This window comes from Streptomyces sp. NPDC001663, from assembly GCF_042893105.1.
In the GTDB taxonomy this organism is placed as follows: domain Bacteria; phylum Actinomycetota; class Actinomycetes; order Streptomycetales; family Streptomycetaceae; genus Streptomyces.
Genome location: NZ_JBIAUR010000001.1, coordinates 694,108 through 921,666, shown reverse-complemented (window position 1 = coordinate 921,666; position 227,559 = coordinate 694,108). Strand labels below are relative to the sequence as shown.

Genomic DNA, 227,559 nt, shown 5'->3' with positions numbered 1-227,559 from the left:
ACCCCGACCTGGACCCCGAGGGGACGGCGGGCGCCCTGCTCACCGACACCGTCGTGTCCGCCTTTGCGGAATCCTGACCGGTAGCTCCCCTGGTCAGCTCACCGGCGAGCGGCTTCCATGGTGATCGTGACGACCATCCGACGTGAGGCACTGACGTTGCCCGCCGCGGAGTTGGGGCCGGACAATCCACTGCCCCCGCTGCGGCTGCTGCACGAGGTCCACCGCATCGAGGACCGGGATCGGGACGAACTGCCGCGCGACATGGCCCGGCAGGCGGGCTACGAGCCGCTGCGCAGTCTGCTGCCCGTGCGCGTCCGGGACGGGTACGACAGGTCGCGCGAGCCCCGTGACATCGACGCCCTGGTGATCGAGAACGACCGCCTGCGCGCCACTGTCCTCCCCGGCCTCGGCGGCCGTGTCGCCTCCCTCCTCCACAAGCCCACAGGCCGCGAACTCCTCTACCGCAACCCGGTGTTCCAGCCCGCCAACTTCGCCCTCAACGGCGCCTGGTTCTCCGGCGGCATCGAGTGGAACATCGGCGCCACCGGTCACACCACCCTCTCCTGTTCCCCACTGCACGCCGCCCGCGTCCCCGCCCCCGACGGCGGCGACATGCTCCGCCTGTGGGAGTGGGAACGCCTGCGCGACCTGCCCTTCCAGATAGACCTCTGGCTGCCGGAGGGATCCGACTTCCTCTACGTCGCCGTCCGCATCCGCAATCCGCACGAGCGGCCGGTGCCCACCTACTGGTGGTCCAACATCGCCGTACCCGAGGAGCGCCGGGTGCTCGTGCCGGCGGACGAGGCCTATCACTTCGGGTACGAGCGACGGCTGCAGAGGGTGCCCACACCCTCGTACGAGGAAATCCGGCAACTCCCTTGCGCGGCCGACTACTTCTACGACCTGCCCGACGGGCGGCGGCGCTGGATCGCCGCCCTCGACGAGGACGGGCACGGGCTGGTGCAGACCTCCACCGACGTGCTGCGCGGACGCAAGCTCTTCGTCTGGGGCAAGGGGCCCGGCGGGCGGCGCTGGCAGCAGTGGCTCACCGAGCCCGGCACGGGCGGCTACTGCGAGATCCAGGCCGGACTCGCCCGCACCCAGCTGGAGCACGTACGGCTGGATGCGGAGAGCGAGATGTCGTGGCTGGAGGCGTACGGTCCGCTGAGCTCCGAGGGGGCCGTCGGCGAGGTGGAAGCGCGCCTCGAAGCCGTGCTGCCCCGCGCCGAAGTCGACGCCGCCTACGCCGCATGGAAGCCGCACGCCGACGCCGAACCCGGCGAGATCCTGGCCACCGGCTCCGGCTGGGGCGCGCTCGAAGTGCTGCGCGCCGACTGGAAGTTGCCGGGCACGCCCTTCGACGAGAGCACGCTCGGCGAGGCACAGGAGCCCTGGCTGCAGCTGCTGCGCGCCGGGGCACTGCCCGATCCGCGCCGCGTGCGGCCGCCCGGCGAGACACTGGTCGCCCCGCACTGGCGGGACATGCTGGAGACCGCGCCCGCGACCCCGCTCACCGAGTACCACCTGGGCGTCGCCCAGTGGCACGCCGGTGATCTGGCACAGGCGGTGCGCAGCTGGGAGCGGGCCCTCGAACTCGCCCCGTCCCTCTGGCCGTTGCTGCGCTGTCTCGCCCTCGCCGACCGGGAGAGCGGCAACCCCGAGCGGGCCGCGGACCGGTACGCCGAGGCCTTCGACGACCTGTGCCACGAGCGGCGCGACAACGGCGCGCCCTGGACGGCGGCCACAGCCGCGCTGGGCCGCGAGGCGATCGAGGCGCTGCTCGCCGTAGGCCGCACGGCGCACGCCCGTGCCGTCTGGGAGCGGCTGCATCCCGCGACCCGGGCGCGCGGCCGGTACCGGCTGATCGAGGCCGGGCTGCTGCTCGCGGAGAAGCGGCGGGAGGAGGCGCTGGACGTCTTCCGTGCGGGCTTCGAGGTCGCCGATCTGCGGGAGGGCGCGGAGGCTGTCGGCCGCCTGTGGTCGAGGCTGACCGACGAACCGCTCCCGGCGCACTACGACTTCCGCATGCGGCCGCCGGAGGCGTGAGGGCCTATGGGTTGCGGTCCACGTACTCGTAGATCGCGCCGTCCGGGTGCATCGCGATCAGGTTGCGGCCCACCGGGGTCGCCACCGGGCCGGCGATGATGTGGGCCCCGAGCTCGGTGAGCACCCGGTGGGCCTCCTCGACGTCCTTCACGGCGATCGTCGCGGCGACCTTGCGCAGCACCTCCAGCTCGGCCTCGGGGCCGCTCATCAGCAGGAAGCAGCCGACCGCGGCCACCTGGACGCCGCCGCGTTCGAAGCGGAGGGCTCTGCCGCCCGCCAGCCGTTCGTAGAAGGGGACCGCGGTCTCCAGGTCGTCGACGCAGATGCGCAGCGTGGCTCCCAGAATGTCCATGCGGACGAGCCTAGTTGGGGCGGCCGGGTGAGGAGATCCACTTCGCCCGATCGTTTCTGGAGATCCGGGGATCCGGGGATCCGGGGATCGTCCTTGTCCCGGCCGCCCCCGGGCGATGGGCTGACACACCGCCCTCCGGTCGTCACGGACCGCGTTATGCGTACGCCTGTACGGGTACCCGGCGGGCATGGAAGGCCTGGATCATCTGGAGCACCTGGACAAGCATCTGGTCGACGAGCTGGCGCAGGTGGCGCGCGAGACCGTGCGCGACGAACTGCGCGAACAGACTCGCAAGCAGCGCCGTACCGCCATGCTGTACGCCGCGTCCGGCGCCGTCGCCCTCTACGCGGGCGCGGCCGTCGCGCTCACCGTGGGCCTGGCCCTGGCGATCGGTCTGCCCGACTGGGCCGCCGCGCTGATCACCGCGGTGATCCTCGGCGTCGTCGCCTACGCCCTGCGCAGTGCGGCGCGGCCTCACGCGACCCGGCCCACGCCCGAGCGCGAGGCGGAACTGGCCGCCGCGGGCCAGGGTGACCGTGTCATCGGCGGCCGGGCACCCGCCGCACCGCCGAGCGGCCTCGGCACGCCTTATCCGCCGATGCCGCCGGTGGCACCCGGCGCCGCGGGCGTGCCGGCTCCCGGGACGGGCGCACCGGCACCCGGTGCAGTCGGGCCGACGGCACCGGGCTCCGAGGAGAACGACCCCGAGCAGCCGCACCACCGGGCGTGATGCGCAGCCCGCGGCGACCGGGGTGCAGCGCGCCGGCGTACGGTGCGAGGCCGGACGGAAGCTGATCCGGCTCGCCCGCCGCTAGGCGACCCGGTACTCCTCCACCTCGTCCGTCAGCAGTGTCAGCCCGTGGCCCACCCCGGCCAGCGGCCGCACCGCACCCCCTGTCGGATCCAGCGCCCCGTCGAAGAACATGTCCTCGATGCGGACGTGGTCGTGGAACCACTCCATGTGGCGGAGGTTGGGGAGCGAGGCTGCTGCCGCGGCGTGGGCGTGCGGGGCGCAGTGGGTGGAGACTTCGAGGCCGTGGGCCTGGGCGAGGGCGGCGGCGCGGACGAACTCCGTGATGCCGCCGCAGCGTGTCGCGTCGATCTGCAGGCAGTCGACCGCGCCGGCGCTGATCATGCGGGCGAAGTACGGGAGGTCGTAGCCGTATTCGCCGGCCGTCACGTCGCACACCAGGGCGTCGCGGACCAGCCGCAGGCCCTTCAGGTCGTCGGAGGAGACCGGCTCCTCGAACCAGCCGACGCCGTGCTCGGCGAGGGCGCGGCCGACCCGTACGGCCTGCTTGCGGGTGTAGGCGCCGTTCGCGTCGACGTACAACTCGGCCTCGGAGCCGATCACTTGGCGTGCCGCCTGGACGCGGGCCAGGTCGCGGGGGACCGCCCGGCCCCAGCTCTCGCCGATCTTCATCTTGACGCGCGGGATGTGCTGCCCGTGCACCCAGCCGTTCAACTGCGCGGCCAGATGCGTGTCGTGGTACGTCGTGAAACCGCCACTGCCGTACACGGGAACTCGTTCGCGGCAGACGCCGAGCAGGCGGGCCAGGGGAAGTTCGAGGAGACGGGCCTTGAGGTCCCACAGGGCGATGTCCACCGCGGAGATCGCGCAGGCTGCGATACCGGGACGGCCCGCGTTGCGGACGGAGCGGCACATCGCGTCGTGCGCGGCGGGGATGTCGAGGGCGTCGCGGCCCTCGAGCATGGGCGCGAGGTGGTCGCGTACGAAGTCGCCGACCGCTTCCGGGCCGTACGTCCATCCGGTGCCGGTCTCGTCGCCCGTCGTCACCTCGGCGATCACGATCGTCGTGGACTCCCAGGCCAGCGTGCCGTCGGCCTCGGGAGCATCGGTCGGCACCGTGTACACCGACACGAGCGGGCGGTGGAGTTCCATGGCTGTTCCCTGCCGTTCCCTCAGGAGGGGCGCCGTCCGGGTACCCGGCGCCCGGAGCGGAAACCGGTGGACGTTTGGGGGCCCTGACCAGGGGGACGCGGAAGGCTCCGTACGACGTCCGCGACAGCGCCGGAGGCCAACCGTGAGTCGACCCCGCATCGTGATCGTCGGTGCCGGATTCGCCGGGTACCAGACGTCCCGCACCCTGACCCGGCTGGTGCGGCACCAGGCCGACGTCACCCTGCTGAACCCGACCGACTACTTCCTGTACCTGCCCCTGCTGCCCCAGGTCGCCGCCGGAATCCTGGAGCCCCGACGGGTGACCGTCTCGCTCTCCGGCACCCTGCCGCACGTCCGGCTGGTGCTCGGCGAGGCCGACTCCGTCGACATGGACGGGCAGACAGTGCACTACACGGACCCGGAGGGCGGGGGCGGCAGCCTCGCGTACGACCGGCTCGTGCTCGCCGTCGGCAGCGTCAACAAGCTGCTGCCCATTCCCGGGGTCGCCGAGCACGCGCACGGCTTCCGGGGGCTGCCCGAGGCGCTGTACCTGCGCGACCACGTCACCCGGCAGGTGGAACTCGCCGCCGCGGACGACCCGAAGAGCTGCGCCGCGCGGTGCACCTTCGTGGTGGTCGGCGCCGGATACACCGGCACGGAGGTCGCCGCGCACGGGCAGATGTACACCGAGGCGCAGGTGCGCAGGCATCCGCTCCGGCAGGGGATACGCCCGCGCTGGATGCTGCTGGACATCGCGCCGCGCGTCCTGCCCGAGATGGACGAACGGCTCTCGCGCACCGCCGACGGGGTGCTGCGGCAACGGGGCGTCGAGGTGCGCATGGGGACCTCCGTGAAGGAGGCCACGCCGGGCGGGGTCCTGCTGAGCGACGGCGAGTTCGTCGACACCCGCACACTGGTGTGGTGCGTCGGCGTACGGCCCGATCCGCTCGTCGAGTCCACCGGGCAGCCACTGGAACGCGGCCGGCTCCTCGTCGACCCGCACCTCCAAGTGCCGGGCCGCCCCGAGGTGTTCGCCTGCGGTGACGCCGCCGCGGTGCCGGATCTGAACAACCCCGGCAAGTACACGGCGATGACCGCGCAGCACGCCTGGCGGCACGGCAAGGCCGTAGCGCAGAACGTCGCAGCGTCCCTCGGCATCGGCGAACGGCGCGCCTACCGCCACCGCGACCTGGGGTTCGTGGTCGACCTGGGCGGCACGAAGGCCGCCGCGAATCCGCTCGGCATCCACCTGCCCGGCCCGCTGGCGGGCGCGGTCACCCGCGGCTACCACCTCGCGGCGATGCCCGGCAACCGCGTCCGCGTCGCCGCGGACTGGCTCCTGGACGCCGTACTGCCGCGCCAGGCCGTCCAGTTGGGACTCGTACGGTCGTGGTCGGTACCGCTGGACACCTCGTCGCCGGAACTGGCACGGGTGCCGGGTCGGCCGGAGCCCCGGGAGACGGCAACGGAGACGGAGACGGCCGATTCGGGACCGGGGGCGGCCACGGCGGCGGACACGGGCGCGGGAGGCCCGTCGGCGCCGGAGCGCCCTGCCGAACCCGCGAAGAACCAGCCGGGCCCCGAGCCCGCGAAAGACCAAGCCGCCGAGGCCCAGCCCGGCGGCGAACCTCCCGACCCCGTCAAACGAAGCCCCGACTCTCCCGCGGAAGGAGACTCATGAACACCGCCGAACTCGTCGAGCTCGCCCAGCAGTTGCGCGTGGACAGTGTGCGCGCGGCCGATGCCGCGGGGTCCGGGCATCCGACGTCCTCGATGTCCGCCGCGGACCTGATGGCCGTACTGCTCGCCAACCACCTCCGCTACGACTTCGACCGGCCCGCGCACCCCGGCAACGACCGCTTCGTCCTCTCCAAGGGCCACGCCTCGCCCCTCCTCTACTCCGCCTACAAGGCGGCCGGCGCCGTCGACGACGACGAACTGCTCAGTTTCCGCAAGCTGGGCAGCCGGCTGGAGGGGCATCCGACTCCGCGCAGGCTGCCGTGGGTCGAGACGGCCACCGGTTCCCTCGGCCAGGGGCTGCCCGTCGGCGTCGGCATCGCGCTGGCCGGCAAGCGGCTGGACCGCTCCGGCTACCGGGTGTGGGTGCTGTGCGGGGACAGCGAGCTGGCCGAGGGGTCGATCTGGGAGGCCGCCGAGCATGCGGCGTACGAGCATCTGGACAACCTCACGGCCATCGTCGACGTGAACCGGCTGGGGCAGCGCGGTCCCACCCGGCACGGACACGACCTCGACGCCTACGCCCGCCGCTTCCAGGCGTTCGGCTGGCACACCATCGAGGTCGACGGGCACGACGTGGACGCCGTCGACCGAGCTTACGGCGAGGCGATCTCGACCACCGGGCAGCCGACCGCGATCCTCGCCCGCACCCTCAAGGGCAAGGGCGTCGCGTCCGTCCAGGACCGCGAGGGACTGCACGGCAAACCGCTGCCCGAGGCGGACGAGGCGATCGCCGAGCTCGGCGGCCCCCGAGACATCCGCGTCCGGGTCCACGAGCCGCCCGCCGCCCGCATGCTGCACGCCGTACGCGCCGGCCACTACGAACTGCCCCGTTGGGACAAGGGAGACGAGGTCGCCACCCGCGACGCCTTCGGGCAGGCGCTGGCCGCGCTCGGCTCCGGGCGCAGCGACGTCGTGGCCCTCGACGGCGAGGTCGGGGACTCCACGCGCGCGGAGTTCTTCGCCAAGGAGCACCCCGACCGCTACTTCGAGTGCTACATCGCCGAGCAGGAGATGGTCGCCACCGCCGTCGGGCTGGCCGCGCGCGGCTGGGTGCCGTACGCCTCCACGTTCGCGGCGTTCCTGACGCGTGCGTACGACTTCGTGCGCATGGCCTCGGTCAGCGGTGCCGGCATCAACCTCGTCGGCTCGCACGCGGGCACCGCCATCGGCCAGGACGGGCCCTCCCAGATGGGTCTGGAGGACCTCGCGATGATGCGGGCGGTGCACGGCTCGACCGTGCTCTACCCCTGCGATGCCAACCAGACCGCGCAGCTCGTCGCCGCGATGGCGGGCCGCGAGGGCGTCCGGTACCTGCGCACCTCGCGCGGCGAGAGCAAGGTGATCTACGGCGCCGACGAGGAGTTCCCCATCGGCGGCAGCAAGGTGCTGCGCTCCTCTGACCACGACCGGCTGACCATCGTCGCCGCGGGCGTCACCGTGGCCGAGGCGCTGGCCGCCGCCGACGCGCTGGACCGGGACGGCATCAAGGTCCGGGTCGTCGACCTCTACTCGGTCAAGCCCGTCGACCGGCTCACCCTGCGCCGCGCCGCCGAGGACACCGGCTGCCTCATGACCGTGGAGGACCACCACGAGGAGGGCGGCCTCGGTGACGCCGTCCTGGACGCGTTCCTCGACGGGCGGCCCGTGCCGCGCCTGGTGCGTCTCGCCGTGCGCGCGATGCCGGGCTCGGCCTCCCCGGACGAGCAGCTGCACGCCGCGGGCATCGACGCCGAGTCGATCGCGGCGGCCGCGAAGCTGCTGGTGGAGGAGGCGGTCGTGCGGTGAGCCAAGACGTACGCACCGTGCGGGCCGGGCGCCGCACGGTGGAGGTCCACCGGGCCGGCAAGGTGCTCTTCCCCGGCGATGGCGACGCGAAGGAGTACACCAAGGGCGACCTCGTCGATTACTACCGGTCCGCCGCCCCGCTGATGCTGCCGCACCTGCGCGGCCGGCCGCTGATGCTGGAACGGCACCCGGACGGGCTGGACGGCCCGCGCTTCATGCAGAAGAACACCCCGGAGAACTACCCGGAGTGGATCACCCGCGTCGAGGAGGCCAAGCAGGGCGGCACCGTCTGCCACACCGTGTGCGACGACTCCGCCACCCTCGTGTACCTCGCCGACCAGGCGGCCGTGACCCTGCACCGCTGGCTGTCCAGGGTCGGGCACGAGGACCGGCCCGACCGGATGGTGTTCGACCTCGACCCTTCGTCCGGGGACGACTTCGCGGCGGTGCGCGAGGCGGCCCGGCTGCTCGGGGAACTCCTCGACGAGCTGAAGCTGCCCTCGGCGCTGATGACCACCGGCTCGCGCGGGCTGCACCTCGTCGTGCCGCTCAACGGCCGGCACGACTTCGACGAGGTCCGCGCCTTCGCCCGCGATGTCGCCGACACCCTCGCCGAGGCCCACCCGGACCGGCTCACCACCGCCGTACGCAAGAAGGAGCGCGGCGACCGCCTCTACCTCGACATCGGCCGCAACGCCTACGCACAGACCGCCGTCGCACCGCTCACCGTCCGTGCCCGGCCCGGCGCCCCCGTGGCCACCCCGATCGCCTGGGACCAGCTGGACGACCCGGCCCTGCACGCGCGCCGCTGGACCATCGCCGACGCCGTCGCACAGGCCCGCACCGACCCGTGGGGCGCCCTGGGCCGCGGCCGCGCCCTGGGACCGGCCCGGCGCAGGCTCGACGCGTTGTGGCGCCCAGGGGACGGCTGCTGAATTTCTGAATGGCGGCTTGTAGAGGTTTGGCCTGCGGCATTGCGGCCACCCGGGCCCGGAGGTGGCCATGGCGAACACAAAAGACACCCAAGACTCGCAACGTTCACAGAAATCCGACAAGCGATCCGACGGGGAAGACGTGACGGACAAGAAGCCGAGCCCGATGGAGCTGCTGAGCCAGGCGCGCACGCAGCTCGCGGAGCTGACCGGCATGGCCGCCGAGACCGTCTCGTCCTTCGAACAGACCGAGGACGGCTGGTCCCTGGAGGTCGAGGTCCTCGAGCTGGCCCGGGTCCCGGACACGATGAGCCTGATGGCGAGCTATCAGGTCGACCTCGACTCCGAGGGGCAGCTCACCGGCTACCGGCGCGTCCGCCGCTACGAACGCGGACGTTCCGACGCACACAGGCCCGGCGGCCGCTAGGCCGCATTTCCGTAACTCACACAGACAAGGAGGCGCGGTCGGCATGACCGTTGTCCCGGCACAGAGCGGCGGCGGAGGCGGCTCCAGCGGCCTCTACGACGTTCTGGAACTGGTCCTCGACAGAGGTCTCGTGATCGACGCGTTCGTACGTGTCTCCCTGGTCGGCATCGAGATCCTCAAGATCGACATACGTGTCGTCGTGGCCAGCGTCGACACCTATCTGCGCTTCGCCGAGGCGTGCAACCGCCTCGACCTGGAGGCAGGGGCGCGCAAGAGCCCGGGTCTGCCCGACATGGTCGGCGAGATCACCGAGTCCGGCGCGCGCGGCAAGTCCAAGGGCGCGCTCTCCGGAGCGGCCGAGACCATCTCCGACGCCTTCAAAGAGGCACGTGAGGAGGGTGGCCGCGAGCGCGAGACCGAGTCCCGCCCGCGCGCCCGCAAGGCGACGTCCTCGCGCAGGAAGGAGGAGCAGGAGTGAGTACGTACGTGTACGGCATCACCGCGAAATCGCATTCCGCGCTCCCCAAGGGCATGGGCGGTGTAGGCGACCCTCCCCTCCCGGTCCGCGTCCTCACGGCGGGCGACCTCGCCGCCGTGGTGAGCGACGCTCCCGAGGGGTTGCGGCCCAAGCGCAAGGACCTGCTCGCCCACCAGAACGTGCTGGCCGAGGCGGGCGCCGCGGGCGCCGTGCTGCCCATGCGGTTCGGCAGCGTCGCCCCGGACGACGACACGGTCACCAGTGTGCTCACCGAGCGCGCCGACCACTACAAGGAGCGGCTGCAGGCCCTGGACGGCAAGGTCGAGTACAACGTCAAGGCCACCCACCAGGAAGAGGCCGTACTGCACCGCGTGATGTCCGAGAACCCGGAGATCCGCGCCATGACGGAGGCCAACCGGCAGTCGGGCGGCGGCAGTTACGAGCAGCGGCTCCGGCTCGGCGAGATGGTCGTCGCCGCGGTCAAGGACCGGGAGACCGAGGACGCGGCCGAGGTGCAGAGCGCCCTGGAACCGGTCGCCACCGCCGTGAACGCGGGCCCCGAGTCCACCGGCTGGCTGGTCAACCTGTCCTTCCTGGTCGAGCGCGACGCCGCCGAGTCGTTCCTGGCCGAGGTGGAGCAGGTCCGCAAGGGCCACCCGCACATAGAGCTGCGCGTCAACGGCCCGCTGCCGCCGTACAGCTTCGTCGAGCCCGGCCCCGCCGAGCACGCGGGCAGCACCGCCGGCCCGGGAATCGCCCAGGAGTGACGCCGTGGGACTGATCAAGGAGCTGGTCCTGCTGCCCTTCGCCCCGGTGCGCGGAAGCGGGTGGGTGATCGGACAGGTGCTGCAGGAGGCGGAACGGATCTACTACGACCCGGCCACCATCAGGACCGAACTCGCCAGGCTCGAGCAGCAGTTGGAGGCGGGCGAGATCGACGAGGAGGAGTTCGACCGACAGGAGGACGAGCTTCTGGACCGGATGGAAATCGGCCTGCGCGGTCGCGCGGCCCCAGGGAACTGGACAACAGGATGAACCGAGTGGGACTGGGCCTCGCGATAGGGGCCGGCTACGTCCTCGGACGTACGAAGAAGATGAAACTGGCGTTCGCGGTCGGCACCATGGTGGCCGGCAAGCGGATGCATCTGAGCCCGCGGGCCCTCGCGGACCTGGCATCCCAGCAGCTGCAGAACAATCCGCAGTTCAAGGAGATCGGGGACCAGCTGCGCGAGGACCTGCGCGGTGTCGGCAAGGCTGCCTCGGGCGCGATGGTCGAGCGGCAGATGGATGCCCTCGCCGACCGCCTTCACGGACGCACCGCCCAGGTCCGCGACCAGCTCGAGGGCGTGACAGGGCAGGCGACGGACCTCCTCGAGGATGACGAGAGCGAGGAGCCGGAGGAGAGTGAGGGGGAGGAGCCCCGGGAGGAGCACGAGGACGACGAGCCCGAGGCCGAGGAGTCCGAGGCCGCGGAGAGTGAGAACGGCGAGCCGGAGGCCGAGGAGGAGTCTTCGGACGACGAGGACGATCGGGGCCCGGCGAAGACCGCCAAGAAGGCCGCGAAGAAGGCCCCGGCCAAGAAGTCGGCCGCGAAGCGCGCTCCGGCGAAGAAGGCCCCGGCCAAGAAGACCGCGACGAAGCAGACGGCGAAGAAGACCGCCACCAAGAGGACGGCCGCCCGCAAGACGGCCGCCGCCAGGGGCGGTGCCCGCTCCGCCCGGGCCCGCCTGCCGAAGGGAGGCGGTGAGCGATGACCGAGACGCTCGGATCCGCGACCTCAGCCGCGAGCGGCGCCAAAGGGGTGACCGGCCAGCTGACGGACATGGCCCACAGCGAGGCCGCCGACCGGCTCAAGGCCGAACTGCAGGAGTACCTGGCCGCACAGACCACGCGCATGATGATGGGCCTCGGCCGCAAACTCGGCGAGACCACCGTCAAGCTGAACGACATCGCCGAGGGCAACAGCCCGGGCTTCGCCAAGCTCGCGCTCGACGGCGGCCGCAAGCTCGCCGAGGGCAAGGGCCCCCTGCGCACCGCGCTGGGGGTCGGCGCCACCCGTGCCAAGGACAACGTCGTCCAGGCCTTCAAGGGCCTCGGCGGCAAGAGCAAGCGCAAGAAGGGCGCGGGCAAGAAGCCCACCGTCATCCTCGAGTACGTCGACATCGGCGTGCCGCTGCGCACGGCCTACGACCAGTGGACCCAGTACCAGGAGTTCAGCACCTTCGCGAAGGGCGTGAAGGGCGCCAACCGCTCCGACGACATCCAGTCGGACTGGCAGCTGAAGGTCTTCTGGTCCAGCCGCAGCTGGAAGGCGAAGACCACCGAGCAGGTGCCGGACGACCGGATCTCCTGGACCTCGGAGGGTGCCAAGGGCACCACGAAGGGTGTCGTCTCCTTCCACACGCTCGACGACAGCCTCACCCGCATCGTGCTGCTCATCGAGTACTACCCCAAGGGCCTGTTCGAGAAGACCGGCAACATCTGGCGAGCCCAGGGCCGCCGGGCCCGCCTCGACCTCAAGAACTTCGTCCGCTTCGTCACCCTCAAGGGAGAGGCGACGGACAGCTGGCGCGGCGAGATCCGCGACGGCGAGGTCGTCCAGAGCCACGAGGACGCCGTCGCCGAGGAGGAGGCCGCTCAGGAGGGCGAGGAGTCGTACGACGGCGAGGAGCCCGAGGGCGAATACGACGAGGAAGAGGAGCCCAGGGCGGAAGAGGAGGAAGAGGAGCCCGAGGAGGAAGCGGGCGAAGAGGAGGGCGAGGAGCCCGAGGGCGAGTACGAGGAGGAGTACGAAGAGGAAGGCGAGGAAGAGCCTGAGCCCGAGTACGAGTACGCCGACGGCGGGGGCCGTCGATGAGCATGGCCGGCCGGCTGCCCGAGCCCTATGGACAGGGGTCGGGCGCCAACCTTGCCGACATCCTGGAACGCGTCCTCGACAAGGGCATCGTGATCGCCGGTGACATCCGGATCAACCTGCTCGACATCGAACTCCTCACGATCAAACTCCGGCTGATCGTCGCTTCGGTGGACAAGGCGAAGGAGATGGGCATCGACTGGTGGGAGGACGACCCTGCGTTGTCCTCCGGCGCCCGCCGCAAGGAGCTCGCCCGGGAGAACGCCGAGTTGCGCGAGCGAGTCGCGCAACTGGAGAACGGCAGGGTGGAGCGAGAGGAGGAGGCCCCATGACCGGACTGCGGTACGTCTACGCCGTCTGCCGTCCCTTCGGCGCCCCGTTGCAGTCCCAGTTGAAGGGCGTGGCGGGTGATCCGCCCAGAGTGCTGACCCACCACGGTCTGATCGCTGTGGTCAGCCATGTGCCGGAGCGGGACTTCGCCGAGGAGCCGCTCCGCAGGCGTCTGGAGGACCTGGACTGGCTGACCGAGACGGCGCGGGCCCACCAGAGCGTGATCGACGCCCTCACCGTCGTCACCACTCCGCTGCCCCTGCGGCTGGCCACCGTCTTCCGGGACGACAGCGGTGTCCGCGTGATGATGGAGGCCCGCGAGGACGACTTCCGGCGCACCCTCGACCGGCTGGAGGGGCGGGTGGAATGGGGCGTCAAGGTCTACGCCGAAACCGAACCCGAGGAAAGCGACGCACCCGCGCAGAAGGCGGTGTCGGGCCGGGACTATCTGCGCCAACGGCGTAAGCGGGTGCGGGCGGACGAGGACATGTGGAAGCAGACCGAGGAGTTCGCCGACCATCTGCACGCCGCGCTTTCCGCGTACGCCGATGATTCCCGGTTGCACGCTCCGCAGAATCCCGCCCTGTCCGGAGTCTCCGGCCGGAATGTTCTCAACGCCGCCTATCTGGTGTCCCGCAATGACTCCGAGGAATTCGTGGAACTGGTGGACCGGAGCAAGGACGAAACAAAGCTGAACAGCCCCGCAATACGAGTCGAACTCACCGGCCCGTGGGCCGCCTATTCCTTCGCGGGGGAAGAGTCGTGACCGTCGTCGAACGCCGTGAGATCGCCCTCGTGGACCTGCTCGACCGGCTGCTCGCCGGCGGGGTCGTCATCACCGGTGACATCACCCTGCGCATCGCGGACGTCGACCTCGTCCGCATCGACCTGAACGCGCTGATCAGCTCGGTCAACGAGCAAGTTCCGTCACCTTGGGGGGAGTTGACATGACCCAGCGTCGAGACCGGCTGGACCTGGAACCCGACACCGTCGAACGCGACCTCGTCAAACTCGTCCTGACCGTCGTCGAACTGCTGCGCCAGCTCATGGAACGCCAGGCGCTGCGCCGCTTCGACACCGGTGACCTCAGCGAGGACCAGGAGGAGCGGATCGGGCTCACGCTCATGCTCCTCGACGACCGCATGACCGAACTGCGCGAGCGGTACGGGCTGCGGCCCGAGGACCTGAATCTGGACCTCGGGCCGCTCGGACCGTTGCTTCCCAGGAACTGACTACCAGCGGTACCAGCGCCCGCGGTGGCCGGCTGCGTTCGTGCCGCGCACCAGGAATCCCAGCAGCCACACCGCGAGAACTATCAGCGCAATCCACCACAGTGCCTTCAGGGCGAATCCCGCGCCGAAGAGAACCAGCGCCAGAAGCAATACGAGCAGGATCGCAACCATAATGTGAACCTCCTGCTCGTCGGGTATCCCGGAAAAGGAGATTCAGGCATCCTTTCGGCACAGAATCTCTCCGTGCAGCACGCTGAACCAGCCGTCCCCCCGCGCTCCCCACTCCCGCCAGGCGTCCGACACGGCCCGCAGTTGTGAAACCGTCGCGTGCCCGCCCTCCGTGGCCCGCTCCGCGTACGCCGACGCCAGCGTCCGGTCCGCCCACAGCCCGCTCCACCACGCCCGCTCCTCCGGCGTCGAGAAGGTCCAGGTGGCGGAGGTCGCCGTGATGTCGGTCAGCCCCGCCTGCAGCGCCCAGGACTTGAGCCGGCGTCCGGCGTCCGGCTCACCGCCGTTGGCGCGGGCCACCCGTCGGTACAGGTCCAGCCAGTCGTCCATGCCCTGGGACGCCGGATACCAGGTCATCGCCGCATAGTCCGAGTCGCGGACGGCGATGAACCCGTTCGGTCTGGCGACCCGCTTCATCTCCCGCAGCGCCTGCACCGGATCGCCGACGTGCTGCAGGACCTGGTGGGCGTGGACGACGCAGAACGTGTCGTCCGGGTAGTCCAGGGCGTGCACGTCGGCGACCGCGAACTCCACGTTCTTCAGGCCCCGTTCGGCGGCCGTGGCCCGGGCCTGCGCCAGGATTCCCGGCGCGTGGTCGACGCCGGTGACGTGCCCGTCGGGGACCAGTTCCGCCAGGTCGGCGGTGATGGTGCCCGGGCCGCAGCCGATGTCCAGGATCTTCATGTGGGGCTTCAGCGAGCCGAGCAGATAGGCCGCGGAGTTGGCGGCGGTCCGCCAGGTGTGCGAACGCAGCACCGACTCGTGGTGCCCGTGCGTGTAGACGGCCGTCTCCTGCGGTTTCGACATGGCTGAACTCCCCTGTTCGACGTGTCGCCGGTACGCATCACCGTACGCCCGCATGTCGAATGGTGAGACCTGCGTTTTGCGATGTGGACTGACTGGTCGTCAGGAAGCGGGCATCGGGCGGTACACCGTGAGTGCCTCGGGCAGCTTCTCCAGCGTGACCTCGCTGTCCACCTCGGTGACTTCGCCGTCGTAGGCGAGGAGCGTGCCCGGTTCGACACCGGTCAGGTGCAGTCGGTTCACCTGGACCGCGGCATGGGCGGGGGAGCGGGTCAGCGGTCCCGCGACGGCGGCGGCGAGCAGGCGCAACCCGGGCCGCCGGCCGCCGTGCACCACCCGTACGTCGAACTGGCCGTCCGCGAGGTCGAGTCGGCGGCCGGGCGCGAGACCCATGCGGTGGTAGGTGCCGTTGCCGACGAACAGCAGCCACAGCGGCCGGGCCTGCCCGCGGAACTCGGCCTCCAGCGGGTGCCGGTCGGCGCGCAGGACGCGCAGTGCCGCGAGCACCCCGGCCGGCCAGCCGCCGATCCGCTTCGACCAGCGGTCCCGCTCGAGCACCAGCTCCGGATAGGCGCCCAGGCTGCACGCGTTGAGGAAGACGCCCTGCTTGCCGTCGCAGGCGAAGCGGCCGACGTCGACCTTCACGCCCTCGCCCTGCTGGATCGCCCGGGTCAGATCGCGGGCGCCCTCCACGCCGAGGTCGTAGGCGAAGTGGTTGAGCGTGCCCCCGGGCAGGACCGCGAGGGGCACGTCGTGCCGCAGAGCGATCTCGGCGGCCGCGTTGACCGTGCCGTCGCCGCCGCACACGCCGAGCACCTGCGCGCGGGCGGCCGCCTTCTCCAACTCGGCCCGTACGTCGGCCGGTTCGCACTCGACGACCTCGGCCCCGGGCAGACCGTCCTGCAAGGCGCGCACCCGGTCGGCGGTCCCCGAGGCGGTGTTCGCCACGACGACCAGCCCCGCGCCGTCCGGCAGCGCCGGGACGTCCGCGCGGGGCCGGGCCGGCGGCACGATCTGGGCGCGCGTCGGCACCATGCCCCGTACGGCGAACGCGGCGCCCACGCCGAGGGCCGCGCCCGTGAGCACATCGCTCGGGAAGTGGACGCCGGTGTAGACGCGGGAGAGCGCGACCGACCAGGCGATGGGGGCGACCACCGCGCCCCAGGCAGGGGACTCCAGCGCCACACCGGCCGCGAACGCCGCCGCGGAGGCGGAGTGGCCGGACGGGAACGACGTGGTGATGGGCTGCCGCTTCAGCTGCCGCACCAGCGGCACCGGGTCCAGTACGGGCCTCGGGCGGCGCACCGAGCGCTTGCCGAGGGTGTTGATGGTCAGGGAGGCCAGGCTGAGGGAGGCGAGGCCGCGTGCGGCCGCCCGGCGGGCCCGCGGGGTGTGGCTCGCGGCCATCGCGGCCGCCACGGCGAACCACAGCACACCGTGGTTCGCGCTCCTGCTCAGCCGCGGCAGCACGGGCTCGGCGGCCGGCCAGTTCCGCTCGGCGGCGAACTCGAAGAGACGGCCGTCGAGCGCGAGCAGCCGATTGCGCAGCGGGTGGGGGCCGGGCTTCGGGAGAGTGAGGTCGACGTCTGGGCTCATACGGTGGCGGGTACCCTGAAGTGCCCGTTTCTTGTCGTGCGGGCCGTGATCGACACCCGGAGAGCCCTGTATGCGTCTGCTCCTCATACGCCACGGCCAGACCCCCTCGAACGTCGACTTCCTGCTCGACACCGCAATCCCGGGACCGGGCCTGACCGCACTGGGCGAGCAGCAGGCCGCCGCCCTCCCCGAGGCGCTCGCCGGCGAGGACATCGAGGCCCTGTACGCCTCCACCCTCGTGCGCACGCAGCTCACCGCCGCCCCGCTGGCCGCCGCCCGCGGCCTCGACGTCCTGGTTCGCGGCGGCATCCGCGAGCTCGAAGCGGGCGATCTGGAGATGCTGCCCGGGAACACCGAGCAGGGCGAGCTGTACATGAAGACGGTCTTCGCCTGGGCCGCCGGGGACACGGAGCTGAGGATGCCGGGCGGCGAGAGCGGCGCCGAGGCGCTCGCACGCTACGACGCCGTCGTCGCCGAGGCCGCGGGCAGCGGCGCCGGTACGGTCGCGATGGTCAGCCACGGCGCGGCGATCCGCATGTGGACGGCGGCCCGCGCCGACAACGTGGACGTTCCCTTCGCCGCCGCACGCCCCCTGGACAACACCGGCGTGGTGATCCTGGAGGGCTCGCCGACGGACGGCTGGAAGGCGATCACCTGGGCGGGCGCGACGGTGGCCCCGGCCGGCGAGGGCGGGCCCACCGGTCGCCCTCTCGACGAAGCGCGATAAGCGTTTGCCCGACCCCGCGGGGCACCCGCAGAATGCGGCCTCATGGGACATCTGGAAGCCGCACACCTCGAGTACTACCTCCCCGACGGGAGGGCGCTGCTCGGCGATGTGTCCTTCCGGGTGGGCGAAGGGGCCGCTGTGGCCCTCGTCGGGCCCAATGGCGCCGGCAAGACAACCCTGCTGCGACTGATCTCCGGCGAGCTGAAACCGCACGGGGGCACGGTCACCGTCAGTGGCGGCCTGGGTGTGATGCGGCAGTTCGTGGGGTCCGTACGGGACGAGACGACCGTACGGGACCTGCTGGTATCGGTCGCGCCACCCCGTATCCAGGAGGCCGCGAAGGCCGTCGACAAGGCCGAGCACGCCATCATGACCGTCGACGACGAGGCCGCCCAGCTGCAGTACGCGCAGGCCCTTTCCGACTGGGCCGAGGTGCGCGGGTACGAGGCGGAGACGCTGTGGGACATGTGCACCACGGCCGCGCTCGGGGTGCCGTACGAGAAGGCGCAGTTCCGGCAGGTGCGCACGCTGTCCGGCGGTGAGCAGAAGCGGCTGGTGCTGGAGGCGCTGCTGCGGGGCACCGACGAGGTGCTGCTGCTCGACGAGCCCGACAACTACCTCGACGTGCCCGGCAAGCGCTGGCTGGAGGAGCGGCTGAAGGAAACCCGCAAGACGGTCCTCTTCGTCTCCCACGACCGCGAACTCCTCGCCCGCGCCGCCGAGAAGATCGTCTCCGTGGAGCCCTCGCCCGCGGGCGCCGACGCCTGGGTGCACGGCGGCGGATTCGCCACGTACCACGATGCCCGGCGGGAACGCTTCGCCCGCTTCGAGGAGTTGCGCCGCCGCTGGGACGAGAAGCACGCGCAGCTGAAGAAGCTGGTACTGAACCTCCGTCAGGCGGCCTCCATCAGCCACGAGTTGGCGTCCCGCTACCAGGCCGCCCAGACCCGTCTGCGCAAGTTCGAGGAGGCGGGTCCGCCGCCGGAGCCGCCGCGCGAGCAGGACATCAAGATGCGGATCAAGGGCGGCCGTACCGGAGTAAGGGCCGTCACCTGCAAGGGACTTGAGCTCACCGGCCTGATGAAACCCTTCGACCTGGAGGTCTTCTACGGCGAACGGGTCGCGGTCCTCGGCTCCAACGGCTCCGGCAAGTCGCACTTCCTGCGGCTGCTGGCCGGTGAGGACGTGGCGCACAGCGGGGAGTGGAAGCTCGGCGCGCGGGTCGTGCCCGGGCACTTCGCGCAGACGCACGCGCACCCCGAGCTGCAGGGCCGCAAGCTTCTCGACATTCTGTGGCAGGAGCACTCCCAGGACCGGGGTGCGGCGATGTCCCGTCTGCGCCGCTACGAGCTGACGAACCAGGCCGAGCAGACCTTCGACCGGCTCTCCGGCGGCCAGCAGGCCCGCTTCCAGATCCTGCTGCTGGAGCTGGAGGGCGTCACCGCCCTGCTGCTCGACGAGCCGACCGACAACCTCGACCTGGAGTCCGCCGAGGCGCTCCAGGAGGGTCTTGAGGCCTTCGACGGCACGGTGCTCGCGGTCACGCACGACCGCTGGTTCGCCCGCTCCTTCGACCGGTACCTGGTCTTCGGCAGCGACGGCCGCGTCCGCGAGACCACCGTGCCGGTGTGGGACGAACGGCGCGTGGAGCGGGTGCGGTGACGACCGGCGGGCGAGGGCTCATGTACGGCCCGCCGGCCGCCGTCCATGGGGTCATGACCACCGCAGCAGGGCTCCCGGGCCGCCCTCCGGGAGCCGGCCGCCGGTCGCCTCGGCCGCCGGTGCCACCGACAGGGCCGGGGCGCCCGTGGTCACCGCGGAGCGGATGAGGGCATCGTCCGCGGGGGTCGGCCGGGACTGCTGTTCGCCGGGGATCTTCAGCAGACCGGGTCCTCCCCGGGCAAGCGTCACGGACGGGAGGTGCCGTTCGTGGGGCGTGTCCTCCGTGTGCCGGGAGGTCTCGACGTACACGGAGGCCCAGGACCCCGGATGTTCGTAGAGTGGAGGCAGAAAGGCGAGATCCATGGCTCCCTCCCGGACACCGTTGGGGGTAGTGCTGACCGGGCGGGTACCCGGACCGCATGGACGAACACGACGAGCGGGGCACCACCATGACCGGAGTCGACCCAAGCCGGCTGGACGACCAGCAGCTCATGAAGGAGCTGGAGACGATCCACCGCACGCGCCACGACACCTTGCTGTACGGCTCGACCGACGCGCTGCGGGCCCACAACGATCGCATGGCCCAGCTGGAGGGCGAGTACCTGCGCCGCAACCCGCGGCGCATGGTGTCCGCGGGCCGCACCCGCGAAGGCGCCCGGGACCGCCGGTGCGGGGAGTCGGCGACTCCCCGCACATGACGCGTTGCGCTCAGCGCCGCACCGGCGGGTCCCGGTGACGTGTCCGTCACCACGCCCCGCTCCGCCACCACACCCACGCCCGAGCCGGGCGCGCCCACCGGCGACGGGCGAGTCGCTTGCGCTCTGCCGGGGATCCCATCAGCCGGCCTCCTCGGAGAACACGTGCAGGAACGCGTCGCAGAACGCCTTCAGGTCCTTCGGCCTGCGGCTGGTGATCAGCTTGTTCGGGCCGTTTTCGTCGATCTTCACCTGCTCGTCCACCCAGGTGCCGCCCGCGTTGCGGATGTCGGTGCGCAGGCTCGGCCACGAGGTGAGGGTGCGGCCCCGCACGACATCCGCCTCGACCAGCGTCCACGGTGCGTGGCAGATCGCGGCCACCGGCCTGCCCTGGTCGAAGAAGTCCCGTACGAACGCCACCGCCTTCTCATCCATGCGGAGGAAGTCGGGGTTGGCCACGCCGCCCGGCAGGACCAGGCCGCCGAAGGAGCCGGCCGTGGCCTCGCCCACCACCTCGTCCACGGGGAAGGTGTCCGCCTTGTCGAGGTGGTCGAAGGCCTGGATCTCACCTGACTTGGTCGACACCAGCACGGGCTCGTGGCCGGCGGCCTTCACGGCCTGCCACGGCTCGGTGAGCTCGATCTGTTCCACGCCCTCGCGTGCGGTCAGGAATGCGATACGCATGATGGTTCAACGTCCTTTCGGCGCATGCCAGTTGGCCTCGTCGGCCGTGGAGTACTTGTTGCTGCGGCGGCGATGCCGGCGAGATGGCCGGGGGACGGCGGGCCGCGGTGCGAGACCGGGTACGAACCTGCTCGGCAGCAGCCTCTACGGGAGGTAGCGGGTGGTCATGTCGCCGACGTCGCCCCTGACGCCGGAGCCGATCTCGGCGGCCGCTCCCGGCTCATACGGCGCCCCGGCCGCCCGGCTCCGCCCGGCTGATCTCGGCGAGCGCCGAGTCCGGGTCCTGCGCCTCGGCCAGGTCGCCGAGGCTGACGATCCCGACCGGCAGCCCGTCCTCGACGACCGGCAGCCGGCGCACGGCATGCGCCCGCATCAGCGCGACGGCGGCCGAGACGGGGTCGTCCGGGGCGACGAGCACCGGATCCGGCGTGCACACGGACTGTGCGCTCACCGTCAGCGGATCGGCGCCCTCCGCCACCGCACGCACGGCGATGTCACGGTCGGTGAGCACCCCGACGACCTGCTGCCCGTCGGCCACCAGCACATCCCCGATGTCCTGCGCGCGCATCAGCTGCGCCGCCTCGACAAGTGACGCGTCCGGGCGGACGGCGACCACGCCCGGCGTCATGACCTCCCTGACGAAAGCAGCCGTCACAGTTGGCCTTCCTCCGTTCCTCGGCCGATGCCGACGATTGCCTACGGCCTTCGCTCCCGCCCGGCGCCCACCAGAGCCTCCGCCAGTTCCTGGACCGTGTGGTAGCGGGCCGTGCGGGGGAGGTGTTCCACCGGTTCCAGCAGGGCGTCCGGGGCGTAGGCGCGGCGCAGGGCGCGGGCCAGTTCGCGGGGCCCCGCGGGGAACGCGTGGCGGTTCAGGTGGCGGGCCAGTTCCGTGCGGATCGCCGCCACCGTGGCCCGGGAACGCCCGGGGGTGATCGGGCCGCCCGCGACCTCCGGGTCGTCGTCGGCGGTGGGTTCGGGATCGTGCCAGTCCTCGCTCCGCGTGGGGTGCCCGGACCGGAGCAGACCCTTCAGTTCGTGCTTCATCTCCTCGTCGCGGTGGACGCTCAGCCGGTCACTTCCTCGCTGCATGACTCCCTCCAGATCTTCGGGGGTGGGCACCGCGTACCCGAAGACCGGAGGCCGACACAGGGTTTGCACAGCGAACGACGGGAGACCCGAACTCCACCCCCAACGCACATCCAGGGGAGGGAACGGCCATGGCAGTGCTCGCTGTGCTCATCCCGCTCCTCATGCTCGGCGTAGTGCTGGCACTGGGCCGCTATGAGGAGCTGCTACTGCCCGCGAAGAAGGCCGACCCGAGCGAAGACGCCCTGGCCGGCCCGGCGACGGTGCCACTCACGATCCTGCGGAGCCCTGGCCCGGGCCCGGAAGGGTGACACCACCGTCGGCTGACGGCCACGGGACGGGGTGCCGAAGCCGGGCGTTCTCGGCTCGGCTACCCTCGGCCGGCGAACTGCATTCGAGTCGCCACGGGGGAGACGCCGACGCATGAATACGCCGCCATCGTCACCCGGAGCGGTGCGTACTGACGGATCAGCCGTCCGGATCGGCGTTCTCGTTCCGCTGACTCGGCCCGGCTGGGTCGACGCGGGCCGGCATCTGCTCGCCGGACTCGAGCTGGCCGTTCGCGAGGTCAATGACGCCGGCGGGATCGTCGGCAGGCCGCTCGAGCTGGTGGTCCGGGACACCGCGGCTGATCCACGGCGGGCCGCGGCGGCCGTGGACGAATTGGCTCACCTGGGCGTGGCCGCCCTGGCGGGGGAGTACCACAGCGTCGTCGCTCGCGCCGCGGCCGCCCGGGCCGACGCCCTCGGCCTGCCGTTCCTCTGCTCGTCAGCGGTTCTCGACGCGCTCACCGACGAGCCGACGGAATGGGTCGCGCGCCTTTCCCCGCCGCAGTCCCGCGGCTGGCGGATCTACGCGGACTTCCTCCTCGGCGCGGGCCACAGCCGAATCGCTGTGGCAGCCCAGCCGAGTGTCTACTGGGCAGCCGGGACCCGCATCCTGCGGGACCACCTCGCTCCACGCGGCGGCACCGTCATCGAGCTCGACATGAGCGCGCCCACCCCCGCGGCCGTGTGCGACCAACTCGTCGACCATCGCGCGACAGCCCTCCTGCTCCTGGTCGGCCACCCGGAACCCGCCGTGCCGATCGTCAAGTCCGTCCGCGGCGACCGGCGCCTCGCCGAGATCATGATCGGTGCTCCGGCCGGGCAGCCGGAGTTCGCCGAATGGGCGACGCTGCTGGGCGACGACGGCGCCGGGGTCCCGTTCCTGCGCTATCTGCCCGAGCGCCTCGGCCCGCTCGGTGCACGAGTCGAGGAGACCCTCCGCGAGCGGCTCGACGCAGCGCCCTCCTTCGTCGCCTTCGAGGGCTACGACACGGTCTCCGTCCTCGCCGAGCTGCTGCGTTCGCACGGCACGGACCGGGCGCGCATTGCCGAATCCTGGCCGCGCGTCGCCGTCGAAGGCACCCGCGGGCAGATCCAGTTCTCCCGCACGCCCGGCATCAGCGTCTGGCAATGGGCGGGCACACCCGTCCAAGTCGTCGATCGAGATCCGGCGGAACCCGATCGTTTCCGGATCCGCCACACCGGCTGAGGAGACGGATCAACAGCCGTACCGCACCGGCTACTTCTTCTCCCGCCCCGGCAGGAACTCCTGCACCTTCGCCTTCAGTCCCCGCTGCCGTCGGAAACATGGGCGGGTGTTTGCGGCGAGAGGTCCCGGGCAGGCGCAAGTCCAGTGCTTCGGACAGGAGGCACGTCCGTGGGAGCGGCCCTGTGCCGCCCCGGCCGCGCCTGTCCCGAACGCGCGGCCTCCCTCCCACGGTGACCGTCCAACCCAGAGCACCTTCAAGGGAGTTGCGACGCACCATGCCCACCACAGTGAGCGCGAAGCACCACCCGCACGACGACGCCCCCGACACCGCCGACGCCTTCCGCAAGCTCGCCGCCCTCCCCGACGGGCACCAGCGCGACACACTGCGCGAGCAGGTCGTCGAGGCCTGGCTGCCGATGGCCGACCGGCTCGCGGGACGCTTCCGCAGCCGCGGTGAGAGCTTCGAGGACCTGCGCCAGGTCGCGGCCCTCGGCCTGGTCAAGGCCGTCGACCGGTACGACCCCGCACGCGGCAACGCCTTCGAGAGCTACGCCGTGCCCACCATCACCGGCGAGATCAAGCGGCACTTCCGCGACCACATGTGGACCCTGCACGTGCCGCGCCGGGTCCAGGACCTGCGCAACCGCGTCCGGTTCGCCGGCCAGGACCTCTCCCAGACCATCCCGGGCCGCAGGCCCACCGTCGCGGAGATCGCCGAGCACGCGGGCATGAGCGAGGAGGACGTCCTGGTCGGCCTGGAGGCCCTGGAGAGCTTCACCGCCCTCTCGCTCGACGCCGAACTGCCCGGCAGCGAGGACGGCTACTCCCTCAGCGACGCCCTCGGCTCGGCCGACCCCGCGCTGGACACCGTCGTGGACCGCGAGGCCGTCAAGCCCCGGCTGGCCGCGCTGCCCGAGCGGGAGCGGGCCATCCTGTACATGCGGTTCTTCGGCGACATGACGCAGAGCCGGATCGCCGAGCAGCTCGGGATCTCCCAGATGCATGTGTCGCGGCTGATCAGCCGCTGCTGCACCCGGATGCGGGAGCAGGTCATGCAGGAGGTCGCATAGGGCCCATGGCCAGCGCGACATGGCGGGAGAGCATGTCCATCGCCTGCGCCTCGGCCATCGAGAACGCCAGGCGGGGTCCGCAGCGGAACAGCGTGAGCACCCCGTGAACGGCGCCCTCGGCCTGCAGAGGCACGCACAGCAGTGAGGTGACGTTCGCCTGTACCAGGACGGGGGCGCCCGTCGTGTCCCGGCCGAAGGCGTCCGGGTCCGGCGGGCGGATCTGCAGCACCGGAGATCCGGTCCGCGCCGTCTCGACGACGAGGGGGCACGCGGCCGGATCCTGCGTTTCGAGTACGGCCGCCTCCTTGTCCGAGGGGGCGAGCACTGCCGTACGGGACAGGCGTCCCGCTTCGCCTGCCGTTCCCGCGTCGGCGACCACCCAGTCGGCGAACCTGCCGTGCAGCACGCGTGCCGCGGCCTCCAGAGCGGTTTCGCGGTCCGCGTTCAGCAGGGTCGTGGTCATCGCATCCATCAGGTCCATCAGGGACGCGTGCCGGGTCGCCTCGGCGAGGTCCGGGGTCCGACCCGTCGGCGGGTCCGCCGGCGCGGGGCTGCCGAGACCGCCGGGCTGGAGGACCACCAGGACCGTGGCGCGCGGCTCGCCGCTCGGCTGCACGGCCGCCAGCGTGGCGTGCACCGGGACCGAAGGGCGTTGCTGGAGACGGACGGTGAGGCTGCGGTCGCCCTCGCCGCGGGCCACCGCCGCGGCCTGGGAGCGGAACGCCGCCCGGTCGGCGTGGGCGAGCAGACCGGTCAGCGGACGGCCCGTCGCATAGCCGGCCCGGACGCCGGTGAAGGCGCTCGCCGCGCCGTTCAGCCGCCGTACCACCGTCTCCTTGTCGACCAGTGCGACCGGGAGCGGCAGGCGCTGGAACACGGTGCGCAGCAGGTGCTGTTCCTGGCGGTCCGCGACGGCGCCGGCACGGGGTGTGCCGGATGCCGAGAGCCGCTCGTACCAGGGCAGCAACTGGCCCACCACATGGTCGAGTTCGAAGATCGCCGCATCCAGTACGGTGGGCAGCTCGCCGCCCGACACGCTTCGTGCGGCCTTGAGTTCAGCGATGCGGCGTTCGAAGTCCGCGAGTTCTTCACCGAATTCGTCCGTCTCGGTCATGCCAAGAACCTAGCGCCCCTCGCTCCGACGTCCGCTGTTTCCGGTCCGGGTCAGCGGGCAGGTGCGGGGAAGAGGAGGAGGGCTGCATGTCGGACACGGGGCGTCCCCGCCGCTGGGGAGCGGAGTCTGCCGAGTCCGCCCTTCCGGGGCGGAGACTGTCGGAACTGGCCGAACAGGCCGTGCGCTGCACGGCCGACTGCTGCGGTGCGAGCAGCATGGTCACCGACGAAGGGCCGGAGCGGCCCGCCGCCGTCACCCATCCCGACCTCGCAGCGCTCGTCGCCGTGCAGCTGCGCTCCGGCGACGGGCCCATCCCGACCGCCCTGGAGCGCGGCGAGCCCGCCCGCTCCCCGGACCTGCTGCGCGACGAACGCTGGCCGGAGTACCGCGCCCTGGCGCTCGACTCGGGGGTGCGCTCCAGCGTGACGCTGCCGTTCCGGCGCTCCGGGCTGACCGTCACCCTCAGCCTCTACGGCTTCCGGCCCGGCACTCTGCAGGACGTCCCGCACGGGCCCGCCCGGGCGCTCGGCGACTTCGCCGTGACCTGTCTTGTCCGCGACCGCTCCTACCGCGCCGCCCTCACCGAACTCGACCAGCTGGGCACCGCCCTGCGCTCCCGCCCCGTCGTCGACCAGGCCTGCGGCATCGTCATGCACGTCCTGGCCTGCGACGCGGACGCCGCCTTCGGCGTACTGCGCCGACTCTCCCAGGGCAGCAACCGCAAACTGTCCGACGTGGCGTCGGCGGTGGTGGAGCGGCGGGGGCGGGGGCTGGAGCGGGATCTGGCCGCGCTGAGGAACTGACGTCCGAACAACGGGTCGGGTGTGTCACCCGCTCGGCCGGTTCCGTCCCGCGAATGGGGTCCGGCCGCGCGCGCCGCGCCGCCGTGCGGGCTGTGATGGGCTATGGGGCACGACCTGAGTGCTCCTGAAGTCGCCGGTCGAAGGAGCCCTTCCCATGCGTCGCACCGCCAGTGTCCTGTCCGTCGCGGCTCTGGCCAGTGCCATGGCCGGCTTCGCCGCCTCGGCCGCCTTCGCGGACCCGGTCGCGGAGGTCAGCCCGAGCACGGGTTCCCCGGGCGGCAGCGTCACCGTCTCGGTCTCCTGCGAATCCACCGGCGGCAAGGCCCCCGACACCATCGACGCCACCTCGCAGGCCTTCGAGGAGGGCACCGTCCAGCTGCAACGGGTCCCCGGCAACGACGACAAGGCCTCCAGCACCGCGTACCGGGGCACCGCCCGTATCGCCTCCGCCACGGACCTCGAGGGAGCCGGCCCCGAGCACGTCGGCCCCGAGGTCGGGGGCTCCGAGAGCGGCGGCCTGGAGGACATCGGCCCCGAGCACGCCGGCGAGGGCGAAGCTCCTGAGGGCGTCGGCCCCGAGAGCGTCGGCCCCGAGAGCGTCGGTCCCGACGACATCGGCCCCGAGACCGTCCCCGACTACGGCGGCTCCGAGCACGGCGCCCCCCAGGACACGGGCCCCGCCGCGGCGGGCGGGAACTCCACGTGGACCGTCGAGGGCGACTGCCCGGCGGCGCACGGCGGGAAGGGCAAGCCGTGGAGCGCCACGTTCCACGTCGGCCGCGGCGACGGCGGCGGCAGCACCAAGCCGTGCGGCCAGTCGCACGCCGGCTCCTGCGACCACGACCGGCCCTGCACCGAGCAGCACGACGACTCCTGCGGCGGCGGTGCCGTCCAGCACGGGGTGGAGGCCGGAGCGGGCGGTGCCTTCACCGACTCCGTGCCCGCCCTGGTCGCCGGCGGTGCCCTGATCGCGGCCGCGCTGGGCGGCGCCGGGTACCGGCTGTGGCTCCGGCGCTCCGCCGCGGGCGGCCGTACCGCCGTGTGACGGGCGCAACCGAGCGGACGGCCATGGGGTGGCGGCACCCTGGGTACTCAGAGCCCGAGGGCACGCCCCGCACCGTACGAACCGACCGACACCACGCGCGGAACACGAACCCGCGACCGACGGAACACGGAGCACGGGCACGGCGGAAGACGACCAGGGTCCGACGGCGAGAGACAGGGCACCACGGACTGCGCGGAGGTACGTATGCGGACGGACCCGGAAGGCCATGGCCCGGTCCGCTACGGACCGCCGCTCCCCGAGGACGGGCTGCCCGTACTGCCCGAACTGACCGCCGTGCTCGCCGCCGCGGCGGTACGGTCCGACGGCGAACCCATCGGCGGCGGACCCGCACTGCTCGAGGCCGCGTCCGGCTACTGGGAGCGGCGCGGTCTGGCCGCCGGCCCCGACCGCCTGGTCGCCGGCCCCGGCGCCCCCGCCCTGCTGCTCGCACTGACCGCCGCGCTCGGCGGCGACGTCCTGGTGCCGAGGCCCTGCGCGGCCTGGTGGGCGCCGTACGCACGCCTGTTGGGAAGACCCGTCTTCCATGTCCCGACGCCGGCCGAGTGCGGCGGCGTCCCGGATCCGTACGCCCTCCTGGAGACCGTGCGGAGGGTGCGCGCCGAGGGCGGTGACCCGCGGCTGCTGGTGCTGTCCGTCGCCGACGACCCCACCGCGACCGTCGCCCCGCCCGAGGTGATGCACGAGTGCGTCGAGGCCGCCGCCGGCGAGGGACTGCACCTGGTCAGCGACGAGACCTGGCGCGACACCCTGCACGCCCCGCACGACACCGTGCTGCTCAGCCCCGCCGAGATGCTGCCCGACCGGGTCACCGTCGTCACCGACCTCGCGGGCGCGCTGCTGCCGCCCGGCTGGCCGGCCGCGATCGCCCGCTTCCCGGCCGGCGAGGACGGAACCGACCTCCACGCGCGCGTGCTCGACGTGCTCACCGCGCTCGGCGCCCGTATCGCCGGCCCGGTCGCCGCACCCGCCACGTACGCGCTGGACGAGCCCGAGCCGGTCACCGCGCGCGTGGCCGCCGCCGTAGGACTGCACGCGCGCGTGGCCGCCGCGCTGCACCGCGCCGTCGTCGCGGACGGCAGCCTCGCCCGGCCCCCGCAGGCCGGCCGCCACCTCTACGCCGACCTCGGACCGCTGCGCCCCGCGCTCACCGGGCACGGCGTCGGCGACGCGCAGGAACTGGAGGACTTCCTCGCCGCGCGGCTCGGCATGCCCGCACCCGGCGGCCACCGCTTCGGCGACGAACTCGGCGCGCTGCGCGTCCGCCTGTCCACCGGCCCGCTGCTGGGCCGTACGGATGAGGAACGTGCGGAATGCCTCACATCACCCACGCCGTTGGAACTGCCACATGTGCAACGCGCGTTGATCCATGTGAAGTCGGTCTTCGACGATCTCCGCGACGACGCTCAGCGATGGGAGCCTCCTCGATGACGCAGCAGTCCGAGTCGACCACCACCACGACCACCCGGGAAGCCGACGATCCGGCGTCCACGTCAGCCCTGTCCCCCCTCGCACCCCCCTACCCGCCGCTCGCCGAACCCCGCCCGCCGGGCGAGCCCCGGGTGTGGCCGCGGACCTTCCACGACCGCCTGACCGCCCCGCTGCCCGGCCTGAAGGCCATGGCCCGCTTCGCCCGCGAGGGCTCCATCCGGCCGGGACGCGAGGGGCTGGCCGACATCCCCCGGATCCCGTTCGACCCCGGACCGCTGCCCCGCGTCGACGCCCGCACCGTCGCCGTCTCCTGGGCGGGACACGCCAGTTGGGTCGTCCGGATCGGCGGCCTGACCGTCCTCACCGACCCCGTCTGGTCCCGCCGCATCCTCGGCACCCCCGCCCGCATCACACCCGTCGGCATTCCTTGGAACGCGCTGCGGCACGTCGACGCGGTCGTCATCAGCCACAACCACTACGACCACCTGGACGCCCCCACCCTGCGCCAACTCCCGCGCGACACCCCGGTGTTCGTGCCGGCAGGGCTCGGTGGCTGGTTCCGTCGCCGCCGGTTCACCACGATCACGGAACTGGACTGGTGGGAGGCGGCCGAACTGAACGGCGTCCGCTTCGACTTCGTCCCCGCCCACCACTGGTCCAAGCGCACCCTCACCGACACCTGCCACTCCCTGTGGGGCGGCTGGGTCCTGACCGGCCCGGACGGCCAACGGCTGTACTTCGCGGGCGACACGGGCTACGGCCACTGGTTCTCCCGCATCGGCGAGCGCTACCCCGGCATCGACCTCGCCCTCCTCCCCATCGGCGCCTACGACCCCCGCTGGTGGCTCAGCGACGTCCACTGCGACCCGGAGGAGGCGGTACGGGCGGCCCAGGACCTGGGGGCGCGGCGGATGGCGCCCATGCACTGGGGCACGTTCGTCCTCTCCGCCGAGCCGGTCCTTGAACCGCTCACGCGCGTGCGTGCGGCCTGGGAGAAGGCGGGCCTGGACCGCGAAAACCTGTGGGACCTGCCGGTGGGAGGCTCTCGAGTGCTCGACTAGGCAGTGGTCGTCCGGCGGATGCGCCGCCAGATGCCGGGGGTCGCGCTGATCAGCACGGTCAGCGCGACCGCCGCCACCACGCCCTCCCACGGCTCGTTGAACAGCGATCCGCCCAGGATTCCGATCACCTGGTACGTCGCCGCCCAGGCCAGACAGGCGGGCAGGTTCCCGCGGGCGAACCGCCGCAACGGCCAATCGGCCATCAGGCAGGCCAGCATCACCGGAATCCGCCCTGCCGGCACCAGCCGGGACAGCACCAGGACCGTCACCCCGTGCTCGGCCAACTTCTCCTGCGCCTGCGCCAACCGCTCCTCCGGCGCCCGCCCCCGAATCGCCTCCAGCCACCGCGACCCGTTCTTCGACCTCATCCCACGGCGCCCCAGCCAGTACAGCGCCGCATCCCCGAGGAACGCGGCCAGCGACGCCGTGACGAAGACCAGCGCCAGCGAGAAGGGCGCCGTCTGGTGAAAGGCCACCACGGCGGCCGAACTCACCAGCGCCCCCGTGGGAATCACCGGCACCAGCGCCCCGAACAGCACCAGCAGAAACAGCGACGGATACCCGAGCGCCTGCTGAGTGGACTCCGGCGGCACGGTCGTCGCCGTGGCGGCAAGCCACGTCACCGGGCGACCTCCAGCCGCACGCTCTCCCCGTGCCCGAGCCGGTGCACCGCCACGTCGGGCGCGCGCTCGGCCGCGAGGCGCACGAACTCGTCGCCGGGCGCGTGGAATTCGTGGGGGCGCACGGCGTCCATCCCGATCGGCCAGTACGTGCCGTAGTGCACCGGCACGGCACTGCGCGGCGCAAGACTGGCCAGCGCCTGGGCCGCCCGCCCGGCGTCCAGATGCCCGTCGCCGAGATACGGTCCCCAGCCGCCCACCGGCAGCAGCGCCACGTCGACCGGCCCGACCTCCTTCGCCATGTCGTCGAACAGCCCGGTGTCCCCGGCGAAGTACGTCCGTGCCTCGCCCTCGACGACGTAGCCGAGGGCGGGGGAGCGGTGCGGGCCGACCGGTAGCCGCCGCCCGTCGTGCCGCGCGTGCACGGCCCGTACGACCACGCCGCCGACCGTCACCTGCTCCCCGGGAGCCACCTCGGTCACCCTCAGATAGGTGAGCCGGCGCAGCCCCGGCACCGCCTGGCGCGCGCCCCGGGGCACCAGCAGGTGTGTGCCCTCGGCGAGCCGCTCCAGCGACGGGACGTGGAGGTGGTCGGCGTGCAGATGCGACACCAGCGCCACGTCCGCGCGCCAGGCGTCGGGCGGTGGCACCGCGCCCCGACGGCGGCGCAGATGGGCGAGGCGGCGTGCGAACAGAGGATCGGTGAGCACACGCATGTCCGAGTCCACCACCGTGCAGGTGGCGTGACCCCACCAGGTGATCTCCACCGGCACCTCTTTGCCTCCTTCGCGCGACTCCCCGAAGCCTACGGGCAGGAGTAGGGTCGGCGCCGAAACCCGGAGGTGAGGGGGACGCCATGGGACCGGTGCGCGTGCGTGTCACGGCGATCGCGAGTCTGACGCCGCTCGAGGAACTGGACGCCGACCCCTTTCTGGTGGATTCCCGCAGCCAGCACGCCATGTGCGCGCGCTGGGCGGCCGAGCGAGGCTACATCGTCAGCCGGGAACTCCTCGTACGGGGGCTGCGGGCCGACCACTGCGTGCTGTGGGACGGCGTCCGGCCGGGCGTCGACCTGTTCGTGGCGCCCAGCCGCCGGGTCCTGGAGAGCGCGCTGTCGTCCGTCGAGGAGTTCACCGCGGAGTGCGCGCGGCGCGGAGTGCGGGTGGAGACGGTGGGTTCCGCGGAGCCCCTCTACGACGCACAGATGAAGGCGCGGGTGCACCGACGGCTGTCGATGCCGACCGCCGGGTACGACGGGCGTTGACCCGCCCCTCGCCGCTGGTGACACAACGCGTTGTCCGACCCGTGTGACAGTCTGAGTGGACGCCCGCATCGACGACGGGCCGGGACGTGAGGTGGACTGGGCGTGCGTGGCGGACGTTGGCGGCGGGTCGCCAGCCAGGTGGGGCGGAGCATCACCGTGTGGGCGGTCTCCACGGTCACCATGCTCGTGCTCGCCGGGATCCTGCCCGACTTCCGGCTGCAGTCCGCGGACGGCGAGAGCGCCACCCACATCGCCGTGACCGCCGCGTTCGGCGCCGGTGCCTTCGGTGTGCTGTCGGCCCTGGTCTGGCCGCTGCTCGTACGGCTGCTGCTGCTCGTGCCCGCGCTCGTGCTGGGGCTGCTCGTCTTCGTCCTGAACGGGTCCCTGCTGCTGGTGGCCCTGCGACTCAACCCGTCCAGCAGCGCCGAGGCCGCGCCCGAGACGGCCGTCGTCGTCGCCGCCGTGATGTCCGCCGTCGCCTCCGCCACCGGCGGTGCCCTGGCCGTGCGCGACGACGACGCCTACCGGCGCCGGCTCTACCGCCTCGCCGACCGCCGCCGCAGACGTCTGCCGCCCAGCCCGTCCGCCCCGGGCACGGTCTTCCTGCAACTCGACGGCGTCGGCCACGACGTACTCCTCGCCGCGGTCGGAAAGGGCGTGATGCCCACCGTCGCCCAGTGGCTCGAGGAGGGCACCCACCGGCTCACCCCGTGGCGCACCGACTGGTCCAGCCAGACCGGCGCCAGCCAGCTCGGCATCCTGCACGGCACCAACCACGACGTGCCCGCCTTCCGCTGGTACGACAAGGACAGTCGCGAGGTGACGGTCTGCAACCGCCCGACCAGCGCCGCCGAACTCCAGCGCCGCGCCGTCGAGTTCACCGGCGACGGCGGCCTGCTCACCGTCGACGGCGCGAGCCGCGGCAACCTCTTCAGCGGCGGCGCCGACGAACAGGCCCTGGTGCTGTCCATCGCCACGCGCAGGCGCGGCCGCGAGAACCGCTCCCGGGCCGGCTACTTCGCCTACTTCTCCGATCCGGCGAACGCCGTGCGCACCGCCATGTCCTTCGTCGCCGAAGTCGGCCGCGAGATCGGGCAGTCCACCCGGGCCGTGATCGGGAAGCAGCGTCCGCGGGTCTCACGCGGCGGCCTCTACCCGTTCGTCCGCGCGTTCGCGACGGTCGTCGAACGGGACGTCGTCGTCGCCGCGGTTATGGGCGACATGCTCGCCGGGCGCACCGCCGTCTACGCCGACCTGGTGGCGTACGACGAAGTGGCGCACCACTCGGGGCCGATGAGCCGGGACACCGAGAAAGTCCTCGAACGCCTCGACCGTGCCCTCGCGCTCATCGCGAACGTCGCCGAGCACGCCCCGCGGCCGTACCGGATCGTCGTGCTGTCGGACCACGGACAGAGCCCCGGCGAGACCTTCCGCGCCCGCTACGGTCTCGGCCTCGGTGACCTGGTGCGGGCCGGCTGCGGGCTGCCCGTGCCGCGCAAGGCACAGCGCACCCACAGCGGTGCCGAGGCCCGCGCGGCCGTGCGCGCCGCGCTGCGCCGGCCCGTCGAGGAGGGCGGCGAGCGGCACCGCCCCGCCCGCCGCGCCACGGAGCCGCTGGTGCTGGCCTCCGGAAACCTCGGCCTGGTCTCCTTCCCGGACGTGCCGCACCGGATGAGCAAGGAGGAGATCGACGCCCGCCATCCCGCGCTGCTGACGACCCTCGCCAACCACCCCGGCATCGGCTTCCTCCTCGTACGCAGCGAGGAGCACGGCGGGGTGGTGCTCGGCGCGCACGGGGCGGAGATCCCGCTGGACCAACTCGACGACAAGCCGGGCCCGTTGGAGGCGTTCGGGCCCGGCGCCGCCGACGCCGTGCGGCGCACGCACTCCTTCCCGCACACCGCCGACATCATGGTCAACTCCTTCCACGACCCGGCCGACGGCGAGGTGCTCGCCTTCGAGGAACAGATCGGCTCGCACGGCGGGCTCGGCGGTGCCCAGGGCAGACCGTTCCTGCTGTCGCCCCTCGCCTTCTCGGCGCCGGTCGAGGACGGCGAGGAGCTGGTCGGCGCGGAGCACGTGCACCGCGTCCTGCGGCGCTGGCTGCGCGAGTCGAACGGTCCCCAGGTGCCGCTGACCAAGGAGGAGCAGGACCGGCGGGCCGCCTGAAAATCGGCTGCGCGGAAAGCGGTGTTTGCCCACACTGTTCGAGTCGAACCTTCCTCGAACACTTCTCAGGAGCCGCTGCCTTGCAGGCTGCCGTCACCGTCACTCCCGCCCGTATCCCCGAACTGCTTCTCGGCCTCGCCACCGTGCGGCCGGTCTTCATCTGGGGCGCGCCCGGCATCGGAAAGTCCTCCCTGGTAAGGGACTTCGCCGAGTCGCTGGGCCTGGAGTGCGTGAGCCTGCTCGGCACCCAGCTCGCGCCGGAGGACCTGATCGGCGTCCCGCAGATCCGCGACGGACGGTCCGTGTTCTGCCCGCCGGAGGCGATCGCCCGCGACGAGCCGTACTGCCTGTTCCTGGACGAGCTGAACGCGGCGACCCCGGACGTCCAGAAGGCGTTCTACTCCCTGATCCTCGACCGCCGTATCGGCAACTACGAGCTGCCGAAGGGCTCGATCGTCATCGGCGCCGGCAACCGCGCCACCGACAACGCGCTCGCCCGCCCCGTCGCCTCCGCCCTCGTCAACCGCCTCGCCCACGTCCATCTGGAGGCGTCCGCCAAGGACTGGCTGACCTGGGCCGCGAACAACGACATCCACCCGTGGATCCTCGACCACCTCACCGACCGGCCCGACCACCTGTGGTCCAAGCCGCCCAAGACCGAGGAGCCGTTCTCCACGCCCCGCTCCTGGCACATGCTCTCCGACACGCTGCACTCGTTCGGCCGGGACCTCGACGAGGAGACGCTGAAGGTCCTCGCGCACGGCACGCTGACGCCCGCGCACGCCACGGCCTTCTGCGGCTACGTCAAGATCGTGCGCAGCCAGTTCGGCATCGAGGCGATCATCAAGGGCGACGCCCGCTGGCCGAACCGCATCGAGGACCGCGACCTGCTCTACTACCTCGCCGAGTCCTTCCGCGGCCGCCTGATCAAGGAACTCCCGGTCAGCAAGGAGCACATGTCGGCGAACGGCCGGCAGACCGCGTACCGCGCCAAGTCGCTGCTGGTGCAGCTCGCGGAGATCTCCGTCGAGGTCGCCCAGACCGTCATCGCCTCCGACGCCGACGGCAACCCCGTCCTGCCCTCGTGGTTCCTCATCGAGGCAGCCCGCGACATGCCCCGGCTGGTGGAGGCCCGCCGGTGAGCCGTACCAAGGACAAGGGCCAGAAGAAACGGGACCTCGCGGCCGAGGCGTTCGCCGAGGGCATGCGCCTGGTCAAGGCCAACCCGGCCCTTGCGGCAGTGGAGTTCGACGTCTGCCGGCACGAGGAGTGCGAGGTCGCGCCCCGCGACGGCCTCGTGGTCGTCGACTCCGGCGCCCACCTGCACGTCCACCCGCAGCGCCGGGCCGAACCCGCCGCCTGGGCCTGGGCCCTCGCGCACGCCGTCCTGCACCTCGGCTTCGGACACGTCCCGGCGGCGAAGGGCGAGCGCACCCAGCCGGACCGCTACGACCTCGCCGCACGCTGTGTCGTCGTCAACCGCTTCCTGCTGAACTTCACCATCGGCGAGACCCCCGAGGCGCTCCCCGCCTCCTATCCCGACGGCGACGAGGAGCAACTCGCCGCGCGCTGGCGGCGGGACGGCCTCCCGGCCGCGTACGAGCGCTGCGGTACGGCGGGCGACGAGCCCGACCAGCGGCTCCTGACGTGGCACGGGTACTACGGCCGGCCCCCGGACCACCAGCTGGCGTTCGCGACCGCGCTGACCCGGACCGTGTCGGCGGCGATGGACATGGCGGGCGGCCGCCGCGACTCCCTCAGCGGGGAGCTCGCCCCGCAGCGCCCCTGGCAGAAGGCCCTGAGCTGGTTCATCTCCTCCTACCCGCTGCTCGGCGGCATCGCGGCCGGCATCAGACTCGTCGCCGACGCCGAACTCGCCCGCGCGCACGGCATCTCCGTGGCCGCGGTCAACGCGGAGGCGGGCGAGATCTACATCAACCCGCTCCGCCGATTCGACGACGAGGAGTGGCGTTTCATCCTCGCCCACGAGATGCTGCACGCCGCCCTGCGCCACGGCGACCGCTGCGGCACCCGCGACCACTACCTCTTCAACATCGCCTGCGACTACGTCATCAACGGCTGGCTGTGCGAGATGCAGGTCGGCACGATGCCCGAAGGGCTCCTGCACGACCCCGCGCTCACCGGCCTCTCCGCCGAGGAGGTCTACGACCGCATCGCTGGCGACCTGCGCCGCATGCGCCGCCTGGCCACCCTGCGCGGCAAGGGCGCCGGCGACATGCTCGGCGCCCCGCTGGGTGCGCCCGGCGACTACGTCGACCTCGACGAGTTCTACCGCCGGGGCCTGTGCCAGGGCCTGGACCTGCACCAGCAGCAGGAGCGCGGCTTCCTGCCGGCCGGCCTGGTCGAGGAGATCCGCACCCTCAGCCACCCGCCCCTGCCGTGGGACGCCCAACTGGCCCGCTGGTTCGACGAGTTCGTGCCCAGTCCGCAGCCCGTGCGGACGTACGCCCGCCCCTCGCGCCGTCAGTCCTCCACGCCCGACATCCCGCGCGCGGGCCGCTACTTCCCGCCCGAGGAGATCGCCCGCTGCACCTTCGGCGTCGTCCTCGACACCTCCGGCTCCATGGACCGCACCCTCCTGGGCAAGGCCCTGGGCGCCATCGCCTCCTACGCCGAGGCCCGCGACGTACCGGCCGCCCGCGTCGTCTTCTGCGACGCGGCCCCGCACGACGCGGGCTTTGTGCCGGTCACGGAGATCGCCGGCCGGGTACGGGTCCACGGCCGCGGCGGCACGGTCCTGCAGCCCGGCATCGACCTCCTGCACCGGGCGGACGACTTCCCGCCGGGCGCACCGGTCCTCGTCATCACGGACGGCTGGTGCGACGTGCTGCAGGTGCGGCGCGAGCACGCGTATCTGATCCCGCAGGGGGCACGGCTGCCGTTCACCGCTCGCGGGCCGGTGTTCCGGGTGCAGTGAGCCGGAATGTGATCGGATGGGATCCCAAAGAAACACCCGGAATTCGGAAGGATTCACCGTGGCAACCACGCGCTCCGCACACACCGTCTGGGAAGGCAATCTGATCGAGGGCAGCGGTGTCGTCAACTTCGACTCCTCCGGTGCCATCGCAGCGCAGCCGGTCACGTGGGCCTCGCGCTCCCAGGACGCGAACGGCAAGACCAGCCCCGAGGAGCTGATCGCCGCCGCGCACTCCAGCTGCTTCTCCATGGCGCTGTCGCACGCCCTGAACGGCGCCGGCACCCCGCCCACCAAGCTCGTCACCTCGGCCGACGTCAGCTTCCAGCCGGGAGAGGGCATCACCGGCATCCACCTCACCGTCGAGGGCACGGTCCCCGGCATCGACAACGAGACCTTCGTCGCCGCCGCCGAGGACGCCAAGAAGAACTGCCCGGTCAGCCAGGCCCTCACCGGCACGACCATCACGCTGTCGGCCAAGCTCGCCTGAACCGCAGCGGCACGGGTGCCGGGCGTCACTGCCCGGCACCCCGGCGTGCTGGACGCGGCGGCGGGACGCAGTACCGTGCCCTGCATGGGCGAGAAACGTTCCGAGGACCCGGAGCCGTCCGAGTCGCAGGGCGGACATGCCGCCGAGCGCCTGCGCCAGTTCCTGCACGCCCGGCAACCGGTTCAGGATGCGGATCCGGCCACCCCCGAAGAGGGCGCGGACGACGTTCCACCGGCGCACGAAAACGGGGCAGAGGAAGCCCAACCCCACCGGAACGACTCGTTGTTGGCACCACCCGACACCCCTGATCCCAGCGACACCGAGGCCGATTGACAGCGGTCGACGCCGGTGGGATGGATGAGGGGCGGAGCGCACGGGGGTCTCCCGTAAGCACGCACCACGCCGGCGGACCGGCAGATGCCGCGCCGGCATCGGGGGAGGTGCAGTCATGCGTGGGCCGAACGATCCCGAACCACATGAGCCCCAGGACGCAGAAGGCAGCACAGCCGAAGGCGGCTCCGCCGGACGACCGGGCCGCCCGCCCGGCGGCAAGGCACTCGCCCGGCTGGTGCAGGAACTGACCCGGGCCGGTCTCGCCGAACAGGCCGCCTCCCAGGTCGCACTCGCCGCGCCGCAGCTCGACGCCGACGGGACGAACGCCCTGATCGAACGCGCCGTCGGGCCTCGGGCCGAGCCCACCGCCCCGGAGCCGGGCGGCGTCGCGGCCGAGTACCAGCAGACGGCCGAGGCCCTCGCCGGGCCCGCCGCGGTCGGCCCGGCATGGCGTTCGCTCGGGCCGTGGACGGTGCCCGGCGGGCAGACGTACGGCGCGAGCCGCGTCAACGTCTCCGGCCGCGTCTCGGCCATCGCCACCGACCCCGGCAACGCCGCACATCTGCTGGTCGGCGCCGCGAACGGAGGCGTCTGGGAGAGCCACGACCGCGGGGCCTCCTGGGCGCCGCGCACCGACGACGCGGCCACCCTCACCGTCGGCGCGCTCGCCTTCGACCCGGCGAACGCCTCGACCGTCCTGGCGGGCACCGGCGAGGGCAACTGGTGGTCCTGGCTCGGCACCGGAGTACTGCGCTCCACCGACGGCGGCACCAAGTGGTCGCCGCTGGCCACCACCCCCTTCGTCGGGCAGGGCTTCTACGACCTGGCCTTCGACGCCTCACGCGGCGGCACGGTGCACGCGGCGACCACCGGCGGCCTGTACGTCTCGACGGACGGCGGCGCGACCTGGACCCGGCGCCGCTCCACCCGGACCTGGTCGCTGTCCGTCGCGGGCGGCGAGGCACTCGCGGCCTGCCAGGACGGACTGTTCCGCTCCACCGACGGCGGCACCACCTGGACCGCCGTCACACTGCCGGGCGCACCGGCCTCCTTCGACCGGCTCGCCACCGCGATCGCCCGTTCCGACACCACGGTGGCCTACGCCTGGGGCGCCACGGGCACCACCGCACGGCTGTGGCGGCGCGCCGGCGGCACCTGGTCGGCGGTGACACCTCCGCCCGGTGTCTCCACCGGGCAGGCCTGGTACGACTGGTTCCTCGCCGTCGCCCCCGACCGGGCGAGCCGGATCTACCTGGGCGCCATCGAGGCCTACCGGGGTGATCTGTCCGGCACGACCTGGACCTGGCAGACCATCTCCAACAAGGGCGCGACCGGCGACTCGATCCACCCGGACCAGCACGCCATCGCCTTCGAGAGCGGCAGCCCCGACGTGATCTACGTCGGCAACGACGGCGGCCTGTTCCGCAGCCCGGACCGGGGCGTCACCTGGCAGCACCTCAACAACGGGCTGACCATCACCGAGTTCGAGTACCTCGCCCAGGACTTCGGCTCCTCGCGCTGGGTGATCGGCGGCACCCAGGACAACGGCACCAACCGCTGGACCGGGTCGCCGGTGTGGACGCACTCCCAGGACGGCGACGGCGGCGACATCGCGGTGAACCGCAACGATCCGCGCACCGTGTTCCACACCTTCTTCGGCATGAGCCTCGAGAGGTCCGTGAGCCGGGGCGACCCGGGCAGCTGGACCAACGTGTCCCCGTCCGCCGGCGAGGGCTCGCTCTTCTACCCGCCGGTGGAGACCAGCGCCACCAACGGCACCACGGTCGCGCTGGGCGGCGGTGCGCTGTACGTGTCGCGGGACAACGCGGCCAACTGGACCCGCCTGGCCTTCCCGAGCGCGGCCACCGCAAGCGCCATGTACATCCCGACCGCCGACCACATCCTCGTCGGCACCACCGACGGCCGCCTCTACCGCACCACCTGGTCGGGCACCGCCTGGGGCGCCCTCGGCGCGCTGACCGCACCGCGCACCGGCGCCTGGATCAGCGACATCCACGCCGACCCCGCCGACACCAACCGTCTGTGGGTGACGCACGCATCCGTCGGCGGCGGCCGCGTCTGGCAGTCCACCGACGGCGGCAGCCACTGGACCGACCGCTCCACGACCGGGCTGCCCGGCCTGCCGCTCAACGCCGTCGAGGTCGATCCGCGCAACCGTGCCCGCATCTGGGTCGCCGCCGACCTGGGCGTGTACCAGAGCACCGACGAGGGGGCGAGCTGGCAGCAGTTCGGCACCGGGCTGCCCAACGCGTTCGTCGGCGACATCGTCCTGCACCCGCATGCGCGCGTGCTGCGTGCCGGCACCCGCAACCGGGGTGTGTGGGAGGTGCCCGTCGACGGCTGGATGACCCAGCCGGTGTGCGGCACCCAGTGGACCGGCACGCTGGCGGCGGGCGCCAGCCAGCGCTGGTTCACCTTCAACTGGCCCGCGACCTGGCACGTCCTGTGGACGGTCATGCCGGCCACCGTGCGCCCCGGCGCGCCCCAGATCAGCTGGACCACCCAGGTGGAGCGCGCCTCCAACGAGTACGTCACCTACTGGATCACCGTCAGGAACCTCACCCAGGAGCCGGTCTCCTTCGAGGGCCGCTACGAGATCCTCAGCCGCTACTGAGACCGCCGACGTCGAGATACGTCGAGAGGGGAACGGTCATGTGGACCAACACCCAGTTCACGGGCACCCTGTCGCCGGGCGCGACCCAGCGCTGGTTCACCTTCAACTGGCCCACGTCCTGGCACGTCGTCTGGTACATGGTGCCCACCTCACCGGCGCCCGGCGCCCCGCAGGTCGACTGGGACGTCGCCGTGGAGCGTGCCTCCGCCGACCGGGCCACCTACTGGATCACCGTCAAGAACCTCACCCAGAACACCGTCACGTTCGAGGGCCGGTACGCCGTCCTCAACTGACCCCGGCCGGCCACGGTCGGCGGAAGGCAGGACACCCATGCGCATCACCATCGAAACCGGCACACCCGAACAGCCCGTGTCGGTCTCCACGACGGACGAGACAACGCAGAGCGCCGTACCGGCAGTGGACGCGGGGCCGGCCCCCGTGGGCCTGACCGCGAGCGGCGGTCTGGTGCAGGAGCCGCCCGCCTTCACCGAGCTGCCCCGGCAGACGGACGCCGGCGGTGCGCTGTCGGCCGGAGCGGCGCCCGCCGAGGAAGAGGTCGGACCATGAGCAACGAGCTGTTCCCGATCGCGGCCGGTGTCGCCCTGGGCCTGTTCATCGCCCTGCTCCGTCCCGGGCTGCCCCGCTGGGCGGGGGCCGCGCTCGCCGTGGCGCTCGGCGTCGTCGCCACGGTGATCAGCGGGGAGTTCGAGATCGGCTGGGAGTTCCTGCTGATCGACATCCCGCTGGTCGCCGGCTCGGCCGTGGCCGCAGCCGTCCTCGTACGCCTCGTCAGGCGACGGACCGCCGGAACCTGACCCCTTCCGGCCACCGCGTCCCGGGGCCGCCCCATTGACAACAGCGCACTCAAGTTTTGTGCTGGAGTCTGAGATGTGCCCTGGCGGAAGGGGACGGAGATGGCACGTGCGGTCGGGATCGATCTCGGGACCACGAACTCCGTGGTGGCCGTCCTGGAAGGCGGTGAACCGACGGTCGTCGCCAATGCGGAGGGGGCCAGGACCACACCGTCGGTCGTGGCCTTCGCAAAGAACGGGGAGGTGCTCGTCGGCGAGGTCGCCAAGCGGCAGGCCGTGACGAACATTGAGCGCACCGCGCGCTCGGTGAAGCGGCACATGGGCGACGCGAGCTGGCGCTTCCCGGACCAGGGCGCCATCGACGGGACGCGCTACCGGGCGCAGGAGCTGTCCGCGCGGGTCCTGCAGAAGCTGAAACGGGACGCGGAGTCCTACCTCGGCGAGGACGTCACGGATGCGGTGATCACCGTACCGGCGTACTTCGACGACTCGCAGCGGCAGGCGACCAAGGAGGCCGGGGAGATCGCGGGCCTGAAGGTCCTGCGGATCATCAACGAGCCGACGGCCGCGGCCCTCGCCTATGGGCTCGACCGCGGCGAGGAGCAGACCGTGCTGGTCTTCGACCTCGGCGGCGGCACCTTCGACGTGTCGCTCCTCGAGATCGGGGACGGCGTCATCGAGGTCAAGGCCACCAACGGCGACACGCACCTGGGCGGCGACGACTGGGACCAGCGGGTCGTCGAGTTCCTGGTCAAGAAGTTCCAGGGGCAGTACGGCATCGACCTCGGCAAGGACAAGATGGCGCTGCAGCGGCTGCGCGAGGGCGCCGAGAAGGCCAAGATCGAGCTGTCGAGCTCGTCGGAGACGACGATCAACCTGCCCTACATCACCGCCTCCGCCGAGGGGCCGCTGCACCTCGACGAGAAGATGACCCGCGCCCAGTTCCAGGAGCTCACCGCCGACCTCCTCGACCGCTGCAAGACCCCCTTCCACCAGGCCGTCAAGGACGCCGGCATCAAGCTCGCCGCGGTCGACCACGTCATCCTCGTCGGCGGCTCGACCCGGATGCCCGCGGTCACCGACCTGGTCAAGGAGCTCACCGGCAAGGATCCGCACAAGGGCGTCAACCCCGACGAGGTCGTGGCCGTCGGCGCGACCCTCCAGGCCGGCGTCATCCGCGGCGACGTCAAGGACGTCCTGCTGCTCGACGTCACCCCGCTGTCCCTGGGCATCGAGACCAAGGGCGGCATCATGACGAAGCTCATCGAACGCAACACGACCATCCCGACCCGGCGTTCGGAGATCTTCACCACCGCCACCGACAACCAGCCCTCGGTGGGCATCCAGGTCTACCAGGGCGAGCGTGAAATCGCCGCGTACAACAAGAAGTTGGGCGTCTTCGACCTCACGGGTCTGCCCCCGGCCCCGCGCGGGGTGCCGCAGATCGAGGTCGCCTTCGACATCGACGCGAACGGCATCATGCACGTGTCGGCGAAGGACCTGGCGACCGGCCGCGAACAGAAGATGACCGTGACCGGCGGCTCGGCGCTCCCCAAGGACGACATCGACCGCATGATGCGGGAGGCCGAGCAGTACGCCGAGGAGGACCGGGCGCGCCGCGAGTCCGCCGAGACCCGCAACCAGGCCGAGCAACTCGTCTACCAGACCGAGAAGTTCATACGGGACAACGAGGACCGTATCCCGGCCGACACCAAGGCGGAGGTCCAGGAAGCGGCCACGGAACTCAAGGGGCTCCTGGAGCGCAACGCCGACACCAACGAACTCCGCACCGGCGTCGAGAAACTCGCCACCGTCAGCCAGAAGATGGGCCAGGCCATGTACTCCCAGGCCGAGCAGCCCCCGACCGACGGCGGCGGCACCGAGCAGCACACCTCACCGCAGGACGAGGAGGGCGTGGTCGACGCGGAGATCGTCGACGAGGACAAGGACGCGAAGGGCGGTGCCGCCTGAGGTCCGTCCGCCGCCCGGGGCCCGGCCTCGGGCGGCGGCCCGTCCCACGGCGGCTCAGACCAGACTCGTCAGGCTTCTGATGGCCTCCTGGGCCCACTCCTCCGCCCCCGCGGTCGCACCGGCCGCGGCACCGGCCGCGACGGGGGCCAGCGCTCCCCTCAGGCCGTTCAGCGCGCGGCGGAACCTGCCGGGTTCGGGAGCCTCACCGCCGGTGATCTCGTCGAGCACCTCCTGGGCCGCGGCCTCGGTGTCCTCGCGGTCCTGCGGCGCGAGGCCGGCCCGGGGCAGCTGCCGCAACAGGTCGCGAACCAGCGCCGCGAGCGCCTCGTACCCCGGGGCGACCGCGCTGTTGTTCTGCTGCTTCTGGTCGACCCTCTCGTTGTTCCAGGCGAACTGGGAGTTCGAGACGGCGCCGTGGATCACGGGTCCGTCGTAGTTGTTGACCTGATGCGGTTCGCTCATGCGTCGGCTCCGTCGGTATGGGTCTGCTGCTGGACGACGTTGGCGTTGTTCCATGCCAGGTTGGCATTCTGGACCGTGCCGTTGATGACCGGTCCGTTGAAGTTGTTGATCACTGTTGTCACCGGGGGAGGGGCCGGTTCGGTGGGCCGCTCGACGACCCGCCGCGAGGTGCGGAGCGAGACCAGTTCCACGAGACCGTTGTGCAGTACGGCCGCGTCCTGCTCCTCGCCCGTCACCGAACAGTCCACCAGCCGGCCGCCGGCCGAGCCCTCGAAGGACACACCGGTGGCGCAGTCGTGGAAGTGACTGTCGGCCACGTCCACATACACGGAGTCCCGGCAGCTGAGGCCGAGCCTCGCTGAGCCGGTGACGGTGAGGTTCCGCGCGATGAACGTCGCCTTGCCCGCGGCGACGGCCCCACTCTTGTTCATGGCTGTCGCGGTGCAGTCGTCCACCAGCAGCTGGGACTCCTCGACGGCGCCGAAGCCCACCGGCCCGCGCTCCGCCGAGACCCGCCTGAGCTTGACCCGGGACTTGCCGCCGGCGGCGACCGCCGTCATGTCGAAGTCGTGGATGCTCGAGTCGGTCAGCTCGGCCGTCGTGGCCGCATCGCCGAGTGTCTCCAGTCCCGCCGGGCAACCGGCGACGCGGATCTCCTCGAACACGGCGTTGGATCCGTCCCGGACCCGCAGGGCCAGGTTGGTCAGGCCCTGTACGTCGACCCGAGCGAAGTGACCCCGGGACTTCTCGATGACCGCGATGCCGACGTTGCCTCCCGAGATGCGGCAGCCGGTGACCCGCGGCGCACCGCCCTTGGACGACAGCACGGATACGACGCGCGCGTCACGGATCTCGCAGTTCTCGAAGGTGCCGAGGCCCGCGGAGTGGACGGTGATGCCCGTCTCGCGGCAGTCGGTGAACACACAGTCGCGCACCACGGGATCGGCACCGTTCGACACTGCGATCCCGTACTCCGCGTCGTTGACGCGCGTGCCGTGCACCGAGCCCCGCGACTGCTCGACGAACATGAGGCCGTCCTCGTGCACGCCGTTGATCGCGCAGTCCGTGACGGTGAGTTCCGCCCGCGCGTCCGCGCAGAGGGCGGCCTTCCGCGTGCCGGTGAGCTCGCACCGGGCGACGCGAGCCCATGCTCCACTGACCCGTACGCCGTGCAGCGCGCTGCCACCGATCCAGCTGTCCTGGACCGTCACCCGGGCACCCTCGATCACCGCCACCGCGTTGTCGACGGCGTCGACGAACCGGCACCGCTCGACGTTGCCGGAGGCACCGGCGAACAGGGTCCGGCCGTAATGGAACTGGCTGTCCGTCAAGTTCACGGTGGTGTTCCGCCTGGCGTGCAGACAGACACCGTCGTGGGCCCGGACCTCCACCCGGTCCAGAGTGAGGGTGCCCGTACGGCAGTCGACGGCGTCGGCGCCGCGGCCGACCAGCACCAGCCCCCGTACCGTCACCGAGCCGGAGGCGTCGAGCACCTTGCCGTGGGGTGGGCTCACCACCACGGTGCCCGGATCACCGCGCGCGACCAGCTCGACCGCGCCGCGCACCGCGAGCGTCTCCTCGTAGTGACCGGCCGTGATCTCGACTCGCGCCGATCTGCTGCCCTCCGCAGCACGCAGCGCGGACGTGATGTCGGGGTAGGTCCGCCAACCCCCGTGCTGCGAGACCACGTACCGCTTGGGCATGCCCGCTTTCCCCCGCCGCGCTCACCGGAAGCATCGATCGTTCGCAGCCGCGATGCTATCCGAGGCCTCAGCCGCGCAGCCGCTCCCAGCCCGGCCGCTCCGGCCGCGCCCCCAGCTGCTTCGGGTCGCGGCTGCGGTACACCACGTACGGGCGGAACAGGTACTGCACCGGTGCGCTGAACATGTGGACCAGGCGGGTGTACGGGACCAGGGCGATGAGGAGCATGCCGATCAGGGAGTGGACGTGGTAGAGGACCGGTGCGCCGTCCATCAGTTCCGTCTTCGGCTGGAGTGTGAACAGGCTGCGGGCCCAAGGGGCAATGGTGTCGCGGTAGTTGTAGCCGTCGCCGGAGGCGTGGGTGAGCTTGGCGACCATGCCCAGCACGATCGCGGCGAGCAGCACGACGTACATGAGCTTGTCGTTGGCCGTCGTCGCGCGGAAGACGGGCGCCCTGGTGCGGCGCCGGTAGATCAGGAGCAGGATGCCGGCGACCGTGAGGACGCCGGCCGCCGTGCCGCCGTAGAGCGAGAACAGGTGGTACGTGTGCTCGCTGATGCCGATCGAGTGGGTCCAGGACATCGGGACGAACAGGCCGACGAGGTGGCCGGCGAGGACGAACAGGATGCCGTAGTGGAAGGCGTTGGAGGCGATGTTGAGCAGTTTCGACTCGTAGACCTGCGAGGACCGGGTGGTCCAGCCGTACTTGTCGTAGCGGTAGCGCCAGATCAGGCCGGCGACCAGCAGGGCGAAGGCGACGTACGGCAGGACGCTCCAGAGGAGTGTGGTCATGTGCGCATCCCGGTGTGTGCGGTCGGCAGTGCGGCGCACACGGCGTCCAGGACGGATGCGTACGGCGTGCCGAAGTCGGTGAGCCGGGAACGGAGTTGCTCCAGGCCGTCGCGGTGTTCGGTGAGGAGGTCCGTGTTGCCGGTGCGGGCCGTGAACTCCAGGACCGCGGGCAGGAAGTCGGGCAGTTCCTCGCCGGTGAACTCCAGGCCGGCGGCGCGGTAGACCTCCTTGAAGCGCACCAGCGACATGCCGCGCCGCCGGGTGTCGCCGTCGCGCCACCAGCTCAGGTAGAGGCTGTGACGGTTCTTGAAGTCGAAGACCTGGACGTAGTGTGCGGCCAGCTCCTGGGGCGGGGTCACGGCCGCGTGGTCGACGAACTCCCGTAGTTGCGGGGCGGCTTCGCGCAACAGCGGCAGCCGGGCGCGGAAGTCCTCGTCGGGGTACGTCAGACAGAGCGCGGCCCCCTGGTACAGCACGGCGTCCGAGGGCATCAGGTCTCCTTCGCATCGTCCGTGGTCTGGCGTCTGCGCAGCGCGTGGAAGTTCTCCACCGACACCAGCGGCAGCTGCCGGCGCCCCGAGTCCTGGCCGAACGGTCCGTCGCCGCCCATGCCCGGCCCGCCGTCGTAGTCGAGGCTGCAGGCGTCCGGGAGAGCCGACTCCTCCAGCCGCCGTGCATCGCCGACGGCCGCCGTCGGAATCACGTACCGGTCCTCGTACTTGGCGATCGCCAGCAGCCGGTACATCGCCTCGATCTCTGCGGGCTTCATACCGACGGCGGAGGCGACCGCCTCGCCGGGTTCCTCGCCGAGGTTGATGGCCCGCATGTGGGCGCGCATCGCGGCGAGCTTCTCCAACGAGGCGCGCACCGGTCCCACGTCACCGGCCGTGAAGACCTCCGCCAGGTACTCCAGCGGGATGCGCAACGTGTCGATCGCGCCGAACAGGTTCTGCGCGTCCTCGCCGTCGTGCCCGGTCTCCGTCAGTGCGTCCACCACCGGCGACAGCGGCGGGATGTACCAGACCATCGGCATGGTGCGGTACTCGGGATGGAGCGGGAGCGCCACCTTGTACTTGCTGATCAGCGCGTGCACCGGGGAGCGGCGGGCCGCCTCCGTCCAGTCGTACGGGATCCCCGCCTCCTCGGCGGCCCGCTGCACCGCCGGGTCGTCCGGATCGAGAAACACGCCCAACTGGGCCTCGTACAGGTCCTTTTCCTCGCGCACGGAGGCCGCCGCCGTCACCTTGTCGGCGTCGTAGAGGACGACCCCGAGATAGCGCAGCCGGCCCACACACGTCTCCGAGCAGACCGTCGGCAGGCCGACCTCGACGCGCGGATAGCACAGCGTGCACTTCTCGGCCTTGCCGGTGCGGTGGTTGAAGTACACCTTCTTGTACGGGCATCCCGTCACGCACATCCGCCAGCCCCGGCAGTGGTCCTGGTCGACCAGGACGATGCCGTCCTCCGCCCGCTTGTACATCGCGCCGGACGGACAGGACGCCACGCAGGAGGGGTTCAGGCAGTGCTCGCAGATGCGCGGCAGATAGAACATGAAGGTCTGCTCGAACTCGAACTTCACCTTCTCCGCGGCCTGTTGACGGGTCCGCTCGACCATCGGGTCGAGGTCGCCGTAGGCGGGGGCGCCCGCGAGGTTGTCGTCCCAGTTCGACGACCACTCGATCTTCATCGGTTTGCCGTCGAGCTGGGAGACGGGCCGGGCGACGGGGTAGTCGTCGCCGAGCGGCGCGTCGGTGAGGTTCCTGTAGTCGTAGGTCCAGGGCTCGTAGTAGTCCTTGATCTCCGGGAGTCTGGGGTTGGAGAAGATCCCGGCGAGCTTGTGGAGGCGGCCGCCGGCCTTCGGCTTCAGCGCGCCGCGCCGGTTCAGCTCCCAGCCGCCGCGCCACTTCTCCTGGTCCTCGTAGCGGCGCGGATAGCCCTGGCCGGGCCGGGTCTCGACGTTGTTGAACCAGACGTACTCCATACCCTGCCGGTTGGTCCACGCCTGCTTGCAGGTGACCGAGCAGGTGTGGCAGCCGATGCACTTGTCGAGGTTCATGACCATCGCGATCTGGGCCATGGGACGCATCAGTACTCGACCTCCTGGCCGCGGCGGCGGATCACCGTCACCTCGTCGCGCTGGTTGCCCGTCGGGCCCAGGTAGTTGAAGGCCCAGCTCAACTGGGCGTAGCCGCCGATGAGATGGGACGGTTTGAGGATCAGGCGGGTGAGCGAGTTGTGGATGCCGCCGCGTTTGCCGGTGGTCTCCGTCCTGGGGACGTTCACCGTGCGCTCCTGCGCGTGGTGCAGGTAGACCGTGCCGGCCGGCATCCGGTGCGAGACGACCGCCCGGGCGCTGACCACGCCGTTGCGGTTGACCGCCTCGACCCAGTCGTTGTCCAGGACGCCGATCGCCTCGGCGTCCTGCGGGGACATCCAGATGCTCTGGCCGCCGCGGGAGAGGGCCAGCATGAACAGGTTGTCCTGGTACTCGGAGTGGATCGACCACTTGTTGTGCGGAGTGAGGTAACGGACCGTCACCTCCCGTTGCCCGTCCGGGCCGAGGGCCGGTTCGCCGAACAGCTTGTTCATGTCGAGCGGCGGCCGGTAGACGGGAAGCGCCTCGCCGAGTTCGTGGATCCAGTCGTGGTCGAGGAAGAAGTGCTGTCGGCCGGTGAGGGTGTGCCAGGGCTTGAGGTGCTCGGTGTTGAGCGTGAACGCCGTGTAGCGGCGGCCGCCGGACTCGCTGCCCGACCACTCCGGCGAGGTGATCACCGCAACCGGGGCCGCCTGGGTGTCGGCGTACGTGATCCGCTTGCCCTCGTGCTCGGCGGCGAGGTGGGCCATCTCCTGCCCGGTGCGCTCCTCCAGCGTGTGGAAGCCCTGGGTGGCGAGCCGTCCGTTGGTCGTGCCTGACAGGGCGAGGATGGTGTTCGCGGCCTTCACCGCCGTATCGAGGGAGGGGCGGCCCTGGTATCCGGTGCCGTTCAACTCCCGCAGATGCCCGACCTCCTCGTCGGGCTTCAGGGCGATTCCCTTGGCGGGGAGGCCGAGTTGTTCGACCAGTGGCCCAAGTGCCGTGAACTTGGCGCCGATTGCGGTGTAGTCCCGCTCGACGACCGCAAGGTTGGGCATCGTCCTGCCGGGTACGGGTTCACACTCGCCGCGCTTCCAGTCCAGGACGACCCCGCCCGGCTGGGCGAGCTCACCGGGGGTGTCGTGCTGGAGCGGTGAGGCCACCAGGTCCTTGCGCACGCCCAGATGGTCGACGGCCAGTTCACTCAGCTTCTGCGCCAGCGCCTTGAACGTGTCGAAGTCGGTGCGCGCCTGCCACGGCGGGTCCACGGCCGGGGTGAAGGAGTGCACGTAGGGGTGCATGTCGGTGGACGACAGGTCGTGCTTCTCGTACCAGGTCGCGGCGGGCAGTACGACGTCCGACAGCAGCGTGGACGAGGTCTGCCGGAAGTCCAGTGACAGCAGCAGGTCGAGCTTGCCCTCGGGCGCCTCCTCCCGCCAGGTCACGTCCCGCGGCCGCTCGTCGGGCTCGGCCTCCTGCGCGGTCAACGACGAGTGTGTGCCCAGCAGATGCTTCGTGAAGTACTCGGCGCCCTTCGCGGACGAACCGAGCAGGTTGGCGCGCCACAGCGTCAGCACGCGCGGCCAGTTCTCCGGGGCGTCGGGGTCCTCGCACGCGAACTTCAGGGTCCCGGCGCGCAGTTCGGCCACTGCGTTCGCCACCGGGTCGCCGAAGACCTCGCCGAGCTCCAGCGGATTGCGGTCGAAGGTCGGGTACGACGGCATACAGCCCGAACGCGCCGACAGCGCAAGGCAGTCCGCGCCCGTCATCCCCTTGAACCGACCCTCGCCGAGGGGCGACGCCAGCACCTCGGCAGTGAACCGGTCATAGCGCCACTGATCGGTGTTCAGGAACCAGTACGCGGTGCCGATCATCTGGCGCGGCGGCCGCGACCAGTCCGACCCGGCGGCCAGCGTCGCCCACCCGGTGACCGGGCGGCACTTCTCCTGGCCGACGTAGTGCGCCCAGCCGCCACCGTTGCGGCCCTGGCAGCCGGTCAGCTGGAGCAGGGCGAGGAAGGCGCGGTAGATCGTCTCGGAGTGGAACCAGTGGTTGGTGCCCGCGCCCATCAGGATCATGCAGCGGCCCTTGGACCGCTCGGCGGTCCGCGCGAACTCCCTGGCGATCTTTGTGCACTTGGCCGCCGGGACCGACGTGTGCACCTCCTGCCAGGCGGGCGTGCCGGGCGCCTCCGCGTCCTCGTAGGAGGCGGGCCAGCTGCCCGGGAGGCCGGTGCGGTGGACGCCGTACTGCGCGAGCAACAGATCGTAGACCGTCGTCACCAGCGGTCCGCCCTCGCCGCCCAGCCGGGTCGCCGGAACACCGCGCCTTACGACGGCTCCGCGGCCCTGGCCGTGTGTGCCGCCCTCGGTGTCGAAGCGGGGGAGCAGCACCTCCACGTTCCCGGAGGCCTCATGGCCGTAGAGGGTCAACTCCGGTTGGATCGGCCCGAGTTCGAGGTTCCAGCGGCCCTTGCCGGAGTCGGTCCAGCGGAAGCCCAGGGAGCCATTGGGGACGACCGCGCGGCCGCTCGCCCCGTCCAGGACGACCGTCTTCCACTCGGCGCCCTCGCCGCTGTCCCCGAGCTCGGTCGCGCGCAGGAACTTCGACGGGACGTGGGCGCCGTCCTTCTCGGTCAGCGTGACCAGGAAGGGCAGGTCGGTGAACTTCCGTACGTAGTCCGCGAAGAACGGCGTCTCGCGGTCGACGAAGAACTCCTTGAGGATGACGTGCCCCATCGCGAGGGCCAGCGCGCCGTCCGTGCCGGGGTGCGGGTGCAGCCACTCGTCGGCGAACTTGGCGTTGTCCGCGTAGTCCGGCGCGACCACCACGACCTTCTGGCCGCGGTAGCGGGCCTCCGCCATCCAGTGGGCGTCCGGCGTGCGGGTCACCGGGACGTTCGAGCCCCACATCATCAGATACGCCGCGTCCCACCAGTCGCCCGACTCCGGTACGTCGGTCTGGTCGCCGAAGACCTGCGGGGAGGCGACGGGGAGGTCGGCGTACCAGTCGTAGAACGAGAGCATCGGGGCGCCGATGAGCGAGTGGAAACGGGCCCCTGCAGCGTGCGACACCATCGACATCGCCGGGATGGGGGAGAAGCCGGCGATGCGGTCGGGGCCGTACGTCCTGATCGTGTGGACGTGTGCGGCGGCGACGATCTCGACCGCCTCGTCCCAACTCGCCCGCACCAGGCCGCCCTTGCCGCGGGCCTGCTGGTAGCGGCGGCGGCGCTCGGGGTCGTTCTGGATGTCGGCCCAGGCGAGGACCGGGTCCGACAGACGTTGCCTGGCCTCCCGGTACAGCTCCAGCAGTACGCCCCTGATGTACGGGTAGCGCACGCGGGTCGGGGAGTACGTGTACCAGGAGAACGCGGCGCCGCGGGGGCAGCCGCGGGGCTCGTACTCGGGGCGGTCGGGGCCCACCGACGGGTAGTCCGTCTGCTGGGTCTCCCACGTGATGATGCCGTCCTTGACGTACACCTTCCAGCGGCAGGAGCCGGTGCAGTTCACGCCGTGCGTGGAGTTCACGACCTTGTCGTGGCTCCAGCGGTCCCGGTAGAAGGCGTCCGCCTCGCGTCCGCCCACCATCCCGATGCTGTGCAGGTCCGGCGCCGGGGTGCCGGGGCGGAAGAACCTCGCGGCGCGCAGCAGCGCTGCTCCCGGCTCGGTGGGCGGTATTCGCGTGTCGGTCACGTGCGTCGCTCCCTAGGGCCTGTGCTTCGACGCTAGGGGCGAGCAGGGGAACGCACCTGTTCATGGCAGCCGTACGGGTGCCGGGGTGAGGCGGGGCAGTGCTATGTCACATGCCACTCAGCAGTGCCATGCGACATGCCACTCGACGTCAGCGCTTGACGGCGACCCCCGCGTACACGGGCACGATCCCCTCCGCCTGGGCCGCCACGTCCTCGGCCTCCGGGCGCCATCCGGTCACCGGGATCACCCCGGGGCCGAGCAGCTCCAGCCCCTCGAAGAAGCGCTGGAACTCGGTGATCGGGCGGGGGTAGAAGGGCGTGCCGCTGGCCCGGAAGGCGCCGGCCGCCTTCGCGATGGCCTCCGGGTTCAGGTCGGGGGTGACCTGCGACAGGATCAGATAGCTGCCGGGGACGAGTGCCGCGACGTACTTCTGCAGCAGGCCGTGGACGTCGTCGCCGTCCGCCTCGTCGCCCAGGTAGTGGGTCAGCGCGACCAGTGACAACGCGATCGGCTGCGAGAAGTCGAGCGACTCGGCGGCCCGCTCCAGCAGGGTGTCGATGTCCCGCACGTCCGCGTGCACGTACTCCGTGCTGCCCTCGGCCGAGCCGTGCAGCAGCGCCTGGGCGTGCCGCAGCACGATCGGGTCGTTGTCCGCGTACACGACCCTGGAATCCGGTGCCACGCCCTGCGCCACCTGGTGGAGGTTGGGCTCGGTGGGGATGCCCGTGCCGATGTCCAGGAACTGGCGGATCCCCGCCTCGGCGACGGCGCGGACGGCCCGGTGCATGAACCTCCGGTTGGCCCGCGCCCCGCGCACCGCCGTCTTGTCCAGGGAGAGGATCTTCCGGGCCAGCTCCTCGTCCACCGGGTAGTTGTCCTTGCCGCCCAGCCACCAGTCGTAGACGCGGGCGGGGTGCGGGCGACTGGTGTCTATCTCCACGGGTGCGGCGTCGGATCCGGTCATGCGGTGTCTCCCCCTCGGAGCGGTCAAGGTGCGGTGCGTGACTCGAAGGTGCTGTGGTTCGAAAGTGCTCTAGAAGTCCTCGCGGTACTCCCGCAGGATCTTCTTCGTGCGCTGGGCCGAGGCGGCCCGCGCCGTCATGTGGTCGAGAACCTCCAGGTGCGCGGAGACCTCCTTGCGCGAGTCCAGATACAGGGCGCCGGTCAGGTACTCGGTGAAGACCATGTCCGGCAGCTCGGGCTCGCCGAAACGGAACAGCGTGAAGGGCGCGTATGTCCCCGGGTGCGGGCCGTCCTTGAACTCGGCGACCTGGATCGTGACCCCGTCCCGCTCCGCGAACTCCAGCAGCTTGTCCAGCTGTTCGCGCATCACCTCGCCGCGGATGCTGACCGGCCGCTTCAGCACCGTCTCGTCCATGATCACCCACAGGTGGGGCGGGTCAGGGCGCTCCAGCAGTCGCTGCCGGGCCATGCGCAGGGACACATGCCGCTCGATGGCCTCCGGCCCGGTCTGGCCGATCGTTCCTGCTTCCATGACCGCGCGGGCGTAGGCCTCGGTCTGCAGCAGCCCGGGGACGAAGTGCGGCTCGTAGGACCGGACGATGACGGCGGCGCCCTCGAGGCTCACGTACAGGCTGAACCAGTCCGGCAGCACATCGTGGAAGCGCTGCCACCAGCCCGGCTGGTTCGCCTCCTCGGCCAGCGCGACGAAGGCGGCCGCCTCGTCGTCCGCGACGCCGTACGTGGTCAGCAGCACCTGGACGTACGGGATCTTCAGCGCGACCTCGGCCATTTCCATCCGCCGTACGGTCGCGGGGGCCACCCGCAGGACGCGTGCGGCCTCCTCGCGTTTGAGCCCGGCCGCCTCCCGCAGTTCCTGCAGGCGCTTTCCCAGCACGACCTGACCCACGGTGGGCGCGGGACGACGCTCACTCACGCCACGCCTCCCCTGGGGTCTGTCCGGCGGATCATGCACCCACGCGCCGAAGTATGCGCGAAGCAGTGTGTCATGTTCCGCCGTCAGTCTCACGGGATCGGCGGTGAGGCGCTTGCCACGTGTGCCGGTCGGCGGGGGCGCGGATCCCCATTACCCCACGGGTAATCGACCGCCGCGGCGGCGCGCGGGATGGTGGTGGCACCGGGTTCCGGGGCGGCGCACTCCGGTCCGGAACCCGGGTTCCCGCTGCTGCAACGCGACCTCGACGGAGGGTGATTCGCCATGTCCGCGACCCAGTTCACCGCACTCGCCCGCACCTCGGACCCGCACACCGCGCTGCGTCGTTTCCTCGCCCTGGACGCGGTGGTGACGGGCGCCAACGGGCTCGCCTATCTCGCCGCCTCCGAGCCGCTCGGCCGGTTTCTCGGGGTCGGCTCGGGCCTTCTGCTCGCGCTCGGCGTGGTCCTCGCGGTGTACGGGGCGGCGGTGGGCCTGCTCGCCTTCCGGGCCCGGCCCGCCGCGCTGCCGGTACGGGCGGTGATCGAGACCAACGTCACCTGGACGGTGCTGAGTTGCGTCGCCCTGGCCGTGTGGCTGTCGCCGTCCGCAGCCGGTGCGGTGTGGACCCTGCTGCAGGCGCTGGTCGTCGCCGCCTTCGCGGCGCTGCAGTACATGGCGTTGAAAGCGCGTCAGGACACCAGCGACTGAAGGTACTTGACCGTCGCCGGGTCGGCCGGGAGCAGCGTCTCGATGGCCAGCTCGGCGACCGTCACGTCCATGGGGGTGTTGAAGGTGGAGATGGAGGAGATGAAGGACAGGGTCCGGCCGTCGTGCTCGATCTGCATCGGGAGGGCGAAGTACGGGACGGGCTCGTCCGGTTCGTGGCCGTGCTCCGGCTCCGGTACCGGGTAGGCCGCGACCTCCTCGTACAGCTCGCGCAGTGGTGCCGAGCGGTGCAGGGCGATCTCCCGTTCCATCTGCGCGAGCAGGTGTCCGCGCCACTCGCGCAGGTTGCGGATACGCGGTGCGAGACCGTCCGGGTGGAGCGTCAACCGCATGGCGTTGAGCGGAGGTTGGAGCAGGGAATCCGCGACGCCCTCCATGAGCATCATGACGCCGCGGTTGGCCGCGACGACGTTGTACACCGAGTCGACCACGAGCGCCGGATAGGGCTCGTAGCACTGGATGAGGCGCTCCATGCCCTGCCGGAGGGCGTCCAGCGCGGGGGAGTCCAGCGGGGTCTCCGGGTAGTGCGGGGCGTAACCGGCCGCCAGCAGCAGGGCGTTGCGCTCGCGCACCGGGACGTCCAGGTGCTCGGCGAGCCTGAGCACCATCTCCTCGCTCGGCCGCGAACGTCCCGTCTCGATGAAGCTGATGTGCCGTGCCGAGGAGTCGGCCCGCAGCGCCAGCTCCAGCTGACTCACCCGCCGCCGCTCCCGCCAGGCCCGCAGCAGGGGCCCGACGCCCTTGTCGGCGGGGGCGGTGGCCGAGGCGCCGGTTCCGGTCGGGACAATGGTCATACGTACGACCGTAGTCGAGGAGCGCAGCAGATGACCTGGCCGTCGCAGCCGATCCTGGAGACCGCCGCGGTGTACCGCGCCCGAGTGCGTGGCTGCCTCCTCGGAGGGGCGGTCGGCGACGCCCTCGGCTACCCCGTCGAGTTCGCCACCCTCGACCGGATCCGCGCGGCCCACGGCGAGCGCGGGGTGACCGGGTTCGTACCTGGCGCGCACGGGGTCACCGGCCTGATCAGCGACGACACCCAGATGACCCTGTTCACCGTCGAGGCCCTGATCCAGGCGCACGCCCGGGAACGGGAGAAGGGGATCGGCGGCGCGTGGGCGCTACTGCTGCGCCATGCCTACGAACGCTGGCTGGAGACCCAGTCGAAGCCGGGTCCGGAGCAGGGCGGCGCTGCGACGGGCGGTCTGATCGGCGAGGCCTGGCTGTACGCCCGCCGCGCCCCGGGCAACGCCTGCCTCTCCGGGATCGCCCAGATGTACGCCCCTGACCCGTGGCTCGAGCTGGACGGCAAGCCGGGGCAGGTCAACCCCGAGTCCAAGGGTTGCGGCACCGTGATGCGCTCGGCCCCCTTCGGCCTGGTCAACCCCGCCGACGCGGCCTTCGCGATGGCCGCCCGCGGCGCCCAGATCACCCACGGCCACCCCACCGGCTACTACGCCTCGGGCGCGCTGGCCGCGATCGTGTCCCACGTCGTGGACGGAGAGTCCCTGGAAGGCGCGGTCCTGCGCACCCTGCGGCTGCTCGCCCGCCACCCGGGTCACGAGGAGACGTCGGCCGCCCTCGAAGAGGCCCTCGACCTGGCCGCAGAGGGATCGCCGACCGCGGAGAAGGTCGAATCCCTCGGGGCCGGATGGGTCGCCGAGGAGGCCCTCGCCATCGGCGTCTACTGCGCGCTGGCCGAGTCGCGCGGGCGGGACGCCCTGCTCCTGTCCGTCAACCACTCCGGCGACAGCGACTCCACCGGCTCCATCTGCGGCAACCTGCTCGGCACGCTGCACGGCGACGTCGGCCTGCCGCACGCCTGGGTCCAGCAGGTCGAGGGCCGGTCCCGGATCGCCGCGCTGGCGGACGACCTGGCGGCCGAAAAGGCCCGCGGCTGACCTCCCGGGACCCATTCTGACCAGGGCCTCGGCGGCACAGCTGTGGCACGCTGAAAAGGAACCCGGCCCCTCGGAAGGAGCGAGCCATGCCCGTGGAACCGCTGTCGCAGAAGGAGATCGAGGACCGGCTGGCCGAGCTGCCGGGCTGGTCGGTCGAGGACGACCGGCTCACCCGCTCCTACCGGCTCGGCTCGCACTTCGCGGCCACCGCGATGGTCATCCACATCGCCCAGGTCCAGGACGAGCTCGACCACCACTCCGACCTCACCCTCGGCTACAACACCGTGTCCGTGTCCGTGAACACGCACAGCGTGGGCGGGGCCGTCACCGAGCTGGACTTCGGGCTCGCACGCAGGGTCGAGGATCTGGCACCGGGACACGGGGCACACTGACCCGTGTGCTCGACTACGACAAGGAAGCCGCAGCGTACGACGCCACACGCGGCGGCGAGCCCCGGGCCGAGGCCGCCGCGGACGCCGTACTGGGCCTGATCCCCGCCGGCGCCGAGCGGCTCCTGGACGTCGCCTGCGGCACCGGCATCGTCACCAGACGGCTCGCGTCCGCGCGGCCCGCGACCCGGGTGACGGGCGCCGACCTGACGTACGGCATGGCCCGGATGGCCGCCGCCCGGCTGCCCGGCTCGGTGCTGCTGGCCGACAGCCGCCGACTGCCGTTCCGCGACGGGACGTTCGACGCCGTCACCAGCGTCTGGCTGCTGCACCTCCTCGACGAACCCGAGGACGTCCGGGCGGTCGTCGCCGAGTGCGCCCGGGTGCTGCGGCCCGGCGGCGTGTATGTCACCACGGTCGACAAGGCCGCCGCGCACGACGTCGGCAGCGACATCGACGCAGTCCTCGCCGCACGGCCGCGCCGCCCGGCCCGGGACGCCGGGCGACTCGTGGAGTCGTACGCCGCCGCACACCGCCTCTTCCCGGCCGGGCAGGCCTCCTTCCCGGGCCGCGGTCAGGGCCGCAGCCCCCGCAGGACCGTGGCCGACCTGCGCCGCGGCTGGTTCACGGTGCTGCCGCCCGGCGACCCGGTCACCGAGCGGTTCGCCACCCGGGTGGCGGCCCTGCCCGACCAGGACCGCCCACGCCCCGACCCGGAGTTCACCCTCTGCGCGTTCAGGAAGCCGCCGGTCGACTAGGCGGCCTTCGGGCGGCTGAAGTCCATGGTCCAGTTGGCCAGCCAGGTCTCCCCGCCGTCGAGGGAGAAGGCCTGCTCCCAATGGGCGGAGTCGGGCGACACGTCCGCCCACACGAACCGCACGCGCACGTCCTTCCCGTCGTGCGTGTCGTCGCCGTAGAACTCGCCGCGGTCGCCGTCGAAGCGGCCGACGACCGGCGGGAACAGCTTGCCGCTGCGACTGGCGGCCCAGTTCAGCGACCACTGTCCGGTCTCCCGGTCGTAGAGCCGCAGCGTCGCCCCCTTCGCCGCCAGGTACGGCATGTCGATCTCGTCGACGTTCGCGGCCCCGTCGAACAGCGGCCAGCAGCGGTTCGTGGCCGGGAACTCGACCCAGTCGCTGTCCGGGTCGAGGAAGTCGGTGCGGCGGCGGTTCACGACCGCCCACTCGCCGTGGAAGAAGTCGAAGTCGTGCGGGCTGCTCATGAGCGGTCTCCAGTGGTTCCTGCGGGCAGGGAGTCGGCCAAGTAGGCGTCCAGGTCGGGGACTTCGGGCACGAGCATGTGCCGTACCCAGGCGTCCCGTTCGTGCTGGATCGGCGGGAGTTCGAAGACGCAGCCGATCCAGGGCAGTTCGGGCCTGATGAAGTGGGTCGGGTCATGGTCCGGGCAGCCGGTCATCGGCTGGCCCGCCGCCGCGTTCGCGTAGTGCAGGACGTTGTCCCACACCCAGCTGTACGCGTTGATGTAGGCGCCGTCGTCGTTGCCCCGGTGCACCACGACGAAGGTCACCGGCGGAGTGCCGTCCGCCTCCGGCAGCAGCTCCGGGAGGATCGCGTACGCCGCCTTCTCCACGTCCGGCGCGATACCGGCCGGGTCGGCGGTGACGTGGTAGCGCTTGATGTGCCGCCCCGCCACCTCGATCGGCGGCGGCACGGTCAGGAGTTTTTCCTCGAAGGCCATGGACAGGACGCTAGGTCCGCTTCACTGACACCATCTGTCAGTGAAGTCTGGGAACCTGAGGAGGTGAAGTCCAGCCGCCTCGTCTCGATCCTGCTCCTCCTCCAGACCCGCGGCCGCATGACCGCCGCCCAGCTCGCCGAGGAGCTGGAGGTCTCGGTACGCACGGTCTACCGGGATGTCGAGGCGCTGAGCGCGGCGGGCGTCCCGCTCTACGGCGACGCGGGCCACGCCGGCGGCTACCGCCTGCTCGACGGCTACCGCACCCGTCTGACCGGCCTCACCGCCGGCGAGGCCGAGGCCCTCTTCCTCGCGGGCGCTCCCGGCCCGGCCGCCGAGCTCGGTCTCGGCTCCGTCCTGGCCGCCGCCCAGCTCAAGGTCCGTGCCGCGCTGCCGCCGGAGCTGCGCGCGGGCGCCGACCGGATCGCCGGCCGCTTCCACCTCGACGCACCCGGCTGGTACGCGGACGCGGAGGAGACGCCGTATCTGCCGGCGGTGGCCGACGCGGTGTGGAACTGCCGGGTGCTCAACGTCCTGTACCGCCGCTGGGCCGAACCCACCGACGTGGAACGCCGCCTGGAGCCGTACGGACTGGTGCTGAAGGCGGGGCGCTGGTACGTCGTCGCGGGCCCCGGCCCGCGCACCTTCCGCGTCGACCAGATCCTCGAACTCGCCACCTCCGACGAGGAGTTCACCCGCCCCGACGACTTCGACCTGGCCGCGTACTGGACGGCGTACCAGCGCGACTTCCACAACCGGCTGTACCGCGGCGAGGCGCTGGTCCGCCTGGCACCGGGCACACAGCTGCAGAGGGCGGTCAACTGCCGTACGGACAAGGATGGTTGGACCATCGCCACCGTCCCCATCGAGTCCGTCGAGCACGCCCACGGGGAGTTTCTGCGGCTGGGCGCGGACATCGAGGTGCTGGAGCCGGCCGAGCTGCGCGAGCGCATCGCCCGGACCGTCGCCGAACTGGCCGAAAGGTACGCCAAGTTGGCGTAAAGGCAGGGCAACGCGGAGGCAAGCGGCGGCGACCGAGTGTGCGGAACCCGTCCGTCCTCTCTGGAGGTTCGTCCCGTGCAGCACCCGCACAAGCACCGCAGACGCCGCGTCCTCCTCTCGGCGGTGACCGGCGCCGCGGCCCTCGTGGCCGCAGGGCTCACCGCGCTCAACGCCGGCACAGCCCAGGCCGCCACCGCACGGCAGGTCGAGAAGCTCGACCGGGGTGTGGTCAGCGTGCACACCGACAGCGGCAACCTGGTCAGCTGGCGCTGGCTCGGCACCGACCCGAACGATGTCACCTTCAACGTCTACCGGGCCGGTACGAAGGTGAACTCGGCCCCGATCACCGGCTCCACGAACTTCTTCCACTCCGGCGCGCCCGCCCAGGCCGACTACACCGTCCGGGCGATCGTGGGCGGCGTCGAGCAGGGCGACTCCGTCCATGCGGTCCAGTTCCGCACCGGCTACAAGGATGTGCCGATCAGCCCGCCCGCGGGCGGCACCACGCCCGACGGGGTCGCCTACACCTACGAGGCGAACGACGCCTCCGTCGGAGACCTCGACGGCGACGGTCAGTTGGACTTCGTCCTGAAGTGGCAGCCGACCAACGCCAAGGACAACTCCCAGTCCGGCTACACCGGCAACACGATCGTCGACGGCATCAAGCTCGACGGCACCCGCCTGTGGCGCATCGACCTGGGCCGCAACATCCGCTCCGGCGCGCACTACACGCAGTTCCAGGTGTACGACTACGACGGCGACGGCAAGGCCGAGATCGCCATGAAGACGGCCGACGGCACGGTCGACGGGACGGGGACCGTCATCGGCAGCTCCTCTGCCGATTACCGGAACTCCAGCGGGTACGTGCTCTCCGGACCCGAGTACCTGACCATGTTCAACGGGCAGACCGGCAAGGCGATGCAGAGCGTCGACTACGTCCCGGCCCGCGGCACGGTGTCGTCGTGGGGCGACTCGTACGGCAACCGAGTGGACCGGTTCCTCGCGGGGACGGCGTACCTGGACGGTTCACGACCGTCGCTGATCATGGCGCGCGGCTACTACACGCGTACGGTCCTCGCCGCCTGGGACTGGCGGAACGGCTCCTTCACCCGCCGCTGGACCTTCGACACCAACTCGTCGACCAACACCGGCAAGGGGTACGACGGTCAGGGCTCGCACAGCCTGTCGGTCGGGGACGTCGACAACGACGGCAAGGACGAGATCGTCTACGGCGCGATGGCCGTCGACGACAACGGCAACGGCCTGTGGACCACCAAGACCGGGCACGGCGACGCCCAGCACCTCGGTGACCTCGACCCCTCGCACACGGGCCTGGAGTACTTCAAGGTCTCCGAATCCAGCTCCCAGCCCGCCGAGCTGTACATCAACCCGGCCAACGGGACGGTCGATTGGAAGCTCGACCCCTGCTGCGACAACGGCCGGGGCGTGGCCGGTGACATCTACGCCGGCAACGACGGAGCGGAGGTCTGGTCGGCGTCGGACTCGTCCATCCGCGACGAGGCCGGCGCCACCAAGGGCCGCGAACCGTCCTCCGTGAACTTCCTGTCCTGGTGGGACGGGGACACCACACGTGAACTGCTGGACGGCACCCACATCGACAAGTACGGCACGTCAGGAGACACCCGTCTGCTGACGGGCTCCGGTGTCCACTCCAACAACAGCACCAAGGCGACGCCGTCGCTGTCCGGCGACATCCTCGGCGACTGGCGCGAGGAGGTCGTCTGGCCGACCAGCGACAACACGGCCCTGCGGATCTACTCCACGCCGTATGAGACAAGCACGAGGATCACGACCCTGCTGCACGACACGATGTACCGCACGGGCATCGCCTGGCAGAACACCGCCTACAACCAGCCGCCGCACCCGAGCTTCTTCATCGGCAGCGGCATGGCGACGGCACCGAGGCCGACGGTCTACACCCCGTGACACGGAGGCGGTCGCCCGCCGGTTGCGGGCGACCGCCTCATCGCGTCGGTTCAGCCGCCGCCGAGGCCGCCCAGCAGACCGCCCAGGAGCCCGGTGACGAGGCCCAGGAGGCTGCCCAGGGGATCGTCGTCGCCCTTGTCGCCCTTGTCCCCCTTGGAGGAGGTCTCGTCGTCCGAGGGCGTGAGACATGCCTCGTGGCCCAGGAGGGACACATGGGTTGTCCCCTCGCACTTGGCGGGGGTGTCGGCCGCAGAGGCGCACGGCGCCAGCAGGGTCACGGTGAGTACGGGCGCGGCGAGGACCGCCGCCATGCGGGCGCGAGTCGTCTTGCGTGTGCGCTGCGACATATCTGTCCCTTTCGACAGGTATGGGAATACTTCCTTGATCAGGCTCACGTGATCCGCTGCGCTCCGCAACTCGAACAACACTCACCGTGACCGCCTGCTCGGGTCAGGCGACCGTGCAGCTCTGATCGCCCAGCTTGAACGACGTCGGTTTCGTGTTCGACCCCGCCCAGCTCCCCGTGAACCCGAAGCCCACGGACGCGCCCGCCGCCACATTGCCGTTCCAGTTCAGGTTCTTCGCGGTCACCGCCGCACCCGACTGGGTGTGGTCGGCGTTCCACAGCTGCGAGATCTGCTGACCGTCCGCGAAGGACCACCCAAGTGACCAGCCGCTCCAGGCAGTTGAGCCGGTGTTGCTCAGCTGCACGTCGGCCTGGAAGCCGCCCGACCACTGATTGGTGATCTTGTACGTCACCGTGCAGGCGCCGGTGGGCGTCGGTGTCGGGTCCGTGCCCCCGCCGCCGTCACCGCCACCGGTGTCCGACGTGTCGCCATAGATGACGCCGCGCCCGTTCGTCGAGACGTACACCCGCCCGTAGACCCGTGGGTCACCGGTGATCGCCGCACCCGTCCAACCCCACTGGTGGGCATCGTCGTTGATACGGGTCCAGCTCGCGCCCTTGTCGGTCGAGCGGAAGATGCCGCGTACGCCGCCGATCTTCGCGCTGGTGTACAGCGTCTGGTACGAGGCTCCCGTCGCCGCCTTGCCGAAGCCGACCGTGTCGGCCTGCTCGACGTTCGACAGCTTGGTGAAGCTCGCCCCGCCGTCCGTGGAGTGCCACAGACCGTACGCCCCGTTCGAAGCGCCGCCCGCGAGCCAGACATCGCCCTTCGTGCCGGGCAGCGCCTTGAAGCGCACGCTGTCGCCGCTCGGGAGGCCGCTCGCCGGCGAGGCCGTGAAGGTCGCGCCGCCGTCCGAACTGACGTAGAACTTCCCGGACTTGAAGCCGTAGAAGGTCTTCGCGTCGACCCGGTCCGACTCGACGATCGCGCCGGAGGGTATCCCGCTCGACGCCGACCAGGACGAGCCGAAGCCGGTCGTGTACTGCACGCCCGCTCCCGCCGGGCTCCACACGAACCGGCTGCCGTCGGAGGCCGCGGCCGCCGTCCCGCCACCGCTCACGCCCGAAGGGTCCGTCCCCGCAAACCAGTTGGCGCCGTTGTCCGTCGAGAACGCGATGTGCGGCCCGGAGTCGAGGTTGCCGACGCGGACGACCGTGTTCGGGTTCGTCTCCGCGAAGTCCAGGCTGGTCGTCGTCGTGAAGGTCGGCGAAGTGAACATCATCGACGGGACCTTGGTCGGATCGGTGTGCCGGAAGCCGCCGATGTCACCGAGGGCGCTGAACAGCTGGGCGCCGCCCGACGGGGGAGCGGCGAGGTCGTTCACCGCCGTCTCCTCCAGACCCTGCACCATGGGCCTGACGGTGAACCGGCCCCCGCTGTCCCACTGCGTCAGATTCTCGCTGCCGTAGATCGTGGCGCCCGTCCCGTACATCATCCGGTCGGAGTTGAACGGGTCGATCTCCAGCGCCTCCGTCATCCAGCCCAGTTTCGGGGTCTGTTCGGGCGGGGACGGGTTCGCGCCGAAGGTCAGCCAGGGGGAGGACGAGACGTCCATCGTGTAGCGGTTCGAGCGGTTGGGGTACGACGTGTAGTCCCACGCCTTCGTCCAGGTGCCGCCGCTGTCCGTGGAACGGAAGATCTGGGTGTCCGGCCACCAGGAGCTGTAGGCCGTCGCCATGACCGTGCCCGGGTGCTGACGGTCGACCGTCAGGCCGCTGAAGCCGTAGTACGTGTCGGCCTCCGCCACCGGGCTGATGTTCGTCCAGGTGCCGGTCGCCGTCGCATAGCGCCACAGTTGACCCTTGCCGCCGTCGTACGGGCCGCCCTTGTCGCTGTAGGCGAGGTAGAGGTAGCCGTTCTTGGCGTCGAGGACGCCCTTGTGGGCCAGGTAGCCGGTCGGCTGCCCGGCCAGTCGCGTCCAGGTCGTGCCGGCGTCCGTAGACCGATACACGGCGTTGTCCTTGTCGGCGACCCCGACATAGATGGTCCTGGTGGCGCTTCCCGAGCTGCCGGTGGACTCGTCGAAGGTGACCCAGACGATGCCCTGGTTGTCGCTCGCGTACCCGCTCGTGTCGCTCGAATCCTGTACGTAGTTACCGACGTTGGGGAAGTTCGTCACCTGCGACCAGGTCACGCCGGAGTCCGTCGACCGCCACAGGCCCTTGCCGCTGGGTGCGCCCAGGTACAGCACGCTGTCCTTGTTCGGGTCGATCGCGAGCCGCTCGCCCATGCCGCGGCCGGGCATGTTGCCGCCGAGCTTGAAGGGCAGGCCGGTCTTCTGCCAGCTGCCGCCGCGGTCGGAGGACCTGAGCACGGCTCCGTTCCCCGGGTCCCAGCTGTTGGTGTACGTCCCTACGGCCGCGTACACCTTGTTCGGGTCGACGGAGTCGGAGGCGAGGCTCACCACGCCGGTGTGCCCCCAGTCGTCCCAGCCGATCGAGTCCGTCAGAGGCGTCCAGGTCTTCGTCGCCTCCTGCCAGCGGTAGGCGCCGCCGATGTCGGTGCGGGCGTAGGCCAGGTTCTTCTCGCTGCGGTTGAAGACGATCCCGGGGACGAAGCCACCGCCGTCGATCCGGGCGTTCTTCCAGGTGTAGGTGTCGGCGGCGAGTTTCGCTCTCGGGGTGCTGTCGGCGGCGAGCGCGGGCGGGGAGCCCGCCAGTAAGCCGGCCGCGAGGGCCAGCACGGCCGTGAGGACGCGGGTTCTTCGCACGGCGGTTCCTTTCGGGGTGGGGGTGCGAAAGGTGTGCGGGTGGTACTGGTGGTAAGCGCTTTCTCCGTGATGCGTGAGTGCCGGGCGGCCCCCAGTGCGGGTGGGGGCCGCCCGGCGGTTGGCCCCGACGTCAGGTGTCAGGACCGTGCACGCGGAGCGTCAGCGGGACTATTCGAGTAGCTCCGCGTACGAGCCCATGGCCAGGGCGATGTCCGCCTGGGCCCAGAAACGGTGGTACGTGAACGAGGGCGCGGCCCCGCCCGCCAGATACGCCTCGATCTTCGACCAGGCCGGGTCGTTCTTGTAGAAGGACCTGAGCGAGGCGAACGTCGACGAGGAGTTGATCACGTCGCCGTTCGGCATCTTGCCGCTCCAGCCGCTCGGGACGTACACGCTGTCGTCGAAGCGGTTGTAGTCGGCGCGGGTCTCCGGCACGGCGATGCCCAGGCTGTCCTGGTAGTTGCTCCACATGCCGTCCAGCAGCGCCTTCGCCGTCGTCTTCGCCTCCGTGTCACCGGACTTGGCGGCGTAGTACGTCAGGGTCTTGGCGTACGCGGCCGCCACACCGACGTCATTCGTGTAGTCGGCGACCGTGACGTGAAGTCCGCTGTTGGAACCGGGACTTGACGCGTTCCAGGTGTCCGGCCGGCCCGACCACTGGAGTGTCGACGGGATCAGATAGGTGCCGTCCGGGTTGATCGTGGTCTTGGACAGCGCCCAGTCGACCCACTTGTCGAGAACCGCCTTGGCCTGCGCGTTCCCCGTCTGCTGGTAGTACTCGGCGACCCGCTCCATCGACCACGCCTGGAAGCCGAACCACTGGTTGGACGGCGGGTCGTGATAGACCGGCTGCTGGTCGTAGTACATGCCGTAGAAGGTCGACGTACCTGACGGCGGCGTCGCGTAACGGCCCGCCCAACTGTTCGTCGCACCACCCGCGATGGCGCCCTCGTCGGACTGCAGCCAGCGGTAGAACTCCAGCTGCCGGGTGAGCGAGGTGCCCCAATCGGCGGCCCCCGTCGAGGACTTGGGCTTCAGATCGGCGTACGAGCTGAGCGCGTACGCGGCCAGCGGGTTCTGGTAGCCGCCGTGGACGTGGCTCGAGCCGATGCGCCAGGCCCAGCCCGCGCTGGTGTCGGTCGCGCCGCCCCATGCGTAGTACCAGGACAGCAGATAGGACGAGGCGTCCTTGCCGGTGCCGGCCGCGCAGGTGGACGGCCCGACGCAGTTGCCGATCTTCTTGAAGTACTTGTCGTACATGGCGTAGCGCAGATAGTCGCCCATCTTCGCCGCCTTGCCGACGGTGGCCGACACATCGCTGCCCTTGCCCTGTCCCTTGGCCCAGACATCGGCCCAGTACGCGGCCTGCACCGCACGCGCGTCGGCGTCCGGGGCGTCCGTGTACTTCCACTGCTTGGCGTAGGACGAGTCGCCGGTGAACAGGTCCAGGTACCCGTTCGTTCCGCCGTACTTGAAGGCGTCGCAGGTCGGCTGCGGCACCGTCTCCCACACCGACTCCTGCGCGCCGCGCTGGAAGGTGTTGATGTACGACGGTCCGGTGGCCGTCGGTCCGGCCTCGCACTTGCCGGGCTCGTTGCCGTAGCCGTAGACGTTGTCGACGTCCTGCAGCCAGTGCATGCCGTACACGTCGTCCGTGCCGTATGCGCTCTTCAGCTCGCCCGCGATCGGGTCGGACCCGACCGGGACCGACGTGTCGAGCTTCGCCGGGTACTCGTTCGGCGTATCCAGCTCGGGCGCGTACGTCGCCGGCTTCGAGGCGTTGTAGAAGGAGTTGGTGGGCTGGTCGGCGTGGGTGGGGATCATGTACTTCTCCATGAGATCCCAGGCGCCGTTGAACTTGGTCCAGTCACCGGTGACCTTGCCGTACATGGCCTGCAGCCAGAGCAGGTAGCTGTAGGCCTCCGACGTGGTCTCGTGGCCCTGGTCCGGCGCCTCCACGATCAGCGTCTCGACCGAGTGGTAGGGGATGCCCTCGGGCGAGAAGTAGCCGTTCGCCGGGTTGGTGATCTTCCCGTAGAGGTCCAGGAAACGGGCGTCGTACGCCTTCGAGGCCGCCAGCTGGGTCACCGTGACCGTCGCCTTGGAGTGCCCGGTCGCGGTCGACTCGAAGGACGCCGAACCGGTGCCGGAGGAGTCGGCGGTGATGGTCACCTTCTGCGCGGTGCTCCAGTTGGAGGGCGTGAAGGTGAGCGTCCCGCCGCCGGTGACGGACAGGCCGCTGTTGCCGCTCGCGCGGGCCGTCGTCACGGTCACGTTCGCCGAAGGCTGCGTGGACAGCTTCACGTCGTACGTGCCCGTCTTGCCCTGCTGGACGCCCAGTTGGGCGGGGGAGGCGACCACCGCGGGGCCGGAGGCGACCGTGATGCCGACCGGCGTGGACTCCGCGGACGCGCCCAGGCTGTCGTACGCCTTCGCCAGCAGTGAATGACTGCCCACGGTCAACCCAGAGGCCGAATACGTGAACGGCGCGCTGGTGTCCGTGCCCAGCAGGGTCGTGTCGTCGTAGAACTCGACCTTGCTGATCGTCGCGTTGTCGGCCGCGGCGGCGGTGGCCGCGAGCGGGACGGCGTCGCCCTGCGTGTAGACCGCGCCGGCCGTGGGGCTGGTCAGCACGGTGACCGGCGGCTGATGGGCCCCCGCGCAGGTGGTGCCGTTGATGGCGAAGCTCGTGGGGGCGGTGTTGGTGCCGCTGTAGGTGAACTGCGCGCCGGTCGAGACGGCCGCGCCCGCGGCGATCTTCCCGTTGTACCCGGCGTCCTTCACGGTGATCGCCGTGCCGGACTGGGACCAGGTGCCGTTCCAGCCGTTGGACAGCTTCTGGTTGCCCGAGTAGCCGTACGTCAGCGTCCAGCCGTCGATGGCGTCCGTGCCGCGGTTGGTGATGGTCAGGTCCGCGGTGAAGCCGGAGCCCCAGTCGTTCGTCCTGTAGTCGACGCTGCACTGAACTGCCGCCGCCTGGGCGGGAGTTGTGCCGGTGCCGAGCATGGTGAGCGGAAGAGCGAGAGCAGCCACGACGGCAGTCCACAACCGCCGCGCGGCGCGGCGTCTCCTTCTGGGATGCATGTGCTGGTTCCTCCTTGCGGCTCGGGACAAGAAGTGGGGGGAGGGGAGGAGCAACAAGCCTTGAACCAGTGGGAGCGCTCCCATAGTGGGGACGGGGGTGGGGGCGGTCAAGGTGCTTGAAGAGTCGAAAAGATTCGACGGGTTTCAGCTGAGGGAAAGTCAGGAAACTCTGTGACTCCCCTGTCCTTTGCCGTCACTTGGCGCTAGCTTCATCGACACCAGTGGGAGCGATTCCATCAGTCGACGCGTCCGTCACGACGCGCCCGATCTGCAAGGAGTCGCTCATGCGACACCCCCCGCGTTCAGGTCTTTTAGCCGTTACCGCTGCCGTGGCCCTGGTGGGCACGGTGGTCGCACCGGTCGTCACGGCGCACGGCGCCACGCCCGCCTGCTCGGTGGAGTACTCCGTCACCAGCCAGTGGGACACCGGCTTCCAGGGTGCCGTGAAGATCACCAACAACTCTGCGGCCGTGAGCAGTTGGAGCCTCGCCTTCGACTTCGGAGACGGCCAGAAGGTCACTCAGGGCTGGAACGCCAAGTGGTCCCAGTCCGGTACGACGGTGACCGCGGCCAACGAGAGCTACAACGGCTCGCTGGCCACGGGCGCGAGCGTCAGCGCCGGGTTCATCGCCTCCTGGTCGGGGTCGGGGACCAATGCCGTACCGGCGTCGTTCAAGCTCAACGGGACGACGTGCAACGTCGATTCGGAGCCGTCGCCGACTCCGACCGATCCGCCCGCGACAGGTACGGCGCCCGCGCTGCACGTCTCCGGGAACAAGCTCGTGGACGCATCGGGCGCGACGCGCCGGCTGCTCGGTGTGAACCGGTCCGGCGGCGAGTTCATGTGCGTGCAGGGCCGCGGCGTCTTCGACGGCCCGGTCGACGATGCGGCGATCAAGGCGATCGCCGACTGGAAGGCGAACACGGTCCGCATTCCGCTCAACGAGGAGTGCTGGCTGGGACTTTCCAACATCCAGTCCGCGTACGGCGGCGCCAACTACATCAACGCCGTCAAGGACCTGGTGGCCCGCGTCGAGGCGCACGGCATGACGCCGGTCGTCGAACTCCACTGGACCTACGGCCAGTACACCGGCAACTCCTCCGGCTGCTCCGACGTGCACGCCGGCTGCCAGAAGCCGATGCCGGACATGCAGTACACGCCGTCGTTCTGGTCGTCGGTGGCCAACACCTTCAAGGGCGACCAGGCCGTCGCCTTCGACCTGTTCAACGAGCCCTACCCGGACCGCGCGACTTCCACGACCACCCAGGCGTGGCAGTGCTGGCGGGACGGCGGCACCTGCCCCGGCATCGGGTACGAGGTCGCCGGTGTGCAGGACCTGGTCGACGCGGTGCGCGGCACCGGCGCCAAGAACGTCGTCATGGCCGGCGGACTGGCGTACTCGAACGACCTGAGCCAGTGGCTGACGTACAGGCCCAGCGATCCCACGGGCAATCTCGTCGCCGCGTACCACGTCTACAACTTCAACACCTGCGCGAACGAGAGCTGCTGGAACTCGACGCTCGCCCCGGTCGCGGCCCAAGTGCCGCTGGTGGCCGGGGAGATCGGCGAGAACACCTGCTCGCACGGGTTCGTCGACCAGGTCATGAAGTGGTTCGACGACCGGGGGCTCTCCTACCTCGGCTGGACCTGGAACACCTGGGACTGCTCCTCCGGACCGTCCCTGATCTCCAACTACGACGGGACCCCCACGTCGTACGGCATCGGGCTGCGTGACCATCTGCGCGCCATCAACCCCTGACCACCGTATCGGAGAAGGAAACCCGCACTCATGAGCCGTACCAGAACAGCGTTACTCGCCGCCCTGGCGCTGGTCGCCACAACCGCCGGGACCGCTACGGCCGTCGTCCCCGCGGACGTCGGAGTGGAAGCCGTTCCCTGCACCGTCGACTACAAGGTGCAGAACCAGTGGGACACCGGTTTCACCGCCGCCGTGACGGTCACCAACAACAGTGCCGCCAAGAGCAGTTGGGCGGTGAAGTGGTCGTACGCAGGCAACCAGAAGGTCACCAGCTACTGGAACGCGAAGATCAGCCAGAGCGGTGCAGATGTCACCGCCGCCAACGAGACCTACAACGGCACGCTCGCCACCGGTGGTTCGGTGAGCTTCGGCTTCAACGGGTCCTACAGCGGCACCAACGCGCTGCCGACCACCTTCACCCTCGACGGCGTGACCTGCAACGTCGACGACGGAGGCAGTGGTGGCGGCGGTGGCGGTACCGGCAGCCGCGTCGACAACCCGTACACCGGCGCCAAGGTGTACGTGAACCCCGAGTGGTCCGCGAAGGCCGCCGCAGAGACGGGCGGCAGCCGGATCTCCAACCAGCCCACCGGCGTCTGGCTCGACCGCATCGCCGCGATCAACGGCGTGGGCGGCGGCATGGGTCTGCGCGACCATCTCGACGCCGCCCTCGCGCAGAAGGGCAGCGGGGAAGAGGTCGTCCAGCTGGTCGTCTACGACCTTCCCGGACGTGACTGCGCGGCCCTCGCCTCCAACGGCGAGCTCGGGCCGACGGAGATCGACAAGTACAAGACGCAGTTCATCGACCCGATCGCGGCGATCCTCGCCGACAGCAAGTACAGCTCGCTGCGGATCGTCACCACCATCGAGATCGACTCGCTGCCCAACCTGGTCACCAACACCGGCAGCCGCGCCACCGCGACCCCGCAGTGCGACACGATGCTCGCCAACGGCAACTATGTGAAGGGCGTGGGCTACGCGCTCGCCAAGCTCGGCGCGATCCCCAACGTCTACAACTACATCGACGCCGGCCACCACGGCTGGCTCGGCTGGGACGACAACTTCGCCCCCTCCGCCACCCTGTTCAAGCAGGCGGCGACCAGCGAGGGCGCGACCGTCGACGACGTGCACGGCTTCATCACCAACACGGCGAACTACAGCGCCCTGAAGGAGAACAACTTCACCATCAACGACACGGTGAACGGCACCTCCGTGCGCCAGTCGAAGTGGGTGGACTGGAACCGGTACGTGGACGAGCTGTCGTACGCGCAGGCCTTCCGTAGTCAGCTGGTCTCGGTGGGCTTCAACTCGGGGATCGGCATGCTGATCGACACGTCGAGGAACGGCTGGGGCGGCACCGCCCGGCCCACCGGACCGGGTGCCACGACCAGCGTGGACACATACGTCGACGGCGGGCGCTACGACCGGCGCATCCACGTCGGGAACTGGTGCAACCAGTCCGGGGCCGGACTCGGCGAGCGGCCGCAGGCCAACCCGGCGACCGGGATCGACGCGTATGTGTGGATGAAGCCGCCGGGGGAGTCCGACGGGTCCAGCTCCGCCATTCCGAATGACGAGGGCAAGGGGTTCGACCGGATGTGTGACCCGACGTACACGGGTAATGCGCGCAACGGGAACAACATGTCGGGTGCGCTGCCGAACGCTCCGCTGTCGGGGCACTGGTTCTCGGCGCAGTTCCAGCAGTTGATGACGAACGCGTACCCGCCGCTGTCGTGAACCGAGGTGATCCGCCGGGGTCAGCCCTCCCGGGCCAGGCCCCGGCGGATCGCGAACTCGACCGCCGAGTAGTCGCCGTCGGGGCGGTCCAGTTCGTAGGGGACAGCCGACATGAGCGGCGGCTGGGCCATGAAGCGCGGCCGGGTGCCGTGGTGCGGCTGGGCCGCGTGGACCAGGAACGGGTGGCAGAGGTAGACGTCGCCGGGGCGGCCGGTGGCGTACGCGAGCGGGCGGTCGGCCGAGGCCGCCGCGACCTTCGGGCCGAGCTCCATGAAGGAGGCGCCCTCCTCGCCGTACGGCTCCAGGACCGCAGGCACGTCAAGGTGTGAGCCGACGCGGATGCGGGTCGGGGCGTCGGCCTCGGTGACCTCGCTGAACAGGAACAGCATCAGCAGGGCGCGCTCGCGCGAGCGTAGGTTCGTGTGCCACAGGGTGGCGCCCTCGGGGAGATAGCTGCCCTCGATGTGCCAGCCCGCGTCGTCGGGCTCCTCCTCGTGCGGGAACCGCAGCGGGAAGCTTCCCAGCGAGTAGCGCGGCATCCAGCGACGCTCACCGACCAGCAGGTCGAACGCCTCATGCAGGACAGGGGAGTTGGCGGCCGCCGCGAACGGGCCCTGCGCCATCCCGGCCACCCAGACCACGGGGTCCTTCCAGGTGCCCGGGTCTTCGGGGTCGTACCCCGTCTCCTTCCACAGCAGCCGGGTGCAGCTCTCCGCGACCCGCGGCGGAAACGCCCCCTCGATCTTCACGAACCCGTCCTTGAGGAAGCTCTCCACCAGTGCGTCGTCCATCGGGCCATCGTCGGTGAGCCGTCCGGCATCGTGCACCTCATTTTTTGCCGCCACTTTTTGCCGTCACGGCAACAGCACTGGCCGCGATGCGGTGCGTCGGCGCACCCTGGCCGCACCCGGAGGAGAGGCTGACCACCATGGCGCACGGACACCACCACGATCACGGAAACTCCCACAACCACCACCACGACCACACCGACATCGACTGGGCCGAGATGGCACCGCTGCTCGAATCGCAGGCGGAGCTGTTCACGCCCCTGTACGAGCGGGCCATGTCCTGGCTGACCGACAAGCAGACCGAACCGGGGCTGATCGTCGACGCGGGCAGCGGACCCGGCGTCGTCGCCTGTCTGCTGGCCGAGGCCTTCCCCGGGGCGCGGGTCGTCGCGGTCGACGGCTCCGCGCCGCTGCTCGAACGGGCCCGGGCCCGGGCCGACCGGCTCGGCGTCGGCGACCGCTTCGGCACCCTCGCCGGTGAACTCCCGGACGTCCTGGGCGAGTTGGACTACCCGGCCGATCTGCTGTGGGCCAGCCGCAGCCTGCACCACCTCGGCGACCAGCGGGCCGCCCTCGCCGCCTTCGCCGCGCGGCTCGCCCCCGGCGGCACGCTGGCGATCATGGAGGGCGGTCTGCCTGCCCGGTTCCTGCCGCGCGACATCGGCATCGGCCGCCCCGGACTGCAGGCCCGCCTCGACGCGGTGGAGGAGGAGTGGTTCGCCGAGATGCGGGCGGGTCTGCCCGGCGCGGTCGCCGAGGCCGAGGACTGGCCGGCGCTGATGACCGCCGCCGGACTCAGGCCCACCGGCACCCGCACCTTCCTGCTCGACCTGCCCGCACCGGCCAAGGACCGTGCCCGCGCCTACGTCGCCGCGTCCCTCTCCCGCATCCGCGACGCGCTCGGCGACCACCTCGACGCCGATGACCGTGCCACCCTCGACCGGCTCCTCGACCCCGACGACAAGGCGAGCGTGCACCACCGGCCGGACGTGTTCGTCCTGGCAGCCCACACGGTGCACACGGCCGTCCACGCCATGTGAGGTGCACGGCCTTGACTTCGAGAATGCTCCAACTGATTCACTCCCTCCCGTACGCACGAACCCGTGCGTACGACCACAGGGGGTAACCATGTCCACCAGCACCGGATCTCCCGTCGCGCTGATCACCGGCGGCGGCACCGGCATCGGAGCCGCCGCGGCGCGGCTGCTGCTCGACGCCGGGCACCGGGTGGCCGTCACCGGGCGCCGGGAGGAGCGGCTGAGCGCCTTCGCCGACGAACTCGGCAATCCCGAGGGGCTGTTGACGATCGTCGGCAACGCGGCCGAGTACGCGGACGTGCAGTCGGCGGTCGACAGCACGCTGAAGGCGTTCGGCCGACTGGACACGGTCGTCGCCAACGCCGGCTTCGCCACCCACGACTCCGTCGCCGACGGAGACCCGGCGGGCTGGACGGAGATGGTGCTGACCAACGTCCTCGGCCCGGCCCTGCTCATCCGCGCCTCCGTCGACGCGCTCAAGGAGACCCGCGGTCGGATCGTCCTGGTCGGCAGCGTCGCCGGGTTCGTGAACACACCGGGCAACATCTATGGGGCGACGAAGTGGGCGGTGACCGGACTCGCCGAGAACACCCGCCGCCAGGTGACGGAGTTCGGCATCGGCGTCACGCTGATCGCGCCGGGCCGGGTGGAGACCCCGTTCTGGGACGGCAACGGCCTGCCGCCCGGCCACCTCCTGACGGCCGATCAGCTCGCCGAGTCGATCGTCTGGTCGATCCGTCAGCCCGAGGGTGTCGACGTCAACACCGTGGTCGTACGACCGATCGGGCAGCCCAACTGACCCCCGCACGAAGCCTGTTGGGCTGCCCGGCCGGGGCTCAGTTGTTCTGCAGGAACTGCTTCGCCAACTTGTCCCCCAGCGTGACCGCCGCGCTGTGGCTCTCGATGGGGGACACCTGCGAGTTCTTGAACAGGATGTAGGTCACGCCCGAGTCGGTGCCGCCGGTCTCGGGGTTGGAGTCGATACGGAGGGCCTGGGCGGTGGCGTAGGACGCCTCACCGATGATCTTCGTGGGGCCGGTGTCGCCGACGACGGCGTACTCGACCTTGTTGTTGTAGATCACCGCGACCACGCCACCGCCCTTGATGCCGGCGCTGGAGTACTTCCAGATGCTGCTGGAGCTGGGCACGACCACGTAGGGCAGTGAATCCGCCTTCAGCGGCTTGCCGTTGGACTGGTGGAACGCCGTGTCGTCCTGGTACCAGGGGTCGGTGTCCTCGTTGCACTTCGACGTGCGCTGTCCGTCGCAGTCGATGTCCATGTCGGCCTTCCAGAACACGGCGCCGTTCTTGCCGCACACCGGGATCGTGGCCGAGGTCTCGTCGTCGGTCTTGTATTTGCCGTTGGAGATCTGGGAACAGGACGTCACCTTGGCGAGCAGGTCGGCCGCGCTGACCGAGCCCTCCTGGGTGGACGCCGGTCCCGAGGTGCCGGAAGCGTTCGCGGGGAGTACTCCGGCAGAGAGCAGTGCGGCCCCGGAGGCCGCAGCGAGGGTCAGTGTTCGTATGCGCACTGTGGGGGACCCTTCTGTTAGGAAAGTTTCCTGACCGGGTTGGCGTACAAGGTGCCCCGTCGACATGGCCGCGTCAACCCCCCGCGGCGAGCCTGTCGAGTCGGCGTCCTGATTGCAGCGGTCTGTCCGCAGGAGAACACTGGCGATATCGAACATTCCGGAAATTCGGCCGGGAGGCGAGGCGTCATGTTCGTTCGCACCGTGTACGCGACCGGTGATCCCGCGAGGATCGACACAGCCATCAGGGCGTTGAACTCGCAGGGGCGGGAGCTGCTCGAGGAACGTCCGGGGTACCGCGGGGCGGGCATCTTCGTGGACCGGGCACTCGGCAAGCTGCTGGCGGTGAGCTGGTGGGAGTCCGAGGAGGCCCGGCGCAACAGCGACGAGGTCATGCGCGAGCGGCGTGGGGTGCTGCTGGATCCGTTCGCCGCGACGACCTCGGTCGAGAACTACGAGGCGACCGTGTTCCATCCGGTACGGAAGCCGGAGGCGGGCGGCGGACTGCGGGTCACCAGGCTGGAGTTCGACCCCGCCGACGCCGATCTGCTGACCGACACCTTCCGGGCCTCGGTCGTCCCCCGGCTGGAGAGCCTGCCCGGACTGGCCAGGACCTCCCTGCTCATCGACCGGGAGCGAGGCCGCGGTATGGTCGGCGCCCTGTTCGTCGACCGCGAGTCGCTGGCGGCCTCCCGCGGTGTCCAGGCGGCGGCCCGGCACGAGGGCGCGGCCAAGGCCCATGTGACGGTGGTCGGACTTGAGGAGTTCGAGGTCGTCTTCACGGACGTGCGGGGCGACTGAGGTCTCCCGTACGGGAGTTGGCCGAAGTGCACGGGAGCCGGTCGAGGTTCCGGCTCCACGCATGCGTCGGCCCCCGCCGCACGGCGGGGGCCGACGTCCGTGACGAAGCGGCCGTCAGGCCATGTTGAAGCTCGACGGGTCCGGGCCCAGGCGCCGGTCCTCGTTCAACGCGCTGATCGCCGCCAGGTCCTCGGTGTCCAGGCTGAAGTCGAAGACCTCGATGTTCTCCTTGATCCGGGACGGGGTCACGGACTTGGGGATCACGACGTTGCCGAGCTGGAGGTGCCAGCGCAGCACGATCTGGGCCGGGGTGCGGCCGTGCTTCTGGGCGATGGCGACGATCGCCGGGACCTCCAGGAGGCCCTTGCCCTGGCCGAGCGGCGACCAGGCCTCGGTGGCGATGCCCTGCTCCGCGTGGTACTCGCGGGCGGCGCGCTGCTGCAGGTGCGGGTGCAGCTCGATCTGGTCGACCGCCGGGACGACCGAGGTCTCGGCGATCAGCCGCTGCAGGTGGTCCGGCTCGAAGTTGGAGACGCCGATCGCACGGACGCGGCCGTCGGCGAGCAGCTTCTCGAACGCCTTGTACGTGTCGACGTACTTGTCGCGCGCCGGCGTGGGCCAGTGGATCAGGTACAGGTCGATGTACTCCAGGCCGAGCTTCTGCAGCGACGTGTCGAAAGCGCGCAGCGTGGCGTCGTACCCCTGGTCGCTGTTCCAGAGCTTGGTGGTGAGGAAGATTTCCTCGCGCGGGATGCCGGAGGCGGCGATGGCCTTGCCGGTGCCCTCTTCGTTGCCGTAGATCGCCGCTGTGTCGATGCTGCGGTACCCGGCCTCCAACGCGGTGGCGACCGCCCGCTCCGCCTCGTCGTCCGGCACCTGCCAGACGCCGAAGCCCAGCTGGGGCATCTCGACGCCGTTGTTGAGGATGATCGGGGGGACCTTGCTGCTCACGAGCTCTTGATCCTTACGGTTGTCGTCAGGTGGTACCCCCATCGTCAACGATCACGGGCCGTGATGCATTCCTGACCGGAAAATCCGTCCGAACTGACCGGTGAGTCAGTCCGGGTACCCGAGATTGGCCGGAAATGCATCCGACGTCTTCGGTCCGGACCATTGACCGCGGCCCGTCATCCCGCAACTCTGGATCGCGCCACCGAACGAGTTCATGAACTTGGTGCATGCATGTGAACACCTCGCGCCTGTCTGGGCAATCTGAGACCCCCCACCCCTCAGGAAAGCAGGTACAGCCGCATGAACGAGACGCTCCTTCACGCCCTCCGGACGGAACAGCCCCTCCAGGAGGTGCAGGAGACATCGGATGAAAAGGTCTGGCAAAGCCCTGGTTATGCGGTCGTGGAGACCGCCCTCGAGGTGACCGCCTACGCCCTCGGCGACCGCTGACCGGCCGTACGGCGACCGCGTCATGACCGCGACACCCCTCCGAGTCGACGGCGCCGCCGCCCGGGGAACCGCCGGGTTCACCGCGCGGCTGCGTGCCGTCGCCGCGGAGCGCTACCACGACCGCCACCCCTTCAACCTGCGCATGCACCGCGGCGAGTTGAGCCCGGCGGAGCTGCGCCGCTGGATCGCCAACCGCTTCCACTACCAGCGCCACATCCCCGTCAAGGACGCCCTGATCCTCGCCAAGCTGGACCGGCCCGAGCTGCGCAGGTCCTGGCTGCGCCGCATCCAGGACCATGACGGCACGGCCGACGGGGAGGGCGGGATCGAGCGCTGGCTGCGGCTCGGCGAGGCGGCCGGCCTGCACCGCGACGAGCTGTGGGACGGCTCCCGGGTGCTGCCCGGCGTGCGCCTGGCGGTCGACGGATACGTCAACTTCTGCCGCCTGCGTCCGGCCCTGGACGCGATCGCCGCCTCCCTGACGGAGCTGTCCGCACCCGGCCTGATGCGCACCCGCATCGCCGCCTTCGAGCGCCACTACCCGTGGATCGACCCCGCCGGCCTCGCCTACTTCCGCACCCGTATCGACCAGGGCGGCCGCGACGGAGCCGAGGCCCTGGCGCTGGTCCTCGACCTCGCGCGCACCCCCGAGGAGCAGCAACGCGCCCTGTCCGCACTGGAGTTCAAGTGCGAGGTGCTGTGGTCGCTGCTGGACTCGGTGGACCGGGCGGGAGCGGTGGACGGAGGCCGGCCATGACCTGGCGTCCGACTCTCTCCCGCGGAGTCGTCCTGCGCCACGACCGCGTGCGCGACACCGAGCTGTTGCTGCTCCCCGAGCGCGTGGTCGTGCTGCAGGGCAGCGCCGGCCCCGTCGTCCGGCTCTGCGACGGCACACGCGGGGTCGAGGACATCGTCACCGAGCTCGGCGGACGGTACCCGGGCGCGCCCGTCGCCGGTGAAGTCCCCGAGTTCCTCGCCGCGTTGCGAAAGGAGGGCTGGCTCACATGACCGTGGACGCCCCCTGGGCGCTGCTGGCCGAGCTCACCCACGGCTGTCCGCTGCGCTGCGGGTACTGCTCCAACCCGATCGAACTGGTCGGTCGGTCAAGGGAGTTGGACGCCGAGCAGTGGTCCGACGTGTTCCGGCAGGCTGCCGGCCTCGGTGTCGTACAGACCCACCTGTCCGGCGGTGAACCCCTGCTCAGACGCGACCTGCCCCGTATCGTCGCGGCCGCGGACACCGCGGGCCTGTACACCCAGCTGGTCACCAGCGGGGTCGGCCTCAGCGAACGGCGCACGGCGGAACTCGTCGGAGCCGGACTGCGCAGCGTCCAGCTCTCCGTGCAGCACGCCGACCCGCGCGCCTCCGAACGCATCGCGGGCGCGCGCTCCTTCGCGGCGAAAGAGCGCGCCGCCCGGCTGATCCGCGCCTCGGGCCTCCCCTTCGGTCTCAACGTCGTGCTGCACCGCGCCAATCTCGACGCCCTCGACGACCTGATCGCCCTCGGCCTGAGCTGGGGCGCCGACCGCATCGAGCTCGCGCACACCCAGTTCCACGGCTGGGCCCTGCGCAACCGCGCGGCCCTGCTGCCCACCCGCGAACAGGTCGAACAGGCCCGCGCCTCGGTGACTCGCTGGCGTGAACTCCTCGACGGAACCATGGAGTTGGTGTGGGTCGCCGCAGACTGGGTGGACGCCACCGCCAAACCCTGCATGGGCGGCTGGGGCAAGGTCTCGCTCACCGTCGCCCCGGACGGCACGGTCCTGCCGTGCCCGGCCGCGGCCGCCCTGCCGGACCTCGACCCGCCGAACGTCCGCGAGCACCGACTCACCTGGATCTGGCAGGAGTCGAAGGCGTTCAACGCCTACCGCGGCGAGTCCTGGATGCCGGATCCCTGCCGCGGCTGCGCCCTGCGCACCACCGACCACGGCGGCTGCCGCTGCCAGGCGTACGCGCTCACCGGCGACGCCGGCCGCACCGACCCGGCCTGCCGGCACGCCCCCGACCACCACCTCGTACGCGATCTCGTGCAGGGGCCGCGCAAGAACCTCGCGTACGCCTACCGAAAGGGAGGAACATGAGACCCGGACGTCTGCGGACGGCACTCGCGACCCTCGCCCTCGTCACCGCCGGCCTGGTCACGCTGCCGGCCGCCGCACCTCCGCCAACTGCGGCCATTCCCACACCCGTTCACCGTCCCAAGGCCGCCCCCGACTGGTCCGTGGCCATGGTCGACTCCACCATGGCCCGCTACACCCCGAGCACCATCGGCGGCTGGTCCTACCCCGTCGGCCTCTACCTCTACGGCCAGTACCTCACGTACAAGCGCACACACGACGCCCGCTACCTCACGTACATCAAGAACTACGTCGACCGCTTCGTGAAGAGCGACGGCTCCATCAGCCAGTCCTTCAACAGCCTGGACAGCATGCAGGCCGGCCGGCTCCTGGTGATCCTGCACCACGAGACGGGCCAGGACCGCTACCGCAAGGCGGCCAAGAAGATCCGCGACCGTCTCAACACCTACCCGCGCACCGCCGACGGCGGCTTCTGGCACGCCGACACCTCCAGCCGCGCCCACCAACTCTGGGCGGACGGCGTCTACATGGTGAACCCGTTCCTCGTCGAGTACGGCAAGGAGTTCGGCGACAGCGCGTACACCGACGACGAGGCGACGAAGCAGCTCTACGTCTACGGCAGCCATCTGCAGGTCGCGAACGGGCTCCTCAAGCACGCCTACGACGAGTCCAAGAGCGTCAGTTGGGCCGATCCGCAGACCGGGCTCGCCCCCGAGCACTGGTGCCGCGCGGTCGGCTGGTACTCCATGGCGATCGTCAACGTACTGGACGCGATCCCGGCGAACCATCCGCGCAGGGCTCAACTCCTCGAAATCTTCCGGAAGTTGGCAGCAGGTCTGGAGAAGTACCAGGACCCGGCGACCGGACGCTGGTTCCAGGTGATCGACAAGGGCGGCCGGAGCGACAACTGGACCGAGACGTCCTGCTCCAGCATGTTCACCTACGCCCTCTCGCGCGGTGCCCAACAGCACTACCTCGACCCGCACTTCACGGCCGTCGCCCGCCGCGGCTACCAGGGCGTCCTCGCGAAGCTCTCGGTCGGCACCGACGGCCGGACCAACCTGGCCGACATCTCCATCGGCACCAACGTGGGCGACTACGCGTACTACGTCGCCCGCACCCGGGCCACCAACGACTTCCACGGCCTGGGTGCCTTCCTGATCATGAACGAACAACTGCGAGGTGATTAGTGTCATGAGCACGTCCAGAAGGGCTCTGCTGGGAGCCGCGCTCGGCGGTGCGGCCGGAGCCGCGGTCGGACTGCCGGCCACCACCGCCCACGCCGCCTCCTGGCAGCAGAAGTGGGCCCCGTCCGCGAGCGGCGACGGGCTCGGCGCCTTCGAGACGATCGAGGACGACCGCGCCGACTCGCACCCCGCCGGGCATCCGCACATCTACGCCACCGGCAACAACTGGCGCTTCAACATGCACACCGTCGACCGCGACACCTCGACCGACCGCCAGCGCCAGGAGGTCACCGGCCTGCGCAACGGCAGCGGCAGCAACTTCCTGAAGTGGACCCAGGGCCAGACCTGGCGGCTCACGTACTCGATGTACATCCCGAGCTCGCTGAAGGCGACCACCACCTTCACGCACATCATGCAGATGAAGCAGCCCGGCAACGGCACCTCGCCGATCGTCGTGCAGTCGCTGCGCCGGGTGAACGGCAAGCAGACCATCGAGCTGAAGCTCGCCATCGACGACATCCTCGTCGGCCGCACCGACCTGGACCCGCTGCACGACAAGTGGACCGACGTCGACTTCCAGATCAAGGTCGGCAACGGCTCGGCGGGCTCGGTCCGCTGGATCCTCAAGTCCGGCGGCTCGACCGTGATCGACGCGTCGAAGACCGGCGTCGACACCTTCCTCGCCGACCGGGTGCGCCCGAAGTGGGGCATCTACCGCTCCCTCGGCGACACCTCCGGGTCCCTGCAGGACACGTACCTCCTGCTGACCGATCTCCGCGGCTACCAGCTCGTGTGAGGAGCAGTCCGCATGAAACCCCCCACTGTTCCACCGCGCAGAGCGGCAGCCGTCGTTCTCTTCGTCCTGGCCGTCGTCCTCGGCCTCACTCATCCCGCCGCCCTCGCGGCCCCGCAGCACGCCCAACGGGCCGCCGCGGTCTACGACGTCCGTGACTACGGAGCCAAGGGCGACGGCTCCGCCAACGACACCCCGGCCATCAACAAGGCGATCACGGCGGCGAATTCGGCCGGCGGCGGCACGGTCCGCTTTCCGTCCGGCAAGTACAAGTCCAAAAACACCATCCACATGAAGAGCAACGTGACGCTCCAGGTCGACACGGGCACCACGATCCAGGGTTCGTCGGCGGACACGTACGACGCACCCGAGTCCAACCCCTACGACCGGTACCAGGACTACGGGCACAGCCACTTCCACAACGCGATGATCTACGGCGACCGGCTGACGAACATCGGCTTCGTCGGCGGCGGTGTCATCGACGGACTCGGCAACCTGATCACGGGCAACCCGAAGTCCGGCGAGGCCGACAAGATCATCTCGCTCACGCGCTGCGACGGCCTCCGCATCGGCGACGGCCTCACGCTGCGCCGCGGCGGCCACTTCGCCGCGCTGATCAACGGCTGCAAGAACGTCGTCTCGGACCGGCTGACCATCGACACCGCGAGCGACCGCGACGGCTGGAACATCATCTCGACGACGAACGTCACGGTGACGAACGCCAACATCAAGGCCAACGACGACGCGCTCGTCTTCAAGAGCGACTACGCCCTCGGCGCCAAGCTGCCCAACGGCCACGTCCGCGTCAACGACTCGTATCTGTCGGCCCGTTGCTGCAACGCGCTGATGTTCGGCTCCGAGACGTGTGGCGACTTCTCGGACTACCGGTTCGAGAACATCCGCATCGACGGCGCCGACAAGTCCGGCCTCGGCATGGTGTCGATGGACGGCGCGAAGATCTCCGACGTCCACTACCGCGACATCACGATGACGAACGTCCACTCGCCGATCATGCAGAAGATCGGCACGCGGAAACGGTGCGGGAACAGCCCGGGCATCGGATCGATCAGCGACATCACTTACGACAACATCACGGCGACCGGCAACAGCCCGTCCTTCAGCCCGACCCTCTGGGGCGAGACCGGCCACCGCATCAACGGCGTCACCTTCAACAACGTCAACATCACGGTCCCCGGCGGCAACGGCACCATGTCCACCGGAGTGCCGAGCAACGACCCTAACGACTACAACCCGAAGGCCATCGGCACGCGTCCGGCGTACGGCTGGTACCTCCACAACGCAGACAACGTCCAATTCACCGACAGCTCGGTGAAGTTCGCCGCGAACGACGGCCGCCCCGCGGTCATCGCCAACGCGGCGAGCGACATCCGCTTCACCGGCTTCACCGCCCAGCGCGGCTCGAACTCGCCGTACGACATGGGCTTCCAGGACGTCGACGGGTACTGCCTGACCGGCGTGACGCTACGGGTGTCGAGCAGCGGGTCCACCGAGGGCTGCACCAGTGCCGTGCGGCCCCTCGACCTGGAGAACCCCCGCCAGGACTTCCTGCGCAGCTCCGTCGGTGGACTCTTCCTGCACTGGGGCCTGCGTACCGCGCCCGCCCACACCAGCTGCACCGCCTGGGAGAACGACGTCACCGGCGGTGGCTGGACGCCGGACTACTGGGTGAAGGAGGCGCAGAAGCTGCACACCCAGTACCTCGTCCTGGCCACCTTCCACAGCCGCCTCGGCTACGCCCGCCCCTGGCCGTCGAAGATCCCCGGATCCTGCGCCACCAAGCGGGACTTCCTGGGCGAGCTGATCACCGCGGCGAGGGCCAAGGGCCTCAAGGTCATCCTCTACATGACCGACGACCCGCAGTGGCACGACGAGGGTGGCCACGAGTGGCTCGACTCGGCCGCCTACTCCGCCTACAAGGGCAAGAACGTCGACCTGACCACCCGCGACGGCTTCGGGCAGTTCAGCTACGACAACTTCTTCGAGGTCATGGACCGCTACCCGGACCTCGGCGGCTTCTGGATCGACAACGACAACGCGTACTGGGAGAGCCACAACCTCTACCAGCAGATCTACCAGAAGCGCCCCAATTACACGCTCAGCAACAACAACGAAGACACGCCGATCATGGACATGATCAGCAATGAGCAGAAGACGGGGATGACCCCGTCGTACGACTACCCGCAGGCCGTCTACACGGCCCAACCCCGCCTGACCGAGGCCGACTTCAAGCTGCCCTCGACCGGGGCGTGGTGGTACGACGGCTCCAACCCGGCCGTCGACAAGAAGCTCACCCTCGGCCGCCTGATCACCAACGCCGGCTCCTCGGTGAAGGCGCTGATGGCCGAAACCGCCCAGGTCAACGGGAAGTTCCCGGCCAACCAGGCGGCCTTCAACACCTTCGCCGACTCCTACCTGGACCCCATCTGGGTGTCCCTGCACGGCACCGAGGGCGGCGGCTACATGTACGGCGGCCTCAAGCCCGGCTTCTGGAACGACGGCGCCCACGGCGTCACGACCATCGCCAAGGACGACCCGAACCGGCAGTACGTCCACGTCCTGACCCCGCCCAGCACCAGCACCCTGCGCATCCGCGACAACGGCTACCGCATCGCCACCGTCACCAACCTCCGTACGGGCAAGGCGGTTTCGTGGTCGCAGTCCGGCGGAGTGCTGACCCTGACCGGGCTCGGCGACTGGGACCCGTACGACACCGTCTTCAAGGTCACCACGGCCGGTCGCCAGGGCATCCTCACCGGCGTCAAGGCGATCGCGAGCGCCTCCGCGAGCGGCCATGCCGGCTCGGCCGCCGGTGACGGCGACTACCTCACCTACTGGGACAACAACAAGACCCTGCCCGTGAACCTCACCTTCGACCTCGGCTCGGCGAAGAAGGTGCAGTACATCGGCCTCAACCAGCGCGAGGACTCCGTCGCCTACGCCCGCTCCGCCACCGAGCAGTCGGCGCGGATCAAGGACTACAAGGTGTTCCTCAGCAACGACGGCACGAACTGGGGGAGCGCGGTCAAGACCGGGCAGCTCCCAAGTCGCCGTGGAATCCAGGGCATTGACCTGACCGCGGCCAACGCCCGCTATGTGCGCCTGGAGGTCGACACGACCTGGGCCGCCTCCACCGACACGACACGTTACAAGCGGCTGCGCGTCGACGAGGCGTGGATCGGCACGTCCTACGCGACGCCCGCGAACGGGGGACAGTCATGAACCGGTTCAGATCACTCACGGCCGCGGTGGCCGGCCTGCTCGTTGCCGCGGCGGTGCCGCTCGTGGGCACCGCCCACCCCGCGGCCGCATCGGACAACGGCCAGTCCGTCCGGCCCGCCATGGGCTGGAGCAGCTGGAGCTTCGTGCGCCGGCAGCCGACCGAGGCGAAGATCAAGGCGCAGGCCGACGCGCTCGTCGCCGGCGGCCTGAAGGACCACGGCTTCGTCTACGTCAACCTCGACGACTTCTGGCAGAAGTGCGACTCCAACGGCTTCGCCGTCGACTCCTACGGGCGGTGGGCCGTCGACACGGCCAAATTCCCGTCCGGCATCAAGGCGCTCGCCGACTACGTCCACTCCAAGGGCCTGAAGTTCGGCTTCTACGTCACGCCGGGCATCGCGAAGAACGCGGTGCTGAAGAACACGCCGATCGAAGGGACCTCGTATCACGCGAAGGACATCGCGGACACCTCGAAGACCGAGAAGAACTACAACTGCAAGAACATGTACTACATCGACTACTCCAAGCCGGGCGCGCAGGAGTTCGTGAACTCGTGGGCCAAGCAGTTCGCGTCCTGGGGAGTCGACTACTTGAAGATCGACGGTGTGGGCAGCCAGGACGTCCCCGACGTCCAGGCCTGGGACAAGGCGCTGCGGGCGAGCGGACGGCCCATCAACTTCGCGCTCTCCAACAACCTCCCGATCGCCGACGGCTCCACCTGGCGCAAGCTGGCGAACAGTTGGCGCACCCAAGGTGATGTGGAGTGCTACTGCGGCCCGGGCAGCAACGGCAGCGGTTATCCGCTCACCGACTGGTCCCACGTCTCCAAGCGGTTCGACTCCGCGGCCTCCTGGCAGCAGTACGCCGGCCCCGGCGGCTGGAACGACCTGGACTCCCTGGAGATCGGCAACGGCGACCAGGCGGGCCTGACGGCCGACCAGCGGCGCTCGCACTTCACCCTGTGGGCGATGGCAGCCTCGCCGCTGCTGCTCGGCACCGACCTCACCCACCTCGACTCCGTCGACAAGGCGATGCTCACCAACGACCGGCTGATCGGCGTGGACCAGGACGGGGTCGCGGCGAAACGGGTTGTGAACAGTGGTGTCAAGCAGGTCTGGAGCAAACGCGAAAACAGCGGCGCCTATGTGGTCGCGCTGTTCAACACCGGTACGTCCGGCAGCACGTCGGTGAGCGTGAACTGGTCGCAGGTGGGTTTCACCGGCTCCGGTGATGTCACGGACCTCTGGTCCGGCTCGCACAAGGGCGTGATCGCGGACTCGTACAGCGCGACGCTGCGGCCGGGCGAAACACGGCTGATCCGTGTGAACCCGGTCAACGCCCTCAGGACGGCCGCCGCCTCACCGGGCTTCGCCGTCGCCCCCTACGAGTACCTCGGCTGGGGCAACCCGCCCAGCCCCACCTCGGTGATGTCGGCGACCGGCGTCAAGTGGTTCACGATGGCGTTCATCCTCTCCGACGGCACCTGCAACCCCAAGTGGGACGGCTCGCGCCCGCTGACCGGCGGCAACGACCAGTCCAAGATCAACGCGATCAGAGGGGCCGGCGGTGACGTGATCGTCTCCGTCGGCGGCTGGAGCGGGGCCAAGCTCGGCGAGAAGTGCACCAGCGCCTCCGCGCTGGCGGGGGCCTACCAGAAGGTGATCAACGCCTACAAGCTGAAGGCCCTCGACATCGACATCGAGAACACCGAGTGGTCGAACGCCACCGTGCGGCAGCGCGTCGTCGACGCGCTGAAGAAGGTGAAGGCCGACAACCCCGGCCTCAAGACCGTCATCACCTTCGGCACGACGACGTCCGGCCCCGACTCCACCGGCGTCGACATGATCAAGCGGGCCGCGAACTCCGGCCTGGCGAACGACGTCTGGTGCATCATGCCGTTCGACTTCGGCGGCGGCTCCACCAACATGGGCACCCTGACCACCCAGGCCATGGAGGGCCTCAAGGCACGGGTCAAGTCCGCGTACGGCTACAACGACGCCACCGCGTACGCCCACATCGGCCTGTCGTCCATGAACGGCAAGACCGACGACTCCGGTGAGCGCGTCCGCGTCGCCGACTTCAAGACCATGCTCGCCTACGCCCAGCAGCACCACATCGGGCGCCTCACCTACTGGTCCGTGAACCGCGACCGGCCCTGCGGCTCGGGCACCGACGGCGACTCGTGCAGCGGTGTGTCGCAGCAGCCGTACGACTACCTCAAGGTCTTCGCCCAGTACACGGGCTGAGGGGAACATCCATGAATCTCAAGAGAGTTCTGCCGTACGGCCTCACCGTGGCCCTCGCGCTGCCCCTCGCCGGCCTGAGCCAGGGCACCGCGCTCGCCGCCACCGACTACCAGGCCGAGGACGCGACCGTCGCACAGGGCACCGTGGCCACCAACCACACCGGCTACACGGGCACCGGCTTCGTCGACTACACCAACGTCAAGGGCTCCTATGTGGAGTTCACGGTCAGCGCGGCCTCCGCGGGCACCGCCTCGGTCACCCTGCGGTACGCCAACGGCACCGCCACCGACCGCCCGATGGACATCTCCGTCGGCGGCACGGTGGTCGCCTCCGGCGTCTCCTTCCCGGCCACCGCCGACTGGAACACCTGGGCCACCAAGAGCGTCAACGTCCCGCTGGCCGCGGGCACCAACAAGATCCGCGCCACCGCCACCACCGCCAACGGCGGCCCCAACCTCGACCGCATCAGCGTCGGCACGGCGGCCGACACCCAGGCCCCCACCCGCCCCGGACAGCCCAGCTGCTCCGACATCGGCGAGGACGGCCTCACCCTGGCCTGGGGCGCCTCCACCGACAACGTGAGCGTGACGGCGTACGACCTCTACGAGCACGGCAACAAGATCGGTGAGGCGCCCGGCAGTTCGACGAGCAAGGCACTCACCGGCCTTGCGCCCAACACCACTTACAACCTCACCGTCATCGCCCGCGACGCGGCCGGAAACACCTCCTCGGCCAGCCCGGTCGTCGACTGCACCACCAAGCCCAGCTCCGACACCTCCCCGCCGACGAAGCCGGGCACCCTCTCGGCCGCCAACGTGACCGCGAACAGCGCCGAGTTGACCTGGGGCGCCTCGACGGACGACCGGGCGGTCGTCGCGTACGACGTGCGCAGTGACACCACCGTCTACAAGTCCGTCACGAGCGGAACGTCGACCACGCTCACCGGGCTCGCCTGCAACAGCCCCTACTCCCTGAACGTCGTCGCCCGTGACGCGGCCGGCAATGTCTCCCCGGAGAGCAACACGGTCACCTTCACCACCAAGGCCTGCGCCACCGACGGCGGTGTCCCGTCCTCCATCTCCACGCTCTCCACGGGCTGGACGATCCCCTGGGGCACGTACTGGATGCCCGACGGCCAGACCGCGCTGGTCACCGAGCGGGACGACTTCCGCGTCTGGAAGGTCACCAAGGCGGGGGCGAGGACGCAGGTCGGCACCGTGCCCAACGCGGTGACCACCAACGGCGAGGGCGGTCTCCTGGGCGTCGCCGTCGACCCCAAGTGGGAGACCAACCACTACGTCTACTTCATGCACACCGCGTCCGAGGGCAACCGCGTGGTCCGTATGACATACGACGGAACGACGCTCAGCGACTACAAGGTCCTCCTCCAGGGCATCAAGAAGAACCGCTACCACAACGGCGGCCGCCTCGCCTTCGGCCCCGACGGCTACCTCTACGTCTCCACCGGCGAGGCCCAGACGCCCGCCCTCGCGCAGGACAAGAACTCCCTCAACGGCAAGATCCTGCGCATGACGACGGACGGGAAACCGGCCCCCGGCAACCCGTTCGGCAACTACGTCTACAGCCTCGGCCACCGCAACCCGCAGGGCCTCGCCTTCGACCGCAACGGCCGCCTGTGGGAAGCGGAGTTCGGCAACAGCTCCAAGGACGAACTCAACCTCATCAAGCCGGGCGCCAACTACGGCTGGCCCATCTGCGAGGGCAACTGCAGCACCGCCGGGATGACCAACCCGAAGGCCACCTGGAACGTCTCGGAGGCCTCGCCCAGCGGTATCGCCATCGTCCGCAACGTCGTCTACATGGCGTCCCTGCGCGGCGAGCGGCTGTGGCGGATCCCGATCAACGGTGACAACGAGAGCGTCGGAACGCCGACTGCGTACTACGTCGGGACGTACGGCCGCTTGAGGACCGTGACCAAGGTGCCCGGCGCCGACCAGCTGTGGCTGTCCACCACCAACTGCGACAACAACGGGAACCAGCCGGACGGATCGGACAAGCTCTTCCGCATCAACATCAGTTGATGGACCGTCAGGCCCGGTACAGTGCCTCGACCTCGTTGGCGTAGGCGTTCTCGATCGCCTTGCGCTTCAGCTTCAACGACGGGGTCAGCAGGCCGTGTTCCTCGGTGAACGGCTGGGCCAGTATGCGGAAGGTGCGAATCGACTCGGCCTGTGAGACGAGGGTGTTGGCGGCGACCACCGCGCGCCGTACCTCCGTCTCCAGGTCGGCGTCGCGCACCAGCTCGGCCGGGGACATCTGCGGCTTGCCGCGCATGGTCAGCCAGTGCTCGACGGCCTCCTGGTCGAGGGTGACCAGGGCGGCGATGTAGGGGCGGTCGTTGCCGACGACGATGCACTGGTTGACCAGCGGATGGTCGCGGACGCGCTCCTCCAGCACGCCGGGGGAGACACTCTTGCCGCCGGAGGTCACCAGGATCTCCTTCTTGCGGCCGGTGATGGTGAGATAGCCGTCCTCGTCCAGGGAGCCCAGGTCGCCGGTGGCGAGCCAGCCGTCGTGCAGGGTCTCGTCGGTGGCCTTCTGGTTGTTGAGGTAGCCCTCGAAGATGTTGGGGCCGTGCAGCCAGATCTCGCCGTCGTCCGCGATGTGCACGGTGACGCCCGGGATGGCCTGGCCGACGGTGCCGTAACGGGTGCGCTCGGGCGGGTTGGCGGTCGCGGCCGCCGTCGACTCGGTGAGGCCGTAGCCCTCGTAGATCTGCACGCCCGCGCCCGCGAAGAACAGGCCGAGCCGGCGGTCCATCGCCGAGCCGCCCGACATGGCGTTGCGGATGCGGCCGCCCATCGCGGCCCGCACCTTGGAGTAGACGAGCTTGTCGAACAGCTGGTGCTGCACGCGCAGTCCGGCGGAGGGGCCGGGGCCGATGCCCCAGGCCTTCGCCTCGACGGCGTCCGCGTACTTCACGGCGATCTCGACGGCCTTCTCGAACGGCCCCGCCTTGCCGTCCTTCTCGGCCTTGCGGCGGGAGGCGTTGAAGACCTTCTCGAAGATGTACGGCACCGCGAGGATGAACGTCGGCTTGAACGCCTGCAGATCGGGCAGCAGGGCGGCCGCGTTCAGCTGTGGCTGGTGGCCGAAGCGGACCCCGCCGCGGATCGCGGCGACCTCCACCATCCGCCCGAAGACGTGCGCGAGCGGCAGGAACAGCAGCGTCGACGCCTCGTCGCCCTTCTTGGAGTGGAACACCGACTCCCAGCCGTCGATCATCGTGTCCGCCTCGTACATGAAGCTGCCGTGCGAGATGACACAGCCCTTGGGGCGGCCCGTGGTGCCCGAGGTGTAGATGATCGTCGCCGTCGAGTCGGGCGTGACCGCCTGCCGGTGGCGGTGCACCACCTCGTCGTCGAGGTGGGCGCCCGCGTCGTACAGCTCCTGCACGGCGTTGGAGTCGAGCTGCCACAGCTGGTGCAGGTGCGGCAGCCGGTCGATGACGGTGGCGATCGTCATCGCGTGGTCCTCGTGCTCGACGATCGCCGCCGAACACTCGGCGTCGTACAGCGCCCAGAAACACTGCTCGGCCGAGGAGGTGGGATAGATCGGCACCACCTGGGCGCCGATCGTCCACAGCGCGAAGTCGAACAGCGTCCACTCGTAGCGGGTGCGGGACATGATCGCGACCCGGTCGCCGAACCGGATGCCCCGGGCGAGCAGCCCCTTGGCGAGGGCCAGCACCTCGTCCCGGAACTCGGCCGAGGTCACATCACGCCACTGTCCGAACTCGTCCTTGCGGCCGAGGGCGATGTGCAGCGGGTCGTCGTGGGCACGCTCGAAGACCACGTCGGCCAGACCGCCCACCGGCGGCGACAACGTCAACGGAGGGTTGGTGAACTCGCGCAAACCCCGCTCCCCGCTCCTCAGCGCCCGATTTGAGTGCTACTCCGCACAGGGCGTGAAAGCTACCCCACCCGGGGACAGGGCGGGAGGGGGGCCGAATCCGAGCAGTGCTCAGGTACGCGCTGGTCACGGCCGGAAAATACGCTCACATCCGGAAGGGTCGGACAGAAAACTGACGGTTGAGTAAGTTTCGGTCCCGTAATCTCCACCGAATCTGTACGACCTGGATCCGGCCCCCGACCCACGTCAGCGGCCTCGTCCGCGAGGTGCCGTCGCCTCCTCTGTCAGCGCCGGAGCAGAGGATTCCGTTACTCCCGCCCGGCTCGCGCGCACCGGCCTGACCAGGGCGACCACCAGAGCTCCCGCGGCCGTCGCGGTCAGGCCCGCGACCACCGCCGCCGTGTTGAGCCCCGAGGCGAACGCGGCCCGCAGAGCATGGTCGGAGAAGGCGCCACGCAGCGCCCCGGCCGCACCGCCCGCCAGGGCGTGGGCCGCGTCGTGCGGCAGCGTGTCCTGCATCCGCGAGGTCAGCACGGTGCCGTATACGGCGATGCCGAGCGCAAGGCCGAGCTGCCGGAAGGTGTTGACCGCGCCGCCCGCCATCCCGGCCCGCTCCGGCGGTACGGCGGCCAGCGCCGCACCGGCGATGCCGGGTGCGACCAGCCCCGTGCCGACACCGACCAGCACCAGCCCCGGCGCCAGCACGGACGCCGTCGACCCCGTGTCCAGCACCGTCATGCAGAACTGCCCCGAGCCGACCAGCAGCAGACCGCCGCCGACGGTGATCCGCGCCGGCACCCCGTGCAGCAGCCGACCGCCGACCGCCGCCACCACGAATGCCGACAGCGACATCCACAGGAAGACCAGCCCGCCGCGCACCGGGCTCAGCCCGAGCATCGACTGCATCCATATGGAGTCGTACGCCATGAGGCCGAACGCCCCCGCGCTGAAGGCGAGCGCGCCCAGCATCACGACGGAGAAGCGGGGGTTGAGGAACAGCCGCGGATCCAGCAGCGGATCGGTGCCGCGCTGCTCCACGGCGACGAAGCAGACCAGCGCCGCGGCGGCCGCCGCGAACGCGACGAGGGTGCCCGTCTCGCCCCAGCCGCGCTCCCCGGCCCGCACCGCCCCGTACGTCAGCCCGCCGGCGAAGGCCGCGAACGTCACCGTGCCCGCCCAGTCGATGCGCCGGTCGCGCGAGCCGTGCGACTCCGGCACGACCTTCAGCGTCAGCCACACCGCGACCACGCTGACCGGCAGGTTGACGTAGAAGATCCACCGCCAGCCCGGCCCGTCCGTCAGCACACCGCCGAGCACCGGCCCCACCGCGGCCGCCGCGCCGCTGACCGCGCCCCACACGCCGAGCGCCACGGAACGCCGTTTGCCCTGGTAGACGGAGCCCAGCAGCGGCAGTGTGGTCGCGAGCATCGCCGCCCCACCGAGACCCTGCAGGCAGCGCGAGGCGATCAGCATCCCCGGCCCGCTCGCCAGCCCGCACAGCAGCGAGGCCGTCGCGAACACCACGACACCCACGACGTGCACCCGCCGCCGCCCCACTATGTCGGCCGCGGCGCCCGTGCCCAGCAGTAGCGCGGCCAGCGCCAGCGCGTAAGTGTCCATCACCCACTGCAGATCGCTCAGCGACGCGTGCAGCGATCCGGCCATGTCCGGCAGTGCGACCACCGCGATGGTCACGTCCAGCAACAACATGAACGTGCTCAGGCACACGGCCGTGAGCGGCCCCCATGTGCGCATGTCCTCAACTCCTGTGCTTCGTGTACGTCGGATGCGTATCTCTCCGTACGATGGACGGTGAGCGGCAGATCGCAACGGAAGTCAGGCACCTGGCGACGGAATCCGACGGGAGTGGCCGGAATGGAGATGGAATCCGATGTCTTCGACAAGCTCGACCTGCAACTGCTGAGCGCGCTGGAGGTCAACGGCAGGGCCTCCTTCAGCCGGATCGGCGCCGTGCTCGGCGTCTCCGACCAGACCGTCGCCCGCCGCTACCGGCGGCTGTGCGCCGAGGGCGGCCTGCGCGTCGTCGCGGTCCTGGACAGCGACGCGCTCGACCTGGACCACTGGACGCTGCGGCTGCGCTGCGTGCCCGACAGCGCCCAGACCATCGCGGAGGCGCTCGCCAAACGGCCCGACACCAGCTGGATCGGGCTCGCCTCCGGCGGCACCGAGATCGTGCTCGGCACCCGGCCGCGCAACGCCGGCGACCGCGACGACCTGCTGCTGGGCAAACTCCCGCGCACCCCGCGCCTGCTGGAGATCCGCGCCTACCAGAAGCTGCACCGCTTCTACGGCGGCCCGCAGGGCTGGCTGCAGAAGTTCTCGGCGCTCGCCCCGGACCAGATCGACGCCCTCCTCCCCGACCCCCTGCCCGACCCCGGCCCCGCCCGCATCGACCCGGAGGACGAGCCGCTGCTCGCCGTCCTCGAACGCGACGGCCGTGCCACCTACCCCGAACTCCAGCGCGCCACCGGCCGCTCGGAATCCGCCGTCAAACGACGCCTGGCCACCCTGATCGCCTCCGGCGCGATCTACCTCGACTGCGAGTACAACGCCGAGATCGTCGGCCATCCCCTGTTCGCGGCCCTCTGGCTCACCGTCGCCCCCGCGGCCCTCCACTCGGTCGGCGAGGCCCTCGCCGCCCACGCCCCGATCGCCCACGTCTCCGCGACCGCGGGCCCCACCAACCTCACCGCGACGGCCGTCGTCAGGAACACCTCCGACCTGTACGCGTACATCAGCGGCCCCCTCGGCCACCTGGACGGCGTCCAGCACGTGGAGGCGACGCCGTTCCTGCGCAGCGTCAAACAGCTGACGTACCGGCCACGGCCTCGCTAGGCACTCCGCCCGCGCTGCAGCCGGTCCCCGCCCGCCAGGATCGTCGCCGCCAGGGCGTCCGCCGCGCTCTGGGACGAGGTGGGGCGGCGGCCGTGGATCAGGACGAAGTCGACGCGGCCGAGTTCGGGGAGGCCGAAGCGGTCGGGGACGCGGACCAGGCCGGGCGGGACGAGGCCGCGGGAGTGGGCCATCACGCCGAGGCCCGCGCGGGCCGCCGCGATCAGGGCGCTGAGGCTGCCGCTGGTGCAGGCGATGCGCCAGGACCGGCCCTGCCGTTCCAGGGACTCGAAGGCCAGGGCCCGGGTGATGCCGGGCGGCGGGAAGACGATCAGCGGGACCGGGCGGTCGGGGTCCACGCGCAGCCGCTCCGCACCGATCCACACCAGCTCGTCGTGCCAGACCAGCTCGCCGCGCGGGTCCTCGGGGCGCCGTTTGGCCAGCACCAGGTCCAGTTTCCCGGCCGCGAGCTGCTCGTGGAGCGTGCCGGACAGCTCGACCGTCAGCTCCAGGTCGACCTCGGGATGGTCGTAGCGGAAGCCCTCCAGGATCTCCGGCAGCCGGGTCAGCACGAAGTCCTCCGAGGCGCCGAAGCGCAGCCGGCCGCGCAGCCGGGTACCCGTGAAGAACGCCGTCGCCTGCTCGTGCACCTCCAGGATCCGGCGCGCGAAGCCGAGCATCGCCTCGCCGTCCTCCGTCAGCTCCACGGAGTGGGTGTCCCGGGAGAACAGCTGCCGCCCGGTCGCGTCCTCCAGCCGCCGCACGTGCTGGCTGACCGTCGACTGCCGCAGCCCGAGCCGCCGCGCGGCCTGCGTGAAACTCAGCGTCTGGGCGACCGCCAGGAAGGTACGCAGGTGAGAGGGGTCGTACATACGGACAACGGTAGCCGGTTATCGCGTATCGCGATGGCAGTCAGAGCGGTATGACGGATTCCCGATCGAGCGCCGGAAGAGGACGATGGACGGGGGTCCTCCGGGCCCGGACCGATCCCAGACCGCCGACGACCGCAACAAGCAAGTGGAGCACCGTGAAACGCCTGCAATGGCCGAGTTGGATGCCGATCGACCCGTACATCCTGCTGCTGCTCGGGACGGTCGGCCTCGCGGCGCTCTTCCCGGCGCGCGGGGCGGCGGCCGATGTGGCCTCGGGTGCCTCCACGGCCGCGATCGCCTTCCTCTTCTTCCTGTACGGCGCCCGGCTCTCCACCCGTGAGGCGCTGGACGGGCTCAAGCACTGGCGGCTCCATGTCACGGTCCTGGCCTGTACGTTCGTGATCTTCCCGCTGCTGGGCCTGGCCGCCCGCGGCCTCGTCCCGGTCTTCCTCACGCACCCGCTCTACCAGGGGCTGCTCTTCCTCACGCTCGTCCCGTCGACCATCCAGTCGTCGATAGCCTTCACGTCGATCGCCCGGGGAAACGTCCCGGCGGCGATCTGCGCGGGCTCCTTCTCCTCCCTCGTCGGCATCGTCATCACACCGCTGCTCGCCGCGGCCGTGCTGGGCAGCAGCGCCGGCGGGTTCTCGGCCGACTCGCTCGTCCAGATCGTGCTGCAGCTGCTGGTGCCGTTCCTGGCCGGGCAGGTGCTGCGCCGCTGGATCGGCGGCTTCGTCGCCCGGCACAAGAAGGTCCTCGGCCTGGTCGACCGCGGCTCGATCCTGCTCGTCGTCTACACCGCGTTCAGCGAGGGCATGGTCCAGGGCATCTGGCACCAGGTGAGCCCGCTGCGGCTGGGCGGCCTGCTGGTCGTGGAGGCCGTGCTGCTCGCGGTGATGCTCGTCCTGACCTGGTACGGCGGCAAGGCGCTGCGCTTCAACCGCGAGGACCGCATCGCCATCCAGTTCGCGGGCTCGAAGAAGTCCCTCGCCTCCGGACTGCCCATGGCGAGCGTCCTGTTCGGCGCGCACGCCTCGCTGGCCGTGCTGCCGCTGATGCTCTTCCACCAGATGCAGCTGATGGTGTGCGCGGTGATCGCCAAGCGCCGCTCGCACGACCCGCGCCCGGAAGTCGGGGAAGCCGCCGAGGTCACCGCGTCCGCGCCAGCCGCACCGTCACGAACCGCGGTCGGTACAGCGTCACGTCCGCGTTGATGCTCGCCGAAGCCCCGGTCGTCTCCAGCCAGTTGACGTCGTAGCTCAGCACCAGCCGCCCGTCGCCGCTCAGCTCGGGATGCACCTGCGGGTTGTAAGCGGCGACGCCCGCGCTCGGCAGCGAAGGGCTGAAGTGGCGCGTCGGCCCGTGCCACGGCCCGGTGGGGGAGCAGGCCCAGTAGGAGGTCACGGTGGTCAGTCCCTCCGCCCCCGCGGCCATCGTGAACAGCACATACGTCCCGTCCACCCGCGCCACCGAGAACGCGCTGCCCACCTTCGCCCCGCGCACCGGTTTCGGTGCGGCGCCCCACCGCGACCCGTTCCAGTACTGCCAGGCGGCCGGCTCCCCGAGCCGGCCCTCCGGCACGCGCGCGACATACGCCGACGAGGCCGGCCGGGACGCGGCCTGCCCGTCGTCACCGCCGTACACATACGTCCAGCCGTCCTTCTCGACCAGCGTCGTACCGAACAGCACCCGCTGCGACGGATCGGGCACCAGGCTCTGGTCGAGCACCTTCACCACCGACTCGACCTTCAGATCGGGCAGGGAGAGCGTGGCCACCTCGGTGGCGGTCGGCACTCCGTAGATCCACGGCGACTGCCCGGCCGTCCGCACCCACAGCAGCACCCGTACGACCTTCTCGGACGAACCGGGGGAGCGGGGCTCGACCCGGGCCGCGACCGGCCAGCGCCACTGGTTCGGGGCCGGGTCGGCGAAGAGCGGGGCGGGGAGGGTGCTCTCCAGGCGGCCGCCGCGCATCACCACGGCCGAGTTCCGCACCAGCGGGGCCGTCGTGTCCCGCCACGCGACCGACTCGCCGACCGGGTTGGGCGGGCCGTGCACCTGGCCGAGATAGGTGTCCGAGAACAGCCACAGCACCCGGCCGTCCGGCAGCCGCACCGAGTGGGTGCCGTCGCCGCCGGTCCAGTCGTCGGTGCGGGTCGCGTCGTCGCCGTAGCGGGCGAACTCGCCGGTGAGACGGTCGTCCTTCGTCCACGCGGCAACCGTGCGTGGCGCACAGCCGCCGCCCTCCCGTCCGTCGTCGTCCGGGAGGGCGGTGAGCAGCACGGCACCGAGAACCAGCGTCAGCAGCAGGCCGAGGCCGGTTCCCGTCCGCTGTCGTGCTCGTGTGTCGGCGGGCACCCACGGGACGTTAGTGGCTGCCGCTCACATGGTCCATGGGCAGCCACAGGACGGTGTCCCTCGCCGATGCGCCACCCGCGGTGATCTCCTCGTCGCTCAGCGCGCGGTCCCACACATGCACGTCGTCGATCGCCCCGGTGAAGAACGCCCGGCTGTCCATGCGCTGCCCGACGTGCACACCGAAGGGGGAGTTACGGCTCACCGAACCCGGCACGTCGGCCGTGCTCAGCTGCGTACCGTCGATGAACAGCGTCAGCCGTCCGCCGCCGCGGCGCAGGGCGAGGTGGTGCCACTGCCCGTCGTTGTACGCGCCGCTCGTGCGCACGGCCGCCGACTGCGGGGCCGTCGCACCGTTCCGCACCGTGATCAGCCCCTGGATGCGGTTGCTCGCGGGCTCGCCGCGCAGCCACACCTGCGGCTGACCGGTGCCGATCCCGCCCATCCACAACAGCGGCTGCTCGCCGGTCGTGGCCGAGTACCGGAACCACAGCGACGCCGTGTAGTCCTTCGTCCCGAGCGGCAGTCCATCCCGATACGGCAGCCGTACGGCATCGTCGGCGCCGTCGAACTCCAGCGCCCCGCCGTCCACGCCCTCCGTCTCCTGCGCCCCGCCCAGCACGGCCGCGGGCCTGGCGTACGGCGCCCGGTCGACGGTGGTCGGGTCCGGGCCGCGGCGCGGCCGCAGCCAGTCCTCGGTGAAGCGGGCGAAGCGGATCTCGTCGCGCGCGTCGACGGCACCACCCTCGTACAGCAGCCCCACGGTGTCGTGGTCGATCCGCGCCATGTCGGAGTAGCCCGACCAGTCCGTGGTGACCACCGTGCCGCGGTCCACGCTGTCCCAGGTGCGCCCGCCGTCGTAGGAGGAGCGGACCATCATGGTCCTGCGACGGTCGGGGTCGCCGGGGCAGGCCAGCAGGATGCGGTCGCCCAGCCGCAGCATCGAGCCCTGCACCTGGGGCGTGTAGAGGTCGGGCAGGTCGCGGAACGGGCCGACGAAGCTGCTGCCGCCGTCGCGACTGACCGCCTGGGTGCGATGACCGAGGTCCGTACCGTCCTGCTCACGGCCGCTGACCAGGACCGAGCCGTCGGTGCGCTCGGTGAGCGTGAGCTCGGACGGCTTCTGCCGGAAGGTGCCGTCGTCCGCGATCGGCCAGGAGTCCGTGGCACCGATCCGCCAGTGGTCGCCGGCGTCGTCGCTCACGATCAGCGCGGCGTGGTTGGCGGTGACCCGACTCCCGTCCCAGGTCTCGGTGTTGACGCCGAAGACCAGCCGCCCGGCATGCCTGCCGCGGGTCAGCTGGATGCCGTGCACGGGACCGGTGGCGTACCAGGAGTTCCAGTCGGCCGGAAGGATCTCCCCACTCAGGTCGCGCGGCGCGGACCACGTCACCCCGTCGTCGTCGCTGTACTGCAGATGCGGGGTGCGATCGCACGGAACCGAGCAACTGGAGCCGTCCGCACGGCCCGTGTTGTATGTCTCGGCCAGCAGGATGCGGCCCGTCTCGCGGTCCACGATCGGCGCCGGGTTGCCGTGCGTGTCGCCGCCGCCCTCGTTGACGACCTGGAGCGGGCCCCAGGTGCGGCCGCCGTCCGTGGACCGCTTGAGGACGATGTCTATGTCGGCGGCGTCCCCGCAGTTGAGGACCCGGCCTTCGGCGAACGCCAGCAGCGTGCCGTCCGTGGTCCGCACGATCGCCGGGATGCGGAAGCAGGCGTAGCCGGGATCCCGGGAGGCCTTGAACAGGACCTGCTGCTCGAACCCGCCGGTGGGCGCGGGTGATTGGGCGTGCGCGGGACTCGGCAGCGCGAGCAGTGCGGCCGTGGTGAACACGGCGGTGAGCGTTGATCTCAGACGTGCGCGAAGACGTGACGGCATGGTGCGAACCTGCCCTTCAGAGGTCTGGACATCTGGACATCCCACGTCCAACGTCCGTGTCACAGAGGCTAGTTGCGGTCTCCGGGGCCTCACAAGAACCGTGCGCCTACTCGCCGGGTTCCCGGCGGCGCAGGGCCGGTAGGACGGGAAGTATCGCTGCCGGTCCGGGACTTGGCGCCGGCGCGGGCGCCGCGCCCGCCTTGCGGCAGACCAGGGCGTCCGGGTCGTCGGCCGGGACCTGGAGCGTGTAGCCGTCGGGGCAGGCGGGGCCGGGGTCTCCCTTGGGGCCCGGATCCCCCTTGTCGCCCTTCGGGCCCTGTGCGCCCTGGGCACCCTGGGTGCCGTTGAGGCCCGAGCGCCCCTCGGTGCCGTTGGTTCCGTCGGCTCCCGCGGGCCCGGGTTCGCCCGGCGGTCCGGACGGGCCGGGGGAGCCCTCCGGTCCCTCGGGCCCCGGCGGTCCGGACGGTCCGGGCTCGCCACGCGCCCCGCTCGCGCCATTGGCGCCGGTGGCGCCCGGTGCTCCGCTCGCACCGGCGGCCCCGGGCTCGCCCTTCGCGCCGCGCGCACCCGACTGGGCAACGGGCACCCGGATCCGGTCCAGCAGGTCGTCGACCGCCTCGGACGGGTCGGGTGCCGCCGGGGTGCCGCCGCCCGCCCGGACCTGGGCGCGCAGCGCACGCACGTCCTGCGCCAGCGTGGACACGGCCTGGCCGCGCCGGTCGGCCTCCTCCTGCATCTGGTCGGCGCGGCGGTCGCCGGCGTTGATGCGCGCCCAGAGGATCACCGCGACACCGGAGAGCGCGATCAGCACGCAGACGAGGAAGACGCTGCGCCAGCGCGGGGCCAGCAACCGCTCGAAACGGGACCTCACGGCGCACCTCCGAGGCGGTGGATGTCGAGCCTGAGTCGCGCGATCTCCGACTGGTCGGCCGCGTGCAGGGTGGACAACTCGGTGATCCGCGTGTCCCGCTCGGCAACCTGGCGTTCCAGGCGGTCGCGCTCGGACTGGAGCTTCTCGGTCAGGCTGGAGTAGCCGCTCAACGCGTTCTCCCCGCGTTTGCCCAGATATGCCACGGCGGCTGCGCCCAGCACGCCCGAGGCCGCCAGTAACGAACCGAGCAGCGTGGTGCCGGCATCCAAGTGACTGCCTCCTACTTGGACGACGGATCGCACACGCGACCCGTTGAACTCAGCAAAAGTAACGAGCCACCTGCCGGTGGGGTGTGCCGCCACGGAGGACTACGCCGGACGGGTGGTGACGGAGCGTCAGGGCTGACGCATAGATGCAGATTTCAAGGGCGCAGGACCACTTTGCCCCGATTCCTCCGTGACTCGATCACCGCGTGCGCCTTCGCCGCGTCCTCCAGTCCGAACTCCCCGTGCACGGCGGGCTTCAGCACCCCCTCCGCGAACAACCGCCACAGCTCCCGCCGCCACCGCTCGTACAACTCCGGCTCCCCGCGGGCGATCCGCGCCATCTGGAACCCGACCACGGACTTGGCGCCCACGAGCAGGTCGTACGCCTGGATCGTCCCGCCGCCCGAGCTGTACGCCACCAGCCGCCCGCCGGGCGCGAGCGCGGCGACCGCCGGGGTGAGCAGTTCGCCGCCCACCGCGTCGAGTACGTAGTCGGCGGGGTCGCCCCAGCTCTCGTCGTCGTACGCGATCACATGGTCGGCGCCGAGGGAGCGTACGAAATCGGCCTTTCCCGGATCGGATACGGCGCCCACCACCCGGGCGGCGCCGCCCTGCACCCTCGCCAACTGCACGGCCAGATGGCCGACCCCGCTCGCGGCGGCCGTGACAAGTGCCGCCTCGCCGGGCCCGGGGCGCGCCGCCTCCAGGGCGCCGAGCGCGACCAGCCCGCTGCGGACGAGGGCGACCGCGTCGACGGCGGTCGCGGTGTCCGGGACGGGAGAGGTCATGGCCTCGTGCAGGAGGGCGAAGTCGGCGTAACCGTGCCCGAAGCAAAGGCCGGTCACGCGGTCGCCCGCGCGGTAGCGGGTGACGCCCTCGCCGACTGTCACCACCTCCCCGGCGAGCTCGCCGCCGAGCGGGACGGGTTCGGCGGCCTCGGTGACCTTGCGGACGACGGGGAGAGTGACGCCGACGGCCTCGCAGTGGACGAGGAGTTCACCGGGGCCGGGTTCCGGGGCCGGGGTCTCCTCCAGGAGCAGGGGGCCGCCGGGGCGTTCGTACCGGATACGGCGCATCGCACCTCCAGGCATCGTTGGGGCTCCCAACGAATTCATTGGGAGCCCCAACGGTATTCGTCATTCATTGGGAAGTCCAACGATCTGTCGGTAGGCTGCACGCATGCCCGAAGCCCCGCTCGCCGCGATCCGCTCCCTCCCCAGCTGGCTGCTCGGCCGGGCCGCCGCCCGCGGCCGGGCGCTGGTGGCCGAGGCGTTGGCCGCGGAGGGGCTGAAGATGTGGCACCACGTGGTCCTCTCCGCCGTACGCGATCTCGCCCCCGTCGCCCAGGCCGACCTGGGCCGCAGTGTGCAGCTCGACCCCAAGGACCTGGTCGGCGTCCTCAATGACCTGCAGGCCGCGGGTCATGTCGTGCGCGAACCGGACCCGAAGGACCGGCGCAAGAACGCGGTGTCGCTCACCGAGGGGGGCGCGCGGCTGCTGAAACGCTGCGAGAAGGCGGCGCGCGCGGCGAACGAGGAGCTGCTCGCTCCGCTCTCGGCGGCCGAACGCGACCGGTTCATGGGCCTGTTGATCCGGATTTCCGGCACGGAAGGCTGATACGGAGGGCTGCTGACGGATAACGTTCCGTCATGACCGCACCCCTCGCCCTCGATCCCGCGCGCAGCGCCCTCGTCCTCGTCGATCTGATGGACCGGATCGTCGCGCTGCCTCTGGAGCCCCGCAAAGGGACTGAAGTCCTGTCCGCCGCCGAGGAGTTGACCACCGCCTTCCGCTCGGCCGGTGCGACCGTCGTCCTCATCCGGGTCGAACGCACCGGCGTCGCCGAACAGCCGCCCGGCAGCGGCCTGGTGGCGGGCCTGGCCCGGGAGGGCGACATCGAGATCGTGAAGCGGACGATCGGCGGCTTCCAGGGCACGGGCCTGGACGAGCAGCTGCGCGAACGCGGCGTCCGCACCCTCGTGTTCGGCGGTATCGCCACCAACCTCGGCGTCGAGTCCACCGCCCGCGCCGCCGGCGACCTCGGCTACGACCTGGTCTTCGTCGAGGACGCGATGTCCGCGTTCACGGCCGCCGAGCACGAGGCGTCGGTACGGCTGGACTTCCCGCGGCTGGGGACGGTGGTGACGGCGGCGGAGGTACGGTTCGCGGCCTGAGCCCCGGCCCGGCGTTCCGCAGAGCCTCAGACCAGCGTTCCGCCGCCGTCCACGGTGACGACCGAGCCGGTGCTGTAGCCGCCGCGCATCAGGTACAGGTACGCCTCGGCGACATCCGACGGCTCGCCCACCCGCCCGACCGGGAGCGATCCGGCGGCGGACGCGTACAGGCCCTCGCGCTCCGTCTCGGTCAGGTCCCGCCACAGCTCGGTGCGGACCACGCCCGGCGAGACCACGTTGACGCGGACCGGGGCGAGCTCCAGGGCCAGTGCGCGGGTGAGCGACTCCATCGCCCCGCACAGGCTCGCCGCGACGGTCGTGCCCGGCATGGGGCGGCGGGCCGCGGTGCCCGTTGTCAGGACGACGGAGCCGCCGGGGCGGATCGAGGCGGCACCGTGTTTGACGGCCGTGTACGCGCCCCACAGCCGTGTGTCCAGGAAGCTCCGGGCCCGGCCCAGGTCCGACTCGGCGAGGCTCTCCATCAGGATGGACTCGCCGGCCGTGTAGACGAGGTGGTCGAAGCCGCCGATCCGTCCGAAGAAGCCGCGTACGGCCTCCTCGTCGGTCGCGTCCAGGACGTGCCCCTCGGCGCGGCCGTCCGGCAGCCGCTTCAGCGCGGCGTCCACGCTTTCCTGCCGACGCGAGGCGATCACGACCTCGGCGCCCTCCTCGGCGGCGGCCTCCGCGACCGCCAGCCCGATGCCCGCGGTGCCGCCGATGACGACGATGCGCTGTCCTTGCAGGCTCATGCCGTTCTCCTGATTCGTCTTGTGGTTGTCCGGCGCCATCCAGCCTGCGGTCGCCCCCGATCCGCCGTCCAAGACCTCTTTCGGCGGTGGCGATACCCTGAAGGCATCGCCGACGGAAGGGGCGGCCGTGGACCTCGACCTGCGGAAAGTGCGCTACTTCGTGGCGGTGGCCGAGCTGCTGCACTTCGGGCGCGCGGCCGAGCGGCTGCACATCGCGCAGCCGGTACTGAGCCGTCAGATCCGCGCGCTGGAGAAGGACTTGGGCGCCGAGCTGTTCGTACGGGACAGCCACGGGGTGACGTTGACCGCGGCCGGACGCCAACTCCTGGACGACGCACAGCAGTTGCTCGCCGCCGCCGACGCGACCCGTCGCCGGGTGCACCGGGCTGCGCGCGGTCCGCGCCGGTTCGTCGTCGGCTTCCGGGCGGGCGTCGTCGTCACTCCCGCACTGCGCGCCTTCGGCGCAGCCCACCCCGACGTCGATGTGAAGGCCAGCCGCGTCGAGTGGGACGACCAGGAGCGGCTGATCCTCGACGGGACCGTCGACCTCGCCTACGTCCGCAGGCCGATCGACGAGCGCGGACTCGAACTGTTGCCGCTGTTCACGGAGACGCGGGTGGCGATGCTCCCGGCGGACCACCGGCTCGCCGGCAAGCAGGAGCTGGCCCTGTCGGACCTGTCCGGCGAGACCTGGCTGCGCTACTCGGACCCGGGGCCCGACGACGTGCCGATCCGCACGGTCGAGGAGAAGTTCGAGCGGGTGGCGGCGGGCACGGGGATCACGCTGGTGCCGACGTCCATCGCCGAGCAGTACTCCCGCCCGGACATCACCTATGTGCCCGTACCGGACGCCGAACCCGACCAGGTGTACCTGGCCTGGGAGGCGGACCGCCGGTCGCCCCTGATCGCCGCCTTCGTCGAGACGGTGCGGTCCCAGGTCTGAAGCGGGGCCCCGCGGCGCAGGGGGCGCTCCCCGCCGGTCGGGGCCCCGCCGCCGTGTCGCGGGGAGCCGGTCAGCTCTGGGCGGCCGCGGTCCGTAGAGCGATGCGGTCTTCGCCCGCGTACACGTTCATGGAGGCGCCCCGCAGGAAGCCCACGAGGGTCAGGCCGGTCTCCGCGGCCAGGTCCACCGCCAGGGAGGAGGGGGCCGAGACGGCCGCCAGGACCGGGATGCCGGCCATCACGGCCTTCTGGGCCAGCTCGAAGGACGCCCGGCCCGAGACCAGGAGGATGGTGCGGGACAGCGGCAGGTCGCCGTTCTGCAGGGCGCGGCCGACCAGCTTGTCCACGGCGTTGTGGCGGCCCACGTCCTCCCGTATGTCGAGGAGCTCGCCGTCTTCGGTGAACAGGGCCGCCGCGTGCAGACCCCCGGTCCGGTCGAAGACCCGCTGGGCCGCGCGGAGCCGGTCGGGGAGGCTCGCGAGGAGTTCGGGTTCGACACGGACCGGGGGAGTGTCGGCTATCGGCCAGCGGGCCGTCGTACGCACCGCGTCCAGGCTCGCCTTGCCGCACAGTCCGCAGGACGAGGTGGTGTAGACGTTCCGCTCGAGGGTGATGTCGGGGATGGTCACGCCCGGCGCGGTCCTCACGTCCACCACGTTGTACGTGTTGGAGCCGTCGACCGTGGCGCCCGCGCAGTACACGATGTTCTGCAGGTCGGACTGCTCGGCGAGCACGCCCTCGCTGACCAGGAAGCCCGCGGCCAGCGCGAAGTCGTCGCCCGGGGTGCGCATGGTGATCGCGAGCGGCTTGCCGTTCAGCCGGATCTCCAGCGGTTCCTCGGCGACGAGGGTGTCCGGGCGGGTGGAGACCGCCCCGTCCCGGATGCGGATCACCTTGCGTCGTTCCGTGACTCGTCCCATGTGTGCCTCAGTCCCGGTTCTGTACGTGCTGGTAGCCGAAGCGGCCCTTGATGCAGAGGTTGCCGTGGGTCACCGGGTTGTCGTGCGGGGAGGTGACCTTCACGATCTCATTGTCCTGCACGTGGAGAGTGAGGTTGCAGCCCACTCCGCAGTAGGCGCACACGGTGGTCGTCTCGGTCTGCTCGGTCTCGTCCCACGTACCCGCCGCCCGCATGTCGAACTCCGACTTGAACGACAGCGCCCCGGTCGGGCACACCTCGATGCAGTTGCCGCAGTACACGCACGCCGAGTCGGTCAGCGGGGCGTCGTGCTCGACCGCGATCCGTGCGTCGAATCCGCGGCCGGAGACCGAGATCGCGAAGGTGTTCTGCCACTGGTCACCGCACGCGTCCACGCACTTGTAGCAGAGGATGCACTTGTCGTAGTCGCGCACATACAGATCGTTGTCGACCTTGGGTTCCTCGTTGAGGCGGGCCGCGTCCGGGCCGAAGCGGTCCGGCTTCGCCTCGTACTCCTTGATCCATTCAGCGACTTGTGGAGTCGTCGACAAGTCGACCGAGGAGGCGAGCAGTTCGAGGACGATCTTGCGGCTGTGCCGGGCCCGCTCGGTGTCGGTCCGCACCTCCATGCCGGGCTCGGCCTTGCGGGAGCAGGCCGGCACGAGGGTCCGGGAGCCCTCGACCTCGACCACGCACACCCGGCAGGCGTTCTTCGGCCGCAGGGTGTCGCCCTCGCACAGCGTCGGCACGTCCTTCCCGGCGGCCCGGCAGGCGTCGAGGATCGTCGATCCCTCGGGCGCCCGGACGGCCTTCCCGTCGATCGTGAACTCCAGCAGCCGGCGCGGGATCCCCAGCGGTGTCACGGTCATTCGTACGCCCCCAGACGGTCGATGGCGGATTCCACGGCGTTCCACGCGGTCTGCCCCAGACCGCAGATCGAGGCGTCCCGCATCGCGCGGCCGACCTCCCTGAGCAGGGCGATGTCGTCGGCGGCCGCCGCACCCGTGCACTCCACGATCCGGTGCAGCGCCTCCTCCTGCCGCACCGTCCCGACCCGGCACGGCACGCACTGCCCGCACGACTCGTCCCGGAAGAACTCGGCGATCCGCAGCAGCAGCCGGGGGAGCGGCACGGTGTCGTCGAAGGCCATGACGACCCCCGAGCCGAGCGTCGTGCCCGCCTCCCGCGTGCCTTCGAAGGTGAGCGGGATGTCCAGTTCGTCCGGCTGTACGAAGCCGCCCGCCGCGCCGCCGAGCAGCACCGCCCGCAGACGGTCGCGTACGCCTGCCTTCGCCAGCAGGTCGCCGAGCGTGGCACCGAACGGCAGCTCGTAGATGCCGGGCCGCTCCACGCTCCCGGACACGCAGAACAGCTTCGGGCCGGTGGACCGATCCGTCCCGATCGCCGCGTACGCCGGGGCACCCATGGTCAGGATCGGCAGCACGTTGATCAGTGTCTCGACGTTGTTCTCGACCGTCGGCTTGCCGAACAGCCCCTTCTCCACCGGGAACGGCGGCTTCGAGCGCGGTTCGCCCCGATAGCCCTCGATGGAGTTGAACAGGGCCGTCTCCTCGCCGCAGATGTAGGCGCCCGCACCGCGCCGGATCTCGAGGTCGAAGGCGTAGCCGTGGCCGAGGACGTTCTCGCCGAGGAAGCCACGCGCGCGTGCCTGGTCGATGGCGTGCTGGACACGCCTCAGCGCCCGTGGGTACTCGCCGCGCAGGTACACGTACCCCTTGTGCGCACCGGTCGCGTACGCCGCGATGGTCATCGCCTCGACCAGCGCGTACGGGTCGCCCTCCATGATCACGCGGTCCTTGAAGGTGCCCGGTTCGGACTCGTCGGCGTTGCAGACCAGGTAGTGGGGGTGGTCGGGCTGGGACGCCGTGGCCTGCCATTTGCGGCCGGTGGGGAAGGCGGCGCCGCCGCGCCCGACCAGGCCGGAGTCGGTGACCTCGCGGATGACTCCGGCGGGACCGAGCTCGAAGGCCCGGCGCAGGGCGGTGTAGCCGCCGTTCGCTCGGTAGTCGTCCAGCGAAGACGGGTCCACGACCCCGACGCGCTTCAGCAGGACGAGGCCGTCCTGCCCCGCCTGCGGTACGGCCGTCGCGGCCGGCGGCTCCTGCGCCGCCGAGTCCGGGGCGTCGGCGGCGAGGACTGCCTCGTGGACGGTCGCCGGCGCCGACACCGCCGTACGCACCGGGTCGCCCGCCTTGATCGCGAGCGCCGCCGGAGCCCGCTCGCACAGGCCGAGGCAGGGGCTGCGCTCCACGTGCACGCCACTCCCGAGCCCCAGCCGCGACTCGACCCCGGCGCACAGCTCGGACGCCCCGGCCGCCGCGCACGCGAGGTCCGTGCAGACGTGGAGCACGGTGGCGGGGCGCGGCCTGACCGAGAACATGGCGTAGAAGGTCGCGACGCCGTACGCCTCCGCCGGTGGCACGGTCAGCCGCCGGCACAGGTAGTCGAGGGCGCCCTCGCTGATCCAGCCGATCCGGTCGTTGATCGCGTGCAGCCCCGGCAGCAGCAGGTCGCGGCGGTCCCGGGCCGCGCGGCCGCCGTGCGCCCACCTCAGGTCGGCGTCGGAACGGTCCGCGCCCTCCCAGGACGACTCCGGAGGGCCCAACAGGGCGTCCACGGCAGCCCGTTCGTCGTCCGTCGGCTTGCTGTCGCCGAAGTGCAGGTCCACTTACGTCACCTCACGATGGTCGCGACGGGTAGCTTCTCGATCCGGATCGCCGACGCCTTGAACTCCGCCGTCCCCGCGATCGGGCAATTCGCCTCGATCGTCAGCTGGTTGGTGTCCACCTCGTCGGGAAAGTGCATGGTCATGAAGGCCAGCCCGGGCCTGAGGGCCGGATCGACCCACACCGGCGCCACCACCGCGCCGCGCCGCGAGGACACCTGCACCTCCTCGCCGACCACGACCCCGTACCGCTCGGCGTCCTCCGGGCACAGCTCGATGTACTCGCCGCGCCGCAGCGGCGAGGCGAAACTCCCGCTCTGCACACCGGTGTTGTACGAGTCGAGCCGCCGCCCGGTCGTCAGCCGGATCGGGAACTGCTCGTCCGTGAGATCGACCGGCGGATCGTGCTGGACGATCCCGAAGGGCGCCGGCATCCCGCGCCTGACGGGGTCCTTCTCCCACAACCGGCCGTGCAGATACGTCGGTTCGAGCTCCTCCGTGCTGGGGCACGGCCACTGGATGCCCTGGTGCTCCTCCAGGCGTTCGTACGTCATCCCGTAGTGGTCCGGCGAGACGGACCTGAGCTCGTTCCACACGGCCTCGGAGTCGGCGTACTTCCACTCGTGGCCGAGGCGTGCCGCAAGGTCGCAGATGATGTCGATGTCCTCGCGGGCCTCGCCGGGCGGGGTGACCGCACGCCGTACCCGCTGAACTCGCCGCTCGCTGTTGGTGGTTGTGCCGTCGGTCTCCGCCCAGCCGGCGGTGGCCGGGAGGATCACGTCCGCGAGCTCGGCCGTCTTCGTGAGGAAGATGTCCTGCACGACCAGGAAGTCCAGCTGCTGCATACGCCGTACGGCCTGCTCGCTGTCGGCCTCCGACTGCGCCGGGTTCTCGCCGATGCAGTAGACGGCCTTCAGGGTGCCCTCCTCCATCGCCTCGAACATCTCGGTGAGGTTCAGCCCGTAGTGCGGCTGGATGACGGTGTCCCAGGCCGACTCGAACTTCAGACGCGAGTCCGGGTCGAGGATGTCCTGGAAGCCGGGCAGGCGGTTGGGGATCGCGCCCATGTCGCCGCCGCCCTGCACGTTGTTCTGGCCGCGCAGGGGCTGCAACCCGGCGCCGTACCGGCCGACTTGGCCGGTCAGCAGCGACAGGTTGATCAGCGCACGGACGTTGTCGGTGCCGTTGTGGTGCTCGGTGATGCCGAGGGTCCAGCACAGCTGGGCGCGCTCGGCGCGGGCGTACGCGTGCGCCAACTCCCTTATGGCGCGGGCCGGTACGCCCGTCACCTTCTCGGCCAGGGAGAGGGTCCAGGGCTCGACGAGCTTCTTGTACTCCTCGAAGCCGGAGGTGGCCCGCTCGATGAACGCCTCGTTGGCCAGGCCCGCGTGGATGATCTCGCGGCCGATCGCGTGCGCCATCGGGATATCGGTGCCGACGTTGAGGCCGAGCCAGCTCTCCGCCCACTCGGCGGTCGACGTACGGCGCGGGTCCACGGCGTACATCCGGGCGCCGTTCCTGATCCCCTTCAGGACGTGCTGGAAGAAGATCGGGTGCGCGAAGCGGGCGTTGGAGCCCCACATCACGATGACGTCCGTGTGCTCGATCTCCTCGTACGACGAGGTGCCGCCGCCCGAGCCGAACGCGGCCGAGAGGCCGGCGACGCTCGGGGCGTGGCACGTGCGGTTGCAGGAGTCGACGTTGTTGGTGCCCATGACGACGCGGGCGAACTTCTGCGCCACGTAGTTCATCTCGTTGGTCGCGCGGGCGCAGGAGAACATGCCGAACGCGTCGCGGTTGCGCTGCAGACCGCGTGCCGCGCGGTCCAGGGCCTCCTCCCAACTCGCCGGTCGAAAGGGCTCGTTGCGGGAGTCGCGGACGAGCGGGTGGGTGAGCCGGGTGTAGGTCTTCGGGGTCCGGTTCCTCTTGCTCATGCGGCAGTCCTCTTGTCGCTCATGCGGCAGTCCTCAGTGCGAGCAGGTCCGAGATGGCGTGCACGGTGCGCAGGGTGGGCACCTCGACGCCGGTGATCTCCGCCAACTCGACGACGGCGGCGAGGAGTACGTCGAGCTCGAGCGGTTTGCCGCGCTCCAGGTCCTGGAGCGTGGAGGTGCGGTGGTCGCCGACGCGTTCGGCGCCGGCCAGGCGGCGTTCGATGGAGACGCCGACCTCGCAGCCGAGGGCCTCGGCGACGGCGAGTGTCTCGGCCATCATCGTCTCGATGACCTTGCGGGTGCCGCCGTGCAGACACATCTGCCGCATGGTGGCGCGGGCCAGCGCGCTGATCGGGTTGAACGAGATGTTGCCGAGCAGCTTGAGCCAGATGTCGTTGCGAAGATGCGGCTCCACCGGGCATTTCAGGCCACCGGCGATCATGGCCTCGCTGAAGCTCAGGCAGCGCTTGGAGACGCTGCGGTCGGGCTCGCCGACGGAGAACCGGGTGCCTTCCAAGTGCCGTACGACTCCCGGTCCTTCGAGCTCGGTGGCCGCGTAGACGACACACCCGATGGCCCTCTGGGGCGCGAGCACCGCACTGACCGCGCCGTTCGGGTCCACGCTCTCGACGCGGTGGCCGTCGTGGGGGCCGCCGTGCCGGTGGAAGTACCACCAGGGGATGCCGTTCTGGGCGGCGATCACCGCCGTGGTGTCGTGCAGAAGGGGCTCGATCAGCGGCCCGCACGCCGCGTACGAGTTGGCCTTCAGGCCCAGGAAGACGTAGTCGACCGGGCCGATCTCGGCCGGGTCGTCGGTGGCGTGGGCGCGCGCGGTGAAGTCGCCGCGCGGGCTCAGCACCCGTACTCCGTGCTGCCTCATGGCCGCCAAGTGCGGTCCACGGGCCACGAGATGGACGTCGGCACCGGCGCGGTGGAGCGCGGCTCCGACATAGGCGCCGATCGCACCGGCGCCCAGGACTGCGACTTTCATGACGAGGGAGCTCCGTTCGGTCGAGGGATACCGCGGAGATGGCGCACTGTCGAACTCTGTCGACTGAATATTGTCTACAGTATGGGGATGGGGGCGACAAGACTTCGCGCACGGTTCGGAAAACCGGGCGGTACGACCGTTCGGCGCGCCCTGCATACCGCTCATCGCATACGGTCGACGCGCCGCCTTCTCAACTCCCTTGCCGCTGCCTACGGTTCGGGATCATGAGTCCCCCTGTCGCGCCGGCCGGTTGGAGCCGCTGGCTCGTACCCCCCGCCGCCCTCTCCGTCCATCTCTCCATCGGCCAGGCCTACGCCTGGAGCGTGTTCAAGCCGCCCCTGGAGTCCTCGCTGGGCCTCAGCGGCACACAGAGCGCGTTGCCGTTCCAGCTCGCCATCGTGATGCTCGGCCTGTCCGCCGCGTTCGGCGGCACGCTGGTCGAACGCAACGGGCCGCGCTGGGCGATGACCGTCGCCCTGGTCTGTTTCTCGTCCGGCTTCCTGATCTCCGCGCTCGGTGCGTCCACCGAGCAGTACTGGCTGATCGTCCTCGGCTACGGCTTCGTCGGCGGCATCGGCCTGGGCATCGGCTACATCTCGCCCGTCTCCACATTGATCAAGTGGTTCCCGGATCGCCCCGGAATGGCCACGGGCATCGCCATCATGGGCTTCGGCGGCGGCGCGCTCATCGCCTCGCCCTGGTCGACGCAGATGCTGGAGTCGTTCGGCAGCGACAGCTCCGGGATCGCGCTCGCGTTCCTCGTGCACGGGCTGTCGTACGCCGTCTTCATGTCGCTCGGCGTGCTGCTGGTGCGGGTGCCGCGCGGCGAGAAGCCGGTGGAGGGCGCGCCGAGCGTTCTCCAGGGGCCGCAGGTCTCCGCCAACAGTGCCATCCGCACACCGCAGTTCTGGTGTCTGTGGGTCGTGCTCTGTATGAACGTGACCGCTGGCATCGGCATCCTGGAGAAGGCCGCCCCGATGATCCAGGACTTCTTCAAGGACACCTCCACCCCGGTCTCGGTGTCGGCCTCGGCGGGCTTCGTGGCGCTGCTCTCCGCCGCCAACATGGCGGGCCGGATCGGCTGGTCGTCCACCTCCGACCTGATCGGACGCAAGAACATCTACCGCGTCTATCTGGGCTTCGGCGCGGTGATGTACGGCCTGATCGCGCTGTTCGGCGACTCGTCGAAGCCGCTGTTCGTGCTGTGCGCGATGGTGATCCTGTCCTTCTACGGCGGTGGGTTCGCGACCATCCCGGCCTACCTGAAGGACCTCTTTGGAACGTATCAAGTCGGTGCCATCCACGGCCGGTTGCTCACCGCATGGTCCCTGGCGGGCGTCCTCGGACCGCTGATCGTGAACTGGATCGCCGACCACCAGAAGGACGCCGGCAAGAGCGGCGCGTCCCTGTACGGACTCTCCTTCATCATCATGATCGGCCTGCTCGTCGTCGGCTTCGTCGCCAACGAACTGGTCCGGCCCGTCAATGCCCGCCACCACATTCCCGCCCCGAGGGAGGAGACCGTCGATGTCGAACGACAACAGCCAGAGTCCGCCTGACCGTCGCCCACTGATCGCCTTCGCCTGGCTGTGGGTGGGGGCGCCGCTCGCGTACGGGGTGTACGAGCTCGTACAGAAGGCGACGAAGCTGTTCACCGGGTGACGGAACCGGTTCACCCGGTGACGGTCCGGTTCACCGGGTGACTGTTCGGTAGGTGCTCGGGCGTCCGAGAGTCTGACAGAAGCTGACAACGAGGGCGCCCGAATCCTGTCGTCTTGGCTGCCGCCGTACCCGTGAGTCACTGATCAGACTGGTGGATCCCGCTACCCAAGGCAACGAGGGGGACCACCCAATGAACGGCTCGCGCATCGCCGCCGTCGGCCACTACCAGCCCGCCAAGGTACTCACCAACGAGGACCTGGCGGGCCTGGTCGACACCAGTGACGAGTGGATCACCAGCCGGGTGGGCATCCGCACGCGCCACATCGCGGGCCCCGACGAGCCCGTCGACGAGCTGGCCGCGCACGCCGCCGCCAAGGCGCTCGCCGCGGCCGGGCTCACGCCCGAGGACATCGACCTCGTGCTGGTCGCCACGTCCACCGCCATAAACCGATCGCCCAACATGGCCGCCCGGGTCGCCGCCCGGCTCGGCATCCCCTCGCCCGCCGCGATGGACGTCAACGTCGTGTGCGCCGGGTTCACGCATGCGCTGGCGACGGCCGACCATGCGGTCCGTGCGGGCGCCTCCACCCGTGCCCTGGTCATCGGCGCCGACAAGATGTCCGACGTGACCGACTGGAGCGACCGCACCACCTGCGTGCTCGTCGGCGACGGGGCGGGGGCCGCCGTGGTCGAGGCGTGCGCTGCCGGAGAGGAGTCCGGCATCGGGCCCGTGCTGTGGGGGTCGGTGCCCGAGATGGGGCACGCGGTACGGATCGAGGGCACGCCCGCGCGGTTCGCGCAGGAGGGGCAGAGCGTCTACCGCTGGGCCACCACGCAGCTGCCGCCCATCGCACGCAAGGCCTGCGAGCGCGCCGGGCTCGCGCCCGAGGACCTCGCCGGAGTCGTCCTGCACCAGGCCAACCTGCGCATCATCGAGCCGCTCGCCGAGAAGCTCGGCGCCGTCAACGCCGTCGTCGCACGGGACGTCGCCGAGTCCGGGAACACCTCGGCGGCCAGCATCCCGCTCGCGTTCTCCAAGCTCGTCGAACAGGGCGCCGTCTCGGCCGGGGACCCGGTGCTGCTGTTCGGCTTCGGCGGGAACCTGTCGTACGCCGGACAGGTCGTCCGCTGCCCGTGACCTGCGTGTACGGCCCGGTGTGACGCAGTAGACCACCCGACCCCCTGGCCTTTGTGCGCCGTAGACTGTAGACGAAAGACAATTCATACTGGCTTTCCGTCTGCAGTTGCTCCGCGCTGCTCAGGAGGGGGACCGACCGATGTTGTCGACAGGACTGCCGCAGGGCGCGGTACCCAAGCTCGAACGGCCCGGCCCGCTGCGCGACCGCGTCTACGAGGCGCTGCTCGAACTCATCACCACGCGCGCCCTGCAGCCCGGCCAGCACCTCGTCGAGAGCGAACTCGCAGGCCATCTCGGTGTGTCGCGCCAGCCCGTGCGCGAGGCGCTGCAGCGGCTGAACACCGAGGGGTGGGTCGATCTGCGGCCCGCGCAGGGCGCGTTCGTGCACGAGCCGACGGAGGAGGAGGCCGACCAACTCCTCACCGTACGCACGCTGTTGGAGGCCGAGGCCGCCCGGCTCGCCGCCGCCAACGCGGGCAGTGCCGGCATCTCGGTGCTGCAGGAGCTGTGCGCCGAGGGCGAGAAGGCCGTCGCCGCCGACGACGTGGACGGCGCGGTCACGATGAACGCCCGCTTCCACGCGAAGATCATGGAACTGGCGGGCAACGCGGTCCTCGCCGAACTCGCGGCCCAGGTCGACCGCCGCGTGCGCTGGTACTACACACCCATCGCCCGCCAGCGCGGACAGCAGTCCTGGACCGAGCACCGGGAGCTGATCGCCGCGATCTCCGACCGTGACGAGCAGCGGGCGACGCAGCTGATGCGGGAGCACACCGAGCACACTCGGCGGTCGTATCACGATCGGGCCAAGTCGTAGGGGCAGTTGGGTGGGGGCCTGTTCGGTGCGGGCCCGCGCGGTTCGGGCGGTGCGGCGGGAGGCTTGCCCTGCGTGGGGCCGACGCGCGACCTTCTTTGTCCTGTCAGTGGAGAAAGTCGGCGGTAATTCGTGCACAGCTTCTTCCCAGGTTCGGTGCTCGCTGCTACGTTCCCCTCGAAAGCCCGAACAAAGGTGGCCGATTGAGGCGGGGAGGGGCCAGTGAGACGCATGACGGCACGACCCGCGAACGCTCATCAGGCCAAGCTGCTCAAGCTGTTGCGTGACGGCGGGCCCAACTCCCGTGCGCAGCTGGGCGATCAGGTCGACCTGTCGCGGTCAAAGCTGGCCGTGGAGGTGGACCGGCTGCTGGACACGGGCCTGGTCGTGGCCGACGGCCTCGCCGCCTCGCGCGGCGGGCGCCGCTCGCACAACGTCCGGCTCAACCCGGAACTGCGCTTCCTCGGCGTGGACATCGGCGCGACCTCCGTCGACGTCGCCGTCACCAACGCCGAACTGGAGATCCTCGGACACCTCAACCAGCCCATGGACGTGCGTGAGGGCCCCGTCGCGGTCTTCGAGCAAGTCCTGTCCATGGCAGCGAAGTTGAGGGCCTCGGGGCTCGCGGAGGGTTTCGACGGCGCCGGCCTCGGCGTCCCGGGACCGGTCCGCTTCCCCGAGGGCGTGCCGGTGGCTCCGCCGATCATGCCGGGCTGGGACGGCTTCCCCGTACGGGAGGCGCTCAGCCAGGATCTCGGCTGCCCGGTCATGGTCGACAACGACGTGAACCTGATGGCGATGGGGGAGATGCACGCGGGCGTCGCACGCTCCGTGGGCGACTTCCTCTGCGTCAAGATCGGCACCGGTATCGGCTGCGGCATCGTCGCCGGCGGTGAGGTCCACCGCGGCGTGACGGGCAGTGCCGGCGACATCGGGCACATCCAGGCCGTGCCCGACGGACGGCCGTGCGCCTGCGGCAACCGGGGCTGCCTGGAAGCCCACTTCAGCGGGGCGGCCCTCGCCCGCGACGCCGTGGAGGCGGCCGAGCAGGGGCGTTCCGACGAACTCGCCACGCGGCTGGCGGAGAACGGCACGCTCACCGCCGTCGACGTCGCCGCCGCGGCCGCCGCCGGTGACGCCACCGCCCTCGACCTGATCCGCGAGGGCGGCAACCGCACCGGCCAGGTCATCGCCGGCCTGGTCTCCTTCTTCAACCCCGGCCTGGTGGTGATCGGCGGCGGGGTGACCGGCCTCGGCCACACCCTGCTCGCCGCGATCCGCACCCAGGTCTACCGCCAGTCGCTGCCCCTCGCGACGGGCAACCTGCCCATCGTGCTGGGGGAGTTGGGCCCCACCTCCGGAGTCATCGGCGCGGCCCGCCTCATCAGCGACCACCTGTTCTCGCCTGCGTAGTCCAACCCGCTCCTGAACATCACCAGTACGGCGTCCTGCTTCGCCCTGCCCTGAACACGCCTGCCCGAAAACGCCCTGAAACCGGCCCGCACGCCCGCCAAGGGGACCTCATGGCACCAGAACCACCCCTGCTCAGCATGTCCGGCATCACCAAGTCGTTCCCCGGAGTCCGGGCCCTCGACGGCGTCGACCTCGACGTCCAGGCCGGTGAAGTGCACTGTCTGCTCGGCCAGAACGGTGCCGGCAAATCCACCCTCATCAAGGTGCTGGCCGGCGCCCACCAGCCCGACACCGGCACCATCCGCTGGCGCGGCGAGGAGGTCACCCTCCGCTCGCCGATCGCGGCCATGCGCCTCGGTATCGCCACCATCTACCAGGAACTCGACCTGGTGGAACACCTGTCGGTGGCCGAGAACGTCCACCTCGGTCATGAACCCACGGCCGCCGGTTTCGTCGTACGGCGAAAGACCGCTCGGGCGTCAACGCGGCAGCTCCTCAAGCGGCTTGGGCATCAGGAGATCGACCCGGCGCGGCTCGTCGGGGAGTTGTCGGCGGCCCAGCAGCAGATCGTGTCGATGGCCCGGGCGCTCTCCCACGACGTACGGCTCATCGTGATGGACGAGCCGTCCGCCGCCCTCGACCCGGACGAGGTCGACAACCTCTTCCGCATCGTCGGCGACCTGACCGCCGAGGGTGTCGCCGTCGTCTACATCTCCCACCGCCTGGAGGAGATCCGCCGCATCGGCGACCGGGTGACCGTGCTGAAGGACGGCCGCGCGGTGGCAGGGGGACTGCCCGCGAAGTCGACCCCGACCCGTGAGGTGGTCGCGCTGATGACGGGTCGCAATGTCGAGTACGTCTTTCCGGAGCGGCCGGCCTCGGGCGCGGACGGCGCGCCCGTGCTGGAGGTCCGAGGGCTCGCCCGCGATGGGGAGTTCGCACCGTTCGACCTGGAGGTGCGGCCCGGCGAGATCGTCGGTCTCGCCGGTCTGGTCGGCTCGGGACGCTCCGAGATCCTTGAGACGATCTACGGCGCGCGCAAGCCCACCGCCGGCCAAGTCCGTGTCGACGGCCGGGTGTTGCGGCCGGGGAGCGTACGGGCCGCCGTCCGCGCCGGGCTCGGACTCGCCCCCGAGGAACGCAAGGCGCAGGCCCTGCTGATGCTGGAGTCGGTCACCCGCAATGTCTCGGTCTCCTCCATGTCCCGCTTCTCGCGCGGCGGTTGGATCGACCGGGGCGCCGAGAAGGGTGCGGCGCGGGCGGCGACGCGCGAACTGTCGCTCCGCCCCGACAACCCGTCCGTGCCGGTCCGCACCCTCTCCGGCGGCAACCAGCAGAAGGCCGTCCTGGCCCGCTGGCTGCTGCGCGGCTGCCGCGTCCTGCTGCTCGACGAGCCCACCCGAGGCGTCGACGTCGGCGCTCGCGCCGAGCTCTACGCGGTCATCCGCCGCCTGGCCGACGAGGGCCTGGCCGTACTGCTGGTCTCCAGCGAGGTCCCGGAGGTGCTCGGCCTCGCCGACCGCGTCCTGGTGCTCCGCGAGGGCCGCGTCGTCCACACGGCGCCCGCCCGCGAGCTCGACGAACACCGCGTACTCGACCTGGTCATGGAAGGAAGCCCGGCGTCATGACGCAGCACGCCTCCCCGCCCCGGGACAACACCGACAAGGTGCCGTCGGTCCAACTCCCGCCCTGGCGCGGCCTGTTGGCCCGCGCCGACGTCCGCACCCTCTCCCTGCTCGGCGTGCTCGCCGCGCTGGTCCTCATCGGCGGCATCACCAAGCCCGACGAGTTCCTCGACACCCGCAACCTCCAACTCGTCCTCACCCAGGCCTCGGTGATCGGTGTCGTCACCGTCGGCATGACCTTCGTCATCACCTCCGGCGGCATCGACCTGTCGGTCGGCGCGATCGTCGCCCTCTCCTCGGTGTGGGCGACGACGGTGGCCACGCAGGAGTACGGCTTCGCCGGCATCCTCTTCACCGCGGTGATCGTCGGCGTCGGCTGCGGTCTGGTCAACGGACTGCTCATCGCGTACGGCGGGATGGTCCCGTTCATCGCCACGCTCGCCATGCTGGCCTCGGCGCGCGGCCTCGCCCTGCAGATCACCGACGGCAAGACACAGATCGTCACCGTCTCCAGCATCCTCGACCTCGGCGAACGCGACGCGTATGTGCTCGGCATACCGCCGCTCGTCATCGTCTTCGCGGTCGTCACCATCCTCGGGTGGCTGATCCTCAACCGCACCACCTTCGGCCGCCGCACGGTCGCCGTCGGCGGCAACGCGGAGGCCGCCCGGCTCGCCGGCATCGACGTACGCCGCCAACGCCTCTACCTCTACCTGCTGTCCGGACTGTGCTGCGGAATCGCCGCCTTCCTGCTGATCATCCTGTCCGGCTCCGGCCAGAACACCAACGGAAACCTGTACGAGCTGGACGCGATCGCCGCCGCGATCATCGGCGGCACACTGCTCAGCGGGGGACGCGGCACGATCACCGGGTCCGTGCTCGGTGTCCTGATCTTCACCACGATCACCAACATCTTCGCCCTGAACAACCTGCAGAGCGACGTCCAGCAGATCGCCAAGGGCGCGATCATCGTCGCCGCCGTGCTGGTCCAGCGCCGTACCGCGAGCACGACCTGAGGAGGGTTCAGCAATATGTCACATTCCACCAGTGCTGTATCACATTCCACCAGTCGCAGAGGGCTGCTCTTCGGAGCCGCCGCCGTATCCACCGGCGCCCTCCTCGCAGGTTGCACGAGTAACGATTCCAAGGACGAGAAGCCCGCGGCGAACGACCAGTCGGCCGCCGACGACAAGCCCGGCAAGCACGTCACCATCGGCTTCGCCGGCCCGCAGGCCGACCACGGCTGGCTCAACGCCATCAATGACAACGCCAAGAACCGCGCCAAGAAGTACTCCGACGTCAGTCTGGAGATCACCGAGGGCTCGAACGACACCGCCGCGCAGATCGGCCAGATCGAGACCCTGATCAACAAGAAGGTCGACGTGCTGGTCGTACTGCCGGCCGACGGCAAGGCCCTCACCCAGGTCGGGCTCAAGGCGATGCGCGCGGGCATCCCCGTCGTCAACCTCGACCGGATCTTCAACTCCCCGCAGGCGTACCGCTGTTGGATCGGCGGCGACAACTACGGCATGGGTCTCAACGCCGGTACGTACATCGGCGAGAAGCTCAAGGACAAGAAGGGCGCCAAGGTCATCGAACTGGCCGGCCTGGACAACCTGGAGCTGACCAAGCAGCGCACCCAGGGCTTCGACGACGCCCTGAAGAACTACCCGAACATCAAGAAGGTGGCCCGTCAGGCCGCCGAGTTCACGGTGGAGTCCGGGCAGGCCAAGATGGCCCAACTCCTGCAGGCCCAGCCCAAGTTCGACGCCCTGTGGAACCACGACGACGACCAGGGCGTGGGCGCGCTGCGCGCCATCGAGCAGGCCGGGCGCGAGGACTTCCTGATGGTCGGCGGCGCGGGTGCGCTGTCCGCCTTCCAGGCCATCAAGCAGGACAACGGCGTACTGAAGGCGACCGTCCTGTACCCGCCGACGATGGCCGCGTCCGCGATCGACCTCGCCCGGGCGCTCGGCCAGGGCAAGGGCGTCAGCGGTCTCGCCGAGTTCGAGATCCCGGCCTCGCTGACGCTCTACTCGGCCGTCGTCGACAAGGACAACGTCGACCAGTACATGCCCACCGGCTTCCGCTGACGCATCCCGCCCCGCACCCCCCACGGCGCAATCACGACGAGGACGAGGAGGACATCCGTATGGGACAGCCCCAGCAGTCGGACGGATCGGAGGCCGCGAAGCCGCCCCTGCGCGTCGGCATGGTCGGCTACGCCTTCATGGGCGCCGCCCACTCCCAGGGCTGGCGCACCGTGGGCCGCGTCTTCGACCTGCCCCGCCGCCCGGTCCTGACCGCGATCTGCGGACGCGACGCGGCCGCCGTGCGAGCGGCCGCGGACCGGCACGGCTGGGCGTCGGCCGAAACCGACTGGCGGGCCCTGGTCGAACGGGACGACATCGACCTCGTCGACATCTGCACCCCCGGCGACAGCCACGCCGAGATTGCCCTCGCCGCCCTCGCCGCAGGCAAGCACGTGCTGTGCGAGAAGCCCCTCGCCAACACGGTGGAGGAGGCCTCGGCGATGGTCGCGGCGGCCGAAGAGGCCTCCGGGCGCGGCCAGTTGGCGATGGTCGGCTTCAACTACCGCCGGGTGCCCGCCACCGCGTTCGCCCGGAGCATGGTCGCCGAGGGCAGGCTCGGGAAGCTGCGGCACGTCCGGGTGACGTACCTTCAGGACTGGCTCGTGGACCCGGAGTTCCCGCTCACCTGGCGGCTGCGCAAGGAACTGGCCGGTTCCGGCGCCCTCGGCGACCTGGGCGCACACATCGTCGACCTCGCGCAGTACCTGGCAGGGGAGCAGCTGGCGGGCGTCTCCGCCCTGAAGGAAACCTTCGTACGGGAGCGGCCGTTGCCCGTCGGGGCCAGCAGCGGCCTGTCCTCGGTCGCCTCCGCCGGGACCGGACAGGTCACCGTCGACGACGCCGCCCTGTTCACCGGGCGCTTCACCTCCGGCGCCCTCGCCTCCTTCGAGGCCACCCGGTACGCCACCGGTCGCAAGAACGCCCTGCGCATCGAACTCAACGGCGAGAAGGGGTCGTTGGCCTTCGACCTGGAGCGTCTCAACGAGCTGTCGTACCACGACGGTACGGAGCCAGCCGCGCAGGCCGGCTTCCGCCGCATCCTCGTCACCGAACCCGACCACCCCTACCTGGACGCCTGGTGGCCGCCGGGCCACGGCCTCGGCTACGAGCACACCTTCGTCCACCAGGCCCGCGACCTCGTCCACGCGATCGCCGAGGGGCGGCAACCCGAACCCTCCTTCGCCGACGGGCTGCAGGTGCAGCGGGTGCTGGCGGCGGTGGAGGAGAGCGCCGAGAAGAACTCCGTCTACACGACCGTCGCCGTCTGAATCGCCGTCCGAGGAGGGTTCGGAGAAATGCCGCGTCAGTTCACGCTGTTCACCGGCCAGTGGGCCGATCTACCGCTCGAGGAAGTCTGTCGCCTCGCCCGCGACTTCGGCTACGACGGCCTGGAACTCGCCTGCTGGGGTGACCATTTCGAGGTCGACAAGGCACTGGCGGACCCCGGCTACATCAAGTCCCGGCACCAGCTGCTGGAGAAGTACGGCCTGAAGTGCTGGGCCGTCTCCAACCACCTGGTCGGCCAGGCCGTCTGCGACGCCATCATCGACGAACGCCATCAGGCCATCCTGCCGGGTGAGGTGTGGGGCGACGGCGACCCGGAAGGGGTACGGCGGCGGGCCGCGGACCGCATCAAGGACACCGCGCGTGCCGCGGCCGCCTTCGGCGTCGACACCGTCATCGGCTTCACCGGCTCCGCCATCTGGCACCTGGTCGCGATGTTCCCGCCCGCGCCGGAGTCGATGATCGAGCGCGGCTACGAGGACTTCGCCGAGCGCTGGAACCCGATTCTCGACGTCTTCGACGAGGAGGGGGTCCGCTTCGCACACGAGGTCCACCCGAGCGAGATCGCCTACGACTACTGGACAACTCAGCGCGCCCTGGAGGCCGTTGGCGGACGCCCGGCCTTCGGCCTGAACTTCGACCCCTCGCACTTCGTGTGGCAGGACCTCGACCCGGTCGGCTTCCTGTGGGACTTCCGCGACCGGATCTACCACGTCGACTGCAAGGAGGCCCGCAAACGCCTCGACGGCCGCAACGGCCGCCTCGGCTCCCACCTGCCCTGGGGCGACCCGCGCCGCGGCTGGGACTTCGTGTCCGCCGGCCACGGTGACGTGCCCTGGGAGGACGTCTTCCGGATGCTGCGCTCCATCGACTACCGGGGCCCGATCTCGGTCGAGTGGGAGGACGCCGGCATGGACCGGCTCCAGGGCGCGCCCGAGGCGCTGACCCGTCTGAAGGCGTACGACTTCGAGCCGCCGTCGGCCTCATTCGACGCGGCGTTCGGCAACTGACCGACCCATCTCGCATCTCCGGGATGACGGCGCATCCCGGCGTTCTGCACCCGCCCGTACAACCAGCCCCACTCTGGAGGCATTCGTGCACGGGAACGACCGCACCACCAGCACCGACAGAATCGAGACCCACAGACGACGCTTCCGCAGAGCCGTCGCCGTGCTCGGCGCCGGGCTCCTCGCAGGCGCATCGCTCACTCTCACCACTCCCCAGGCCGGCGCAGCCGTCGCCGACCCGGGAGCCGCCCCCGCGGCAGCCGCTGCGGAGGACTTCCAGCAGGTCACCCTCGCCAAGGGCGAGGCGGAGGTCGGCGAGCCCATGTCGCTCGCCGTCCTCCCGGACCGCTCGGTCCTGCACACCTCACGCGACGGCGAACTCCGGCTCACGGACGCCGCAGGCAACACGCGGTTGATCGGCAAGCTCAACGTCTACTCCCACGACGAGGAAGGCCTCCAAGGCGTCGGCGTGGACCCGGACTTCGCGACCAACCGCGCCATCTACCTCTACTACGCGCCCCCGTTGAACACCCCGGCAGGAGACGCCCCTGAGACCGGCACCGCCGCCGACTTCGCCCCCTTCGACGGCGTCAACCGCCTCTCCCGCTTCGTCCTGAACGCGGACGGCACCCTCGACACCGCGAGCGAGAAGAAGGTCATCGACATTCCGGCCTCCCGCGGCCTGTGCTGCCACGTCGGCGGCGACATCGACTTCGACGCGGCGGGCAACCTGTATCTGTCGACGGGCGACGACACCAACCCGTTCCAGTCCGACGGTTACAGCCCGCTCGACGAGCGCGCCGACCGCAACCCGGCCTTCGACGCCCAGCGTTCGGCGGGCAACACCAACGACCTGCGCGGCAAGATCCTGCGCATCAAGGTGAACGCCGACGGCTCGTACACGGTCCCCGACGGCAACCTCTTCGCGCCCGGCACGGACAAGACGCGGCCCGAGATCTACGCGATGGGCTTCCGCAACCCGTTCCGCTTCAGCGTCGACAAGAAGACCGGCATCCTCTACGTCGGCGACTACGGCCCCGACGCGGGCGCCGCCGACCCGGCCCGCGGCCCCGCCGGCCAGGTCGAGTTCGCCCGGGTGACCGGCCCCGGCAACTTCGGCTGGCCGTACTGCACCGGCGCCAACGACGCCTACGTGGACTACGACTTCGCGACGAAGACGTCCGGTGCGTCCTTCGACTGCAGCGCACCGAAGAACAACTCCCCGCACAACACCGGACTCACGGACCTGCCCCCGGCCCAGCCCGCCTGGATCCCGTACAACGGCCCGTCCGTACCGGAGTTCGGCGACGGCTCCGAGTCCCCGATGGGCGGCCCGGTCTACCACTACGACGCCTCGCTCGACTCGCCCGTGAAGTTCCCCGAGGCGTACGACGGGAACTTCTTCGCCGGGGAGTTCGGCCGCCGTTGGATCAAGCGGATCGTGAGCGACGCCGGCGGAACCGTGCAGTCGATCAACGCCGTCCCGTGGACCGGCACCCAGGTGATGGACATGGCCTTCGGCCCCGACGGAGCGCTGTACGTCCTCGACTACGGCACCGCGTGGTTCGGCGGCGACGACAACTCGGGCCTGTACCGCATCGAGAATGCGACCGACGGCCACTCCCCGGTGGCGCAGGCGGCGGCGAGCAGGACGTCGGGTCAGGCGCCGCTCAGGGTGCAGTTCTCCTCCGAGGGCACGTCCGACCAGGACGGTGACGCGGTGACGTACAGCTGGGACTTCGGCGACGGCGGCAAGTCGACGGCGGCGAACCCTGCGTACAAGTACAAGAAGAACGGCACCTACACCGCCACGCTGACCGCCAAGGACCCGAGCGGTCGCACCGGCAGCGCGAGCGTGCAGATCGTCGTCGGCAACACGGCGCCCAAGGTGACGGTTGAACTCCCGCGTGACGGGCAGCTGTTCAGCTTCGGCGACGCCATCCCGTTCAAGGTGAAGGTCACCGACCCGGAGGACGGCACGGCGATCGACTGCTCCAAGGTCAAGGTCACCTTCGTCCTCGGCCATGACACCCACGGCCACCCGATCACCTCGGCCACCGGCTGCACCGGCACCCTCCAGACGTCCGCCGACGGCGGCCACGACGAGGACGCCAACATCTTCGGGGTGCTCAACGCCGAGTACACCGACAACGGCGGCGGCGGCCAGGCCCCGCTCACCTCGCACGACCAGAACGTCCTGCAGCCGCGGCACCGCCAGGCCGAGCACTTCGGCAACGCCTCCGGTGTCTCGGTCATCACCAAGGCCGCGGCGCACGGCGGCAAGACGGTCGGCGACATCGACAACGGTGACTGGATCTCGTTCACGCCGTACGTGTTGAGCAACGCCAAGAAGATCACGGCACGTGTCTCCTCCGGCGGCGCGGGCGGCACGCTCGAGGTCCGCGCGGGCTCGTCCACCGGCACGCTGCTCGGCAAGGCGACGGTCCCGGTGACCGGCGGCTGGGAGACCTTCCAGGACGTCAGCGCCGACCTGTCCCGCGCACCGAGGGGCACGACCACGCTCTACCTGGTCTTCAAGGGCGGCTCGGGCGCGCTGTTCGACGTGGACGACTTCACCTTCACAACAGGCTGAGAGGAGGTGCCATGCGCTCAACTGGTCGCATCATGACGGGTGTTGCGGGCGCCGCCCTGCTCCTGGGGTGTGTCTCCGGACCGGCCGCCTCTCATCCCGACGAAGGCAAAAGGGTGCTGGTCTTCTCCAAGACGGCCGGCTTCCGGCACGACTCCATCCCGGCGGGCGTGGAGGCGGTGAAGCAGCTCGGCTCCGGCGGCGGCTTCACGGTCGACGCGACCGAGGACGCGGGCGCGTTCACGGCGCAGAACCTGCGGCGCTACGACGCGGTCGTGTTCCTGTCGACGACGGGTGACGTCCTCGACGAGGCCCAACAGGCCGCGTTCGAGGGCTACATCCGGCACGGCGGCGGCTACGTCGGCATCCACGCCGCCGCCGACACCGAGTACGACTGGGCGTTCTACGGCGGCCTCGCCGGCGCGTACTTCCAGTCGCACCCGGCGATCCAGTCGGCGACGGTGAACGTCGAGGACCGTGCCCACCCGGCGACATCGGGCCTGGAACGCACCTGGACCCGAACCGACGAGTGGTACAACTACCGCTCGAACCCCCGGGATCAGGTCCACGTCCTCGCCTCGCTGGACGAGTCGTCGTACACCGGCGGCACCATGAACGGCGACCACCCCATCGCCTGGTGCCAGAACTACCAGGGCGGCCGCGCCTTCTACACCGGCCTCGGCCACACCAAGGAGTCGTATGCCGAACCCGCCTACCGACAGCACCTGTTGGGCGGGATCCGGTGGGCCATCGGCGACGCACAGGCCGACTGCCGACCGGAGAACGGCTACCGTGCCCTGTTCGACGGCGGCTCCCTGGACGGCTGGAAGCAGGCAGGCCCGGGCTCCTTCACCCTCGACGACGACGGCACACTGACGTCGTCGGGCGGCATGGGCCTGCTCTGGTACGAGGCGTCGGAACTCGCCTCGTACTCGCTCAAGCTGGACTGGAAGATGGCCGGCGCGGACGGGGACGACAACTCCGGTGTGTTCGTGGGCTTCCCGCCCTCGGACGACCCGTGGTCGGCCGTGAACAACGGCTACGAGATCCAGATCGACGCCACGGACGTACCCGAGAAGACAACAGGGTCCGTCTACGGCTTCCGGTCCGCCGACCTGAAGAAGCGCGACCGTGCGCTGAACCCGCCGGGGGAGTGGAACACGTACGAGATCCGCGTGGAGGGCGAACACCTCCGCGTCTGGCTCAACGGCGTGAAGATCAACGATTTCACCAACACCGATCCGGCCCGGAGCCTCGTCGACGGACACATCGGCATCCAGAACCACGGAGCCGACGACCAGGTGTCCTTCCGCGACATCCGGATCAAGGAACTGCCCGGTAAGGGCAATTGAGCGGCGGCGGGCGGAGGACGCCGGACCTCCGCCCGCCGTCTCCCCCTCTCGGCCAGGGGCTCATCCACGACGCGCTCGACAAGGAGGCTGCCCATGTCCGCGTCCGACTCCGCTTCCGTTCCCGTCTCCCGACAGCGCATCGGCGTATGGCTGATCGGGGCACGCGGCTCCGTCGCGACGACGGCCGTCGCGGGCTGCGCCGCCATGACCGCCGGCCTGCATCCGCCGACCGGCCTGGTCACCGGGACCGCCGCGTTCGCGGACACCGGACTGCCGCCCCTGACCTCGCTCGTCTTCGGCGGCCACGACACGCTGGACTGTCCCCTGCCCAAGCGCGCCGAGGCCCTGGCAGCAGGCGGCGTCCTGCCACCCGGCCTCCCCGCGGCGGTCTCGGCCGAACTCACCGCCGCCGACCGTGAGATCAGACCGGGCGGCCCGGTACCGGGAGACACCCGGACCGAGGAAGAACTGATCGCCACCTTCGCCGCGGACATGACCGACTTCATACGGCGGTGCGGTCTGACCCGGGCGGTGGTGGTGAACGTTGCCTCCACCGAGCCCCCGGCCACGGGACGAGCCCTGCCGCCCAGCTCCCTGTACGCGGCGGCGGCCCTGCGCGCGGGCTGCCCGTACGTCAACTTCACCCCGTCGACGGGTCTGCACCACCCGGCGCTGGAGGACGTCGCCCAATCGAGCGGCCTGCCGTACGCGGGCCGCGACGGCAAGACGGGCCAGACACTGCTGCGCTCCGTCCTGGGCCCGATGTTCACACAGCGCGCGCTGGCGGTCCGCGCCTGGTCAGGCACCAACCTCCTCGGCGGAGGCGACGGTGCCGCCCTCGCCGACCCGGCCGCCGCGGCCGCCAAGAACGCCGGCAAGGAACGGGTCCTGGCGGACACCCTCGCCACCACCCCCGAGGGCGAGGTCCACATCGACGACGTCCCCGCCCTCGGAGACTGGAAGACCGCCTGGGACCACATCGCCTTCGACGGTTTCCTCGGCACCCGCATGATCCTCCAGACCACATGGCAGGGCTGCGACTCGGCCTTGGCGGCCCCCCTCGTCCTGGACCTGGCGCGCTTGGCGGCCCGGTCCCACGAGGCGGGCCTGTCCGGCCCGCTGGGCGAACTCGGCTTCTACTTCAAGGATCCGGTGGGGGAGGGCCCTGCTGCCTTGGCGGAGCAGTATGCGGCCTTGGTCGGGTTCGCGGAGCGGTTGGGGGGAGCGCGGGGTGACGGTTCCGGCGGGGTGAGCGGCTCCGGTCGGCCGGGGTGGAGTGAGGATTCTGGCGGTGCGGGTGGTTCCGGTCGGCCGGGGCTGGGGGAGGATCCGGGCGGTCCCGGTGGGCTGGGGTGGCCTGGGGATTCCGGCCGTCCGGGTGGTTCCGGTCGGCTTGAGCGGAGCGAGGGTTCCGGTGGTGCGAGTCGTTCCGACCGGCCGGATCGGGGTGACGTTTCCGGCGGTGCCGGGCGTACCGGTCGACTGGGGGAGTTGTGGTGAGCCGGGGCGGCGTGACGGCGCGCCTCGGCGAGGTGCGTGGCGCGACCGTGGCGAACCGGGCTCCGGCCCCGGAGCGGTGCAGCGCCGCCCGCTCGAACCACTGGCTCGCCTGGGCCGAACTGCTCCGCCTCCCGGCCCTGTTCACGGTCCCCGGTGACGCCCTCGCCGGCGCAGCCGCGACCGCCGCCGCCCCGAACCCACGCACCCTGCTCGCCATCGGCTCCTCCCTCTGCCTCTACGAGGCCGGCATGGCCCTCAACGACTGGGCGGACCGCGCGGAGGACGCCGCAGAACGCCCCCACCGCCCCCTCCCTTCCGGTCGCATCCACCAGGCCGCCGCTCTGTCGACGGCCTGCGCCCTCACCGGCGCCGGACTCGCCCTCGCGGCCCGCGCCGGCCGCCCCGCCCTCGCGATCGCCGTCCCCCTCGCGACCACCGTCTGGGCATACGACCTCGCCCTGAAGCACACCCCGGCCGGACCGGTGGCCATGGCCGCGGCCCGCGGCCTGGACCTCCTCCTCGGCGCGGCGGCCACGACGGGCCGAACCCGCGAAGCGCTCCCCTCCGCAGCGCTACTCGGCACGCACACACTCGCCGTGACCGCAGTGTCCCGCCAGGAGACAACAGGCGGTTCACCCGTACCCCCCTTGGCGGCGCTGGCCACCACCGCGCTGCTGACCCGGCTGGTCACCGGCGGGTCACCCCGACCCCCGGGAGGCCGACGGGAAGCGGCCGCCCAAGGCCTGCCGGGCACCCGGGCGGCCCTCATGGCCTCCGGCAGGGCTCACCACCGTCGGCCGAGGCGCGCCTCCACGACGCCAGTCGCCGCTGCCCTCCGCCTGGCCCTCGGCGCCGCCTACACCGCCACCGCCGCCCGCCCGTATCTGCACGCCACCCTCAACCCCTCACCCCCACTCACCCAACGCGCCGTCACCGGCGGCATCCGCGCCACGATCCCCCTCCAGGCAGCGCTCACCGCCCGCTCCGGAGCCGCGCCCACCGCCCTGCTGATCGCGGCTCTCGCCCCACTCGGCAGGAGGTTCGCGAGGAAGGTGAGCGTCACATGAGCCGCCAGACCCCGCGCCCGGCCAATGCGATGGCGACCGTCCGCGGCGACCGCCACGAGTGCTTGGGGCCGGGCGACCAGCGCCCGGCACCTCCTTCGCAGAGCGAACCGGCGCCGTACGCCTGGCAGTTGGAAGCCGGGGCGATCGGTCGTCGTCCGGTACCGCCGTCGCGGAGCGGAGGGGCGTCCTCTGCACTCCAGGGAGACGCCGAGGCAGGGGAGGAGGCCAAGGCAAGCGATCGCCGTCAGCTGCTCCCTTCGCAGAACTCCCTGGCGCCCTCCCCCCGCCTGGGGGCACCCGAGGAGAGCGGTCGCCCCCGTCCCGACACCGGCCCCACCCGAACTTCCGCCACCAACACCCCGCTCCGCTTCGGCTACGGCACCAACGGTCTCGCCGACCTCCGTCTCGACGACGCCCTCGCCCTCCTCGCCGACCTCGGCTACGACGGCGTCGGACTGACCCTCGACCACATGCACCTCGACCCCCTGGCGCCGGACCTCGCCGCCCGCACCCACCGCCTCGCCGGGCGACTGGACGCGCTCGGCCTGGACGTCACCGTGGAGACAGGCGCCCGCTATGTACTCGACCCGCGCCGCAAGCACGGCCCCTCTCTGCTGGACCCCGACGCGGACGACCGCGCCCGCCGCGTCGGCCTGCTGATCCGCGCGGTCCAGGTCGCCGCGGACCTCGGCGCCCACGCCGTGCACTGCTTCAGTGGGATCACCCCGGCAGGGACGGACACGGACACGGCGTGGAAGCGCCTGGCCGAGGCACTTGCCCCCGTCCTGGACGCCGCCGCGACCGCCGGCGTCCCCCTCGCCGTCGAGCCCGAACCGGGCCACCTCCTCGCCACCCTCGCCGACTTCCACAGACTCCGCCGCGCCCTCGACGACCCGGAGCAGCTCGGCCTGACCCTCGACATAGGCCACTGCCAGTGCCTCGAACCCCTCTCTCCCGCCGACTGCGTACGCGCCGCCGCCCCCTGGCTGCGGCACGTTCAGATCGAGGACATGCGCCGCGGCATCCATGAACACCTCCCTCTCGGAGACGGCGAGATCGACTTCCCGCCCGTCCTCTCCGCCCTCGCCGCATCCGGCTACCAGGGCCTGACCGTCGTCGAACTCCCCCGCCACTCCCACGCGGGCCCCCAATTCGCCGAACACTCCCTCCCGTTCCTCCACCACGCGGCCGCCACGACCGCCCCAATGCCCCAACCAGCCCAACCTCACGGCGATCCCTCCGCCACCCCCGAAGGGAGCACCACCTCATGACACAGCGCCACACCACCTGGGACACCCCCACGGCAGACACCAGGACCACCGGCACCGCTCCCGTCCCTACGACAGGCACCGGAAACACCGGTCCCGCCTCCACGCCTGCGGTGGGCACCGGAGACACCGGTCCCGCCTCCACCCTTGCGGTGGGCACCGGAGACTCCGGCTCTGCTCGCACTTCTGCGGCAGACATCCAGGGCACCGGCTCGGGCGCCGCACCCGCGGCGGCGGTCCAGGGCGGGGGCTCCGCCCCCGAGCCTGCAGCAAGCGTCAGGGACACGGGCCCCGCTCCTACCTCTGCGGCAGGCATGGGAGATACCGGCTCGGCCCCCACCCCTGTGGCTGCCACCCGAGACACCGGCTCCGACCCCGACCCCGCGGCAGGCACCAGGGCCACCGGCACCGCTCCCGTCCCTACGACAGGCATCGGAGACTCCGGTTCCGTCTCCACCCCTGCGGTGGGCACCGGAGACTCCGGCTCTGCTGGCACTTCCGCGGCAGACATCCAGGGCACCGGCTCGGGCGCCGCACCCGCGGCGGCGGTCCAGGGCGCGGGCTCCGCCCCCGACCCGGCGGCAAGCGCCAGGGACACGGGCCCTGCCCCTACCTCTGCGGCAGGCATGGGAGATAACAGCTCGGCCCCCACCCCCGTGGCTGCCACCCGAGACACCGGCTCCGACCTCGCGGCAGGCACCAGGGACATCGACCCCGCCCCCACCTCCGCGGCGGACATCCGAGACACCGGCCTCGCCCTCACCCCACCCGAGGACCTGCACCGCCAACTCTCCGCCCGCCTCGGCGGCCCCGCCCGCGCATGGTTCGACCAGGCCCTTGACGAGGCGGCCGCCCAGCCCGGCATCCATGGGCCCATCTCCGTGTGGGAGCTGCGCCTCGCCGAGGCCGGGCGACGGTGCGGGCCCGAGCACGCCGACACCGCGCGTGTCCTGATCCTGCACGCCGCCCACGCAGGCCCGGACGCCCTCACCCGTGTCTACTCCCAGGGCACCGCCGCCGAACGCCGCGCCGTACTGCACGCCCTGCCCCACCTCGTCGACGGGCCCGACGCCCTCCCGCTCGTCGAGGACGCCCTGCGCACCAACGACACCCGGCTCCTCGCCGCCGCAGTCGGCCCCTACGCCGCCCGGCACCTCCCTGCCCATCCCTGGCGCCACGCCGTCCTGAAGTGCCTGTTCACCGGTGTGCCCGTCGACGACGTCGCCGACCTGGGTCGCCGCGCCCACGCCGACGCGGAACTCGCCCGCATGCTCGGCGACTACGCCGCCGAACGCACCGCCGCGGGCCGTCCCGTGCCCGAAGACCTGCACCGCGTCCTGACCCTGACCGACCCCACGGCCACCCCACCCGCGCCGGCCGCCGCACACGGCCCGCGCGGCACCGACGGCAAGGAGTCCTGATGCGCATCTTCGACCCCCACATCCACATGACCTCCCGCACCACCGACGACTACGCCGCCATGTACGCCGCAGGCGTCCGAGCCGTCGTCGAACCCTCCTTCTGGCTCGGCCAGCCCCGCACCTCTCCCGCCTCCTTCTTCGACTACTTCGACTCCCTCCTGGGCTGGGAACCCTTCCGCGCCGCCCAGTACGGCATTGCCCACCACTGCACGCTCGCCCTCAACCCCAAGGAGGCGAACGACCCGCGCTGCACTCCCGTCCTCGACGAACTGCCCCGCTATCTCGTCAAGGACCAGGTCGTCGCCGTCGGTGAGATCGGCTACGACTCGATGACCCCCGCCGAGGACACGGCCCTCGCAGCCCAGCTCCAACTCGCCGACGACCACGGCCTGCCCGCGCTCGTCCACACCCCACACCGCGACAAGCTCGCCGGCCTGCGCCGCACCCTCGACGTCGTACGCGAGTCCGCGCTCGCTCCGGACCGGGTCCTGGTCGACCACCTCAACGAGACCACCGTCAAGGAGGCCAAGGACAGCGGCAGTTGGCTCGGCTTCTCCGTCTATCCCGACACCAAGATGGACGAGGAGCGGATGGTCGCGATCCTGAGCACGTACGGGCCCGAGCAGGTACTCGTGAACTCCGCCGCCGACTGGGGAAAGAGCGACCCCCTCAAGACCCGCAGGGTCGGCGACCTCATGCTGGCCGAGGGTTTCTCGGAGGACGACGTCGACCGGGTGCTGTGGCGCAATCCCGTCGCCTTCTACGGACTCAGCGGCCGGCTCGACCTCGACATCGCGGCCACGGACGCCACCCACGAGGGCAACTCGATCCTCCGCGGCGGGGCGTGAGCCATGCGCTTCCGCCACCCTGACGGCTCCACCGTCCACCTCGCCTACTGCACCAACGTCCACCCCGCCGAAACCCTCGACGGCGTCCTCGCCCAGCTCCGCGACCACTGCGAACCCGTCCGCCGCCGTCTCGGCCGCGACCGCCTCGGCATCGGGCTGTGGCTGGCCAAGGACGCCGCGCACGCCCTCGTCACCGACCCGTCCGCCCTGCGCGGCCTGCGCACCGAGCTCGACCGGCGCGGCCTCGAGGTCGTCACCCTCAATGGCTTCCCGTACGAAGGCTTCGGTGCCGAGGAGGTCAAATACCGCGTCTACAAGCCGGACTGGGCCGACCCCGAACGCCTCGACCACACCACCGCCCTGGCCCGCGTCCTCGCCGGACTCCTCCCCGACGACGTCACCGAGGGCACCATCTCGACCCTGCCGCTCGCCTGGCGCACCGCCTACGACGAAGACCGTGCCGAGAAGGCTCGCACCGCCCTGCTCACTCTCGCCGAACGCCTCGACGCCCTCGACGAGTTGACCGGCCGCTCCATCCGCATCGGCCTGGAACCCGAACCCGGCTGCGTCGTCGAGACCACCGGCGACGCGATCGCCCCGCTCACCGCGATCGCGCACGACCGCATCGGTATCTGCGTCGACACCTGCCACCTCGCCACCTCCTTCGAAGACCCGCACACCGCCCTGGACGCGCTCACCGAAGCCCGCGTCCCCGTCGTCAAGTCACAGCTCTCAGCCGCCCTGCACGCCGAACACCCCCATCTCCCCGAGGTCCGCGAAGCCCTCGCCGCCTTCGACGAACCCCGCTTCCTGCACCAGACCCGCACAGCCACCGCCGTCGGCCTGCGTGGCACCGACGACCTCGGCCAGGCCCTCGCGCCCGACGCCCTGCCCGACGCGGCCCCCTGGCGAGCCCACTTCCACGTCCCGCTGCACGCGGCCCCCGCCGCGCCCCTCACCTCCACGCTCTCCGTCCTGCAGACCGCCCTGACCCGGCTCGTCGGCGGCCCGCACCCGCTCACCCGCCACCTCGAGGTGGAGACCTACACCTGGCAGGCACTCCCGCCCGACCTACGACCCCGAGGCCGCGCCCAGCTCGCCGACGGCATAGCCGCCGAACTCACCCTCGCCCGCGACCTGTTGACCGACCTCGGCCTGAAGGAACTCCCATGAGCGCCCACCGGGCCGACCCAGGCCACCCCACCCCGCTACTCGTCCTCGACGTCGTCGGCCTCACCCCTCGTCTCCTCGACCACATGCCCCACCTCAAGTCGCTCGCCCAGTCCGGCTCCCGCGCCGCGCTCGGCACCGTCCTGCCCGCCGTCACCTGCGCCGCCCAGTCCACCTTTCTCACCGGCACCCACCCGTCCGAGCACGGCATCGTCGGCAACGGCTGGTACTTCCGTGAGCTCGGTGACGTACTCCTGTGGCGGCAGCACAACGGCCTGGTCGCCGGAGACAAACTCTGGGACGCCGCCCGCCGCGCCCACCCCGGCTACACGGTCGCCAATATCTGCTGGTGGTACGCCATGGGCGCCGACACCGACATCACCGTCACCCCCCGTCCGATCTACTACTCCGACGGCCGCAAGGAACCCGACTGCTACACCCGGCCCCCGGCCCTGCACGACGAACTCACCGAAGAACTCGGCACTTTCCCGTTGTTCCACTTCTGGGGCCCTGGCGCGGACCTGGTCTCCAGCCGGTGGATCATCGATGCCACCCGCCACATCATGCGCACCCGGCGCCCCGACCTGACGCTCTGCTACCTCCCTCACCTCGACTACGACCTGCAGCGCTTCGGCCCCGACGACCCGCGCTCGCTGAAGGCGGCCGCCGACCTGGACGCCGCCATGGCTCCGCTCCTGGACGACGCCCGCGCCGAGGGCCGTACCGTCGTCGCGCTGTCCGAGTACGGGATCACGCGAGCCGACCGGCCCGTCGACATCAACCGGGCGCTGCGCCGCGCCGGACTGCTCGAAGTGCACACGCAGGACGGTATGGAGTACCTCGACCCGATGGCGTCCCGTGCCTTCGCCGTCGCCGACCACCAGATCGCCCACGTCTACGTGCGCCGCCCCGAGGACCTCGACGCCACCCGGGCAGCCCTGGCCGACCTGCCCGGCATCGACCAACTCCTCGACGACGAGGGCAAGAAGACCCACCACCTCGACCACCCGCGCTCGGGCGAACTCGTCGCCGTGGCGGAGCCGGACGCCTGGTTCACGTACTACTACTGGCTCGACGACGCCCGCGCGCCCGACTTCGCGCAGCTCGTCGAGATCCACCGCAAACCCGGCTACGACCCTGTCGAGTTGTTCATGGATCCGCTCGACCCGTACGTCAAGGTCAAGGCGGCAACGGCGCTTGCCCGCAAGAAGCTCGGCATGCGCTACCGGATGGCGGTCGTGCCCCTCGACCCGTCACCTATTCGAGGCAGCCACGGCCGCCTCCCTGTGAGCGACGACGACGGTCCGCTCCTCATCTGCTCCACCCCCCGCGCTGTCGGCGACCGCCTCGCGGCCACCGATGTGAAGTCACTGCTGCTCCAACTCGCCGGTCTCGCCTGACGGACCGGCCCTCAGCGACCCGTCCGATCCCAGTGATCCGACTGGTCCCAAGTGAAGCACTCACCACTGACAACGCCCTCCGAAACCGAGGAGTTCCAGGCATGAGCCGCATCTCCCAGACGGATCCCGAACTCACCCACCGCCTCACCAGACGAGGCATGCTCGGCGTGGCCGCGGGCGCCACAGCCGCCGCACTGCTCGGCGCCGCGGCGAGCCCCGCCACCGCCGCCACGGACACCGCGTCCGGAGCCGCAGGCCGGGGCCGCCCCGTCCTGCCGCCCGGCCGCCTCGGCATCCAGCTCTACAGCCTCCGCGACAAGGTCTCCACGCTCGGCTTCGCCCCCGTCTTCGCAGAGTTGGAGAAGTACGGATACGACGAGGTCGAGTTCGCGGGCTACACCCAGGGCTCCGCGGGCCCCATCACCCTCGCCCAGCTGAAGCGGCTGGCGAGGAACCACAGCCTGACCCCGATCGGCAGCCACGTCGGCTACTACTCCAGCGACCCGAACGCGTACACCTTCGCCCAGAACCTCACCAAGGTCCTCGACGAGGCCCAGGCCCTCGGCCTCAAGCACATCGGCACCGCCTCCGGGCCGAACCGCTACGGAAACACCGTCGACGCCTGGAAGCGCGCCGCCGAGGAGTTCAACACCTACGGCGCGGCGGCGAAGGCGCGCGGCATGAAGTTCTACCAGCACAACCACTCCGACGAGTTCTCCTTCGCCACCGACAATCCCAAGGTCCGCCTCTACGACGTGCTGCTCGCCGAGACCGACCCCGACCTGGTGTTCCTGGAGATGGACATCTTCTGGGCCTACGCCGGCCAGTTCCGCTTCTCGAAGCGGCCCGACGGCAGCGCCGCCCCCTTCGAACCCCTCGACTACGTCCTCAAGCAGCCCCACCGCTACCCGCTCTTCCATGTCAAGGACGGAGTGAGCGACCCCTCCAACCAGTTCGGCTACCGCATGGTCGACGTCGGCGACGGCGACATCGACTACCAGCGCTTCATCTCCGCGGTGACCCGGCTGCGCGGCGAGCGCCTCGCCCACCACTGGCAGACCGAACACGACCAGCCGACCGAGTCGTTCACGTTCGCGCGCCGCTCCAGCGAGTACCTGCACTCGCTGCGCGAGAAGTGCTGACGACCCCATAGGGGCCCGCACATGAGGAGGGCCTCCCCGCACCCGGGGAGGCCTTCCTCACGCGCGCGTGCCGTCACCCCGCGGGCTGCGGCTGTGGAGTCAGTGCATCCGAGCTGCTGCGCCCGGGCTGCCGCAGCAGCAGGGCGATCGCCGCCGCGACCATGGAGACGCCGCCGGCCAGGGCGTACGCCCCGTTGTAGCCCCAGGCCGCGACCACCATGGAGCCGAGGCCGCCGCCGAACAGACCGCTGACCAGCTTGCCGCTGTACACCAGGCCGTAGTTGGTGGCGTTGTAGTTCTCCCCGAAGTAGTCCGGGGTCAGCGCCGCGAACATCGGGTAGAAGGCGCCGCCGCCGAATCCGGAGAGGAAGGCGAAGAACAGGAAGAGCCACTCGCTCTTCATCTCGCCGGCCAGGATCACGCCGAACTGCGCGAGCCCCAGGACGACGATGACGAACACCAGGGTCGACTTGCGGCCCCACTTGTCGGACAGCCAGCCCACGACACCGCGCCCGATGCCGTTGATGACCGCCATGACACCCATCGAGGACGCCGCCACCAGGGGACCGAAGCCGACGTCCTTGGCGTAGTCGACCTGGAAGGAGATCCCGAAGATCGACACACCCGCGGTCATCACGATGGAGATCCACATCAGAGGCAGCATGCCGGTCCTGATGGCCTCCTTGGGCGTGTACTGCTTCACCGCCGGAGGGTTCTTGGCGAGGCTCTGCGCGTTCTTCTGGTTGCCGGAGAACGTCAGCGGGTCGATGTCCGCGGGCCACCAGTTCTTCGGCGGGTCCTTGAAGAAGAACGCGCACCCGAAGACCACGATCATGATGTAGCAGCCGATCAGGTCCAGTACGCGGTGGTAGTTCCCGGTGTCGAAGGCGTAGTTGAAGATGAAGATGAACGGCAGCGACCCGTACGCGAAGCCGCCGTTGACGAAGCCGGTGCGGGCGCCGCGGCGCTCGGGGAACCACTTGCCGACCATGTTGATGCAGGTCGCGTAGACCAGGCCGGCGCCGATGCCGCCGATGACTCCGAAGCCCAGGATCGCCAGCAGGACGTTGCTCAGGTGCGACAGGGCGAAGAACCCGACCAGACACATGACCGAGCCGACGTACATGGCCTTGCGGGCCGTCAGGATGCCCTTCTCGCGCATCCAGCCCGCCGGGAAGGCGATGCCGGCCTGGAAGAACACCCAGATACTGAGGATCCAGAAGGTGTTGGACTGCGTCCAGCCGTGCGCGTGGGACAGGGTGTCCTCCGCGGAGCCGTACGCGTACTCGAAGACGCTGATGGCCATCATGGCGATCCACGGGAGATACACCATGAGCTTGCGGGAGTGGCCGAGGATGTCGCGGTCGGTCTCGCCGATGCGGTAGACGCGGCCCCGGGAGTCGGTCACTTCGCGGTAGGGACGGTGTGCGGCTGCCGGATCGGCCGAGAGCGGATCTGCTGTCATGCTTATGCCATCTCCTCGCCGAGCGGTTGCGGGTTGGGGACGATGCGCCGGGCCTTCGGCCTGCCCGGGGACTTCAGGAAGAGCGCCAGCACCGCGGAGGCCAGGCCGATGGAGCCCGCCAGCACGAACGCGCCGTGGTAGTCCCAGGCGCCGACGACGACCGCGCCCAGGCCGGAGCCGACGAGCCCGGAGATCAGCTTCGAGCTGTAGACCATGCCGTAGTTGGTGGCGTTGTTGTTCTCGCCGAAGTAGTCCGCCGTCATGGCCGCGAACAGCGGGAAGATCGCCCCGCCGCCGAATCCGGAGACCATGGAGCAGAACAGGAAGAACGGCATGCTGCCCATCTGTCCGGAGATCAGCACGCCGAACTGGGCCGTACCGAGCACGATGCAGACGATGATCAGGGTGTTACGGCGCCCGGAGCGGTCGGAGATCCAGCCGATGACACCGCGCCCGGTGCCGTTGACGATCGCCTTCAGGGACATCGCGGTGGCCACGATCCCGCCCGCGAACCCCATGTCCTTGCCGAACGGCACCTGGAAGGCGATGCCGAAGATGTTGATGCCGGCCGTGCACAGCAGACAGAACCACATCATCCACAGGACGGGCGTACGGGCGGCCTCCTTTGGGGTGTACTGCTTGACCGCCGGCGGATTCTTCTCCAGAGCCCGGCGGATCTTCGGGTCGTCGGTGAGCTTCAGCGGATCTACGTGCGTGGGCCACCAGTTCTTCGGCGGGTCCTTGAAGAACCAGCCCGCCGAGGCCACCACCAGGCACAGCCCGATGCCCACGCAGGCAAGCACGGTCTGGTAGTTGCTCAGGTCCATGTACGAGGTGAACAGGAAGACGAAGGGCACGGACCCGTAGGCGAAACCGCCGTTGACGAAGCCCGTCTTGCCGCCCTTGCGCTCCGGATACCACTTGCCGACCATGTTCACGCAGGTCGCGTAGACGAGACCGGCGCCGATGCCGCTGAACATTCCGAAGCCGATGTAGGCGACGGTGACGTGCGGCGCGTACGCCAGCGACAGATAGCCGAGCATCGTGCCGACGGCGCCGATCATCATCGCCGTACGGGCGGGCAGTTTGCCGCTCTCCCGCAGCTGTCCGGCGGGGAAGGCCACGGCCGCCTGGAAGAAGATCCAGACGCCCATCAGCCAGAAGATGTGTCCGCTGCTCCACAGATGCGCCTCGTGGAGCGTGTCCTCCGCCGAAGTGAACGCGTACTCGGCGGAGCTGATGCCCATCATGCCCACCCAGGGCAGGATGACCATCCACTTGCGTGTGCGGCCCATGATGTCGACGTCTGATTCGCCGATCCGGTACACGCGGCCGTTGCGGTCCGTCACCTCCCTGTAGGGGACGGACGCCGAATAGTCGGTGGTTGTCATCGTTCAGTGCCCCTTGCGTCGAAAGCTCTGGCCAGCGCCCCCTGTCCAATGCCTTTCGTGTGCGCACGGGTCCCGGGGCCGGCCGACCGCACTGTCGGCCGACCCCGCGTCCACTCACGTCATGAACCGCCCCCCAACAGCCCTGCCGCCCGCGCCCACCGGTACTTCGCGCCGAGCACCGCCACGGGCTTCTCGGTCGTGTACGGGTACGCCACGACCCCTCGCTCGTAGAGGTACTGGCAGGCCTCCTCGACCTCGACATCGCCCGCGAGCGAGGCCACCACGGGCTTCTCGATGCCGCGTTCGCGGAATTCCGCCACCACGCGCGCGGTGAGCTCCGCGAAGACCATCGGGGGAGTGACGATGGTGTGCCAGTAACCGAGGACGAGCGCGTGGATGCGCGGGTCCTCGAGACCGAGCCGGATCGTCGCCTCGTACGTCGACGGCGGCTCGCCCCCGGTGATGTCGACGGGGTTGCCCGCGGCCCCGAAGGGCGGGATGAACTTCCGGAAGGCCTCGTCCAGGTCCGGCGGGATCTCCATCAGGGACAGCCCGTTGTCGGTCACCGCGTCGGACAGCAGTACGCCACTGCCGCCGGCCCCGGTGATGATCACGACGTTGTCGCCCTGGGGAGTGGGAAGCACCGGCAACGCGCGCGCGTACTCGAGCATTTCGTTGAGCCCGGGCGCCCGGATCACACCGGCCTGCCTGAGGATGTCGTCGTACACGGCGTCGTCGCCCGCGAGCGCCCCGGTGTGCGAGCCGGCGGCCTTCGCGCCCGCCGCCGTACGGCCCGCCTTGAGTACGACGACCGGCTTCTTCGGGACGGTCGCCCGCGCGGCTTCCACGAAAGCGCGCCCGTCCTTGAGGTCCTCCAGGTGCATGGCGATGCACTCGGTGTGCGGGTCCTCGCCGAACCAGGTCAGCAGGTCGTCCTCGTCCAGGTCCGACTTGTTGCCGAGGCCGACGATCGCCGACACGCCCGTCTTCGTGGTCCGCGCAAAGCCCAGGATGGCCATCCCGATGCCGCCGGACTGCGAGGTCAGCGCGACACCGCCCTTGACGTCGTACGGCGTGCAGAACGTGGCGCACAGGTCCTGCCACGTCGAGTAGTAGCCGTAGATGTTAGGTCCGAGGAGGCGGATGCCGTGCCGCTCGGCGATCGCGACGATCTCCGCCTGGAGTTCGTGCTCGCCGGTCTCCGCGAACCCGGAGGGGATCAGCACGGCATTGGGGATGTTCTTGCGTCCCACCTCCTCCAGCGCCGAGGCCACGAACTTGGCGGGGATCGCGAAGACCGCCACATCCACCTCACCGGGAACGTCCGTGACACTCTTGTACGCCTTGCGGCCCAGAATGTCATCGGCCTTGGGGTTCACCGGATGGATCTCTCCGGCGAAGCCGCCGTCGATGAGGTTGCGCATGACCGAATTGCCGATCTTGCCCGGCTCGTTGGAGGCGCCGATCACGGCGACCGAGGAGGGCTGCATCAGACGGCGCATCGAGGCGAGGATCTCCTCGCGCGTGTACTTGCGACGAGGCGGCGGCTGTTTCTCGGCGAGGATCACCCGGATGTCCGCCGCGACCGCACCCTCCGGGGTCGCGATCACCGGGTTGAGGTCGACCTCCGCGATCTCCGGGAAGTCGGCGACCAGTTGGGACACCCGCCGGATCTGCTCGGCGATCGCCCACCGGTCCACGGCCGCGGCGCCGCGCACGCCGTGCAGGATCTCCGCCGACCTGATCGAGTCCAGCATGGACAGCGCCTCGTCGGCGCTCACGGGCGCCAGCCGGAACGTGACGTCCTTGAGGACCTCGACGAGCACTCCGCCGAGCCCGAAGGCGACGACCTTCCCGAAGGTCGGATCCGTCACCGCGCCGACGATGACCTCCTGCCCCTGGGGCAGCAACTCCTGGACCTGTACGCCCTCGATGCGCGCAGATGCGTTGTACGCGCGCGCGTTCTCGATGATTTTGTGGAACGCCGCCCGTACGTCCGCTGCGCCCTCGACGCCGACGATCACGCCGCCGGCGTCGGTCTTGTGCAGGATGTCCGGGGAGACGATCTTCATCACCACGGGTCCGCCGAAGCGCGCCGCGAACGAGACGGCCTCGTCGACGTCGGTCGCCAACTCCTCACCCGGTACGGCGATCCCGTACGCGTCGGCGATCACCTTGCCCTCGGGTGCGGTGAGCGCGGTCCGCCCCTCGGCCCGCACGGCGTCGAGAAGCGACCGCACCCTCAGCACCCGGTCTTCGGCCATCACGTCAGATCACTCCGTTCGACTTGAGCAGGCGCAGCTCCTCGTCGCCGAGGCCGAGCTCGCCGATGTAGACCTCTTCGTTGTGCTCGCCGAGCAGCGGTGAACTGGTCACCTCGACGGGGGAGTCGGAGAGCTTGAGCGGGCTGCCGACGGTGGTGAACTCGCCGCGCTCGGGGTGCGGGACGGTGACGACCATCTCGTTGGCGACCAGCGAGTCGTCCTCGATGATCTCCTTGGTGGACAGGATCGGCCCGCACGGGATGTTGTGGGCGTTCAGCCGCTCCAGCACCTCCCACTTGAGCAGCGTCGAGGACCACTCCTCGATCAGCTGGAACATCTTGTTGAGCTTGGGCAGCCGGGACTCCGGCGTCGCCCACTCGGGGTCCTTCGCCAGCTCCGGCCGGCCGATGAGCTCGCTGAGCGGCTTCCAGCCGACGGGCTGCACGATGACGTACACGTAGTCGTTCGGGCCGCCCGGCGCGCACTTGACCGCCCAGCCGGGCTGGCCGCCGCCGGACGCGTTTCCGGACCTGGGAACTTCCGTGCCGAAGTCCTCGTTCGGATATTCAGCGAGCGGGCCGTGGGCCAGGCGCTGCTGATCGCGCAGCTTCACCCGGCAGAGGTTGAGCACAGCGTGCTGCATGGCCACGTTCACCCGCTGACCGCGCCCGGTGTGCTCGCGCTGGAACAGCGCCGCGAGTATCCCCGCCACGGCGTGGACGCCCGTGCCCGAGTCCCCGATCTGGGCCCCCGTCGCCAGCGGCGGCCCGTCCTCGAAACCGGTGGTCGACATCGACCCGCCCATGGCCTGCGCGACGACCTCGTACGCCTTGAAGTTGGTGTACGGGCCCTCGCCGAACCCCTTGATGGAGGCATAGACGATACGCGGATTGATCTCCTGGATGCGGTCCCAGGTGAAGCCCATGCGGTCGACCGCGCCCGGTCCGAAGTTCTCGACCATGACGTCCGAGCGCCGGATCAGCTCGGTCAGGATCTCCTTGCCGCGCTCGGTCTTGGTGTTGAGGGTGATGCTCCGCTTGTTGCAGTTGAGCATCGTGAAGTAGAGGGAGTCCACGTCCGGGAGATCGCGCAACTGCTTGCGCGTGATGTCACCGGTCGGCGCCTCCAGCTTGACGACGTCGGCGCCGAGCCAGGCCAGCAGCTGGGTCGCGGAGGGCCCGGACTGGACGTGGGTCATGTCGAGGACGCGGATGCCTGCGAGCGCCTTGGCCGCCTGCGAGGTCGAGATGGTCTCGGTGGTCACCAGGTCACCTCACTTGTACATGGTCTGGTTCATGGTTCCGGGGGCGTACGCGTCCGGGTCGACCCAGACGTTGATCAGCGACGGCTTGCCCGATTCACGGGCGCGGCGCAGGGCGGGGCCGATGTCGGCGGGGTCGCGGACCTCCTCGCCGTAACCGCCCAGCATCTGCGCGAACTTGTCGTAGTGGACGTCGCCGAGGGTGTTGCCGACCCGCTCGCGCTCCAGGCCGTACTTCTGGGCCTGGCCGTAGCGGATCTGGTTCATGGAGGAGTTGTTGCCGACGATGCCGACGAAGGGGAGGTCGTAGCGGACGAGGGTCTCGAAGTCCCAGCCGGTGAGGGAGAAGGCGCCGTCACCGAAGAGGGCCACCACTTCCTTGTCGGGCCGCGCCTGCTTGGCCGCGAGCACGAAGGGGACGCCCACGCCGAGGGTGCCGAGCGGGCCCGGGTCCATCCAGTGCCCGGGCGACTTGGGCTGGACGACCTGCCCGGAGAAGGTGACGATGTCGCCGCCGTCGCCGATGTAGATGGAGTCCTCGGTGAGGAAGTCGTTGATCTCGCTGACCAGGCGGTACGGATGGATCGGTGAGGCGTCCGACTTCAGGCTCGGCAGCCGCTTCTCGATGGCGGTCTGCTCGGCGGCGCGCAGCTCGTCGAGCCACTCCTTGCGCTGGGCGGCCCCGCCGTTGATGCGCCCGGAGGCGGCCTCGGTGACCGACTTAAGCACGAGCCCCGCGTCGCCGACGATCCCGAGGTCGATGTCGCGGTTCTTGCCGACCGTGCGGTAGTCGAGGTCGATCTGGACGACGGTCGCGTCCGGGGACAGCCGCTTGCCGTAGCCCATGCGGAAGTCGAAGGGCGTGCCGACGATCACGATGACGTCGGCGTTGGAGAAGGCGTACCGGCGCGACAGCTGGAAGTGGTGCGGGTCGCCCGGCGGGAGGGTCCCGCGGCCGGCGCCGTTCATGTACGCGGGGATGTTGAGGGTGCGCACGAGCTCGATGGCCGCCTCGGTGCCGCGTGTCGTCCAGACCTGGCTGCCCAGCAGGATGGCCGGCTTCTCGGCGTGCACCAGCAGGTCGGCGAGCTTCTCGATCGCCTCGGGGTCGCCGGCCGAGCGGGTCGAGGCGCGATAGGCGCCCTGTTTCGGCACGCGTGCCTTGCTGACCGGGACCTTGGCGTCGAGGACGTCGCGTGGGATCTCCAGGAAGGAGGGCCCGGGCGCGCCGTGGTAGCACTCGCGGAAGGCCATGGACACCATGTCCGCCGCGCGGGCCGTGTCCGGCACGGCCGCCGCGAACTTGGTGATCGGCGTCATCATGTCGACGTGCGGCAGGTCCTGCAGGGACCCCATCTTGTGCTGGGTGAGGGCCCCCTGGCCGCCGATGAGCAGCATCGGGGACTCCGCGCGGAAGGCGTTGGCGACACCGGTGACGGCGTCGGTCGTCCCCGGACCTGCGGTGACGACCGCGCAACCGGGCTTGCCGGTGAGGCGCGCGTAACCGTCGGCGGCGTGGGCGGCGACCTGTTCGTGGCGTACGTCGACGACCTCGATGCCCTCGTCGACGCAGCCGTCGTAGATGTCGATGATGTGGCCGCCGCACAACGTGTAGATGCGGTCGACCCCTTCGGCCTTCAGAGCCTTGGCGACGAGGTGACCGCCGGAAATCACGTCCTGGGTGTCGTCGGGCATGGCGAAGTCCTGTCCCTTCGTAGGGGGTTGGAACGCTCTCGCAGTACATTGCATACAGTCGACGAATACTGTATGAAGCTTGTTATCCCGCATCCGATGGGTGGTGTCCAGGGGGCGTGCGGCACTTTTCAGTCATCGGAGTTCGGCCTCGCGATGACTTCGCAGACAGGAGCCGAGATGGACCTGTACGAACATCAGGCAAGGGAACTCTTCGAGGAACACGGCATCTTGGTGCCGAGGGCCGAGGTCACCGACTCGCCCAAGGAGGCCCGCGAGATCGCGCGCAGGCTCGGCGGCCGCGTCGTGGTCAAGGCGCAGGTGAAGACCGGCGGGCGAGGCAAGGCGGGCGGCGTGAAACTCGCCGCGGACCCGGCCGCCGCGGAGCTCACCGCACGCCAGATCCTCGGCATGGACATCAAGGGCCACACGGTCGGCAGGGTGATGCTGGCCCAACCCGTGGACATCGAGACCGAGTTCTACGTCTCCTATGTACTGGACCGCGCGGCGGGCACCTTCCTCGCGATCGCCTCCGCCGAGGGCGGCATGGAGATCGAGGAGGTCGCAGCCACCCGCCCCGAGGCCGTGGCCCGCATCCACATCGACCCGGCCGAGGGCGTCACCTCGGCGAAGGCGGGCGAGATCGCCGAGGCGGCCGGGCTTCCGCCGCAGACCGTCGACGTTCTCGTACGACTGTGGGAGGTGCTCGTCCGCGAGGACGCGCTGCTCGTCGAGGTGAACCCGCTCGTGCGGACCAAGCAGGGCCAGATCCTCGCCCTCGACGGCAAGGTCACTCGCGACGACAACGCCCGCTTCCGCCAGGCTCGTTGGGGAGCGGAGGAGGTCGAGCACGACGACGCGCTGGAGGCGGCGGCCGCGGCCAAGGGCCTCAACTACGTGAAGCTGGACGGCCAGGTCGGCATCATCGGCAACGGCGCGGGGCTCGTCATGTCGACCCTCGACGTGGTCGCCGGCTGCGGCGCACGCCCCGCCAACTTCCTCGACATCGGGGGCGGAGCCTCCGCCCAGATCATGGCCGACGGGCTGTCCGTCATCCTCTCCGACCCCGCAGTGAAGTCGGTCTTCGTCAATGTCTTCGGCGGCATCACGGCGTGCGACGCGGTCGCCGACGGCATCGTGCAGGCGCTGGACAGCGTGCAGTTGACCAAGCCGCTGGTCGTCCGCCTCGATGGCAACAACGCCGCCCGCGGCCGCGCCATCCTCGACGGCCGCGCACACCCCCTGGTCCAGCAGGCCACCACCATGGACGGCGCCGCCCGCTGTGCCGCCCAACTCGCCACCGCCGGCTGAAGGAGCCCGACATGGCCATCTACCTCACCAAGGAGAGCAAGGTCCTCGTCCAGGGCATGACCGGCGGCGAGGGCATGAAGCACACCCGGCGCATGCTCGCGGCCGGCACGAACGTCGTCGGCGGCGTCAACCCGCGCAAGGCGGGCCACACCGTCGACTTCGACGACCGCGCCGTGCCCGTCTTCGGCTCGGTCGCCGAGGGCATCCGCGCGACCGGTGCCGACGCCACCGTCGTATTCGTCCCGCCTGCTTTCGCGAAGGCCGCAGTCATCGAGGCGGCCGACGCCGGCATCGGCCTCGCGGTCGTCATCACCGAGGGCATCCCGGTCCACGACTCCGTCGCCTTCCATGCGTACGCGAAGGAGAAGGGCACCCGCATCATCGGCCCCAACTGCCCGGGCCTGATCACCCCCGGCCAGTCCAATGCGGGCATCATCCCGTCCGACATCACCAAGCCCGGCCGCATCGGCCTGGTCTCCAAGTCGGGCACGCTCACCTACCAACTCATGTACGAGCTCCGGGACATCGGCTTCTCGACCTGCGTCGGCATCGGCGGCGACCCAGTCGTCGGCACCACGCACATCGACTGCCTCGCCGCCTTCCAGGACGACCCCGACACCGAACTGATCGTCCTCATCGGGGAGATCGGCGGAGACGCGGAGGAGCGTGCGGCCGCGTACATCCGCGAGCACGTCACCAAGCCCGTCGTCGGTTACATCGCCGGTTTCACCGCGCCCGAGGGCAAGACGATGGGGCACGCGGGCGCGATCGTGTCCGGTTCCTCGGGCACCGCGCAGGCGAAGAAGGAGGCGCTGGAGGCGGTCGGGGTGAGTGTGGGAAGCACACCGACCGAGACGGCGAAACTTGTGCTCGCCCGTCTCGAAGCCGCGCCCGCCGTCACTCATAGTTGACGTGAGCCATGCAATCCCCGCCCCCGACTGTGCACCGAGAGCGGAGCAACTCAATGGCAACCACCCTCACCTCGGAGAACACCCCTACCCTCACCCTCAAATCAGGTACGTCCTGGGCAGACGCCTGGCAGCGCTGCCTCGCCGTCGCCCCTGAGGCCTTCCGGGGCGACCGCGTCCTCAACCTCTGGAACTCCGCCTGGCAGGCCGACGGCCGGGCGTTGCCCGCCACCAGCCCCGTCGACGGCAGTCCCATCGCCGGCCCGCCCCGCCTGGACCGGGACACCGCCCACCAGGCCGTCCGCGCCTCGCTCGACCAGCACCGCGCCTGGCGGTACGTCCCGCTCGAGGAGCGCCGCGCACGCGTCGCGGCCACCCTCGACGCCCTCACCGAACACCGCGAACTGCTCGCCCTGTTGCTCGTGTGGGAGATCGGCAAGCCCTGGCGGCTCGCGCAGGCCGACGTCGACCGGGCCATCGACGGCGTGCGCTGGTACGTCGACGGCATCGACCCGATGCTCGCCGGCCGGGTCCCGCTGGACGGCCCGGTGTCCAACATCGCGAGCTGGAACTATCCGATGAGCGTGCTCGTTCACGCAATGCTGGTACAGGCACTGGCAGGCAACGCGGTGATCGCCAAGACCCCGACCGACGGCGGCCTCGCGTGTCTGACCCTGGCCTGTGCGCTCGCCGCCCGCGAGGGGATTCCCGCCACCCTCGTCAGCGGCAGCGGAGGCGAGCTGTCGGAGGCGCTGGTGCGGGCGCCCGAGATCGGCTGCGTCTCCTTCGTGGGCGGCCGCGACACCGGCGCCGCGGTGGCCACGGCCGTCGCCGACCTCGGCAAGCGACATGTACTCGAACAGGAAGGACTCAACACCTGGGGCATCTGGAACCACTCGGACTGGGACGCGCTCACGGCGGTGATCCCCAAGCTCTTCGACTACGGCAAGCAGCGCTGCACGGCATACCCGCGCTTCGTCGTCCAACGGCAGCTGTTCGACGAGTTCCTGGCGGCGTACCTCCCGGCGGTGCGCACGCTCAGGGTGGGCCACCCGCTCGCCGTCGAGCACCCCGACGACCCCTTCCCGCAGCTGGACTTCGGGCCGGTCATCAACGCCGCCAAGGCCAAGGAACTGCGCGACCAGGTCGCCGAGGCCATCGACCGCGGCGCCGTCCCGCTGCACCGCAGCAGTGAGACCGACGCCCGTTTCCTGCCCGGCCAGGACACGTCGGCGTACGTCCAACCGGTCACACTCCTCAACCCGCCCCCATCCTCCCCGCTGCACCACGCGGAGCCCTTCGGCCCGGTCGACACCATCGTCCTGGTCGACACGGAGGCGGAGCTGCTGGCCGCGATGAACGCCTCCAACGGTGCGCTGGTGGCCACGCTGTCCACGGACGACAGGGCCACCTTCGACCGACTGGCCCCGCAGATCCGCGCGTTCAAGGTCGGCCACGGCAAACCGCGCTCCCGCGGAGACCGCGACGAACTGTTCGGCGGCTTCGGGGCGTCCTGGCGCGGCGCGTTCGTCGGCGGCGAGCTGCTTGTGCGCGCCGTGACACAAGGTCCGGCGGCGGAGCGGTTGCCCGGGAACTTCCCGGACTACCACCTCATGCCGTGACACGGACCGTCGTCGCTGTCATGGCGTGAGGCGGTCATTCGTAGGTCTCATGCCGTGACGGACGGCCGGGTGGCGTCCCTCTGTGTCCGTGTCCCATGGGCGCCACCCGGCGATCACCTCGTCCGCCAACCACCGCACCACCCCTTGCGGATAGGGACGCGGCAGGCTCAGTACGACATGGTTCACCCCGGCGTCGACCAGCGCGGCCACCGTCGCCCGCGTCGCCGCCGGGTCGTCGTACGACACCAGTACCTGCACGGACCGCGTGATCTCACCCGGGTCGCGCCCCAGTTCGGCGCAGTGCGCATCCAGCACCCGTGCGCGCTCGGCGACGAACTCCACGCTGTTGTGCGGGGGACCGGGGACGTTCCAGATGTCGGCGTGCTCGGCGACCAGGCGCAGCAGCCGCGCCCCCCAGCCGCCGATCAGCAGCGGGGGCCCGGGGCGCTGCACGGGCTTGGGCTCGTTCCGGGTGCCCTTGAGCCGGTAGTAGTGGCCCTCGAAGTCGAAGACCTCCTCCGTCCACATCCGCTTCAGGATCTCGACGGTCTCCGCCAGCCGGGCCACTCCCTCGGCCGGCGGGACCAGCGTCAGCCCGTACGCCTCGTACTCGGCGATCGCCGGATTCGCCCCGGCGATCCCGCCCGCGCCCGGCGGCTGATGCGTCCCCCCGACCCCGAGCCCCATCACCAGCCGCCCGCCCGAGACCAGGTCCACCGTGGTCGCCATCTTGCCCAGCAGGGCGGGCGGACGGATCCGGTTGCTGGTCACGAGCAGCCCGAGCCGCAGCCGCTCGGTCTGCGCGGCGAGCGCGCTGAGCAGGGTCCAGCCCTCGTGTATCTGCCCGTCCTTGGGGCCCGCGACCGGCAACAGGTGGTCCCACAGCCAGGCGTCCTCGATCTCCGGCACGGCGTCGGCCTCCAGCCAGACCCGGCGGATGTCCTCGTACGGCACGTGCATCGGGGTGGTCTTGATGCCGAAGCGCACAGTCGTCATGTTCGTCAGCCTACTAAATCATCAGTCCTGCTGACGATCAGTCGCCATTACAGTCGGGGGCATGGCAGCAGACGACGCGAGACCCGCCCCCCTCGAATCCCGGCTCGGCTACCTCCTCAAGCACGCCCAGGCCAAGCTGGCCAGGGCGTCCGCCGAGGCGCTCGCGCCCTACGGCGTGGACGGTCATGAGCTGGCCGTGCTCGTGGTGCTGTCGAGCGACGAGCCCCTGTCGCAGGTCGAGGCGGCCGGACGGCTCGGCGTCGACCGCACCACGATGGTGTCGCTGATCGACGGCCTCGAGGACCAAGGCCTCGTACGGCGCCGGCGCAGCCCGCAGGACCGGCGGAAGAACATGGTCGAGCTGACGCCTGCCGGCGAGGAATGCCTGCGGCAGGGGGAGAAGGCGCGTCGGTCCGCCGAGCGCCGTTTCCTCGCCCGGCTGGACGAGGAAACGGCGGCCACACTCGTACACGCCCTGCAGATGCTGCTGGCGGACGAGCGGGTCACGGAGTGACCGTGTAGGTCTGCACGTCGAAGGTGTGCCCGAGAGAGTCGGTCGGCGCGACGGTGACGGACGTGCCGTCGACGGTCACCTTCAGGAAGTGGTAGACCTGCGCGTCGTCCGTGGGCACGGCGGCGGCTCCGCAGGCCGAGCCGCGGTCACGGCTGTAGGACCAGCCGATGCCGTACGCGTCCGTCGCCGAGCAGCCGTTCTCGCCGACGGAGTGCACGTCCGCGCCGCCGCCCCCGGTGACGTACGAGGCGATCCGGCCGGGCCCCGCGGTGTTGCGCTGATAGAGGTGCGAGTGACCGTTGAACACAAGGTCCACGCCACCGGTCACCAGAGTCTGCTCGACGTTCGCGAGGAAGGTGTCACTCGGCTCGCTCGCGCTGTCGGAGCGCAGTGGGAAATGGAAGAAGGCGAACTTGGGCACGCCGGGATGCGCGGCGAGGTCGGCCTTGAGCCATTCGTACTCGGCGGATCCGTCCTGCCAGTGGGCGTGCGCGTCCTGCTCGTAGATCGCACAGTGCGAGCCGCACGAACCACCCGTGGCATCACCGGTGTTGGAGTTTCCCCACGCCGTGTCGAGCAGGTAGAAGCGGACCCCGCCGGTGGTGAAGGCGTAGTACGTCGTCGGATAGCTGATCGCGCTGGAGCCCAGGTACGACGGATAGTCGACCAGCGCCCACACCCCGCCGGACGCCGCCGCCAGCGCCGACTGCCTCCACACCTGCAGATACGTGTTCGTCATGCTGTGGTTGCCGACGGTGCCGATGAGCGGGATGCGCATGCCCGGCTGGGTCCAGTACGACGGCCCGAACCACGAACTCACGTCCGGGCCCGTCTGGTTGAGGTCGCCGTACTGGGTCTGCGAGGTGCCCGGATGCGTGTTGTCGCCCGTCTGCACGACGAACCGCGCACCGCTCGACGCGATACGGCTCATCACGTTGGCCTGGTTCACGTTCACCGAGCCGTCGTCGACCCCGGCGTTCGTGGTTTCGCCGGTGTCCCCGAGGACGTCGAAGGTGAACGGCGCCGTGGACCCCGCGGATTCGGGCGTGGTGAAGCTCGGGGTCGGCAGGGTGCCCAGCAGGTCGGTGCCGGATGCCGTGTAGACGCGGTAACAGTAGGTCGTGCTCGCGTTCAGCCCCGTCAGGGTCACCGAGTTGGCGTACTCGCGGGTCGAGCCGACGGTGATCGGACTGCCCAGCGTTGCCGAAGTCGCGGTGTTCGCCGAGCAGTTGCCGGGCGGGCCGTAGCGCACCGAGCCGCGGCTCTGGGTCGTGGTCGCCCAGCTCACCTGGACGGAGGTCGTCGTGGCGTCCGAGAGATAGGGGGCGCGCGTCAACTGCGCGTCCGCGCCGGGCAGATCGGCGTGCGCCGTCGGGGCGAACGACAGCGCCGTGCCCGCCCCCAGTACGAGGGCGAACACGGCGCTGCGGGCGATGCGGAAAGAGAGTCTGCCGTGCGGGGAGGAGAGTCTCGTGGTCATGTTCTTCCTTCCTTTCTCATCCTGATCCCGCGCAGCCGGGCCAGGGCCGCGACCACGCCCACCAGCAGCAGCGCGCTGCCGGTGATGCGCAGCAGGCCCGGCCAGTAGCCGAGCGGGTCATGACGGGCGGCTCCGGAGGAGGGTGCCGACGGCGAGGCCGACTCGGGCACGTCGCGCAACTCCCGTAGCACGTCAAGGGCTTGCGTGCCCTGCCGGACCGACGGCTCCACGTGGGAGTTCTCGCTGAACTCGTTCCAGCTGATCAGCCCGAGCACGTCCGGGTCCGAGGCCATGGCGGCGGCGTACTCGGTGCGCAGCGTCCGGCCGCCGTCCCGCGGCACCGACTTCGTGCCGCCCACCAGCCTGGCATCGAAGCCGGGCGCGAAGGGCGCCATCCAGTAGCCGTGCGCCCGGTGCGCGGCGTCGGCCATCTCGCGCAGTTTGGTTTTGTGCCGGTCGTTGGTGCCGGGGTTGACCGATGACCAGTAGTAGGCGTCACCATCGGTGACGTGCGCCAGCCTGCGGATGCCCGCCGCGTTCTTCTCGGTGCCGAGCACCAGCATCCGGCTGCGCACCGGACCGGTGATCCGCGCGATGTCGGCGGTCGAGTACTCCCAGGTGCCGCTGAACACCGTCAGCGGCCTGCCGCCGAGCCGGAAGAAGGCCGGGTCGCGTGCGTAGCGGGCGGACAGCAGACGGAAGTCGGCGGCGACCCGGTCCGTCGCGAGGGGGCGACGGTGGAAGTCGAGCCCCTGGTAGATGACCGCCACCTTGAAGTCGCGCGTGCGCGCGACGTCCAACAGCAGCCGCAGACGGCGGTTGTTGGCGGCCGAGGACTTCCAGCTCACCACGAAGCCGTCGATGCCCGCCGACCGCGCCCAGTCGACATGCGTACGGATCACGGAGGCGTCGTCGCTCGAATAGTGGCCGAGGCGGGGGTAGTCGGTCTTCGCCCGCTGCCACGACGACGGCTCGAACCACTGGTAGTAGTACGCCAGCAGCGGCACCCGGCGCCCCTCGACGGAGCTCGCGGACGCCGGGAACAACGCCGCCAGCACCAGCGCCAGTACAGCCGGCAGACCCGCTCTTCTCACCCGCGCTCACCACCCCGCCGTCCGCGCATCCGCCGCCCGATCAGCAGCAGCCCGGCCGCCAGCACGCCCACCGTGCCGGCCGCCAGCGCCAGATCCGCCCGGCTGACCACCCGGACCCGCACGCTCTGCGTCCGCGACAACCGGACCTGCTGCACGGCCCGCAGCCCCTCGCCGCCGGTCACCTCCACCTCGTACTGCCCGTGCGGAAGATCCCGCAGTGTCGCCGCCCGGCCCGTGCCGAACGGCACCTCGCGCACCGACCCGTCCGGCAGCGTGACCCGAGCGGCCCGCCCGGCCCCCGAGCCGAACACCGCGTCCCGTGCCGAGACCGTCAGATCGTGGAACGGCGTCCTGAAGACGACCTCCTGATCCGACGCCGGTTTGAACCGCTGCCGCCCGGCGTCCACCGTGTTCGTCCCGTACGCGTCCGCCGACAGCAGCGCGTAACCGACGGTCCGTGACGTCAGCACGCTCTTGCGGTACACGGGCAACAGCCCGTCCAGCCACACCGGTTGACCCACGGGCAGCCGCCGGGTGTGCCCGGTGTCGCTGCGCACGGTGACATACGGCACCCGTCCGCGGGGTACGGCGCGACCGTCCTGGTCGACGCAGCGCACCGTCACCCGGAAGCGAGCCGTGAACGCCGCCGTGACCGTGTAGTCCCGGCGCAGCGGCAGCCCCTGGACCGTACGCCGGAACGCCTGGTCCGGATCGCGCTGGCCCGCCCATCGCGCGAACATGAACTGACGCCCGTTCAGAGCGAGTTCACGCTCGTCGACGGCCAGCGTGTGCCCGGCGAAGTCGTGCGCGCCGGTGAAGCGGGCCGTCCCGTCGGCCCCGGTGACCGCCGCCTGCCCGTCGAACACGAAGCGCACCCCGGCGAGTTGGGGAGTCGTTCGCACGGTCACGGTCACCGCGGTGGCCGCGACGGCCGAAGTCGGTGCCAGCCCCACGAGCACAACCCCGACGAGCACCAACCACCTCACGACGTACGCCATTTCGGCCGCACCGCCCCCCACAGCAATCCCGCCACCAGCACCGACGCTGCGCCGTACACCGCGTACACGGGCACCGGCGACGGCCGCCGTGCCACCGGAAGCGCCGCCTGCCGGGCCTGAGCGGGGATCAGTTCGGCCCGCCGGGGCGGCGCCGAGAAGTCGAAGGCGTCAAAGAGGCTGCGCGCCTCGTCGGTACGACCGCCCAGCGGCCGCAGCCCCCAGTTGTCCACCACGAACCGCAGCGCACTGGCCGCCTCGAACCGCCCGTGCTGCACCTTCCCGCGCGCCACGTAGGGACTGACCAGCAGCGCCGGCACCCGCAGCCCGCGTCCCGCCGGCGGCTTCACGTGGTCGTACCAGCCCCCCGAGCCGTCGTACGACCACAACAGTGCCGACGACGACCAGTACTGACTGACCATCAACTGTGAGCTGAGCGCCCGTACCAGCCGCTGCCCGGCCGGTACGGAGCGTGCCGAGCGTTCACCCGAGCCCGAGGACGCGACGAACGCCACCGAGGGCAGCGTGCCGCGCTCCAAGTCCCGGTAGTACTCGCTGAGATCGACGATGTGTGCACTCATCCTGCGGTCGTCGACGAAGCGCGGGATGTCGAGGAGCGGGACGCGCACGGTCTGGGTGGTCAGGTCGTCCGAGGAGCGGTAGGTCTCCTTCGGGTCGTAGTTCTGCACGTAGAACTTCCAGCTCACGCCCGCCTGTTGCAGCCGGTCGAAGACGGTGGCGCCCTTCAGGTCCGCCGTGCCCGTGACCCAGTGGGCGCGGTTGGCGCGGGTGCCGTCGAGCGAGGACGCGAAGAAGTGGTCGAAGAGCTCGTAGTGGTCTGCGGCGTTCCAGTAGAACGGCAGGTCACGGCGGTCGTAGTGGCCCATCGCCACGCGCCCGTCCCGGCCCTGCCGTTCGAAGGCGGAGACGAAGGAGTCCATCCGCCCGCCGTCGTACTGCTGCCGTACCAGGCGCGGCCCGGCGCCGGGGGAGAGGGGCGGCGAGCCGTGCAGCGAGTACGGCGCCACCTGGCCCGCGTTCGGATGCGCCGGGTCGATCGCCTGCCGCATCCCCGCGGTCAGGCCGTCGGCTCCCGGATACGTGCCGAAGTAGTGGTCGAAGGTGCGGTCGCCCTGCATGAGATAGACGAAGTGCTCGATCGGTGTGTGGGTACGAGGAGTTGAGGCCGTCGCCGTGCCGCTGCCCGTCAGCAGGAGGAGCAGCGTCACCAGCAGCACCCTCATGACGCCCTCACCCGGTAGATCACGACCACCTTCACCCCGCCCCCGTTGCGTGCCGTGAACACCGCGGTCCCGTGGTAACGCCCCACCAGGCCCTCCAACCTGCCGGTGAAGAACGGCGTACGCCGAGCCGTGTACGCGTCCCACACCAGGTACTGGAAGTCGCCGTCGCGCAGGGCCCGGTCCGGGTTGGGGACCGCCCGGTAGCTGGGATTGCGGCGCGCCGGGTCGGGCGAGACGGACAGGGCGGAGACCGGACAGAACCCGTAGTACTGCACGACGTTGGCCATCGACGGGCCGATGGCCAGCAGCCGCGAGCCCTCCGGCGCGTGCTCGCGCACCCACAGCCCCGCCTCCCTCCCGCCGGGCAGCCCGCCGGTCCCGGCCAGGAACCGGGTGCTCGTCTGCGGCTGGATGCGCAGCCAGGACGGCGCCGCGAGCGAGGCCACGACCAGCCAGATCGCCGCGGCCGCCGCGACCTGCCGCCGACGTCCCCACCGGGAGAACGAGGTGAGCGTCCGCCCGGCCAGCACCGCGAACACCGGTGCCACGGGCAGCAGATACTGGAACCCCTTGACCGGCCAGACCGTGAAGAACAGCGCGGGCACCACGACCCAGCACACCAGCAGCCGCTCCCGCCAGGTGTTCTCACGCCGCAGCCACACCAGCCCCGCGACAGCCGCGACGACCACCAACGGGCCCACGGCCCACGGGACTTCACGGCCGTAGAAGGAATACGGGTGGTTGGCGCGCCGGAACATCTGCCACAGCAGGTAGTTCCCGCCCGCCCGCGCGTGCCCGGCCAGCAGCTGCGACAGCGGATGGGCCACCGCCACCACCCCGATCACACCCAGCGCCGGCAGCAGGTGCCGCCAGCGGGTGCGTACGGCCGGGGTCAGCGCGAAGAACGCGTACAGCGAACCCAGGAAGACGATCGACGTCTCCTTCGCGAGCACCGTGAAGCCGAGCATGCCCCCGGCCGCCAACAGCCAGCGCGGGGACGGCGATTCGGCGTAACGCACCACGCAGTAGAGCGCCCCCGTCGCGCACAACGTCATCGGCGCGTCCAGCAGCACCTGGCGGCTGACCACGACGTGGTAGGGCATCACCGCCAGCAGCAGCGCCCCGACGAGCGCGGCCCGCCGCCCGTACAGCCGTCGCCCCAGCCCGTACGTCACCGCCACCGTCGCCACCCCGAGCAGGGCCGGCACCGCACGCGCCGAGAAGTCGCTCTCGTGGACGCGCAGTGCGAGCGACACCAGCGACTGGAAGAGCACCGGATGTGCCCTGAACACCGGGAAGAGCGAACCGAGTCGACCGTCGCCGGCGAGCGAGGCCGCCGTCCCCGTGTACACCGCCTCGTCGCTGTTGAAGCCGGTCGCGGTCAGGTGCCACAGCCGCAGGAAGGCCGCAAGGAGCAGGACGGCGGCCAGGGGCGTGGCAGCCCGCACCCCGGCGCCGGAAGGGGCCGGCGCCGGGGCGGTGCGGGATGCTCGCTGGGTGACGGTCATGCGGCCGGGCTGCGCCTGGGCTGAAGCCCCCACCGGGGCCAGGCCTCGGCGGCACGCACGGTCACCTGCCGCTCCTCTCCGGCCAGCAGCCGAGGTATCTCGTCGGCCCACCCGAAGCAGTCCGAGGCGAGCACCCTGGTACGCACGCCGGACAGGAACCCGGTGAGGATCTCCCGTTCCCGGGCCCGCAGTTCGGCATGGTCCAGACCGTCGATGCGCAGCGCGGGCGCGAGATAGCGGTAGGGCGGGAAGCCGTACGCGTCCTCGGTGTTGACCAGCATCCGCTCCAGCGCCACGTCGCCGTCGAGGTCGTACAGGTCGGGCGCACCGCGCTCGATGATGAACAGGTCCCGCACCTCGGTGCTGGACCCCAGCCGGCAGGGCACCAGCCGGTCGACGCTGTACTTCGGCGGCGGCACCAGGATCTGGGTGATCGCGTTGATGCCCATGATGGGCAGGTTGAAGCGGGACAGCATCAGGGCGATGGACCGCCCGCCCTTGGAGTGCAGCCGCGACTGGAGGTTCAGCCGCCGCCACTCCTTGCGCGTCAGGTCCTCGGCCTGCACGGCGCGCAGCGTGTGCGCGCTGATGGTGAGCGGCTTCGGGAAGCACACGGCCCCTCCGGCCGCGTCCACGACGGTCATGTCGTCGGACAGGAACCGCCCGCCGTGCTCCCGCAGCAGTCGCAGCACGGTCGCGGTCTTGCCGGTGTCGGTCAGCGCCGACAGCATCACCCCGCGCCCGTCGAGCTCCACGCACGCGGAGTGCAGCAGCATCCGCCCGCGCGAGATCAGCACGAAGCGCAGCAGCGCCTCGACGACGTTCGTGTACACGACATGCGGTGAGCGGGCCAGCAGCGGACCGACCTCGACCGTGATCGGCGGACCCAGCCGTACCCGGAAGTTCGCTCCGAACCGGCCCAGATGCTCCTCGTAGCGCAGCGCCGCCGTGTCGCTGTGGTCCTCGGTCAGCGCGGCCCGCCCGCGCGGCCTGCGCCGGCCGACGTCTCCGACGCGCACGGCGATGTCGACGTCGCCGTCCGGAATCCACTGCGCCCGGAAGAACTCCAGCTCCGGCAGCCGGATCTGGGAGCCGATGGTGACCGTGCCGGCGACGTCGTAGCGGTACGGCAGGTACACGGATCGCTTCCTGCTCGCCGGCGCGGTCGGAGCGTCGGCGTCGACGAGCATCTTCACGGGATCGCGCCGCTGGACCTTCTTCTCGCCACCGCTGTAGATCATGCGGTCGCTGATCAGGAAACGCAGGACGAAGAGCAGGACGAGCGTGAGCGCGTTCGCGGTGAGTACACCCACACCGGCCACGACGAGCCACTGCAGCAGTGGAAGCCGGGCGATCAGCAGCAGGTTGTTCATCGCGAAAAAGCGGCCCGCCCGTCCGTACCAGGTGCCCTTGCGCTGCCCGTGCCGGTAGACGGCGGCATCGGTGAGGAGGAAGTTCCAGGCGGTGGAGAACTGCGTCGCCAGCGCCGCACCCAGCAGGTGGTGCACGCCGAGCACGTCGAAGAACAGCCACAGCGCGGCCGTGTTGACCGCGACACCGGACAGTCCGACCAGCCCGAAGGCGACCATCCGCATCAACTGCCGTTGTCCGCCCGCCACTCCGCGCCGCAGTCGCGCGACATGCCGCACGAAGGCGAGCCCCTCCCGCAGAGAGGCCTTGGACCGGCCTGCCTCGCGGGGCGCGAAGGTGTACGCCACCTCGGCGACCCGGGCGGCAGGATGCCGTACCAGGATCTCCAGAAGGATCTTGAAGCCGACCGGCCGCAGCCGCTCGGTGTCGATCGCGTCCCGGCGGAACGCGAACAGTCCGCTGAGCGGATCGCTCACGGTGGCCAGCCGGCGCGGGAAGGCGGCCTTGACCAGCCGGGTCGCGGACGACGAGGTCGCCTGCCGCCCGGCGCCCGCGAGTCCCTCGGACTGTCCGGCACCGGCGTACCGGGTGCCGACGGCGATGTCGACGCCCTCCCGCATCGCCGTCCTGGCCAGCAGCGCGGCCGCCTGCGGCGGATGCTGCAGATCCGCGTCCATGACCAGCACCCAGGTGCCGCGCGCGGCCCGGATCCCGGCCACCACGGCTCCTGACAGACCGCCCGCACGCAGGCCGGGCGGCCGGTGCAGGACCAGGACCGGGACGGGGCAGCCCGGCGCGAGCGCCGCCATCTCCTCGACGGTCCCGTCGTCGCTGTCGTCCACGAAGAGGATCTCGGCCCCGAGCGGGGCGAGGGCCGGCCCGAGCCGGGCCAGTAGCAGCGGAACGCTCTCCTGTTCATCGCGGGTGGGTACGAGCACGGTCAGCCGGGGCGCGGCGCCGTCGCCGTCACCCCCGCCGCCGAGTTCCCGGACACCCGTCGGCACCCCGTTGTGGGCAGCCGAAAGGGAATCGATCGCGTGCGCCATGGAGCCCCCCTGAACGCGTGCCGTCGGCCGAGCGGCGCGACGGACACCGACGACCGCCCGCGGACACGGACGGAAGGAAACGAACGGTGACCCTCGCGGGCGTACGGTCTCGACGCGACGCGGGGAGGTGCGGGACGTGCCGGAGGTACGCGGCGGAAAGCGAACGCGCACCGGGCTCCACGGTCAGGAGCGGATGCCAGAGGCTAGCAGCGGGCTCGGGCCATTCGCCGGGGATTCGGCCTGTATCCGCCGGTAGTTAGTCCGTTGTTTACTTGACTTGGTCGCATGAGGGACCAGGTGTGCACTGTCACCTCATCTGTCACGGTCAAACGCAGTCAATGTGCGCCTTGATTACGCCTGGGTGAAAGTCACCTCATTCTTCCCAGACCCTCTGCTGAACCTGTGATTCCGCGACAACCATGGCGCCCATGTCTCACGACGGAGCCCACGGCTCTGCTGCTGCCCGAGAGGACCGGGACCACACCGCGACCCTCAGGGAAGCGATGCGTGCGGTCCTTGACCTGATCGACGACGTGGAGGCGCTCAGAACCGAGAACCGTCAGCTCAGAGAGGCCCTGGAGGGGCGCGCCCTGATCGAGCGCGCCAAGGGCATGCTCATGGCCCGCAGCGGCTGCGACGAGGCCACCGCCTTCGAGATGCTCGTCGACCTCTCGCGCAAGCAGCAGCGCAAGGTGCGGGCGGTGGCGGCGGACTTCGCGGACAACACGGGGATCCAGCCACTCGCGTGACGCGCCGACGGGCGGAATCCTCGGGCGCCGTAGTCGCGTCATCACCTTCGGTAACGCATCCTGCTGCCCGGCACCGGCCCTCGTGGGTGGTGCTTCCGGGGGTGGATATGCAGGTGAAGGGCACTCCGAAAGCTTGGTATTGTTGTCCATGTCGCCGCGGGGAACACTCCCGGCCAGGCGGCAGACACCTGGTCCGGGTGGCGGAATGGCAGACGCGCTAGCTTGAGGTGCTAGTGCCCTTTATCGGGCGTGGGGGTTCAAGTCCCCCCTCGGACACCAGCCAGGACCCCTGTTTATCAGGGGTCTTTCGCGTTTCTGAGGCGGGGCGCGTCAGTCGGTACGTCGACGCAGGCCTCCGTAGAAGGTGGCCGAGGCCATGAGCAGGGCGAGGCCCGCGCTGATCGCCACCGTGATCTCGGTGGTGTTCTGCTGGTCCGGGCTGTCGGGCAGCCGCGGGTCCAGCAGGCCCAGCGGGTCCTTGCGGATCTCGACGTGGTCGCCGGCCTTGGCCTGGCCGAAGCAGTTCTCCTGCTGGGAGACCTCGTAGGTGCGGTGTGTGCCGCCGGTCTCCCGGACGGTGCAGTACATGTCCGGGCCGCGCCGGCTGTGGCGGTCGGTCACCTGGGTCACCACGGCGTCGACCGGTTCACCCAGCGTCTTCATGTAGACCTCGTAGACCGCGGGTCCGGCGAACAGCATCAGCGCGAAGCCGGCGGCCGAGGCCAGTGCGGCGGCTCCGGCGCGGTGCCAGAAGCCGCCGATCAGGCAGGCGGTGACGGCGATCGCGGCCATCATGAGGATCACGCCGACCCACGTCAGCCACTGGCCGAGTACGGCACCGACGATCACCGAGCCGGGCAACAGCACGGCCCAGGCAAGGGAGTTGACCGTCTTCCGGCCTACCGGGCGCTGCGGACGCGGCTCATGCGCCGGCCCTCCGACGATTCCGCCGGGCGCCACGCCCGACCCGTGCCCGCTCATGTTGCCCGTCGCCCTCGTCCCCGTAACCCACCTTGTCGGTGATCGACACCACCGTATCCGGTCCTCGAACAGGACCGGACGGGACGGTAGTTGTCCGGGTGGCGGTCAGGCCGTCTGTGGCTGCAGGAAACGGGACAGCAGGACGTCGATCGCGTACGAGACCGTGGTGTCCTCACCCAACTCCGGTACCGGACGCGCCAGGTCGTGGGCGCGGACGAGCAGGCGGGTGCGGTCGCTGTCGGCCGCCACGCGCAGGATCTCGTCGATGCCGGCGGTGCCGTCCACCGAGGTGATCCGGGCGGCCGGGACCCGCAGATCGCGCACCGGCATCTCGGGCTCGGTCAGCGAGCGGACGACAACCCCGGTGACCCGATCCGAGTCCCCTGCTCACCATGCTCGCGTGGCCCGCGAGCCGGTCCGGGTGGTGCGACGGGTCGGAACGCCCACCCCATTCCCGGCTCCACGACGAAGCGGAAGATCCGCCGGACGGGCGGTGTGCACAGAACCGTCACGATCGCGGTCGCGGCAAGGGTGACGGTGATCTCACCGAGCGGCTCGTGGATCCAACCGGGGGAGTACCAGCCCCAGTACTTGGACCCCTGGGCGACGAAGCCGTGCAGCAGATAGCCGTACAGGGTGCCCGTGCCGAGCGCCGTGAACCACATCCGGCGTCCCGGCACCCAGGCGAGGAAGCAGGCGACCAGGACCATCGAGCAGCCGAAGCCGGCCAGCGTCATCACGGGCCCGTACCAGGCGGGCGCGCCCAGCTCCTCGGCGCTGTCCCGGTGGAAGAACCAGGCGCCGGTCATCCGCGGCACCGCCCAGTACGAGGCGGCGAGCGCACAGAGGGACACGGGCACGGCCAGCAGGCGCACCTTCCAGCGGCGCACCAGGCTGAAGTGCTCCGGCCGCAGACACAGGCCGAGCACGAAGTACGGCAGGAACTGCAGCACCCGCTGCAGGTCGAGGTCGTTGCCGATGGACGGGGCCACGGTCGCCAGCATCGCGAGGACGAGCGCCACCGGCAGCGGCCACCGCACGTGCTTCCAGAGCGGGGTCGTCAGCCGCCAGACGAACAGTGCGATCAGGAACCACGTCAGGTACAGCGGGTCCAGGACGGTGATCGGCCGGTCCGCGACCCCGTCGGTCCAGCGGGTGAAGAGGGTGTACGCCGTCTCGAAGACGACGTACGGGACGGCGACGCCGGTGACCAGACGCCTGATCTTCTGCGGGCTGGCGTCGAAACCGCGGGAGAAGTAGCCGGAGACGACGATGAACGCCGGCATGTGGAAGGCGTAGACGAAGTTGTAGAGCGCGGTGACGGTCCGGCTGCCGTCCCGCAGTGGTTCCCACGCATGACCCATCGCCACCAGCACGATCGCCAGGTACTTCGCGTTGTCGAAGTAGGCGTCGCGCTGTCTCGCCCGTCCGGCCCGCCCATCACGTGGGGAACCCGCACCTTCCGGTGCGGGTCCGTCTGCGGTGCCTTTCGATGCCGGTCTTACTGGAGTGACGGCTGTGGTCTGGGGGTGGCACATTCCACGCGCCTGACCAGTTCGTGGCGAGGTAAACCACCGGGGCGGACCCCGATGGGGTGATCAGCGGGTCAGAGGTCGAACTCGTGGGGCGGCAGGTCCAGGGTGAAGCACGCCTCTCGTACGACGGCCTGTTCCGTCTTGTCGAAGTCGCCGTCGGCGCCGCCGATGACGATGCCGATCTGGATGACGGCACGCGCCTCGGCCGGCTTCTTCTTCGCCTTGGCGATCTCCTGCAACACGCTCACCTTGCCGAAGGCGAAGTCGGTCGTCAGCTTGTTCAGGTTCTCCTCGAAGCGGCGGCGCAGGTCGTCGGCGGGGAAGTTCTGCAGCACCTCGTTGGTGGCGATCAGCTGGGCGACGCGCTGCCGCTCGGACGGGTCGATGGTGCCGTCGGCGGCTGCCACCAGGGCGCACATGGCCATGCTGGCGTCGCGGAAGGCGCCGCTCTTCAGGTCGTTCTTCTTCGCCACGAGCTGGGTCTGCATCGTCGACGCGTTTTCCTTGATGCGGTCCCACAGGGCCATGAGAACTCCAGACGTTCGGGTCGAGGGCTCGGCCCGCCCGGGTGGCGGCGCGATGCCTCATCGGTATCCACAGCAACCTGGAAACTCATGGCCCGGGGGATAAGTTCCGGACGTTCCGAGGAAGTTCACCAAGGTCACACGGGGAGAAAAAATCCGGTGCCCCGCCCCGTCCGGATTCCCTACACTCGCCACGCATCGTGCGTCGCCGTGACGCGCGGGACGAGTGACGAGGGGAGCCCGGCCGTGCAGTACCGCACCGCTGTCGTCGTTCCCCGAGCCCAGTACGAGGTGATCCTCGTGTCCTCGTCCGCCCGGTGCCCGCTGCGCGGCCGGTACCGGATGCCCGTGACGAGCATCTGAGCAAGCCAACCCCTGTCGTACGCCCTGTTGACGGGCCGTCAGGCCGTGTCCCTCATGCATGTGCTCGCCGGGAATCGCGCTGCCCTGTTCCGATCTTCGGAGATCACCAGAAAGGCCAACGGGCCGTGCGCACCAACCTCAACACCCTCGCCGTCGTCCGCAACCTCGGCATCCTCGCCCACGTCGACGCCGGCAAGACCACCGTCACCGAGCGGATCCTGTACGCCACCGGCACCATCCACCGGCGCGGCGAGGTCCACGACGGCACCACCATCACCGACTTCGACCCGCAGGAACGCGACCGCGGCATCACCATCTTCGCCGCTGCCGTGAGCTGCGCCTGGGACGGTCACCGCATCAACCTCATCGACACTCCGGGGCACGTGGACTTCGCCGACGAGGTGGAGCGCTCGCTCAGGGTGCTCGACGGCGCGGTCGCGGTGTTCGACGCCGTCGCGGGCGTAGAGCCGCAGAGCGAGTCGGTGTGGCGGCAGGCCGACCGGCACGGGGTGCCCAGGATCGCGTTCGTGAACAAGCTGGACCGCGCGGGCGCCGACCTCGACACCGCCGTCGCCTCCATCCGGGAACGGCTGCATCCGGCACCGCTGGTGGTGCAGCTGCCGATCGGTACCGAGGGCGGCTTCCGCGGGGTCGTCGATCTCGTCCGCATGCGGGCTCTGGTCTGGGCCGACGGCGCCGACACGGCCGTGGAAGGTCCGGTGCCGGAGGAACTGCGTCAGGAGGCCGAGCGGCGGCGGCGCCTGCTGGCGGAGGCGGTGGCCGAACTGCACGCCGGGGCGCTGGAGGAGTTCTGCGTGCAGGCGACCCTCTCGCCGCAGACCCTGGCCGCAGCCTTGCGCGACCTGACCCGCAGCGGCGACGGCATCGTCGTGCTGTGCGGCTCGGCCTACCGCAACCGCGGGATCGAGCCGCTGCTCGACGCCGTGGTGTCCTATCTGCCCTCGCCGCTCGACGTGCCCGCAGTACGAGGCACGCACGACGGTACGGAGCAGGAGCGGGCGGCCGATCCGGCGGCGCCGTTCGCGGCGCTGGCGTTCAAGGTGAACGCCACGCCGACCGGGCGGTTGACGTACATGCGGGTGTATTCGGGAACGGTCGAGAAGGGAGATGCCGTGTGGGACACGGGCGCGCGCCGCACCGAGCGCATCGGGCGGATCCTGCGAGTCCAGGCCGACCGGCACGCGCAGGTGGACCGGGCGGTCGCCGGGGACATCGTCGCCGTGGCCGGGCTGAAGTCCGCCCACGCCGGCACGACCCTGTGCGCCCCCGACGCCCCGCTCGTGCTGGAACCGCCCGGCGTCGCCGAACCGGTGGTCTCCGTCGCCGTCGAGGCCCGCAGGTCCACCGACGCGGACAAGCTCGCCTCCGCGCTCGCGCGGCTGGCCGAGGAGGACCCCTCGCTGGTCGTACGGACGGATCCGGAGACCGGCCAGACGGTGCTGTCCGGCATGGGCGAACTGCACCTCGAGGTCGCCGCGGAGAAGCTCCGGATCGGCCACGGGCTGGAGGTCAACGTCGGTCGGCCAAGGGTGAGTTACCGCGAGACGGTCGGGCGCGGGGTGTCGGGTCTGGTCTTCCGGCACGTCAAACAGGACGGCGGAGCAGGGCAGTTCGCCCATGTCGTCCTCGATGTCGAGCCGCTGGACGAGGGTTTCGAGTTCCGCTCGGCCGTGGTCGGCGGACGGGTGCCGCAGGAGTACGTGCGCGCGGTCGAGGCCGGCTGCCGGGACGCCCTCGCCGAGGGCCCGCTCGGCGGTCACCCGGTGACCGGGCTGCGGGTGACGCTCACCGACGGCTCGACCCATGTGAAGGACTCCTCGGACACCGCCTTCCGTACCGCGGGCAGGCTGGGTCTCCGCGAGGCCCTGCGCGCCTGCGCGATGGTCCTGCTGGAACCGGTCGTCGAGGTCACGGTCACCGTGCCCGAGGGCGCCGTCGGCGGCGTGCTCGGCGACCTCGCCGCACGGCGCGGCCGGGTCTCCGGCTCGACCGCACGCGGCGGCTCGGCGGTCCTGACGGCCACCGTGCCGCTGGCCGAACTCTTCGGCTACGCAACCCGGTTGCGCAGTCGGACCCAGGGCCGCGGCACGTTCACCGCCCGGCCCGCCGGCTACGCACCGGCGCCGGCGGTGACGCCGGTCCGGTGACCGAGACGGCGGCCCCTCCCGTAGGCGGGCGGGGCCGCCCCCGGTTCACGGATACGACACCACCGTGGACGGCACGGTCGAGGTGCCCGATGTCGGCGCACCGGTCTCGTTGATGACATGCTCGTACTGGCCGTTGCCGCCCAGCGACACCACGAGCACGTCGTGGAAGCGCACCCCCGGCCGGTTCGGGGCGGCGAAGCCGTTGTGCTGCACGATCGTCGGGTCGACGTTGTAGTAGCAGTAACTGCCCAGGCCCCAGCCCTCGTGCGCGGTCACGTCGTCGCCGACCTTGTAGGCGGCGTAGCCCTTCACCGGGCCGTTCTGGATCGCCGCCTGGTTCGGGGCGTCGTACGCCTTCTCGTTCTGGAAGAAGATCGTGCGGCCCCGCTGCCCGTTCCACTGCACGTCGTACTTGTTGAAGTGCTCCACGAACAGGCCGGTGCACAGCACGTCGTCGCCGTTCACGACGACCCCGTAGTCGGCGCGGTTGGTGTCCCAGCCGACGCCGGTGCCGTGGTCGGCGCGCCAGACCCAGGTGTGGTCGACGATGGTGTGCCGGCTGTTGATGACCATGCTGGTGGTCGCCTTGCCCGCGCCCGCGCCGCCGATGCGGACGAAGACGTCCTGGACGGTGGTGGGGTTGGCGGAGTGGTCCCGGGATGCGCCTCGGGGCCCGACCTCCAGCAGGGTGGGGGAGTCGACCGGTCCCGCGTCGATGAGGAGGCCCGCCAGCCGTACGCCGTCGACGTCGGCCACGCGCAGGGCCGTAACTCCGTTGTCGGGTACGAGAGTTGCGTAACCCAGGCCCAGGACGACGGTGTTGGCGCGGTCCACCAGGATCGGCCGGTCGAGGTGGTAGATGCCGGGTGTCAGCAGCAGGTGAAGTCCTTGCGCAAGTGCCTGGTTGAGGGTCGCCGCGGAAACGCCCGGCTTGGCGACGTAGAACCGCGACAGGGGGAGCGAGGTGCCGCGAGGGGTGCCGTTGCCCCAGGTGACGCCGCGGGCGTTGGTGCGCTTCGCGGGCAGGAAGACGCGGAATTCAGAGGTGCCGCTGACGTACAGGAAGGGCTTCTCGCGCGAGACCGGTGTCGTGTCGAGCGTGGTGTACGGCGGGTTCGGGAAGCTCTGCGCCGGGGCGCCCTCGACGCCCGAGAACACCATGTTCCAGACGCCGTTGAGCCAGCTGCCGATCGCACTGTCGCGGGTGTACCACTGCTGCTGCGAGTACGGGCCGACCTGGCCGTCGATGCGGCTGTCGGCGATGTAGCCGCCGCTCGCCCAACCGTAGCCCGTGGGCGAGAGGTTGAGGCCGCCGCGCACGTGCATACGGCGGAAGGGCGCGGCCTGCGCGACGGCCCAGCGGTTGGTGCCGTTCGCCGGGACGAGGGCCAGGTTCTCCGCCGAACGCCAGAAGTTCTGCGTCGCGTTGCCGTTGAACCAGCCCGCGTCGACCGTGACGTCTCCGTTGATGGTCGTGTCGTCGGGGGAGAGGCCGAGGCCCGCGATGGAGGTGTAGAAGCCGAGTTGGGCGTTGAGACCGTTGTAGGCGCCCGGCTTGAAGAGCAACGCGTAGCGGCCGGTGCCGAATTGGGCCGACTCCTGCTGCTTGAACACCTCGTCCAGCTTGGCCTGGATGCCGGGCGTGGACGGGTCGAAGACGAGGACGTTCGGGCCGAGGTCGCCGCCGCCGGGGAGGGCGCGTGGCTTCCTGGCGGAGGGTGTGGCGGAGGCGCGGGCGGACAGGCCGAGCACCGCGGGGGCGGTGGCGGCAGCGGCGCCCAGCACGGTTCTGCGGCCCACGGCGGGTCTACGGCTGCTGGCAGGCAGGGACATGGGGCGGCTCTCCTGTTCAGGAAGTGAACGGGGTGGGGTTTGGGAGCGCTCTCTCGCCGGTGAATGCTTCAACTGCCCGAACGAGCGCGTCAAGAGGTGCGACCGGAGTTCTCCAAGGGTTGCCGCACCCCTTGACGAGCCCATCTCTTGAGGTTTAACTCACGTCCTAAATTAAGCCATGAGTGCAATCCCTGAAGGGACACCGGGAGCCATGCGCAGCATCCGAGCCGCGGCCGTAGGCGCCGTCACCGTGTCACTCGCCCTTGCCGCCTCGGCCTGCGGGGGCGGTTCGTCCAGCGGCGGCGGGTCGAACGACTCGCCCAAGACGCTCACGTACTGGGCCTCCAACCAGGGCGCCAGCATCGCCGTCGACAAGAAGGTCCTGCAGCCCGAGCTCGACAAGTTCGAGAAGCAGACGGGGATCAAGGTGAAGCTGGAGGTGGTCCCCTGGTCGGATCTGCTCAACCGGATCCTCACCGCGACCACTTCGGGCCAGGGCCCCGACGTCCTGAACATCGGCAACACCTGGAGCGCCTCCCTGCAGGCCACCGGCGCGCTGCTGCCCTGGGACGCCAAGAACTTCGCCAAGATCGGCGGCAAGGAGCGCTTCGTCGACTCGGCGCTCGGCTCGACGGGTGCCGAGGGCAAGGACCCGGCCGCGGTACCGCTGTACTCGATGGCCTACGCCCTCTACTACAACAAGGAGATCTTCGCCGACGCCGGCATCACCAAGCCCCCGGCCACCTGGGACGAACTGATAGCCGACGGCAAGAAGATCAAGGCGAAGGGCAAGTCGCCGCTCGGCGCCGAGGGTTCGAACCTGGCGGAGAACATCCACCACGTCTTCGTCTTCGCCAAGCAGCACGGCGCCGACTTCTTCACCCCGGACGGCAAGGCCGACTTCACCGCCGACGGTGTGGTCGCGGCGGTCAAGCAGTACGTCGACCTGATGGCCAAGGACAAGGTCATCCCGACCGGCGACGCCGAGTACGCGCAGAACCAGTCCGTGAGCGACTTCGCCAAGGGCAAGCAGGCGATGCTGCTGTGGCAGTCGGCGTCCGCCAATCTCAAGTCGCAGGGCATGAGCGAGAGTTCGTACGGCATCGCGCCCGTCCCCGTGCAGTCCGGCACCCCGGGCACCGGCACCCAGATCAACTCGATGGTCGCCGGCATCAACCTCGCCGTCTTCAAGAACACCGACAACCTCGACGGCGCCACGAAGTTCGTGAAGTTCATGACCAGCGACGCGGAGCAGAACATCCTCAACACGGCATACAGCTCGATCCCGCCGGTCAAGGCCGCGCAGGGAGAGGCGGCCTTCAACTCCCCCTCGAACTCCGTCCTCAAGGACACCCTCGCCAAGAGCGCCGCCGCGCTGCCGCAGGTCGCCGACGAGTCGCAGTTCGAGACGGCGGTCGGTACGGCGGTCAAGGACCTGTTCGCCGACGCGGCGGCCGGGCGCGCGGTCACCACCGAGTCGGTGAAGGCGAAGCTCGAGAAGGCCCAGCAGCAGATGCCGGCGAAGTGAGCCCGATGACGACCACCGCCCTCAAGGAGCCTTCGGTGCGGGGGAGTTCGTCCGGGGCGGCGGCACGCGAACCGCGTCGCCGTCGCCCGGGCCGGATCCGCCGTATCGGACTCCCGTACCTGCTCCTCCTGCCCGCCCTCCTCCTCGAACTCCTCGTCCACCTGGTGCCGATGGTCATCGGCATCGTGATGAGCTTCAAGGAGCTCACGCAGTTCTACATCCGCGACTGGGGCACCGCGCCCTGGTCCGGCCTCGGCAACTACAAAGTGTCCGTGGACTTCGACGCCCCGGTCGGCGAGGCCCTGCTGCACTCCTTCTTCGTCACCGTCGGCTTCACGCTTCTGTCCGTCGGCCTGTGCTGGCTGATCGGCACGGCGGCCGCGATCTACATGCAGGACACCTTCGCCGGCCGCGGTCTGCTGCGGGCGCTGTTCCTGGTGCCGTACGCACTGCCGGTCTACGCGGCCGTCATCACCTGGGTGTTCATGTTCCAGCACGACAACGGCCTGGTGAACCACGTCCTGCACGACCAGCTCCACCTCACCGACAAGCCGTCGTTCTGGCTCATCGGCGACAACAGCTTCTATGCGCTGCTCGTCGTATCGGTGTGGAAGGGCTGGCCGTTCGCGTTCCTGATCGTCATGGCGGGGCTGCAGAACATCCCGCGCGAGCTGTACGAGGCGGCGGCGCTGGACGGTGCGGGGATGTGGCAGCAGATCCGCAGGATCACCCTGCCGTCGCTGCGTGCCGTCAACCAGGTCCTGGTCCTGGTCCTGTTCTTGTGGACCTTCAACGACTTCAACACGCCGTACGTCCTGTTCGGCAAGGCCGCCCCCGAGGCCGCGGACCTCATCTCGGTGCACATCTACCAGGCGTCCTTCGTGACGTGGAACTTCGGCACCGGCTCCGCGATGTCCGTACTCCTGCTGCTGTTCCTGCTGGTGGTGACTGGCGTGTATCTGGTGCTCACCTCGAGGGGATCACGCGGACGGAGGGCCGCCGATGCCTAAGTCGCCGATGGCGCCGCCCAGTTCCTTCCTCTGGTCGCGGCGGGTCTTCCTGACTCTGCTCACGGGCTTCGTGCTGGTGCCGGTGTACGTCATGGTCTCCAGCTCACTGAAACCGCTCGCGGACGTGACGGGCGAGTTCCGCTGGCTGCCCAGTGGTTTGACGATCCGCCCGTATATCGACATCTGGTCGACGGTCCCACTCGCCCGCTACTTCGTGAACTCGCTGATCGTGGCGGGTGCGGCGACCATCTGCTCGGTGGTGATCGCGGTGTTCGCCGCGTACGCCGTCAGCCGCTACAACTTCCGAGGCAAGCGGGTCTTCACGGTCACCGTCCTGTCGACGCAGATGTTCCCGGGCATCCTCTTCCTGCTCCCGCTGTTCCTCATCTACGTCAACATCGGCAACGCCACGGGTATCGCTCTGTTCGGCTCGCGCGGCGGCCTGATCCTGACGTATCTCACCTTCTCGCTGCCGTTCTCGATCTGGATGCTGATCGGCTACTTCGACTCGGTGCCACGGGATCTGGACGAGGCGGCACTGGTGGACGGCTGCGGACCGCTCGGGGCCCTCTTCCGTGTCGTCGTCCCGGCGGCGATCCCCGGCATCGTCGCCGTCGCCGTCTACGCCTTCATGACCGCCTGGGGCGAGGTGCTGTTCGCGTCCGTCATGACCAACGACACCACCCGCACGCTCGCCGTCGGCCTCCAGGGCTACTCCACGCTCAACGACGTGTACTGGAACCAGATCATGGCCGCCTCGCTGGTCGTCAGCGTGCCTGTGGTGGCCGGGTTCCTGCTGCTGCAGCGCTATCTGGTCGCCGGGCTGACGGCAGGGGCCGTGAAGTGACCAACTCGTCCGAATCCGAAGGGACTTACGTGTCCGACCGCATCGACCTCTCCGCCCTCCCGCACGACTTCCTGTGGGGCACGGCCACATCGGCGTACCAGATCGAGGGAGCCGTCGCGGAGGACGGCCGCACGCCGTCGATCTGGGACACCTTCTCGCACACCCCCGGCAAGGTGGCGGGCAATGACCACGGCGACGTGGCCTGCGACCACTACCACCGCTGGCGCGAGGACATCGGCCTGATGCGCCGACTGGGCACGAACGCCTACCGGTTGTCGATCGCCTGGCCGAGGGTGATGCCGGGCGGGGAGGGGCCGGTGAACCCCAAGGGCCTTGCTTTCTATGACAAGTTGATCGACGGTCTGCTGGAGGCGGGCATCACCCCGTCCGTCACGCTCTACCACTGGGACCTCCCGCAGGTGCTGCAGGACCAGGGCGGGTGGCCGGAGCGGGACACCGCGTTCGCGTTCGCCGAGTACGCGGCGGTCGTGGCCGAACGCCTGGGGGACCGTGTCAGCCACTGGGCCACCCTCAACGAGCCTCTCTGCTCGGCCTGGATCGGTCACCTGGAAGGCAGGATGGCCCCTGGCCTGACGGACCTGACGGCAGCCGTCCGCGCGTCCTACCACCTGCTGCTGGGCCACGGCCTCGCTGTCGAGGCGATCCGCGCCGCGGCCCCGTCCGCGCAGGTCGGCCTCGTCACCAACCTCTCCACGGTGCACGCCGCCACCGACCGTGACGAGGACGTGCAGGCCGCCCGGCGCCAGGACGGCCACGTCAACCGCTGGTGGCTGGACCCGGTGCACGGCCGCGGTTTCCCGGCCGACATGCGGGAGGTGTACGGCGTCGAACTCCCCGAACAGGAAGGCGACTTGGCGACGATCGCCGCCCCGCTCGACTGGCTCGGCCTGAACTACTACATGCCGGCCACCGTCGCCGACGACCCCACCGGCCCCGCGCCCCGGGCTCGCTCGGTGCGCCGCCCCGGCGTCCAGCGCACCGGCATGGACTGGGAGATCGACGCGAGTGGCATCGAGACGCTCCTGCTCCGCCTCACCGAGGAGTACGGCGCGCGTCGGCTGTACGTCACGGAGAACGGCTCGGCCTACCCGGATGTCGTACGCCCGGACGGGACGGTGGACGACCCCGAGCGCCAGGACTACCTGGAACGCCACCTCGCCGCCTGCGCCTCGGCCGCCCGCAAGGGAGCGCCGCTGGCCGGGTACTTCGCGTGGTCGCTGCTGGACAACTTCGAGTGGGCGTACGGCTATGAGAAGCGGTTCGGGCTGGTGCATGTGGACTATCGGACGCAGGTGCGGACTATCAAGGGGAGTGGGTATCGGTACGCGGACATCATCCGGAGGCACCGAGGCCGGGCGTCCAAGGCTGCCTGAGCAGTGCCGACCTGACCCACGAGCCAGCGTGCTGAGGGCCCCGGGTGTCGATGAATACGACATCGGCTTCGCCGGTCCGTGCTGCTGGCGCCGTGTTGTCCGGGTCGCGGCCGTGGACGACCGTGCTGTGGCCCTTGGGGCGCCTGTCGTGGTCACCAGGAGGACGGAGGTGAGGTGCGGGTGACCACGGCAGGAAGCTGCCCGTTCTCGATCACCTGCCGTGGTAGTGACAGCCCGAAATGCTCACCGACGACCTTCAACACCCGGCGCTTCTCTTCGGCGGACGACAGCTCCTCGTCCGCGCCCAGCAGGTCATCGATGTCGTCTTCCGGTGGGATGACTCCGGCCGCCTCCAGCGCCGGGCGCAGGAGGTCGGGCTGGGCTCCGGCGGGGTCGTGGCCGAAGCCCAACTCGAAGTGCAGCTGTACCTCGCCATCGGCGAGGTACGTGAAGAAGGAGGGCGGATCGTCCGGCCGTGGGTCGAAGATCAGCACCTCGGCGCCGCGGGACACCGCCGGGTCCAGGGCCCAGCGTTCGCTGCCCACACACTCCACGATGAACGACCACTCGCCGCTGTGGCCGATGCGGCCGACGCAGTAGATCTGCGCGAGGTCGACCATGCGGTGTGCTTCCTGGATGGTGAGGGCGGGCCCGATCTCGACAGGCTCATGGTCGGCCATGTGTTCGGCCAGCTCCTGAGGGCTGAGGCCGCGGGCGCAGGCGATGTACAGGTCGGTGACGCTCGGGCTCGTGCCGCGCCAGGCATCGGCGATCCATGCCAGATTTTCAGGCATGCGGTTCACTCCTTCCGTGCACGACGTGGGGCCGGTGGGGCACAGCGAGAACAAGTGCTGTGCCCCACCAACGGTCAGAAGACTGTCACTGCTTGGGAACCGTGCAGGTCACGGTCGCCTTGGATGCGTCGCGGTGCGCGGGCCCGGCTGTTCGCTCTGTCGTCGCTGCTGGTGGTGACCGTCCAGTTGCCGGTCACCCGCTGGGCGGCAGCGCGCCTCACGCTGCGCTGCTCGATGGCTTCCGGGCTGCTGCTGATCGCGGTCGGCTTCACGGTCGTGGCAGCCGCCGGGCCCGGCACGGCGGGGCTGCTGCCCGCCGGTTTCGTCGTCCTCGGTCTGTACAACGGCGCGCTGTCCTCGGTCTCCGGGCTGATCGTGCTGGTCGGCAGCTCGGTGACGGGGATGCTGCTGGATGCCGGGTTGCCGTCGGCGGTTCGGTGGCTGGTGCCGGCTGTCGTACCGGCTGTGGCAGTCGGGCCGTTGCCGCGTCGATAGGGTCGCCGTCATGAAGATCGAGGTGGAGATCGCCCGGGAAGCGGACCAGGAACTCGTCGACGCCTTCGGCCGGCTGTTGCCGCAGCTGTCACGGTCCGCGAAGCCGCTCGACGCCGAAGCGGTCGGCCGGATCCTGGCCTGCGACGCCAGCACAGTGCTCGTCGCCCGGGCCGACCGCGAGATCGTCGGCACTCTGACCTTGGTCATGTTCCCACTGCCGTCCGGGCTGCGGGCCCGCATCGAGGACGTGGTCGTGGACGGGGCGGCGCGCGGTCACGGGATCGCCGGCCTGCTGATGGAGGAGGCCCTGCGGATCGCCCGGGAGGCCGGGGCGCGGACCGTGGACCTCACGTCCCGACCGGACCGGGAGGCGGCGAACCGGCTGTACGAGCGGCTGGGGTTCCGGGCGAGAGAGTCGAAGGTGTACCGGTTTCCGCTCGACGGGTGACCGGTGTTCTGGGCGCCGCCGTGTCCCGCTGTGGGCGTGGTGCGCGGTCGCGGGTGGCCGGGCGGCTCACACGGGAGGCTTTGCAGGTCCCGGGATGTCGGCGAGCGATCGTTGACCTCATCTCCCGGCGTGATCGGGAGGCGGCGAACCGGCTGTACGAGCGGCTGGGGTTCCGGGCGAGGGAGCCGAGGGCATCCCGGTTTCCGCTCGACGGGTGACCGGTGTTCTGGAGCCCAGCGCGTCCCGCAGCATGGGTGACCGTGAGTTCCGGACGCCCCCGTTTTCCGCTACAGCGTGACCGTCCGTTCCGGAAGCCACCGTCCCCCCGCCGACGTGACCGTCCGTTCCGGAAGCCACCGTCCCCCCGCCGCCGCGATCGCCGCTCAGGAAGCCACCGCTTCCCTCTCCGCCGCCAGCTCCAGCATCTCCTCGACCTCCTCGTCCCGGACCCGCGATGTCCGCCGCAGCCACAGGACGTCCCGGCCGAACGACCAGGTCAGTGAGGCCAGGGCCACCACGACGACGGCGAAGGACGCCAGGTGGGGGAGGTAGCCCGAGGCCGCCAGGAGGAGGCAGATGCCCTGCATTGCGGCCACCGTCTTGCGGGCCATGCTGGGCGGGAGCTCGGCGTTGAGCCAGGGGTAGACGCGGGCCGCCGCCACGAAGGCGTAGCGCATGGCTCCGATCAGCAGGACCCAGGGGCCGAACTCCATGGAGACGTACACGCTGAGCACCAGGATCAGGAACGCGTCGACCTCCATGTCGAAGCGCGCGCCCAGGGGGGTGGACGTGCCGGTGGCCCGGGCCACCTTGCCGTCCACGCCGTCCAGGATCAGGGCCACGGCCGTCAGGCCGACGAAGACGGTGACCGGGGGTGAGCTCTCGAAGGAGTCCGCGACCAGGGCCGTCACACCGCCCACCAGGGTCGCCCGGCCGAGGGTCACCCGGTTGGCCGGGCCGAAGGAGCGTGGCCGGGTCCGGTGCAGTGCCCGCGAGAGCACCGCCCAGGTGGCGACGGCGAAGGCGAGGCCGGTCAGCCAGCCCGCCGGCCCCAAGCCGATCGCCGTGCCGAGCAGGGCCAGCAACAGGATCTGAACGCCCGCTCCCACAGCGGTCTCCTGCTGGACCAGCCTTGCTTCGTAAGTGTTGTTCAGGGCCACCGCACACCCTCCGGCCGTATGACAGAGTCGATCAACGCCGCGCTCTGTGCGCAGCCTGTGCACACCTCGGTACGTGAACAACTTCCAGATGGTTCAGGAGGAGGCCAGATGAACCACATCGCACGCGCGTTCTGGCTCAGTCGTCCGGGTCTGGGCGAGATCCGTGACGCCCAGCTGCCGGAACCCGCCGAGGGCGAGGTACTGGTGCGCTCGCTCTTCTCCGGAGTGAGCCGGGGCACCGAGACGCTCGTCTTCCGGGGCGGGGTGCCCGAGAGCCAGCACGCGGCCATGCGGGCGCCCTACCAGGAGGGCGAGTTCCCCGCGCCCGTGAAGTACGGCTACCTCAATGTCGGGGTGGTGGAGGAGGGGCCCGAGGAGCTGGTGGGGCGCACGGTTTTCTGTCTGTATCCGCATCAGACGCGGTACGTCGTCCCGGCCTCCGCCGTCACGGTCGTACCGGACACCATCCCCGCCGAGCGGGCCATTCTCGCCGGCACCGTCGAGACCGCCGTCAACGCCCTGTGGGATGCCGCGCCGCTGGTCGGCGACCGGATCGCCGTCGTCGGCGGCGGCATGGTCGGCTGCTCGGTGGCCGCGCTGCTGGCCCGCTTTCCGGGCGTACGTGTCCAGTTGGTGGACGCCGATCCCGGCCGGGCCAAGGTCGCCCAGGCCCTCGGCGTCGACTTCGCGCTGCCCGAGGACGCCCTCGGCGAGCGCGACCTCGTCGTGCACGCCAGCGCCACCGAGCAGGGCCTCGCCCGGTCCCTGGAGCTGCTCACCGCCGAGGGCACCGTCCTCGAACTGAGCTGGTACGGCGACCGCAAGGTCAGCCTCCCGCTCGGCGAGGCCTTCCACTCCCGGCGGCTGGTCATCCGCTCCAGCCAGGTCGGCACCGTCTCCCCGGCCCGCCGCTCCAGCCGTACGTACGCCGACCGGCTCGCCCTCGCCCTCGACCTGCTCGCCGACCCGGCCCTCGACGCCCTCGTCACCGGCGAGTGCGCCTTCGACGAACTGCCGGACGTCATGCCGCGCCTGGCCTCGGGGGAGATTCCGGCGCTGTGCCACCGGGTCCGGTACGCGGACACAGACTGACGGAGTCGTTCAATTGGGGACGACTTTCGGGAGGGCAAGGCCGCCTGACCTGAGAAAAGAGTGAGACTCGGTTGAACGCGGGGAACCGAGCAGCCGTATTACAAGGGCATCCCCCGGCGGCCAACGGCCGGGGGACCAGACGCGCCGCACCTGGAGGGTCGTCCGTTGTTCAGTGTCACCGTCCGCGATCACATCATGATCGCCCACAGCTTCCGCGGCGAGGTCTTCGGACCCGCGCAGCGCCTGCACGGAGCGACGTTCCTGGTGGACGCCACCTTCCGGCGCGAGCAGCTGGACGACGACAACATCGTCGTCGACATCGGACTGGCCACCCAGGAACTCGGCGCCGTCGTCAGCGAGCTGAACTACAGAAACCTCGACAGCGAGCCCGACTTCGCCGGAATCAACACCTCCACGGAGTTCCTGGCCAAGGTCATCGCCGACCGGCTCGCCGAGCGGATCGAGAAGGGCGCGATGGGCGAGGGCGCCAAGGGCATCGCGGGGATCTCCGTGACCCTGCACGAGTCGCACGTCGCCTGGGCGAGTTACGAGCGTGCCCTGTGACCGACGTGACCTTGGAGAAGGTGAACCAGCCGCTGGGGAAGGCGGAGCGCCCCTCGCTCGGGTACGTGCCCGTGCAGAACTCAGCCCTGAAGAACGCCGAGATCATTCCCATGTCCCTGCGCTCCGTGCACTTCGTGATGCCGGGCGGTGTCGACGACCCGGCCGCGCCGAGCGGCGGCAACGCCTATGACCGGCGCGTGAGTCTGGATCTGCCCGGCTTCGGCTGGCAGGTCCACAAGCACGCCGTGGCCGGCGAGTGGCCCCGGCCGGGGGTCGCCGCCCGCGCGGAACTCGCCCGTACGCTGCGGGAGTTCCCGGACGGGACGGTCGTCCTGCTGGACGGGATCGTCGCCTGCGGCGTCCCCGAGATCGTCGTCCCGGAGACGGAACGGCTGAACCTCGCCGTTCTCGTGCACCTTCCGCTGGGCGACGAGACGGGTCTCGAGCCCGCGGTGGCCGCCGAGTTGGACGCCAAGGAGCGCGAGACACTGCGGGCCGTGCCCGCGGTCATCGCCACCAGCGACTGGGCGGTACGACGCCTCGTCGCACACCACGGCCTCGCGCCCGAGCGGGTCCATGTCGCCGCCCCCGGCGCCGACATCGCGCCCCTCGCCTCCGGCACCGACGGTGTCTCCCGGTTGCTGTGCGTGGCCGCGGTGACCCCGCGCAAGGGCCAGCACCGGCTGGTGCAGGCGCTGGCCGCGGCGGCCGACCTGCGGTGGAGCTGCGTGTGCGTCGGCGGCCTCACGCAGGACCCCGAGTACGTCGCCCATCTGCGGCTGCTGATCGCGGAGCACGGCCTCGAGGACCGCATCCACCTCGCGGGCCCCCAGGCCGGCGCCGAACTCGACTCCAGCTACAACGCCGCCGACCTGATGGTCCTCACCTCGTACGCGGAGACGTACGGCATGGCGGTCACGGAGGCCCTCGCGCGCGGCATTCCGGTGCTCGCGACCGACGTCGGCGGGCTGCCCGAGGCGGTCGGACGCGCCCCCGACGGTGGCGTCCCCGGCATCCTCGTCCCGCCGGAGGACCCCGCCGCCCTCGCCGCCGAACTGCGCGGCTGGTTCGGCGAGGCCGACGTACGACGCCGGCTCAAGGCAGCCGCCCGGGGCCGACGGGCCGCCCTGGACGGCTGGGCGACCACGGCCCGAAGCCTCGCCGGAGTACTGGGCCGGCTGCCGAGCGAACCCAGGAGGGCGGCATGAACAGGACGGCACAGATCGACGGGAAGATCCCGGCGCAGCCCGGGCCGAGGGACGAGTCCGAGGCGATGGACTCCGTGATCCCCGGCGCGGGCCCCGCCTCCCGCCCCGGCGAGCGCGCCACCGTACGGCTGCGGGAGGACGGGCCGGACGAGCCGCCCCGTTACGCACCCGAGTGGCTGGAGCTGCGCGAGCCCGCCGACGCGGCGGCGCGGGCGCACGACCTGCTCGACCCGCTGCGGATCCGGCTGGCGAACCTGCCGGGCAAGGCCGGCCTGGTCATCCACGACCTGGGCTGCGGCACCGGCTCGATGGGCCGCTGGCTGGCCCCCCGGCTGGACGGCCCCCAGCACTGGATCCTGCACGACCGCGACCCGTACCTGCTGCACTTCGCGGCCGTCGCCTCCCCGCGCTCCGCCGCCGACGGCAGCCGGGTCACCGTCGAGACGCGGCGCGGCGACGTCGCCCGGCTCACCCCGGACGCCCTCGCCGGCGCCTCGCTGGTCACGGCCTCCGCGCTGCTCGACGTGCTCACTCGCGAGGAGATCGACACCCTCGCCGCCGCCTGCACCGGAGCCGGCTGCCCGGCGCTGCTGACGCTCTCGGTGGCCGGACGCGTCGAGCTCACCCCGTCCGATCCGATGGACGAGGAGATCGCCGAGGCGTTCAACGAGCACCAGCGCCGCGGCGGCCTGCTCGGCCCGGACTCGATCACGGTCGCCTGCGAGGCCTTCTCCGAGCGCGGCGCGACTGTACGGGTCAACCCGAGCGCCTGGCGGCTCGGCCCCGGCGAGTCCGCGCTGACGGCCCAGTGGCTGCGCGGCTGGGTCGGCGCGGCCGTCGAACAGCGCCCCGAGGTCAAGCAGCGTGCAGAACGGTATCTGCAGGACCGCCTGGCCGCCTGCGAGGCCGGCGAGCTGCACGCCGTGATCCACCACAGCGACCTGCTGGCGCTGTCCCGGCCGACGGGCGGGGCGTCATGAGCGTGGAGACGGTGGGGGCGGTCGTGGTGCGTGCCGACCGGCGCGGCGCTGTGCAGGCCGGGCGGGGTGTGGACGTCGTGTCCCGGACGTCGGCGGGCGTCGGCGCCGAGGAGCGACCCGAAGGCGCGGTCCGCCCGGTACCGGCGGGTGCGGCCGTCGGCCCCGCTTCGGTCGTGGTCGAGGTATGGACGGACGGGTCGGCCTGCCTCGCGACGAGGGAGACGGCTCTGCGGGCGCGGACCGGCCTCCTCGATGCCGCCGTCTCCCAGGACCGTATCGGCGTGATCGTCTCCTCCGCGCGGTCCGCGGCCGGTGCCCCCTGGTGGCGCCGGGTCCTGACGCGCCTCAACTCCCGTGCCGTACGCACCCACTTCGGCACGGTCGCCGGTGTCGTCATCCTCGGTGCGCTGCTGTGGCGGCTCGGCACCGGCGTACTCCTCGACGGGCTGCGGCGGATCGACGCCACGACCCTGCTGGTGGCTCTCCTGATCGGGGTCGCCACCACCGTGCTCAGCGCCTGGCGCTGGGCTCTGGTGGCCCGCGGACTGAAGATCCGGCTGCCGCTGGGCGCCGCCGTCGCCGACTACTACCGGGCGCTGTTCCTCAACGCCGCCCTGCCCGGCGGCGTCCTCGGCGATGTGCACCGGGCGGTACGGCACGGGCAGAGCGCCGGTGACATGGGCCGCGGGGTGCGCTCGGTGGTGCTCGAACGGGTCGCCGGGCAGATCGCGTTGACGGTCGTGGGCGCGGCCGTGCTGCTGACCATGCCGTCGCCGGTGCTGAGCGAGGTCCGGCACTTCGCCCCGCTGGTCGCGCTCGCCGCGGTGGGCGCGTTCGCCGTCGTCGTGGCGCTGCGGATGAACCGGTCGGCGCCGTCCCGTCGCGGGCAGGCCCTGCGCGCGACGCTCGCCGAGGCCCGCGAGGGGCTGCTCTCGCGCCGCAACTGGCCGGGCGTCACCCTCTCGTCCCTGCTCATCCTCGCCGGTCACATCGGGATGTTCGTGCTCGCCGCCCGGGTCGCGGGCTCGGGCGCCTCCGTCGCCGTACTGGTGCCGCTGTCGGTGCTGGCGCTGGTCGCCATGGGGCTGCCGCTGAACGTCGGCGGCTTCGGGCCCCGGGAGGGCGTCGCCGCCTGGGCGTTCGGGGCAGCCGGCCTGGGGGCGGACAGCGGGGTGGCGGTCGCCGTCGTGTACGGCGTGCTCAGCTTCGTGGCCGCCCTGCCGGGCGCCGTGGTCCTGGTCGCCCGCTGGTACACCGGTCTGCGCTCCGGTTCCGGGACGGCCGAAGCGGCCCCGGAACCGGGCGCCGACTATGCGCGTCCGTCAGTTGAGGTGAGCAGCGAGAAATACGCTCCGAAGGAATCCGCCAGGCTCGCGAGCAGTTCCTTCCCCTTTTCCGCGGAGCCCAGCGAAGGGCGTCCGATGACGCCCGAATCGGTATAGCCGGACATACCGAGGGTGAGCAGATGACGCCGGTCGTCCGCGACAAAATCGGAGGTCTCATAACCGGGCCGGAGAAATTCGGGGTGAGCGTGCAGAAGGATGGAGGTCTCGATTTCTCCCGCGTGCATGTCGGTCAGCAGCGAGGTGGCCACCCCCGCCCGCCGCAGGGCCTCCTCCCAGTCCTCCACGGCCGGGAACAGCGCCATTCGCTCGCCGCGGGCGGAGGATTCCTGAACGACGTTGCCCAGTACGTAGTTTCCGCCGTGTCCGTTGACCACCACCAGGGCGTCGACGCCGGAGCGGCGGAGCGAGGCCGCGATGTCCGACACCACCGCATGAAGGGTCACCGAGGAGATGCTGACGGTACCGGCCCAGGCCGCGTGCTCGTGCGAGCAGGAGATCGTCACCGGCGGAAGGAGATGCACCGGGTACGCCGCGGCGATCTCCCGGGCCACGGCACAGGCGACGAGCGTGTCGGTCGCCAGCGGAAGGAACGGACCGTGTTGTTCGAAGCTCCCCACCGGAAGGACGGCGACCTGCGTTGAGACACCCGCCGCCCTGGTCCGTACCTCTTCCGTAGTGTCCGTCGGCACCAGCCCGCCTGCCGCCGTACGCGCGCCCGAACCACTCATTTCTTCACGGCCTTTCGTCTCTGCTTAGGAACCAGATCATGACAGAAAAAATTGGTGTACTCGGCAAGAAGTCCCCGCAGCGCACGGGTGTGGAACGGATCGTGAATGCCCCGCTGCCCACGGTGTACGGGCAATTCCGGGCGGTGGGCTATATGGATCACGACCGCGGGGATGAACAAGTGGCCCTGGTCCACGGCGAGATCGGCACGGACGATGTCCTGACCCGGCTGCATTCCGAGTGCCTGACCGGTGACGCGTTCGGCTCCCAGCACTGCGAGTGCGGCGACCAGCTCGCCTCCGCGCTGAAGGCCGTCGTCGCCGAAGGCAGCGGCATAGTCGTCTACTTGAGGGGCCACGAGGGGCGCGGCATCGGTCTGCTCGCCAAGCTGCGGGCGATGGCGCTGCAGGCGGAGGGCCTGGACACCGTGGAGGCGAACCTCGCGCTCGGGCTGCCGGTGGACGCCCGCGACTACGGTGTCGCCGCCAAGATCCTCCAGGACCTGGGCGTGAACTCGGTGCGGCTGATGTCCAACAACCCGCGCAAGCGTGAGGCGTTGGTACGGCACGGCATCCAAGTCGCCGAGACGGTGCCGCTGCTGATCCCGCCGTGCGAGAGCAACATCACCTACCTGCGCACCAAGCGGGAGCGCCTCGACCACGTCCTGCCGCACCTGGACGCGGTGGCGCACCTGTCCTGAGCACGGGACGGGCGGGGGCCGGCCGTCGGCGAGGTGATCCGCGACCCGTGCCCGGGCCGCGTACCCTTCGTGGACGTCAGCCCCATGAACGCCGGCCGCCCCGCGGCCGGCGTCCGCGCCCCGGAGGCCCACCCCGTATGACAGAGCTCCACCTGTGGCTGCGCCACGAGGTCCGCAGCACCGAACGCCGCACGCCGATCGTGCCGTCCGACGCCCGGCGGCTCGTCGACGGCGGGGTCACGCTGACCGTGGAGGAGTCCCCGCAGCGGATCTTCCCGATCGAGGAGTACGAGGCGGCAGGCTGCGGCGTCGCGCCCGCGGGCTCCTGGGTGTCGGCCCCCGAGGACGCCGTAGTCCTCGGCCTGAAGGAACTCCCGGACGGGCCGGGCGAGCTGACGCACCGGCACATCTTCTTCGGGCACGCCTACAAGCAGCAGCCGGGAGCGGAGGCCCTGCTGCGGCGCTTCGCCGCCGGGGGAGGGACGCTGCTCGACCTGGAGTACCTGGTCGACGACCACGGCCGCCGGCTCGCCGCGTTCGGGTTCTGGGCCGGCTACCTGGGCGCGGCCCTGGCCGTGCTCCAGCAGCGCGGCAGGCTCGTAGCGCCATTGACGCCGACGTCGAAGGAAGAGCTCGACGTCACGCTCCAACCCGCCGCCGGGGACGAGGAGTTCACCGCCCTGGTGATCGGCGCCCTGGGCCGCAGCGGCCGGGGAGCGCGTGTCGCCTTCCACACCGCCGGCATCGAGCCGACCTGCTGGGACCTCGCCGAGACCCGCGACCTGGACCGCCCGGCCCTGCTCGCCCACGACGCGATGGTCAACGCCGTCCTCGCCACCACACCGGTCCCGCCCTTCGTCCGCGAAGAGGACCTCGACGACCCCGCCCGTCGTCTGCGCACCCTCTGCGACGTCACCTGCGACGTCGGCTCGCCCCTCAACGTCCTGCCGGTCTACGACCGCACGACCGACTGGACGGACCCGGTGCGCCGCCTGCGCAAGGAACCCCCACTGGACCTCATCGCGATCGACAACCTGCCGTCCCTGCTGCCGGCCGAGTCCAGCACCGACTTCTCGGCGGCACTGGTGCCGCAGCTGCTGGAGTTCGGTGTCGGCGGCCCGTGGGGGCGCTGTCTCGACCGGTTCCACCAGGCCTGCCGTGAACTCGGCATCGAAGACGGGGAGTTCCGCGATGTCTGACGGCGTCGACAGGGTTTCGGCGAGCGGCACCGTCCACTGGATCGGCGCCGGACTGTCCACGGGCAGCGGTCTGACCCGACTGTGCGAGACCGCCGGACACGTACGGCTGTGGCACCGCACCGAGGAGCGCGCCGCCGACGCCCTCGACCGGCTGGGCCTCACCGGACGCGCCGAGCCCCGCGCCTACACGCTCCCCGCGCTCACCGCCGAACTGGCCCCCGGGGACGTCGTCGTGTCGATGCTGCCCGCACCCGAGCACGCCGGAATCCTGGCCGCCTGTGTCGCGGCCGGCGCCCACTTCGCCTGCTCCAGCTATGTCTCGGACGCCGTGCTCGAGCAGGTGCCGCAGGCCGTCAAGGCCGGCGTGGTCGTTCTCACGGAGGCCGGACTGGACCCCGGCATCGACCACCTCTTCGCCCACAGCCTCGTCGCCCGCGCACGGGCGGCGCTCGGCGACGGCACGGCGGCCTCGTACACCTTCACCTCGTACTGCGGCGGCATCCCCGCCGTCCCGAACGACTTCAGGTACCGCTTCAGCTGGGCACCGGCCGGTGTCCTGGGCGCCCTGCGCTCGCCCGCCCGTTACATCGAGGACAGCGCCGAGACCACCGCGGAGCGGCCCTGGGAGGTCACCCGGCCGCACGTCCTGGACGGCGAGACCTTCGAGGTCTACCCGAACCGCGACAGCGTGCCCTTCGTCGAGCAGTACGGGCTGCCGGCGGCCTGGCAGGCACGGTCCTTCGTGCGCGGCACCCTGCGACTGGAGGGCTGGTTGCAGGCCTGGGACGCCGTGTTCGAGGAGCTCAAGGGCGGCGACGACGCCCGGATCGCCGCCCTGGCCCAGGAGTTGGCGGCCCGCTATCCGACCACGGACGCCGACCGCGACCGCGTCGTCCTCGCCGTCTCGCTGGACGTGCGCGGCGAGGAGGGGCAGAGCTGGTCGGGGAGTTACCTCCTGGACCTGGTGGGTGACGCGGAGGAGAGCGCGATGGCCCGTCTCGTCTCGCGCCCGCTCGCCCTCGGCATCCGGCACATCCTGGACGGCTCCCTGCCGGCGGGCCTGAACCGGGCCGCCGAGACGGCGGCCCGCTCCGAGGAGTGGCTGGGCGAACTGGCCGACGAGGGAGTGGACTTCACCCTGACCGTCGCCCCGTAGCCCTCAGTCCGTGATCGCCTCCTGGACCAGCCGCCTGAGGTCCGGGAACAGCTTGAAGGTCTGCGGCCGCACCTGCGTCATGAACTGGACGGTCAGGTCGCGGCCGGGATCCACCCAGAAGGTCGTCGTCGCCGCCCCGCTCCAGCCGTACGTGCCGAGGCCGGACGGGGCCAGGGTGCGCTCCGGGTCGACGACGACCGAGACGCCGAGGCCGAAGCCGACGCCGTCGTTGCCGGGCTGGTCGTGGGCCGGGCGGCTGCCGAAGGTCCGCAGGTCCACGCCGCCCGGGAGGTGGTTGCGGGTCATCAGGTCCACCGTCTCGGGGGCGAGCAGGCGGACACCGTCGAGTTCGCCGCGGCGGCGCAGCAGCTCCATGAAGCGGTGCACGTCGTGCGCGGAGGCCACCATGCCGCCGCTGCCGGACAGGAAGCGGGGCCGGCCCCGCAGCGGCAGCCCGGGGACCGGCTGGATGCGGCCGTCGTCCTTCTCGCCGTACAACTCCGAGAGTCTGGGCGCCTGTTCGTCCGTGATGCAGAAGCCGGCGTCGGTCATGCCGAGCGGGCCGAGTATCCGCTCGGCGAAGAACGCGTCGAGCGGCTGCCCGGACACGACCTCGATCACCCGGCCGAGCACATTGGTGGCCACCGAGTAGTTCCACTGTGTGCCCGGTTCGAACTGCAGCGGCAGGCTCGCGTACACGTCGACCGTCTCGGCAAGGTTCGAGCCCGGCAGTACCGCCGACTCCAGGCCGGCCTCGCGGTAGAGGGCGTCGACGGGGTGGGAGTGGTAGAAGGCGAAGGTCAGGCCCGCGGTGTGGGTCAACAGGTGCCGGATCAGGAGGGGTTGGACAGCCGGGCGGGTCCTGATCCCGGCGCCGGAGCCGCTCTCGTACACCTGCGGGTCGGCGAAGGCCGGCAGATGGGCGGCGACCGGGTCGTCCAGCGACAGCCGGCCCTCCTCGACCAGCATCAGTGCGGCGACCGAGGTGACGGGTTTGGTCATGGAGTAGATCCGCCACAGGGTGTCGGCCTCGACGGGCTGCCCGGCCGCGACGTCCCGCATGCCGTGCGTGGTGAGGTGGGCGACGCGTCCGCCGCGGGCCACGGCCACCAGGAAGCCCGGCAGGCGTCCCTCGTCGACGTAGTGGGCGTAGTGCTGGTCGAGGCGGTCCAGCGCCTTCACGTCCAGCCCGGCCTCGCCCGGGTCGACCTCTTGTCGCAGCTGTGCCATCGCTCTCCTCCGAATGCGCTCGTCGAGGTGCGGTCCGGCAAATACCCCGCCACACCGGCCTCAGACCTCATCGTCGCTCAGGAACCCGTTCGAGGTCCCCCGCTCGACCAGGATTGATCGTTGCGGCGGAACGTTTCGGCAGTGCGCGGCCCGCCACCGCCCCGACCGCGGCCACGGCGGCGAGGACGAGCAGCGGCAGCCCGTGCCCGTGGCCCAGCCCCAGAAGTGCGGTCGCGGCGGCCACGCCCAGCACCGGCCCGACGTTCAGCGCGGTCTGCTGCAGCCCGCCCGCCACCCCCGCCGACTCCACGGCGGCCTGCCGTACGACGACATGCGTCGCCGCCACCATCACCGTGCCGAAACCGGCCCCCAGCAGCGCGAACCCGGTGCACAGCGCGAGCGTGCCCGAGGCCCGGGCGAGCAGCAGGATCCCGGCGGCGAGGACGCCCATCGCCACCACGGTCGTACGGCGGGCCCCGGCCCGGCGCAGCAGCAGTGCGCACACCGGCGCGGCGGTGATCATCAGCGCCGCCAGCGGCAGGCTGAGCAGGGCCATGCGCAGTGGATCGAGGCCGAGCGTGTCCTGCAGCAGGAAGGTGGCGACGAACAGGGTGCCGTGCAGGGCCGCCGACGCGGCCACCAGCATGCCGAGCGCCGAGCCCACGGCCGCCGAGCCGACGACGTCCGACGGCACCAGCGGGCTCGCGGTACGCCGCTCGTGCCGTACGAAGGCGACACCTGCGACGGCCACCACCGCCAGGCCGGCCGTGCTCGCCGCCGTCCATCCGCTGTCGGGCAGCGCCACGAGGGTGTGGACCAGGCAGGCGAGGGTCACGGCGAGGAGGAGCGCGCCGGGCAGGTCGAGGCGGGCGGGGGAGGGCTGCCGGGGGACGTCGCGCGCGGTGAGGGCGAGAACGCCGAAGACGAGCGCCGGTACGACGTTGAGGAAGAAGACGGCCCGCCAGCCCGGCCCGGACACCAGCGCCCCGCCCAGCACCGGCCCGGCCGCGGCCGCCACCCCGATCGCACTCGTCCGCACGGCGATCGGCATCCGCAGCCGGTCCGGCGGGAACGCCGCCCGCAGCATCCCGAGCGTGGCCGGCTGCAACAACGCCCCGAACACCCCCTGGACGACCCGCAGTCCGATCACCCAGCCGATATCGGGCGCGAGCCCGATGCCCGCCGACGCGGCCCCGAAGCCCAACATGCCGACGCCGAAGACCCGTTGATGCCCGAACCGGTCGCCGAGCCGCCCGGAGAACACCAACAGGCCCGCCACCGCGATGAGATAGCCGGTGCTGGTCCACTGGACCTGTGCGAAGGAGGCGCCCAGGTCCCGTTGCAGGGTGGGCTGCGCGACGGTGAGGACCGTGCCGTCCAGCGCGACGATCACGGCACCGACCACGCTGCTCGCCAGCGTCAGGGCACGGTGGCGGTTCATGCGCCGTCCCCCAGGTGCGCGTCGAGGGCCGACCGCAGCAGGGGTACGAAGTCGTCGGCGCCCGTGGCGAGTTGGAGACTGCCCCAGCCCCACAGCTGGGCGATGCCGTGCAGGTTCGCCCACAGCGCGCCCGCGACGAGCCGGGCATCGACGTCGGGCCGGATCCGGCCGACCAGCTCCACCAGGCGGCCGAACAGCGGCAGACTGGTGTCCCGCAGTCCCAAGTGGCCGCTCTCCAGCAGGTCGTGACGGAACATCAGCTCGTACATGCCGCGGTTGGTGAGGGCGAAGTCCAGGTAGACGCGCGCCAGTGCCTCCACCTGTTCTCGCGGGTCCGCCGTCCCGTCCCCGGCCGTCGCCGTCGTGTGTGCGGCCAGGTCGGTGAAGCCGCGCCGGGCGATGGCGGACAGCAGCTCGAGATGGGTGGGGAAGTGGCGGCGGGGCGCCCCGTGCGAGACGCCCGCCCGGCGTGCGATCTCCCGCAGGGTCAGTGCCTGGACCCCCTCCCGGGCGACCAGCTCCACGCCGACCTCGACCAGCCGGTCCCGTAGACCTCTCTCCGACGCATCCATGGTCATAGACACTGTCTACCAGTCTCCGTAGACAGTGTCTACTCGGCTGCGGAGAGTCGCAGGGTGCGGGAATGCGGAGATCGCCCCGATGAGTTGAACCGGATATGACCCAGGACACACTGCTCGAACTGCTCTCCGAGGACCGCAGCGGGGTGCTGGTCACCCTCAAACGCGACGGCCGGCCCCAGCTGTCGAACGTCAGCCACCACTACTACCCGGACGAGGGCGTCGTCCGGATCTCCGTCACGGACGACCGGGCCAAGACCCGTAACCTGCGCCGCGACCCGAGGGCCTCGTATCACGTGTCGACCCCCGACCGCCGGGCCTACACGGTCGTCGAGGGCACCGCCGAGCTCACGCCCGTCGCGAAGGACCAGCACGACGACACGGTCGAGGAACTGATCCGCCTCTACCGCGACGTCCTGGGCGAACACCCCGACTGGGACGACTACCGCGCCGCGATGGTCCGCGACCGCCGCCTGGTCGTACGGCTGAAGGTGGACCGGGCGTACGGGATTCCCAAGGGGGCCAACCGCGGGTGAATCACTGATTGACGCACTGTCACCTTCCCGTCCGGTCGTGCACCGCTGCCACAAGTGATCGAGTTGCCTTGCTCGGGGAATCTTGAAGAATTGCTGAGAGAGGCATCTCGCGCCGCATCCCGAATTCGGGTGAGGAACTCGTTCACGAGGGCGTGCCGTCATGGCAGACGAGCAGCAGGCGGGCCAGGTCGATGGGCTGGGTCTCGCGGAGATGGTTGCCGCACTGCGCAGTGAGCTGCAGGTCGCACAGCGCAGCGCTGAGCGAGAAGAACTGCGGTTCGGTATCGCCGACGTCGAAGTGGAAGCCACCGTCCAGATCACCCGGAGCGCCGCGGGCAAGGCAGGTGTGCAGTTCTGGGTGGTTCAGGCGGGCGGCGAGCTCGCGCGTGGCAATGCCACGACTCACCGGATAAAACTGAGTCTCACCGTGCCCCCGTCCACTCTCATCGCTGACGAGGGAGACGGGGCGCAATGACCGGACTGGACGCCGAGCGCCTGGTGTCGCTTTCCGTCGACGGAAAGCGGGGCTCGGGATATCTGCTGGCTCCCGACACCGTCCTCACGGCCGGTCACTGTGTCGGCTCGAAGGGCTCTGATGTCGCGGTCCGCAAATACACCCGCTGCAAAAGGAGTTACGCACTCTCGGACGAGCAGCGAACCTTCCGGGTCGAGGTCAAGGGAAACGGTGGGCTCGATTTCGCGCTTCTGAAATCCACCGAGGACGACCCGTTCGGGACGGGGCAGGACCGGCGGAGCGACGAAGTGCGGTTGGGGCGCCTGGTCGGCGAGGAGGCCGTTTTGGCGCAGGCGCTGGGCTTTCCCAGGTCGGGGGTGGAGCAAGCCGGCCCGAGGCGGTGGGTGAACGTCGAGGACGTCAGGGGATCCGTGCTGCCGCTCACGGGATCGCGGCGCGAAGCGAGACGGCTGAACTTCCAGATCCGGACGGGAACTTCACCCGTCGTCCAGGGCTCGTCCCTGTGGAGCGGCATGTCGGGTGCGGCTCTGTTCAGCGGGGAACACCTGGTGGGTGTGATCACCGAGGACCGCGCCACGATCCAGGGCCGGCTGATGGCGCTGCCGGTCGACGCGATCTGCGGCGAGGACGGCGTCGTGGAGGCGGACGATCTCCTGCTGAGGGGGAATGGGGAGCAGGCCCCGGCGCGGGTCTCCCTGGACCCGGTATGGGCGGGCGGCGAAATCCTGGCCTCCGCGTACAGCCCGCTGCCCCCGCGCGAACAGTGGTCCGAGGGGGACCTGCTCGAGTCCCGCCACGGCGTCGTGCCTTTCCGCGGCCGTGCCGAGCAACTGGACGCGCTGGTCGACTGGTGCGAACGGGGTGCCGGACAGCGCCTTCGGCTGCTCACCGGCGGCGGCACCGTCGGAAAGTCCCGTCTCGCCCGCGAGTTGTGCCGCACGATGTCCGGGAGGGGCTGGGTCGCCGGGGTCGTCGACCCGCTGCACGTGGAGTTCGCAGGTGTCTGCGCCCTGACGGAGAGACGCCTGCTGATCGTCGACGACGCCGATGCCCACGCCGGTCAGCTGGACGTCCTCCTCACCGAGGCGGCCTGCCATCACCCCCATCACCCGTTGCGGGTCCTGGCCGTCGCCCAGAGCAGCGGACCGTGGTGGCAGGCGATCAGACGGCGGTACGAGTCTTTGGTCGACGAGGACGATCCCCCGCCGCTTCCGCCACTGCACGAGGCCGACCGCGAAGACGCCTACCGTGCGGCGTTCGCCGCTTTCAGGACCTGGTACGAGCAGAGCGACGAGACCGCCCCCGTGGCGGAGCAGGGTGACGCCCCGCCGAACGGTGAGGCCGGGGCGGACGGGGTGCCGGCTGCCGAACCGGGCGTGCCCGGCCTCGAAGGGCCCGACTTCGGCAGCTACTTGCTCATACTGATCCAGGCGCTGGTGGACGCACGCACCGGTTTCGGCAAGATGCCCTCCACCGCGGCCGGCCCGCCTTCGCGGTCACGCGCCAACGCGTTGCTGGACTACGCCATCGACGTGGAACGCCAAAGGTGGCAGGCGTCCGCGATGAGGCAGAAACTTCCGCACGACCCGGTTCTGCTCGAGCGGATCGTCGCCGTGTGCAGCCTGGCCGTGGCCGACGGGGAGACGGACGGGGAGCGGGAGACCGAGGCGGCGCGTCGGCTCCGGCTCGTTCCCGACCTCGCGGATGAACCGGAGTGGCTCACGCGCGCGTTCGCCCGCTGGCAGCACGCGGAGTTCACCGGTGACGGCTACCTGCGGTCGCTGGAACCGCTCAGGCTCGCCGAGCGGCTCGGTGCCCAAGTGATCGTGACGTTCCCGGAGTTGGCGGGGAAGCTGCTCGATGTGGGGGCCGGCGGACCGGGGATACCGAAGGACCCGGCCGACCAGGCCCGCCAGATACTCAACGTGCTCCACGTCCTGCAGCTCACCGCGGGCTCCGAGGCCGGCCGATGCGCCGACCCGAACGCAACCGGGCACGGCATCGAGGATCCGGTCGCGAACGGCATGAGCGAGCCGTCGGCCCAACAGCAGGCCCGAGCGGCGCTGGAGCGGGCACTGCGGAACCACGCCGGCCCGGTCGTCAGGCTGGTCAAGCAGGTCGCCGTCACCGAGCAGGACCGGTTCGCGAGCGCCATCGGGACGTCGCTGGCAGCCACGCTCAACTCCACGCTGCACAAGGAGTCGGCGCAGGAGGTCGCCGCCCAGGTCCTGCGCGAGTTCGACGTGCCCTGCCCCGATGCGCTGCTGGAGCTGGCCACGGCCGTCGCGGAACACGCGGTGCAGTACCACCGGCGGACCGACGGGCCGCCCACCCGGGACAACCGAAGGGAACTGGCTCAGGCACTGCAACGCTGGTCGCTGTACCTGGCCAGCTCCGGACTGCGCATCCGGGCGCACGAGGCCGCCGGGCAGGCGGTCGACACCTACCACGCGCTGCAGCAGCTCAGCCCGTCCGACGAGCACGAGTTCTGCCTCGCCGAGGCGCTCAAGGACCTGGCGGACCGGCTCGTCGACGTCGGGCGGTTCGAGCATGCGGACGGCTGCGCCGGTGACGCCATCCGGCGCCTGGAGGCGCTGTACCGGCGCGACCCCACCCGCAGGCACGCCTTCGGCCTGGTGAAGGCCCTGTGCACGCAGGCCACGGCGGCCCACCGCATCGGCCGCCAGCGCGAAGCGCTGCAAGCGGCCAACGAGGCATGCGACCTGATCGAGCAGTTGCCGGCAGCGGGTGAGGGCGACGAGCACGAGCCGCACGAGATCCAGAGCATGAAGGCGTTCGCCCTGCGCGGTCTCGCCTGGCAACTCGGCGCGAGCGGACACGTCGATCAGGCGGTGGCGAAGGCCACCGAGAGCGTCGAGACGTACGAGGTCCTGCGCCGAAGGTGCCCCGGCCTCTGGCGGCGGGACATCGCCGAAGCCCTGTCGGTGCTGGGCGTCCAGCACGGTGCCCAGGGGGACTGGGACCTGTGCATCGCCCGGCACAGCGAGGCCGTGGACGGTCACTACAACGCCCTGGAACGGGAGTATCGCGAAGCCGTACGGCCGCAACACGCCCTCGCGCTGGGCCGGTTGGCGGACGCCTACCTGGGCAGGGCGCATTCCCGGCCGTCGCAGGAGCGGCACGAGGACCTGCAGCGGGCGCTGCGTCACGCCGAGGAGGCGCTGGAACAGTACGAGAGGATGCGCCCGGAGGACAGATGGGCCAATCGTGTCCATGAGGCGTGGACGAGCTGCCTGGAGGCAGAAGTCCTGCTCGCGCTCGGTGCCGTGGACCGGCAGCACCGCGTCACGGCCACCACACGACAGAGTTCGGGGCGGGCCGAGGCCGCTGCCCGGCGGGCGCTGTCGCTGTACGACGAGATCGATGTGCGCGCCTGGCAACTCAGGTTCGCCCGAGCCCATGCCCAAGCGGTCCTTGCCACCTCGTACGGGGGCCGCGGCCGCCCCCGGGGCAAGGTCCTGCGTGCGCACGAACAGGCCAAGCACGCGTTCGCCCGGCTCGACGCCGAGGAGCCGGGGCGGGCCGAGGACGAGATGCGCAGGATCGAGGAGACGATCCAGAGCCTCAAACAGACGGGCCCGCCCGTGGAACCCCGTGCGCAGGCTGCGGTGAACCGGTCGGGCAAGCGGCGTAGGCGGCATCGGCCAGGGCCCCGCCTCCGGAGCCGTCATGCTGCGCATGTGCGTCGGAGGCACCGGTAGCAAGGACGCCCCCGCGCGCCCGGGACCTGGGCGTTCGCCGGCGGTGACGACGGCCTTCGGGGATCCGCCGTGTACGTGCGCGGGCGCACCGGGCTCCACATCCCAAAGCCGTGCGCAGGCACCGGCACCGCAGGGATCCGCAACAGGCGCGGCCACGGTGTCGCATGCCGCAGCCCGGCGCCGAGAGGACGGTGATCCGACATGGGAGCGACCGACAGGTTCCGTGAGGAGCGGGAGCGCCAGATCACGGCGGCCGCCGCACGATACGAAGAGACCAGTGACCAACGGCAGGAGGTCGAGCGCAAGCAGGACGACGGGGTCAGCTTCCCGGATTCGCCGGAGGCACTCGCGGCGCGCGCGACCCGTCTGCTCGACCGGCAGGCTGTGCCCGCTGCCCTGGCGGTGGAGGCCATCCGGGCGGAGCCGCTGGCCGCGTCCGCCGCGTACGAGCGCATCCTCGGCGTGTCCAAGGATCTGCAGGCATGGAGCTTCCTGCCGCGCGGCGCCCGGGCGGCCCGCACCGTCGCCCGGATCTCGGTGCGGGAGAACGGCCGCGAACTGCCGCTGGGCACCGGTTTCCTCGTGTCGCCGAGCCTGCTGATGACCAACCACCACGTGCTCACCGACGCGGACGCCGCCCGGCAGTGCTTCGTCGAGTTCGAGGCCCAGGTCACCGTCGACAACACACCGCAGACGCCGACGCGACTGGAAATCGACCCCGACGGGTTCTTCCTGGCGGACGAGCGCCTCGACTTCGCCCTGGTGCAGGTCGCCCCCGGACCGGAGCGGCGGCCTCCGGGGGAGGCGTTCGGCTGGAACCGGCTCAGCGCCCAGCCGGGGAAGCTGGTGATCGGCGAGCCGGTCAACGTCATCGGCCACCCGATGGGACGCCTCAAGGAGATCGCCCTGCGCGACAACAGGCTCCTGGTACGCCTCGACGACTTCCTGCACTACTTGACCGACACCGAGCCCGGCAACTCCGGATCCCCGGTCTTCAACGACCAGTGGGAGGTCGTCGCGCTCCACCACAGCGGTGTGCCCAGGAAGGACGACCAGGGCCGCGTCCTGCGCCGTGACGGACAGGTCTGGCGCCCCGGTGACGGCGACGACGCCATCGACTGGGTGGCCAACGAGGGCGTACGCATCAGCTCCATCCTGAAACACCTCGCCGCACTGCCGCTTGCCGTCCGGCAGCGGGCACTGCTGGCCGAGATGGGCCCGGAGTCCGGACTGCAGGCCGTCCAGACCGCCACTGCCGGCCCTGTCACGGCTCCCGTTCCCGTCGTCGCCGCGCCGGGTCCGGCCATCGAGCGGACCACGGCACACACCGGACTGCGAGGCCGGGACGGCGCGTTCGGCGGCAACCGGCATCTGGTCTTCGTGCACGGCCGCTCCCAGGAAGGCAAGGACCCCGAGAAGCTGCGCCGTGAATGGGCGGCCGGACTCAACCAGGGACTCGTCCGCGCCGGGCTCGCTCCGGTCGACCCGGCGAACATCTGGTTCCCCTACTACGGCGACCGGCTGGCAGCGGCCCTCACCGCACACGAGGCGGTCCCGCGCATGGTCGAGGCAACGGCCGCCACGGTGGCGGACGCAGTCGCGCCCGTCTCGCCGAGCGCTCGCGCGGTGTACGAGGAGATCATCAACGAGGCGGCAGACAAGTGGGACGTGCCGCAGGAGAGGCAACTGGCCACCGAGCGGTTCGGCTGGGGCGACGTGGTCGGCGCCCTGCAGCGGCAGCTGAGCTGGCTGGCCGCCAGGAGCGACCTGGACGAGTGGGCCATCGCCCTGATCTTCCGTGACGTGGCCGCGTACCTCGACAAAGGGGCCATCCGGGACGAGATCCTGGACTGCGTGCTCGAAACCGTCCCGGACCAGGGAGAAGTGGTCCTGGTCAGCCACAGCCTCGGCACGGTGGTGGGCATGGACCTCATCACAAGGCTGTCTCCGGGAGTGAGCCGCGTACACCTGACCACCGCGGGGAGCCCGCTCGGCATGGACAGCGTGTACAGCAGGCTGCTGGTCGGAAGGCCGAAGCGTCCGGACACGGTGGCCGACTGGCTCAACGCGTGGTGCCCGACCGACGCGGTGGCCATCGGATGCCCGCTCGGCGACGACTGGGCGGACGGAGTGAACGACCTCGCCGTCGTCAATGCCCGCGATCGCGCGCACAGCATCGTCGAATACCTCTCCCACGCCGAGGTCGCACGGTCGATCGGCGGCCACCTGGTCGGCTGAGCGCCCTCTCCTGCAATCGGGAAACCCCGGTCCGCGCGCCCCGGCCGCCCCTGAATCCGGCCGGAGCGCGCGGCGTCCCCCATGGTTACCGCAGAGCGCGCAGGGCCTCAACAGCGCCTTTCGCGCTGAGGTTCACGAAGGCCGGAGTGACGGTGAGCGGGGTGGCGTACGCCTTGAGGGTCTTGGGGCCCTTGATCGTCGTACCGTGACTGACGTCGTACCACTTGCCGGGCGGCAGATGGATGTCCCGGTCCGGGGCCGACGTCAGGTTCGGGGCCGCGAGGACCGCCGGGCCGAGGAGCCACTCGTCGGCGACGGTGTAACTCGCCCTGTCCTGCGGGAAGTCGAAGAACAGCGGCCGGACGATCGGGTCGCCGGTCCTGAGTGCGTTCTGCACCTGGTCCCAGATGTACGGCGCGAGCCGCTCGTGGCGGGCGATCGCCTCGCGGTACAGGTCGACGGTCTGCTGGTCGTAGTCCACCTTCTGGCCCGTCGTCCAGTCCGTGGTCTCCACGGGCGAGGTGGAGGCGTACATCAGCGGCATGTACGACGCCGACTGAGCCCAGCGGACCAGGACCTCCTTGGTGGGTGCGGGCTGCCCGCTGGAGCCGCCGATCATGTCGGTCTCGACGAACGGGTAACCGATCGTGGACAGGGCGAGGTTCTGGGAGACGGACGCCTGCAGGGAGTTCCAGCCGGTCCCCTTGTCGATCTGGCGGATGACGAAGCCGGACTCGTGTGCGGCCTTGCCCCAGTGGACGCGGATGCCGGCGCCCTGGAGGTCGTAGGCGTCGGCGAGTTCGGAGCCCAGGCGCTGGTAGTCGGTGCGGGTGTTGCCGTCGCGGCCGGCGCAGTGGTCGTCGAAGAAGCGGGTGTCGAACTTCAGGCCGTCGACGTCGTAGGTGTCCATCAACTTCTTCAGGTTGCCCTGGTACCAGGCCTTCGCCTCGGGGTTGGCGAGGTCGACGATGCCGGCGGTGCCGTTCCACCAGGTGACCGTGCAGGGCTTGGTGGGGTCGGCGGCGTCGTGCAGCAGGTAGTCGTGGTCGGCCGCGTACTGGTAGTTGGCCGAGTCGAGGTTGATCCAGAGGGTGACCCAGAGGCCGAAGTCGTAGCCCAGGGCGTGGATCCGGTCCGACATCGCCTTCGGGTCGGGATACGCCTTCGGGTCGAAGGTCATGTTCCCGTAATTCGACTCCCACTTGTCGTCGAGCTGGATGGTGTGACCGTCAAGTCCGTTGTCGTGCAGCTTGGTTGCGTAGTCCAGGAGCCTCTCTTGGTCGACGTTCGTGTAGAACTGCGCCCAGGAGTTCCACAGCGGCTTCTTGTACTGCTCGTACGTCGCGTCGCTCTGGCGCGGCTTGCCGACGATGCCGATGTAGTCGCGGTAGACGGCGCGGGGCGTCGACTCGACGAACACCGTGGCCTTGTACGTGCCCCCGGACTCGACCGTGAAGTGCCCGAGCCCGTCCCCGCCGCCGTTGAGGGACACGTCCATCGTGTCGCCCGTGTCGACGTACAGCCCGGCCGAACTCTCCGTGTACCAGAAGGGATCCACCATCTGGTACGAGGCCGCGCTGAAGTCCTCCTGCTCGACCCGCCCGGCGTCCAGCGGCCAGGGCTGGTCGGTGTACGGGCCGCCGGCGGGGGTGCTGGTCTCGCCGTGGCCGTACCAGTGGCCGGAGGCGGAGAGGTCGTAGGCGAGGTCGAGGGAGGTGGCCTGAACTCCCTTGACGTTCCAGGTGAGTTGATAGCGGTCCGCAGTCGGGGTCAGGCGGGCCTCGACGCGGGTTCCGGCGAGGGTCGTGTCCGCGGTCAGGGTGAGGACGCCGCCGCGCCGGCTCCAGCCGGTGAGCGTGGTGGCGTGCTGCCAGGTGCCGCCGGACCGGAAGCGCAGGGCGTCGGCCCCGGTGGCGAGGACCGTGTGGCCCGATCTTCTTGTGATGAGGGCGAGTTGACCGCTCGTCGGCACGGAGACCGAGTAGCCGGGGGAGTCGTGCCCGGGCGGCACGTCGAGGGTGACGGCACCGGCGCTCTGCGAGACGCGCGGCCCCTGCGCGGTGGAACCGTGGGCCGCCGTCGAGGGGAGGAAGGTCACCGTCAGGGCGGCGGCGAGGAGACAGCCGAATTTGCGGGAAAAGATGCGCACCACTCATGTCCTTCTGCGTAAGACGGGAGAGCCATGGGGTTGCCGTGCCGCAGCGGTGTTCTTTTCTGCTCGTTTCGGCCGATGTTCTTGCTGAAAACGTCATCTGTCAACGGGGGAGGGGTGGTTGACGGGGGCCTAGGTCCCGGGGCGCAGGGCGGACGACCGATGGTCCGGCGATCACGGACTGCCTAGGCTGCGGGAGAAGACTCCGCAGCTCAGGAAGAGGTCACGATGCCCGTGAACGGCCGTAGCCACATCCGCCTCGCCCGCCCGTCCAGGGACCTCGCCGCCGCCGAGCGGTTCTGGGCGCGGGGGCTCGGGTTGAGCGTGGTGTGGCGGACCGAGGGCGGGTCCGAACCCGGCGAGCACGACCTCCTCATGCTCGGCTGGCCGGACGCCGGCTGGCACCTCGAACTCGTGCACGAGCCCGACCACCCCGTCGAGCCCCGCCCCACCGAGGAGGACCTGCTCGTCGTCTACGTCGACGGGCCGGTACCGGAGGACCTGGTCGCCCGCCTGGAGGAGCACGGCGGCAAGCGGGTGCCCTCGCCCAACCCCTACTGGAACCGCTGGGGCGTCACGGTCGAGGACCCGGACGGGTACCGGCTCGTCCTGTGCGAGCGGGGTTGGTCCAACTCCTGACACGGTTCCGGCGGCGGCCCGGCCGTCAGTGACGCGCAGTCTGCCCGACGACGACTCGGCGGACGACGGCGCCTGGCTCTGCGATCCCGACGGTGTCGGCCCCCGGCTGTCCATCCTGAAGGTCCCTGAACCCAAGACGGTGAAGAACCGGCTCCACATCGACGTCCGTGTGTCCGGACACGGCAGCCCCGACGAGCGCTGGGCGCGCATCCGGGCGGAGTCCGAGCGCCTGGTGAAGGCGGGCGGGAACGTTCTGGAGGAGTTCGACGGGCACCACGTCGTGATGGCCGACCCCGAGGGCAACGAGTTCTGTGTGGCCGCGGCCTCCGCCTGACGCGCCGCGTGCCGCTCTTGCCGTGGGCCCGGTCGCGCGCCTAGCCTCCGCGCGTGATCAATGGTGCACATGTGGTGATCTACAGCCGCGACGCCGAGGCGGACCGCGCCTTCCTGCGGGACGTCCTCGGCTGGACGCACGTCGACGCCGGCCACGGCTGGCTCATCTTCAAGGCGCCGCCCACGGAGGTCGCCTTCCATCCGACCGACGGTGAGGCGTCGCACGAGCTGATGCTGATGTGCGACGACCTCGACGGGACCATCGCCGAACTCGCCGGAAAGGGCGTGGAGTTCACCGGCGAAGTGCAGGAGGCACGCTGGGGCCGGATGACCGCCTTCCGGCTCCCGGGCGGCGGCGAGGTCGGCCTCTACGAGCCGCGCCATCCGACAGCGCACACCTGACGTCCGCCCGCCGCACGCACGAACCCCCGGGTTCCGGAGCCTGTGGCGTCCGGAACCCGGGGGTGCTTGGGGTGGCGGGCCGTCAGGCCGTGACCGTCTCCGGCTGTGACGCCTCCTGCGCGGTGCGCTCGCCCAGGTGCTCCGTCGGGACCTTGTGGGTCTCGCGGGCCGAGAAGGCGGCGATCACCGGCGGGACGCACAGGGCCGCGGTGAACAGGGCCACCGAGGACCAGTCGGTGCCGTCCGGGCCCGCGATCTGCGCGGCGAAGGTGACCGCGAAGCCCGCCACGGCGAAGCCGATCTGCGTGCCGATCGCCATGCCGGACAGCCGGACGCGGGTGGAGAACATCTCGCCGTAGAAGGAGGGCCACACGCCGTTCGCGGCGCTGTAGACGACACCGAAGGTGACGATGCCCAGGAACAGGATCAGCGGGTAGTTGCCGGTGGAGATGGCCCAGAGGTACAGGAACATCATGATCGCGCTGCCGACGGCGCCGATCAGGAACACGGGCCGGCGGCCGATCCGGTCCGAGAGCGAGGCCCACAGCGGGATCGCGCCGAGCGCCACCAGGTTGGCGAGCGCGCCCACCCAGAGCATCGAGGAGCGGGACATGCCGACCGAGTCGCTGGTGGCGTAGGCGAGGGCCCAGACCGTGAAGATCGTGGAGACCGAGGCGATCAGCGCGCCCCCGATCACCCGCAGTACGTCCACCCAGTGCTCGCGCAGGAGTATGGCGAGCGGCAGCTTCGGCACGCCCTCGGTGGCCGCCTGCTTCGCGAAGGCCGGCGTCTCCTCCAGCTTGCGGCGGATGACGTAGCCGACGACGGCGACCGCGACGCTCGCCCAGAACGGGACCCGCCAGCCCCACGACAGCAGCTGGTCCTCGGGCAGCGCGGCGACCGGGATGAAGACCAGGGTGGCGATGAGCTGGCCGCCCTGGGTGCCGCTGAGCGTGAAGCTGGTGAAGAAGCCGCGCCGGTTCGGTGGCGCGTGTTCCAGGGTCATCGAATTGGCGCTGGCCTGCTCACCGGCCGCCGAGATGCCCTGCAGGACACGGCAGGCGACCAGCAGGACCGGGGCGAGGGTGCCGACCTGGTGGCGGGTGGGCAGACAGCCGATCAGGAAGGTCGACAGACCCATCAGGATCAGCGTGAAGACCATGATCTTCTTACGGCCGACGCGGTCGCCGAAGTGGCCGAGGAAGAGCGCGCCGACCGGGCGGGCCGCGTAGGCGACACCGAACGTGGCCAGCGACAGCAGGGTCGCGGTGGCGGGGTCGGACTCGTCGAAGAAGACCTTCGGGAAGATCAGCGCGGCCGCGCTGCCGTAGATGAAGAAGTCGTAGTACTCCAGGGCGCTGCCGATCCAGGCGGCAGTTGCCGCCTTTTTCGGCTGCCCGGCGGCTTCGGCGGGGACGGACGACACGGCGTTGCTCCTTCGAGGGAACTCCAGCGTAGGTGGAGTGTACGGAGAGGGGAGGTGCCGGAACCCTGGGATGGCGGGACGGCCGTGCCGGGTGCTACCCGGCTAATTAACGCACTGGATAGTTAGTAGCGGTTGTCCAGGGATGTTGCGCTCACGTTTCCCGGGTGTCAAGAGGTGGCGCCGAAGGATCTTGCCGTCGGTCAGTCGTCGGTGCGGTCCGCCGTCAGGTACGCGATCACCATGTCGCCCAGCATGTTCCGGTAGTGCTCGCGCTGGGACGGGTCCACCAGGTCGCGGCCGAACAGGGCGCCGAAGGTGTGCCGGTTCGCGACCCGGAAGAAGCAGAAGGAGCTGATCATCGCGTGCAGGTCGACGGCGTCGACGTCGGCCGTGAACAGCCCGGACTCGCGTCCGGACTTCAGGATCCGGCGGATCACGTCCAGGGCCGGCGAACCCATCTTGCCGAGCTTCTCCGAGGCCACGATGTGCTCGGCCTCGTGGATGTTCTCGATGCTGACCAGGCGGATGAAGTCCGGGTGCTGCTCGTGGTGGTCGAAGGTGACCTCGGCCAGCCGCCGGATGGCCGCGACCGGGTCCAGGTGGTCGACGTCCAGCTCCTGCTCGGCCTCGCGGATCACGCCGTAGGCCCGCTCCAGGACGGCCGTGAACAGCTGCTCCTTGCCGCCGAAGTAGTAATAGATCATCCGCTTGGTGGTGCGGGTGCGGGCGGCGATCTCGTCCACCCGGGCCCCGGCGAAGCCTGCGCGGGCGAACTCGTGCGTCGCGACGTCGAGGATCTCGGCCTTGGTGCGGACGGCGTCACGAATGCGTCCGTTGGGGCGTGCCGGTTCGTCGACGCTGGTCATCGGGTTCCTTACGGCGTAGGGCCAGTGCCGCAGATTGTAGAAGCCGGCGCCCGGCGGGGTCTTCCCATGCTCCGCATCCGCCTGCTATGACTAACGTACTAGTTCGTACATTAGTGAGCCGCTCAGGAGGGCCCGTGGCCAAGGACTCGTATCTCGTCGGACTGATCGGTTCCGGCATCGGCCCGTCGCTCAGCCCGGCGCTGCACGAGCGGGAGGCGGACCGGCAGGGCCTGCGCTACCTGTACCGGCTCATCGACATCGACACGCTCGGCGTCCCGCCGGAGGCCGTGGGCGACCTGGTGCGGGCCGCGCGGGATCTCGGCTTTGACGGGCTGAACATCACGCACCCGTGCAAGCAGCTGGTCATCGAGCACCTGGACGCGCTCGCCCCGCAGGCCGAGGCGCTCGGCGCGGTCAACACCGTCGTCTTCGAGGACGGGTGTGCGGTCGGGCACAACACGGACGTCACCGGGTTCGCCGCGTCGTTCGCGCGCGGGCTGCCGGATGTGCCGTTGGAGCGGGTGGTGCAGCTGGGGGCGGGCGGTGCGGGGGCGGCCGTGGCGCATGCGACGCTCACGCTGGGCGCCGAGCGGGTCACCGTGGTCGACGCGCTGGCCGATCGGGCGGCGGACCTCGCGGGGGCGCTGAACCGGCACTTCGGCGTGGGCCGGGCGGCGGCCGCCACACCGGACCAGTTGCCGCAGCTGCTGTCCGCCGCCGACGGTGTCGTGCACGCGACCCCGACCGGCATGGCCGCCCACCCCGGCCTGCCCTTCCCCGCCGAGCTCCTGCACCCCGGTCTGTGGGTCGCCGAGGTCGTCTACCGCCCGCTGGAGACCGAGCTGCTGACCACTGCTCGCGCGCTGGGCTGCGCCACCCTCGACGGCGGCGGCATGGCTGTCTTCCAGGCGATGGACGCGTTCCGCCTGTTCACCGGGCGGGAACCCGACGCGGCGCGGATGCTCGCCGACATCGCCGAGTTGGCCGGTGCCGTGGGGGCCCAGAAGTAGTCCCGGGCGTCTCGGAGGAAGAGGTACCGACATGCGTACGTCCATTGCCACCGTCTCCCTGAGCGGATCCCTCACCGAGAAGCTCACCGCCGCCTCCCGGGCCGGGTTCGACGGGGTCGAGATCTTCGAGAACGATCTGCTCGCGAGTCCCCTCACTCCCGAGGAGATCCGCGCCCGCTGCGCCGACCTCGGACTCACCATCGATCTCTACCAGCCGATGCGGGACATCGAGGCCGTGCCGGAGGAGGAGTTCGCGCGCAACCTGCGTCGCGCCAGGCACAAGTTCGAGCTCATGCGGCGGCTCGGGACCGACACGGTTCTCGTCTGTTCCAGCGTCTCGCCGCTCGCGGTCGACGACGACGCTCTCGCCGCCGAGCAGCTGAGCCGGCTGGCCGACCTGGCGCAGGAGTTCGGGACCCGCGTCGCCTACGAGGCGCTCGCCTGGGGCCGGCACGTCAGTACGTACGACCACGCCTGGCACATCGTCGAGACCGCCGGCCACCCGGCGCTCGGCACCTGCCTGGACAGCTTCCATATCCTCTCCCGCGGGTCCGATCCCAAGGGCATCGAGGACATCCCCGGCGAGAAGATCTTCTTCCTCCAGCTCGCGGACGCCCCGCTGCTCGCGATGGACGTCCTGCAGTGGAGCCGGCACTACCGCTGCTTCCCGGGGCAGGGCGGGTTCGACGTCGCCGGGCTGGTGCAGCATGTGCTGCGCACGGGGTACGCCGGTCCGCTCTCCCTCGAGGTCTTCAACGACGTCTTCCGGCAGGCCGAGGCGGGTCCTACCGCCGTGGACGCCCATCGCTCCCTCCTGGTCCTCCAGGAACAGGTCGGCCTGGCCGATCTGCCCGCCCCCGTCGTCCCCACGGGCGTCGCCTTCGCCGAGCTGGTCACGCCTGACGCCGAGCCGGTGTCGACGGTCCTGGCCGCGCTGGGGTTCGCCCGCACCGCGCGGCACCGCAGCAAGCCGGTGGATCTGTGGCAGCAGGGCGAGGCGCGCGTCCTGGTCAACACCGGGCCGGCCGCCCGCCGTGACGGCACCGGGCTCGCCGCGATCGGTCTGGAGTCCCCGGACCCGGCCGGCGCCGCCCGCCGTGCCGAGGCCCTGCTCGCGCCGGTGCTGCCGCGCCGTCGCGCGCCGGAGGACGCACCGCTGGACGCGGTGGCCGCCCCCGACGGCACGGAACTGTTCTTCTGCGCCACGGAGCGGCCCGAACTGCCCGACTGGCGCGACGACTTCGAGGACACCGGGCACGGGGTGAAGGGGGCGGGCGTGACCCGGATCGACCACCTCGCCCTCGTCCAGCCCTGGCACCACTTCGACGAGGCCACCCTCTTCCACCGCAGCGTGCTCGGCCTGAGCGCGCAGGAGAGCGTGGACGTCGCCGACCCGTACGGCCTGCTGCGCAGCCGTGCGGTGACCAACGCCGACGGCGACGTCCGTATCGCCCTGTCCGTCGGCGCGGCGCCCGCCGACGACACGGTCCACGCCCAGCACCTCGCCCTGGCCACGGAGGACGTGGTGGCTGCGGCCCAGCGCTTCCGGGCGGCGGGCGGGCTGCTGCTGGCGATGCCCGCGAACTACTACGACGACCTGGCCGCCCGGTTCGAGTTCGCCGAGGGGGAGCTGGAGACGTATCGGGAGCTCGGGATTCTCTACGACAGGGATGCGTACGGGGAGTTCCGGCACTGCTACACGCGGACCGTCGGCCGCGTCTTCTTCGAACTCGTCCAGCGGGACGGGGAGTACCGGGGTTACGGCGCCCAGAACGCACCCGTCCGCCTGGCGGCCCAGCACGCCGTGCGGCGGCTCACTGGCGGCTGACGGTTCTGGTCACGCCGGTCACGACCGTCGTGGCCAGGATCCAGCCGGTGATGATCAGGGCGTAGGCGAGGTACTGATAGCAGCCGTCCGGCGCGAACGCCTCCTCCTGGCCGAAGGAGATCACCGGGAGCAGCAGGTCGAGGGTGTAGAAGACCGGGTTGAAGTGCGGGGCCTCCGACGCCTTGAGCGCGTGGGGGTGGTGCACGGCGTACGTGATCGAGCCGATCGCGAGCAGGGACAGCAGCCAGACGGCCGCCCGCAGCGGGCGGAAGCCGTAGCCGACGGTGGCGTCCTGGACGTAGCCCCACAGGCGGCCGTACCAGGCGCGGGTGGAGCGGAGGCGGCGCTGCTTGGCGAGCTGGACCATGCGGGCGGCGTGGTCGTCGCCGATACGGCGGTAGGCCGCGGTCAGCTGCTCGTAGGCGTGGGGTTCGTACGCGACGTCCCGGTCGAGCATGGGCAGGCGGCGCTCGGCGGACTGGTGCGGGGTGAGAGTGGTGTAGGTCAGGTCGCTGAGCAGGACCTTGGCCGGCACCGTCTCCGGGTCCAGGTACAGGACTTCGATGTGCGCGCGGCGCAGATTGAGGATGCCCTCGATGCCGCCATGGAGCAGCCACAGTTCCCCGAGCGTGCAACTGCTCACGCGCAACGCCGTGGCGTCGGGATTCGACAGCTGCGCCCGGGTCAGGTCGAAGCGGCCGGGCACGCGGGAGCCCCGGAAGTCGACACGACCGCGGACCCGCACGAATCTCATCCGCATGTCGGAGCCCGTGTCGAAGTTCAGGGCGCTGATGGCGGTGGCCCCGGGATGGTGGAACTCCGCGCCCTCCAGGTTCACCGCTCCGGTGACGGCTGCCCCGTCGAGCCGCACCTGGCCGTGGGTCCGCATATCCGGCGCCCACAAGTCGTCGCCGATCTCGGCATGGTTGAGCTGCAGCACCGGCTCCTCGTCGTCGTCCGCCGAGAAGTGCGCCCGTTCCATGAACAGCGCCCCCGAGATCTGCGCCCCGCCGAGCCGCACCGGCCCCCGGATCCGGCAGCCCGTCAGCCGCAGCACACCCTCCAGGCGTACGGTGGCCGCGATGAGGCCCGGCAGTACCGAGTTGCTCAGGTTGAGCTGGCGGAACCGGGCGCCGTACAGCATCGGCACCTCGTCGAAGTGGCAGTGGCTCAGCCGCACGGCGTGCTCGCTCGTGCCGTACCGGAGATCGAACACGCCCGTGATCCGCGCCCCGTTCAGCTTGAGCGCGGCTATCTCCCCCTGCTCCTGGGGCCCGTTGAGCAGAAGGGCGCGCAACACGGTTGCCCGAACGGTCCGTTCGGGTCCCCAGTGCGCGCCCTCCGCCGTGTCCTCGTCGGCCTCCTCCTGGAAGTCGACCGCCGTCCCCGTCGCGAACGCCCGCCACACTCGCTGTTCGGCCGGCGTCAGATCGTTGATCTCCACACTGCGGGACTCTAATCCCACAGCTCCGCGTGCCGCCGGTGCCTGTCCGTCAGCCCGTTCACGAAGAACCGCTCGTAGTACTCCCGTTCCACGTGATGGGCCTGCAGCCAGATTCCCGGCACGTGGATCGCGTCCGTGTGCGCCGGGAAGCGGCGGTGGGTGCGGATGATGTACTCGCAGATGTCGCGGGCGCAGTCGATCACCCGCTCCTCGTACTCGCTGGCCTCCGCGAGATAGCGCTGCCCGTAGTCCTCCTTGTAGATACGGGTGAAGACATCCTTGTCGGTGTAGATCCCGCCGGTGCCGAACTTCGAGCGGATCACCGAATCCACAGCGTCCGCCATGGACTTGTGGGCCGGTGGACACGCGGCGGCGATGAGCGTCTCGCCCTCTTTGGACGTCAGCCCCACCGGGTGCGAGCGCAGGTTCGCGTACTTCGGCAGCGGGACGTGCCAGCGCCACAGGTCCGCCAGGCGCCAGCGCGGGGTGACGAAGGTGAAGCCGAGCATTCTGCCGTACGCCCGGGAGAACTTCGGGTCTCCCAGCGCGATTTGGGGGTTGATCGACGCGTGGATCCAGGCGCCGAGTCCCATCGCCTCCGCCGTCAGCATCAGGTTCTGGAGGAGCAGGTCGGCCTCGATCTGCGTGCGCATGGGGCCCAGGGCGCCGAGCGGGAGCTTCAGGTCGGCGTTCAGGAAACCGTTCTCGACCCACTTCTTCACCCCGGCCGGGCGGTAGAAGTTGCGGTCGTCCACGAGGGTCGGACGGGCCCCGTCCGGCTGCGTCAGCAGGTACATCAGCGCGTTGATGTACTGGTGGGAGAGGTCGACCACCGGGAGGAACACCGTCGTTCCGGCGAGGTTGGACAGGAAGCGGTTCGAGTCCAGGTACGCCGGGAAGTCCCGCCTGTTCTGCGGTACGTCGAGCCGGTGGTCCAGGACCTTCACCTTGGACTGTGCCGCCCGGGCCGCCAACGTCTCGGCGTCGAACGGCTCTTGAGGAGCGGGCGGCAGCTTGCGCAGGTAGTACGTGCCCGTGTCGTTGATCATGAAGAAGTGGGTGCCCTGCGCGTTGTCCGGGCTGCCCGCGGTCCGGCCGGCCATGGTCAGGTTGGGCTTGGCCATGATGGGTTTGCCGTCGCGCGGGTCCTCGAAGGGGCGGTCCGGCATGGTGAGGCCGGTGCAGCCGGTGATCGCGATCAGCACCGCCTCCTCCAGCTCCGACAGCGGCTGCTGGGTGTGCGTGGAGCGGTAGCTCATCGACCCGGCCGGCACCGAGGCCCCGCGGCTGACGCGGTGGGTGCGCCGGTGCCAGACCGTGTCCAGCAGGGGCCGGCCGAGGAGGTCGGCCAGCCCCGGGTGGCCGTCGACTGTCGTCATTCACGGCCCCGTTCGTGCTCGCCGTCCAGGTCGCCGTCGCTCGTCGGCCGCACCGTCCGCCACGGCGCGAACGCGCTCGCCCCACGCGGCAGCAGCGCCGTCAGCTCCGGGCAGTGCCGCTGGATCACGGAGTCCATGCCGCCCCGCTCCACCCAGTCGATACCGAGCGGGGTGTAGACCTCGGGCCGGTAGTCGACGTTGAGGAAGCGGTCGGACTGCAGGCGCCGGGTCGCCATCAGGATGAAGATGCGGAAGGCCGTGTCGCTGAAACCGAAGCCGGTCGGCGGGTTCTCCCCGAACAGGCCCACCACCGTGTCGATCTCGTCGACCGAGCGGTAGACGTCCTTCAGCCGGGCCAGCGTCTCGGCGTGCTCCGTGAGCTCCTCGAAGGAGCGGATGCGCGGCTTGTGCAGGCCCTCGCGGAAGTCGTTGTAGCGCGGGACGCCACGCCGACGGGTCCGTACGAGGTCCACCACCGACAGGTCGATGATCTCCCCGTCCCGCTCGAACTGCTGCAGCGCACGAGGGTAGTTGTGCAGCGTGATCGCACCCGGGTGGGCGATGCCGAACGAGTACAGGGTGTTCGCCAGGCCCGTCTTGCGGATCTGCGACTCGGCGGCGCCGCCCTGGATGTCCAGGAAGCCCACCGTCTCCAGACGCTGCCCGAAGTGGTGCTCGCGCAGCTCGAAGTCGTCCGGGACCAGCGGGTGCATGCGGTAGACGGTGACGAAGTCCTCCGTCAGCGAGTACGGCGCGGCGTGGTGGTCCGGCAGGGTCTTGGGGATGCCCGTCAGCGAGTGCGCCTCGAACAGCCACAGGCCCAGCTGGTTGAGCCAATTCTGCGGCGGGCCCTGCCAGTTGGTCTTCAGTCCGATGTCGATCGCCTGCGTCGCGAGGATCGCCGGCGTCCACTCCACCGTGTGGATCTTCGCGATCAGCGCGGAGACCACGAGCCGGGCCGTCTGGTAGATCCGCTCCTCGTTCATCGAGGGGTACTCGGCGCGCAGCGCGGCGCACACCGCGTTGTGCTCGCGGGCGAACAGGGTGTGCATGGCGCTCAGGCCCATCCACCAGCTCTCGTTGAAGCCGGTGAGCGGGATGTGGCCGTTGCTGCCGCCGGGCAAGTGGCCGTCCTCCAGGCGGAGTTCGGCACGGCCGTCGGCCTCGCGCAGGAAGCGGGCGGTCTGTTCGTCCTCGCCGTACACCTCGGAGCCGTCCCACCAGTGGGAGGCGTTGTTGGCGAACAGGATCGGCGGGCGGCCCGGCACCTCGATGCCCTCGTTCTCCGCGAACCGCATCACGTTCTCGCCCGGCCCGCCGGGCGTGTTGTGCCAGGGCCCGCTGCCGGGCGGCAGCGGCACCTCGACGCTGCGCTCGCCGGGCTTGTAGCGGCGGTGGTTGACCCAGTCGTGCACCTGGAACTGGATCCAGGCGGCGGCAAGGATGTTGAGGGAGGTCGCCGGCACGAAGCTCTCGCGGTACAGGAGTTGGCGGCTGACCGTGACCGGGTTCGGGGTGTCGAAGAGGTCGGGCCGGTAGTCCGGCTTCAGGTTGCGTCCGAAGGCCGCGCCGACCGCGCCCATCTTCGGGTCCGACAGATCGTTGTACGTCCCGTCGTACGACCGCTCGCCGCGCAGCCGCTCCGGGATCGGCGCCGGCACCCGCTGGGCCTTCGGCGGTGCCTCGCGCGGCTCGGTGTCGATCAGGTTGAGGCGGCGCAGCACCTTGCGCAGGAACACCAGGTTCAACAGGCTCAGCTGCAACGGCAGCCGGTGCCAGGGGACATACCGGTTCAGCAGCGCGAACGCCGCCTCCGTGGGGCGGCCGAGGATCCGGTTGCGCAAGGGCTCCTCGGTGACGAACTTCAACCCCAGCCGGTGCGCGCTCGCCGACTGATAGGCGGCCTTGCGAGCCCGGTTGATGTTGCCGAGCGGGCGGAACTCGTCCGTGGTGTACCAGGGGTTGAAGGCGAGGTCCTCGATGCGGCGGACGGTCGCGCGGGCCTCCGCGGTGTTCAGGTCCTGACTGGGAATGGTGAGCCGGGCCACGGCGATCGCGGGCGCGACGGCGTCCTTCCACTCCACCGAGGCGTCCTCGACCGGTGTGCGCTGCTCGTCCACGAACCGCTGCACGCACAGGTCGTAGCTGACGTCGTGCTGCGCCAGCCGGCGCGTGAACTCGCGGTGCAGCAGGTCGGGGTCGCGGCGGTCCGGCGCGGGCGCCGCCGGGCTGCCGGGTGCGGGCCGGAACAGGAACCGCACCGGTCCCGCCTCGCCCCACAGGATCGCCCCGCGGCTCCAGAAGGTCTCGCCGGCAAGGGAGTTGACGGTGTGCCGGGTGGCCGCGCGCACATTGCGGCGCATCCGGTTCGCGGTGCCGAGGCCCACGGCCAGCGGCAGCTTCACGAACAGCCCGAACGCCTTCTGCACCGGACTCCGTGCCCCCGCCATCGCCTTCGCGAAGGCCACGAACTCCCGCGCGTTGCGGGCGTGCGAGACGGGATAGCTCGTCGCCAGCAGGTCGTGGCTCTCCTCGTCCGACACCTGCACACGTACGGCCGCCCCGCGCAGGTCGGGCGAGCCGTCGCCCTGCCGGATGCCGCTCGCGTTGGACAGCCGTACCGTCGCCGGATACTCGGCGCCCGGCTGGGCGAACCCCATCCTGAGCGCCGCCGGCAGATCGTCGTGGAAGCGCAGCCGCGCATTGTCCACGGCCACCGGCGCCTTGGCATGGAAGGTCCGGGCGATCCCGCCGCCTCCCGCCCGCCGGTTCCTGACCTGCACCTTCATCAACTCGGCGGCCAGCTGCGCGAACACCAGCCGTTCCGCCTCGGGACTACCGCCTTCGTACCGCTCATACTGCGGTTCTTGCCGCCCGGTCTCGGCCATCGGTCGTTTCCTTACGTACGGATACGTACGGGACAGGGGCCTGCACGCTACCGGTGCCCCGGAGCGCTCGCAGCGATGGTTCGCGCCGATCTGCGCCACCTTGCGCCCCATGCGAACAATTGCATGCCGAGCGGCATTTGCGCACGTCAGCCGAGCGTGTGAGGGGGCCGTAACGTGCCGTGCCCGCACCGGGGGCGTCACCGCTTCCCAGCAACCCCATCCGCCGCCCCCGCCGTGGCCGGGGAACGACTCCTTCTCGGTTGACGGCTCAGGGCACCGGTGGTGTGCTCACCACCCGCAGACGACCGGGGGAGGTCCCACATGCGGGACACATACGTCAAAGGGCCCAGCTACACCGCGCTGCGCCCCTGCAAACCCGAGACCGATCCGAGCAGCTTCCCGGTCTACCCCGACCTGGTGGAGCGGCTCGTCGAGGACAAGCACCAGCCCGACGTGGACGGAGTCGTCCCGCACGTGCTCGCGACCTGCGCGGCCTACTCGTACGCCGGATTCGAGCAGCACAGCGACGTGCAGACCCTCTCCATGATCATGACCCGGCTCGGCCTGGAGGAGAACGACTGCCGGGCCTTCGAGCAGCGCGTGGACGCCATGTACATCGCCTCCGCCGCCTATCTCGTCCAGGACAAGGACCGCAGGGTCGCGATCCTCTGCTACCGCGGCACCCAGCCCGAGGACATCATCAGCATCCTGACCGACGCCGACGTACGCCCGGAGATGCTCGCCGTCGAACTGGAGGGCCGGAAGTACGAGGTCCACGCCGGCTTCTACCGCAACGTCCGGGCCACCCGGCATCTGGTCATCGAGGCCCTGGACCGCGCCGTGCGCGGCGAGTCCTTGGACCCCGGCAGGCAGGGCACCCGGGGCGGCGGCCTGGAGGCCCTCTACATCACCGGGCACAGCCTCGGCGCCGCCATGGCCGCGATCATGGCAATCACGCTCGTCCACGAGCCGCGCTACTGGCACATCGCCGAGAAGCTCAAGGGCGTCTACACCTTCGGCCAGCCCATGGTCGGCGGGCCCGACCTGGCCCGCGCCTGCGAGGAGATGCCCGGCCCGCACGACACGTACGTACTGCGCGACCGGCTGATCCGCTACATCTTCGACCGGGACGTCGTCCCCGCCCTGCCGCCCAGGCCGGTCGGCCCGTACGCCCAGTTCGGCCGCGAGTTCCACTACCGCAGGCGGCACGGGCCTGTCGACGCCGCGCTCACCTTCGCCGCCGAGTCGGCGATCGACGGCCTGACCCTGCCGAGCGACGTGCTGCGCACGGCCGTCGAACGGGACTGGGGAGGGCTGCTGGTACGCGTCACCGAAGGGGTGCGGCGGTCCGTACGCCCCCTGCTGCATGCCGGCGGGGAGGGCTGGACGGAGGTCACCGAACCGGGCCTGCACTACCCCCAGATGGACAGCCTGGCGGGTCTCGCCGTCGTGGCGCCGCTGGCGTTCTTCGCCACCCGTCTGGCTCTGACCCGCACGATCCCCTTCAAGTACTCCTTCGACGACCACGGCCCGGGCCACTACGTCAACGCGCTTGCCCCACCTGGGGTGTTGAGCGAGTTCGGAGACGTGCTGTAGCCCGGGCCAGGAGAGTTCGTCGGCTACGGCCGGCTGTTCCACTCGGCGATCACCGGGCGGTCGTGCTCGGTCGACAGACGGCTGACCGTGCCCGTCGCCAGCTGGAAGAGCCGTCCGTCCGCGGGCGGCAGACCCAGCCGACGGGCCGTCAGGACCCGTAGGAAATGGGCGTGCGCCACCAGGATCACGTCGCCGTCGGGCAGTGCCGCGGCCACCCGGGACAGCACGCGGTCGGCGCGCAGGCCGATCTGCTCGGGCGTCTCGCCGGGGTGTCCGTCCGGGCCGGGCGGTACGCCGTCGGTCCACAGGTCCCAGTCGGCGCGGGTGCGGTGGATCTCGACGGTGGTGATGCCCTCGTAGGCGCCGTAGTCCCACTCGTGCAGGTCGGGTTCGACGAACGTCCCGGTGATGCCCGCGAGTTCGGCGGTGCGTATGGCGCGGCCGAGCGGGCTGGTCAGGGCGAGTGCGTAGGTCCGCTGCGAGAGGAGTGGAGCGAGGGACTTGGCCTGCTCCTCACCGTGCTGGGTGAGGGGCAGGTCGGTCCAGCTGGTGTGCTGGCCCGACACGCTCCACTCCGTCTCGCCGTGGCGGACCAGGAGAAGGTCCCCCACGACGCGCCTACTTCGATTCGACGGCGTGCCCGCCGAACTGGTTGCGCAGGGCCGCGATCATCTTCATCTGCGGCGAGTCGTCCTGGCGGGAGGAGAACCGCGCGAAGAGGGAGGCGGTGATCGTGGGCAGCGGGACCGCGTTGTCGATGGCCGCCTCGACGGTCCAGCGGCCCTCACCCGAGTCCTGCGCGAAGCCCTTCAGCTTGTCCAGGTGCTCGTCCTCGTCCAGTGCGTTGACGGCCAGGTCCAGCAGCCAGGAGCGGATGACCGTGCCGTCCTGCCAGGAGCGGAAGACCTCGCGGACGCTGTCCACCGAGTCGATCTTCTCCAGCAGCTCCCAGCCCTCGGCGTAGGCCTGCATCATGGCGTACTCGATGCCGTTGTGGACCATCTTGGAGAAGTGCCCGGCGCCGACCTTGCCCGCGTGGACATAGCCGTACGGGCCCTCCGGCTTGAGCGCCTCGAAGATCGGCTGGAGCCGCTCGACGTGCTCCTTGTCGCCGCCGACCATCAGCGCGTAGCCGTTCTGCAGGCCCCACACACCGCCGGAGACACCGGCGTCGACGAAGCCGATGCCCTTGGCGCCCAGCTCCTCGGCGTGCTTCTCGTCGTCCGTCCAGCGGGAGTTGCCGCCGTCGACGACCGTGTCGCCGGGGGAGAGGAGGCCGCCGAGCTCGTCGACGACGGACTGGGTGGCGGCGCCGGCCGGGACCATCACCCAGACCACGCGCGGGGCTTCGAGTTTGTCGACCAGTTCGGCGAGGCTCGCCGCGTCGGAGAGGTCGGGGTTGCGGTCGTAGCCGATGACGGTGTGGCCGGCGCGGCGGAGCCGCTCGCGCATGTTGCCGCCCATCTTGCCGAGCCCGATGAGTCCGATCTGCATGGTCAGTTCACTTCCTTGAGCTCGCGGTACGCGGCCACGAGAGCGGTGGTGGAGGGGTCGAGGCCGGGGACTTCCGCGCCTTCGGTGAGTGCGGGTTCGACGCGCTTGGCGAGCACCTTGCCGAGCTCGACGCCCCACTGGTCGAAGGAGTCGATGTTCCACACGGCGCCCTGGACGAACACCTTGTGCTCGTAGAGAGCGATGAGCTGGCCGAGCACCGACGGGGTCAGCTCGCGCGCCAGGATCGTTGTCGTCGGGTGGTTGCCCAGGAAGGTGCGGTGCGGCACCTGTGCCTCGGGAACGCCCTCCGCGCGCACCTCCTCGGCGGTCTTGCCGAAGGCCAGCGCCTGGCCCTGCGCGAACAGGTTGGCCATCAACAGGTCGTGCTGGGTCTTGAGTTCGTCGCTCAGCTCGGCCGCCGGACGCGCGAACCCGATCAGGTCCGCGGGGATCAGCCGGGTGCCCTGGTGGATCAACTGGTAGTAGGCGTGCTGCCCGTTGGTGCCGGGCGTGCCCCACACCACCGGACCGGTCTCCCACCCGACCACATGGCCGTCGCGGTCCACGGACTTGCCGTTGGACTCCATGTCCAGCTGCTGCAGATACGCCGTGAACTTCGACAGGTAGTGGCTGTACGGCAGCACCGCATGGGACTCGGCGTGGAAGAAGTTGCCGTACCAGATGCCCAACAGGCCAAGGATCAGCGGGGCGTTGGCCTCCGCGGGTGCGGTCCTGAAGTGCTCGTCGACGATGCGGAAGCCGTCGAGCATCTCCCGGAAGCGGTCCGGGCCGATCGCGATCATCAGGGACAGACCGATCGCGGAGTCGTAGGAGTAGCGGCCGCCGACCCAGTCCCAGAACTCGAACATGTTGTCCGGGTCGATGCCGAACTCGGTGACCTTCCCGGCGTTCGTCGACAGCGCCACGAAGTGCTTGGCGACCGCCTTGTCCTTGCCGAGACCGCCCGGGCCGTGCAGCAGCCAGGTGCGGGCCGACGTGGCGTTGGTGATCGTCTCGATCGTGGTGAACGTCTTGGACGCGACGATGAACAGCGTCTCCGCCGGGTCCAGGTCCCGCACCGCCTCATGGAGGTCCGAGCCGTCGACGTTCGAGACGAAACGGAACGTCAACTCCCGTGCCGTGAAGGTGCGCAGGGCCTCGTACGCCATCGCCGGACCGAGATCCGAGCCGCCGATGCCGATGTTGACGACGTTCTTGATGCGCTTGCCGGTGTGGCCGGTCCAGGCGCCGGAGCGGACGCGCTCGGCGAAGTCGCTCATCTTGTCCAGCACGGCGTGGACCCCGGGCACGACGTTCTCGCCGTCGACCTCGATCACCGCGTCCCGGGGCGCCCGCAGCGCGGTGTGCAGCACGGCCCGGTCCTCGGTGACGTTGATCCGCTCGCCGCGGAACATGGCGTCGCGCAGCCCGAACACGTCGGTGGCGGCGGCCAGTTCCTGCAGCAGGGCGAGGGTCTCGTCGTCGATGAGGTGCTTGGAGTAGTCGATGCGCAGGTCACCGACGCGCACGACGTACCGCTCGGCGCGGGAGGGATCCGCCGCGAACAGCTCGCGCAGCCGCGGGCGTTGCAGCGCGTCCGCACGGTGGTCCTCCAGGGCGGTCCACTCGGGGCGCCGGGTGAGCCTGGGGGAGTCGGACGAAGAGTCAGACATGAGAGGCGGTCTCCTTGGTGGCCTCGCCCCGCAGGGCGACGGCGTACATCTCGTCCGCGTCGAGGCGGCGAAGCTCCTCGGCGATGAGTTCGGAGGTGGTGCGGACCTTGAGCGCGAGGGTGCGCGAGGGCTGGCCCGGCAGGGTCAGCGTGGCCAGCGGGCCCTCGGGACGGTCGATGACGATCTCGCCGTTCTGGGTGCCCAGGCGGACCGCGGTGACGACCGGGCCGGCGGTCACGACACGGTCGATCTTCACGTGCAGCCGCGCCTCCAGCCAGCGCGCCAGCAGCTCGGCGGCCGGGTTCTCGGCCTCGGCCTCCACGGCCCCGGAGACGATCCTCGTGCGGGCCTGGTCGAGGGCCGCGGCCAGCATCGAGCGCCACGGCGTCAGCCGGGTCCAGGCGAGGTCGGTGTCGCCGGGCGAGTAGGAGCGGGCCCGCTGCTCCAGCGCCGCGAGCGGGTTCTCGACCGCGTACAGGTCGGTGATCCTGCGCTGCGCGAGGGCGCCGAGCGGGTCCTTGGCGGGCACCTCCGGGGCGTCCACCGGCCACCACACGACGACCGGCGCGTCCGGCAGCAGCAGCGGCAGCACGACCGAGTCGGCGTGGTCGGAGACCTCGCCGTAGGTGCGCAGGATGACCGTCTCGCCGGTACCGGCGTCGGCACCCACCCGCACCTCGGCGTCCAGCTTGGACGCCATGCGGTCGCGCGGGGTGCGGGCGTGCCGCTTGATGACGACCAGGGTGCGCGAGGGGTGCTCGTGCGAGGCCTCCTCGGCCGCCTTGATCGCGTCGTAGGCGTTCTCCTCGTCCGTGACGATCACCATCGTCAGGACCATGCCCACGGCGGGCGTCCCGATGGCGCGGCGGCCCTGCACCAGCGCCTTGTTGATCTTGCTTGCCGTGGTGTCGGTCAGGTCGATCTTCATGGCCTGCGCCAGCTCCGTCCGTCTCGTGCGAGCATCTCGTCGGCTTCCTCGGGTCCCCAGCTGCCCGAGGGGTACTGCGCCGGCTTGCCGTGCCGCGCCCAGTACTCCTCGATCGGGTCGAGGATCTTCCAGGACTCTTCCACTTCCTGGTGACGGGGGAACAGGTTGGCGTCGCCGAGCAGCACATCCAGGATGAGCCGCTCGTACGCCTCCGGGCTGGACTCCGTGAACGACTCGCCGTAGGCGAAGTCCATGGACACGTCCCGGATCTCCATCGAGGTGCCCGGCACCTTGGAGCCGAACCGGACGGTCATGCCCTCGTCCGGCTGGACGCGGATGACGATCGCGTTCTGGCCGAGCTCCTCCGTGGCGCTGGAGTCGAAGGGGGAGTGCGGCGCCCGCTTGAAGACGACCGCGATCTCGGTGACCCGGCGGCCCAGGCGCTTGCCGGTGCGCAGGTAGAAGGGGATGCCCGCCCAGCGGCGGTTGTCCACCTCGAGCTTGATGGCCGCGTAGGTGTCGGTCTTCGAGTTCGGGTCGATGCCCTCTTCCTCGAGGTAGCCGGCGACCTTCGCACCGCCCTGCCAGCCCTCCGCGTACTGCGCCAGAACCGTGTGCTCGCCCAGGTTCTCCGGCAGCCGCACCGACTTCAGCACCTTGAGCTTCTCGGTGAGCAGCGACTCGGCGTCGAAGGCGATGGGCTCCTCCATGGCGGTGAGCGCCATCAGCTGGAGCAGGTGGTTCTGGATGACGTCACGGGCGGCGCCGATGCCGTCGTAGTAGCCGGCCCGGCCGCCGATGCCGATGTCCTCGGCCATGGTGATCTGGATGTGGTCGACGTACGACCGGTTCCAGATGGGCTCGTACATCTGGTTGGCGAAGCGGAGCGCCAGGATGTTCTGGACGGTCTCCTTGCCCAGGTAGTGGTCGATGCGGAACACCTGGTCCGGCTCGAACACGTCGTGCACGAGCGCGTTCAGCTCGCGGGCCGTCCCGAGGTCGCGCCCGAAGGGCTTCTCGATGACCGCGCGCCGCCAGGAACCCTCGGGCGCGTCCGCGAGACCGTGCTTCTTCAGCTGCTGGACGACCTTCGGGAAGAACTTCGGCGGTACGGAGAGGTAGAAGGCGTAGTTGCCGCTGGTACCGCGGGCCTTGTCCAGGTCGTCGACGGTCCGGCGCAGCTGGTCGAAGGCCGTGTCGTCGTCGAAGTCGCCGGGGATGAACCGCATGCCCTCGGCGAGCTGCTGCCAGACCTCCTCGCGGAACTCGGTGCGGGCGTGCTCACGGACGGAGTCGTGCACGACCTGCGCGAAGTCCTGGTCCTCCCAGTCCCGGCGGGCGAACCCGACGAGCGAGAAACCCGGCGGCAGCATGCCGCGGTTGGCGAGGTCGTAGACGGCCGGCATCAGCTTCTTGCGGGACAGGTCGCCGGTGACACCGAAGATGACGAGGCCGGACGGGCCCGCGATGCGGGGGAGACGGCGGTCGCGCTCGTCGCGCAGGGGGTTGGTCCAGTCGAGGGCCGACTCGACCGCGACTTGCTCGGTCATTCCGTCTCAACTCCCTTGCTGTCCAGGGACTTGGTGACGGCGTTCAGCAGGTCCTGCCAGGCCACCTCGAACTTGGCGACGCCCTCGTCCTCGAGCTGCTGCACGACCTCGTCGTAGGAGATCCCGAGCGTTTCCACGGCGGCGATGTCGGCGCGGGCCTGTGCGTATCCGCCGGTCACCGTGTCGCCGGTGATCACGCCGTGGTCGGCGGTGGCGTTGAGAGTGGCCTCCGGCATCGTGTTGACGGTGCCGGGAGCGACCAGCTCGTCGACGTACAGGGTGTCCTTGTACGCCGGGTCCTTCACGCCGGTCGAGGCCCACAGGGGGCGCTGCTTGTTGGCCTTGGCGCCGGCCAGGGCGGTCCAGCGCTCACCCGAGAAGACGTCCTCGTAGGCCTCGTAGGCGAGCCGGGCGTTCGCGAGGGCGGCCTTGCCCTTGAGCGCGAGGGCCGCGTCCGTGCCCAGCACCGTCAGGCGCTTGTCGATCTCGGAGTCGACGCGGGAGACGAAGAAGGAGGCCACGGAGTGGATCGTGGAGAGGTCCAGGCCCTTCTTGGCGGCCTTCTCCAGGCCCGCCAGATAGGCGTCCATGACCTCGCGGTAGCGCTCCAGCGAGAAGATCAGCGTGACGTTGACGCTGATGCCGAGGCCGATGACCTCGGTGATCGCCGGGAGGCCCGCCTTGGTCGCCGGGATCTTGATCATGACGTTCGGGCGGTCGACCAGCCAGGCGAGCTGCTTGGCCTCGGCGATCGTCGCCTTGGTGTTGTGGGCGAGACGGGGGTCGACCTCGATGGAGACCCGGCCGTCGCGGCCGTCGGTGGCGTCGTACACGGGCCGCAGGATGTCGGCGGCGGCACGGACGTCGGCGGTGGTCGTCATCCGCACGGCCTCGTCGACCGTGACGCCGCGGACGGCCAGGTCGGCGAGCTGCTCCTCGTAGCCCTCGCCGGAGCCGATGGCGGCCTGGAAGATGGACGGGTTGGTGGTCACGCCCACCACGTTGCTGTTCTCGACGAGCTCGGCGAGGTTGCCGGACTCGATCCGCCGGCGCGACAGGTCGTCCAGCCAGATGGAGACGCCTTCGTCGCTGAGGCGCTTCAGGGCTCCCGCAGTGGCGGTTGCTTCGGTCACTTTGATCATCTTCTTTCTGGCGATCGGATCAACCGCGGGCGGCGGCCAGGGATTCCCTGGCTGCGGCGGCGACGTTCTCGGGGGTGAAGCCGAACTCGGCGAACAGGGTCTTGGCGTCAGCGGAGGCGCCGAAGTGCTCGAGGGAGACGATGCGTCCTGCGTCACCTGTGAACCGGTACCACGTCAGACCGATGCCGGCCTCGACGGCGACGCGGGCTCGCACGGACGGCGGAAGGACCTGCTCGCGGTACTCGCGCGGCTGCTCCTCGAACCACTCCACGGACGGCATCGACACGACACGCGTACCGATCCCCTCGGCCTCCAGCTGCTCGCGCGCGGCGACGGCGAGCTGGACCTCGGAGCCGGTGGCGATGAGGACGACGTCCGGGGTCTCCTTCGAGGACTCCTCGAGGACGTAACCGCCCTTGGCCGCATCGGGGTTGGGCGCGTAGGTCGGCACGCCCTGACGGGTGAGCGCGAGGCCGTGCGGGGCCGGGTTCGTCGCGTGCCGCTTGAGGATCTCGGCCCAGGCGATGGCGGTCTCGTTGGCGTCGGCCGGGCGGACGATGTTCAGGCCCGGGATGGCGCGCAGCGAGGCAAGGTGCTCGACCGGCTGGTGGGTCGGGCCGTCCTCGCCGAGACCGATGGAGTCATGGGTCCAGACGTATGTCACCGGGAGCTGCATGAGGGCCGACATCCGCACCGCGTTGCGCATGTAGTCGGAGAACACCAGGAAGGTGCCGCCGTAGATGCGGGTGTTGCCGTGCAGGGCGATGCCGTTCATCTCCGCGGCCATCGAGAACTCGCGGATGCCGAAGTGGACGGTACGGCCGTACGGGTCGGCCTCGGGCAGCGGGTTTCCCTCCGGCAGGAAGGACGACGTCTTGTCGATGGTGGTGTTGTTCGAGCCGGCCAGGTCGGCGGAGCCGCCCCACAGCTCGGGGAGCACGGCACCGAGCGCCTGCAGCACCTTGCCGGAGGCGGCGCGGGTGGCGACCGACTTGCCCTCCTCGAAGACCGGCACGGCGTCCTCCCAGCCCTCGGGGAGCTGACCGGCGACGATCCGGTCGAAGAGGCGTGCGCGCGCGGGCTGGTCCCAGCGCCACTGTTCGAGGTGCTTGTCCCAGAGGGAGTGCGCCTGGGCACCGCGGTCGAGGGCCTCGCGTGTGTGGGCCAGAACATCGGCGTCGACCTGGAAGGACTGCTCGGGGTCGAAGCCGAGGATGCGCTTGGTGGCGGCGATCTCCTCGGCGCCGAGCGCGGAGCCGTGGGAGGCCTCGGTGTTCTGCGCGTTCGGGGCGGGCCAGGCGATGATCGTGCGCATCGCGACGATGGACGGCCGCTCGGTCTCGGCCTGCGCGGCCTTCAGCGCCGTGTACAGGGCCGGTACGTCGATGTCGCCGCCGAGTGCGGGCTCGACGCGCTGCACGTGCCAGCCGTAGGCCTCGTAGCGCTTCAGTACGTCCTCGGAGAACGCGGTCGCGGTGTCGCCCTCGATGGAGATGTGGTTGTCGTCGTAGAGGAAGACCAGGTTGCCGAGCTTCTGGTGGCCGGCGAGCGAGGAGGCCTCGGCGGAGACGCCCTCCTCCAGGTCGCCGTCGGAGACGATCGCCCAGATGGTGTGGTCGAACGGGGACTCGCCCTCGGCCGTCTCCGGGTCGAACAGACCGCGCTCGTAACGGGCGGCCATCGCCATGCCGACCGCGTTCGCGACACCCTGGCCGAGCGGCCCGGTGGTGGTCTCGACGCCGGCGGTGTGCCCGTACTCGGGGTGGCCGGGCGTCTTGGAGCCGTGGGTCCGGAAGGCCTTCAGGTCGTCCAGCTCGACCTCGTACCCGGAGAGGAACAGCTGGGTGTAGAGGGTCAGCGAGGTGTGGCCGGGGGAGAGAACGAAACGATCCCGGCCGGTCCACTCGGGGTCGGCGGGATCGTGACGCATCAACTTCTGAAAGATCGTGTACGCGGCCGGGGCGAGGCTCATCGCGGTGCCCGGGTGGCCGTTGCCGACCTTCTGTACCGCGTCAGCCGCCAGCAGACGGGCGGTGTCGACGGCGCGCCGGTCGAGTTCGGTCCATTCGAAGCTGTCCGGTGTCTGCGTACTCATCTTCAAGAAGTCCTCGATCGAAGAGGGGATTCGGCTCGGTTGCGTTCAAACTTAAAAGTCTGACTTTTAAGGGGGAAGGTCGCCGTGTGTCAGCCTGTGGTGAAAGTGGGACACGGAGGGCTTCGGCCGGGCGGCGTGAGAAGGACATGGCGGACAGAACCATCCAAGGTGGAGACGGTGACGGAGGGGTGGACGGCATTCGAACGTTCCCTTTCCCGGTTGAGCTGAGCGTGGGCGGAGTCGGCATGCACGTCGGCCCGATGGGGCTCGACCGCCCCTGGCACGCCGAGGGGGCACCGCTGGAGCGCGTGCACCGCATCGACTTCCATGTGGTGATGCTCTTCGACGGCGCCCCCGTCCGCCACATGATCGACTTCGCCGAGTACCAGGCGGCGGCCGGCGACCTGCTGTGGATCCGCCCCGGCCAGGTCCACCGCTTCTCGCGCACGAGCGAGTACCGCGGAACCGTCCTGACCATGCAGCCCGGCTTCCTGCCCCGCGCCACGGTGGAGGCCACCGGCCTCTACCGCTACGACCTGCCGCCGCTGCTCCACCCCGACGGGCCGCAACTGACCGCTCTGCAGTCGGCGCTCGCCCAGCTCCGACGCGAGTACGAGGACACCACGACCCTGCCGCTGAGCCTGCACACCGCGGTGCTGCGCCACTCCCTGACGGCGTTCCTGCTGCGCCTCGCCCACCTGGCCGCCAGCTCCGCGGAGGCGGTCCGCCGCCAGTCGGACACGACGTTCACCCTCTTCCGCGACGCCGTGGAGAAGAACTTCGCCACCAACCACAGCGTCAGCGCCTACGCCGACTCCCTCGGCTACTCCCGCCGCACCCTCGTGCGCGCGGTCCGCGCCGCCACCGGCGAGACCCCCAAGGGCTTCATCGACAAGCGGGTGGTCCTCGAGGCCAAGCGCCTCCTTGCCCACACGGACATACCGATCGGCCGTGTCGGCGCGGCGGTCGGCTTCCCGGACGCGGCGAACTTCTCCAAGTTCTTCCACCAGCACACGGAGATGACGCCGGCCGCGTTCCGGGCGGAGCTGCGCTGACGGAACGGGCAGGCGCGGACGGGGAGTTGGCGCCTGCTTGACCCGGGCTTTGCTGTGCGTTGCCTGTGCGTGGCGTGATCTTTGCCCGGCGGGTCCCACGGTTCTTCTGGCCTTCACTCAGTTCCGGCACAGGACCTCTAGCGTTACGGCGCCTCCCCCCGCGCGTCCGTCACTTCTGTCCGGAGGACAGTCATGACCGCCGTCAAGGCACCCAAGCGCAACCGCCGTTCCCTCACCGCTCTCGCCGGGGCCGTCGCCCTCACCGCCACCTCGATCGGGCTGTGGGCCGTCACGGCCTCCACCGCTCAGGCCGCCGCTCTTCCGACCCCCGACCACGTGGTGGTCGTGGTGATGGAGAACCACGCCTACTCCCAGGTGATCGGCAGCTCCAGCGCCCCGTACATCAACAACACCCTCAAGGCGGGTGGCGCCAACCTCACCCAGTCCTACGGCCTCACCCACCCCAGCGAGCCGAACTACTACATGCTGTTCTCGGGCTCCAACCAGGGCCGCACCGACGACAGTTGTGTCAGCGTCGGGTCCATCTCCGCACCCAACCTGGCGTCCGAGCTGATCGCCGCCGGAAAGACCTGGAAGAGCTACAACGAGTCGCTGCCCAGCCAGGGTTCGACGACCTGCAGCAGTGGCAACTACGCGCAGAAGCACAACCCCTGGTTCGGCTTCTCCAACGTGCCGACCAACACCGCGATGACGTTCGCGCAGTTCCCGACCGACTACACGACCCTGCCCAAGGTCTCGTTCGTCACCCCGAACCTGTGCAGTGACATGCACGACTGCTCGGTCTCCACGGGCGACACCTGGATCAAGAACAACCTGGGCGCGTACGCCACCTGGGCCAAGACGCACAACAGCATCCTCGCCGTCACCTTCGACGAGGACAACAAGCAGTCCGGCAACCGCATCCCCACCGTCTTCTACGGACAGCACGTCACTCCCGGGAGCTCCAGCTCGACCACCTACAACCACTACAACGTCCTGCGGACCGTGGAGGACCTGGCCGGTCTGAGCGCGCACGCGGGCAACGCCGCCTCGGCCTCCGACATCACCGGCATCTGGAACTGACGCCCGTGTATCTCGCGGACTCCCGCAGCACCAAGGCCGCCGTCGTCCCGGACTCCCGTCCGGGGCGGCGGTCGGCCGCCGTGCCCGGCACCGTGCTGGCCCTGGGTGCGGTCAGCCTCATCACGGACATCTCCTCGGAGATGATCACGGCAGTCCTGCCGCTCTACGTGGTCGCGGGCCTGGGCCTCTCGCCCCTCGGTTTCGGGTTCCTCGACGGCATCAACAACGGCGTCGGGGCCCTGGTCCGGCTGGCTGGCGGCCATCTCGCCGACCGGGGAGGCCGGCGGCACAAGGTCGTGGCGGGCCTCGGCTACGGCCTGTCGGCACTGTGCAAGCCGTTCCTGCTGCTCGCCCACACCCTCCCCGTGCTCAGCGCCGTACTCGCGGCCGACCGCACCGGCAAGGGCCTGCGCACGGCCCCCCGGGACGCGATGATCTCGCTGGCCACCGAACCCGAGCACCGGGGACGGGCGTTCGGGGTGCACCGCGCCATGGACACCACCGGCGCACTGCTCGGCCCCCTCGTCGCCTTCGCGGTACTGCGGGCCACCGTCGACGGCTATGACGCGGTCTTCGCGGTCAGCGGCTGCGTCGCCGCACTCGGCGTCCTGGTCCTGGTGCTCTTCGTGCCCCGCCGCATCGCCGCCCCCGCCGATGCCGTACGACCGCCCGAACCGGCCCGGCCCGCGCTGCGGGACGCGATCGGGCTGCTGCGCCGTCCGGAACTGCGCCGGCTCACCGTGTGCGCGGCCCTGCTCGGCCTGACCACCGTCAGCGACTCCTTCCTGTATCTGCTGCTCCAGCGCGAAGGGGACCTGCCCGCCCACCTGTTCCCGCTGCTGCCGCTGGGCACCGCCGCCTTCTTCCTGCTGCTCGCGGTCCCGCTCGGCGCCCTCGCCGACCGCGTCAGCCGCCGCCGGCTCTTCCTGGCCGGCCACGGCGTCCTGCTGCTCGGCTACGGCCTGGTGCTCTCCCCGTGGCACGGGATCCCGGCCGTGGTCGCCGTCCTCGTGCTGCACGGCACCTTCTACGCATCCACCGACGGCGTGCTCGCAGCCGCCACCGCGGGAGCTGTTCCGGCACAACACCAGGGCGCCGGGCAGGCGTTGGTGGGCACCGGGCAGGCGCTGGCCCGGTTCGCCTGCTCGCTCGCCTTCGGTGCGGCCTGGAGCCTGTGGGGCGGGCGGACCGCGCTCGCCGTCACCGCCGCCGCGCTGGCCGTCAGCGCCGTCGTGGCCTCGTTCGTCCTCCGTACCGCCGACGAGGCGCCCGCAACCGCCGATGAGGTGTCCGCATGACCCGAACAACCCGCCTGGTGATCCTGCTGGTCGCCGTCGTCCTGCTCGGCGCGGTCGGCACCGGGTCGGTGCTGTACGCCGCCCACCGGTCGGGCATGAAGGACCAGCAGCAGGCGGACGGTCCGACGGTGAAGACCGGCACCGTCTCGCTCCGGCCGGCCACCCAACGGCGACTGCTGGTGCGCAACCTGGCCTGGGGCCCGCACCGCGACGAGATCGCCACCGTGCCCGCCGACGATCCGCAGGGCCCGCGCACCGTGTCCGGCGTGAAGTGCCTGCGTTTCCACGCGGCGGCCGGTACCGGCATCTGCCTGCAGGCCGTGCACGGCCCGCTGACGGACACCTACCGAGCGGTGGTGCTCGACGCGCACCTGCACCAGCGGCACAGCTTCTCGGCGGCCGGCATCCCCACCCGGGCCCGGGTCTCACCCTCCGGCCACATGGTCGCCTGGACGGTCTTCGTCAGCGGAGACTCCTACGCCGGCACCGACTTCTCCACCCGCACCGCCGTCGTCGACACCCGCACCTGGGCGATCGACGACAACCTGGAGACCTTCCGCGTCGTCAAGGACGGCCGGTCCTACCATGCCGCGGACATCAACATCTGGGGCGTCACCTTCGCCGACGACAACCGCTTCTACGCCACGCTGGCGACCGGCGGCCGGACCTACCTCGTCCGGGGCGACGTCACCGCACGCACCCTCACCACCCTGCACGGCAACGTCGAATGCCCCTCCCTCTCACCCGACGGCACCCGCATCGCCTACAAGAAACGCGTCAAGGGCGCCTCCCCCGACGCCCCTTGGCGGCTGTACGTCCTGAACCTGCGCACCATGAAGGAGACGGCGACCGCCGAGTCGCGCAACATCGACGACCAGGCTCTGTGGGCCGACGACTCCACCCTCGTCTACTCCCTCCCCGGCGACTACGGCTCGGACCTGTGGACCGTCCCCGCCGACGGCACCGGCACGGCGCGCCGCCTGATGACCTCCGCCCTCGCCCCCGCCTATCTGGGGTGAGGGGCCGATGCCCCGCGAAGCCGCACCGGCCTCGCGGGGCATCGTCGACACACCGCTCAGTGCCCGAAGTCGAACCAGTTCACGTTCACGAAGTCCGCCGACTGGCCGCTGCTGAAGGTCAGATACACGTCGTGCGTGCCCGTCACCGAGCTGATGTTGGCCGGGACCGTCTGCCAGGTCTGCCAGCCGCCCGTGTTGGCGATCGAGAAGCTGCCGATGGGGGTGCTCGTGGCGCTGTCGAGGCGCACCTGGACCAGGCCGCTCACCCCGCTCGCCGCGCCGCTCGCCACCCGGGCGTAGAACTGGGTGGCCGCCGTGGAGCCGAAGTTGACGCCCTTGTAGAGGGCCCAGTCGCCGTTCGCGATGTAGCCGACGTCCGAGCCGCCGCCGGTGTCGGAGGTGGTCTCCGTGCTGATGCCGGACTGGCTGTCGTACGACTCGGCCTGGATGGCGCTGTAGGCGTCACGGTTGCCGGACGGCGGGGTCGTGCTGCCGCTCCCGCTCGCCGAGAGCACCTGGACGTAGTCGACGACCATGGGCACACCGGACTGTGTGTCGCCGTCCAGGCCGCCGCCGAGGGCGTCCGGGAAGGCGCCGCCCATCGCCACGTTCAGGATCAGGAAGAAGCCGTGGTTGGTGGCGTTGGCCCAGGTGGTGGCATCCACCTGACTGGCCGTCACGGTGTGGTAGTTGACGCCGTCGACGTAGAAGCGGATCGCCTCGGGGCTCACCGAGCGGTCCCACTCCATGGTGTAGGTGTGGAAGCCCGACTGGCAGGTGGTGTTCGGGCAGGCGGTCGAATTGCCGATGCCCGTCGTCTCGTTGCACGGCCCGCCCGGGTTCGTGCCGCAGTGCATCGTCGCCCAGACCTTGTTCATGCCCTGGACGTTCTCCATGATGTCCAGCTCGCCGACGCTCGGCCAGTTCTGGTAGTTGCCGCGGTAGGGGGCGCCCAGCGCCCAGAACGCCGGCCAGTAGCCCTCGGCCGCGGTCCCGGTGACGTTGGGCATCTGGATCCGGGCCTCGACGCGCAGCTTGCCGCCGGCCGGGGGCTGGAAGTCGGTGCGCTGGGTCTCGATACGGCCCGAGGTCCAGTTTCCGGCCGAGTTGCGGATCGGGGTGATCTTCAGGTTGCCGTTGCCGTCGAGCGCGACGTTGCTGGTGCTGTTCGTCATCGTCTCGACCTCGCCGGTGCCCCAGTTGGCGGGGCCGCCGGGATACGAAGTCCCGGTGTCGTACTGCCAGTTGGAGGTGTTGACGCCGGTACCGGCGGAGCCGTTGAAGTCGTCGAGGAAGACCTGTGACCAGCCCGCCGGGGGAGTGGGCGCGGAGGCGTCGGCGGACTGGGTGGCGGCCGTGGCGAGCGCGGCCGCCAGTCCGATCGTGCTGAGTACGGCGATGAGTGAGCGTCGCCGTCTGGGTATGCCGGAGGTTGCACTCATGGGGGTGCCTCCCGGGTACGGGGTGATGGCTGCGGGTGGCTTTGAGAGCGCTCTCAAAGTGGGCCCAATGTGCTCCTGGCCATCTCCACCGTCAAGAGTTAAAGCAAGGAAAGTCCTTCCCTCGCAGGTGAGTTCACCCCATGAATGGTGTTTCTGCGGGTATGCGTCAGACCGCGCTCCCCGCCTTCCACTCGGCCCACGACAGGTTCCAGCCGTTCAGGCCGTTGGCCGGATCCACCGTCTTCTCGCCAGAGTTCTTGACGATGACGACGTCGCCGAGCATCGAGGAGTTGTAGAACTTGTAGCCCGCCACCGAGCTGTCGTTCGCGCCCTTGGCGTCGTGCAGGCCCACGCAGCCGTGGCTGGTGTTCTGGTGACCGAACACCGAGGTGGACGCCCAGTAGTTGCCGTGCACGAAGGTTCCGGAGGTGGTCAGGCGCTGGGCGTGCGGGACGTCGGAGATGTCGTACTCGTCGCCGAGCCCGACCGTCGAGGACTCCATACGGGTCTGCTTGAACCGCTCGCTGATCACCATGATCCCGGACCAGGTGGTGTGCTGGGCGTTGCCGCCGCTGACCGGGTAGGTGGCGATCGTGCTGCCGTCCCGCTCGACCACCATCTCCTTGGCGGACAGGTCGACCGTGCTGATCTGCGCGCGGCCGATGTGGAAGGTGACGTCCTTCTGCTGGACGCCGTAGACGCCGTCCGAGCCTTCGATGTCCTTCAGTTGCAGGCCGAGGGTGATTTTCGTGCCGGCCGCCCAGTACGTCTCCGGGCGGAAGTCGAGCCGGGTGTCGCTGAACCAGTGGCCGACGACCTCGACCGCGGGTTCGGCGGTCACCGTGATCGCCTTCTGGACGGCGGCCCGGTCCTTCACGGCGTGCGTGAAGTTGATCGAGACGGGCATGCCGACGCCGGACGTCGAGTTCGCCTCGGGCGTGAAGTAGCCGACGAAGGTCTCACCGGGCGACCTGGTGGTGAAGGTCGCGGTCTGCGCCGAGGCGCCCTCCGGTGTGGCCGAGACCGTGTACTTCGTGCCCGAGTACGGGTTCTTCGCCGAAGTCCACCTGGTCTTCGCGTCGTTGAAGGAACCGGCCAGCGTGGAGCCGTCGTTGCCGGTGACCTTCACCGAAGCGAGGGTGCCGTCGGTCACGGTGACCTGGACGGGGCTGGAGAACGCGGCCTTCTTGGTGCCGTCGGCGGGTGTGACCGAGACGGTGGGCTTCTTCGCGGCGGCCTTCGCGGACGTGTCCGACTTCGGCGTCCCCTCCGAGGCGCCCGCCGAACTGCTGCATCCGGTCAGTGCGGCGGCGGCCGGTGCGATGCCGAGCACCGCGAGCAGCCCGCGCCGGGACCACTTCTCCGACTGCTGCTCGGACCGGTTCGATATGTGCGAGACGCCCACGGCAGGCCTTTCTGGGATGTCCACCTTTTCCGGGTGCATCCTGCGCCGCGTAGATTTGTTGATCCTTTGAATTTCCGGGCCGATTCCTGAGATTCCTGTGAGGAGTCGCCCTGAGAAGGCCCGAAACCACGGTTGTCTCAGCCCTCGGGATTGTGAACAGAGTATGAGCGGCCCGACCGGGGCTGAGTATCGGGTGAGGTACGTGCCACGTGTATGGCTTTCCCATCTTCCCGGTCGGAATAGTGGGGAACGAGCAACGACCGACCACCGCCGGAGGTATACGTGACCGAAGTCCGCGAGCCGCACACCGTGGCCGTCGTCGGAGCGGGCGCGGCGGGCACGCTGACCGCCGTCCAGCTCTGCGAGACGGCCACGCGCCGCCGGACACCGCTCGAGCTGGTCCTGATCGACCCGGCACCGGAGGCGGGCCGCGGCACCGCGTACGCCACGCGCGACCCACGGCACCGCCTCAACGTGCCCGCGGGCGGGATGAGTTGCTACCCGGACGAGCCGGACCACTTCACCCGCTGGCTGTGCCGGCACGGCGAACCCGCGGTCACCGGCGCGGACTTCGCCACCCGCTACCGCTTCGGCGCCTACCTCGCCGACACCCTCGCGCAGGCCGTCGTCCGGGCCCAGGGGACGGTTCGTGTACGACGGCTGCGCACCCGGGCCGAGAGCTGTGCCGGCACGCCCGACGGCCGGGTGGACCTCCGTCTCGCCGACGGGGGGCACCTCACCGCCGACAGCGCGGTCCTGGCCACCGGGCCGGCGGCTCCCTCCGCGACCTGGGCCCCGCCCGCCCTGCGCGCCGCCGCCCGCTTCGTCGCCGCACCCTGGACCATCGGCGCCTTGGACGGCCCCCTCGCCGACACCGCCGACGTCCTCCTCGTCGGCACCGGCCTCACGGCCGTCGACCTCGCCCTGACCCTCGACCGCCCCGGCCGTACGATGCATGCCCTGTCCCGCAGCGGCCTGCTGCCCCAGCCGCACGCGCTCACCCCGGCCGGCCCGATGAGCCCGCCGGAGGACCTCGACGACATCTCCCTGGGCCGCCTGCGCCGCAGCGTCTACCGCCACATCAGCCGCTCCGTGCGCACCCACGGCGACTGGCGGCCCGCTCTCGACAGCCTGCGCCCGCACACCGCCCGCCTGTGGCACAGCCTCACCCCCGAGGACCGCGCCGAATTCCTCGCCCGCGAGGGCACGTTGTGGAACACCCACCGCCACCGCATGGCGCCCGCGACCGCCGAGTGGGTCTCCCGGGCCCGCACGGCACGACGGCTCGGCGTGCACACGGGCACGGTGACGGATGCGGTGGAACACGACGGCTCGCTCGTGGTCACCCTCTCCAACGGCCGTACGCTGCATGTCGGTTGGGTGATCGATTGCACGGGGCCGGGACGGCACCTCGACGACCCCCTGTGGGGTTCGCTGTTCGCGTCCGGCGCCGCGGTCGCCGGCCCGCTCGGCATGGGCGTGGCCACCCGCGACGGGCGGCTGCTGGACGCCGAGGGCCGCGCCGAGCGCCCGCTGTTCACCCTGGGCGCCCCGCGTCGTGGCGAGCTGTGGGAGACGACGGCGATCCCCGAGATCCGGGTCCAAGCCGCCGCACTGGCAGGGCAGTTGCTCGCCCCGCCGACTCGCAGGCAGCGCCCCTCCCGCCGTCCCGTCGACGGCCACGGCCTCGCGCTCTCCACCCACGCCGAGGCGGCCGCGGCCTACCGCAGCGGCCTGAACCGGGTCCTGAAGGTCCGCACGGGCGCCGAGGACGCCTTCGCCCGTGCGGTCGCCCTCGACCCCGGGTTCGCCCTCGGCCATGCGGCGCTCGCCCTGCTCGGCCACGAGTGCGGTGCCGCCGTCGACGTACCCCGAGCCCTGGCCGAGGCGCAGCGCAGCGCGCGGGAACGAGCCGACGAGCGGGAGCGCTCCTTCGTGGACGTGATCACCCGCCGGGTGCACGACGACGCGGGGGACGAGGCGCTCGTACGACATCTGGACGCGCACCCGGCCGACGCGCTGGCGCTCGCGGCGGCCGTGCCCACCATCGCCTTCTCCGGCGTCACCGACCTCGACGGCGACCAGGCCCTGACACTGGTCGAGCGGACGTCTCCCGCCTACGACGGGCACTGGTTCCACACCTCGCTGCTCGCCTTCCTCCGCCAGGAGCAGGGCCGGCTGCACGAGGCCGGCGAACTCGCGCACCGGGCCCTGGCCCTGGAGCCCTCCTCGGGACATGCCGTGCACGCGCTCGCGCACGTCCACTACGAGTCCGGCGCGCACGAGGCGGGCCGCGACTGGCTGGATGCGTGGGTGTCCGGGCAGGGGCGCGGCGCGGTCCACCGGGCGCACTTCTCCTGGCACATCGCCCTGCACGAACTCGCCCTGGACGACCCGGCGGCGGTGCGCAGGCGCTGGTTCGCGCAGCTCGCGCCGGGCCGGGTGGTGACCGGGGTGCGGGCGCTGGTCGACTCGGGGTCGCTGCTGTGGCGGGCCCGGCTGAGCGACAGCTGGCGGGGCGAACTGCCCGCCGCGGACGTGCTGGACACGGTCGCGCGGGACGTCCTGGAGCGTCCGGCGACCGCCTTCACCGCCCTGCACGCAGCCGTCGCGCTCGCCGCCGCGGGGGACCTGCCGGCCCTGCACCGACTGCGCGACCATGCCGCCGGGGCCGACGAGGTGCAGCGCGAGGTCATCGCCCCGCTCTGCGAGGCCTTCGCCGCACTCGTCGAGGAGCGCTTCCACGAGGCGGCCCACGGCCTCGACGCACTGCTGCCGGTCCTGCGCCGGGTCGGCGGCAGCGCGGCCCAGCGTGAGGTCGTCGAGGAGACGTTGCTGTACGCCCTGGTCGCGGCGGGCAGGTGCGACGCGGCACGGCGACTGCTGGACATCCGCCTGGACCGCAAGGAGGCCCCACGGGACCGCCGCCTTCGGGCGGGCCTGCCGGCCTGAGCAACACGCGACAGAGCGCCGCGGTGCGTCCCTCACCCCCGTCGGGGGACGCACCGCGGCCATCCGGTGAGCGGTCAGCTGTGCGTCAACTCCGGCTGTTCCGCGGGCTCTTCACGCAATCCGAACCGGTCGTGCGCCCGCCGCAGCGGCTTCGGTGCCCACCACGCCCGCCGCCCCAGCAGCGTCATCGTCGCCGGAACCAGCAGCATCCGTACGACCGTTGCGTCGATCAGCACTGCGAGGGTGAGCCCGAGGCCGATCTGGAGGATCGGGGAGAACCCGCCCGTCATGAAGGCGCCGAAGACGACCGCGAGGAGCAGCGCGGCGCAGGTGACCACGCGGCCCGAGCGGCGCAGGCCCTCGACCACGGCTTCCTGGTCGTCGCCCGTCAGCCGCCTCGCCTCACGCATCCGGGCCAGGATGAACAGCTCGTAGTCCATGGCCAGTCCGAAGGCGATCGCGACGATCAGCGGCGGCGCGGTCAGGCTCAGCGCGCCCAGTCCCTCGGCGCCCAGCAGGCCCGCCAGGTGGCCGTCCTGGAAGACCCACACCACCACGCCGAGCGCGGCGCCCAGGCTGAGCAGTGTGGTCAGGACCGTGCGCAGCGGGATCAGCAGCGAGCCCGTGAACGCGAACAGGAGGACGAGGATGCCCGCGAGGACGGTCACGGCGGCCCAGGGCGCCCGGTCGGAGAGCATCGCCCGGAAGTCGACCAGACGGGCGGCCGGGCCGGTGACCTGGACCGGTTCGGCGCCTCGGACGTCGCGTACCTGCTCGACCAGGTCGGTGGCCTCCTTGCCGTCCACCCGGCCCGAGGGCTGCAGCTGAACGACCGTGGTGCCGCCCGGCAGTTCACGGGACCGGGCCGTGGGGGACAGGGCGCTGATCCGGCCGGCCGTCGCCGGATCGGTGCCCGGCTTGACGACGACCGTGACCGGGGAGACGCCGGTGCCCGGCGGGAAGTGCGCGTCGACCGTGTCGTACAACTGCCGTGCCTCGGTGCTGGAGGGCAGTTGCGTCGCGTCGCCGATCTCGATCTTCAGGCCGGTGACGGGCAGGGCGAGGACGAGCAGGGCCGGTACGACGGTGGCGAGTACGGCGATACGGCGGCGGGCCGCGAAGCGGGCGACGCGGGCGAAGAAGCGGCCCTCCTCGCCCTCCGGCCTGGTCCTCGCC

196 protein-coding genes, 1 tRNA gene and 4 pseudogenes (2 of these 201 cut by a window edge) are annotated in these 227,559 nt (G+C 70.6%); 119 read left to right on the top strand and 82 right to left on the bottom strand.

Annotated features, from left to right (window positions below; genetic code table 11):
* Together ACFY1L_RS04320 and ACFY1L_RS04315 are read left to right on the top strand one after the other, a co-directional pair.
* A protein-coding gene (locus ACFY1L_RS04320; protein ID WP_388817908.1) for an arginase family protein crosses the window boundary here: on the top strand, positions 1-77 show its 3' portion. The gene continues 823 nt to the left of window position 1, outside the view; the window shows 77 of its 900 coding nt (coding positions 824-900); the start codon falls outside the window, past its left edge; it ends in the stop codon at positions 75-77.
* Positions 78-117: 40 nt separating this feature from the next.
* Positions 118-2,046: a DUF5107 domain-containing protein gene (locus ACFY1L_RS04315; protein ID WP_388817905.1), complete on the top strand. Its 1,929-nt coding sequence runs from the start codon at positions 118-120 to the stop codon at positions 2,044-2,046.
* A 4-nt stretch (positions 2,047-2,050) separates the two neighbouring features.
* On the opposite strand, the gene ACFY1L_RS04310 is transcribed toward ACFY1L_RS04315, so the two are convergent.
* Complete coding sequence (locus ACFY1L_RS04310) at positions 2,051-2,398, bottom strand: VOC family protein (RefSeq protein ID WP_388817902.1); 348 nt, start codon at positions 2,396-2,398, stop codon at positions 2,051-2,053.
* Between the two features lie 187 nt (positions 2,399-2,585).
* On the opposite strand from ACFY1L_RS04310, the gene ACFY1L_RS04305 reads away from it, so the two are divergent.
* On the top strand, positions 2,586-3,128 hold the full coding sequence (locus ACFY1L_RS04305; protein ID WP_388817899.1) for a phage holin family protein: 543 nt from the start codon (positions 2,586-2,588) through the stop codon (positions 3,126-3,128).
* 81 nt (positions 3,129-3,209) lie between these two features.
* On the opposite strand, the gene ACFY1L_RS04300 is transcribed toward ACFY1L_RS04305, so the two are convergent.
* Positions 3,210-4,301: an enolase C-terminal domain-like protein gene (locus ACFY1L_RS04300; RefSeq protein WP_388817896.1), complete on the bottom strand. Its 1,092-nt coding sequence runs from the start codon at positions 4,299-4,301 to the stop codon at positions 3,210-3,212.
* Positions 4,302-4,443: 142 nt separating this feature from the next.
* Here ACFY1L_RS04300 and ACFY1L_RS04295 point away from each other — a divergent pair, with 142 nt between their 5' ends.
* From ACFY1L_RS04295 to ACFY1L_RS04235, 13 genes are all read left to right on the top strand, one after another.
* Entirely contained in the window at positions 4,444-5,982 is a 1,539-nt protein-coding gene (locus ACFY1L_RS04295) for an NAD(P)/FAD-dependent oxidoreductase (protein ID WP_388817893.1), read from the top strand.
* Positions 5,979-7,826: a transketolase gene (locus tag ACFY1L_RS04290; RefSeq protein WP_388817890.1), complete on the top strand. Its 1,848-nt coding sequence runs from the start codon at positions 5,979-5,981 to the stop codon at positions 7,824-7,826. The genes ACFY1L_RS04295 and ACFY1L_RS04290 overlap by 4 nt, the downstream gene beginning before the upstream one ends.
* On the top strand, positions 7,823-8,761 hold the full coding sequence (gene ligD, locus ACFY1L_RS04285) for a non-homologous end-joining DNA ligase (RefSeq protein WP_388817888.1): 939 nt from the start codon (positions 7,823-7,825) through the stop codon (positions 8,759-8,761). Before ACFY1L_RS04290 ends, ligD begins: the two co-directional genes overlap by 4 nt.
* Before the next feature lie 67 nt (positions 8,762-8,828).
* The gene (locus tag ACFY1L_RS04280; RefSeq protein WP_388817885.1) at positions 8,829-9,185 is read left to right on the top strand and encodes a gas vesicle protein; all 357 of its coding nucleotides are present in this window, start codon (positions 8,829-8,831) and stop codon (positions 9,183-9,185) included.
* Between the two features lie 43 nt (positions 9,186-9,228).
* Positions 9,229-9,663 (top strand): gas vesicle structural protein GvpA, encoded by a 435-nt coding sequence (locus tag ACFY1L_RS04275; RefSeq protein ID WP_388817882.1) that lies wholly within the window; start codon positions 9,229-9,231, stop codon positions 9,661-9,663.
* Positions 9,660-10,430, top strand: a complete 771-nt coding sequence (locus ACFY1L_RS04270) for a GvpL/GvpF family gas vesicle protein (RefSeq protein ID WP_388817879.1) — start codon at positions 9,660-9,662, stop codon at positions 10,428-10,430. The genes ACFY1L_RS04275 and ACFY1L_RS04270 overlap by 4 nt, the downstream gene beginning before the upstream one ends.
* Positions 10,431-10,434: 4 nt before the next feature.
* Positions 10,435-10,698 (top strand): gas vesicle protein GvpG, encoded by a 264-nt coding sequence (locus tag ACFY1L_RS04265; protein ID WP_388817877.1) that lies wholly within the window; start codon positions 10,435-10,437, stop codon positions 10,696-10,698.
* The gene (locus tag ACFY1L_RS04260; protein ID WP_388817875.1) at positions 10,695-11,417 is read left to right on the top strand and encodes a DNA primase; all 723 of its coding nucleotides are present in this window, start codon (positions 10,695-10,697) and stop codon (positions 11,415-11,417) included. Before ACFY1L_RS04265 ends, ACFY1L_RS04260 begins: the two co-directional genes overlap by 4 nt.
* On the top strand, positions 11,414-12,520 hold the full coding sequence (locus tag ACFY1L_RS04255) for an SRPBCC family protein (protein WP_388817873.1): 1,107 nt from the start codon (positions 11,414-11,416) through the stop codon (positions 12,518-12,520). Before ACFY1L_RS04260 ends, ACFY1L_RS04255 begins: the two co-directional genes overlap by 4 nt.
* Positions 12,517-12,849, top strand: coding sequence for a gas vesicle protein (locus ACFY1L_RS04250; protein WP_388817871.1), 333 nt, complete (start codon positions 12,517-12,519; stop codon positions 12,847-12,849). The genes ACFY1L_RS04255 and ACFY1L_RS04250 overlap by 4 nt, the downstream gene beginning before the upstream one ends.
* The gene (locus tag ACFY1L_RS04245) at positions 12,846-13,613 is read left to right on the top strand and encodes a GvpL/GvpF family gas vesicle protein (protein WP_388817869.1); all 768 of its coding nucleotides are present in this window, start codon (positions 12,846-12,848) and stop codon (positions 13,611-13,613) included. The genes ACFY1L_RS04250 and ACFY1L_RS04245 overlap by 4 nt, the downstream gene beginning before the upstream one ends.
* The gene (locus ACFY1L_RS04240) at positions 13,610-13,798 is read left to right on the top strand and encodes a gas vesicle protein (RefSeq protein ID WP_030936857.1); all 189 of its coding nucleotides are present in this window, start codon (positions 13,610-13,612) and stop codon (positions 13,796-13,798) included. The genes ACFY1L_RS04245 and ACFY1L_RS04240 overlap by 4 nt, the downstream gene beginning before the upstream one ends.
* Positions 13,795-14,079 carry a gas vesicle protein K gene (locus tag ACFY1L_RS04235; protein ID WP_388817866.1) on the top strand — a complete coding sequence of 95 codons (285 nt, stop codon included), beginning with the start codon at positions 13,795-13,797 and terminating at the stop codon, positions 14,077-14,079. Before ACFY1L_RS04240 ends, ACFY1L_RS04235 begins: the two co-directional genes overlap by 4 nt.
* Here ACFY1L_RS04235 and ACFY1L_RS04230 read toward each other — a convergent pair whose 3' ends face one another.
* The 3 genes from ACFY1L_RS04230 to ACFY1L_RS04220 all read right to left on the bottom strand — a co-directional run bounded on the left by ACFY1L_RS04230 (position 14,080) and on the right by ACFY1L_RS04220 (position 16,707).
* On the bottom strand, positions 14,080-14,250 hold the full coding sequence (locus ACFY1L_RS04230) for a hydrophobic protein (RefSeq protein WP_388817863.1): 171 nt from the start codon (positions 14,248-14,250) through the stop codon (positions 14,080-14,082).
* A gap of 42 nt (positions 14,251-14,292) precedes the next feature.
* Positions 14,293-15,114, bottom strand: coding sequence for a class I SAM-dependent methyltransferase (locus tag ACFY1L_RS04225; protein ID WP_388817860.1), 822 nt, complete (start codon positions 15,112-15,114; stop codon positions 14,293-14,295).
* A gap of 99 nt (positions 15,115-15,213) precedes the next feature.
* A complete protein-coding gene (locus ACFY1L_RS04220) occupies positions 15,214-16,707 on the bottom strand; it encodes a bifunctional phosphatase PAP2/diacylglycerol kinase family protein (protein WP_388817857.1) in 1,494 nt (497 codons plus the stop codon).
* A gap of 70 nt (positions 16,708-16,777) precedes the next feature.
* Here ACFY1L_RS04220 and ACFY1L_RS04215 point away from each other — a divergent pair, with 70 nt between their 5' ends.
* Together ACFY1L_RS04215 and ACFY1L_RS04210 are read left to right on the top strand one after the other, a co-directional pair.
* Complete coding sequence (locus tag ACFY1L_RS04215) at positions 16,778-17,434, top strand: histidine phosphatase family protein (protein ID WP_388817855.1); 657 nt, start codon at positions 16,778-16,780, stop codon at positions 17,432-17,434.
* A gap of 42 nt (positions 17,435-17,476) precedes the next feature.
* Positions 17,477-19,096 carry an ABC-F family ATP-binding cassette domain-containing protein gene (locus ACFY1L_RS04210; RefSeq protein WP_388817853.1) on the top strand — a complete coding sequence of 540 codons (1,620 nt, stop codon included), beginning with the start codon at positions 17,477-17,479 and terminating at the stop codon, positions 19,094-19,096.
* Positions 19,097-19,147: 51 nt separating this feature from the next.
* Here ACFY1L_RS04210 and ACFY1L_RS04205 read toward each other — a convergent pair whose 3' ends face one another.
* The gene (locus tag ACFY1L_RS04205; protein ID WP_388819015.1) at positions 19,148-19,459 is read right to left on the bottom strand and encodes a hypothetical protein; all 312 of its coding nucleotides are present in this window, start codon (positions 19,457-19,459) and stop codon (positions 19,148-19,150) included.
* 56 nt (positions 19,460-19,515) lie between these two features.
* Between ACFY1L_RS04205 and ACFY1L_RS04200 the strand changes: the two genes are divergently transcribed.
* Positions 19,516-19,794: a DUF6158 family protein gene (locus ACFY1L_RS04200; protein ID WP_388817851.1), complete on the top strand. Its 279-nt coding sequence runs from the start codon at positions 19,516-19,518 to the stop codon at positions 19,792-19,794.
* Positions 19,795-19,932: 138 nt separating this feature from the next.
* On the opposite strand, the gene ACFY1L_RS04195 is transcribed toward ACFY1L_RS04200, so the two are convergent.
* From ACFY1L_RS04195 to ACFY1L_RS04185, 3 genes are all read right to left on the bottom strand, one after another.
* Positions 19,933-20,475 carry a type 1 glutamine amidotransferase domain-containing protein gene (locus ACFY1L_RS04195; RefSeq protein WP_388817849.1) on the bottom strand — a complete coding sequence of 181 codons (543 nt, stop codon included), beginning with the start codon at positions 20,473-20,475 and terminating at the stop codon, positions 19,933-19,935.
* Between the two features lie 220 nt (positions 20,476-20,695).
* On the bottom strand, positions 20,696-21,130 hold the full coding sequence (locus tag ACFY1L_RS04190) for a CBS domain-containing protein (protein WP_388817846.1): 435 nt from the start codon (positions 21,128-21,130) through the stop codon (positions 20,696-20,698).
* A gap of 41 nt (positions 21,131-21,171) precedes the next feature.
* Positions 21,172-21,564, bottom strand: a complete 393-nt coding sequence (locus ACFY1L_RS04185) for a DUF2795 domain-containing protein (RefSeq protein WP_388817843.1) — start codon at positions 21,562-21,564, stop codon at positions 21,172-21,174.
* Between the two features lie 128 nt (positions 21,565-21,692).
* Between ACFY1L_RS04185 and ACFY1L_RS04180 the strand changes: the two genes are divergently transcribed.
* From ACFY1L_RS04180 to ACFY1L_RS04170, 3 genes are all read left to right on the top strand, one after another.
* Positions 21,693-21,872: a hypothetical protein gene (locus ACFY1L_RS04180; RefSeq protein ID WP_388817841.1), complete on the top strand. Its 180-nt coding sequence runs from the start codon at positions 21,693-21,695 to the stop codon at positions 21,870-21,872.
* 112 nt (positions 21,873-21,984) lie between these two features.
* Positions 21,985-23,097 (top strand): ABC transporter substrate-binding protein, encoded by a 1,113-nt coding sequence (locus ACFY1L_RS04175; protein ID WP_388817838.1) that lies wholly within the window; start codon positions 21,985-21,987, stop codon positions 23,095-23,097.
* Positions 23,098-23,372: 275 nt separating this feature from the next.
* Positions 23,373-24,167 carry an RNA polymerase sigma factor SigF gene (locus tag ACFY1L_RS04170; protein WP_388817835.1) on the top strand — a complete coding sequence of 265 codons (795 nt, stop codon included), beginning with the start codon at positions 23,373-23,375 and terminating at the stop codon, positions 24,165-24,167.
* Here the strand turns inward: ACFY1L_RS04170 and ACFY1L_RS04165 are convergent.
* Entirely contained in the window at positions 24,148-25,281 is a 1,134-nt protein-coding gene (locus ACFY1L_RS04165) for a GAF domain-containing protein (RefSeq protein WP_388817832.1), read from the bottom strand. The genes ACFY1L_RS04170 and ACFY1L_RS04165 overlap by 20 nt on opposite strands.
* 86 nt (positions 25,282-25,367) lie before the next feature.
* On the opposite strand from ACFY1L_RS04165, the gene ACFY1L_RS04160 reads away from it, so the two are divergent.
* The 4 genes from ACFY1L_RS04160 to ACFY1L_RS04145 all read left to right on the top strand — a co-directional run bounded on the left by ACFY1L_RS04160 (position 25,368) and on the right by ACFY1L_RS04145 (position 29,639).
* Positions 25,368-26,084, top strand: a complete 717-nt coding sequence (locus ACFY1L_RS04160; protein WP_388817829.1) for an ANTAR domain-containing response regulator — start codon at positions 25,368-25,370, stop codon at positions 26,082-26,084.
* 154 nt (positions 26,085-26,238) lie between these two features.
* Complete coding sequence (locus ACFY1L_RS04155; RefSeq protein ID WP_388817826.1) at positions 26,239-27,129, top strand: hypothetical protein; 891 nt, start codon at positions 26,239-26,241, stop codon at positions 27,127-27,129.
* A gap of 204 nt (positions 27,130-27,333) precedes the next feature.
* Positions 27,334-28,578, top strand: coding sequence for an aminotransferase class I/II-fold pyridoxal phosphate-dependent enzyme (locus ACFY1L_RS04150; RefSeq protein WP_388817823.1), 1,245 nt, complete (start codon positions 27,334-27,336; stop codon positions 28,576-28,578).
* Complete coding sequence (locus ACFY1L_RS04145; RefSeq protein WP_388817820.1) at positions 28,575-29,639, top strand: MBL fold metallo-hydrolase; 1,065 nt, start codon at positions 28,575-28,577, stop codon at positions 29,637-29,639. The genes ACFY1L_RS04150 and ACFY1L_RS04145 overlap by 4 nt, the downstream gene beginning before the upstream one ends.
* On the opposite strand, the gene ACFY1L_RS04140 is transcribed toward ACFY1L_RS04145, so the two are convergent.
* Together ACFY1L_RS04140 and ACFY1L_RS04135 are read right to left on the bottom strand one after the other, a co-directional pair.
* The gene (locus ACFY1L_RS04140; protein WP_388817817.1) at positions 29,636-30,262 is read right to left on the bottom strand and encodes a DedA family protein; all 627 of its coding nucleotides are present in this window, start codon (positions 30,260-30,262) and stop codon (positions 29,636-29,638) included. The two genes, ACFY1L_RS04145 and ACFY1L_RS04140, sit on opposite strands and share 4 nt — an antisense overlap.
* Entirely contained in the window at positions 30,259-31,032 is a 774-nt protein-coding gene (locus tag ACFY1L_RS04135; protein WP_388817814.1) for an MBL fold metallo-hydrolase, read from the bottom strand. Before ACFY1L_RS04135 ends, ACFY1L_RS04140 begins: the two co-directional genes overlap by 4 nt.
* A gap of 83 nt (positions 31,033-31,115) precedes the next feature.
* Between ACFY1L_RS04135 and ACFY1L_RS04130 the strand changes: the two genes are divergently transcribed.
* The 11 genes from ACFY1L_RS04130 to dnaK all read left to right on the top strand — a co-directional run bounded on the left by ACFY1L_RS04130 (position 31,116) and on the right by dnaK (position 42,868).
* A complete protein-coding gene (locus tag ACFY1L_RS04130; protein ID WP_388817811.1) occupies positions 31,116-31,523 on the top strand; it encodes a hypothetical protein in 408 nt (135 codons plus the stop codon).
* Between the two features lie 156 nt (positions 31,524-31,679).
* Positions 31,680-33,692, top strand: a complete 2,013-nt coding sequence (locus ACFY1L_RS04125) for an alkaline phosphatase family protein (protein WP_388818932.1) — start codon at positions 31,680-31,682, stop codon at positions 33,690-33,692.
* A gap of 80 nt (positions 33,693-33,772) precedes the next feature.
* Positions 33,773-34,834 carry an ATP-binding protein gene (locus ACFY1L_RS04120; RefSeq protein ID WP_388817808.1) on the top strand — a complete coding sequence of 354 codons (1,062 nt, stop codon included), beginning with the start codon at positions 33,773-33,775 and terminating at the stop codon, positions 34,832-34,834.
* Positions 34,835-34,896: 62 nt separating this feature from the next.
* Positions 34,897-36,630 (top strand): hypothetical protein, encoded by a 1,734-nt coding sequence (locus ACFY1L_RS04115; protein WP_388818929.1) that lies wholly within the window; start codon positions 34,897-34,899, stop codon positions 36,628-36,630.
* A gap of 58 nt (positions 36,631-36,688) precedes the next feature.
* The gene (locus tag ACFY1L_RS04110) at positions 36,689-37,117 is read left to right on the top strand and encodes an OsmC family protein (protein ID WP_388817804.1); all 429 of its coding nucleotides are present in this window, start codon (positions 36,689-36,691) and stop codon (positions 37,115-37,117) included.
* Between the two features lie 84 nt (positions 37,118-37,201).
* Positions 37,202-37,450, top strand: coding sequence for a hypothetical protein (locus ACFY1L_RS04105; RefSeq protein ID WP_388817801.1), 249 nt, complete (start codon positions 37,202-37,204; stop codon positions 37,448-37,450).
* A 115-nt stretch (positions 37,451-37,565) separates the two neighbouring features.
* Entirely contained in the window at positions 37,566-40,085 is a 2,520-nt protein-coding gene (locus ACFY1L_RS04100) for a hypothetical protein (protein ID WP_388817798.1), read from the top strand.
* Positions 40,086-40,123: 38 nt separating this feature from the next.
* Positions 40,124-40,378 carry a hypothetical protein gene (locus tag ACFY1L_RS04095; protein WP_388817795.1) on the top strand — a complete coding sequence of 85 codons (255 nt, stop codon included), beginning with the start codon at positions 40,124-40,126 and terminating at the stop codon, positions 40,376-40,378.
* Between the two features lie 37 nt (positions 40,379-40,415).
* Positions 40,416-40,652, top strand: a complete 237-nt coding sequence (locus ACFY1L_RS04090; protein WP_388817793.1) for a hypothetical protein — start codon at positions 40,416-40,418, stop codon at positions 40,650-40,652.
* The gene (locus tag ACFY1L_RS04085) at positions 40,649-40,900 is read left to right on the top strand and encodes a hypothetical protein (protein WP_361263548.1); all 252 of its coding nucleotides are present in this window, start codon (positions 40,649-40,651) and stop codon (positions 40,898-40,900) included. The genes ACFY1L_RS04090 and ACFY1L_RS04085 overlap by 4 nt, the downstream gene beginning before the upstream one ends.
* Before the next feature lie 99 nt (positions 40,901-40,999).
* Positions 41,000-42,868, top strand: coding sequence for a molecular chaperone DnaK (gene dnaK, locus ACFY1L_RS04080; protein WP_388817789.1), 1,869 nt, complete (start codon positions 41,000-41,002; stop codon positions 42,866-42,868).
* A gap of 54 nt (positions 42,869-42,922) precedes the next feature.
* Here dnaK and ACFY1L_RS04075 read toward each other — a convergent pair whose 3' ends face one another.
* The 8 genes from ACFY1L_RS04075 to ACFY1L_RS04040 form a co-directional block, all read right to left on the bottom strand.
* Complete coding sequence (locus ACFY1L_RS04075; RefSeq protein WP_388817786.1) at positions 42,923-43,330, bottom strand: hypothetical protein; 408 nt, start codon at positions 43,328-43,330, stop codon at positions 42,923-42,925.
* On the bottom strand, positions 43,327-45,033 hold the full coding sequence (locus ACFY1L_RS04070) for a right-handed parallel beta-helix repeat-containing protein (protein ID WP_388817783.1): 1,707 nt from the start codon (positions 45,031-45,033) through the stop codon (positions 43,327-43,329). The genes ACFY1L_RS04075 and ACFY1L_RS04070 overlap by 4 nt, the downstream gene beginning before the upstream one ends.
* 67 nt (positions 45,034-45,100) lie before the next feature.
* Positions 45,101-45,823: a respiratory nitrate reductase subunit gamma gene (gene narI / locus ACFY1L_RS04065; protein ID WP_388817780.1), complete on the bottom strand. Its 723-nt coding sequence runs from the start codon at positions 45,821-45,823 to the stop codon at positions 45,101-45,103.
* A complete protein-coding gene (narJ, locus tag ACFY1L_RS04060; RefSeq protein WP_388817777.1) occupies positions 45,820-46,314 on the bottom strand; it encodes a nitrate reductase molybdenum cofactor assembly chaperone in 495 nt (164 codons plus the stop codon). The genes narI and narJ overlap by 4 nt, the downstream gene beginning before the upstream one ends.
* Positions 46,314-47,909 carry a nitrate reductase subunit beta gene (gene narH, locus ACFY1L_RS04055; protein ID WP_388817774.1) on the bottom strand — a complete coding sequence of 532 codons (1,596 nt, stop codon included), beginning with the start codon at positions 47,907-47,909 and terminating at the stop codon, positions 46,314-46,316. Before narH ends, narJ begins: the two co-directional genes overlap by 1 nt.
* Positions 47,909-51,592: a nitrate reductase subunit alpha gene (locus ACFY1L_RS04050; protein ID WP_388817771.1), complete on the bottom strand. Its 3,684-nt coding sequence runs from the start codon at positions 51,590-51,592 to the stop codon at positions 47,909-47,911. The genes narH and ACFY1L_RS04050 overlap by 1 nt, the downstream gene beginning before the upstream one ends.
* A gap of 148 nt (positions 51,593-51,740) precedes the next feature.
* Positions 51,741-52,556 (bottom strand): SAM-dependent methyltransferase, encoded by an 816-nt coding sequence (locus ACFY1L_RS04045; protein ID WP_388817768.1) that lies wholly within the window; start codon positions 52,554-52,556, stop codon positions 51,741-51,743.
* A 69-nt stretch (positions 52,557-52,625) separates the two neighbouring features.
* Positions 52,626-53,489, bottom strand: coding sequence for a helix-turn-helix domain-containing protein (locus ACFY1L_RS04040; RefSeq protein ID WP_388817765.1), 864 nt, complete (start codon positions 53,487-53,489; stop codon positions 52,626-52,628).
* 282 nt (positions 53,490-53,771) lie between these two features.
* On the opposite strand from ACFY1L_RS04040, the gene ACFY1L_RS04035 reads away from it, so the two are divergent.
* Entirely contained in the window at positions 53,772-54,197 is a 426-nt protein-coding gene (locus ACFY1L_RS04035; RefSeq protein WP_388817762.1) for a hypothetical protein, read from the top strand.
* Here the strand turns inward: ACFY1L_RS04035 and ACFY1L_RS04030 are convergent.
* On the bottom strand, positions 54,179-55,009 hold the full coding sequence (locus ACFY1L_RS04030) for a helix-turn-helix domain-containing protein (RefSeq protein WP_388817759.1): 831 nt from the start codon (positions 55,007-55,009) through the stop codon (positions 54,179-54,181). The genes ACFY1L_RS04035 and ACFY1L_RS04030 overlap by 19 nt on opposite strands.
* A gap of 30 nt (positions 55,010-55,039) precedes the next feature.
* Between ACFY1L_RS04030 and ACFY1L_RS04025 the strand changes: the two genes are divergently transcribed.
* The 3 genes from ACFY1L_RS04025 (at position 55,040) to ACFY1L_RS04015 (ending at position 57,260) form a co-directional block, all read left to right on the top strand.
* Positions 55,040-56,113 (top strand): ADP-ribosylglycohydrolase family protein, encoded by a 1,074-nt coding sequence (locus ACFY1L_RS04025; RefSeq protein WP_388817756.1) that lies wholly within the window; start codon positions 55,040-55,042, stop codon positions 56,111-56,113.
* Positions 56,114-56,199: 86 nt separating this feature from the next.
* Positions 56,200-56,505 (top strand): 4a-hydroxytetrahydrobiopterin dehydratase, encoded by a 306-nt coding sequence (locus ACFY1L_RS04020; protein ID WP_388817754.1) that lies wholly within the window; start codon positions 56,200-56,202, stop codon positions 56,503-56,505.
* Positions 56,506-56,510: 5 nt separating this feature from the next.
* The gene (locus ACFY1L_RS04015; protein ID WP_388817751.1) at positions 56,511-57,260 is read left to right on the top strand and encodes a class I SAM-dependent methyltransferase; all 750 of its coding nucleotides are present in this window, start codon (positions 56,511-56,513) and stop codon (positions 57,258-57,260) included.
* Here the strand turns inward: ACFY1L_RS04015 and ACFY1L_RS04010 are convergent.
* Positions 57,257-57,724, bottom strand: coding sequence for a hypothetical protein (locus tag ACFY1L_RS04010; protein ID WP_388817748.1), 468 nt, complete (start codon positions 57,722-57,724; stop codon positions 57,257-57,259). The two genes, ACFY1L_RS04015 and ACFY1L_RS04010, sit on opposite strands and share 4 nt — an antisense overlap.
* Positions 57,721-58,200, bottom strand: a complete 480-nt coding sequence (locus ACFY1L_RS04005; protein ID WP_388817744.1) for a hypothetical protein — start codon at positions 58,198-58,200, stop codon at positions 57,721-57,723. The genes ACFY1L_RS04010 and ACFY1L_RS04005 overlap by 4 nt, the downstream gene beginning before the upstream one ends.
* A gap of 63 nt (positions 58,201-58,263) precedes the next feature.
* Between ACFY1L_RS04005 and ACFY1L_RS04000 the strand changes: the two genes are divergently transcribed.
* Together ACFY1L_RS04000 and ACFY1L_RS03995 are read left to right on the top strand one after the other, a co-directional pair.
* Positions 58,264-59,199, top strand: coding sequence for a helix-turn-helix transcriptional regulator (locus tag ACFY1L_RS04000; RefSeq protein ID WP_388817741.1), 936 nt, complete (start codon positions 58,264-58,266; stop codon positions 59,197-59,199).
* 75 nt (positions 59,200-59,274) lie between these two features.
* Positions 59,275-61,146 (top strand): rhamnogalacturonan lyase, encoded by a 1,872-nt coding sequence (locus tag ACFY1L_RS03995; RefSeq protein ID WP_388817738.1) that lies wholly within the window; start codon positions 59,275-59,277, stop codon positions 61,144-61,146.
* A gap of 50 nt (positions 61,147-61,196) precedes the next feature.
* Here the strand turns inward: ACFY1L_RS03995 and ACFY1L_RS03990 are convergent, their stop codons facing one another.
* The 3 genes from ACFY1L_RS03990 to ACFY1L_RS03980 form a co-directional block, all read right to left on the bottom strand.
* On the bottom strand, positions 61,197-61,493 hold the full coding sequence (locus tag ACFY1L_RS03990; RefSeq protein ID WP_388817735.1) for a hypothetical protein: 297 nt from the start codon (positions 61,491-61,493) through the stop codon (positions 61,197-61,199).
* Between the two features lie 103 nt (positions 61,494-61,596).
* Positions 61,597-64,263 carry a cellulose binding domain-containing protein gene (locus ACFY1L_RS03985; RefSeq protein WP_388817732.1) on the bottom strand — a complete coding sequence of 889 codons (2,667 nt, stop codon included), beginning with the start codon at positions 64,261-64,263 and terminating at the stop codon, positions 61,597-61,599.
* A gap of 168 nt (positions 64,264-64,431) precedes the next feature.
* Positions 64,432-67,347: a glycoside hydrolase family 48 protein gene (locus tag ACFY1L_RS03980; protein ID WP_388817729.1), complete on the bottom strand. Its 2,916-nt coding sequence runs from the start codon at positions 67,345-67,347 to the stop codon at positions 64,432-64,434.
* Positions 67,348-67,631: 284 nt separating this feature from the next.
* On the opposite strand from ACFY1L_RS03980, the gene ACFY1L_RS03975 reads away from it, so the two are divergent.
* Complete coding sequence (locus ACFY1L_RS03975; protein WP_388817726.1) at positions 67,632-69,107, top strand: cellulase family glycosylhydrolase; 1,476 nt, start codon at positions 67,632-67,634, stop codon at positions 69,105-69,107.
* A 30-nt stretch (positions 69,108-69,137) separates the two neighbouring features.
* The gene (locus ACFY1L_RS03970; RefSeq protein WP_388817723.1) at positions 69,138-70,844 is read left to right on the top strand and encodes a glycoside hydrolase family 6 protein; all 1,707 of its coding nucleotides are present in this window, start codon (positions 69,138-69,140) and stop codon (positions 70,842-70,844) included.
* Between the two features lie 20 nt (positions 70,845-70,864).
* On the opposite strand, the gene ACFY1L_RS03965 is transcribed toward ACFY1L_RS03970, so the two are convergent.
* The gene (locus tag ACFY1L_RS03965) at positions 70,865-71,635 is read right to left on the bottom strand and encodes a phytanoyl-CoA dioxygenase family protein (protein WP_388817720.1); all 771 of its coding nucleotides are present in this window, start codon (positions 71,633-71,635) and stop codon (positions 70,865-70,867) included.
* A 137-nt stretch (positions 71,636-71,772) separates the two neighbouring features.
* On the opposite strand from ACFY1L_RS03965, the gene ACFY1L_RS03960 reads away from it, so the two are divergent.
* Positions 71,773-72,672: a class I SAM-dependent methyltransferase gene (locus ACFY1L_RS03960; RefSeq protein ID WP_388817717.1), complete on the top strand. Its 900-nt coding sequence runs from the start codon at positions 71,773-71,775 to the stop codon at positions 72,670-72,672.
* Between the two features lie 88 nt (positions 72,673-72,760).
* Positions 72,761-73,468, top strand: a complete 708-nt coding sequence (locus tag ACFY1L_RS03955) for an SDR family oxidoreductase (RefSeq protein ID WP_388817714.1) — start codon at positions 72,761-72,763, stop codon at positions 73,466-73,468.
* A 37-nt stretch (positions 73,469-73,505) separates the two neighbouring features.
* Here ACFY1L_RS03955 and ACFY1L_RS03950 read toward each other — a convergent pair whose 3' ends face one another.
* Positions 73,506-74,201, bottom strand: coding sequence for a glycoside hydrolase family 75 protein (locus ACFY1L_RS03950; RefSeq protein ID WP_388817711.1), 696 nt, complete (start codon positions 74,199-74,201; stop codon positions 73,506-73,508).
* A 186-nt stretch (positions 74,202-74,387) separates the two neighbouring features.
* On the opposite strand from ACFY1L_RS03950, the gene ACFY1L_RS03945 reads away from it, so the two are divergent.
* The gene (locus tag ACFY1L_RS03945) at positions 74,388-74,999 is read left to right on the top strand and encodes a hypothetical protein (RefSeq protein ID WP_388817708.1); all 612 of its coding nucleotides are present in this window, start codon (positions 74,388-74,390) and stop codon (positions 74,997-74,999) included.
* 114 nt (positions 75,000-75,113) lie between these two features.
* On the opposite strand, the gene ACFY1L_RS03940 is transcribed toward ACFY1L_RS03945, so the two are convergent.
* Positions 75,114-75,950: an aldo/keto reductase gene (locus tag ACFY1L_RS03940; RefSeq protein ID WP_388817705.1), complete on the bottom strand. Its 837-nt coding sequence runs from the start codon at positions 75,948-75,950 to the stop codon at positions 75,114-75,116.
* 300 nt (positions 75,951-76,250) lie between these two features.
* On the opposite strand from ACFY1L_RS03940, the gene ACFY1L_RS03935 reads away from it, so the two are divergent.
* Genes ACFY1L_RS03935 through ACFY1L_RS03895 form a run of 9 tightly spaced genes read left to right on the top strand, consistent with a single transcriptional unit; the run spans position 76,251 to position 87,986 of the window.
* Entirely contained in the window at positions 76,251-76,400 is a 150-nt protein-coding gene (locus ACFY1L_RS03935; RefSeq protein ID WP_388817702.1) for a pyrroloquinoline quinone precursor peptide PqqA, read from the top strand.
* A gap of 22 nt (positions 76,401-76,422) precedes the next feature.
* Positions 76,423-77,157 (top strand): pyrroloquinoline-quinone synthase PqqC, encoded by a 735-nt coding sequence (pqqC, locus tag ACFY1L_RS03930; RefSeq protein ID WP_388817700.1) that lies wholly within the window; start codon positions 76,423-76,425, stop codon positions 77,155-77,157.
* Positions 77,154-77,408: a pyrroloquinoline quinone biosynthesis peptide chaperone PqqD gene (gene pqqD, locus ACFY1L_RS03925; RefSeq protein WP_388817697.1), complete on the top strand. Its 255-nt coding sequence runs from the start codon at positions 77,154-77,156 to the stop codon at positions 77,406-77,408. The genes pqqC and pqqD overlap by 4 nt, the downstream gene beginning before the upstream one ends.
* Positions 77,405-78,481, top strand: a complete 1,077-nt coding sequence (gene pqqE, locus ACFY1L_RS03920; RefSeq protein ID WP_388817694.1) for a pyrroloquinoline quinone biosynthesis protein PqqE — start codon at positions 77,405-77,407, stop codon at positions 78,479-78,481. The genes pqqD and pqqE overlap by 4 nt, the downstream gene beginning before the upstream one ends.
* Entirely contained in the window at positions 78,478-79,668 is a 1,191-nt protein-coding gene (locus ACFY1L_RS03915; RefSeq protein ID WP_388817691.1) for a glycoside hydrolase family 105 protein, read from the top strand. The genes pqqE and ACFY1L_RS03915 overlap by 4 nt, the downstream gene beginning before the upstream one ends.
* A 4-nt stretch (positions 79,669-79,672) precedes the next feature.
* Positions 79,673-80,461, top strand: coding sequence for a Tat pathway signal sequence domain protein (locus ACFY1L_RS03910; protein ID WP_388817689.1), 789 nt, complete (start codon positions 79,673-79,675; stop codon positions 80,459-80,461).
* A 12-nt stretch (positions 80,462-80,473) separates the two neighbouring features.
* Positions 80,474-83,698: a glycosyl hydrolase family 28 protein gene (locus tag ACFY1L_RS03905; RefSeq protein WP_388817686.1), complete on the top strand. Its 3,225-nt coding sequence runs from the start codon at positions 80,474-80,476 to the stop codon at positions 83,696-83,698.
* The gene (locus ACFY1L_RS03900; protein WP_388817683.1) at positions 83,695-85,944 is read left to right on the top strand and encodes an alpha-galactosidase; all 2,250 of its coding nucleotides are present in this window, start codon (positions 83,695-83,697) and stop codon (positions 85,942-85,944) included. Before ACFY1L_RS03905 ends, ACFY1L_RS03900 begins: the two co-directional genes overlap by 4 nt.
* 11 nt (positions 85,945-85,955) lie before the next feature.
* Positions 85,956-87,986 carry a PQQ-dependent sugar dehydrogenase gene (locus ACFY1L_RS03895; RefSeq protein ID WP_388817680.1) on the top strand — a complete coding sequence of 677 codons (2,031 nt, stop codon included), beginning with the start codon at positions 85,956-85,958 and terminating at the stop codon, positions 87,984-87,986.
* 7 nt (positions 87,987-87,993) lie between these two features.
* Here ACFY1L_RS03895 and ACFY1L_RS03890 read toward each other — a convergent pair whose 3' ends face one another.
* Both ACFY1L_RS03890 and ACFY1L_RS03885 read right to left on the bottom strand, forming a co-directional pair.
* Positions 87,994-89,820, bottom strand: a complete 1,827-nt coding sequence (locus tag ACFY1L_RS03890) for an AMP-dependent synthetase/ligase (RefSeq protein WP_388817677.1) — start codon at positions 89,818-89,820, stop codon at positions 87,994-87,996.
* A gap of 243 nt (positions 89,821-90,063) precedes the next feature.
* The gene (locus tag ACFY1L_RS03885; RefSeq protein ID WP_388817674.1) at positions 90,064-91,572 is read right to left on the bottom strand and encodes an MFS transporter; all 1,509 of its coding nucleotides are present in this window, start codon (positions 91,570-91,572) and stop codon (positions 90,064-90,066) included.
* Between the two features lie 120 nt (positions 91,573-91,692).
* Between ACFY1L_RS03885 and ACFY1L_RS03880 the strand changes: the two genes are divergently transcribed.
* Positions 91,693-92,673 (top strand): Lrp/AsnC family transcriptional regulator, encoded by a 981-nt coding sequence (locus ACFY1L_RS03880; RefSeq protein WP_388817671.1) that lies wholly within the window; start codon positions 91,693-91,695, stop codon positions 92,671-92,673.
* Here ACFY1L_RS03880 and ACFY1L_RS03875 read toward each other — a convergent pair.
* Positions 92,670-93,542 (bottom strand): LysR substrate-binding domain-containing protein, encoded by an 873-nt coding sequence (locus ACFY1L_RS03875; RefSeq protein ID WP_388817668.1) that lies wholly within the window; start codon positions 93,540-93,542, stop codon positions 92,670-92,672. The genes ACFY1L_RS03880 and ACFY1L_RS03875 overlap by 4 nt on opposite strands.
* 182 nt (positions 93,543-93,724) lie before the next feature.
* On the opposite strand from ACFY1L_RS03875, the gene ACFY1L_RS03870 reads away from it, so the two are divergent.
* A complete protein-coding gene (locus ACFY1L_RS03870) occupies positions 93,725-94,756 on the top strand; it encodes a bile acid:sodium symporter family protein (protein ID WP_388818927.1) in 1,032 nt (343 codons plus the stop codon).
* On the opposite strand, the gene ACFY1L_RS03865 is transcribed toward ACFY1L_RS03870, so the two are convergent.
* The 5 genes from ACFY1L_RS03865 to ACFY1L_RS03845 form a co-directional block, all read right to left on the bottom strand.
* The gene (locus ACFY1L_RS03865) at positions 94,692-95,900 is read right to left on the bottom strand and encodes a DUF4185 domain-containing protein (RefSeq protein WP_388817665.1); all 1,209 of its coding nucleotides are present in this window, start codon (positions 95,898-95,900) and stop codon (positions 94,692-94,694) included. The genes ACFY1L_RS03870 and ACFY1L_RS03865 overlap by 65 nt on opposite strands.
* Before the next feature lie 10 nt (positions 95,901-95,910).
* A complete protein-coding gene (locus tag ACFY1L_RS03860; RefSeq protein ID WP_388817662.1) occupies positions 95,911-97,776 on the bottom strand; it encodes an exo-alpha-sialidase in 1,866 nt (621 codons plus the stop codon).
* A gap of 106 nt (positions 97,777-97,882) precedes the next feature.
* On the bottom strand, positions 97,883-98,647 hold the full coding sequence (locus ACFY1L_RS03855; protein WP_388817659.1) for a collagen-like protein: 765 nt from the start codon (positions 98,645-98,647) through the stop codon (positions 97,883-97,885).
* Complete coding sequence (locus ACFY1L_RS03850; protein WP_388817657.1) at positions 98,644-98,916, bottom strand: hypothetical protein; 273 nt, start codon at positions 98,914-98,916, stop codon at positions 98,644-98,646. Before ACFY1L_RS03850 ends, ACFY1L_RS03855 begins: the two co-directional genes overlap by 4 nt.
* Before the next feature lie 152 nt (positions 98,917-99,068).
* Positions 99,069-99,989: a zinc-binding alcohol dehydrogenase family protein gene (locus ACFY1L_RS03845; RefSeq protein ID WP_388817654.1), complete on the bottom strand. Its 921-nt coding sequence runs from the start codon at positions 99,987-99,989 to the stop codon at positions 99,069-99,071.
* Positions 99,990-100,092: 103 nt separating this feature from the next.
* On the opposite strand from ACFY1L_RS03845, the gene ACFY1L_RS03840 reads away from it, so the two are divergent.
* Positions 100,093-100,530, top strand: coding sequence for a MarR family winged helix-turn-helix transcriptional regulator (locus ACFY1L_RS03840; protein WP_388817651.1), 438 nt, complete (start codon positions 100,093-100,095; stop codon positions 100,528-100,530).
* 32 nt (positions 100,531-100,562) lie between these two features.
* A complete protein-coding gene (locus ACFY1L_RS03835; protein WP_388817649.1) occupies positions 100,563-101,087 on the top strand; it encodes an isochorismatase family protein in 525 nt (174 codons plus the stop codon).
* 26 nt (positions 101,088-101,113) lie between these two features.
* On the opposite strand, the gene ACFY1L_RS03830 is transcribed toward ACFY1L_RS03835, so the two are convergent.
* Complete coding sequence (locus tag ACFY1L_RS03830; protein ID WP_388817646.1) at positions 101,114-101,836, bottom strand: SDR family oxidoreductase; 723 nt, start codon at positions 101,834-101,836, stop codon at positions 101,114-101,116.
* Between the two features lie 127 nt (positions 101,837-101,963).
* Here ACFY1L_RS03830 and ACFY1L_RS03825 point away from each other — a divergent pair, with 127 nt between their 5' ends.
* Entirely contained in the window at positions 101,964-102,779 is an 816-nt protein-coding gene (locus tag ACFY1L_RS03825; RefSeq protein ID WP_388817643.1) for a LysR family transcriptional regulator, read from the top strand.
* 70 nt (positions 102,780-102,849) lie between these two features.
* Here ACFY1L_RS03825 and fdhD read toward each other — a convergent pair whose 3' ends face one another.
* From fdhD to ACFY1L_RS03800, 5 genes are read right to left on the bottom strand one after another with little or no spacing between them, the layout of a single operon-like run.
* Positions 102,850-103,698, bottom strand: coding sequence for a formate dehydrogenase accessory sulfurtransferase FdhD (fdhD, locus tag ACFY1L_RS03820; protein ID WP_388817640.1), 849 nt, complete (start codon positions 103,696-103,698; stop codon positions 102,850-102,852).
* A 7-nt stretch (positions 103,699-103,705) separates the two neighbouring features.
* Entirely contained in the window at positions 103,706-104,566 is an 861-nt protein-coding gene (locus tag ACFY1L_RS03815; RefSeq protein WP_388817637.1) for a 2Fe-2S iron-sulfur cluster-binding protein, read from the bottom strand.
* Positions 104,563-106,386, bottom strand: coding sequence for an NAD(P)H-dependent oxidoreductase subunit E (locus ACFY1L_RS03810; RefSeq protein WP_388817634.1), 1,824 nt, complete (start codon positions 106,384-106,386; stop codon positions 104,563-104,565). Before ACFY1L_RS03810 ends, ACFY1L_RS03815 begins: the two co-directional genes overlap by 4 nt.
* Before the next feature lie 5 nt (positions 106,387-106,391).
* Positions 106,392-108,317, bottom strand: a complete 1,926-nt coding sequence (locus tag ACFY1L_RS03805; RefSeq protein WP_388817631.1) for a molybdopterin oxidoreductase family protein — start codon at positions 108,315-108,317, stop codon at positions 106,392-106,394.
* 19 nt (positions 108,318-108,336) lie between these two features.
* A complete protein-coding gene (locus ACFY1L_RS03800; protein WP_388817628.1) occupies positions 108,337-109,308 on the bottom strand; it encodes a 2-dehydropantoate 2-reductase in 972 nt (323 codons plus the stop codon).
* A 224-nt stretch (positions 109,309-109,532) separates the two neighbouring features.
* Between ACFY1L_RS03800 and ACFY1L_RS03795 the strand changes: the two genes are divergently transcribed.
* The 20 genes from ACFY1L_RS03795 (at position 109,533) to ACFY1L_RS03700 (ending at position 134,102) form a co-directional block, all read left to right on the top strand.
* Complete coding sequence (locus ACFY1L_RS03795; protein WP_388817625.1) at positions 109,533-110,867, top strand: OFA family MFS transporter; 1,335 nt, start codon at positions 109,533-109,535, stop codon at positions 110,865-110,867.
* Complete coding sequence (locus ACFY1L_RS03790) at positions 110,836-110,970, top strand: hypothetical protein (RefSeq protein WP_388817622.1); 135 nt, start codon at positions 110,836-110,838, stop codon at positions 110,968-110,970. Before ACFY1L_RS03795 ends, ACFY1L_RS03790 begins: the two co-directional genes overlap by 32 nt.
* Before the next feature lie 190 nt (positions 110,971-111,160).
* Positions 111,161-112,108 carry a beta-ketoacyl-ACP synthase III gene (locus ACFY1L_RS03785; protein WP_388817619.1) on the top strand — a complete coding sequence of 316 codons (948 nt, stop codon included), beginning with the start codon at positions 111,161-111,163 and terminating at the stop codon, positions 112,106-112,108.
* Positions 112,109-112,247: 139 nt separating this feature from the next.
* Positions 112,248-112,925, top strand: coding sequence for a GntR family transcriptional regulator (locus ACFY1L_RS03780; protein ID WP_388817616.1), 678 nt, complete (start codon positions 112,248-112,250; stop codon positions 112,923-112,925).
* 228 nt (positions 112,926-113,153) lie between these two features.
* The gene (locus ACFY1L_RS03775; protein ID WP_388817613.1) at positions 113,154-114,335 is read left to right on the top strand and encodes an ROK family protein; all 1,182 of its coding nucleotides are present in this window, start codon (positions 113,154-113,156) and stop codon (positions 114,333-114,335) included.
* A 110-nt stretch (positions 114,336-114,445) separates the two neighbouring features.
* Positions 114,446-115,963, top strand: coding sequence for a sugar ABC transporter ATP-binding protein (locus ACFY1L_RS03770; RefSeq protein ID WP_388817610.1), 1,518 nt, complete (start codon positions 114,446-114,448; stop codon positions 115,961-115,963).
* Complete coding sequence (locus ACFY1L_RS03765) at positions 115,960-116,976, top strand: ABC transporter permease (protein WP_388817608.1); 1,017 nt, start codon at positions 115,960-115,962, stop codon at positions 116,974-116,976. The genes ACFY1L_RS03770 and ACFY1L_RS03765 overlap by 4 nt, the downstream gene beginning before the upstream one ends.
* Before the next feature lie 15 nt (positions 116,977-116,991).
* Positions 116,992-118,053, top strand: coding sequence for a substrate-binding domain-containing protein (locus ACFY1L_RS03760; RefSeq protein WP_388817605.1), 1,062 nt, complete (start codon positions 116,992-116,994; stop codon positions 118,051-118,053).
* Between the two features lie 59 nt (positions 118,054-118,112).
* A complete protein-coding gene (locus tag ACFY1L_RS03755; protein ID WP_388817603.1) occupies positions 118,113-119,321 on the top strand; it encodes a Gfo/Idh/MocA family protein in 1,209 nt (402 codons plus the stop codon).
* 27 nt (positions 119,322-119,348) lie between these two features.
* Positions 119,349-120,347, top strand: a complete 999-nt coding sequence (locus ACFY1L_RS03750; RefSeq protein ID WP_388817600.1) for a sugar phosphate isomerase/epimerase family protein — start codon at positions 119,349-119,351, stop codon at positions 120,345-120,347.
* An 85-nt stretch (positions 120,348-120,432) separates the two neighbouring features.
* A complete protein-coding gene (locus ACFY1L_RS03745; protein WP_388817597.1) occupies positions 120,433-122,937 on the top strand; it encodes a PQQ-dependent sugar dehydrogenase in 2,505 nt (834 codons plus the stop codon).
* An 11-nt stretch (positions 122,938-122,948) separates the two neighbouring features.
* Positions 122,949-124,286, top strand: a complete 1,338-nt coding sequence (locus ACFY1L_RS03740; RefSeq protein WP_388817594.1) for a ThuA domain-containing protein — start codon at positions 122,949-122,951, stop codon at positions 124,284-124,286.
* 93 nt (positions 124,287-124,379) lie between these two features.
* Complete coding sequence (locus tag ACFY1L_RS03735) at positions 124,380-125,786, top strand: inositol-3-phosphate synthase (RefSeq protein WP_388817591.1); 1,407 nt, start codon at positions 124,380-124,382, stop codon at positions 125,784-125,786.
* The gene (locus ACFY1L_RS03730; RefSeq protein ID WP_388817588.1) at positions 125,783-126,853 is read left to right on the top strand and encodes an SCO3242 family prenyltransferase; all 1,071 of its coding nucleotides are present in this window, start codon (positions 125,783-125,785) and stop codon (positions 126,851-126,853) included. The genes ACFY1L_RS03735 and ACFY1L_RS03730 overlap by 4 nt, the downstream gene beginning before the upstream one ends.
* 287 nt (positions 126,854-127,140) lie before the next feature.
* On the top strand, positions 127,141-128,124 hold the full coding sequence (locus ACFY1L_RS03725) for a sugar phosphate isomerase/epimerase family protein (protein WP_388818925.1): 984 nt from the start codon (positions 127,141-127,143) through the stop codon (positions 128,122-128,124).
* A gap of 623 nt (positions 128,125-128,747) precedes the next feature.
* Entirely contained in the window at positions 128,748-129,542 is a 795-nt protein-coding gene (locus ACFY1L_RS03720) for an EboA domain-containing protein (RefSeq protein WP_388817585.1), read from the top strand.
* A complete protein-coding gene (locus tag ACFY1L_RS03715) occupies positions 129,542-130,390 on the top strand; it encodes a TatD family hydrolase (protein WP_388817582.1) in 849 nt (282 codons plus the stop codon). The genes ACFY1L_RS03720 and ACFY1L_RS03715 overlap by 1 nt, the downstream gene beginning before the upstream one ends.
* A 3-nt stretch (positions 130,391-130,393) precedes the next feature.
* On the top strand, positions 130,394-131,563 hold the full coding sequence (eboE, locus tag ACFY1L_RS03710) for a metabolite traffic protein EboE (protein WP_388817579.1): 1,170 nt from the start codon (positions 130,394-130,396) through the stop codon (positions 131,561-131,563).
* Positions 131,560-132,960, top strand: a complete 1,401-nt coding sequence (locus tag ACFY1L_RS03705) for an alkaline phosphatase family protein (RefSeq protein ID WP_388817576.1) — start codon at positions 131,560-131,562, stop codon at positions 132,958-132,960. Before eboE ends, ACFY1L_RS03705 begins: the two co-directional genes overlap by 4 nt.
* Before the next feature lie 101 nt (positions 132,961-133,061).
* Positions 133,062-134,102 carry a sugar phosphate isomerase/epimerase family protein gene (locus ACFY1L_RS03700; protein ID WP_388817573.1) on the top strand — a complete coding sequence of 347 codons (1,041 nt, stop codon included), beginning with the start codon at positions 133,062-133,064 and terminating at the stop codon, positions 134,100-134,102.
* Positions 134,103-134,175: 73 nt separating this feature from the next.
* Here ACFY1L_RS03700 and ACFY1L_RS03695 read toward each other — a convergent pair whose 3' ends face one another.
* From ACFY1L_RS03695 to ACFY1L_RS03675, 5 genes are all read right to left on the bottom strand, one after another.
* On the bottom strand, positions 134,176-135,567 hold the full coding sequence (locus ACFY1L_RS03695; protein ID WP_388817571.1) for an OFA family MFS transporter: 1,392 nt from the start codon (positions 135,565-135,567) through the stop codon (positions 134,176-134,178).
* Between the two features lie 2 nt (positions 135,568-135,569).
* Complete coding sequence (locus tag ACFY1L_RS03690) at positions 135,570-136,958, bottom strand: OFA family MFS transporter (RefSeq protein WP_388817568.1); 1,389 nt, start codon at positions 136,956-136,958, stop codon at positions 135,570-135,572.
* 119 nt (positions 136,959-137,077) lie between these two features.
* Positions 137,078-139,222 carry an acetate--CoA ligase family protein gene (locus tag ACFY1L_RS03685; protein ID WP_388818922.1) on the bottom strand — a complete coding sequence of 715 codons (2,145 nt, stop codon included), beginning with the start codon at positions 139,220-139,222 and terminating at the stop codon, positions 137,078-137,080.
* Positions 139,223-139,226: 4 nt separating this feature from the next.
* Complete coding sequence (gene frc, locus ACFY1L_RS03680) at positions 139,227-140,486, bottom strand: formyl-CoA transferase (RefSeq protein ID WP_388817565.1); 1,260 nt, start codon at positions 140,484-140,486, stop codon at positions 139,227-139,229.
* Between the two features lie 9 nt (positions 140,487-140,495).
* Entirely contained in the window at positions 140,496-142,178 is a 1,683-nt protein-coding gene (locus ACFY1L_RS03675; protein WP_388817562.1) for a thiamine pyrophosphate-binding protein, read from the bottom strand.
* 177 nt (positions 142,179-142,355) lie between these two features.
* Here ACFY1L_RS03675 and sucC point away from each other — a divergent pair, with 177 nt between their 5' ends.
* The 3 genes from sucC to ACFY1L_RS03660 are packed head-to-tail and all read left to right on the top strand — an operon-like array spanning position 142,356 to position 146,016.
* Positions 142,356-143,486: an ADP-forming succinate--CoA ligase subunit beta gene (gene sucC / locus ACFY1L_RS03670; RefSeq protein WP_388817559.1), complete on the top strand. Its 1,131-nt coding sequence runs from the start codon at positions 142,356-142,358 to the stop codon at positions 143,484-143,486.
* Between the two features lie 11 nt (positions 143,487-143,497).
* On the top strand, positions 143,498-144,397 hold the full coding sequence (sucD, locus tag ACFY1L_RS03665) for a succinate--CoA ligase subunit alpha (RefSeq protein ID WP_388817556.1): 900 nt from the start codon (positions 143,498-143,500) through the stop codon (positions 144,395-144,397).
* 53 nt (positions 144,398-144,450) lie between these two features.
* Positions 144,451-146,016 (top strand): aldehyde dehydrogenase family protein, encoded by a 1,566-nt coding sequence (locus ACFY1L_RS03660; RefSeq protein ID WP_388817553.1) that lies wholly within the window; start codon positions 144,451-144,453, stop codon positions 146,014-146,016.
* An 18-nt stretch (positions 146,017-146,034) separates the two neighbouring features.
* Here the strand turns inward: ACFY1L_RS03660 and ACFY1L_RS03655 are convergent, their stop codons facing one another.
* Positions 146,035-147,012 (bottom strand): LLM class flavin-dependent oxidoreductase, encoded by a 978-nt coding sequence (locus ACFY1L_RS03655; protein WP_388817550.1) that lies wholly within the window; start codon positions 147,010-147,012, stop codon positions 146,035-146,037.
* A gap of 61 nt (positions 147,013-147,073) precedes the next feature.
* Here ACFY1L_RS03655 and ACFY1L_RS03650 point away from each other — a divergent pair, with 61 nt between their 5' ends.
* The gene (locus tag ACFY1L_RS03650) at positions 147,074-147,526 is read left to right on the top strand and encodes a MarR family winged helix-turn-helix transcriptional regulator (RefSeq protein ID WP_388817546.1); all 453 of its coding nucleotides are present in this window, start codon (positions 147,074-147,076) and stop codon (positions 147,524-147,526) included.
* Here the strand turns inward: ACFY1L_RS03650 and ACFY1L_RS03645 are convergent.
* The 6 genes from ACFY1L_RS03645 to ACFY1L_RS03620 are packed head-to-tail and all read right to left on the bottom strand — an operon-like array spanning position 147,516 to position 156,264.
* Complete coding sequence (locus ACFY1L_RS03645; RefSeq protein ID WP_388817543.1) at positions 147,516-149,006, bottom strand: fibronectin type III domain-containing protein; 1,491 nt, start codon at positions 149,004-149,006, stop codon at positions 147,516-147,518. The genes ACFY1L_RS03650 and ACFY1L_RS03645 overlap by 11 nt on opposite strands.
* Entirely contained in the window at positions 149,003-150,100 is a 1,098-nt protein-coding gene (locus tag ACFY1L_RS03640) for an endo-1,3-alpha-glucanase family glycosylhydrolase (protein ID WP_388817540.1), read from the bottom strand. The genes ACFY1L_RS03645 and ACFY1L_RS03640 overlap by 4 nt, the downstream gene beginning before the upstream one ends.
* Positions 150,097-151,098, bottom strand: coding sequence for a hypothetical protein (locus ACFY1L_RS03635; RefSeq protein ID WP_388817537.1), 1,002 nt, complete (start codon positions 151,096-151,098; stop codon positions 150,097-150,099). Before ACFY1L_RS03635 ends, ACFY1L_RS03640 begins: the two co-directional genes overlap by 4 nt.
* On the bottom strand, positions 151,083-152,339 hold the full coding sequence (locus ACFY1L_RS03630) for an alkaline phosphatase family protein (RefSeq protein WP_388817535.1): 1,257 nt from the start codon (positions 152,337-152,339) through the stop codon (positions 151,083-151,085). The genes ACFY1L_RS03635 and ACFY1L_RS03630 overlap by 16 nt, the downstream gene beginning before the upstream one ends.
* Complete coding sequence (locus ACFY1L_RS03625; protein WP_388817533.1) at positions 152,336-153,847, bottom strand: ArnT family glycosyltransferase; 1,512 nt, start codon at positions 153,845-153,847, stop codon at positions 152,336-152,338. The genes ACFY1L_RS03630 and ACFY1L_RS03625 overlap by 4 nt, the downstream gene beginning before the upstream one ends.
* Complete coding sequence (locus ACFY1L_RS03620) at positions 153,844-156,264, bottom strand: glycosyltransferase (protein ID WP_388817530.1); 2,421 nt, start codon at positions 156,262-156,264, stop codon at positions 153,844-153,846. Before ACFY1L_RS03620 ends, ACFY1L_RS03625 begins: the two co-directional genes overlap by 4 nt.
* A 428-nt stretch (positions 156,265-156,692) precedes the next feature.
* Between ACFY1L_RS03620 and ACFY1L_RS03615 the strand changes: the two genes are divergently transcribed.
* Both ACFY1L_RS03615 and ACFY1L_RS03610 read left to right on the top strand, forming a co-directional pair.
* The gene (locus tag ACFY1L_RS03615) at positions 156,693-157,013 is read left to right on the top strand and encodes an ANTAR domain-containing protein (protein ID WP_388817527.1); all 321 of its coding nucleotides are present in this window, start codon (positions 156,693-156,695) and stop codon (positions 157,011-157,013) included.
* Between the two features lie 191 nt (positions 157,014-157,204).
* Positions 157,205-157,292 (top strand) — tRNA-Leu (locus tag ACFY1L_RS03610).
* A 51-nt stretch (positions 157,293-157,343) separates the two neighbouring features.
* Here the strand turns inward: ACFY1L_RS03610 and ACFY1L_RS03605 are convergent.
* The 4 genes from ACFY1L_RS03605 to ACFY1L_RS03590 all read right to left on the bottom strand — a co-directional run bounded on the left by ACFY1L_RS03605 (position 157,344) and on the right by ACFY1L_RS03590 (position 160,056).
* Positions 157,344-157,994 carry a hypothetical protein gene (locus ACFY1L_RS03605; protein WP_388817524.1) on the bottom strand — a complete coding sequence of 217 codons (651 nt, stop codon included), beginning with the start codon at positions 157,992-157,994 and terminating at the stop codon, positions 157,344-157,346.
* A 105-nt stretch (positions 157,995-158,099) separates the two neighbouring features.
* A complete protein-coding gene (locus ACFY1L_RS03600; RefSeq protein WP_388817521.1) occupies positions 158,100-158,324 on the bottom strand; it encodes a hypothetical protein in 225 nt (74 codons plus the stop codon).
* 11 nt (positions 158,325-158,335) lie between these two features.
* On the bottom strand, positions 158,336-159,532 hold the full coding sequence (locus tag ACFY1L_RS03595; RefSeq protein WP_388817518.1) for an acyltransferase family protein: 1,197 nt from the start codon (positions 159,530-159,532) through the stop codon (positions 158,336-158,338).
* 68 nt (positions 159,533-159,600) lie between these two features.
* Entirely contained in the window at positions 159,601-160,056 is a 456-nt protein-coding gene (locus ACFY1L_RS03590; protein ID WP_388817515.1) for a tellurite resistance TerB family protein, read from the bottom strand.
* A 485-nt stretch (positions 160,057-160,541) separates the two neighbouring features.
* On the opposite strand from ACFY1L_RS03590, the gene fusA reads away from it, so the two are divergent.
* Positions 160,542-162,584 (top strand): elongation factor G, encoded by a 2,043-nt coding sequence (gene fusA, locus ACFY1L_RS03585; RefSeq protein ID WP_388817512.1) that lies wholly within the window; start codon positions 160,542-160,544, stop codon positions 162,582-162,584.
* A gap of 45 nt (positions 162,585-162,629) precedes the next feature.
* Here the strand turns inward: fusA and ACFY1L_RS03580 are convergent, their stop codons facing one another.
* Positions 162,630-164,417, bottom strand: coding sequence for a coagulation factor 5/8 type domain-containing protein (locus ACFY1L_RS03580; protein WP_388817509.1), 1,788 nt, complete (start codon positions 164,415-164,417; stop codon positions 162,630-162,632).
* Positions 164,418-164,628: 211 nt separating this feature from the next.
* On the opposite strand from ACFY1L_RS03580, the gene ACFY1L_RS03575 reads away from it, so the two are divergent.
* From ACFY1L_RS03575 to ACFY1L_RS03560, 4 genes are read left to right on the top strand one after another with little or no spacing between them, the layout of a single operon-like run.
* A complete protein-coding gene (locus tag ACFY1L_RS03575; RefSeq protein WP_388817506.1) occupies positions 164,629-165,945 on the top strand; it encodes an ABC transporter substrate-binding protein in 1,317 nt (438 codons plus the stop codon).
* Between the two features lie 5 nt (positions 165,946-165,950).
* Positions 165,951-166,955 carry a carbohydrate ABC transporter permease gene (locus ACFY1L_RS03570; RefSeq protein ID WP_388817503.1) on the top strand — a complete coding sequence of 335 codons (1,005 nt, stop codon included), beginning with the start codon at positions 165,951-165,953 and terminating at the stop codon, positions 166,953-166,955.
* 7 nt (positions 166,956-166,962) lie between these two features.
* Positions 166,963-167,802 carry a carbohydrate ABC transporter permease gene (locus tag ACFY1L_RS03565; protein WP_388818919.1) on the top strand — a complete coding sequence of 280 codons (840 nt, stop codon included), beginning with the start codon at positions 166,963-166,965 and terminating at the stop codon, positions 167,800-167,802.
* A gap of 29 nt (positions 167,803-167,831) precedes the next feature.
* A complete protein-coding gene (locus tag ACFY1L_RS03560) occupies positions 167,832-169,196 on the top strand; it encodes a GH1 family beta-glucosidase (protein ID WP_388817500.1) in 1,365 nt (454 codons plus the stop codon).
* A gap of 152 nt (positions 169,197-169,348) precedes the next feature.
* On the opposite strand, the gene ACFY1L_RS03555 is transcribed toward ACFY1L_RS03560, so the two are convergent.
* Positions 169,349-169,990 carry a DUF6461 domain-containing protein gene (locus ACFY1L_RS03555; protein WP_388817497.1) on the bottom strand — a complete coding sequence of 214 codons (642 nt, stop codon included), beginning with the start codon at positions 169,988-169,990 and terminating at the stop codon, positions 169,349-169,351.
* A 141-nt stretch (positions 169,991-170,131) separates the two neighbouring features.
* Between ACFY1L_RS03555 and ACFY1L_RS03550 the strand changes: the two are divergent.
* Positions 170,132-170,485: pseudogene (locus tag ACFY1L_RS03550) on the top strand (MFS transporter); the annotation flags it as partial.
* A 10-nt stretch (positions 170,486-170,495) separates the two neighbouring features.
* The gene (locus tag ACFY1L_RS03545; protein WP_388817495.1) at positions 170,496-170,933 is read left to right on the top strand and encodes a GNAT family N-acetyltransferase; all 438 of its coding nucleotides are present in this window, start codon (positions 170,496-170,498) and stop codon (positions 170,931-170,933) included.
* Between the two features lie 383 nt (positions 170,934-171,316).
* Here the strand turns inward: ACFY1L_RS03545 and ACFY1L_RS03540 are convergent, their stop codons facing one another.
* Positions 171,317-172,093 carry a CDP-alcohol phosphatidyltransferase family protein gene (locus ACFY1L_RS03540; RefSeq protein ID WP_388817492.1) on the bottom strand — a complete coding sequence of 259 codons (777 nt, stop codon included), beginning with the start codon at positions 172,091-172,093 and terminating at the stop codon, positions 171,317-171,319.
* Between the two features lie 108 nt (positions 172,094-172,201).
* Between ACFY1L_RS03540 and ACFY1L_RS03535 the strand changes: the two genes are divergently transcribed.
* The 5 genes and pseudogenes from ACFY1L_RS03535 to ACFY1L_RS03515 form a co-directional block, all read left to right on the top strand.
* The gene (locus ACFY1L_RS03535; RefSeq protein ID WP_388817489.1) at positions 172,202-173,185 is read left to right on the top strand and encodes a zinc-binding alcohol dehydrogenase; all 984 of its coding nucleotides are present in this window, start codon (positions 172,202-172,204) and stop codon (positions 173,183-173,185) included.
* A gap of 165 nt (positions 173,186-173,350) precedes the next feature.
* A complete protein-coding gene (locus ACFY1L_RS03530; RefSeq protein WP_361271499.1) occupies positions 173,351-173,749 on the top strand; it encodes a 6-carboxytetrahydropterin synthase in 399 nt (132 codons plus the stop codon).
* On the top strand, positions 173,746-174,957 hold the full coding sequence (locus ACFY1L_RS03525; protein WP_388817486.1) for a glycosyltransferase family 4 protein: 1,212 nt from the start codon (positions 173,746-173,748) through the stop codon (positions 174,955-174,957). The genes ACFY1L_RS03530 and ACFY1L_RS03525 overlap by 4 nt, the downstream gene beginning before the upstream one ends.
* Positions 174,954-175,937, top strand: a complete 984-nt coding sequence (locus ACFY1L_RS03520) for a class I SAM-dependent methyltransferase (RefSeq protein ID WP_388817483.1) — start codon at positions 174,954-174,956, stop codon at positions 175,935-175,937. The genes ACFY1L_RS03525 and ACFY1L_RS03520 overlap by 4 nt, the downstream gene beginning before the upstream one ends.
* Positions 175,934-177,103 (top strand): annotated as a pseudogene (locus ACFY1L_RS03515) (YbhN family protein); the annotation flags it as partial. The gene ACFY1L_RS03520 and the pseudogene ACFY1L_RS03515, both read left to right, overlap by 4 nt.
* Positions 177,104-177,246: 143 nt before the next feature.
* Here the strand turns inward: ACFY1L_RS03515 and ACFY1L_RS03510 are convergent.
* Entirely contained in the window at positions 177,247-178,011 is a 765-nt protein-coding gene (locus ACFY1L_RS03510; protein ID WP_388817480.1) for a creatininase family protein, read from the bottom strand.
* Between the two features lie 38 nt (positions 178,012-178,049).
* Between ACFY1L_RS03510 and ribA the strand changes: the two genes are divergently transcribed.
* The 4 genes and pseudogenes from ribA to ACFY1L_RS03490 all read left to right on the top strand — a co-directional run bounded on the left by ribA (position 178,050) and on the right by ACFY1L_RS03490 (position 181,064).
* Positions 178,050-178,709: a GTP cyclohydrolase II gene (gene ribA / locus ACFY1L_RS03505; protein ID WP_388817477.1), complete on the top strand. Its 660-nt coding sequence runs from the start codon at positions 178,050-178,052 to the stop codon at positions 178,707-178,709.
* 12 nt (positions 178,710-178,721) lie between these two features.
* Positions 178,722-178,850: pseudogene (locus ACFY1L_RS03500) on the top strand (sarcosine oxidase subunit beta); the annotation flags it as partial.
* On the top strand, positions 178,847-179,908 hold the full coding sequence (locus tag ACFY1L_RS03495) for a saccharopine dehydrogenase (RefSeq protein ID WP_388817475.1): 1,062 nt from the start codon (positions 178,847-178,849) through the stop codon (positions 179,906-179,908). The pseudogene ACFY1L_RS03500 and the gene ACFY1L_RS03495, both read left to right, overlap by 4 nt.
* Positions 179,901-181,064, top strand: a complete 1,164-nt coding sequence (locus tag ACFY1L_RS03490; protein ID WP_388817472.1) for a saccharopine dehydrogenase family protein — start codon at positions 179,901-179,903, stop codon at positions 181,062-181,064. The genes ACFY1L_RS03495 and ACFY1L_RS03490 overlap by 8 nt, the downstream gene beginning before the upstream one ends.
* Positions 181,065-181,067: 3 nt before the next feature.
* Here ACFY1L_RS03490 and ACFY1L_RS03485 read toward each other — a convergent pair whose 3' ends face one another.
* The 3 genes from ACFY1L_RS03485 to ACFY1L_RS03475 all read right to left on the bottom strand — a co-directional run bounded on the left by ACFY1L_RS03485 (position 181,068) and on the right by ACFY1L_RS03475 (position 184,307).
* Entirely contained in the window at positions 181,068-182,294 is a 1,227-nt protein-coding gene (locus ACFY1L_RS03485) for a serine hydrolase domain-containing protein (protein ID WP_388817469.1), read from the bottom strand.
* 67 nt (positions 182,295-182,361) lie between these two features.
* Positions 182,362-183,735: an MFS transporter gene (locus ACFY1L_RS03480; protein ID WP_388817466.1), complete on the bottom strand. Its 1,374-nt coding sequence runs from the start codon at positions 183,733-183,735 to the stop codon at positions 182,362-182,364.
* Positions 183,732-184,307 (bottom strand): TetR/AcrR family transcriptional regulator, encoded by a 576-nt coding sequence (locus ACFY1L_RS03475; RefSeq protein WP_388818916.1) that lies wholly within the window; start codon positions 184,305-184,307, stop codon positions 183,732-183,734. The genes ACFY1L_RS03480 and ACFY1L_RS03475 overlap by 4 nt, the downstream gene beginning before the upstream one ends.
* Positions 184,308-184,411: 104 nt before the next feature.
* On the opposite strand from ACFY1L_RS03475, the gene ACFY1L_RS03470 reads away from it, so the two are divergent.
* From ACFY1L_RS03470 to ACFY1L_RS03455, 4 genes are all read left to right on the top strand, one after another.
* A complete protein-coding gene (locus ACFY1L_RS03470; protein WP_388817463.1) occupies positions 184,412-184,849 on the top strand; it encodes a PPOX class F420-dependent oxidoreductase in 438 nt (145 codons plus the stop codon).
* A 160-nt stretch (positions 184,850-185,009) separates the two neighbouring features.
* A complete protein-coding gene (locus tag ACFY1L_RS03465) occupies positions 185,010-185,324 on the top strand; it encodes a trypco2 family protein (RefSeq protein WP_388817460.1) in 315 nt (104 codons plus the stop codon).
* On the top strand, positions 185,321-189,046 hold the full coding sequence (locus tag ACFY1L_RS03460; RefSeq protein ID WP_388817457.1) for a trypsin-like peptidase domain-containing protein: 3,726 nt from the start codon (positions 185,321-185,323) through the stop codon (positions 189,044-189,046). The genes ACFY1L_RS03465 and ACFY1L_RS03460 overlap by 4 nt, the downstream gene beginning before the upstream one ends.
* Positions 189,047-189,247: 201 nt before the next feature.
* Positions 189,248-191,284 (top strand): trypsin-like serine peptidase, encoded by a 2,037-nt coding sequence (locus tag ACFY1L_RS03455; RefSeq protein ID WP_388817454.1) that lies wholly within the window; start codon positions 189,248-189,250, stop codon positions 191,282-191,284.
* An 85-nt stretch (positions 191,285-191,369) separates the two neighbouring features.
* Here the strand turns inward: ACFY1L_RS03455 and ACFY1L_RS03450 are convergent, their stop codons facing one another.
* On the bottom strand, positions 191,370-193,433 hold the full coding sequence (locus tag ACFY1L_RS03450) for a glycoside hydrolase family 31 protein (protein ID WP_388817451.1): 2,064 nt from the start codon (positions 193,431-193,433) through the stop codon (positions 191,370-191,372).
* A gap of 231 nt (positions 193,434-193,664) precedes the next feature.
* Here ACFY1L_RS03450 and ACFY1L_RS03445 point away from each other — a divergent pair, with 231 nt between their 5' ends.
* From ACFY1L_RS03445 to ACFY1L_RS03435, 3 genes and pseudogenes are all read left to right on the top strand, one after another.
* Complete coding sequence (locus tag ACFY1L_RS03445) at positions 193,665-194,075, top strand: VOC family protein (RefSeq protein WP_388817448.1); 411 nt, start codon at positions 193,665-193,667, stop codon at positions 194,073-194,075.
* Between the two features lie 40 nt (positions 194,076-194,115).
* A pseudogene (locus ACFY1L_RS03440) lies at positions 194,116-194,409 on the top strand (VOC family protein); the annotation flags it as partial.
* 53 nt (positions 194,410-194,462) lie between these two features.
* Positions 194,463-194,810 carry a VOC family protein gene (locus ACFY1L_RS03435; protein ID WP_388817445.1) on the top strand — a complete coding sequence of 116 codons (348 nt, stop codon included), beginning with the start codon at positions 194,463-194,465 and terminating at the stop codon, positions 194,808-194,810.
* 82 nt (positions 194,811-194,892) lie between these two features.
* Here the strand turns inward: ACFY1L_RS03435 and ACFY1L_RS03430 are convergent, their stop codons facing one another.
* Positions 194,893-196,236: an MFS transporter gene (locus ACFY1L_RS03430; protein WP_388817443.1), complete on the bottom strand. Its 1,344-nt coding sequence runs from the start codon at positions 196,234-196,236 to the stop codon at positions 194,893-194,895.
* 200 nt (positions 196,237-196,436) lie between these two features.
* Entirely contained in the window at positions 196,437-197,102 is a 666-nt protein-coding gene (locus ACFY1L_RS03425) for a TetR family transcriptional regulator (protein WP_388817440.1), read from the bottom strand.
* A 134-nt stretch (positions 197,103-197,236) separates the two neighbouring features.
* On the opposite strand from ACFY1L_RS03425, the gene ACFY1L_RS03420 reads away from it, so the two are divergent.
* Both ACFY1L_RS03420 and ACFY1L_RS03415 read left to right on the top strand, forming a co-directional pair.
* The gene (locus ACFY1L_RS03420) at positions 197,237-198,112 is read left to right on the top strand and encodes a shikimate dehydrogenase (protein WP_388817438.1); all 876 of its coding nucleotides are present in this window, start codon (positions 197,237-197,239) and stop codon (positions 198,110-198,112) included.
* Positions 198,113-198,143: 31 nt separating this feature from the next.
* Positions 198,144-199,940: a bifunctional sugar phosphate isomerase/epimerase/4-hydroxyphenylpyruvate dioxygenase family protein gene (locus ACFY1L_RS03415; RefSeq protein ID WP_388817435.1), complete on the top strand. Its 1,797-nt coding sequence runs from the start codon at positions 198,144-198,146 to the stop codon at positions 199,938-199,940.
* Here ACFY1L_RS03415 and ACFY1L_RS03410 read toward each other — a convergent pair.
* Genes ACFY1L_RS03410 through ACFY1L_RS03400 form a run of 3 tightly spaced genes read right to left on the bottom strand, consistent with a single transcriptional unit; the run spans position 199,927 to position 205,651 of the window.
* Positions 199,927-201,384, bottom strand: coding sequence for a membrane-associated oxidoreductase (locus tag ACFY1L_RS03410; RefSeq protein WP_388817432.1), 1,458 nt, complete (start codon positions 201,382-201,384; stop codon positions 199,927-199,929). The genes ACFY1L_RS03415 and ACFY1L_RS03410 overlap by 14 nt on opposite strands.
* A gap of 11 nt (positions 201,385-201,395) precedes the next feature.
* Positions 201,396-202,763, bottom strand: coding sequence for a hypothetical protein (locus ACFY1L_RS03405; RefSeq protein ID WP_388817429.1), 1,368 nt, complete (start codon positions 202,761-202,763; stop codon positions 201,396-201,398).
* On the bottom strand, positions 202,760-205,651 hold the full coding sequence (locus tag ACFY1L_RS03400; protein ID WP_388817426.1) for a peroxidase family protein: 2,892 nt from the start codon (positions 205,649-205,651) through the stop codon (positions 202,760-202,762). The genes ACFY1L_RS03405 and ACFY1L_RS03400 overlap by 4 nt, the downstream gene beginning before the upstream one ends.
* A gap of 321 nt (positions 205,652-205,972) precedes the next feature.
* Between ACFY1L_RS03400 and ACFY1L_RS03395 the strand changes: the two genes are divergently transcribed.
* Positions 205,973-207,247, top strand: a complete 1,275-nt coding sequence (locus ACFY1L_RS03395; protein ID WP_388817423.1) for a lipase family protein — start codon at positions 205,973-205,975, stop codon at positions 207,245-207,247.
* A gap of 23 nt (positions 207,248-207,270) precedes the next feature.
* Here ACFY1L_RS03395 and ACFY1L_RS03390 read toward each other — a convergent pair whose 3' ends face one another.
* Genes ACFY1L_RS03390 through tkt form a run of 7 tightly spaced genes read right to left on the bottom strand, consistent with a single transcriptional unit; the run spans position 207,271 to position 216,129 of the window.
* Complete coding sequence (locus ACFY1L_RS03390) at positions 207,271-207,858, bottom strand: histidine phosphatase family protein (protein WP_388817420.1); 588 nt, start codon at positions 207,856-207,858, stop codon at positions 207,271-207,273.
* 7 nt (positions 207,859-207,865) lie between these two features.
* Positions 207,866-208,741 carry a phosphogluconate dehydrogenase (NAD(+)-dependent, decarboxylating) gene (gene gnd / locus ACFY1L_RS03385; protein WP_388817417.1) on the bottom strand — a complete coding sequence of 292 codons (876 nt, stop codon included), beginning with the start codon at positions 208,739-208,741 and terminating at the stop codon, positions 207,866-207,868.
* A 2-nt stretch (positions 208,742-208,743) separates the two neighbouring features.
* The gene (pgi, locus tag ACFY1L_RS03380) at positions 208,744-210,414 is read right to left on the bottom strand and encodes a glucose-6-phosphate isomerase (protein ID WP_388817414.1); all 1,671 of its coding nucleotides are present in this window, start codon (positions 210,412-210,414) and stop codon (positions 208,744-208,746) included.
* The gene (gene opcA, locus ACFY1L_RS03375) at positions 210,407-211,342 is read right to left on the bottom strand and encodes a glucose-6-phosphate dehydrogenase assembly protein OpcA (protein ID WP_388817411.1); all 936 of its coding nucleotides are present in this window, start codon (positions 211,340-211,342) and stop codon (positions 210,407-210,409) included. The genes pgi and opcA overlap by 8 nt, the downstream gene beginning before the upstream one ends.
* Positions 211,339-212,892, bottom strand: a complete 1,554-nt coding sequence (zwf, locus tag ACFY1L_RS03370; RefSeq protein WP_388817409.1) for a glucose-6-phosphate dehydrogenase — start codon at positions 212,890-212,892, stop codon at positions 211,339-211,341. The genes opcA and zwf overlap by 4 nt, the downstream gene beginning before the upstream one ends.
* On the bottom strand, positions 212,889-214,034 hold the full coding sequence (gene tal, locus ACFY1L_RS03365) for a transaldolase (RefSeq protein ID WP_388817406.1): 1,146 nt from the start codon (positions 214,032-214,034) through the stop codon (positions 212,889-212,891). The genes zwf and tal overlap by 4 nt, the downstream gene beginning before the upstream one ends.
* Positions 214,035-214,053: 19 nt before the next feature.
* On the bottom strand, positions 214,054-216,129 hold the full coding sequence (tkt, locus tag ACFY1L_RS03360) for a transketolase (RefSeq protein WP_388817404.1): 2,076 nt from the start codon (positions 216,127-216,129) through the stop codon (positions 214,054-214,056).
* 146 nt (positions 216,130-216,275) lie between these two features.
* Here tkt and ACFY1L_RS03355 point away from each other — a divergent pair, with 146 nt between their 5' ends.
* The 4 genes from ACFY1L_RS03355 to ACFY1L_RS03340 all read left to right on the top strand — a co-directional run bounded on the left by ACFY1L_RS03355 (position 216,276) and on the right by ACFY1L_RS03340 (position 220,584).
* Entirely contained in the window at positions 216,276-217,184 is a 909-nt protein-coding gene (locus ACFY1L_RS03355) for a helix-turn-helix domain-containing protein (RefSeq protein ID WP_388817401.1), read from the top strand.
* Positions 217,185-217,376: 192 nt separating this feature from the next.
* Positions 217,377-218,267 (top strand): alkaline phosphatase family protein, encoded by an 891-nt coding sequence (locus tag ACFY1L_RS03350; RefSeq protein WP_388817398.1) that lies wholly within the window; start codon positions 217,377-217,379, stop codon positions 218,265-218,267.
* Positions 218,268-218,272: 5 nt separating this feature from the next.
* Positions 218,273-219,565: an MFS transporter gene (locus ACFY1L_RS03345; protein WP_388817395.1), complete on the top strand. Its 1,293-nt coding sequence runs from the start codon at positions 218,273-218,275 to the stop codon at positions 219,563-219,565.
* Positions 219,562-220,584, top strand: a complete 1,023-nt coding sequence (locus ACFY1L_RS03340; protein WP_388817392.1) for a TolB family protein — start codon at positions 219,562-219,564, stop codon at positions 220,582-220,584. The genes ACFY1L_RS03345 and ACFY1L_RS03340 overlap by 4 nt, the downstream gene beginning before the upstream one ends.
* A gap of 56 nt (positions 220,585-220,640) precedes the next feature.
* On the opposite strand, the gene ACFY1L_RS03335 is transcribed toward ACFY1L_RS03340, so the two are convergent.
* The gene (locus tag ACFY1L_RS03335) at positions 220,641-222,026 is read right to left on the bottom strand and encodes a glycoside hydrolase family 16 protein (protein WP_388817389.1); all 1,386 of its coding nucleotides are present in this window, start codon (positions 222,024-222,026) and stop codon (positions 220,641-220,643) included.
* Positions 222,027-222,192: 166 nt separating this feature from the next.
* On the bottom strand, positions 222,193-223,431 hold the full coding sequence (locus tag ACFY1L_RS03330) for an Ig-like domain-containing protein (protein WP_388818913.1): 1,239 nt from the start codon (positions 223,429-223,431) through the stop codon (positions 222,193-222,195).
* Between the two features lie 282 nt (positions 223,432-223,713).
* Here ACFY1L_RS03330 and ACFY1L_RS03325 point away from each other — a divergent pair, with 282 nt between their 5' ends.
* On the top strand, positions 223,714-226,383 hold the full coding sequence (locus ACFY1L_RS03325; protein WP_388817387.1) for an FAD/NAD(P)-binding protein: 2,670 nt from the start codon (positions 223,714-223,716) through the stop codon (positions 226,381-226,383).
* A gap of 74 nt (positions 226,384-226,457) precedes the next feature.
* On the opposite strand, the gene ACFY1L_RS03320 is transcribed toward ACFY1L_RS03325, so the two are convergent.
* Positions 226,458-227,559 carry the 3' portion of an MMPL family transporter gene (locus tag ACFY1L_RS03320; protein WP_388817384.1) on the bottom strand. The gene runs 998 nt beyond the window's last position, so the window shows 1,102 of its 2,100 coding nt (coding positions 999-2,100); the start codon falls outside the window, past its right edge; it ends in the stop codon at positions 226,458-226,460.

What these genes read in the sequence shown, in the direction of transcription:
- ACFY1L_RS04210 (WP_388817853.1), top strand. Translation starts at nt 17,477, where the DNA reads ATGGGACATCTGGAAGCCGCACACCTCGAGTACTACCTCCCCGACGGG.
- ACFY1L_RS03570 (WP_388817503.1), top strand. Translation starts at nt 165,951, where the DNA reads ATGACGACCACCGCCCTCAAGGAGCCTTCGGTGCGGGGGAGTTCGTCC.
- eboE (WP_388817579.1), top strand. Translation starts at nt 130,394, where the DNA reads ATGCGCTTCCGCCACCCTGACGGCTCCACCGTCCACCTCGCCTACTGC.
- ACFY1L_RS03760 (WP_388817605.1), top strand. Translation starts at nt 116,992, where the DNA reads ATGTCACATTCCACCAGTGCTGTATCACATTCCACCAGTCGCAGAGGG.
- ACFY1L_RS04145 (WP_388817820.1), top strand. Translation starts at nt 28,575, where the DNA reads ATGACGCAGCAGTCCGAGTCGACCACCACCACGACCACCCGGGAAGCC.
- ACFY1L_RS03990 (WP_388817735.1), bottom strand. Translation starts at nt 61,493, where the DNA reads ATGTCGCAGCGCACACGCAAGACGACTCGCGCCCGCATGGCGGCGGTC.
- sucC (WP_388817559.1), top strand. Translation starts at nt 142,356, where the DNA reads ATGGACCTGTACGAACATCAGGCAAGGGAACTCTTCGAGGAACACGGC.
- ACFY1L_RS04165 (WP_388817832.1), bottom strand. Translation starts at nt 25,281, where the DNA reads ATGACCGAGACGGACGAATTCGGTGAAGAACTCGCGGACTTCGAACGC.
- ACFY1L_RS04245 (WP_388817869.1), top strand. Translation starts at nt 12,846, where the DNA reads ATGACCGGACTGCGGTACGTCTACGCCGTCTGCCGTCCCTTCGGCGCC.
- tal (WP_388817406.1), bottom strand. Translation starts at nt 214,034, where the DNA reads ATGATCAAAGTGACCGAAGCAACCGCCACTGCGGGAGCCCTGAAGCGC.
- ACFY1L_RS03805 (WP_388817631.1), bottom strand. Translation starts at nt 108,317, where the DNA reads ATGAGCAAGAGGAACCGGACCCCGAAGACCTACACCCGGCTCACCCAC.
- ACFY1L_RS04300 (WP_388817896.1), bottom strand. Translation starts at nt 4,301, where the DNA reads ATGGAACTCCACCGCCCGCTCGTGTCGGTGTACACGGTGCCGACCGAT.
- ACFY1L_RS04100 (WP_388817798.1), top strand. Translation starts at nt 37,566, where the DNA reads ATGCGTGGGCCGAACGATCCCGAACCACATGAGCCCCAGGACGCAGAA.
- ACFY1L_RS03980 (WP_388817729.1), bottom strand. Translation starts at nt 67,347, where the DNA reads ATGCATCCCAGAAGGAGACGCCGCGCCGCGCGGCGGTTGTGGACTGCC.
- ACFY1L_RS04225 (WP_388817860.1), bottom strand. Translation starts at nt 15,114, where the DNA reads ATGTCGAAACCGCAGGAGACGGCCGTCTACACGCACGGGCACCACGAG.
- ACFY1L_RS03675 (WP_388817562.1), bottom strand. Translation starts at nt 142,178, where the DNA reads ATGCCCGACGACACCCAGGACGTGATTTCCGGCGGTCACCTCGTCGCC.
- ACFY1L_RS04315 (WP_388817905.1), top strand. Translation starts at nt 118, where the DNA reads ATGGTGATCGTGACGACCATCCGACGTGAGGCACTGACGTTGCCCGCC.
- pqqD (WP_388817697.1), top strand. Translation starts at nt 77,154, where the DNA reads ATGACCTGGCGTCCGACTCTCTCCCGCGGAGTCGTCCTGCGCCACGAC.
- ACFY1L_RS03575 (WP_388817506.1), top strand. Translation starts at nt 164,629, where the DNA reads ATGCGCAGCATCCGAGCCGCGGCCGTAGGCGCCGTCACCGTGTCACTC.
- pgi (WP_388817414.1), bottom strand. Translation starts at nt 210,414, where the DNA reads ATGTCTGACTCTTCGTCCGACTCCCCCAGGCTCACCCGGCGCCCCGAG.
- ACFY1L_RS04175 (WP_388817838.1), top strand. Translation starts at nt 21,985, where the DNA reads ATGAATACGCCGCCATCGTCACCCGGAGCGGTGCGTACTGACGGATCA.
- ACFY1L_RS03565 (WP_388818919.1), top strand. Translation starts at nt 166,963, where the DNA reads ATGGCGCCGCCCAGTTCCTTCCTCTGGTCGCGGCGGGTCTTCCTGACT.
- pqqC (WP_388817700.1), top strand. Translation starts at nt 76,423, where the DNA reads ATGACCGCGACACCCCTCCGAGTCGACGGCGCCGCCGCCCGGGGAACC.
- ACFY1L_RS04260 (WP_388817875.1), top strand. Translation starts at nt 10,695, where the DNA reads ATGAACCGAGTGGGACTGGGCCTCGCGATAGGGGCCGGCTACGTCCTC.
- ACFY1L_RS03415 (WP_388817435.1), top strand. Translation starts at nt 198,144, where the DNA reads ATGCGTACGTCCATTGCCACCGTCTCCCTGAGCGGATCCCTCACCGAG.
- ACFY1L_RS03700 (WP_388817573.1), top strand. Translation starts at nt 133,062, where the DNA reads ATGAGCCGCATCTCCCAGACGGATCCCGAACTCACCCACCGCCTCACC.
- ACFY1L_RS03860 (WP_388817662.1), bottom strand. Translation starts at nt 97,776, where the DNA reads ATGCCGTCACGTCTTCGCGCACGTCTGAGATCAACGCTCACCGCCGTG.
- ACFY1L_RS04205 (WP_388819015.1), bottom strand. Translation starts at nt 19,459, where the DNA reads ATGGATCTCGCCTTTCTGCCTCCACTCTACGAACATCCGGGGTCCTGG.
- ACFY1L_RS03720 (WP_388817585.1), top strand. Translation starts at nt 128,748, where the DNA reads ATGGGAGATAACAGCTCGGCCCCCACCCCCGTGGCTGCCACCCGAGAC.
- ACFY1L_RS03875 (WP_388817668.1), bottom strand. Translation starts at nt 93,542, where the DNA reads ATGTACGACCCCTCTCACCTGCGTACCTTCCTGGCGGTCGCCCAGACG.
- ACFY1L_RS03625 (WP_388817533.1), bottom strand. Translation starts at nt 153,847, where the DNA reads ATGACCGTCACCCAGCGAGCATCCCGCACCGCCCCGGCGCCGGCCCCT.
- ACFY1L_RS03600 (WP_388817521.1), bottom strand. Translation starts at nt 158,324, where the DNA reads ATGCCGGTGCGCGATCTGCGGGTCCCGGCCGCCCGGATCACCTCGGTG.
- ACFY1L_RS04250 (WP_388817871.1), top strand. Translation starts at nt 12,517, where the DNA reads ATGAGCATGGCCGGCCGGCTGCCCGAGCCCTATGGACAGGGGTCGGGC.
- ACFY1L_RS04230 (WP_388817863.1), bottom strand. Translation starts at nt 14,250, where the DNA reads ATGGTTGCGATCCTGCTCGTATTGCTTCTGGCGCTGGTTCTCTTCGGC.
- ACFY1L_RS03975 (WP_388817726.1), top strand. Translation starts at nt 67,632, where the DNA reads ATGCGACACCCCCCGCGTTCAGGTCTTTTAGCCGTTACCGCTGCCGTG.
- ACFY1L_RS03545 (WP_388817495.1), top strand. Translation starts at nt 170,496, where the DNA reads ATGAAGATCGAGGTGGAGATCGCCCGGGAAGCGGACCAGGAACTCGTC.
- ACFY1L_RS03685 (WP_388818922.1), bottom strand. Translation starts at nt 139,222, where the DNA reads ATGGCCGAAGACCGGGTGCTGAGGGTGCGGTCGCTTCTCGACGCCGTG.
- ACFY1L_RS03590 (WP_388817515.1), bottom strand. Translation starts at nt 160,056, where the DNA reads ATGGCCCTGTGGGACCGCATCAAGGAAAACGCGTCGACGATGCAGACC.
- ACFY1L_RS04220 (WP_388817857.1), bottom strand. Translation starts at nt 16,707, where the DNA reads ATGAGCCCAGACGTCGACCTCACTCTCCCGAAGCCCGGCCCCCACCCG.
- ACFY1L_RS03815 (WP_388817637.1), bottom strand. Translation starts at nt 104,566, where the DNA reads ATGACCGTGACACCGCTGGGGATCCCGCGCCGGCTGCTGGAGTTCACG.
- tkt (WP_388817404.1), bottom strand. Translation starts at nt 216,129, where the DNA reads ATGAGTACGCAGACACCGGACAGCTTCGAATGGACCGAACTCGACCGG.
- ACFY1L_RS04105 (WP_388817801.1), top strand. Translation starts at nt 37,202, where the DNA reads ATGGGCGAGAAACGTTCCGAGGACCCGGAGCCGTCCGAGTCGCAGGGC.
- ACFY1L_RS03490 (WP_388817472.1), top strand. Translation starts at nt 179,901, where the DNA reads ATGTCTGACGGCGTCGACAGGGTTTCGGCGAGCGGCACCGTCCACTGG.
- ACFY1L_RS03395 (WP_388817423.1), top strand. Translation starts at nt 205,973, where the DNA reads ATGCGGGACACATACGTCAAAGGGCCCAGCTACACCGCGCTGCGCCCC.
- ACFY1L_RS04025 (WP_388817756.1), top strand. Translation starts at nt 55,040, where the DNA reads ATGACCTGGCCGTCGCAGCCGATCCTGGAGACCGCCGCGGTGTACCGC.
- ribA (WP_388817477.1), top strand. Translation starts at nt 178,050, where the DNA reads ATGACAGAAAAAATTGGTGTACTCGGCAAGAAGTCCCCGCAGCGCACG.
- ACFY1L_RS04160 (WP_388817829.1), top strand. Translation starts at nt 25,368, where the DNA reads ATGTCGGACACGGGGCGTCCCCGCCGCTGGGGAGCGGAGTCTGCCGAG.
- ACFY1L_RS03735 (WP_388817591.1), top strand. Translation starts at nt 124,380, where the DNA reads ATGTCCGCGTCCGACTCCGCTTCCGTTCCCGTCTCCCGACAGCGCATC.
- ACFY1L_RS03965 (WP_388817720.1), bottom strand. Translation starts at nt 71,635, where the DNA reads ATGGACGACGCACTGGTGGAGAGCTTCCTCAAGGACGGGTTCGTGAAG.
- ACFY1L_RS04185 (WP_388817843.1), bottom strand. Translation starts at nt 21,564, where the DNA reads ATGCAGCGAGGAAGTGACCGGCTGAGCGTCCACCGCGACGAGGAGATG.
- zwf (WP_388817409.1), bottom strand. Translation starts at nt 212,892, where the DNA reads ATGACCGAGCAAGTCGCGGTCGAGTCGGCCCTCGACTGGACCAACCCC.
- ACFY1L_RS03750 (WP_388817600.1), top strand. Translation starts at nt 119,349, where the DNA reads ATGCCGCGTCAGTTCACGCTGTTCACCGGCCAGTGGGCCGATCTACCG.
- ACFY1L_RS03340 (WP_388817392.1), top strand. Translation starts at nt 219,562, where the DNA reads ATGACCCGAACAACCCGCCTGGTGATCCTGCTGGTCGCCGTCGTCCTG.
- ACFY1L_RS04010 (WP_388817748.1), bottom strand. Translation starts at nt 57,724, where the DNA reads ATGAGCAGCCCGCACGACTTCGACTTCTTCCACGGCGAGTGGGCGGTC.
- ACFY1L_RS03905 (WP_388817686.1), top strand. Translation starts at nt 80,474, where the DNA reads ATGAAACCCCCCACTGTTCCACCGCGCAGAGCGGCAGCCGTCGTTCTC.
- ACFY1L_RS04150 (WP_388817823.1), top strand. Translation starts at nt 27,334, where the DNA reads ATGCGGACGGACCCGGAAGGCCATGGCCCGGTCCGCTACGGACCGCCG.
- narH (WP_388817774.1), bottom strand. Translation starts at nt 47,909, where the DNA reads ATGCGTCCCATGGCCCAGATCGCGATGGTCATGAACCTCGACAAGTGC.
- ACFY1L_RS03470 (WP_388817463.1), top strand. Translation starts at nt 184,412, where the DNA reads ATGACCCAGGACACACTGCTCGAACTGCTCTCCGAGGACCGCAGCGGG.
- ACFY1L_RS03445 (WP_388817448.1), top strand. Translation starts at nt 193,665, where the DNA reads ATGCCCGTGAACGGCCGTAGCCACATCCGCCTCGCCCGCCCGTCCAGG.
- ACFY1L_RS03335 (WP_388817389.1), bottom strand. Translation starts at nt 222,026, where the DNA reads ATGAGTGCAACCTCCGGCATACCCAGACGGCGACGCTCACTCATCGCC.
- ACFY1L_RS03775 (WP_388817613.1), top strand. Translation starts at nt 113,154, where the DNA reads ATGACGGCACGACCCGCGAACGCTCATCAGGCCAAGCTGCTCAAGCTG.
- ACFY1L_RS03835 (WP_388817649.1), top strand. Translation starts at nt 100,563, where the DNA reads ATGACCGCACCCCTCGCCCTCGATCCCGCGCGCAGCGCCCTCGTCCTC.
- sucD (WP_388817556.1), top strand. Translation starts at nt 143,498, where the DNA reads ATGGCCATCTACCTCACCAAGGAGAGCAAGGTCCTCGTCCAGGGCATG.
- narJ (WP_388817777.1), bottom strand. Translation starts at nt 46,314, where the DNA reads ATGCCCTCGGACGCCGTGCTGTACCAGGGGGCCGCGCTCTGTCTGACG.
- ACFY1L_RS04005 (WP_388817744.1), bottom strand. Translation starts at nt 58,200, where the DNA reads ATGGCCTTCGAGGAAAAACTCCTGACCGTGCCGCCGCCGATCGAGGTG.
- ACFY1L_RS03695 (WP_388817571.1), bottom strand. Translation starts at nt 135,567, where the DNA reads ATGACAGCAGATCCGCTCTCGGCCGATCCGGCAGCCGCACACCGTCCC.
- ACFY1L_RS03655 (WP_388817550.1), bottom strand. Translation starts at nt 147,012, where the DNA reads ATGACGACTGTGCGCTTCGGCATCAAGACCACCCCGATGCACGTGCCG.
- ACFY1L_RS03555 (WP_388817497.1), bottom strand. Translation starts at nt 169,990, where the DNA reads ATGCCTGAAAATCTGGCATGGATCGCCGATGCCTGGCGCGGCACGAGC.
- ACFY1L_RS04310 (WP_388817902.1), bottom strand. Translation starts at nt 2,398, where the DNA reads ATGGACATTCTGGGAGCCACGCTGCGCATCTGCGTCGACGACCTGGAG.
- ACFY1L_RS03755 (WP_388817603.1), top strand. Translation starts at nt 118,113, where the DNA reads ATGGGACAGCCCCAGCAGTCGGACGGATCGGAGGCCGCGAAGCCGCCC.
- ACFY1L_RS03580 (WP_388817509.1), bottom strand. Translation starts at nt 164,417, where the DNA reads ATGTCCCTGCCTGCCAGCAGCCGTAGACCCGCCGTGGGCCGCAGAACC.
- ACFY1L_RS03465 (WP_388817460.1), top strand. Translation starts at nt 185,010, where the DNA reads ATGGCAGACGAGCAGCAGGCGGGCCAGGTCGATGGGCTGGGTCTCGCG.
- ACFY1L_RS03935 (WP_388817702.1), top strand. Translation starts at nt 76,251, where the DNA reads ATGAACGAGACGCTCCTTCACGCCCTCCGGACGGAACAGCCCCTCCAG.
- ACFY1L_RS04075 (WP_388817786.1), bottom strand. Translation starts at nt 43,330, where the DNA reads ATGAGCGAACCGCATCAGGTCAACAACTACGACGGACCCGTGATCCAC.
- ACFY1L_RS03790 (WP_388817622.1), top strand. Translation starts at nt 110,836, where the DNA reads ATGTCGAACGACAACAGCCAGAGTCCGCCTGACCGTCGCCCACTGATC.
- dnaK (WP_388817789.1), top strand. Translation starts at nt 41,000, where the DNA reads ATGGCACGTGCGGTCGGGATCGATCTCGGGACCACGAACTCCGTGGTG.
- ACFY1L_RS03795 (WP_388817625.1), top strand. Translation starts at nt 109,533, where the DNA reads ATGAGTCCCCCTGTCGCGCCGGCCGGTTGGAGCCGCTGGCTCGTACCC.
- ACFY1L_RS03485 (WP_388817469.1), bottom strand. Translation starts at nt 182,294, where the DNA reads ATGGCACAGCTGCGACAAGAGGTCGACCCGGGCGAGGCCGGGCTGGAC.
- ACFY1L_RS03900 (WP_388817683.1), top strand. Translation starts at nt 83,695, where the DNA reads ATGAACCGGTTCAGATCACTCACGGCCGCGGTGGCCGGCCTGCTCGTT.
- fdhD (WP_388817640.1), bottom strand. Translation starts at nt 103,698, where the DNA reads ATGGGACGAGTCACGGAACGACGCAAGGTGATCCGCATCCGGGACGGG.
- ACFY1L_RS03495 (WP_388817475.1), top strand. Translation starts at nt 178,847, where the DNA reads ATGACAGAGCTCCACCTGTGGCTGCGCCACGAGGTCCGCAGCACCGAA.
- ACFY1L_RS04115 (WP_388818929.1), top strand. Translation starts at nt 34,897, where the DNA reads ATGCGCCTGGTCAAGGCCAACCCGGCCCTTGCGGCAGTGGAGTTCGAC.
- ACFY1L_RS03620 (WP_388817530.1), bottom strand. Translation starts at nt 156,264, where the DNA reads ATGGCGCACGCGATCGATTCCCTTTCGGCTGCCCACAACGGGGTGCCG.
- ACFY1L_RS03355 (WP_388817401.1), top strand. Translation starts at nt 216,276, where the DNA reads ATGGCGGACAGAACCATCCAAGGTGGAGACGGTGACGGAGGGGTGGAC.
- ACFY1L_RS04280 (WP_388817885.1), top strand. Translation starts at nt 8,829, where the DNA reads ATGGCGAACACAAAAGACACCCAAGACTCGCAACGTTCACAGAAATCC.
- ACFY1L_RS03645 (WP_388817543.1), bottom strand. Translation starts at nt 149,006, where the DNA reads ATGACCACGAGACTCTCCTCCCCGCACGGCAGACTCTCTTTCCGCATC.
- ACFY1L_RS03475 (WP_388818916.1), bottom strand. Translation starts at nt 184,307, where the DNA reads ATGGATGCGTCGGAGAGAGGTCTACGGGACCGGCTGGTCGAGGTCGGC.
- ACFY1L_RS03635 (WP_388817537.1), bottom strand. Translation starts at nt 151,098, where the DNA reads ATGGCGTACGTCGTGAGGTGGTTGGTGCTCGTCGGGGTTGTGCTCGTG.
- ACFY1L_RS03690 (WP_388817568.1), bottom strand. Translation starts at nt 136,958, where the DNA reads ATGACAACCACCGACTATTCGGCGTCCGTCCCCTACAGGGAGGTGACG.
- ACFY1L_RS03780 (WP_388817616.1), top strand. Translation starts at nt 112,248, where the DNA reads ATGTTGTCGACAGGACTGCCGCAGGGCGCGGTACCCAAGCTCGAACGG.
- ACFY1L_RS03770 (WP_388817610.1), top strand. Translation starts at nt 114,446, where the DNA reads ATGGCACCAGAACCACCCCTGCTCAGCATGTCCGGCATCACCAAGTCG.
- ACFY1L_RS04130 (WP_388817811.1), top strand. Translation starts at nt 31,116, where the DNA reads ATGGGACCGGTGCGCGTGCGTGTCACGGCGATCGCGAGTCTGACGCCG.
- ACFY1L_RS03630 (WP_388817535.1), bottom strand. Translation starts at nt 152,339, where the DNA reads ATGAGGGTGCTGCTGGTGACGCTGCTCCTCCTGCTGACGGGCAGCGGC.
- ACFY1L_RS03945 (WP_388817708.1), top strand. Translation starts at nt 74,388, where the DNA reads ATGTTCGTTCGCACCGTGTACGCGACCGGTGATCCCGCGAGGATCGAC.
- ACFY1L_RS03715 (WP_388817582.1), top strand. Translation starts at nt 129,542, where the DNA reads ATGCGCATCTTCGACCCCCACATCCACATGACCTCCCGCACCACCGAC.
- ACFY1L_RS03510 (WP_388817480.1), bottom strand. Translation starts at nt 178,011, where the DNA reads ATGAGTGGTTCGGGCGCGCGTACGGCGGCAGGCGGGCTGGTGCCGACG.
- ACFY1L_RS03960 (WP_388817717.1), top strand. Translation starts at nt 71,773, where the DNA reads ATGGCGCACGGACACCACCACGATCACGGAAACTCCCACAACCACCAC.
- ACFY1L_RS03615 (WP_388817527.1), top strand. Translation starts at nt 156,693, where the DNA reads ATGTCTCACGACGGAGCCCACGGCTCTGCTGCTGCCCGAGAGGACCGG.
- ACFY1L_RS03595 (WP_388817518.1), bottom strand. Translation starts at nt 159,532, where the DNA reads ATGTGCCACCCCCAGACCACAGCCGTCACTCCAGTAAGACCGGCATCG.
- ACFY1L_RS04070 (WP_388817783.1), bottom strand. Translation starts at nt 45,033, where the DNA reads ATGCCCAAGCGGTACGTGGTCTCGCAGCACGGGGGTTGGCGGACCTAC.
- ACFY1L_RS03740 (WP_388817594.1), top strand. Translation starts at nt 122,949, where the DNA reads ATGCGCTCAACTGGTCGCATCATGACGGGTGTTGCGGGCGCCGCCCTG.
- ACFY1L_RS04020 (WP_388817754.1), top strand. Translation starts at nt 56,200, where the DNA reads ATGCCCGTGGAACCGCTGTCGCAGAAGGAGATCGAGGACCGGCTGGCC.
- gnd (WP_388817417.1), bottom strand. Translation starts at nt 208,741, where the DNA reads ATGCAGATCGGACTCATCGGGCTCGGCAAGATGGGCGGCAACATGCGC.
- ACFY1L_RS03765 (WP_388817608.1), top strand. Translation starts at nt 115,960, where the DNA reads ATGACGCAGCACGCCTCCCCGCCCCGGGACAACACCGACAAGGTGCCG.
- ACFY1L_RS03785 (WP_388817619.1), top strand. Translation starts at nt 111,161, where the DNA reads ATGAACGGCTCGCGCATCGCCGCCGTCGGCCACTACCAGCCCGCCAAG.
- ACFY1L_RS03535 (WP_388817489.1), top strand. Translation starts at nt 172,202, where the DNA reads ATGAACCACATCGCACGCGCGTTCTGGCTCAGTCGTCCGGGTCTGGGC.
- ACFY1L_RS03650 (WP_388817546.1), top strand. Translation starts at nt 147,074, where the DNA reads ATGGCAGCAGACGACGCGAGACCCGCCCCCCTCGAATCCCGGCTCGGC.
- ACFY1L_RS03845 (WP_388817654.1), bottom strand. Translation starts at nt 99,989, where the DNA reads ATGCGCCGTATCCGGTACGAACGCCCCGGCGGCCCCCTGCTCCTGGAG.
- ACFY1L_RS03955 (WP_388817714.1), top strand. Translation starts at nt 72,761, where the DNA reads ATGTCCACCAGCACCGGATCTCCCGTCGCGCTGATCACCGGCGGCGGC.
- ACFY1L_RS03840 (WP_388817651.1), top strand. Translation starts at nt 100,093, where the DNA reads ATGCCCGAAGCCCCGCTCGCCGCGATCCGCTCCCTCCCCAGCTGGCTG.
- ACFY1L_RS04235 (WP_388817866.1), top strand. Translation starts at nt 13,795, where the DNA reads ATGACCCAGCGTCGAGACCGGCTGGACCTGGAACCCGACACCGTCGAA.
- pqqE (WP_388817694.1), top strand. Translation starts at nt 77,405, where the DNA reads ATGACCGTGGACGCCCCCTGGGCGCTGCTGGCCGAGCTCACCCACGGC.
- ACFY1L_RS03830 (WP_388817646.1), bottom strand. Translation starts at nt 101,836, where the DNA reads ATGAGCCTGCAAGGACAGCGCATCGTCGTCATCGGCGGCACCGCGGGC.
- ACFY1L_RS03460 (WP_388817457.1), top strand. Translation starts at nt 185,321, where the DNA reads ATGACCGGACTGGACGCCGAGCGCCTGGTGTCGCTTTCCGTCGACGGA.
- ACFY1L_RS04200 (WP_388817851.1), top strand. Translation starts at nt 19,516, where the DNA reads ATGGACGAACACGACGAGCGGGGCACCACCATGACCGGAGTCGACCCA.
- ACFY1L_RS03705 (WP_388817576.1), top strand. Translation starts at nt 131,560, where the DNA reads ATGAGCGCCCACCGGGCCGACCCAGGCCACCCCACCCCGCTACTCGTC.
- ACFY1L_RS03520 (WP_388817483.1), top strand. Translation starts at nt 174,954, where the DNA reads ATGAACAGGACGGCACAGATCGACGGGAAGATCCCGGCGCAGCCCGGG.
- ACFY1L_RS04275 (WP_388817882.1), top strand. Translation starts at nt 9,229, where the DNA reads ATGACCGTTGTCCCGGCACAGAGCGGCGGCGGAGGCGGCTCCAGCGGC.
- ACFY1L_RS04215 (WP_388817855.1), top strand. Translation starts at nt 16,778, where the DNA reads ATGCGTCTGCTCCTCATACGCCACGGCCAGACCCCCTCGAACGTCGAC.
- ACFY1L_RS04290 (WP_388817890.1), top strand. Translation starts at nt 5,979, where the DNA reads ATGAACACCGCCGAACTCGTCGAGCTCGCCCAGCAGTTGCGCGTGGAC.
- ACFY1L_RS04030 (WP_388817759.1), bottom strand. Translation starts at nt 55,009, where the DNA reads ATGACCATTGTCCCGACCGGAACCGGCGCCTCGGCCACCGCCCCCGCC.
- ACFY1L_RS03425 (WP_388817440.1), bottom strand. Translation starts at nt 197,102, where the DNA reads ATGACCAGCGTCGACGAACCGGCACGCCCCAACGGACGCATTCGTGAC.
- ACFY1L_RS03350 (WP_388817398.1), top strand. Translation starts at nt 217,377, where the DNA reads ATGACCGCCGTCAAGGCACCCAAGCGCAACCGCCGTTCCCTCACCGCT.
- ACFY1L_RS03880 (WP_388817671.1), top strand. Translation starts at nt 91,693, where the DNA reads ATGGAGATGGAATCCGATGTCTTCGACAAGCTCGACCTGCAACTGCTG.
- ACFY1L_RS03885 (WP_388817674.1), bottom strand. Translation starts at nt 91,572, where the DNA reads ATGCGCACATGGGGGCCGCTCACGGCCGTGTGCCTGAGCACGTTCATG.
- ACFY1L_RS04045 (WP_388817768.1), bottom strand. Translation starts at nt 52,556, where the DNA reads ATGACCGGATCCGACGCCGCACCCGTGGAGATAGACACCAGTCGCCCG.
- ACFY1L_RS04085 (WP_361263548.1), top strand. Translation starts at nt 40,649, where the DNA reads ATGAGCAACGAGCTGTTCCCGATCGCGGCCGGTGTCGCCCTGGGCCTG.
- ACFY1L_RS03970 (WP_388817723.1), top strand. Translation starts at nt 69,138, where the DNA reads ATGAGCCGTACCAGAACAGCGTTACTCGCCGCCCTGGCGCTGGTCGCC.
- ACFY1L_RS03800 (WP_388817628.1), bottom strand. Translation starts at nt 109,308, where the DNA reads ATGAAAGTCGCAGTCCTGGGCGCCGGTGCGATCGGCGCCTATGTCGGA.
- narI (WP_388817780.1), bottom strand. Translation starts at nt 45,823, where the DNA reads ATGACCACACTCCTCTGGAGCGTCCTGCCGTACGTCGCCTTCGCCCTG.
- ACFY1L_RS03660 (WP_388817553.1), top strand. Translation starts at nt 144,451, where the DNA reads ATGGCAACCACCCTCACCTCGGAGAACACCCCTACCCTCACCCTCAAA.
- opcA (WP_388817411.1), bottom strand. Translation starts at nt 211,342, where the DNA reads ATGAAGATCGACCTGACCGACACCACGGCAAGCAAGATCAACAAGGCG.
- ACFY1L_RS04035 (WP_388817762.1), top strand. Translation starts at nt 53,772, where the DNA reads ATGTCCGCGACCCAGTTCACCGCACTCGCCCGCACCTCGGACCCGCAC.
- ACFY1L_RS04095 (WP_388817795.1), top strand. Translation starts at nt 40,124, where the DNA reads ATGTGGACCAACACCCAGTTCACGGGCACCCTGTCGCCGGGCGCGACC.
- ACFY1L_RS04180 (WP_388817841.1), top strand. Translation starts at nt 21,693, where the DNA reads ATGGCAGTGCTCGCTGTGCTCATCCCGCTCCTCATGCTCGGCGTAGTG.
- ACFY1L_RS04305 (WP_388817899.1), top strand. Translation starts at nt 2,586, where the DNA reads ATGGAAGGCCTGGATCATCTGGAGCACCTGGACAAGCATCTGGTCGAC.
- ACFY1L_RS03895 (WP_388817680.1), top strand. Translation starts at nt 85,956, where the DNA reads ATGAATCTCAAGAGAGTTCTGCCGTACGGCCTCACCGTGGCCCTCGCG.
- ACFY1L_RS04255 (WP_388817873.1), top strand. Translation starts at nt 11,414, where the DNA reads ATGACCGAGACGCTCGGATCCGCGACCTCAGCCGCGAGCGGCGCCAAA.
- ACFY1L_RS03480 (WP_388817466.1), bottom strand. Translation starts at nt 183,735, where the DNA reads ATGAACCGCCACCGTGCCCTGACGCTGGCGAGCAGCGTGGTCGGTGCC.
- ACFY1L_RS04090 (WP_388817793.1), top strand. Translation starts at nt 40,416, where the DNA reads ATGCGCATCACCATCGAAACCGGCACACCCGAACAGCCCGTGTCGGTC.
- ACFY1L_RS03405 (WP_388817429.1), bottom strand. Translation starts at nt 202,763, where the DNA reads ATGACGACAGTCGACGGCCACCCGGGGCTGGCCGACCTCCTCGGCCGG.
- ACFY1L_RS03915 (WP_388817691.1), top strand. Translation starts at nt 78,478, where the DNA reads ATGAGACCCGGACGTCTGCGGACGGCACTCGCGACCCTCGCCCTCGTC.
- ACFY1L_RS04155 (WP_388817826.1), top strand. Translation starts at nt 26,239, where the DNA reads ATGCGTCGCACCGCCAGTGTCCTGTCCGTCGCGGCTCTGGCCAGTGCC.
- ACFY1L_RS03910 (WP_388817689.1), top strand. Translation starts at nt 79,673, where the DNA reads ATGAGCACGTCCAGAAGGGCTCTGCTGGGAGCCGCGCTCGGCGGTGCG.
- ACFY1L_RS03455 (WP_388817454.1), top strand. Translation starts at nt 189,248, where the DNA reads ATGGGAGCGACCGACAGGTTCCGTGAGGAGCGGGAGCGCCAGATCACG.
- ACFY1L_RS03605 (WP_388817524.1), bottom strand. Translation starts at nt 157,994, where the DNA reads ATGAGCGGGCACGGGTCGGGCGTGGCGCCCGGCGGAATCGTCGGAGGG.
- ACFY1L_RS03400 (WP_388817426.1), bottom strand. Translation starts at nt 205,651, where the DNA reads ATGGCCGAGACCGGGCGGCAAGAACCGCAGTATGAGCGGTACGAAGGC.
- ACFY1L_RS04195 (WP_388817849.1), bottom strand. Translation starts at nt 20,475, where the DNA reads ATGCGTATCGCATTCCTGACCGCACGCGAGGGCGTGGAACAGATCGAG.
- ACFY1L_RS04170 (WP_388817835.1), top strand. Translation starts at nt 23,373, where the DNA reads ATGCCCACCACAGTGAGCGCGAAGCACCACCCGCACGACGACGCCCCC.
- ACFY1L_RS03870 (WP_388818927.1), top strand. Translation starts at nt 93,725, where the DNA reads ATGCCGATCGACCCGTACATCCTGCTGCTGCTCGGGACGGTCGGCCTC.